Annotated in this window: 165 protein-coding genes, 2 tRNA genes and 3 pseudogenes; 94 read left to right on the forward strand and 76 right to left on the reverse strand. The window is 63.7% G+C overall.

Going from position 1 to position 170,142, the window contains the following annotated elements; translation table 11 throughout:
- Positions 1–62 precede the first annotated feature (62 nt).
- Positions 63–2,390, forward strand: a complete 2,328-nt coding sequence (locus tag IVA75_RS26480) for an ATP-binding protein (protein ID WP_247289707.1) — start codon at positions 63–65, stop codon at positions 2,388–2,390.
- A 9-nt stretch (positions 2,391–2,399) separates the two neighbouring features.
- On the opposite strand, the gene erpA is transcribed toward IVA75_RS26480, so the two are convergent.
- Positions 2,400–2,729 carry an iron-sulfur cluster insertion protein ErpA gene (gene erpA, locus IVA75_RS26485; protein ID WP_007610737.1) on the reverse strand — a complete coding sequence of 110 codons (330 nt, stop codon included), beginning with the start codon at positions 2,727–2,729 and terminating at the stop codon, positions 2,400–2,402.
- A 134-nt stretch (positions 2,730–2,863) separates the two neighbouring features.
- Here erpA and IVA75_RS26490 point away from each other — a divergent pair, with 134 nt between their 5' ends.
- The 12 genes from IVA75_RS26490 (at position 2,864) to surE (ending at position 15,010) form a co-directional block, all read left to right on the forward strand.
- Positions 2,864–4,072 (forward strand): deoxyguanosinetriphosphate triphosphohydrolase, encoded by a 1,209-nt coding sequence (locus IVA75_RS26490; protein WP_247289709.1) that lies wholly within the window; start codon positions 2,864–2,866, stop codon positions 4,070–4,072.
- 9 nt (positions 4,073–4,081) lie between these two features.
- Positions 4,082–5,872 carry an arginine--tRNA ligase gene (gene argS, locus IVA75_RS26495; protein ID WP_247289711.1) on the forward strand — a complete coding sequence of 597 codons (1,791 nt, stop codon included), beginning with the start codon at positions 4,082–4,084 and terminating at the stop codon, positions 5,870–5,872.
- 139 nt (positions 5,873–6,011) lie between these two features.
- Positions 6,012–7,574, forward strand: coding sequence for an SPOR domain-containing protein (locus IVA75_RS26500; protein WP_027567089.1), 1,563 nt, complete (start codon positions 6,012–6,014; stop codon positions 7,572–7,574).
- Between the two features lie 45 nt (positions 7,575–7,619).
- A complete protein-coding gene (gene nagZ, locus IVA75_RS26505; protein WP_247289713.1) occupies positions 7,620–8,648 on the forward strand; it encodes a beta-N-acetylhexosaminidase in 1,029 nt (342 codons plus the stop codon).
- Complete coding sequence (locus IVA75_RS26510; RefSeq protein WP_007590654.1) at positions 8,645–9,484, forward strand: ScpA family protein; 840 nt, start codon at positions 8,645–8,647, stop codon at positions 9,482–9,484. Before nagZ ends, IVA75_RS26510 begins: the two co-directional genes overlap by 4 nt.
- Positions 9,485–9,505: 21 nt before the next feature.
- Complete coding sequence (gene scpB / locus IVA75_RS26515) at positions 9,506–10,258, forward strand: SMC-Scp complex subunit ScpB (protein ID WP_027567087.1); 753 nt, start codon at positions 9,506–9,508, stop codon at positions 10,256–10,258.
- Positions 10,259–10,424: 166 nt separating this feature from the next.
- Complete coding sequence (locus IVA75_RS26520; RefSeq protein WP_007610722.1) at positions 10,425–10,661, forward strand: twin-arginine translocase TatA/TatE family subunit; 237 nt, start codon at positions 10,425–10,427, stop codon at positions 10,659–10,661.
- An 88-nt stretch (positions 10,662–10,749) separates the two neighbouring features.
- On the forward strand, positions 10,750–11,319 hold the full coding sequence (tatB, locus tag IVA75_RS26525; RefSeq protein ID WP_247289715.1) for a Sec-independent protein translocase protein TatB: 570 nt from the start codon (positions 10,750–10,752) through the stop codon (positions 11,317–11,319).
- A complete protein-coding gene (gene tatC / locus IVA75_RS26530) occupies positions 11,316–12,128 on the forward strand; it encodes a twin-arginine translocase subunit TatC (protein WP_247289717.1) in 813 nt (270 codons plus the stop codon). The genes tatB and tatC overlap by 4 nt, the downstream gene beginning before the upstream one ends.
- A gap of 219 nt (positions 12,129–12,347) precedes the next feature.
- Positions 12,348–13,679, forward strand: a complete 1,332-nt coding sequence (gene serS / locus IVA75_RS26535) for a serine--tRNA ligase (RefSeq protein WP_027567084.1) — start codon at positions 12,348–12,350, stop codon at positions 13,677–13,679.
- 94 nt (positions 13,680–13,773) lie between these two features.
- Positions 13,774–14,136 (forward strand): hypothetical protein, encoded by a 363-nt coding sequence (locus tag IVA75_RS26540; protein ID WP_247289719.1) that lies wholly within the window; start codon positions 13,774–13,776, stop codon positions 14,134–14,136.
- A gap of 106 nt (positions 14,137–14,242) precedes the next feature.
- A complete protein-coding gene (gene surE / locus IVA75_RS26545; RefSeq protein ID WP_247289721.1) occupies positions 14,243–15,010 on the forward strand; it encodes a 5'/3'-nucleotidase SurE in 768 nt (255 codons plus the stop codon).
- Between the two features lie 24 nt (positions 15,011–15,034).
- On the opposite strand, the gene IVA75_RS26550 is transcribed toward surE, so the two are convergent.
- Complete coding sequence (locus tag IVA75_RS26550; RefSeq protein ID WP_007590670.1) at positions 15,035–15,406, reverse strand: response regulator; 372 nt, start codon at positions 15,404–15,406, stop codon at positions 15,035–15,037.
- Positions 15,407–15,631: 225 nt separating this feature from the next.
- Between IVA75_RS26550 and IVA75_RS26555 the strand changes: the two genes are divergently transcribed.
- Positions 15,632–16,282, forward strand: a complete 651-nt coding sequence (locus IVA75_RS26555) for a protein-L-isoaspartate(D-aspartate) O-methyltransferase (protein ID WP_247289723.1) — start codon at positions 15,632–15,634, stop codon at positions 16,280–16,282.
- A gap of 109 nt (positions 16,283–16,391) precedes the next feature.
- Positions 16,392–17,783: a LysM peptidoglycan-binding domain-containing M23 family metallopeptidase gene (locus tag IVA75_RS26560; protein ID WP_247289733.1), complete on the forward strand. Its 1,392-nt coding sequence runs from the start codon at positions 16,392–16,394 to the stop codon at positions 17,781–17,783.
- A 162-nt stretch (positions 17,784–17,945) separates the two neighbouring features.
- On the opposite strand, the gene IVA75_RS26565 is transcribed toward IVA75_RS26560, so the two are convergent.
- Complete coding sequence (locus IVA75_RS26565) at positions 17,946–18,962, reverse strand: ATP-binding protein (RefSeq protein WP_247289736.1); 1,017 nt, start codon at positions 18,960–18,962, stop codon at positions 17,946–17,948.
- Between the two features lie 180 nt (positions 18,963–19,142).
- Between IVA75_RS26565 and yajC the strand changes: the two genes are divergently transcribed.
- Genes yajC through IVA75_RS26595 form a run of 6 tightly spaced genes read left to right on the forward strand, consistent with a single transcriptional unit; the run spans position 19,143 to position 24,799 of the window.
- Positions 19,143–19,523 carry a preprotein translocase subunit YajC gene (gene yajC, locus IVA75_RS26570; RefSeq protein ID WP_247289738.1) on the forward strand — a complete coding sequence of 127 codons (381 nt, stop codon included), beginning with the start codon at positions 19,143–19,145 and terminating at the stop codon, positions 19,521–19,523.
- A 47-nt stretch (positions 19,524–19,570) separates the two neighbouring features.
- Positions 19,571–21,175 (forward strand): protein translocase subunit SecD, encoded by a 1,605-nt coding sequence (secD, locus tag IVA75_RS26575; RefSeq protein WP_018458020.1) that lies wholly within the window; start codon positions 19,571–19,573, stop codon positions 21,173–21,175.
- Between the two features lie 10 nt (positions 21,176–21,185).
- On the forward strand, positions 21,186–22,205 hold the full coding sequence (gene secF, locus IVA75_RS26580) for a protein translocase subunit SecF (RefSeq protein WP_027567077.1): 1,020 nt from the start codon (positions 21,186–21,188) through the stop codon (positions 22,203–22,205).
- Positions 22,206–22,265: 60 nt separating this feature from the next.
- A complete protein-coding gene (locus tag IVA75_RS26585) occupies positions 22,266–22,649 on the forward strand; it encodes an Mth938-like domain-containing protein (protein WP_007590678.1) in 384 nt (127 codons plus the stop codon).
- Positions 22,646–23,509 carry a phytoene/squalene synthase family protein gene (locus IVA75_RS26590; protein WP_247289740.1) on the forward strand — a complete coding sequence of 288 codons (864 nt, stop codon included), beginning with the start codon at positions 22,646–22,648 and terminating at the stop codon, positions 23,507–23,509. Before IVA75_RS26585 ends, IVA75_RS26590 begins: the two co-directional genes overlap by 4 nt.
- 45 nt (positions 23,510–23,554) lie before the next feature.
- On the forward strand, positions 23,555–24,799 hold the full coding sequence (locus IVA75_RS26595) for a threonine ammonia-lyase (RefSeq protein WP_247289742.1): 1,245 nt from the start codon (positions 23,555–23,557) through the stop codon (positions 24,797–24,799).
- A gap of 30 nt (positions 24,800–24,829) precedes the next feature.
- Here the strand turns inward: IVA75_RS26595 and IVA75_RS26600 are convergent, their stop codons facing one another.
- From IVA75_RS26600 to IVA75_RS26625, 6 genes are all read right to left on the reverse strand, one after another.
- Positions 24,830–25,996, reverse strand: a complete 1,167-nt coding sequence (locus tag IVA75_RS26600; RefSeq protein ID WP_247289744.1) for an aminotransferase class V-fold PLP-dependent enzyme — start codon at positions 25,994–25,996, stop codon at positions 24,830–24,832.
- A 29-nt stretch (positions 25,997–26,025) separates the two neighbouring features.
- Positions 26,026–26,439, reverse strand: a complete 414-nt coding sequence (locus IVA75_RS26605; RefSeq protein ID WP_247289746.1) for a GFA family protein — start codon at positions 26,437–26,439, stop codon at positions 26,026–26,028.
- A 92-nt stretch (positions 26,440–26,531) separates the two neighbouring features.
- Positions 26,532–27,083: a CAP domain-containing protein gene (locus tag IVA75_RS26610; RefSeq protein WP_035961291.1), complete on the reverse strand. Its 552-nt coding sequence runs from the start codon at positions 27,081–27,083 to the stop codon at positions 26,532–26,534.
- A 105-nt stretch (positions 27,084–27,188) separates the two neighbouring features.
- Positions 27,189–28,283, reverse strand: a complete 1,095-nt coding sequence (locus tag IVA75_RS26615; RefSeq protein WP_219685499.1) for a serine/threonine protein kinase — start codon at positions 28,281–28,283, stop codon at positions 27,189–27,191.
- A gap of 7 nt (positions 28,284–28,290) precedes the next feature.
- Positions 28,291–29,718: a methylenetetrahydrofolate--tRNA-(uracil(54)-C(5))-methyltransferase (FADH(2)-oxidizing) TrmFO gene (gene trmFO / locus IVA75_RS26620; RefSeq protein WP_247289757.1), complete on the reverse strand. Its 1,428-nt coding sequence runs from the start codon at positions 29,716–29,718 to the stop codon at positions 28,291–28,293.
- A gap of 126 nt (positions 29,719–29,844) precedes the next feature.
- Positions 29,845–29,997 (reverse strand): DUF1127 domain-containing protein, encoded by a 153-nt coding sequence (locus IVA75_RS26625; protein ID WP_007590701.1) that lies wholly within the window; start codon positions 29,995–29,997, stop codon positions 29,845–29,847.
- 631 nt (positions 29,998–30,628) lie between these two features.
- Here IVA75_RS26625 and IVA75_RS26630 point away from each other — a divergent pair.
- The gene (locus IVA75_RS26630) at positions 30,629–30,955 is read left to right on the forward strand and encodes a hypothetical protein (RefSeq protein ID WP_247289759.1); all 327 of its coding nucleotides are present in this window, start codon (positions 30,629–30,631) and stop codon (positions 30,953–30,955) included.
- Between the two features lie 66 nt (positions 30,956–31,021).
- Here the strand turns inward: IVA75_RS26630 and IVA75_RS26635 are convergent, their stop codons facing one another.
- Both IVA75_RS26635 and IVA75_RS26640 read right to left on the reverse strand, forming a co-directional pair.
- On the reverse strand, positions 31,022–31,846 hold the full coding sequence (locus tag IVA75_RS26635; protein WP_247289761.1) for a lytic murein transglycosylase: 825 nt from the start codon (positions 31,844–31,846) through the stop codon (positions 31,022–31,024).
- Between the two features lie 130 nt (positions 31,847–31,976).
- A complete protein-coding gene (locus IVA75_RS26640; protein WP_027567067.1) occupies positions 31,977–32,885 on the reverse strand; it encodes a DUF2189 domain-containing protein in 909 nt (302 codons plus the stop codon).
- Positions 32,886–33,219: 334 nt separating this feature from the next.
- Here IVA75_RS26640 and IVA75_RS26645 point away from each other — a divergent pair, with 334 nt between their 5' ends.
- Complete coding sequence (locus IVA75_RS26645) at positions 33,220–33,609, forward strand: DUF3597 domain-containing protein (protein WP_027518105.1); 390 nt, start codon at positions 33,220–33,222, stop codon at positions 33,607–33,609.
- A gap of 54 nt (positions 33,610–33,663) precedes the next feature.
- Here IVA75_RS26645 and IVA75_RS26650 read toward each other — a convergent pair whose 3' ends face one another.
- Positions 33,664–33,939 carry a GNAT family N-acetyltransferase gene (locus IVA75_RS26650; RefSeq protein ID WP_018458006.1) on the reverse strand — a complete coding sequence of 92 codons (276 nt, stop codon included), beginning with the start codon at positions 33,937–33,939 and terminating at the stop codon, positions 33,664–33,666.
- A 103-nt stretch (positions 33,940–34,042) separates the two neighbouring features.
- On the opposite strand from IVA75_RS26650, the gene IVA75_RS26655 reads away from it, so the two are divergent.
- Entirely contained in the window at positions 34,043–34,972 is a 930-nt protein-coding gene (locus IVA75_RS26655) for a tetratricopeptide repeat protein (RefSeq protein WP_247289763.1), read from the forward strand.
- A gap of 63 nt (positions 34,973–35,035) precedes the next feature.
- Here the strand turns inward: IVA75_RS26655 and IVA75_RS26660 are convergent, their stop codons facing one another.
- Positions 35,036–35,392 (reverse strand): hypothetical protein, encoded by a 357-nt coding sequence (locus IVA75_RS26660; RefSeq protein WP_247289766.1) that lies wholly within the window; start codon positions 35,390–35,392, stop codon positions 35,036–35,038.
- A gap of 94 nt (positions 35,393–35,486) precedes the next feature.
- Between IVA75_RS26660 and IVA75_RS26665 the strand changes: the two genes are divergently transcribed.
- From IVA75_RS26665 to IVA75_RS26675, 3 genes are all read left to right on the forward strand, one after another.
- Positions 35,487–35,984: a hypothetical protein gene (locus IVA75_RS26665; RefSeq protein ID WP_247289768.1), complete on the forward strand. Its 498-nt coding sequence runs from the start codon at positions 35,487–35,489 to the stop codon at positions 35,982–35,984.
- Positions 35,985–36,089: 105 nt separating this feature from the next.
- A complete protein-coding gene (locus IVA75_RS26670; RefSeq protein ID WP_247289770.1) occupies positions 36,090–37,697 on the forward strand; it encodes an acyl-CoA synthetase in 1,608 nt (535 codons plus the stop codon).
- Between the two features lie 9 nt (positions 37,698–37,706).
- Positions 37,707–38,567 carry a DUF296 domain-containing protein gene (locus tag IVA75_RS26675; RefSeq protein WP_247289772.1) on the forward strand — a complete coding sequence of 287 codons (861 nt, stop codon included), beginning with the start codon at positions 37,707–37,709 and terminating at the stop codon, positions 38,565–38,567.
- Between the two features lie 16 nt (positions 38,568–38,583).
- On the opposite strand, the gene IVA75_RS26680 is transcribed toward IVA75_RS26675, so the two are convergent.
- Positions 38,584–40,656: a DUF1217 domain-containing protein gene (locus IVA75_RS26680; protein ID WP_247289774.1), complete on the reverse strand. Its 2,073-nt coding sequence runs from the start codon at positions 40,654–40,656 to the stop codon at positions 38,584–38,586.
- Between the two features lie 263 nt (positions 40,657–40,919).
- Here IVA75_RS26680 and IVA75_RS26685 point away from each other — a divergent pair, with 263 nt between their 5' ends.
- From IVA75_RS26685 to IVA75_RS26695, 3 genes are all read left to right on the forward strand, one after another.
- Positions 40,920–41,687 (forward strand): AAA family ATPase, encoded by a 768-nt coding sequence (locus IVA75_RS26685; protein WP_247289776.1) that lies wholly within the window; start codon positions 40,920–40,922, stop codon positions 41,685–41,687.
- Positions 41,688–42,575: 888 nt separating this feature from the next.
- Positions 42,576–43,157, forward strand: a complete 582-nt coding sequence (locus tag IVA75_RS26690; protein WP_247289778.1) for an SRPBCC family protein — start codon at positions 42,576–42,578, stop codon at positions 43,155–43,157.
- Positions 43,158–43,159: 2 nt separating this feature from the next.
- Entirely contained in the window at positions 43,160–44,113 is a 954-nt protein-coding gene (locus IVA75_RS26695) for a cytochrome D1 domain-containing protein (protein ID WP_247289780.1), read from the forward strand.
- Positions 44,114–44,161: 48 nt separating this feature from the next.
- Here IVA75_RS26695 and IVA75_RS26700 read toward each other — a convergent pair whose 3' ends face one another.
- The 5 genes from IVA75_RS26700 to IVA75_RS26720 all read right to left on the reverse strand — a co-directional run bounded on the left by IVA75_RS26700 (position 44,162) and on the right by IVA75_RS26720 (position 50,429).
- Positions 44,162–44,836 carry an HAD-IA family hydrolase gene (locus tag IVA75_RS26700; RefSeq protein WP_247289790.1) on the reverse strand — a complete coding sequence of 225 codons (675 nt, stop codon included), beginning with the start codon at positions 44,834–44,836 and terminating at the stop codon, positions 44,162–44,164.
- A gap of 18 nt (positions 44,837–44,854) precedes the next feature.
- A complete protein-coding gene (locus tag IVA75_RS26705) occupies positions 44,855–45,418 on the reverse strand; it encodes a DinB family protein (protein ID WP_247289792.1) in 564 nt (187 codons plus the stop codon).
- Between the two features lie 47 nt (positions 45,419–45,465).
- Entirely contained in the window at positions 45,466–48,447 is a 2,982-nt protein-coding gene (gene uvrA / locus IVA75_RS26710) for an excinuclease ABC subunit UvrA (RefSeq protein ID WP_247289795.1), read from the reverse strand.
- A 277-nt stretch (positions 48,448–48,724) separates the two neighbouring features.
- Entirely contained in the window at positions 48,725–49,414 is a 690-nt protein-coding gene (locus IVA75_RS26715) for an outer membrane protein (protein WP_027567055.1), read from the reverse strand.
- A 232-nt stretch (positions 49,415–49,646) separates the two neighbouring features.
- Positions 49,647–50,429: an outer membrane beta-barrel protein gene (locus tag IVA75_RS26720; protein ID WP_247289797.1), complete on the reverse strand. Its 783-nt coding sequence runs from the start codon at positions 50,427–50,429 to the stop codon at positions 49,647–49,649.
- Between the two features lie 457 nt (positions 50,430–50,886).
- Between IVA75_RS26720 and IVA75_RS26725 the strand changes: the two genes are divergently transcribed.
- Positions 50,887–51,384 (forward strand): single-stranded DNA-binding protein, encoded by a 498-nt coding sequence (locus IVA75_RS26725; protein WP_247289800.1) that lies wholly within the window; start codon positions 50,887–50,889, stop codon positions 51,382–51,384.
- A 371-nt stretch (positions 51,385–51,755) separates the two neighbouring features.
- Positions 51,756–54,500 carry a DNA gyrase subunit A gene (gene gyrA / locus IVA75_RS26730; protein WP_027567053.1) on the forward strand — a complete coding sequence of 915 codons (2,745 nt, stop codon included), beginning with the start codon at positions 51,756–51,758 and terminating at the stop codon, positions 54,498–54,500.
- Between the two features lie 138 nt (positions 54,501–54,638).
- Here the strand turns inward: gyrA and IVA75_RS26735 are convergent, their stop codons facing one another.
- A complete protein-coding gene (locus tag IVA75_RS26735) occupies positions 54,639–56,492 on the reverse strand; it encodes a KUP/HAK/KT family potassium transporter (RefSeq protein ID WP_247290006.1) in 1,854 nt (617 codons plus the stop codon).
- Positions 56,493–56,707: 215 nt separating this feature from the next.
- On the reverse strand, positions 56,708–56,965 hold the full coding sequence (locus tag IVA75_RS26740) for a hypothetical protein (protein WP_247289802.1): 258 nt from the start codon (positions 56,963–56,965) through the stop codon (positions 56,708–56,710).
- A gap of 246 nt (positions 56,966–57,211) precedes the next feature.
- On the opposite strand from IVA75_RS26740, the gene coaD reads away from it, so the two are divergent.
- The 5 genes from coaD (at position 57,212) to queA (ending at position 60,423) form a co-directional block, all read left to right on the forward strand.
- On the forward strand, positions 57,212–57,706 hold the full coding sequence (gene coaD, locus IVA75_RS26745) for a pantetheine-phosphate adenylyltransferase (RefSeq protein WP_007610644.1): 495 nt from the start codon (positions 57,212–57,214) through the stop codon (positions 57,704–57,706).
- Positions 57,707–57,747: 41 nt separating this feature from the next.
- The gene (locus tag IVA75_RS26750) at positions 57,748–58,311 is read left to right on the forward strand and encodes a peptidylprolyl isomerase (protein ID WP_027567049.1); all 564 of its coding nucleotides are present in this window, start codon (positions 57,748–57,750) and stop codon (positions 58,309–58,311) included.
- Between the two features lie 8 nt (positions 58,312–58,319).
- The gene (locus IVA75_RS26755) at positions 58,320–58,745 is read left to right on the forward strand and encodes a hypothetical protein (RefSeq protein WP_247289804.1); all 426 of its coding nucleotides are present in this window, start codon (positions 58,320–58,322) and stop codon (positions 58,743–58,745) included.
- Complete coding sequence (locus IVA75_RS26760; RefSeq protein WP_007590736.1) at positions 58,742–59,206, forward strand: peptidylprolyl isomerase; 465 nt, start codon at positions 58,742–58,744, stop codon at positions 59,204–59,206. The genes IVA75_RS26755 and IVA75_RS26760 overlap by 4 nt, the downstream gene beginning before the upstream one ends.
- A gap of 143 nt (positions 59,207–59,349) precedes the next feature.
- Complete coding sequence (gene queA / locus IVA75_RS26765; protein ID WP_247289806.1) at positions 59,350–60,423, forward strand: tRNA preQ1(34) S-adenosylmethionine ribosyltransferase-isomerase QueA; 1,074 nt, start codon at positions 59,350–59,352, stop codon at positions 60,421–60,423.
- A 114-nt stretch (positions 60,424–60,537) separates the two neighbouring features.
- Here queA and IVA75_RS26770 read toward each other — a convergent pair whose 3' ends face one another.
- From IVA75_RS26770 to IVA75_RS26785, 4 genes are all read right to left on the reverse strand, one after another.
- A complete protein-coding gene (locus tag IVA75_RS26770; protein WP_247289822.1) occupies positions 60,538–61,575 on the reverse strand; it encodes an aspartate-semialdehyde dehydrogenase in 1,038 nt (345 codons plus the stop codon).
- 219 nt (positions 61,576–61,794) lie between these two features.
- Positions 61,795–62,397: a PepSY domain-containing protein gene (locus IVA75_RS26775; protein WP_247289825.1), complete on the reverse strand. Its 603-nt coding sequence runs from the start codon at positions 62,395–62,397 to the stop codon at positions 61,795–61,797.
- A gap of 248 nt (positions 62,398–62,645) precedes the next feature.
- The gene (locus tag IVA75_RS26780; RefSeq protein ID WP_247289827.1) at positions 62,646–63,392 is read right to left on the reverse strand and encodes a TetR/AcrR family transcriptional regulator; all 747 of its coding nucleotides are present in this window, start codon (positions 63,390–63,392) and stop codon (positions 62,646–62,648) included.
- Between the two features lie 133 nt (positions 63,393–63,525).
- Positions 63,526–64,710 carry a patatin-like phospholipase family protein gene (locus IVA75_RS26785; RefSeq protein WP_247289829.1) on the reverse strand — a complete coding sequence of 395 codons (1,185 nt, stop codon included), beginning with the start codon at positions 64,708–64,710 and terminating at the stop codon, positions 63,526–63,528.
- 228 nt (positions 64,711–64,938) lie between these two features.
- On the opposite strand from IVA75_RS26785, the gene tgt reads away from it, so the two are divergent.
- A complete protein-coding gene (gene tgt / locus IVA75_RS26790; RefSeq protein WP_247289832.1) occupies positions 64,939–66,087 on the forward strand; it encodes a tRNA guanosine(34) transglycosylase Tgt in 1,149 nt (382 codons plus the stop codon).
- A gap of 1 nt (position 66,088) precedes the next feature.
- On the opposite strand, the gene IVA75_RS26795 is transcribed toward tgt, so the two are convergent.
- Complete coding sequence (locus tag IVA75_RS26795; RefSeq protein ID WP_027567041.1) at positions 66,089–66,307, reverse strand: hypothetical protein; 219 nt, start codon at positions 66,305–66,307, stop codon at positions 66,089–66,091.
- A 222-nt stretch (positions 66,308–66,529) separates the two neighbouring features.
- Between IVA75_RS26795 and cysK the strand changes: the two genes are divergently transcribed.
- Together cysK and IVA75_RS26805 are read left to right on the forward strand one after the other, a co-directional pair.
- A complete protein-coding gene (gene cysK / locus IVA75_RS26800) occupies positions 66,530–67,507 on the forward strand; it encodes a cysteine synthase A (protein ID WP_247289841.1) in 978 nt (325 codons plus the stop codon).
- A gap of 3 nt (positions 67,508–67,510) precedes the next feature.
- Positions 67,511–67,753, forward strand: a complete 243-nt coding sequence (locus IVA75_RS26805) for a BrnA antitoxin family protein (RefSeq protein WP_247289843.1) — start codon at positions 67,511–67,513, stop codon at positions 67,751–67,753.
- A 74-nt stretch (positions 67,754–67,827) separates the two neighbouring features.
- On the opposite strand, the gene IVA75_RS26810 is transcribed toward IVA75_RS26805, so the two are convergent.
- Both IVA75_RS26810 and IVA75_RS26815 read right to left on the reverse strand, forming a co-directional pair.
- A complete protein-coding gene (locus IVA75_RS26810) occupies positions 67,828–69,246 on the reverse strand; it encodes a caspase family protein (protein WP_247289845.1) in 1,419 nt (472 codons plus the stop codon).
- Between the two features lie 204 nt (positions 69,247–69,450).
- Positions 69,451–70,326 (reverse strand): DMT family transporter, encoded by an 876-nt coding sequence (locus tag IVA75_RS26815; RefSeq protein WP_247289848.1) that lies wholly within the window; start codon positions 70,324–70,326, stop codon positions 69,451–69,453.
- Between the two features lie 151 nt (positions 70,327–70,477).
- Between IVA75_RS26815 and IVA75_RS26820 the strand changes: the two genes are divergently transcribed.
- Positions 70,478–70,876, forward strand: a complete 399-nt coding sequence (locus tag IVA75_RS26820; RefSeq protein WP_247289857.1) for a Rid family hydrolase — start codon at positions 70,478–70,480, stop codon at positions 70,874–70,876.
- Between the two features lie 52 nt (positions 70,877–70,928).
- Here the strand turns inward: IVA75_RS26820 and IVA75_RS26825 are convergent, their stop codons facing one another.
- The 3 genes from IVA75_RS26825 to IVA75_RS26835 form a co-directional block, all read right to left on the reverse strand.
- Complete coding sequence (locus IVA75_RS26825; protein ID WP_027567036.1) at positions 70,929–71,474, reverse strand: hypothetical protein; 546 nt, start codon at positions 71,472–71,474, stop codon at positions 70,929–70,931.
- Positions 71,419–71,763, reverse strand: a complete 345-nt coding sequence (locus IVA75_RS26830) for a hypothetical protein (RefSeq protein ID WP_007590760.1) — start codon at positions 71,761–71,763, stop codon at positions 71,419–71,421. The genes IVA75_RS26825 and IVA75_RS26830 overlap by 56 nt, the downstream gene beginning before the upstream one ends.
- Positions 71,764–71,962: 199 nt before the next feature.
- Complete coding sequence (locus IVA75_RS26835; protein ID WP_027567035.1) at positions 71,963–72,550, reverse strand: formyltransferase family protein; 588 nt, start codon at positions 72,548–72,550, stop codon at positions 71,963–71,965.
- A gap of 189 nt (positions 72,551–72,739) precedes the next feature.
- On the opposite strand from IVA75_RS26835, the gene IVA75_RS26840 reads away from it, so the two are divergent.
- Both IVA75_RS26840 and IVA75_RS26845 read left to right on the forward strand, forming a co-directional pair.
- A complete protein-coding gene (locus IVA75_RS26840; protein WP_247289859.1) occupies positions 72,740–73,060 on the forward strand; it encodes a hypothetical protein in 321 nt (106 codons plus the stop codon).
- A gap of 304 nt (positions 73,061–73,364) precedes the next feature.
- A complete protein-coding gene (locus tag IVA75_RS26845) occupies positions 73,365–73,601 on the forward strand; it encodes a hypothetical protein (protein ID WP_027567033.1) in 237 nt (78 codons plus the stop codon).
- Positions 73,602–73,604: 3 nt separating this feature from the next.
- On the opposite strand, the gene IVA75_RS26850 is transcribed toward IVA75_RS26845, so the two are convergent.
- From IVA75_RS26850 to IVA75_RS26860, 3 genes are all read right to left on the reverse strand, one after another.
- A complete protein-coding gene (locus IVA75_RS26850) occupies positions 73,605–73,907 on the reverse strand; it encodes a hypothetical protein (protein WP_247289861.1) in 303 nt (100 codons plus the stop codon).
- Between the two features lie 93 nt (positions 73,908–74,000).
- On the reverse strand, positions 74,001–76,049 hold the full coding sequence (locus IVA75_RS26855) for an acetoacetate--CoA ligase (RefSeq protein ID WP_247289864.1): 2,049 nt from the start codon (positions 76,047–76,049) through the stop codon (positions 74,001–74,003).
- A gap of 118 nt (positions 76,050–76,167) precedes the next feature.
- Positions 76,168–76,395, reverse strand: a complete 228-nt coding sequence (locus IVA75_RS26860; protein ID WP_247289866.1) for a hypothetical protein — start codon at positions 76,393–76,395, stop codon at positions 76,168–76,170.
- 444 nt (positions 76,396–76,839) lie between these two features.
- On the opposite strand from IVA75_RS26860, the gene IVA75_RS26865 reads away from it, so the two are divergent.
- Complete coding sequence (locus IVA75_RS26865) at positions 76,840–77,949, forward strand: AI-2E family transporter (protein ID WP_247289868.1); 1,110 nt, start codon at positions 76,840–76,842, stop codon at positions 77,947–77,949.
- A gap of 114 nt (positions 77,950–78,063) precedes the next feature.
- Complete coding sequence (locus IVA75_RS26870) at positions 78,064–78,483, forward strand: NUDIX hydrolase (RefSeq protein ID WP_035961255.1); 420 nt, start codon at positions 78,064–78,066, stop codon at positions 78,481–78,483.
- Position 78,484: 1 nt separating this feature from the next.
- On the opposite strand, the gene IVA75_RS26875 is transcribed toward IVA75_RS26870, so the two are convergent.
- The 4 genes from IVA75_RS26875 to IVA75_RS26890 form a co-directional block, all read right to left on the reverse strand.
- Entirely contained in the window at positions 78,485–78,775 is a 291-nt protein-coding gene (locus tag IVA75_RS26875) for a hypothetical protein (protein ID WP_027567028.1), read from the reverse strand.
- A gap of 106 nt (positions 78,776–78,881) precedes the next feature.
- Positions 78,882–79,121: a hypothetical protein gene (locus tag IVA75_RS26880; protein WP_247289871.1), complete on the reverse strand. Its 240-nt coding sequence runs from the start codon at positions 79,119–79,121 to the stop codon at positions 78,882–78,884.
- A gap of 123 nt (positions 79,122–79,244) precedes the next feature.
- Complete coding sequence (locus tag IVA75_RS26885; protein ID WP_007590794.1) at positions 79,245–79,487, reverse strand: hypothetical protein; 243 nt, start codon at positions 79,485–79,487, stop codon at positions 79,245–79,247.
- Positions 79,488–79,807: 320 nt separating this feature from the next.
- A complete protein-coding gene (locus IVA75_RS26890) occupies positions 79,808–79,978 on the reverse strand; it encodes a hypothetical protein (protein ID WP_007590796.1) in 171 nt (56 codons plus the stop codon).
- A gap of 486 nt (positions 79,979–80,464) precedes the next feature.
- On the opposite strand from IVA75_RS26890, the gene IVA75_RS26895 reads away from it, so the two are divergent.
- Positions 80,465–81,127 (forward strand): hypothetical protein, encoded by a 663-nt coding sequence (locus IVA75_RS26895; protein ID WP_027567026.1) that lies wholly within the window; start codon positions 80,465–80,467, stop codon positions 81,125–81,127.
- 208 nt (positions 81,128–81,335) lie between these two features.
- On the opposite strand, the gene IVA75_RS26900 is transcribed toward IVA75_RS26895, so the two are convergent.
- A complete protein-coding gene (locus IVA75_RS26900; RefSeq protein ID WP_247289873.1) occupies positions 81,336–81,695 on the reverse strand; it encodes a hypothetical protein in 360 nt (119 codons plus the stop codon).
- Between the two features lie 163 nt (positions 81,696–81,858).
- Here IVA75_RS26900 and IVA75_RS26905 point away from each other — a divergent pair, with 163 nt between their 5' ends.
- Positions 81,859–82,065 (forward strand): hypothetical protein, encoded by a 207-nt coding sequence (locus tag IVA75_RS26905; RefSeq protein ID WP_027567024.1) that lies wholly within the window; start codon positions 81,859–81,861, stop codon positions 82,063–82,065.
- 835 nt (positions 82,066–82,900) lie between these two features.
- On the opposite strand, the gene IVA75_RS26910 is transcribed toward IVA75_RS26905, so the two are convergent.
- The 6 genes from IVA75_RS26910 to IVA75_RS26935 all read right to left on the reverse strand — a co-directional run bounded on the left by IVA75_RS26910 (position 82,901) and on the right by IVA75_RS26935 (position 85,015).
- Positions 82,901–83,092 carry a hypothetical protein gene (locus tag IVA75_RS26910; RefSeq protein WP_027567023.1) on the reverse strand — a complete coding sequence of 64 codons (192 nt, stop codon included), beginning with the start codon at positions 83,090–83,092 and terminating at the stop codon, positions 82,901–82,903.
- Positions 83,093–83,139: 47 nt separating this feature from the next.
- Positions 83,140–83,523, reverse strand: coding sequence for a hypothetical protein (locus IVA75_RS26915; protein WP_247289874.1), 384 nt, complete (start codon positions 83,521–83,523; stop codon positions 83,140–83,142).
- Between the two features lie 116 nt (positions 83,524–83,639).
- Positions 83,640–83,996, reverse strand: coding sequence for a hypothetical protein (locus IVA75_RS26920; protein ID WP_247289876.1), 357 nt, complete (start codon positions 83,994–83,996; stop codon positions 83,640–83,642).
- 75 nt (positions 83,997–84,071) lie between these two features.
- Complete coding sequence (locus IVA75_RS26925; protein ID WP_247289878.1) at positions 84,072–84,302, reverse strand: hypothetical protein; 231 nt, start codon at positions 84,300–84,302, stop codon at positions 84,072–84,074.
- Between the two features lie 57 nt (positions 84,303–84,359).
- Complete coding sequence (locus IVA75_RS26930) at positions 84,360–84,662, reverse strand: hypothetical protein (RefSeq protein WP_247289880.1); 303 nt, start codon at positions 84,660–84,662, stop codon at positions 84,360–84,362.
- Entirely contained in the window at positions 84,659–85,015 is a 357-nt protein-coding gene (locus IVA75_RS26935) for a response regulator (protein ID WP_346658442.1), read from the reverse strand. Before IVA75_RS26935 ends, IVA75_RS26930 begins: the two co-directional genes overlap by 4 nt.
- A gap of 249 nt (positions 85,016–85,264) precedes the next feature.
- Here IVA75_RS26935 and IVA75_RS26940 point away from each other — a divergent pair, with 249 nt between their 5' ends.
- Positions 85,265–85,441, forward strand: a complete 177-nt coding sequence (locus tag IVA75_RS26940; RefSeq protein ID WP_247289884.1) for a hypothetical protein — start codon at positions 85,265–85,267, stop codon at positions 85,439–85,441.
- Between the two features lie 139 nt (positions 85,442–85,580).
- On the opposite strand, the gene IVA75_RS26945 is transcribed toward IVA75_RS26940, so the two are convergent.
- Positions 85,581–85,733: a hypothetical protein gene (locus tag IVA75_RS26945; protein WP_247289894.1), complete on the reverse strand. Its 153-nt coding sequence runs from the start codon at positions 85,731–85,733 to the stop codon at positions 85,581–85,583.
- Positions 85,734–86,154: 421 nt separating this feature from the next.
- Here IVA75_RS26945 and IVA75_RS40215 point away from each other — a divergent pair, with 421 nt between their 5' ends.
- Complete coding sequence (locus IVA75_RS40215) at positions 86,155–86,289, forward strand: hypothetical protein (protein ID WP_256465249.1); 135 nt, start codon at positions 86,155–86,157, stop codon at positions 86,287–86,289.
- A 191-nt stretch (positions 86,290–86,480) separates the two neighbouring features.
- On the opposite strand, the gene IVA75_RS26950 is transcribed toward IVA75_RS40215, so the two are convergent.
- From IVA75_RS26950 to IVA75_RS26960, 3 genes are all read right to left on the reverse strand, one after another.
- Positions 86,481–86,556 (reverse strand) — tRNA-Lys (locus IVA75_RS26950).
- 315 nt (positions 86,557–86,871) lie between these two features.
- Positions 86,872–89,547: a glycosyltransferase gene (locus IVA75_RS26955; protein WP_247289896.1), complete on the reverse strand. Its 2,676-nt coding sequence runs from the start codon at positions 89,545–89,547 to the stop codon at positions 86,872–86,874.
- Between the two features lie 214 nt (positions 89,548–89,761).
- Positions 89,762–90,352 (reverse strand): beta-1-3, beta-1-6-glucan biosynthesis protein, encoded by a 591-nt coding sequence (locus IVA75_RS26960; protein WP_247289897.1) that lies wholly within the window; start codon positions 90,350–90,352, stop codon positions 89,762–89,764.
- Positions 90,353–90,682: 330 nt separating this feature from the next.
- Here IVA75_RS26960 and IVA75_RS26965 point away from each other — a divergent pair, with 330 nt between their 5' ends.
- Positions 90,683–92,242: a beta-(1-6) glucans synthase gene (locus IVA75_RS26965; RefSeq protein WP_247289898.1), complete on the forward strand. Its 1,560-nt coding sequence runs from the start codon at positions 90,683–90,685 to the stop codon at positions 92,240–92,242.
- On the opposite strand, the gene IVA75_RS26970 is transcribed toward IVA75_RS26965, so the two are convergent.
- The gene (locus IVA75_RS26970; protein ID WP_027567016.1) at positions 92,202–92,582 is read right to left on the reverse strand and encodes a hypothetical protein; all 381 of its coding nucleotides are present in this window, start codon (positions 92,580–92,582) and stop codon (positions 92,202–92,204) included. The genes IVA75_RS26965 and IVA75_RS26970 overlap by 41 nt on opposite strands.
- A gap of 184 nt (positions 92,583–92,766) precedes the next feature.
- Here IVA75_RS26970 and IVA75_RS26975 point away from each other — a divergent pair, with 184 nt between their 5' ends.
- Complete coding sequence (locus tag IVA75_RS26975; protein ID WP_155809610.1) at positions 92,767–92,913, forward strand: hypothetical protein; 147 nt, start codon at positions 92,767–92,769, stop codon at positions 92,911–92,913.
- A gap of 294 nt (positions 92,914–93,207) precedes the next feature.
- Here the strand turns inward: IVA75_RS26975 and IVA75_RS26980 are convergent, their stop codons facing one another.
- On the reverse strand, positions 93,208–94,557 hold the full coding sequence (locus IVA75_RS26980; RefSeq protein WP_247289900.1) for a hypothetical protein: 1,350 nt from the start codon (positions 94,555–94,557) through the stop codon (positions 93,208–93,210).
- Between the two features lie 173 nt (positions 94,558–94,730).
- On the opposite strand from IVA75_RS26980, the gene glmU reads away from it, so the two are divergent.
- Positions 94,731–96,086 (forward strand): bifunctional UDP-N-acetylglucosamine diphosphorylase/glucosamine-1-phosphate N-acetyltransferase GlmU, encoded by a 1,356-nt coding sequence (glmU, locus tag IVA75_RS26985; protein ID WP_247289902.1) that lies wholly within the window; start codon positions 94,731–94,733, stop codon positions 96,084–96,086.
- Positions 96,087–96,124: 38 nt separating this feature from the next.
- Positions 96,125–96,316, forward strand: a complete 192-nt coding sequence (locus IVA75_RS26990) for a hypothetical protein (protein WP_247289904.1) — start codon at positions 96,125–96,127, stop codon at positions 96,314–96,316.
- A gap of 9 nt (positions 96,317–96,325) precedes the next feature.
- Here IVA75_RS26990 and IVA75_RS26995 read toward each other — a convergent pair whose 3' ends face one another.
- Positions 96,326–96,544: a hypothetical protein gene (locus IVA75_RS26995; protein ID WP_247289906.1), complete on the reverse strand. Its 219-nt coding sequence runs from the start codon at positions 96,542–96,544 to the stop codon at positions 96,326–96,328.
- 219 nt (positions 96,545–96,763) lie between these two features.
- Between IVA75_RS26995 and glmS the strand changes: the two genes are divergently transcribed.
- The 3 genes from glmS to IVA75_RS27010 all read left to right on the forward strand — a co-directional run bounded on the left by glmS (position 96,764) and on the right by IVA75_RS27010 (position 100,412).
- Positions 96,764–98,590: a glutamine--fructose-6-phosphate transaminase (isomerizing) gene (gene glmS / locus IVA75_RS27000; protein WP_027567013.1), complete on the forward strand. Its 1,827-nt coding sequence runs from the start codon at positions 96,764–96,766 to the stop codon at positions 98,588–98,590.
- An 89-nt stretch (positions 98,591–98,679) separates the two neighbouring features.
- Entirely contained in the window at positions 98,680–99,450 is a 771-nt protein-coding gene (locus IVA75_RS27005) for a DUF502 domain-containing protein (RefSeq protein ID WP_247289907.1), read from the forward strand.
- A 104-nt stretch (positions 99,451–99,554) separates the two neighbouring features.
- Positions 99,555–100,412: an NAD(P)-dependent oxidoreductase gene (locus IVA75_RS27010; RefSeq protein ID WP_247289909.1), complete on the forward strand. Its 858-nt coding sequence runs from the start codon at positions 99,555–99,557 to the stop codon at positions 100,410–100,412.
- A 28-nt stretch (positions 100,413–100,440) separates the two neighbouring features.
- Here the strand turns inward: IVA75_RS27010 and IVA75_RS27015 are convergent, their stop codons facing one another.
- On the reverse strand, positions 100,441–100,956 hold the full coding sequence (locus IVA75_RS27015) for an AAA family ATPase (RefSeq protein WP_247289910.1): 516 nt from the start codon (positions 100,954–100,956) through the stop codon (positions 100,441–100,443).
- A gap of 178 nt (positions 100,957–101,134) precedes the next feature.
- Here IVA75_RS27015 and IVA75_RS27020 point away from each other — a divergent pair, with 178 nt between their 5' ends.
- The 3 genes from IVA75_RS27020 (at position 101,135) to panE (ending at position 103,470) form a co-directional block, all read left to right on the forward strand.
- A complete protein-coding gene (locus tag IVA75_RS27020) occupies positions 101,135–101,524 on the forward strand; it encodes a nuclear transport factor 2 family protein (RefSeq protein WP_247289912.1) in 390 nt (129 codons plus the stop codon).
- 106 nt (positions 101,525–101,630) lie between these two features.
- Positions 101,631–102,461 carry a helix-turn-helix transcriptional regulator gene (locus IVA75_RS27025; protein WP_247289914.1) on the forward strand — a complete coding sequence of 277 codons (831 nt, stop codon included), beginning with the start codon at positions 101,631–101,633 and terminating at the stop codon, positions 102,459–102,461.
- A 79-nt stretch (positions 102,462–102,540) separates the two neighbouring features.
- Positions 102,541–103,470 (forward strand): 2-dehydropantoate 2-reductase, encoded by a 930-nt coding sequence (gene panE / locus IVA75_RS27030; RefSeq protein ID WP_247289916.1) that lies wholly within the window; start codon positions 102,541–102,543, stop codon positions 103,468–103,470.
- Here the strand turns inward: panE and recG are convergent.
- The gene (recG, locus tag IVA75_RS27035) at positions 103,467–105,575 is read right to left on the reverse strand and encodes an ATP-dependent DNA helicase RecG (RefSeq protein ID WP_247289917.1); all 2,109 of its coding nucleotides are present in this window, start codon (positions 105,573–105,575) and stop codon (positions 103,467–103,469) included. The genes panE and recG overlap by 4 nt on opposite strands.
- A gap of 184 nt (positions 105,576–105,759) precedes the next feature.
- Between recG and IVA75_RS27040 the strand changes: the two genes are divergently transcribed.
- The 3 genes from IVA75_RS27040 (at position 105,760) to IVA75_RS27050 (ending at position 110,017) form a co-directional block, all read left to right on the forward strand.
- Entirely contained in the window at positions 105,760–106,050 is a 291-nt protein-coding gene (locus IVA75_RS27040; protein WP_247289919.1) for a succinate dehydrogenase assembly factor 2, read from the forward strand.
- Entirely contained in the window at positions 106,047–109,565 is a 3,519-nt protein-coding gene (gene mfd / locus IVA75_RS27045; RefSeq protein WP_247289921.1) for a transcription-repair coupling factor, read from the forward strand. The genes IVA75_RS27040 and mfd overlap by 4 nt, the downstream gene beginning before the upstream one ends.
- Before the next feature lie 242 nt (positions 109,566–109,807).
- The gene (locus IVA75_RS27050) at positions 109,808–110,017 is read left to right on the forward strand and encodes a cold-shock protein (RefSeq protein ID WP_007610535.1); all 210 of its coding nucleotides are present in this window, start codon (positions 109,808–109,810) and stop codon (positions 110,015–110,017) included.
- Between the two features lie 199 nt (positions 110,018–110,216).
- Here the strand turns inward: IVA75_RS27050 and IVA75_RS27055 are convergent, their stop codons facing one another.
- The 3 genes from IVA75_RS27055 to IVA75_RS27065 all read right to left on the reverse strand — a co-directional run bounded on the left by IVA75_RS27055 (position 110,217) and on the right by IVA75_RS27065 (position 114,886).
- Positions 110,217–111,443 (reverse strand): GGDEF domain-containing protein, encoded by a 1,227-nt coding sequence (locus tag IVA75_RS27055; protein WP_247289923.1) that lies wholly within the window; start codon positions 111,441–111,443, stop codon positions 110,217–110,219.
- A gap of 85 nt (positions 111,444–111,528) precedes the next feature.
- Positions 111,529–113,031 (reverse strand): class I adenylate-forming enzyme family protein, encoded by a 1,503-nt coding sequence (locus tag IVA75_RS27060; protein WP_247289925.1) that lies wholly within the window; start codon positions 113,029–113,031, stop codon positions 111,529–111,531.
- A 4-nt stretch (positions 113,032–113,035) separates the two neighbouring features.
- Positions 113,036–114,886 carry an extracellular solute-binding protein gene (locus tag IVA75_RS27065; protein WP_247290009.1) on the reverse strand — a complete coding sequence of 617 codons (1,851 nt, stop codon included), beginning with the start codon at positions 114,884–114,886 and terminating at the stop codon, positions 113,036–113,038.
- A gap of 259 nt (positions 114,887–115,145) precedes the next feature.
- Here IVA75_RS27065 and IVA75_RS27070 point away from each other — a divergent pair, with 259 nt between their 5' ends.
- Positions 115,146–115,958, forward strand: coding sequence for an invasion associated locus B family protein (locus IVA75_RS27070; RefSeq protein WP_027567000.1), 813 nt, complete (start codon positions 115,146–115,148; stop codon positions 115,956–115,958).
- Positions 115,959–116,034: 76 nt separating this feature from the next.
- Here IVA75_RS27070 and hspQ read toward each other — a convergent pair whose 3' ends face one another.
- Positions 116,035–116,367, reverse strand: a complete 333-nt coding sequence (gene hspQ / locus IVA75_RS27075) for a heat shock protein HspQ (protein ID WP_027518019.1) — start codon at positions 116,365–116,367, stop codon at positions 116,035–116,037.
- Positions 116,368–116,473: 106 nt separating this feature from the next.
- Between hspQ and IVA75_RS27080 the strand changes: the two genes are divergently transcribed.
- Positions 116,474–117,427: an AEC family transporter gene (locus IVA75_RS27080; RefSeq protein ID WP_027566999.1), complete on the forward strand. Its 954-nt coding sequence runs from the start codon at positions 116,474–116,476 to the stop codon at positions 117,425–117,427.
- A gap of 7 nt (positions 117,428–117,434) precedes the next feature.
- Here IVA75_RS27080 and IVA75_RS27085 read toward each other — a convergent pair whose 3' ends face one another.
- Positions 117,435–118,619, reverse strand: a complete 1,185-nt coding sequence (locus IVA75_RS27085; RefSeq protein WP_247289927.1) for a UbiH/UbiF family hydroxylase — start codon at positions 118,617–118,619, stop codon at positions 117,435–117,437.
- Positions 118,620–118,706: 87 nt separating this feature from the next.
- Here IVA75_RS27085 and pcsA point away from each other — a divergent pair, with 87 nt between their 5' ends.
- The 3 genes from pcsA (at position 118,707) to IVA75_RS27100 (ending at position 121,259) form a co-directional block, all read left to right on the forward strand.
- Positions 118,707–119,474, forward strand: a complete 768-nt coding sequence (pcsA, locus tag IVA75_RS27090; protein ID WP_027566997.1) for a phosphatidylcholine synthase — start codon at positions 118,707–118,709, stop codon at positions 119,472–119,474.
- On the forward strand, positions 119,471–120,208 hold the full coding sequence (locus IVA75_RS27095) for a TerC family protein (protein ID WP_247289929.1): 738 nt from the start codon (positions 119,471–119,473) through the stop codon (positions 120,206–120,208). The genes pcsA and IVA75_RS27095 overlap by 4 nt, the downstream gene beginning before the upstream one ends.
- A gap of 76 nt (positions 120,209–120,284) precedes the next feature.
- Entirely contained in the window at positions 120,285–121,259 is a 975-nt protein-coding gene (locus IVA75_RS27100) for a quinone oxidoreductase (RefSeq protein ID WP_027566995.1), read from the forward strand.
- 103 nt (positions 121,260–121,362) lie between these two features.
- Here IVA75_RS27100 and IVA75_RS27105 read toward each other — a convergent pair.
- Positions 121,363–122,550 (reverse strand): annotated as a pseudogene (locus tag IVA75_RS27105) (acetylornithine transaminase); the annotation flags it as partial.
- Positions 122,551–122,951: 401 nt separating this feature from the next.
- On the opposite strand from IVA75_RS27105, the gene IVA75_RS27110 reads away from it, so the two are divergent.
- From IVA75_RS27110 to IVA75_RS27120, 3 genes are all read left to right on the forward strand, one after another.
- Entirely contained in the window at positions 122,952–123,899 is a 948-nt protein-coding gene (locus IVA75_RS27110; protein ID WP_247289931.1) for a hypothetical protein, read from the forward strand.
- Between the two features lie 125 nt (positions 123,900–124,024).
- A complete protein-coding gene (locus IVA75_RS27115; RefSeq protein WP_247289932.1) occupies positions 124,025–124,456 on the forward strand; it encodes a MerR family transcriptional regulator in 432 nt (143 codons plus the stop codon).
- Entirely contained in the window at positions 124,389–124,832 is a 444-nt protein-coding gene (locus tag IVA75_RS27120) for a carboxymuconolactone decarboxylase family protein (RefSeq protein ID WP_027566991.1), read from the forward strand. The genes IVA75_RS27115 and IVA75_RS27120 overlap by 68 nt, the downstream gene beginning before the upstream one ends.
- A gap of 77 nt (positions 124,833–124,909) precedes the next feature.
- Here IVA75_RS27120 and rimO read toward each other — a convergent pair whose 3' ends face one another.
- On the reverse strand, positions 124,910–126,235 hold the full coding sequence (rimO, locus tag IVA75_RS27125) for a 30S ribosomal protein S12 methylthiotransferase RimO (protein WP_247289934.1): 1,326 nt from the start codon (positions 126,233–126,235) through the stop codon (positions 124,910–124,912).
- Positions 126,236–126,346: 111 nt separating this feature from the next.
- Here rimO and IVA75_RS27130 point away from each other — a divergent pair, with 111 nt between their 5' ends.
- The 5 genes from IVA75_RS27130 to IVA75_RS27150 all read left to right on the forward strand — a co-directional run bounded on the left by IVA75_RS27130 (position 126,347) and on the right by IVA75_RS27150 (position 132,168).
- Positions 126,347–126,937, forward strand: coding sequence for an ANTAR domain-containing protein (locus tag IVA75_RS27130; protein ID WP_007590901.1), 591 nt, complete (start codon positions 126,347–126,349; stop codon positions 126,935–126,937).
- On the forward strand, positions 126,934–128,097 hold the full coding sequence (locus tag IVA75_RS27135) for a CmpA/NrtA family ABC transporter substrate-binding protein (RefSeq protein WP_247289936.1): 1,164 nt from the start codon (positions 126,934–126,936) through the stop codon (positions 128,095–128,097). Before IVA75_RS27130 ends, IVA75_RS27135 begins: the two co-directional genes overlap by 4 nt.
- A 332-nt stretch (positions 128,098–128,429) precedes the next feature.
- Positions 128,430–130,211, forward strand: coding sequence for a NirA family protein (locus IVA75_RS27140; RefSeq protein ID WP_247289938.1), 1,782 nt, complete (start codon positions 128,430–128,432; stop codon positions 130,209–130,211).
- Positions 130,208–131,815, forward strand: a complete 1,608-nt coding sequence (locus IVA75_RS27145) for a sulfite reductase subunit alpha (RefSeq protein ID WP_247289940.1) — start codon at positions 130,208–130,210, stop codon at positions 131,813–131,815. Before IVA75_RS27140 ends, IVA75_RS27145 begins: the two co-directional genes overlap by 4 nt.
- Positions 131,816–132,015: 200 nt before the next feature.
- Positions 132,016–132,168: a hypothetical protein gene (locus tag IVA75_RS27150; protein WP_007590908.1), complete on the forward strand. Its 153-nt coding sequence runs from the start codon at positions 132,016–132,018 to the stop codon at positions 132,166–132,168.
- A 126-nt stretch (positions 132,169–132,294) separates the two neighbouring features.
- Here IVA75_RS27150 and IVA75_RS27155 read toward each other — a convergent pair whose 3' ends face one another.
- The 3 genes from IVA75_RS27155 to pxpB are packed head-to-tail and all read right to left on the reverse strand — an operon-like array spanning position 132,295 to position 134,863.
- Positions 132,295–133,065 (reverse strand): 5-oxoprolinase subunit PxpA, encoded by a 771-nt coding sequence (locus tag IVA75_RS27155; protein WP_247289942.1) that lies wholly within the window; start codon positions 133,063–133,065, stop codon positions 132,295–132,297.
- Between the two features lie 32 nt (positions 133,066–133,097).
- Positions 133,098–134,135: a biotin-dependent carboxyltransferase family protein gene (locus IVA75_RS27160; RefSeq protein ID WP_247289944.1), complete on the reverse strand. Its 1,038-nt coding sequence runs from the start codon at positions 134,133–134,135 to the stop codon at positions 133,098–133,100.
- Entirely contained in the window at positions 134,132–134,863 is a 732-nt protein-coding gene (pxpB, locus tag IVA75_RS27165; RefSeq protein ID WP_247289946.1) for a 5-oxoprolinase subunit PxpB, read from the reverse strand. The genes IVA75_RS27160 and pxpB overlap by 4 nt, the downstream gene beginning before the upstream one ends.
- A gap of 247 nt (positions 134,864–135,110) precedes the next feature.
- Between pxpB and IVA75_RS27170 the strand changes: the two genes are divergently transcribed.
- Positions 135,111–135,809: a ribonuclease activity regulator RraA gene (locus IVA75_RS27170; protein ID WP_007590912.1), complete on the forward strand. Its 699-nt coding sequence runs from the start codon at positions 135,111–135,113 to the stop codon at positions 135,807–135,809.
- A 25-nt stretch (positions 135,810–135,834) separates the two neighbouring features.
- Entirely contained in the window at positions 135,835–136,239 is a 405-nt protein-coding gene (locus tag IVA75_RS27175; protein WP_247289948.1) for a cupin domain-containing protein, read from the forward strand.
- A 62-nt stretch (positions 136,240–136,301) separates the two neighbouring features.
- Here IVA75_RS27175 and IVA75_RS27180 read toward each other — a convergent pair whose 3' ends face one another.
- The 3 genes from IVA75_RS27180 to IVA75_RS27190 all read right to left on the reverse strand — a co-directional run bounded on the left by IVA75_RS27180 (position 136,302) and on the right by IVA75_RS27190 (position 138,702).
- Positions 136,302–136,652 (reverse strand): hypothetical protein, encoded by a 351-nt coding sequence (locus IVA75_RS27180; protein WP_007590916.1) that lies wholly within the window; start codon positions 136,650–136,652, stop codon positions 136,302–136,304.
- A gap of 180 nt (positions 136,653–136,832) precedes the next feature.
- Entirely contained in the window at positions 136,833–137,747 is a 915-nt protein-coding gene (locus IVA75_RS27185) for a DUF2147 domain-containing protein (RefSeq protein ID WP_247289950.1), read from the reverse strand.
- Between the two features lie 172 nt (positions 137,748–137,919).
- Positions 137,920–138,702, reverse strand: a complete 783-nt coding sequence (locus IVA75_RS27190; RefSeq protein WP_247289952.1) for a transporter substrate-binding domain-containing protein — start codon at positions 138,700–138,702, stop codon at positions 137,920–137,922.
- Between the two features lie 126 nt (positions 138,703–138,828).
- Between IVA75_RS27190 and IVA75_RS27195 the strand changes: the two are divergent.
- Positions 138,829–139,325 (forward strand): annotated as a pseudogene (locus IVA75_RS27195) (DUF1993 domain-containing protein).
- Between the two features lie 33 nt (positions 139,326–139,358).
- Here the strand turns inward: IVA75_RS27195 and IVA75_RS27200 are convergent.
- From IVA75_RS27200 to IVA75_RS27225, 6 genes are all read right to left on the reverse strand, one after another.
- Entirely contained in the window at positions 139,359–139,856 is a 498-nt protein-coding gene (locus IVA75_RS27200) for a hypothetical protein (protein WP_247289954.1), read from the reverse strand.
- 167 nt (positions 139,857–140,023) lie between these two features.
- Positions 140,024–141,013 (reverse strand): hydroxyacid dehydrogenase, encoded by a 990-nt coding sequence (locus tag IVA75_RS27205; RefSeq protein WP_247289956.1) that lies wholly within the window; start codon positions 141,011–141,013, stop codon positions 140,024–140,026.
- A gap of 33 nt (positions 141,014–141,046) precedes the next feature.
- Entirely contained in the window at positions 141,047–142,147 is a 1,101-nt protein-coding gene (gene ugpC / locus IVA75_RS27210) for a sn-glycerol-3-phosphate ABC transporter ATP-binding protein UgpC (protein WP_247289958.1), read from the reverse strand.
- Between the two features lie 6 nt (positions 142,148–142,153).
- A complete protein-coding gene (locus IVA75_RS27215) occupies positions 142,154–143,065 on the reverse strand; it encodes a carbohydrate ABC transporter permease (RefSeq protein ID WP_247289960.1) in 912 nt (303 codons plus the stop codon).
- The gene (locus IVA75_RS27220) at positions 143,065–144,003 is read right to left on the reverse strand and encodes a sugar ABC transporter permease (protein ID WP_247289962.1); all 939 of its coding nucleotides are present in this window, start codon (positions 144,001–144,003) and stop codon (positions 143,065–143,067) included. The genes IVA75_RS27215 and IVA75_RS27220 overlap by 1 nt, the downstream gene beginning before the upstream one ends.
- Before the next feature lie 138 nt (positions 144,004–144,141).
- The gene (locus IVA75_RS27225) at positions 144,142–145,482 is read right to left on the reverse strand and encodes an extracellular solute-binding protein (protein ID WP_247289964.1); all 1,341 of its coding nucleotides are present in this window, start codon (positions 145,480–145,482) and stop codon (positions 144,142–144,144) included.
- A 484-nt stretch (positions 145,483–145,966) separates the two neighbouring features.
- On the opposite strand from IVA75_RS27225, the gene IVA75_RS27230 reads away from it, so the two are divergent.
- Positions 145,967–146,758: a Spy/CpxP family protein refolding chaperone gene (locus tag IVA75_RS27230; RefSeq protein ID WP_247289973.1), complete on the forward strand. Its 792-nt coding sequence runs from the start codon at positions 145,967–145,969 to the stop codon at positions 146,756–146,758.
- Between the two features lie 112 nt (positions 146,759–146,870).
- Positions 146,871–147,248 carry a response regulator gene (locus IVA75_RS27235; RefSeq protein ID WP_027566971.1) on the forward strand — a complete coding sequence of 126 codons (378 nt, stop codon included), beginning with the start codon at positions 146,871–146,873 and terminating at the stop codon, positions 147,246–147,248.
- Positions 147,249–147,311: 63 nt separating this feature from the next.
- Here the strand turns inward: IVA75_RS27235 and IVA75_RS27240 are convergent, their stop codons facing one another.
- From IVA75_RS27240 to glk, 3 genes are all read right to left on the reverse strand, one after another.
- Entirely contained in the window at positions 147,312–147,476 is a 165-nt protein-coding gene (locus tag IVA75_RS27240) for a hypothetical protein (RefSeq protein ID WP_162847220.1), read from the reverse strand.
- 143 nt (positions 147,477–147,619) lie between these two features.
- On the reverse strand, positions 147,620–147,823 hold the full coding sequence (locus tag IVA75_RS27245; protein ID WP_007590943.1) for a hypothetical protein: 204 nt from the start codon (positions 147,821–147,823) through the stop codon (positions 147,620–147,622).
- 142 nt (positions 147,824–147,965) lie between these two features.
- On the reverse strand, positions 147,966–148,937 hold the full coding sequence (glk, locus tag IVA75_RS27250; RefSeq protein ID WP_247289975.1) for a glucokinase: 972 nt from the start codon (positions 148,935–148,937) through the stop codon (positions 147,966–147,968).
- A 258-nt stretch (positions 148,938–149,195) separates the two neighbouring features.
- Between glk and pncA the strand changes: the two genes are divergently transcribed.
- The 14 genes and pseudogenes from pncA (at position 149,196) to IVA75_RS27320 (ending at position 169,776) form a co-directional block, all read left to right on the forward strand.
- On the forward strand, positions 149,196–149,834 hold the full coding sequence (gene pncA, locus IVA75_RS27255) for a bifunctional nicotinamidase/pyrazinamidase (protein WP_247289977.1): 639 nt from the start codon (positions 149,196–149,198) through the stop codon (positions 149,832–149,834).
- A gap of 16 nt (positions 149,835–149,850) precedes the next feature.
- On the forward strand, positions 149,851–150,966 hold the full coding sequence (locus tag IVA75_RS27260; protein WP_247289980.1) for an alpha/beta fold hydrolase: 1,116 nt from the start codon (positions 149,851–149,853) through the stop codon (positions 150,964–150,966).
- 141 nt (positions 150,967–151,107) lie between these two features.
- A complete protein-coding gene (locus tag IVA75_RS27265; RefSeq protein ID WP_247289982.1) occupies positions 151,108–153,141 on the forward strand; it encodes an NAD(+) synthase in 2,034 nt (677 codons plus the stop codon).
- Positions 153,142–153,155: 14 nt separating this feature from the next.
- Positions 153,156–153,542 (forward strand): GrlR family regulatory protein, encoded by a 387-nt coding sequence (locus IVA75_RS27270; RefSeq protein ID WP_027566966.1) that lies wholly within the window; start codon positions 153,156–153,158, stop codon positions 153,540–153,542.
- A 110-nt stretch (positions 153,543–153,652) separates the two neighbouring features.
- Positions 153,653–154,906 (forward strand): DUF1236 domain-containing protein, encoded by a 1,254-nt coding sequence (locus IVA75_RS27275; RefSeq protein WP_247289984.1) that lies wholly within the window; start codon positions 153,653–153,655, stop codon positions 154,904–154,906.
- Between the two features lie 592 nt (positions 154,907–155,498).
- Positions 155,499–157,349, forward strand: coding sequence for a dihydroxy-acid dehydratase (gene ilvD / locus IVA75_RS27280; RefSeq protein ID WP_247284253.1), 1,851 nt, complete (start codon positions 155,499–155,501; stop codon positions 157,347–157,349).
- A 238-nt stretch (positions 157,350–157,587) separates the two neighbouring features.
- Positions 157,588–157,911, forward strand: coding sequence for a hypothetical protein (locus IVA75_RS27285; protein ID WP_199198574.1), 324 nt, complete (start codon positions 157,588–157,590; stop codon positions 157,909–157,911).
- Between the two features lie 283 nt (positions 157,912–158,194).
- Positions 158,195–158,284: transfer RNA gene (locus tag IVA75_RS27290), tRNA-Ser, on the forward strand.
- A gap of 1,402 nt (positions 158,285–159,686) precedes the next feature.
- Positions 159,687–160,736 (forward strand): DUF2971 domain-containing protein, encoded by a 1,050-nt coding sequence (locus IVA75_RS27295; protein ID WP_247284255.1) that lies wholly within the window; start codon positions 159,687–159,689, stop codon positions 160,734–160,736.
- Between the two features lie 36 nt (positions 160,737–160,772).
- Positions 160,773–161,321, forward strand: coding sequence for a hypothetical protein (locus IVA75_RS27300; RefSeq protein WP_247284257.1), 549 nt, complete (start codon positions 160,773–160,775; stop codon positions 161,319–161,321).
- Between the two features lie 36 nt (positions 161,322–161,357).
- A complete protein-coding gene (locus IVA75_RS27305; protein ID WP_247284278.1) occupies positions 161,358–166,655 on the forward strand; it encodes an AAA family ATPase in 5,298 nt (1,765 codons plus the stop codon).
- 102 nt (positions 166,656–166,757) lie between these two features.
- A complete protein-coding gene (locus tag IVA75_RS27310; protein WP_247284274.1) occupies positions 166,758–167,108 on the forward strand; it encodes a hypothetical protein in 351 nt (116 codons plus the stop codon).
- A 1,353-nt stretch (positions 167,109–168,461) separates the two neighbouring features.
- Positions 168,462–169,171: pseudogene (locus IVA75_RS27315) on the forward strand (DUF5996 family protein).
- 425 nt (positions 169,172–169,596) lie between these two features.
- On the forward strand, positions 169,597–169,776 hold the full coding sequence (locus IVA75_RS27320; protein WP_247284276.1) for a hypothetical protein: 180 nt from the start codon (positions 169,597–169,599) through the stop codon (positions 169,774–169,776).
- Positions 169,777–170,142: the final 366 nt, after the last annotated feature.

A 170,142-nucleotide genomic window follows, 5' to 3' on the forward strand; every position in this document is an offset into this window, starting at 1 on the left:
CTCCCACAAAATTAACCCGGCTTAAGTCGGGCCTGGGCCATTGATCGTGAAAAGGTTTTTCGATGGGACGGCCGGACAAATCCATGATGCGAACCGAGCCCCGCGACGGCTTGATCGGCGCGTTCCTGTACTGGCTCGGCGGCTACGAGATCGAGGACGGCCTGACCGCCGGTCTCAGCGAGCGCGAACTGAGCCGCATCCGCGCCAAGCAGATCGACGCGGTGATACGGCTGATCCCGGTGACGATGGCCGTCACCATGCTCAACGTCGCGGTCGTGCTGGTCCTGTTCTGGGGCAGGGGCTGGAACGACTTTCTCGCGATCTGGGGCATGACCCTCGCCACCGCCGCCTCGCTCGCGGTGCGCGCGTGGCGGCGCTCCCACCAGAGCCCGCCACAGGAAGCCTCGCCCCGCGCCGCGCGGCAGATGTTGCGGCAGGCGTTTTTCCTCGCCGCAATCTGGGGCACGCTGCCGGTCGCGCTTTTCAGCCGCATCGAGCCGACCAGCCAGCTCATTCTCGCCTGCCTGATGGTCGGTATGATGTCCGGCGGTGCCTTCACGCTCTCGACCTTCCCGCGCGCGGGCCTTGTCTATCTCGCGACGACGACGATCGCTTGCGTCGCGGCGCTGCTGTTGTGCGGCACCGGGCCGTATCTCGTAACCGCGGTGTTCCTGCTGCTGTTCGCGTTCTTCATGGCGCGCAACATCGTCTCGCAAGGCAATCTGTTCCTCGGCAATCTCAAGGCCCAGCTCGAGCTTGAGCGGCAGACCGAGATCATCTCGCTGCTGCTGAAGGATTTTCAGGAGAATGCCAGCGACTGGCTGTGGCAGACCGACGCCGAGGGGCATCTGGTCGACGTGCCCGAGCGCTTCGCCGCCGTCGCACAGCTGCCGCTGCCGCTGCTGAAGGGCGCGCATTTCGCCGACGTGCTCGACATGCTGTGCCCCGAAGACAAGAGCGCGGCCTACAACGTCGTCGGCCTGATGGAGCACGCCGAACCGCTGCACGAGATGAACCTCAAGGTGGTCGCAGGCGGCGAGGCGCGGCTGTGGTCGCTCACTGCGAAGCCGGCCTACGACCGCGACGGTCAATTCCTCGGCTATCGCGGCTTCGGCCGTGACGTGACCGAGCGCTGGCGCGCGGAAAAGGCTGAGGCCGAGAGCCGCGCCAAATCGGATTTCCTCGCAGTGATGAGCCACGAGATCCGCACGCCGATGAACGGCGTGCTGGGGCTTGCCAGCATGCTGCTGGAGACAAAACTCGATCCGGAGCAGCACGAAGCCGTCACCACGATCCGCGAGTCCGGCGACAACCTCCAGCGCATCCTCAACGACATCCTGGACCTCTCCAAGCTCGAGGCCGGACGCTTCGCGTTCGAGGTGATCGACTTCGCGCCGCAGGCGCTGGTCGAAGCGGTGGCGACCGTCGTGCGCGCGAGCGCCAAGAGCAAGGGGCTCGCGGTCAAGGTCGAGCTCGATCCCAACCTGCCGCCGACGCTGCGCGGCGATGTCGCGCGTATCCGCCAGGTGCTGCTCAATCTCGCTTCCAACGCGGTGAAGTTCACCGACGAGGGCGAAGTCACGATCACGGCCGTCTGTCAGGCCCGCCGCGATCTGCTCGCCACCGTCGAATGGAGCGTGACCGACAGCGGCATCGGCATCGCCCCCGAGAAGCTCGGCCAGCTCTTCTCCGACTTCGCCCAGGCTGACGCCTCGATCAGCCGCCGCTTCGGCGGCACCGGGCTTGGGCTTGCAATCTCCCGACGCATCATCGAGCAGATGGGCGGCACCATCGGCGTCACCTCGACGCCGGACGAAGGCTCGACCTTCCGCTTCACGTTGGTGCTGCCGTGGAGCCAGGTGCAAACGTCCGATCACGACGCAGGCCGCGAGGAAGCCGACGATCTCAAGGCGCGCATCGCGGGCCTCGACCGACCGCTGAAGGTGCTGGTCGCCGAGGACGACGCCGTCAACCGCATGGTCGTGAGCAAGATGCTCGGTGCCTTCGATGTCGAATTGCGCGTCGTGGCCGACGGTGTCGAGGCCGTCGCGGCCGTGTCCGAAGGCGAATACGACATCGTGCTGATGGACGTGCGCATGCCCGAGATGGACGGCCTTGCCGCGACCCGGGCGATCCGTGCGCTAGGCGGACGATTCGAATCCCCGATCATCGCGCTCACCGCCAATGCCTTCCCCGAAGACGTCAAGGACTGCCGCGAGGCGGGGATGTCCGACTTCCTCGCCAAACCGCTGCGCAAGCCTGCGCTGGTCACGGCGCTGCTGCGTGCGCTGGACGGCCAATGGGTGTCGGAGGGCGCGCCGCTTCAGCCCGAGCAGATGCCGGTCGAGGCGGACTGGACGGACGAGGAAAGGCAGATCACCGGCGCTTAGCCGGCGACGTCAGATCGAGAAGCTGGTCCCGCAGCCGCAGGACGCCGTGGCGTTGGGGTTGTTGACGCGGAACGAGGCGCCGATCAGGTCATCGACGAAATCGACCTGCGACCCCGCCAGGAATGGCTGCGAGGCGGAATCGACCAGCACCACCGCATTGTCCTGCTCGATCACGAGGTCGTCGTCGGTGCGGGCACGGTCAATGTCGAACTTGTACTGGAAGCCGGAGCAGCCGCCGCCCTCGACCGAGATCCGCAGCATCGCGCCAGACCCTTCGCCCTTGAGGATCTCCCCAATCCGGCGTGCGGCCTTGTCACTGATGGTCACGTCAGTCGTCATCGTTCGTCTCCGATAGTCCCCGCGGTCATACCAAGTCACCTGAAGGTCGCTTGCCCAATTCAGTTGGTATCCCGCGTCCGGCATAGTTAAGTGCCACCATACGCAGAATCAAATGGATAGGGACTAAATTCGCCGTGTCCGTCGGAATGGCTGCCCCCCACGCGCCCTATGCCTGCGATCCCAATCGCAGCCGCGGCCGGTTGGTCGCGGAACCGCCGAGCCGGACCCGCAGCCCGTTCCGGCGGGATTGCGACCGGGTCATCCATTCCACCGCATTCCGCCGCTTAAAGTACAAGACCCAGGTGTTCGTGTTCCACGAGGGCGACCATTACCGCACCCGGCTGACCCATTCGCTGGAGGTGGCGCAGATCGCCCGGGCGCTGGCGCGGCAGCTCGGGCTGGACGAGGACCTCACGGAAACCCTCGCGCTCGCCCACGACCTCGGCCATCCGCCGTTCGGGCACGCCGGCGAGCGGGCGCTGGACGCCTGCCTCAAGGATTTTGGCGGCTTCGACCACAACGCTCAGACGCTCCGCGTCGTTGCGGCGCTGGAACACCGCTATCCCGAATTCGACGGACTCAACCTGACCTGGGAGTCGCTGGAGGGCATCGTCAAGCACAACGGCCCGCTGACCGATCGCGGCGGTGCGCCGGTCGGGCGTTATCGCGAGCACGGCATTCCCGTCGGCATCGCCGACTACATCAAGACCTACGATCTCGAATTGTGGAGTTTCGCCTCGCTGGAGGCACAGGTCGCCGCGATCGCCGACGACATCGCCTATGATGCCCACGATATCGACGACGGCCTGCGCGCGGGTCTGTTTCACCTCGACGACCTCAAGGTGATGCCGCTGACCGCGGAGATCATCGCCGAAACTTCTGCGCATTACCCCGATCTCGAAGACGTCAGGCGCGGCGCCGAGCTGGTGCGCGAGCTGATCTCACACTTGATCGGTGCCGTGTTCGCCGAGGCGCAGACAAACCTTGCGGCCGTGAAACCGCAATCCGCTCAGGACGTGCGCCAGCAGAGCCGGGCATTGATCGCGTTCCCCGCAGCAGTCGTCGAGGAGGAGGCAGCCATCAAGCGCTTTCTCTATCAGCACATGTACCGCCACAAGCGGGTGATGCGGGTGATGGGCGAGGCGGAACAGATCCTGTTCGACCTGTTCGCAAAATACCTCACATCGCCCGGCGAGCTGCCGCCGGAATGGCTGGTCGGGGCGGAGGTGGACAATGAGGACGACCGGGCCCGCCGGATCGGGAATTTCATTGCCGGAATGACCGATCGTTTCGCCCTGACCGAGCACCAGCGGCTCTTTGACTCGACCCCGGATTTGCGTTAGGCGGCGCCCATGCCCGACACATCCTCAGCACTGCACCTGTTCGCCGACGTGCTCGCGCGCGTGCACGCCGTCTGCCGCGCGCTCGCGGCGGAATCCAACTGGCCTGAGGGCATCGATTTCTCGCGCGTGGTGGTCGAGCCGCCGCGCGATGCCTCCCATGGCGACATGGCGACCAACGCGGCCATGGTGCTTGCGAAAGAGGCAAAGGCGAAGCCGCGCGACCTCGCCGAGCAGATCGCCGAACGGCTGCGCGCGGACCCGCTGATCACGAAGGTCGACGTCGCCGGTCCCGGCTTCATCAACCTGACGCTGAAGCCGGCCGCATGGGCCGAGGCACTGCGGACCGTGCTGCGCGAGGGCGCCGATTACGGCCGCGTCCGCGGCGGCTCCAAGGTCAACGTCGAATATGTCTCCGCCAACCCGACCGGACCGATGCATGTCGGCCATTGCCGCGGCGCCGTGTTCGGCGACGCGCTGGCGAGCCTGCTCGAGTTCGCAGGCCGTGACGTCACGCGCGAATATTACATCAACGATGCCGGCGCCCAGGTCGACGTGCTCGCACGCTCCGCGTTCCTCAGGTATCGCGAGGCGCTCGGCGAGGACATCGGCGCGATCCCGGAAGGTCTTTATCCCGGCGACTATCTGAAGCCCGTCGGGCAGGCGCTGGCCAAAGAGCAGGGCGACAAGCTCCTCGCCATGAGCGAGGGCGCGTGGCTGCCGGCGGTACGCGCCAAGGCGATCGCGATGATGATGGACGAGATCAAGGACGATCTCGCCGCGCTCAACATCCGCCACGACGTGTTCTTCTCGGAGCGCTCGCTGCAGGACGCCGGCAACAACAAGGTCGCCGAGACCATCGATTTCCTGCGCGCCAAGGGCGACATCTACCAAGGCCGTCTGCCTCCGCCAAAGGGGGCCCCGGCCGAGGATTGGGAAGATCGCGAGCAGTTGCTGTTCAAGGCGACCGCCTATGGCGACGACGTCGATCGCCCGCTGATCAAGTCCGACAATTCCTACACCTACTTCGCCGCCGACATCGCCTACCACAAGAACAAGTTCGACCGCGGCTTTGCGGAGATGATCGACGTCTGGGGCGCCGACCATGGCGGTTATATCAAGCGCATGCAGGCGGCGGTGAAGGCGACGACCTCCGGCAAGGGGGCGCTCGACGTCAAGATCGTCCAGCTCGTGAAGTTGCTGCGTAACGGCGAGCCGGTGAAAATGTCCAAGCGGAGCGGGGACTTCGTCACCTTGCGTGAGGTGGTGGATGAAGTTGGTCAGGACGCCGTCCGCTTCATGATGCTCTACCGCAAGAACGACGCGGTGCTCGACTTCGACCTCGCCAAGGTCATGGAACAGTCGCGCGACAACCCGGTGTTCTATGTGCAGTACGGCCACGCCCGCGGCCATTCGATCTTCCGCAATGCTCGGGCCGACGTGTTCCCGGAACTCCCGGAGGAAACGGCAAAGCGCGTCGCCTGGCTCGGTGAGTCGGCGGTGGAACGGCTGTCGGACCCGGCTGAGCTCGACCTTCTTAAGCGGCTCGCAATTTTTCCGCGCATGCTGGAAGCGGCTGCAAGCGCCCACGAGCCGCACCGAATTGCCTTCTATCTCTATGACTTAGCGAGTGAATTTCACGCACTTTGGACGAAGGGGCGCGATTTGCCCTATTTACGCTTCATTATCAATAATGATGCAGATCTAACGAAGGCGCGGCTGGCCATGGTCCAGGGCGTCGTCTCTGTCCTGGCATCGGGCCTCGCCATCCTCGGCGTCCATGCTCCGGACGAGATGCGGTAGTTTGGGGCGAACTACTTAAGGGATTTCGGGGGTAACCGGCAGAAGCCGGATCGCTTAGACTTGGTTGAAAGCCTTGTGGGTCGAAAGCCGTGCCTTGGTCGAGGGGCGCGCGGCTTTCCCGAAGGGACGCATCATCACGATGGCCGAACGATATCAGGACAGACCGTTTCCTTCCGATGACTATCGCGGTGGCGATCAGCATGGGAGCGGCGATCCCTTGGCCGAACTTGCCCGCCTGATCGGGCAGACCGATCCGTTCGCAGCGCAAGGGCGGCCGGGTGCGCACCCGCCAGCAGCGCCTGCGCCTGCTCGGAGCTATCAGGACGACGACTATCGCCAGGACGATGACCAGCAGGACTATGCCGAGCAGGCCCCGCCGCCGCCCGGACCGCCCTCATGGATGCGGCGCGCCAATGTGCAGCCGCAGACGGCGCCAGCTGAGCCTGCCTATCCCGCTTCCGTAAACCCGGTTCATCCACTGCATCGTTATTCAGCCCAGCCGACTGCGCCCGAGCCCGAACCTGATTTTCGTCAGCCGCAGGCCTATCCGGATCAGGCCTATCAAGCTCCTGCTTATCAAGCTCCTGCCTATCAGGATCAGGCCTACCAGCAACACGATCAGGCTTACCAAGAGCAAGCCTATCAGCAGCCCGATCCGGCGCGCTATGACGATGCGCTCTACGGACGGTTGGAGGCGGGCGAGCAGGACTACCAGCGCGATCCCGCCTATCCCGACGATCCTTACGCGTTCCAGAGCGACTATCCCGAGGCCGATCTCGACGAGCCGAAGAAGCAGCGCGGAGGCATGATGACGGTCGCGGCGATCCTGGCTCTTGCCGTGGTCGGGACCGGCGCTGCGTTCGCCTACAAGACCTATGTGGGCTCGCCCCGCAGCGGCGAGCCGCCGATCATCAAGGCCGACAACACGCCGACCAAAATCGTGCCGGCGCCGTCGGACTCCTCGGCCAAGGTGCCGGACCGCATGGTCACCGGAGATGGCGCCGAGAAGATCGTGCCGCGCGAGGAGGCGCCTGTCGACGTCAACGCCAAGGCGGGAGGTCCCCGCGTCGTGTTCCCGCCGCTGAACCAGAACGCGAACCCGCCGCCGGTCGCAAGCGTCTCGCCGTCCAGCATTCCGTTGTCGAGTGCGGGACCGAATCCGAGCAACGGCACGCTGCCGAACAATTCGCCGCGCGCGATCAGGACCGTGGCCGTGAAGGGCGATCAGACCGACGCCACGGCGTCGCAAGCCGCCACCGTCGCGAAGCCGGCAGCTCAACCGAAGCCCGTTGCGGCACCCGCTGCACCGCGCACGCCACCGACCTCGGCCAATGCCAGTGCCAATCAGCCGCTCTCGCTGACGCCGCAATCGGCGCCGGCTGCGGAGCCGCCGCAGCGGATGGCTGCGACCAATCCGACGCAGATTGCGCCCGCGAGCAGCGGCGGCGGCTACGTCGTGCAGGTCTCCTCGCAGCAGACCGAGGATAGCGCTCATGCCTCCTACCGGGTGCTTCAGGGCAAGTACGGCAGCGTGCTCGGCTCCCGCGCACCGGTAGTCAAGCGGGTCGACCTGACCGACAAGGGCAAGGGAATCGTCTACCGCGCCTTCGCTGGACCCTACGGCTCGCTCGAAGAGGCGAACCAGGCCTGCAACAGTTTGAAATCCGCGGGCCTGTCTGCCTGCTTCGTCCAGAGGAATTAACGGCCGTTTCCTTGACCCTCTCGCGGGTCGGGGTTAATCGGCCGTATGAGCACGCGGGCCTTCATTACCGGCGTTTCCGGAACGGAACTAACCGCCGCTGAGCGGGAGTTTATCCGCAGCGAACGCCCATGGGGTTTCATCCTCTTCAAGCGCAACGTCGAGACGCCGGCTCAAGTTGCTGCACTCGTTGCGGAATTGCGGGCGGTTGCGGGCTCTCCTGATGCCCCTGTCCTGATCGACCAGGAGGGCGGCCGGGTGCAGCGCCTAGGGCCGCCGCATTGGCCGGTCTATCCGCCGGGCGCTATTTTCGCAGGCCTCTACGATACTGATTCGACGCTCGGGCTGAAGGCGGCGCGCCTCAGCGCCCGGCTGATCGCGGCCGATCTCGCGGATCTCGGCATTACCGTGGATTGCTTGCCGCTGGCCGACGTGCCGGTGGCTGGCGCCAACGCCGTCATCGGGAACAGGGCTTACGGCACCGAACCGGGCAAGGTCGCCGCGATCGCCCGCGCGGTCACCGAGGGCCTGGAAGAGGGCGGCGTGTTGCCGGTGCTCAAGCACATCCCCGGCCATGGCCGAGCTACGGCCGATACCCATTTCAATCTGCCGACGGTCGACACGTCGCGAGACGAACTGGATCGCACCGACTTCGCGGCGTTCAAGCCTTTGGCGGATTTGCCGATGGCCATGACTGCACATGTTGTGTTTAGCGCGGTCGACCCCGCCCATCCGGCGACGACATCTGCGACAATGATCGCTGAGGTGATTCGTGGCACAATCGGGTTCCAGGGTTTGTTAATGAGTGATGACGTGTCGATGAATGCGCTGTCGGGCAATATCGCCGAGCGGACCCGCGCGATTTTTGCGGCCGGTTGCGACATGGCCCTGCATTGCAACGGCAACATCGAGGAGATGCGTGAGGTCGCCGGCCAGACACCCGAACTGGCGGGCAGGGCGCTGGAGCGGGCGAACGCCGCGCTCGCGGCGCGCAAGGGACCTCAGCCGTTCGATCGCGCGGCCGCACGCGCCGAACTGGACGCATTGATCGCACGGGCAAACACGGCATCGGCATGACCGCAGAAATCCTATCGTTTGAAACCGGGCGGCCCGCAGAGCTCGCCGAGGGTGAGCCGGCGTTGGTGGTGGACGTCGAGGGCTACGAGGGTCCGCTCGACCTGTTGCTCGCACTGGCGCGGCAGCAGAAGGTCGATCTCGCCAAGATTTCGATCCTGGCACTCGCCGACCAGTATCTCCACTTCATCGAAGCCGCGCGAAAGATCCGCCTCGAGCTTGCCGCCGATTATCTCGTGATGGCGGCTTGGCTCGCCTTCCTGAAATCGCGCCTGCTGCTGCCGGAGCCGCCGAGTGCGGAAGGCCCTAGCGCGGAGCAGATGGCGACGGCGCTCGCCAACCGCCTGCGCAGGCTGGAGGCCATTCGTGAAGCCGCCAACCGGCTGATGAACCGGCAGCAATTGCTGCGCGACATCTTCCCGCGCGGCGAGCCCGAGCAGATCGCCGAGATCAAGCATCCGAAATACACCGCAACGCTCTATGACCTGCTCACCGCCTATGCCGCGCAGCGCCAGTCGCGCGTGCTGGCGAGCGTGCATCTGGCCAAGCGCACGGTGTGGTCGCTCGCCGAGGCGCGCGCCACGCTGGAGCGGCTGGTCGGCAGCATCAGCGAGCAGGACGATTGGGGCGTTCTCGACGATTTTCTGCTGCAGCACGTCGCCGATCCGACGCAGCGCGCGACGGTGCTCGCCTCGAGTTTCGCGGCTGCGCTCGAGCTGGTGCGCGAAGGTCAGCTCGAGCTGAATCAGAAAGAGGCGTTTGCGCCCATCTATTTCCGGAAGGGGCGCCCCAAGCCGGTCATGGACGCAGCTCCTGCGCCCGATGCGCCGGTCGCTTAAGTGCAACAAGGAGAATCTGCCATGGCAAGCCTGGCTGAAGTGCGGGTAGAAGAGGCCGAGCCGATGGAGAACGAGTCCCAGGCACGTCCCGAAGAATTGCGGCTGCTGGAAGCGCTGCTGTTCGCTTCGAATGAACCGCTGGACACCGCGACGCTGGCCAAGCGCATGCCCGAGGGTGTGGACGTGAAGGCTGCGCTCGAGCAGTTGCAGGCCGACTATTCCCTGCGCGGCGTGAATCTCGTGCGGGTCGCCAACAAATGGACCTTCCGCACGGCGGGCGATCTCGCCTGGCTGATGACCCGCGAGAGCACCGAGACCCGCCGCCTGTCGCGCGCCGCGATCGAAGTGCTGGCGATCATCGCCTATCACCAGCCGGTGACGCGCGCGGAGATCGAGGAGATCCGTGGCGTCGTCACCTCGAAGGGCACGCTGGACGTGCTGCTGGAAACCGGCTGGATCAAGCCGCGTGGTCGTCGCAAGACGCCGGGCCGTCCCTTGACCTTCGGAACCACCGAGGACTTCCTGTCGCAGTTCACTCTGGAACAGCTCGGCGATCTGCCGGGTCTGGAGGAGCTGAAGGGCACGGGCCTGCTGGATTCGCGCCTGCCGACCGGATTCAGCGTGCCGACGCCGTCGGATGACCCGACTTTGCGGGAGGACGAGGATCCGCTGGAGCCGGGCGAGGACCTTGATCTCGCGCTGGCGCCTGCTGTCGAGCCCGAGACGCCGCCGGAAGGCGGCCATGAGGGTGGCGAGGGCGGCAGCGAGGACTGACGTCTGGGCCTTTTAGTGGCCCCCTGCGACCAGTTAACACTAGCAAAATTACGTAGCGCCAACAGCGAATTGGCGCTGCCTTGGTCCTTGTTTTTGACACCTGCCAAGCCTAGGTTTCGGTGAAGATCGGCCGGTCCCCGGCCATGCGCGTTTGGAGGGTTGCAGGATGGGTTCACTCAGCATTTGGCACTGGGTCCTGGTGATCGCAGTGGTCCTGCTGCTGTTCGGTCGCGGCAAGATTTCGGATCTGATGGGCGACGTGGCGCAGGGCATCAAGGCGTTCAAGAAGGGCATGCAGGACGACGACAAGGTCGCCGACAAGCCCGAGCCGGCCAAGTCCATCGAGCACAACAATGCCGCGCCGACCGCGGCACGGTCCGACGTCGGCAGCAAGGCCGTCTAAGCCAGAGAGCACGCGAGACGCGGGTAGCGGACCCGATCCTGCGCGCGAGGGATTGGGCCGGCTGCGGCTGGCGTGAACGGAAGACCTCATGTTCGATATCGGGTGGAGTGAACTGGTCCTGATCGGGGTCGTGGCCCTGATCGCCATCGGCCCGAAAGAGCTGCCGGGCGTGCTGCGCATGGTCGGGCAGTGGATGGGCAAGGCGCGGAAGATGGCCGCCGAATTCCAGGGCCAATTCCAGGAAGCGATGCGCGAGGCCGAAATGGCCGACCTCAAGAAGAGCTTCGACGAGGTCAAGGAAGCGGCTTCCGGTTTCGCCGGCAACAATCTGATGACCTCGCTTCAGAAAGACGTCAGCGACGCGCTCCGCGTCGATGCGCTGGACAAGCCGGCCGAGACCTCGATCTCCACCGCTGTCGAACCGCCGGCGACTTCAGGCGAAGCGCTGACGACGCCCACCACGCCGGAGGCGCCGACGCCCGAGACCTTCGTGGAAGCCGAGGCACATGCGGCCGTGAACGAGCCGCTCGCCATCACCCGTGAGGTCGAGCAGGCGCAGGTCGCTCAAGGTTCGGTCACGCAAGGCTCGATCACGCAAGATTCGGTCACGCAGGACACTGCGCCGGCCGAGGCGATCAAGGACGCCAAAGCGTCATGAGCGCCGCTGATATCGAGGCCAGCAAAGCTCCCCTGATGGACCATTTGATCGAGCTGCGTTCGCGGCTGATCAAAGCGCTGCTCGGCTTCGGCATTGCCTTCATCTTCTGCTTCTTCTTCGCCAAGCAGATCTACAATGTGCTGGTCTGGCCATTCGTGTGGGTCGCGGGTCCCGAGAACTCGAAATTCATCTACACCGCGCTGCTGGAATATTTCATCACCCAGCTCAAGCTTGCGCTGTTCGGCGCCGGCTTCATCTCGTTCCCGATCGTCGCGACGCAGATCTACAAGTTCGTCGCTCCGGGCCTCTACAAGCACGAGAAGCAGGCCTTTCTGCCGTATCTGGTCGCGACCCCGTTCTTCTTCGTGTTGGGTGCCGCACTGGTCTATTTCGTCGTGCTGCCGATGCTGGTCCGCTTCTCGCTCGGCATGCAGCAGGCCGGCAGCGACGAGACCGCGCAGATCCAGCTCCTGCCCAAGGTCGGCGAATATCTGTCGCTGATGATGTCGCTGATCTTCGCCTTCGGCATCGCCTTCCAGCTTCCGGTGATCCTGACGCTGCTCGGGCGCATCGGTATCGTCACGTCAAAGATGCTGCGCGAGAAGCGCCGCTATTTCATCGTCGTTGCCTTCGTCATCGCGGCCGTTCTGACCCCGCCCGACGTGCTCAGCCAGTGCTCGCTCGCGATCCCCTTGCTCGCGCTCTACGAGGGCTCGATCATCGCGGTGGGAATTGTGGAGAAGAAGGCGGCCGCTTCAAAGGCCACCACCGGCACTGACGTATCGACGCCGGCCGACCCGGCGGAGTAAGGCGCCCCGATCTCCGCTGTCATTCCCCGCCTTGCGCGCAATTGCGCACTGGAGCGGGGAATCCAGTACGCCGCCGCCCATCGGGGGAATCACGGACGTCTCTGGAATACTGGATCACCCGCTTTCGCGGGCGATGACAGCCGTGCTAGGGGAAGCAGCCATTTGCATAAATGCAAATCCAGGATTTGCAGGGTTGCAACAAGCCCCAGGACCTCGGCCATGCACGACATCAAATCGATCCGCGACAACCCGCAAGCCTTCGACGCCGGCCTTGCACGACGCGGCCTGAAGCCACTGTCGGCGTCGCTGCTCGCGATCGACGAGACCCGGCGTGCGGCGATCCTGGCTTCCGAGCAGGCGCAGGCGCGGCGCAATGCGGCCTCCAAGGAAATCGGCGATGCCAAGAAGGCGAAGGACGAGGCGCGCGCGGCGAAGTTGATGGCGGAAGTTACCGAGCTCAAGACCACGATGCCGGAGCTCGAGGCGACCGCGAAGGCTGCCGACGAGGAGCTCGCCAAGGAGCTCGCGGCGATCCCGAATCTGCCGCTCGGCGAGGTGCCCGATGGTGTCGACGAGCACGGCAATGTGCAGCGCCATGTCTTCGGCAACAGGCGCAACTACACGTTCGCGCCAAAACCCCATGACGATCTCGGCGCCGCGCTCGGTGACATGGATTTCGAGATCGCGGCGAAGCTCTCCGGCGCGCGCTTCGTCGTGCTGAAGAAGGGACTGGCGCGGCTCGAGCGCGCGCTCGGTCAGTTCATGCTGAATCTACACGTCGACGAGCACGGCTATACCGAGATCAATCCGCCGCTGCTCGTGCGTAACGAGATTATGTTCGGCACCGGACAGTTGCCGAAATTCGAGGACGACCAGTTCTGGGCGATCAAGGGCGAATTGCTCGCCGAGCCCGACCATGAGCGGCTCCGCACCGAGCGTCTCGGGATCATTCCGACCGCGGAGGTGGCGCTCACCAATCTCGTCCGCGAATCCATCCTTGACGAAAAGCAGCTGCCGATGCGACTGACTGCGCTGACGCCGTGTTTTCGCGCGGAGGCGGGCGCCGCTGGGCGCGACACCCGAGGCATGATCCGGCAGCACCAGTTCACCAAGGTCGAACTGGTCTCGATCACGACGCCGGAGACGAGCAAGGACGAGCACGAGCGCATGCTCGCCTGTGCCGAGGAAGTGCTGCGGCGGCTCGACCTGCATTACCGTGTGATGACGCTGTGCACCGGGGATATGGGTTTCTCGTCGCAAAAAACCTATGACATCGAGGTCTGGATGCCGGGCCAGGGCGACGGCGGCGCATTCCGCGAGATCTCGAGCTGCTCGGTGTGCGGCGATTTCCAGGCCCGCCGGATGGACGCGCGCTCGCGCGGCCCCGATGGCAAGCCGCGGTTCGTGCACACGCTCAACGGCTCCGGCACCGCGCTCGGTCGCGCGCTGATCGCCGTGATGGAGACCTATCAGCAGGAGGACGGCTCTATCGCGGTCCCCAGCGTGCTCCAGCCCTATATGGGCGGGCTGAAGGTGGTCGCACGCGACTAGGCGTGCTGCCCATCTGAAACGGAGAAACGTTTGGTTGCGAAGATCGGGCGGCCGGTTATCCTGCCGGCCACCCGACAACGCGAACCCATCGTTCATGGCCTTGCACCGCGATATCTTCTGGGTCGGCAGACAATGGGCGGTGACGGGTGCCGGCATCCAGGCCGTCGATCAGCGGCTGCGTGGTGTGCTCGACATTGAGACCAAGCGGCTCTGGGACGACGATCTGGTCCAGAGCCGGCGGGCGAAGCCCGGTGTGAATGCCGCGGATTTCGACCAGGCACTGACGCTGGCGCGCGAACGCTTTCCGCAGACGCCGGTAGCGGACCCGTTCGTTGCACAGCTGGAGGCGCTCGGCGTGATCGAGGTGCCGATCGTGACCCCGGTCGTGCCGGCGATGAAATTGCATGCCGAGGGCCGGCTGGCGCGCTTCCTGCCGCAATGGCGCGTTCGTCGCTAACAGGACCAGGCCGGAAACCTGCCGCCGGCCCCGACCGTCCGGTTTGCCTGATCGGCCCCGGCCGGATAAGACGGCTCAGACCCCGCTTCAGGAATCGACCTTTCGCATGCGCATTCTCTGCACCAATGACGACGGCATCCACGCCCCCGGTCTCAAGGTCCTGGAGGAGATCGCGCGCGCATTGTCCGATGACGTCTGGGTGGTCGCGCCTGAGCTCGACCAGTCCGGCGTGTCGCATTCGTTGTCGCTGAACGATCCTCTGCGCCTGCGCGAGGTCGGACCCCGGCACTTTGCGGTGCGCGGCACGCCGACCGACTGCGTCATCATGGGCGCGCGCCACATCCTCGGCGCCAAGCTGCCCGATGTCGTGCTGTCGGGCGTCAACAAGGGCCGCAACGTTGCCGAAGACGTGGTCTATTCCGGCACCATCGCCGGCGCGCTGGAGGGAACCATCCTGGGATTACCATCTTTCGCCCTGTCGCAGGAGTTCAGCGTCGAGACTCGCGACCAGCCGCTGTGGGACACGGCGCGCAAATTCGGTCCCGACATCCTGCGCAAGGTGATCGCCGCCGGCATCCCGAAGGACACCGTCATCAACGTCAACTTCCCGGCCTGCGCGCCGGAAGATGTGCTTGGCATTCGCGTGACGCGGCAGGGCAAGCGCAATCTCGGGTTCCTCAAGATCGACGAGCGCAGGGACGGCCGTGGCAATCCCTATTTCTGGATCGGCTTCGAGCGCACCGCGATGATGGATACGCCGGCCGACGGCACCGATCTCGCGGCGCTGCGCGAGCGCTACGTCTCCGTCACGCCGCTCAGGCTCGACCGGACCAACGAGGCGTTTTCCGAGGCGCTGAGTACGACGCTGAAGTAAGTCCGACCTGGCACGGGACTTGGTCTAGCCGCCGCGAAGTGCGGCTTCGATGGTCTTGCCGAGGGCGTCGAGCTGAAATGGCTTCTGAAGCGCCGGCCGATCACGGTACTGCTCGGGCAGGCCGGAGGAACCGTATCCGGTGGCAAAGATGAACGGGCAGCCCTTCGCCTTGATGACATCAGCGACCGGCGAGATGACCTTGCCGTTGACGTTGACGTCGAGAATGGCGATGTCGAACTCGGTTGCCTGGGCAAGCCGCATGGCTTCGGTGATGTCGCCAGCCTCGGCTGCGATCTTGTAGCCAAGCTCTTCGAGCATGTCGGCGACCATCATCCTGATCATCACCTCGTCTTCCACGAGGAATACAGAGCGGCCGGTAAGCCCCGTCGCAGTCATGGTCGAGTCCTTGCCCATCGCCAAAAACGTTCGCAGATAACATGAATCGACGCAATGCGCGTTTCGACGAACGGATGCCTGAAAATGGCCATCGCGGCTCGCCCGTTGCAAGCCAAATTGTGGTCAACTACGCCATCCTAAGCCTATCATGGGTTCCCTGAGCCGGAACAAGAATCTCGCGCCCCAGGCTGGCGTCCCGGACCGTAAAGACAGCACAAGCAGGCAATGACCCCCCATCAGCACCCGCCGGAAAAGATGATGTTTCAGCTCACGCTGAGGCGTCGGGGCATCAGCGACCAGGCGGTCCTGCGGACCATGGAGGAGGTGCCGCGCGATCAATTCGTCGACGACGCCGATCGCGACGGCGCATATCGCGACAGCGCGCTCCCGATCGCCTGCGGGCAGACCATCAGCCAGCCCTTTGTCGTCGCCTACATGACCGAGCAGCTCCAGCTTCAGAAGAAGCACCGCGTGCTCGAGATCGGCGCCGGCTCGGGCTACCAGGCGGCGGTGCTGTCGCGACTCGCCGGCCAGGTGCTGACGGTCGAGCGTTACCGCAAGCTCGCGGATGCCGCACGTATCAGGCTTGAAAAGCTCAACTATCACAACGTCGAGGTGATGCTGGGCGACGGACTCAATCTGCCCCCCAATATCGGCCCGTTCGACCGCATCATCGTCACGGCCGCGATGGAGCAGCTCCCGGACAACCTGGTCGAGCGGCTGGAGGTGGGCGGCATCCTGATCGCGCCCGTCGGCCCGCATCAGGGGGTGCAGACGCTGATCCGCCTGAGCCGGACCGAAGCCGGGATCGAGCGCAAGGAACTCGTCGAGGTCCGGTTCGTGCCGGCGCTGCCCGGTGTGGCGCGGGAGCTGTAGAATTCCGGATTGGCTGTGCTGCCAACATCTTATTGGGAGGGTTAAGCCGTTATTTACTCGGCGCGTGTTTACTTAAAACACCAGTTCTGTTGCGTACGAGTGAGTAACCATGTCCGTTGCCGCCGAGTTGCTTTACTCGCGCCGTGTGCCGCAGGTCGCGGTGCTGGCGCTGATCTCCTTCAGCTTCGCAGGGTGCAGCGCCGACATGTCGTCGCGCATGTCCCAGTCGAACTTCTCCAATCCCTTTGCGCAGGAATCGACCGGTTCGGTGCAGCAGGCACCGCCGCCGCAGCGTGAGTTGCCGCAATATTCGCGGCCGCAGACGCAGCCCGGTTATTACCAGTCGCAGCCTTTGCCGCCGGCGGTGTCCGCGCCGCAATCCTACCCCGTTTCGGCAGGCGGCGTGTCCGGAGGCGGCCGGGGTGTCGGGTCCTACGCACCCCCGGCGCAGCCGCATCTGGAGACCACGGCCACCGTGCCGCCGCGCTCGGTTGCAGCCGCCCAGCCGGTCGGTGGAACCAAGATCATCGTCGGCACCAGCGATACGCTCGACCTGCTTGCCAAACGCTATCGCGTTACGCCGCAGGCGATCCTCGCTGCCAACGGCTATAAGGGCCCGCGCGCGCTCTCGCCCGGCCAGCAACTGATCATTCCGCACCAGGCTACGGCCGCTGCGCCCGCGCCGCTCATGGCTCCCGTTGCCGCTGCACCCGCGCTGGCGCCTGCTGCGAGGCCGGTTGCGGCCGTTGCCGCGCCGTCAAGCACGCACTTCGTGAACCACGGCGACACGCTCGCCAGCATTGCCCGCAAGAACCATATCTCGGCGGCCGAACTGGCCCGCGCCAACGGCCTCGACCCCACTGCAAAACTCAAGCTCGGCGCCAAGCTGGCCGTGCCCGGCGCCAAGACCGCCGCTGTCGCGGCACCGCTTGCCGCGACCCCGGTCGGAGCCGCTCCCGTCGCGGGGACGCTGCAGCCCGTTGCGGCCGCAACGGCGCCCGCCACCAAGATGGCGGCCGTTGCCGCGCCGGTGCAGAGCGCGCGCCTGGCCCAGGCCACGGCAAATGTCGAAGAGAAGACCGCGGAAGCTCCGGCGAAAGCTGCGGAGACCACCAGCGCGCTGCCGACTTTCCGCTGGCCGGTGCGCGGCAAGGTGGTCACGAGCTACGGCGCCAAGACCAATGGCAAGTCCAACGACGGCATCAATCTCGCGGTGCCCGAGGGTACGCCGGTCAAGGCGGCTGAAGACGGTGTCGTTGCCTATTCCGGCAATGAGCTGAAAGGTTATGGCAATCTCGTCCTGGTTCGGCACTCCAACGGCTACGTCACCGCATATGCCCATGCGAGTGAGCTGATGGTGAAGCGCGGCGATACCATCAAGCGCGGCCAGGTCATTGCCAAATCGGGTCAATCCGGGGAGGTGGCGTCGCCGCAGCTCCACTTCGAGATCCGTAAGGGATCGAGCCCGGTTGACCCGCTTCAATTCCTGAACGGCGCGTGAGCTCGGAGTAGGGCACGCCATCGCCACAAACGCGGTGTCGTCGCCCGGCTCGACCGGGCGACCCAGTACGCCGCAGCGTCTCGATCGATCAAAACCGTCTCCGGAATACTGGATTCCCCGCCTGCGCGGGGAATGACAGGTCAGGGAAGTGGCAGCAGCTTGCTACGTCGCCGTCAGCTTCACGCCAAGCCGTCCCGCAAGCTCCTGCACGAACTGCCAGGCGACGCGGCCTGAGCGCGAGCCGCGCGTCGTCGACCATTCAAGTGCCTCGCGCTCCAGCGCGTCGTCGTCGACCTTGACGCCGAAATGGCTGCAATAGCCCCGCACCATGGCGAGATATTCGTCCTGGCTGCAGCGGTGGAAGCCGAGCCAGAGACCAAAGCGATCCGACAGCGAGACCTTCTCCTCGACGGCTTCGCCGGGATTGATCGCGGTCGAGCGCTCGTTCTCGATCATCTCGCGCGCCAGCAGATGGCGGCGGTTGGAGGTGGCGTAGAGGATGACGTTCTCCGGCCGACCCTCGATGCCACCTTCGAGCACCGCCTTGAGCGATTTGTAGGACGCATCATTGCCGTCGAAGGAGAGGTCGTCGCAGAACACGATGAAGGGGAAGGACGAGGCGCGAAGCTGCTCCATCAGCGCCGGCAGGCTCTCGATGTCCTCGCGATGAATCTCGATCAGCTTCAGTCTGTCGGCCGGTTTGCGCTCCGCGTTGATGCTGGCATGCGCGGCTTTCACCAGCGACGACTTGCCCATGCCGCGTGCGCCCCAGAGCAGTGCGTTGTTGGCGGGCAATCCGTTGGCGAAACGCTGGGTGTTCTCCATCAGGATGTCGCGCATCCGGTCGACGCCCTTGAGCAGGAACAGTTCGACGCGGCTGACCCGCGGCACCGCCGCAAGGCGGCCGTCCGGATGCCAGACGAAAGCATCCGCCTGCTTGAACGACTCGCGTTCGACGGCGGGCTTGCCTTGAGCGGAGAGGTGCGCCGCAATCGTCTCCAGCGCGCGAACGATGCGCTCCTGGGAGACGCTTTGGCTGGCCTTCGAAGTTGTCTTGGAAGTCGCCTTGGAAGCCGCTTTGGGGGCCGCCTTGGGACGTTTTGCCGCGACGCGGGCTGGCTTCGTGGCAGGGGTACGGGGGCCTTTGCCGGCCGGGCTTTTTCTTGGTTTTTGGGGCATGTCCGAAGTTCCTGAGAATGCAGCCTTATCGGGCCTGAGCGCGCGCCGCAAGGTGGCTAAAAGGGCGGTCTGGCAGCGTTGCAATTGGGGCAATGGCCGCTATAGTCCGCGCGAATTTGACCGAACCGGTCGCCATTTGGGCCTGACCGGTTTTCCCCCGTTCTCACGAGGATCGTCCGAATGCTGATTACCCCTGCGTATGCCCAGGCTGCGGGCGCCGGCGACACCAGCGGCATGTTGATGTCGCTGCTGCCGTTCGCCCTGATCTTCGTGATCATGTACTTCCTGATTCTGCGTCCGCAGCAGAAGAAGGTCCGTGACCACGCCGACCTCGTGAAGAACATCCGCCGCGGCGACACCGTCGTGACCTCGGGCGGCCTCGTCGGCAAGGTCACCAAGGTCGTCGACGACGACCAGATCGAGTTCGAGATCGCCGATGGTGTGCGCGTGCGGCAGATGCGCTCGATGGTCTCCGGCGTGCGCGCCAAGGGCGAGCCGGCCAAGGAAAGCACCAAGGAAAGCGCCAAGGATAGCGCCAAGGACGACGCCGCGGCTAAGTGAGCGCTTCCGCGAGTCTCTGAAATCCCCTGATCTGACAGGTCCAGTCGATGTTGTATTTCACGCGGTGGAAGGCGCTCGGGATTATCCTGACGGCGCTGATCGTGTGCCTCTGCGCGGTCCCGAACTTCTTTCCGGAAGCGCAGGTTAAGACCTGGCCCGCCTGGGCGCAGCGTCGGCTCGTGCTCGGCCTCGATCTTCAAGGCGGCTCCTATCTGCTGCTCGAGGTCGACGGCAACTATGTGAAGAAAGAGAGGCTCGACCAGGTCCGCGACGATGTTCGCAGGACGCTGCGCGATGCCAAGATCGGCTTCACCGGCGGCGTCACCGTGCGCAACGACGCGGCCGAGGTGCGGATCACCAAGGAATCCGACCTGCAGCCTGCGCTCGCCAAGCTGCGCGAGCTGTCCCAGCCGCTGGGCGGATTGGTGGGCTCCAGCGGTCAGCGCGACCTGGATGTCACTGACGCCGGCGGCGGCGTGATCCGCCTCACCATCCCGCAGGCTGCGATGCTCGACCGCATGCGCAAGACCATCGAGCAGTCGATCCAGATCGTCGAACGCCGCGTCAACGAGCTCGGCACCGTCGAGCCCGTCATCCAGCGCCAGGGCAACGACCGCATCCTGGTGCAGGTCCCCGGCCTCCAGGACCCGACCCGTCTGAAGGAATTGCTGGGCAAGACCGCGAAGATGGAATTCCGCATGGTCGATACGTCTGTGCCGCCCGATCAGGCGCAGCAGGGACGCTTGCCGCCGGAATCCGAGCTTCTGATGAGCGCGTCGCCGCCGCCCACACCCTATGTGGTCAAGAAGCAGGTGCTGGTCGCCGGTGGCGATCTGACCGATGCCCAGGCGAGCTTCGACCAGCGCACGAGCGAACCCGTCGTCAGCTTCAAGTTCAATACGTCAGGCGCGCGCAAGTTTTCGCAGGCCACGCAGGAGAACGTGGGGCTGCCTTTCGCGATCGTGCTCGACAACAAGGTCATTTCGGCTCCCGTGATCCGCGAACCAATCACTGGCGGACAGGGCCAGATCTCCGGCAGTTTCACCGTGCAATCGGCCAACGATCTCGCGATCCTGCTGCGCGCCGGCGCGCTGCCGGCACCGCTCACGGTGGTGGAGGAGCGCACCGTTGGTCCGGGCCTCGGCCAGGACTCGATCGAGAAGGGCGAGCTCGCCGCCTATGTCGGCTCGATCCTGGTGATCATCTTCATGCTCTTGACCTACCGGCTGTTCGGCGTGTTCGCCAACATCGCGGTGGCCATCAATGTGGCCATGATCTTCGGCCTGTTGTCGCTGCTCAACGCCACGCTGACGCTGCCCGGCATCGCCGGCATCGTGCTCACCGTCGGCATCGCGGTCGATTCCAACGTGCTGATCTACGAGCGCATCCGCGAGGAATTGCGTGGCGGCCGCAACGCGATCTCGGCGATCGACGCCGGCTTCAAGCGGGCGCTTGCGACCATCCTCGATTCCAACATCACCACTTTCATTGCCGCCGCGGTGCTGTTCTACATCGGCACCGGTCCGGTGCGCGGCTTCGCCGTGACTCTCGGAATCGGCATCATCACCACGGTGTTCACCGCCTTCACCCTGACCCGGCTGATCGTGGCCTGGTGGGTGCGGTGGAAGCGGCCGCAGAGCGTGCCGATCTAGGAGCCTGATCGTGAATCACACCGTTCTCATCGGGCTCGGCGTCCTCATTGCCATCCTCACCGTGGTTGCGGCATTCGGCTGGCTGCCGTCGCTGCGCATCGTCCCCGACGATACTCATTTCGACTTCACGCGGTTTCGCCGGATCAGTTTCCCGATTTCGGCGGCGCTGTCGATCGTCGCGATCACGCTGTTCTTCACCCATGGACTGAATTTCGGCATCGACTTCCGCGGCGGCACGCTGCTGGAGGTGCAGGCCAAGTCTGGCACCGCCGATATTGCGGCGATGCGTACGACGTTGGATGGCCTGCGTCTCGGCGAAGTCCAGTTGCAGCAATTCGGCGGCCCCGCGGACGTCCTGATCCGCGTGGCGGAGCAGCCGGGCGGCGACGCCGCACAGCAGGAGGCCGTGCAGAAGGTCCGCACCGCGCTTGGCGATTCCGTCGACTATCGCCGCGTCGAGGTGGTGGGACCGCGCGTATCGGGCGAATTGCTCGCCTACGGCATGCTCGGCCTGATGCTGGCGATCGTCTCGATCCTGGTCTACCTCTGGTTCCGCTTCGAGTGGCAGTTCGCGCTTGGGGCCATGATCGCCAACGTGCACGACATCGTGCTGACGATCGGATTCATGTCGATCAGCCAGGTCGATTTCGATCTGACCAGCATCGCGGCGCTTCTGACCATTTTGGGCTATTCGCTCAACGACACCGTCGTCATCTACGACCGCATTCGTGAAATGCTGCGGCGCTACAAGAAGATGCCGATGCCGCAGCTTCTCAACGAATCAATCAACTCGACGCTGTCGCGCTCGATCATCACCCATTTCACCGTGACGCTGGCGCTGCTGGCGCTGCTGCTGTTCGGCGGCCATGCCATCCACAGCTTCACCGCGGTGATGATGTTCGGCGTGGTGCTGGTCGGCACGTATACCTCGATCTTCATTGCAGCCCCGATCCTGATCTATCTCGGCGTCGGCGAGCATCGCGAAGATGCGGTCGATAAGGCTACGCCGGCGAAGAAAAGCAAGGCATGATCCGAACCGCATGCCCTCGCAGGAGTTTGCGAGGGCAGTAAGCTCATTCGGACGAAGCTCATGGCCGGCGATCCCAACGCACCGCATTTCCCCCGCTCGGCGCCGATCGAAGCCTATGGCAAGGGCGGCTTTGCCTTTGCCGGCATGTCGCATCGGGGATCGCTGCTTTGCCTGCCCGACGCGATCTGGGCCTGGGACATAACGGACCCCGCGAAGATCGACCGCTATTCGCTGGATCGAGTCTTCAAGTCCGCCAACAGCATCGACACGCTCCTGATCGGCACCGGAACCGGGGTCTGGCTGCCGCCAGCGGAACTGCGCCAGGCGCTCAAAGCGGCGCGGGTGGTTCTGGACACGATGCAGACCGGTCCCGCCGTGCGCACCTACAACATCATGATCGGCGAACGGCGGCGCGTCGCGGCCGCGCTGATCGCCGTGCCATGAGTGGCTCCGCGCCGGCGCCGGATTCTGCCGCGTTCTGCGCTGACCTCGTACGCAGCCACGACTTTCCGCGCTATGCCGCGACCCTGTTCGCGCCCGCTGCCGAGCGTCGCGCGCTGCTGGCGCTCTATGCCTTCAATGTCGAGATCGTCCGCGTCCGCGACCAGGTGAGCCAGCCCTTGCCCGGTGAAATCCGCCTGCAATGGTGGACCGACATGCTGTCGGGCCAGGTCCATGGCAGCGCCGAGGGCAATCCGGTAGCGGCGGAGCTGCTCCGCGCAATCCGTGATTTCGACCTGCCGGTCGAGCCGCTGTCGCTGCTCGCCGACGAGCATCAATTCGATCTCTACAACGACCCAATGCCAACAATGGCGGCGCTGGAAGGCTACCTCGCGGCGACCTCATCGGCGCTATTCGATCTCGCCGCCCGGATCATGGGACCACCGTCGGAGGCGGCCGAGCATCTCGCCCGCCATGCCGGGCTGGCGCAGGGCATCGTAGAGGTCATCGCCAATCTGCCGCGCGATGCGGCGCGCCGGCAATTGTTCATGCCGCAGCAGGTGCTGGCGAGCCACGATTGCGACGTGGAAGACGTGTTCGCCGGCAAGGAGACGCCAAACTTGCGCGCCGCGCTGGACCAACTCTCGGGCGAGGCGCGGCAACATTTGACGACGGCCTTGTCGCTGCTGGTGGAGGTGCCGGCATCAGTGCGTCCAGCGTTCCTTCCGCTCGGACAAGCGCGGGCCGACCTCAAGCGCCTGTCGCAGCCCGGGCGCAATCCATTTACGCCGCAACCGTTATCGCGGCTGCGTGCGCTTTGGACTCTTTGGCGGGCTTCACGTTCGCGGGAATTTACCAAATAGCGGTTGGCTTATCGCCGGAGCCGGGCAAATGCTCTATGCTGTCCTATGGCTGAGTTGTCCCAAAGCATCTCCTCAGATCTCAGCGGCCTTCCGGTCGCACCGGCCGACATCCATGCCGCCGCCGAGACGATCCGCGGCGCCGTCGTCGAGACGCCCTGTAGCTACAGCCGCACGCTGAGCAAGATCTGCGGCTGCGACATCTGGCTGAAATTCGAGAACCTCCAGTTCACGTCCTCGTTCAAGGAGCGCGGCGCGCTCAACCGCCTCACGGCGCTGACGCCGGAGGAGCGCGCGCGAGGCGTCGTCGCGATGTCGGCGGGTAATCACGCGCAAGGCGTCGCCTATCACGCCAAGCGGCTCGGCATTCCCGCCACCATCGTCATGCCGGTCGGCACACCCATGGTGAAGGTCGAAAACACCAGGCATCACGGCGCCGAGGTGGTGGTGACGGGCGCCACGCTGGAGGAGGCGGCCGCGTATGCGCGCAGCCACGGCGAAGCCTGCGGCATGATCTTCGTCCATCCCTATGACGATCCGCTTGTCATCGCGGGGCAGGGCACGGTCGGGCTGGAAATACTCAAGGCCGTGCCGGAGCTCGATACGCTGGTCGTCCCGATCGGCGGCGCTGGCCTGATCAGCGGGATCGCCATTGCCGCGAAATCGATCAAGCCGTCGCTGCGGATCCTCGGCGTCGAGGCCTGGCTCTACCCCTCGATGTACAATGCCATCCATAACGGCAATCTGCCGGCGCGTGGCGACACACTCGCCGAAGGCATTGCGGTGAAGTCGCCCGGCAAGCTCACGACCGAAATCGTCCGCCGCCTTGTCGACGACATTGCGCTCGTCAACGAAGCCGAGCTCGAGCGCGCGGTGGCAACCCTGATCTCGATCGAGAAGACCGTTGTCGAAGGCGCCGGCGCCGCCGGTCTCGCCGCACTGATGTCCGACCCATCCCGTTTCGCCGGCCAGAAGGTCGGGCTGGTGCTGAGCGGCGGCAATATCGACACTCGGCTGATCGCATCGGTCCTGACCCGCGAGTTGGCGCGCGAGGGGCGGCTCACCCAGCTGTCGCTCGACATCCCCGACAGGCCTGGCCAACTGGCTGCGGTCGCGGCACTGCTGGCCGAGGCCGGCGCCAACATCATCGAGGTCTCGCACCAGCGCACCTTCTCGGATCTTCCGGCCAAGGCAACGTTGCTGCAATTGGTGATCGAGACCCGCGACAGCGCCCATCTCGACGAGGTCATGGCGAAGCTTGGGGCATCCGGATTGAGTGCGCGCTGTACCTGAGCTGTGCGCGCGCCCGCCGCTATCGCGGCGTCAAACCGCCAGATGGACGATCAACCGATCGATCTCGGCTTCCGTATTGTAGTAATGCGGGGAGGCGCGCACCACCGGCGGCAGCGAGCGAATTTCGGCATCGATGCGCGTGCTCGACGGATCTGAGGCACCGATCGTGATGCCGGCTGCGGCCGCGTTGCTGACGACCGCTTCAGCCTCGTACCCGTCCACCGTGAAGCTGACGATGGCTCCCGGAGCGCGTCCGAGGTCACGAATTCTGATACCGCGAATGGACGCAAGGCTGCCCCGGAGGCGGTCCGCCAGCATGCGGCAACGCTGCTCGATGGGGCCTATCCCGATATCGAGGGCATAATCGACAGCCGCGCCCAGCCCAAGCCGGGCTGCGTAGTTGTTCTCCCAGGTCTCGAAACGGCGCGCATCGTCACGCAGCCGGTAAGCGTCCCGGGACACCCAGGGTGCGGCGAAGTGGTCGATCATTGGCGGTTCGAGCCGCTGCAGCATCGCCCGGCGGACGTAGAGAAAACCGGTGCCGCGCGGGCCGCGGAGGAATTTGCGACCGGTCGCCGACAACATGTCACAGCCGATGGCCTCCACGTCGACCGCCATTTGTCCGACCGCCTGGCAGGCGTCGAGCAGATAAGGAATGCCTCGCGCTCGCGCGATCTTGCCGACGGCCGCAGCCGGATTGACCAGCCCGCCATTGGTCGGAACCCATGTGATCGCAATCAGTTTCACGCGCTCATCGATCATGCGTTCGAGCGCGTCAACGTCGAGCTCGCCGCTCGCATCGCTCGGCACGATGTCGATCGCGACGCCTGTTCGCTTGGCGACCTGGAGAAAGGCGACATAGTTGGCAGCGTACTCCGCCTCGGCGGTCAGGATCCGGTCGCCCTGACGAAATGGAAGCGCGTAGAACGCCATCTGCCAAGCAACCGTCGCGTTCTCCATGAGGGCGATCTCATCGGGTGCGGCATTCAGCAGGCGCGCCACTGAGCCGTAGACGGATTCAAGCCGGGGCGCTTCACGGTCGGCGGCGGCATAGCCTCCGACCTCGCTCTCCAGATCGATATGCTGCTTCATGGCTTCGGCGACAGCGACAGGCATGAGAGCCGCCCCCGCGTTGTGCAGATACGCAAGCCTGGAAGTGGCTGGCGTGGCGGCACGTACTCGCTCGATGTTGATCAAGTCAATCTCCGGCTCGGACTATCGTCGCGTCAGTGCGGCATTTCCTCGAACTGCGGCAGGTTGAGCGGCGTGTTCCACGACATGCGACGCCTGGTGAACATCTCGAGCTTCGGTGCGACGAGGTCGGGCCGGTCGAGGCTGCCCAACTGGACGAAGACCGTCTTGGGGAAGCTATCGAGGTTAGTGGTAAAGACCCGCGAACCGCATTCCGGGCAGAAATTGCGATCCAGGCCTTCGCCGGAATTGGCGATGTAGTGAAACGCCTTCGGCTTGCCGCAGAGAAGCGTGAAATCGTCCTCGGGCACCGCGAAGAAGGTCGCCATCTCGCCGCCGGAAGCGCGCTTGCAGTCGTTGCAATGACAATTGGCGATGAAGGACGGATCGGTGCTGAATTCGAACTTGATTGCGCCACAGGCGCATTGAGCGGTGTATTTTTTGGCCATTGATCGCCTCAGGTTGGTTGAGGATAGCGGCGCGATCATATTGGCCGGTCGGAGAAGCGCGCGCAACAATGCTTCCGGCGTGGCGTCTCGCCTCAGATGCAGAGGCCGAGCAGCTTGATGTGGCAGCCGCCGGATTTGGGCTTGCTCGCAGGAGCGGCTTCGCGTTTCACGGCAACGAGGGGCTCCTTGTCCTTCTTGCCTTTGCCCTTCGGCTCGTAGTCGCCGGCGATCACCATCGCCCAATAGGTGCGTTTGCCGCTGGCGTTTTTCGCACTCGCGATCCCGACGCGGGAAGCGTTGTGCAGCAGCAAATTTTTGCGGTGTCCCGACGAATCGATCCACTGTCCCAAGGTCTTCTCGAAATTGTCGTAGCCGTAGGCGATGTTCTCGGCGGCGCGGCCTGCGCCGGCCGGTGCGACCCGGCGGTTGAACGGGCCGAGGGCGTCGTGACTGAGGTCGTCCTTCGTCGCCATCGCGCGCGCCTGGTCCATTGCGATGCGGTCGAGGGTCGAATCGCGGACGACGCGGACCTCTCCATGTTTGAGGCGGAAGCTGGAGATCAGCTCGGCCGGGGACTCGGCCATTGCGGGCGCGGCGGCGAGCAGCAGAAGGCCGGCGATCAGGCCGCCAACCACACGATGCATCATCGTCCCCCGAGTGCCCATGACCCCGCCCAGCCCCGCCGCCAAGTTCGAATTATCGGATCGCTTCTCCATCGCCAATGTGGACGCTTCAAGGCGTGATCCACGCTAGCCGGCAGGCAGGTCGGCCTCGAAATTGAAGCGGTCGCGCAGGTTCTTGCGCTGCTCCAAGATGTCCTTGAGGAAAGCGCGGTCCTGGTCGTTCTTCATCATCGGCTCGATCAGGTCGAGCTGGTTCATGGCGACCAGTTGCAGAATCTCGGTGCGCGGCTTGCCGTCGGCGTTGCGTGGCAGCGCGTGCACGACCTGGATGTGTTCCGGTGGCTTCGGCCCTTTGGCGGCGCTGAGCTCGTTCCGCAATTGGCCTTCGAGCGCGGCCTGATCGGCTTCGACGAAAGCATAGAGCCCGACGCCGGAGCGGCGGTCGGCAAAGGCCACGATGGCGGTGTCGCGCACGGCGGGGTTCTTGCGGATCAATTCCGCCAGCACCGGCGCGTCGTTGACGAGCCTTCGGCCGCCGCCTTCACGGTCGGTGAAGTTGAACAGGCCGCGCGTGATTGCCCGATAAACCTTCTTGCCGGTAGCCAGCCAGAGGCTGGCGGCGAACGACTTCTTCGCCAGGATTTTCCGCTCGCGCGGCGTCAGCGCCTCGGGCGCGTAGGAGCGCTTGTGCTTGAGCAGATGCCGGAGATCTTCATAGGCCAGGATGCGGTAAAGCCGGCCGCGCCGGTCGAAGCAGGCCGCGAGCTGGAAGTCGGTCACATAGGCGCGACCGTCGCGGCCGACCAGCCAGTTCTGTTCCTTGGCAAGATCGTTGTGGCAGATGCCGGCGCGGCGCAGCCGTCGCAGCGCGGCCTTGGCCGAGCGAAAATAGGCGAGGTCGCCATGCGGTTTCGCCAAATGCAGCGCGACACCATCGACGAAGCTGCGCACTAGCGCGCGGCGTCCGGCCCACAGCAGCTCGGGGCCGACATCGAGCCCCTTGGCGAGTGCCAGCGCATGCGTCTCACGGGCGAACAGATGGCGCGCCAAAAGGAATGACCACCACGGCACCTCGTCGAGGCGGCGCAGCACCGCGTCGACCTCGCCGTCATCGTCGCGGAAGCGGCCGCGTTCGACGGTCGAGAACACGTCGCGCTTGAGCAGCACGCCCTCGGTCCAGCGCGCCGAGAGTGTTGCGGCGTCGTCTTTGGGAAGGTTCATCGAAAACTCACGCCGCGGCGGCAATGCGCAGGTGATCGGCGATCCAGCGATCGAGATCGGCGAGCGCGAGCGCGCTCATCGCCTGCTTTTTGGCCACCGTCTTCTCGTTGCCGCGCAGTCGGCTTCCGTCGGGCTTCTTCGTCGGTGCGCTGGCGAGCGGCGGGAACAGGCCGAAATTGATGTTCATTGGCTGGAACGAGCGCGTGCCGGGCTCGATGGTCTCGATATGGCCGCCGGTGATGTGGCCGAGCAGGGATCCGAGCGCCGTCGTGACCGGCGGACTCGCAAGCGTCTCGCCGCGCACGTCCGCTGCCGCGTAGAGGCCAGCAATCAGGCCGACGCTGGCGGATTCCACATAGCCCTCGCAGCCCGTCATCTGGCCGGCAAAACGCAGCCGCGGCTGCGCGCGCAGGCGCAATTGGCCGTCGAGCAGCTTTGGCGAGTTGAGAAAGGTGTTGCGATGCAGGCCGCCGAGGCGAGCAAATTCGGCGTTCTCCAGCCCCGGAATGGTGCGGAAGATGCGTTGCTGCTCGCCGTATTTCAGCTTCGTCTGGAAGCCGACGATGTTGTAGAGCGTGCCGAGCTTGTTGTCCTGGCGCAGTTGTACGATCGCGTAGGCCTTAGTGGTGGGATCGTGCGGATTGGTGAGGCCGACCGGCTTCATCGGCCCGTGGCGAAGAGTCTCGGGGCCGCGTTCCGCCATGACCTCGATCGGCAGACAGCCGTCGAAATAGGGCGTGTTGGTCTCCCATTCCTTGAATTCGGTCTTCTCGCCGGCGACCAGCGCTGCAACGAAGCCGTCATACTGCTCCTTTGTCATCGGGCAGTTGATGTAGTCGGCGCCGGTGCCGCCGGGGCCGACCTTATCGTAGCGCGACTGGAACCAGGCCACCGACATGTCGATGGATTCGCGGTGCACGATCGGCGCGATCGCGTCGAAGAAGGCGAGGGCGTTCTCGTCGGTCAGCTCGCGGATCGCGTCGGCCAGCGGCGCCGAAGTGAGGGGGCCGGTCGCAACGATGACGTTACTCCATTCGGCGGGCGGCAGGCCTGCGACCTCGCCGCGCGCGATCTCGATCAGGGGATGGTCATTAAGCGCTTTGGTGACGGCCGCGGAGAAGCCGTCACGGTCCACCGCCAGCGCGCCGCCGGCGGGCACCTGGTTGGCGTCGGCTGCGCGCATGATCAGCGAGTCAAGGCGGCGCATCTCGGCATGCAGCAGGCCGACGGCGTTGTTGGCGGCATCATCCGAGCGGAACGAATTCGAGCAGACGAGCTCGGCAAGCCCGTCGGTGCGGTGTGCCTCGGTCGTGCGGGTCGGCCGCATCTCGTGCAGCACCACGGACACGCCGGATTTGGCCACCTGCCAGGCGGCTTCGGAGCCGGCAAGGCCTGCGCCGATCACGTGCACGGTATTTGATTGGGGTCCTGTCATGGGGCGGACAGGTAGCGCTTTTCGGCGGTCAGTGGAATCGCCGAGATCGAGTTTTCTGCCTCCGGATGCGACAACGCCCGCACGAGGCGGGCGCTATCGGTTCGTCCGGTTGAGGGCTGAACGATATCAGCCCTGATACTGACCGGCGGCAACGCGCGGAATGTCCGAGCGATCGAGGCCGATGTCGGCCAATTCGCGATCGCTGAGCTGGGACAGCTCGGCAACATTGCGCTGATAGTCCCGGAAAGCCTGGATCATACGGATGAGCGAGAGCAGCATTGGTAGTCTCCTGTAGTTCGATTCAGCTCTTGCCCGAGCCTCATCGTTGAAATGAATATAGGTGGGAGTGGTGCAGTGCGAAAGTTCCGATGTTGCGATGCAGCTAAGCGCTCAATGCATGGCATTGGTAACGGACGATTAACCCGAAAGCACTCCCGCCCAAAGCGTAGGCGGAACAGGAGGCATGGTGTTAAAATGCCCGTGAATTCGCGGATTTAATCTTAGCCCAGTCGGTTCCATTCAAAGTCAAATAGGCTGCTTTCCGGTCGTCGCAAGGTGATTGACTAGCTCCTATACCCAAGTCTCGCATGCGCGAATCGCATGCTCGGTGAAGTATAAAAGTGAACCTAAGTTCATCTCGACGGCCTGCGCGGACACCTTTCCACTGTGGCCAGCGATTCACCCGACGCCGGCGGATCGACGTGACGAACGGCGGCCAGGCAGGGACGAGTTCATTCCGCTTGGTCAGCCCCAACCCGCGGGCGCGGTGCACACAAGCCGAACGTGTGCCGTTGATTACAAGCGTGTAACGAAAATCAGAAATTTTGCATGTGGCTCTGCGTGGCACGCAACATCACGCAATTCTCGCGGGGAATTCATTGCGTCAAGTTGCCGCGCGCGGAGGAAGGTGATGTCGCAGACTCCGGCAATGTCGCTGGCTCTGGCCCAAGAACAAGAGAAGGAAGGTAACGTCATGACGAAGTTACTCGGGGTTATCGCAATTGCCGCTGTCGCGTTCGCCGTCGCGCCGGCCCAAGCCGCCAAGCACGCCGCAGGCGGCTGCAGTTCGGCCAATCTGGAGAAGACCGAGACCGCGATCGAGAACATGGCCGATGGTGACGGCAAATTCGTAGCGCAGAGGGAGATCGCGGCCGCGCAGGACTCGCTGCTCAACGGCAAAATGGGTGCGTGCGGCGCGCATCTGAACAAGGCGATGCACGCCACCATGGGCAAATAGGGGTAAAAAACGCACAGAGAGGGCCGGTCGTCAGGGATCGGCCCTACGCGTTTTGACGAGGGGCTGCTAAGGGGCGCGCGCGAGCTGCGTGGCGAAATAAGCGATGGTCTTCGAATAGACCTCGCTCTTGTTCCACTGCTGCAGCACCGCGAAGTTCGGACTGCCCGGCTGCCAATCCTTGCCCTTCTGCCAGCCATAACCGGCAAGATAGTTCGCGGTGGAGGCGAGCACGTCGGGGGCGTTGTGCAGGAGATCGCGCTTGCCATTGCCGTCGAAATCGACGGCGTATTTCATCCATGACGACGGCATGAACTGGGTCTGGCCAAGCTCGCCGGCCCAGGCACCCTTCATGTCGGCCGGTGCAAGGTCGCCGCGCTGGACGATGCGGAGCGCATCCAACAGCTCGGCGCGAAATTGTTCGGCGCGGCGGCAGTCATAGGCCAGCGTCGCCAGCGAGCGGATGGTCGCGAACTTGCCGGTATTGACGCCGAAATCGGTCTCGAGACCCCAGATCGCGACCAGCACCTCGCCGGGCACGCCGTAGGTCTGCTCGATGCGCGACAGCACCGAGCCATATTGCTTCATCATGTTGGAGCCGCGCGTCAGGCGCGGCGGCACCATGCGGCCGGAAAACTCCTCGAAGGTCTGGCTGAAGACCTTCTGCGAGCGGTCGCGGTTGAGCACGCTCTGATCGAGCGTCACACCGGCGAGCCCGGCGGAAATGGCCTGTTGCGAGACGCCGTTGGTCGCGGCGTCGGTTTTGAAGTCTGCAAGCCACGCGTCGAAATTGCCCGAACCGCAGGCAACCGCGGCGAGCGCTGGCTGAGCGGATAGGATGGATGCGGTGATGGCTAAGGCTGCGAGGGCGAGACGAGAAATCGTCGGGGTCATTCGAGCAAATAAATTCCGTGAAGTGATCTGAACGGCGGGCGCAATCTCGATGGAAACCGCGGCCAAAGCAAGGCGTATGACAGTGCGCGATCCTGCCCGCTCCGGGGCAGGATCGCACGTCACGAAATCGTCAGGCGTCGTTCCGATTGCGCCAGGGGAAGAGGTTGGCGGGGAAGTCGGCGGCCGGCTTGCGTGGACGATGCGGCGGAGGCGGCACCGGACGCGCGCCCGGATCGGCGGCGATTACCTTGCGGTAGAGATGCCAGGTCGCATGGCCGAGCACGGGGACGACCACTGCAAGGCCGAGGAAGGCCGGAATCGTGCCCAGCGCCAGCAGGACGGCCACGATCAGGCCCCAGGCCGCCATCGGCACCGGGTTCTTCGCGACGACGCGCAGCGACGTCACCATGGCCTCGAACGCGCCGGCATGGCGGTCGAGCATCAGCGGGAACGACACGGCGCTGATGCAGAGCGCGGCAAGGGCGAACAGGAAGCCGGTGCCGCAGCCGACCACGATCAGCCACCAGCCTTGCCGGCTCGTGAGAACGCGCGTCAGAAAATCCGAGATCCCGGACGCGCCCTCATAGCCGAAAGCGGCGACGTAGATCGCCTGCGCGGTCGCAACCCAGGTCACGAACAGGGCCAGCAGCAGCGCGCCGAGACCGAGCATGGCGCCGAAGGAGGGCGAACGCAGCACCTCCATGGCATCCCAGGCGCTGGCCTCCTCATAGCGCTCGCGCCGGCTGGAGAGCTCGTAGAGACCGAGCGCCGCGAACGGGCCGATCAGCGCGAAGCCCGCGGCCAACGGAAACAACAACGGCAGCACTGAATAGCCCATCACCACGCGGGCGAGCACGAGGCCCAGCACAGGATAGATCACGCAGAGGATGATGGCGTGGCTCGGCACCGCCTTGAAATCGTCCCAGCCGCGCTTGAGCGCATCGTGCAGATCGGAGAGTTGGATGGTTCGGATCACCGGCCCAGCCGCTTCTGCGGTCTGGGCCACGGTGGGGACATTGCCCTGGTAGAGTGTGGCCATGGTCGCTAGCTCCCTTGCCATGCGGCCGCATCTGGCGCCAGCAAACGGCGCAAGCGGCCGCTATTCTGAGTTTCGCGATTCCCAACCAGACGCTCGAATTCCGGATGGCACGCGAACCGAATGTCAAGCGTACGCCCATTTGCGAGTCCTGTCCCTCACGCTTGGGTGAGATTCGATGCCGCAGCGCAACCTCGATGATGTCATTCGGTCGTCATTTCGCCGTAGATAAGCTGATGCTGCTTGTTGGTCCGCGGAACTTTGCGGGTGCAACGACGCAACTTGGTCTATAAGTGCCACTCAAGGCCCTCCAGCGGGTCCTTTTCGGGGAGCAGACATGAGCATTTTCGGGAAAATTATGGGCGCGATCTTCGGTAGCCAGCCAGCTTCCGCCGCGCCCGCAGGCAGCGCACCGTCGGGCAGCGCGCCCGCAGGGGCCGCGCCGAGCGGATCGGCGCCCGCGGCGACGGTGGACGTTGCCTCGATCGTCGACGCGGCGGCCGCCGCGCACAAGGGCGAGAAGCTGGAATGGCGCACCTCGATCGTCGACCTGATGAAGGCGCTCGACATCGATTCCAGCCTCGCTGCGCGCAAGGACCTGGCCAAGGAGCTCGGCTACAGCGGCGACACCAACGATTCCGCGACCATGAACGTCTGGCTGCACAAGCAGGTGATGTCCAAGCTCGCGGCGAATGGCGGCAAGCTGCCGCCGGAGATCAAGCACTGACCGTTCGCCCGGTCGCAATCCAAGGGCCCGCGATCGCGCGGGCCCTTTTTGCATTCAGGCGACGAGATCCGCATCTTCCGGATGCCTGTCGAGATAGTCGACGACGAAGCCGCAACCGGCGATCACCTTCCTGCCGTCGCGGCGGATCAATTCCAGCGCGCCCTTGACCAGCTCGGAGCCGATGCCCCGGCCGCGCAGCGCACGCGGCGTCTCGGTGTGGGTGATGATCACCGCCGACGGCGTCAGCCGGTAATTGGCGAAGGCGATTTCGCTGCCGACATCGAGCTCGAAGCGGCTTCGGTCCTTGTTGTCCCGTACCGATGGCGCCATGGAAAATCCTTCCGACCTGCTGCTTGCCTTTGATCTAGGCGTCTGAACCGGCCCTTGCCAAGGTGCGACCAAGAGTGGTTGCCGCAGGGGAGATATCCGGAAAATGCGTGTCCCGCTCAGCCTCATCGCGCTGCTCGCCGCGCTCATCTCGCCGGCTCCGGCGTTGGCAGCCGGCGGTCCGGCCTGGGAGGCCTGCGTCGGATTGGCCAGCACGCCGGACGAGCGGATCAAGGCTTGCTCGACCGTGATCGAAACGAAGAGCGAGAGCGGACCCCGGCTCGCCGGCGCTTATTGCAATCGCGGTCATGGCTTCACCGAGAAGCGCGAGCTCGACGCGGCGCTGTCCGATCTCGACGAGGCGATCAAGCTCGACCCCGGCTATGCCTGCGCCTACAATAATCGGGGCCGTGTCTACAGTTTCAAGCGCGACTACGATCGCGCCATCGCTGATTACGACCAGGCGATCAAGCTCGATCCCTCGCTGGCGCTGGCCTACGGCAATCGCGGCGAGTCGCGTTTCAACAAGGGCGATCTCGACGGTGCGTTCGCCGACTTTGACGCCGCGATCAAGCGCGATCCCAAATACGCCATGGCCTATGCCAATCGCGCACTGGTGTATTACCGCAGGCGCGACATGGCGCACGCCATCGCCGACTACACCGTGCGGATCAAGCTTGCGCCCGATCTGCTCGCCTATATCGACCGCGGCAACGTCTATCGCGACAGCGAGCAGCTCGATCGCGCCGCCGCCGATTATGGCGAGGCGATCCGTGTTGCGCCGACCGACGCGCGCGGCTGGCGCAATCGTGGCATGATCCGGCTCTATCAGGGCGACAGCAAGGGCGGCGTTTTCGATTACGACAAGGCGCTGCAATACGATCCCTCCGACGTGTTCTCGTGGAACAACCGCGGACAGGCCAAGCTGCGGCTCGGCGACAAACAGGGCGCGATCGCCGATTTCAGGAAGGCGTTGGAATTGAAGCCGGGCTTGCCGACGGCGCAGGAGTCGTTACGGAAGCTCGGGGCGTTGTAGCTCTCGGCCGCTTCTCGCGACGACGGGGCTGCACCTCCATCAGGTCCTGAGAGTCCGGATGCTTCAATCGGTCGCCTTGGCGAGCCTGGAATCCTCCGGCTGCGCCTGCGGGTGCAGGCATCCCCGGCAGATGACGAGTGAACGGTTGACCCTGGCGTCCTGTTCCGCCTCGATGCCGTCCTGCGCCTGCCACCATTCCTTCGAATAGGGCTGAAGCCCGGCTTGCGACCTGTTGCGCTCGGATCGGGCGATCCGTGTTGGCTCTGAGGCAGCGCGCGAATGATTGGGATTTTCGCCGGCGCCGTCCCAGGCGTAGCGCGCAGGCTTGAAAGCGGGATCGGAGGCGAGGTGCGCTTGTGGGCCCACGGCGCATCCGCCAAGCGCCAGCGACAACAGGAGGAGGGCGGGCGCTTTGACCATGATGCGGCACTCTGTACGCGAGAACTGATGAAGGTTGCGCCGATCATGTTTAAAATTTCCTGAACGATCGCGGCTGCGCTGACGACCAATGCCAATGCGATATCTGATCCTCCTGCTCGTACTATTCGTAACCGCTGCGCGCGCCGACAACGCAAAGCCGTTCAATCCCGCCGACTATCCGCCCGGCGTGCAGAAGGCTGTGCGCTACGCCTACGAGGAATGCGAGAGCCAGGGCGGCGGCGCGGTGACTTTTGCGGTCGATACGGTACGCAGGATCGACCTGACCGGTGACGGCCGCGATGACTACATCGTCGATTTCCGCGACACCAGATGCGGCGATCGCGAGACGACCTATTGCGGAACCGGCGGCTGCGTCATGAACATCCTGGTCACGTTGCCGGACGGCAGTGTGCAACCCGTCTTCGATGGCCATGTCCGCAGCTACGAGATCAAGCCGAAGCCAACGAAGCGGGGTGCGGGGCGCACCATCCGCTTCGATCTGCATGGCAACTATTGCGGCGGCTTTGGTGCGCAGGCCTGCGTCAAGGAGAAGGCCATCACGGCTACGCCGTTCGCGTTCAAGCAGCCGTAGGGCAGGCGTGCGGCCGACGGCCTTGCGAGGTCGTGGGCGATGGCGATAAATGGGCTGCAATGGGCGGGCGGCTCGCGTGCCGTCCGCCGCCGAAGAGGAAGCCCGATGCAGCCCCTGCGCATGTCCCGCCGCGTCATGAATCTCGCTCACATGCTGACCCAGAATGCGCGGCGGCACGGGGCGCGTCCCGGTTTCGTCTGGGGCGACAGATCCTGGACCTGGCGCGAGATCGACGCGCAGGTCTCGGCGCTGGCGGCAGCCCTCGCGGCGCGCGGCATCGCGAAGGGCGACCGCATCCTCGTCCATTCCAAGAACGGCGACGAGATGTTCTTCTCGATGTTCGCGGCGTTCCGGCTCGGTGCCGTCTGGGTACCCACCAATTTCCGACTGATGCCGGACGAAGTGACTTATCTTGCGCAGGCCTCCGGCGCGAAGGCGTTTCTGTGCCATGTCGATTTCCCCGAGCAAGCCGCGGCGGTGAAGGGTAGCGCTTTGGAATTCACCTGGAGCATCGACGGTCGGGCGCCATTTGCCGAAACGTCGGTTGCGGATGCCGTCGCGTCGCGCGCCGGCGCGGTGCTCGAGAACGTCGCGGTCGAGCACGACGATCCCTGCTGGTTCTTCTTCACGTCGGGGACCACCGGCCGTTCCAAGGCTGCGGTGCTCACCCACGGCCAGATGGGTTTTGTCGTCACCAACCATCTCGCCGATCTCACGCCCGGCGTCACCGAAGCGGATGCCTCGCTGGTGGTGGCGCCGCTGTCGCATGGCGCCGGCGTGCATCAGCTGGTTCAGACCGCGCGCGGCGTGTGCACCGTGCTGCTGCCGACGGAGAAATTCGACATCGACCAGGCGTTCCGCCTGATCGAGGCGCATCGGGTCAGCAATCTCTTTGTGGTGCCGACCATTCTGAAGATGATGGTCGAGCATCCCGCCGCCGACAAATACGACCACTCCTCGCTGCGCCAGGTGATCTATGCGGGTGCGCCGATGTATCGCGAGGACCAGAAGGCTGCGCTGAGGAAGCTCGGCAAAGTCATCGTGCAGTATTTCGGTCTCGGCGAGGTGACCGGCAACATCACGGTGCTGCCGGCGGCGCTGCATGATCCCGAGGACGGGCCGCACGCGAAGATCGGTACCTGTGGCTTCGAGCGTACCGGCATGCAGGTCTCGATCCAGGACGACGAGGGCCGTGAACTCGGCGCCAACCAGAGCGGCGAGATATGCGTGATCGGCCCCGCGGTGCTGGCCGGCTACTACGACAATCCCGAGGCCAACGCGAAGGCGTTCCGCAACGGCTGGTTCCGCACCGGCGATCTCGGCCACATGGACGAGGAGGGGTTCGTCTACATCACGGGACGAGCCTCCGACATGTACATCTCCGGTGGCTCCAACATCTATCCACGGGAGATCGAGGAGAAAATCCTGACCCATCCTTGCGTCGGCGAGGTCGCGGTGCTCGGCGTGCCCGATGCAACCTGGGGCGAGGTCGGCGTTGCCGTCTGCGTCGCCCGCGATGGCGCCAAGCCGGTGAGTGAAGCGGAGATGGCGGCGTTCCTGTCGCCCAAGGTGCCGCGCTACAAGATGCCGAAGCGGTTCTTCTTCTGGGAGGCCTTGCCGAAATCCGGCTACGGCAAGATTCCCAAACGGATGGTTCGCGACGAGCTCGAGGCGCGCGGGCTGCTCGATCTCGACAAGATACGGGCGGGCTGAGCGAAGGTCATGCGCAGCATCAAGCAGCCCGGCGCGCCGGTCGCCGAACGCATCCAATGGGTGGAGGCGAGGGGACGCGCTTTCTCCTTCACGCTTCAAGCGGGTCTGCCGCTGCTGGAGGCGGCGCGCCGCGGTTTTGCCGCGGAGGGATTTGCCGGTGGTGTGCTCAACTTCGGGCACGGCACGCTCGGGCCGTTCGGCTATGTCATGCCGGCGCTGTCGAAAACCAATGAGAACGCCGCGTTCTATAGCGACACCTTCCGGCCGAGCGGCGTGACGCGCACCAGACTCGGTAGCATGACGCTGGGCATGCGCGATGGCGCGCCGTTCTTTCATTGCCATGGGCTGTGGACAGAGGCCGATGGCCGCGCCAGTGGCGGCCACATGCTGCCGGACGAGACGGATGTCGCGGAGCCGTTCGAGGTCAAGGCCTTCGGTATCGATGGTGCGATGTTCGGCGCAGAGCCCGATTCCGAAACCAACTTCAAGCTGTTCGGGCCGGTGGCGGCTGCGAGCACCGGCGCACGCACGACCAGCCGCGCTTTCGCGCTGCGGCTGCGCCCCAACCAGGATTTCGCCGGTTGTCTCGAAGACTTCTGCCGCGCGCACGGCATCGCGCGCGCCAGGATCCATGGCGGTGTTGGTTCGACCATCGGCGCTCGCTTCAGCCATGGCGGCGTGACCGAACCCTTCGCGACCGAGCTTGCGGTGACCGGCGGCACGATTGCGGTGGGCTCCTCCGGCGCGCTCGAAGCCGCACTCGACGTTGCCCTGATCGACTACACCGGCGGCTTGGCGGAGGGCCGTCTGATCCGTGGCGACAATCCGGTGCTGATGACCATGGAGCTGGTGCTCGAGGTGTTGGGCTAGTCGCGGCGAGTGATCATCAGTGGGTGCGTAGCTTGGCAATGGCCAAGTACGTGGAGTCACTGATCCCCGAACCGGATCCCTGAAAGAGGTTGAGCAGCGGGGATTGACCCTGGCCGGTGCTCTGGCTGTTTCTGATGTCATACATGGCGGAGAAACGGTTCAGCAGCTTCGTAACCTTCGCGGGATCGGACAGATCCTTGATCTTCATGAACCTGTCCACGAACTTGGCCTGCTGATCGATCGGCATCGCCGCCATCGAGTCAGGCAAATCGAAGGTGGTCCTGAACACCTCCGAAAGAGCCTTGTCCGCAAGGATGTCGTACGCGGACGTGATGTCCCCCGCCTTTCGTTGGAAATAGAGCGCCAGGCGCACGCCGGGATTCGCATCGCCTTGCTGCTGCTCCAGGCTTTGCTCGACATAGTTCGCTTGTGTTTCCCGAAACTGATCCCGCTTCTGTGGACCCATCATCGGAAGACGCGCGACGTTGCCCTTGCTGTCGAAATTGAACGACGCGACGATTTCGGCAAAGCGAGGATCGCTCTCGGTGTTCGCGAAGCTCTTTGGATCGTTCAGATCGGAGCTGAAGACCTTCCCGAGAAATTCGGTGCTGACCTTCTTGGGATCCAGACCCTTGGCCAGGAGAATGAAATCAACCATCGGCCTGTTTGCGAGGAGATCGGAAACACTGTCGATGCCGGCGATGGCTTGCTGATATTCCGACGCATCCTTCGTGGCCTGTGCCCGAACCGCGGTCTGCTGCTGGGGAGTTGCCGTGCTTGCGCTCTTCGCCGCTCCAATGACGTAGTCCTTGGCGATCTGGAGGACTTCAGCCGAGTCCTGAGCCACCAGGGGGGTCGTCAGATTGCCTTTTGCGTCGAAGTTGAAGGCGCGTGCCAGCTCCAGATACCGATTGTCCTTGAGGGTATAGACGTAGCTCTTGGGGTCGTTGAGGTCGCTTTCGAGCACGGCCTTGACAGTCGCCGGCGGGACGTTTCCGGGGTCGAGGCCGACAGCTCCCAGCGCAAAATCATACACGCCTGGTGTCGATACGAACGTCTGGACTGAATTGATCTTGAGGATGGCAGTTCTGAATTGCCTGATTGCGAAAGCTTCGTTCAACGGGCTTGCCGCCGAATAGACGGCGGACTTGCTGTCGTCGAACTTCTGTTTCGTGATCGTGACATTTGCAGCAGTCTGCGCCGACACACCTGACGGAAGCGAGCCGTCGGGCGAAAACTCGAACGCGCCGGCCAGGTCGACGAACCCGCCAATCGTCCCTATCTGGTCGCTGAGGCTGGAAATGCTGCTCGCATATGACTCCAGGTGATATTTTTCGACCAGGATCTGGACGTTCAACTGGGTCACGTTCGCGCCCGGTTGCGATAATTGGGCGGTGTAGTCTCCGATCCTTGAAGTGGCCGCGGTGACATCCGATCGGGCCTGAGCAAGATCGGCGTTGAGGCCACTCAGCTGAGAAGCGAAAGTGGTGTTGACGTAGCTGTTTGGATCGGACGGATCGCTGCGCAAGACCTGACTTATCGTGTCACGCGACCACTTGCTTTGATCGATGCCGTACGCCGAAAAGACATAATTGCGAAGTCGGTCGTTGTTCAGGAGCTGGTCTGCACTGCTGATGTTGCCGATTTCGGCGCTGTAGTAATTCGAGTCGCCGGTAAGTGCATCGACCTGGCTCTTCCTGGTCGCCGTGTACAGACCGATCATCTCATCGGTCTGGTTCTCCGATTGCGCAACCGGCGTGGCGCTGCCATTGAAGGAAAATGCCGCGGCGAACTCGCGGTAACGCTTGTCGACCAGCTTGTTGACGAAGCTGTTTGCGTCGGAGAGGTCGCTCTCCAGCACCTTTTTCATGAAGGCCTTGGCGTAGGCCATGTCTTCCAGGCCATACGCCTTCGTTGCATAGTGATAAAGGCGATAGTCTTTCATGAAGTCGTCGACGGACTTCACCTTGCCGATGTGGGCTTTGTAGTAGGCGGCCTCTCGCGCCACGTCCTGTTGCTGTTCGACCCGCGTCAAGGACTGCTTGAGATTGCGCGTGATGTAGCTGTAACTGAAATACGTTGATACCATCGCGCACTCCTCGCGGCTCTTACGGTCCCGGACGTCCGTCAATCATTGCGGGGTCGCGAGGTGGGGGGCGGGTCTCATGCCTGCCGACTGCCTCAGAGCTGCGTTCTCTAAGGCGATTTCGGACCGCAATTCCAGATTCCAGTTTGCCCTCGCCACGCGTGTCGGGTTTGTTGCTGTATGTTTCTCAAATGCAGCTTTCGCGAGGGTTGCGTTCCGGATATGTTCTGGCGTCCCGACGGGACGGAATGGATCGGAAACCGGACATGAGCCGAAGAAGCAGCCGAACGATCAACCTGCCGGCGCCTTACCTGAAGCGGGTCTGGCTCGACCCGTCGCAAGTTCGCGATCGCGAGGCTTATCCGTTTTGCCTGCCCATCTTTCCGGATGATTTCGATCTCAACTTCGACGCCGCCATCACGATCATCGTCGGAGAGAATGGCACCGGGAAGTCGACGATCATCGAAGGGATCGCAGCGCTCGCCGGCTACGACGACGCCGGTGGCGGCAAGGGTTACATGCCGGTCGATCACTCCGAAGCGCGGGAGAAGATGGGTGGCCAACTCTCCAGGGCGCTGCGCGCAAGCTGGCTGCCGAAAATCACGAATGGCTGGTTTTTTCGCGCCGAGAGCTTTTTCTCGGTGGCGCGATATCTCGACAAGGCCGCACGTGATGCCGGGCAGGTCGGCCCCGATTTCCTGTCGCATTCCCACGGCGAAGGATTCCTGCGCTTCTTCGAGGAGCGCTGCCAGCGCCAGGGCATTTTCATCTTCGACGAGCCTGAATCGGCGTTGTCGCCGGCGCGCCAGATCGAATTTCTGAAGCTGCTCCGACGCATGGAGGATTCCCGCATCTGCCAGGTCATCATGGCGACCCATTCGCCGATGCTGATGGCCTATCCCAACGCACAACTGCTTCGGCTCGGGAAATACGGCCTGGAGCCGACGACAGTGGAGCAGACCGATCATTACCGGGTGATGCGGGAGTTCTGTGACGACCCGCGCGGGTTCGTAGAGACGACGCTGGCGGAGTGATCGAGCGGCGTGACCGGCACTCACTGTCTCGGTCGTCATTGCGAGGAGCCCTTGCGACGAAGCAATCCAGAGTCTCTCCGCGGAGGTACTCTGGTCGCTTCGCTGTGCTCGCAATGACGGAGCGAGCAGCATTCGTTGTTCTCCACCAACTCGCTTCTGAATCGTAGACACACCTTCGCCTCCTCGCGGCACATCGCGCCCGAGCTTTGCCGTATTCTTTGCCCTCAAAAATGCCGAGGGCGCAGGGAAGGCCGGGTGCCGGCTGGCACCCACGGTCCACTGTGCGAAGGTTGCGCTACAAGAGGCTGCACAGCGGCATACAGGTGAAGCCCAACACACGGCCTTCCCTGCGCAGTGGTTTTACGGCTTATGTCGTGATCTCCCTGGGGAGCGATGCACTATTGCCCCCGTCGCCTTGCGGATGACTGATGGTGCGGACCCGGTCGGGCCGCCACATCACCGCAACACTTGGCGCACAGACCCCGGGCGCCAGGACCACACGATTTTGCCGTACGCAGGCTGCACCGGTCGTTTGCGCGCCGCCTTCGCTCACGGTTTCCCGCCCTGCAAAGCCCTTCGCGCCGACGCCGCCTGCGTCCACCACGTCCCATCCCGCGTTCGTGACGATCGCGATCCGCCCCTCGGCCCGGGTTGGGATGGCTTTCTATATGATAATCCGAAATGCGGATAAAGAGAAATATTTTTACCTGACGTGATTGACCTGCCATTGGGTGTTTTGCCCGCAGGGCGGCGCAAGGAGTTGTGGGCCTGCGAGGCATCCGCCGTAACGCCGCCATGAACCGGTCTCCCCTCGGCCCCAAAATGCGCTAGGATGATCGGAGCGCGCCTGAAGCCGCGCATGATCAACGAGACGCATGAGGAAACGAGATGAGGGTGACGATTGGACGGCGCACGGTCCTGGCTGCGGTGCTGACTTCCGTGGGCGCGGCGGCTTTGACGGCGGCGTTTGGCCCGGCTTCGACACCGGCCTGGGCCCATGGGCCGACCCGGCAGAAGGTGCGCGAATCCATCGAGATCAATGCTGCCCCGGCCAAGGTGTGGGCCGCGGTCGGCAATTTCCAGGACATGAGCTGGCTGCCGCCGGTCACCAAGACCGAGGGCGAGAAGGGCAACGAGATCGGCGCGACGCGGAAGCTGACGCTGACGGGAGGCGCGACCGTCGAGGAGGAGCTCTACAAGTTCGACTCCGCCGCGATGAGCTATTCCTACCGGATCACCAATGTGGACGTGAAGGTGCTGCCGGTGACCAACTACTCCTCGACGTTGACGGTGACGCCGAGCGCCGACGGCAAGGCCTCGACGCTGGAATGGGCCGGCGCGTTCTACCGCGGCTTTCCCAACAACGATCCGCCGCCGGAGCTGAGCGACGAGGCCGCGGTCAAGGCGGTCAAGGGGCTGTACCAGGCCGGCCTCGAAGCGCTGAAGAAGAAGGTCGAGGGCGGAAGCTGACGGTGCGGGCGCTGGTCCTGGCGGCGCTCGCCGCCAGCCTTTGCCTGGACGGCATCGTGCACGCCTCCGCCGAAGAGGCGTTCGTCACCAACCAGCTCAGCGACAATCTGATGGTCGTGGATCTCGCCACGGCACGCAGCGTCGCGACCATCCCGATCGGCGGCAAGCCGGCCGGCGTCGCCGTCAGCGCGGACGGGCGCTTTGCCTATGTGACGAGCCCGGATGCCAAGGCCGTGACGGTGGTGGACGCGTCAACGCGGCAGGTTGCGGCGCGGATCGAGGTCGGCGGCGGGCCGCTCGGCGTTGCCGTCGCGCCTGATGGCAAGACCGTCTATGTCGCGGACTGGTATGCGGCGGCCGTGCGGGTGATCGACGCGGCGAGCCGCAGCGTCACGGCCAGCATCGCGGTCGGCGCCTCGCCGTCGGGGCTCGCGGTGACGCCGGATGGCAAGCTGCTGCTCTCGGCCGACCGCGACGACGACAGCGTCTCGGTGGTCGACACCGCGACGCGCCAGCGCAGGGCGACCATCAAGGTCGGCACCCGCCCTTTCGGCGTCACCGTCGATGCCGAGGGCAAGCGGGCCTACACCGCCAATGTCGGCTCTGACGACGTCTCCGTGATCGACATCGCCGAAGCGCGCGAGATCGGCCGCGTGCCGGTCGGGATGCGTCCCTATGCGGTGGCGCTGGCGCAGGGCCGCGGCTTCGTCACCGATCAGTATGGCGGCACTGTCAGTGTGTTCGATCTGGCGACCTTGAAGCCGATCAAGCGGATCAACGTTGGCGATTATCCCGAAGGCATTGCCGCGACCGCCGACGGCAAGCGCATCATCGTCGCCTGCTGGGAAAGCAACACGCTCGATATCATCGATGCGGTCGAGCTGAAGGTGATCGGCGAGGTCAAGACCGGCGACGGCCCGCGCGCGTTTGGGGCGTTCTTGCGCAGGACGGAGTAGGGGCGTGTAGCCCGCATGAGCGGAACGACATGCGGGACAGGGCTCTCCTCATCCACCGGCGTTCCCGGATGTCGCTTCGCTCATCCGGGCTACTGCACCGGGGCACAGCGTCCAGACAATCTCATCCATCTGCTCAAACATGTGATCCGGCGCCAGCGCCCGCAGCGCCGCCGGCGCCGCATAACCCCAGCCCACGGCGCCGCAGGCAATCCCCACAGCGCGAGCCGCCTCGATGTCGCGCACCTCGTCGCCGATCGCGATGACCTTGCCCGGCTCCACGCCGGCGCGCCGCATGACGCGGCGAAATTTCGACGGCTTGCCGAACAACGACGCCGCGCAATCGAAATGGGCGAACAGCGCCGCGCAATCGCCGAGCTTCTCGCGCGCATTGGCTTCGCTATCCGACGTCACCAGCGCCAGTTGCACACCGTTACCGGCCAGCGTTTTCAACATCGCCTCGACGCCCGCAAACAACGCAATCTCCGCCGCCGCCTCTCCCTTCAGCCGCCGCGCATGCCGCGCGATCGCCGGCAGCTTCCACAAGGGCACCTCGAGCCGGCTGAGAATCTCGCGCGACGAAGCATTCCGCAGCCCCTCGATATCCTCATCCGCGACGCGGCGGAAGCCGAAGCGATCGGCGACGTCGTTGATGGTGCGCAGGAACCACGGAAAGCTGTCGGCCAGCGTGCCGTCGAGATCGAAGATGGCGAGGGAGTAAGGCATGGAGACGAAGCTACACCGCTAGGCTTTCCACACCGTTTCCTCCGTCCATCCGAGTTGGTCGAATTCGGTGGCCCTGAGCGGCGCCTCTCCCTCGGCGAAGAACTCGTCCAGCTGGGGCGGGGGAACGTGCGTTTCAGACAGCATCGCGTGCGCCTGTCCGCGATGATGAATTTGATGCTGGAACAGATGCATGAGCAGCCGGTCACGACGTTCGGTCTGCACGCGGGTGTCGCGATTGATCCGCACGAGACCGTCGAGAAGCTCGGGCGTCAGTCCATCGCAGGCGGCAATCAAGCGCTTGTCGATCGCGGACTGCGCGGGTTTTAGCGCGGCAAGCGAAATGTGGGGCACTTCGTTCTTCCAAGCCGCCGGTCCCAGCCACCCGCCCTCCAGCGCATCGACATAGAAGAGGTCGATGACATGGATGTGGTTCAGCGTACGCTGCAGGCTCGGAAAGAAGCCGGTTCGTGCGGCTTCGAAGTCGGCCTGAGACAGCGTCGCGCAAGCGGTGAGCAGCCGGTGATTTGCCCAGGCATTATTGTGGGCGAACGCACGATAGGTTTGCACAAGTCCTGCAGGCAAGCTCAGTCTCCCTCAGACAATGTGTCGGCATGCTCTCGCTGCGTAACCTACTCCGCCGCCTCGCTCGCCGCGCGCCGCCGCTTCGGCTTCCGTGCCTTCGCCAGCACCGGCGCCAGGAACTTGCCCGTATAGCTTCTTGGCGCTTTCGCGATGTCTTCCGGAGGGCCCCAGGCGACGATCTCGCCGCCGCCGTCGCCGCCTTCGGGGCCGAGGTCGATGACCCAGTCGGCGGTCTTGATGACTTCGAGATTGTGCTCGATGACGACGACCGTGTTGCCCTGCGCGACCAGCTCGTGCAGCACCTCCAGGAGTTTCTTGACGTCGTGGAAATGCAGGCCGGTGGTCGGCTCGTCCAGGATATAGAGCGTGCGGCCGGTGGCGCGCTTCGACAGCTCCTTGGCCAGCTTGACGCGCTGGGCTTCGCCGCCCGAGAGCGTCGTGGCCTGCTGGCCGACATGGATGTAATCCAGACCGACGCGGTGCAGGGTCTGGAAGGTCTCACGCACGCGCGGGACCGCCTTGAAGAACTCGGCCGCTTCCTCGACCGTCATGTCGAGCACGTCGGCGATGCTCTTGCCCTTGAACAGGACCTCCAGCGTCTCGCGGTTGTAGCGCTTGCCCTTGCAGACGTCGCAGGTGACGTAGACGTCAGGCAAAAAGTGCATCTCGATCTTGATGACGCCGTCGCCCTGGCAGGCCTCGCAACGGCCGCCCTTGACGTTGAAGGAGAAGCGGCCGGGCTCGTAGCCGCGCGCCTTCGATTCCGGCAGGCCTGCGAACCATTCGCGGATCGGCGTGAAGGCGCCGGTATAGGTCGCGGGGTTGGAGCGTGGCGTGCGACCGATCGGCGACTGGTCGATGTCGATGATCTTGTCGATGTGCTCGAGGCCCTCGATGCGGTCGTGCGGTGCGGCGCCTTCGCTGGCATTGTTCAGCTTGCGGGCGATCGCCTTGTACAGCGTGTCGATCAGCAACGTCGACTTGCCGCCGCCGGAGACGCCGGTGACGCAGGTGAACAGGCCGAGCGGAATTTCGGCCGTGACGTTCTTGAGATTGTTGCCGCGCGCGTTGACCACCTTGATGGTGCGGCGATGGTTCGGCGGACGCCGTTCCGGCACCTCGACCTCGAGCTCGCCCGTGAGATATTTGCCGGTCAGCGAGTTGGGGTTGCGCATGATTTCGGCGGGCGTGCCTTCGGCGATGATGTTGCCGCCATGCATGCCGGCGCCGGGGCCGATGTCGAGCACGTGGTCGGCGAGCAGGATCGCGTCCTCGTCGTGCTCGACCACGATTACGGTGTTGCCGAGGTCACGAAGTCGCTTCAGCGTGTCGAGCAGGCGCGCGTTGTCGCGCTGATGCAGGCCGATCGAGGGCTCGTCGAGCACGTAGAGCACGCCTGTTAGCCCCGAGCCGATCTGCGAGGCCAGACGGATGCGCTGGCTCTCGCCGCCGGACAGCGTGCCGGAGGAGCGGGACAGCGTGAGGTAGTTGAGGCCGACGTCGAGCAGGAAGGTGAGGCGCTCGCGGATCTCCTTGAGGATGCGGCCGGCGATCTCGTTCTGCTGGGTGTTCAGCGCCTCCGGAACGGTCTCGAACCACGCGCCGGCGCCCTTTACCGACATCTCGGAGATGTCGCCGATATGCTTGCCGCCGATCTTGACGCAGAGCGCCTCGGGCTTGAGCCGAAAGCCGTGGCACGCCTCGCAGGGCACGTCGTGGAAATACTTCGCCAGCTCCTCGCGCGCCCACTCGCTCTCGGTCTCGCGATAGCGGCGGTTGATGTTGGTGATGACGCCTTCGAACGGCTTCTTGGTGTCGTAGGAACGGACGCCGTCCTCGTAGGAGAACTTGATCTCGTCCTCGCCGGAGCCATGGAGGATCGCGTTCTGCGTCTTCTTGGGCAGATCCTTCCACTTGGTGGTCAGCGTGAACTTGTAGTGCTTGCCGAGCGCAGTCAGCGTCTGAATGTAATAGGGCGACGAGGACTTGGCCCAGGGCGCGATCGCGCCCTTGCCGATGGCAAGTTCCTTGTCGGGGATGACGAGGTCTTCGTCGACATGCTGCTCGACGCCGAGTCCGCCGCAGGCGGGGCAGGCGCCATAGGGATTGTTGAACGAGAACAGCCGGGGCTCGATCTCGGGGATCGTGAAGCCGGAGACCGGGCAGGCGAACTTTTCCGAGAACAGCATGCGCTCGGGTCCGCTCTTGTCGTGGATCTTTGCGGTCTTCTTTTTCTCTTCCGCGGGTGCTGCTGCAGCCGGCGCACCGGCGAATTCGATGACGGCGAGGCCCTCGGCGAGCTTCAGTGCGGTCTCGAAGCTTTCGGCGAGGCGCTGGCCGATGTCGGCGCGCACCACGATGCGGTCGACGACGACGTCGATGTCGTGCGGGAATTTCTTGTCGAGCACAGGGGCTTCCGCGAGCTCGTGGAAGGCGCCGTCGATCTTGACGCGCTGAAAGCCCTTCTTAAGCCATTCGGCGAGCTCTTTGCGGTACTCGCCCTTGCGGCCACGCACGACCGGCGCGAGCAGATAGAGGCGCGAGCCCTCGGGCAGCGCCAGCACGCGGTCGACCATCTGCGAGACGGTCTGGCTCTCGATCGGCAGGCCGGTGGCGGGCGAATAGGGCACGCCGACGCGCGCCCACAGCAGGCGCATGTAGTCGTAGATTTCGGTCACCGTGCCGACGGTGGAGCGCGGGTTCTTCGACGTCGTCTTCTGCTCGATCGAGATCGCCGGCGACAGGCCGTCGATCTGGTCGACGTCAGGCTTCTGCATCATTTCCAGGAACTGGCGGGCATAGGCCGACAGCGATTCGACGTAACGGCGCTGGCCCTCGGCATAGATGGTGTCGAACGCGAGCGAGGATTTGCCGGAGCCTGACAGCCCCGTGAACACCACCAGCTTGTCGCGGGGAATCTCGACGTCGACGTTCTTGAGGTTGTGCTCGCGCGCGCCACGGATCGTTATTGCGCGCAGGTTTGATCCCGCGTTCTGTTGTTGGCGCTTCGCCTTGATCACTTCATCCATCCTGGTGGTCCTCAGGGAATCCAAAAGCGCGCGATCGCGCCAACTGAATAGGCGCGCTTCGCCCGGAACCGGGATCGGCGCCGATGGGTATGTGAGCGAACGTAGGAAGAACGGGGACGGATTTCCAGTGGCGTCTGCGAATCGTCAACCGATTGTTGGCACGCTGGCGGCATCTGGCAGGAGCCAGGGCGGTGGAACTGCGCAGTAACGTGCCCGGCAAACAAAAAGGCCGGCGCGAGGCCGGCCTTTCGTAACACGATGGCGTCGATAGCGAAGATCAGTACTTCGCGACGATCGGGCCCCCGAAGTGATAGTTCACGCCGACCTGCACGGTGTGAAACTCGAGCGTGCCGGTGGGCAGGGCGCCCGAGAAGTAGGTCTCGCCGCCGAGGCTGCGAAAGAGGTACTCGCCCTTGACCGACCACTGCGGAGCGAAGAACGCTTCGACGCCCGCACCGACGGTCCAGCCGGAGTGCCACTTGCTGTCGGAAACGGTCACGCCGAGCGCGCTGATGCTGAGCTTGTTGTCGATCCAGGCGTAACCACCGGTGCCGTAGAACAGGACGTTGTTGACGGCGTAGCCGATGCGGCCGCGCACGGTGCCCATCGCATCGGTCTTCGAGCTGAGGGTGGTGCTGACGAGGCCGAAGCCGGGGACGGCAACGGGGCCGGTGACCGACGCGCTGACGTCAGCCCAGGCACCATCGGCCTCGATGCCGAACACGACATTGCCGGTCTGCCAGTTGTAGCCGGCGGTACCGCCGACGAAGCCGCCCTTCATCTTCGGGTCGGTCGAGGAATTTTCCCAGGCGCCGCCACCGACAACACCGAGGTAGAAGCCGGTCCAGTTGTAGACCGAAGCCATGGCCACCGGAGCCTTGGTGTAGGGGCGCGCCGCGAGATCAGCGGCCGAAGCCGGGGCAGCGAGAGCGAACAAACAGGCCGAAGCCAACAAAACCTTTTTCATTTTCAACTAATCCCAGTCCCAGTTTCTGATTGTGCCTTCCACGATAAGGAAGGGCATCGGACTCACTTGCCCAACTGAAGCCGTACTTACACCATTGAAGCCGCAAGTTGTGTCACTGGAAAGCCACAGCGGCCTGAAAATGGTGCATTTACTGACCTTTGGTTCCCCCATGGGAACAGCAACGAAAAAGGCCGGCGCGAGGCCGGCCTTGCTTTGATGGATGTCAGTTCGATCAGTACCTCGCGATCACCGGACCGCCCCAGCGATAGTTCAGGCGGACGAGGCCCATGTCGACGTCCTGCCGAATCCGGTCGCTGCCGAAGACCCCACCTGGGGGCGTTGTGAAGCCGATCGTGCGATCGCCAAGGAAGATGTGGTCGTACTCAAAGCCCAACGACCAGTTCGGGGCGAAGCCGAACTCCAGACCGGCCCCGACCGTACCACCCCAGCGAGTCTCCCGCGCCGAAGCCAGGAGCGCGCCCGCGCCGGGCGTACCTGTAGCAGCGTAGATGTCGTACTTGTCGCCGACGACGGCGGCGCCGCCCTTCACGTAGAACAGCACGTTGTTCCAGGCGTAACCGACCTGACCGGTGATGAGGCCGAAAGCGTCGATGCGGGAACGGTTGCGATCACCCGTCACCAAAGCGGTACCCGGGAAGAGGGTGCTCACATTGTCGCCCCGGAAGTCGGCCCAGTTGCCTTGGCCTTCGAGACCGAACACCCAATTGGCGGACTGCCAGCGATAGCCGATCTGGCCACCGACGGTGCCCCCCGTCGCATTGTGACAGCCTTCGCCGACCAAAACGCCGGTCGCGGGCGTGACGAAGTCCCAGCACGTGTGGCTTGAGCCACCGCCGCCGTTGATGCCGATATAGAAGCCGCTCCAATCGTAGATGGTGGCAATCGCCGGCGCGGGGGCCTTGGTGTAGGGACGCGCGGCCATATCCGCCGCGCTCGCGGGAGCCGACAGGCCCATCGCCACTGCACCGATTGCACCAACAAGAAGCTTATTCATTGCCAGTCTCCCCAGGTTCGTCCGCTTCTTTCTTCCCCGAAGCGGCTGATCAGGCGCGAGGGCCCATATGAACTAAGTCCGAGGAAACCGTAGCTCTACGGGGCGGCAGAGTCCGTCTCCGAAATGCAACAAGAACGGGGCACTGCGAGTACCCATAACACACTGAATCTTAAGTTCTTTCCCTCGTTCTCGGGAACCTACAAAGGTTCCAACCGCTGCGCGCATTCCCGCACTACATTGGCCGATCGACGCCACATCGATGCGGTGGTTTCGCCAAGAACAAATCTGGAACGAACTGGAGGTCGATGCTATATGTGGGGATAACCGGAGGGGTGACGGACTGATCGTCGTCCGCAAGCGTTCGGCGAGCGTATAGGGTCGCCTCAACGGGCACGGCGGAACGCGGGGAGCGGACCGGCCTTCTTGAATTCAGTGGCATTCGGAGCGGAGAGCGGAGATGGCGGGAAGCGTCAACAAGGTCATTCTGGTTGGAAATCTCGGCAAGGATCCTGAAATCCGCCGCACCCAGGACGGGCGGCCGATCGCCAATCTAAGCGTCGCCACCTCGGAGACGTGGCGCGACAAGGCCACCGGCGAGCGCAAGGAAAAGACCGAGTGGCACCGCGTCGTGATCTTCAATGAAGGGCTCTGCAAGGTCGCCGAACAGTATCTGAAGAAGGGCGCCAAGATTTACGTCGAGGGTGCGCTCCAGACCCGCAAATGGACCGACCAGAGCGGCGTCGAGAAGTACTCGACCGAAGTCGTGCTGCAGGGCTTCAACTCGACCCTGACGATGCTGGACGGTCGTAGCGGTGGTGGGGGAGGCGCCAGCTTCGGCGACGAGCCGGGCGGCGATTTCGGCTCCTCCGGTCCGGTCAGCAGCGCACCGCGCCGTCCCGTTGCCGCTGGCGGCGGTGGCCGCAACAGCGACATGGACGACGATATCCCGTTCTGAGCGATCCCGCTCTGAGAACGCGGGGTCTCAATGCGACGCGCCGGCCGGATGGGCGGCGCTTCTCATCTCGTGTCAGAAAATCCCACTAATCGGCAGGACGGGCTCGGGATTTCCGGGCCCGCTTCATGTTTCGGGTGAGCTCGGATTGCGGCTTGGCAAGCGCGCTGACGGGGCAAGCTCGCCGCGCGTTTTTCGACGCGTGATCGGCGATTTTGCAAGGTCGATACGGGGGCTGTCCAAGACACCGATCGCAAGGGCTTAAGTTGTTGGAAAAATAGGCGGAAAAAGCGCTTCCCAGATCGCCGCGAGGGTGGTTATCAGAGGCTCGATGCGCTATATGATTCCCAGATAAAACCTCACCGGATTTCCCCTTGGCTGACGACGACGACAAGCCCGGCGACCAGCCGGCGCAACCCTCGGATATTCGCCCCGTCTCCATCTTCGAGGAGATGAAGAAGTCCTATCTCGACTACGCCATGAGCGTGATCGTGGCGCGGGCGCTGCCTGACGCCCGCGACGGTCTGAAGCCGGTGCATCGCCGCATCCTGTACTCGATGAACGAGCAGGGGCACACGCCGGACAAGAAGTACGTCAAGTCCGCCCGCGTGGTCGGTGACGTCATCGGTAAATATCATCCGCATGGCGACCAGTCGATCTACGACGCCATGGTCCGGATGGCGCAGGACTTCTCCATGCGCGTGCCGCTGATCGACGGCCAAGGCAATTTCGGATCGGTCGACGGCGATCCCCCGGCTGCCTATCGTTATACCGAAGCCCGATTGACGAAGGTGGCGCTGGCTCTGCTGGCCGACATCGATAAGGACACGGTCGACTTCCAGCCGAACTACGACAACAACGAGACCGAACCGTCGGTCTTGCCGGCCAAGTTCCCCAACCTGCTCGTCAATGGCGCCGGCGGCATCGCGGTCGGCATGGCGACCAACATCCCGCCGCACAATCTGGGCGAGGTCATCGACGCCTGCGTCGCGCTGATCGACAACCCTGCGCTCACCATCGACGAGCTCATCAACATCGTGCCGGGACCGGATTTCCCGACCGGCGGCGTCATCCTCGGACGGCAAGGCATCCGCGCCGCCTATCACCTCGGCCGCGGCTCGGTCATGATGCGCGGCAAGGTCGCGATCGAGACCATCCGCAAGGAGCGCGAGGCGATCATCATCACCGAGATTCCCTACCAGGTGAACAAGGCGACGATGGTCGAGCGCATCGCCGAGCTGGTCAAGGAAAAGAAGATCGAGGGCATCGGCGACCTGCGCGATGAATCCGATCGCGATGGCTACCGAGTCGTCATCGAATTGAAGCGCGACGCCGTGCCGGATGTGGTGCTGAATCAGCTCTACAGGTTCACGCCGCTGCAGACGAGCTTCGGCGTCAACATGGTGGCGCTCGACAGCGGCCGTCCGCGGATCATGCATCTGAAGGACCTGCTGGCGATCTTCGTCGACTTCCGCGAGCGGGTCGTCACGCGGCGCACCAAGTTCCTGCTGGCCAAGGCCCGTGATCGCGCCCATATCCTGGTCGGTCTCGCCATCGCGGTCGCCAATATCGACGAGATGATCCGCGTCATCCGGACCTCGCCCGACCCGACGACCGCGCGCGACACCCTGATGTCGCGCGACTGGCCCGCCCGGGACGTCGAGGACATGCTGACGCTGATCGACGATCCGCGCCACCGCATCAGCGAGAACGGCACGATCCGGCTGTCGATGGAGCAGGCGAGGGCCATTCTCGATTTGCGCCTGCAACGCCTCACCGCACTCGGCCGCGACGAAATCCGCGAGGAGCTCGACAAGCTCGCCGGCGAGATCGCCGACTATCTCGACATCCTGCGCTCGCGCGACCGCGTGCTTGAAATCATCAAGTCCGAACTCGCCGAAGTGAAGGCCGAGTTCGCCACCCCGCGCCGCACCGTCATCATCGAGCAGGAAGGCGAGGTCGAGGACGAGGACCTGATCCAGCGCGAGGACATGGTCGTCACCGTCTCTCACGCCGGCTACGTCAAGCGCGTGCCGCTGTCGGCCTATCGGGCCCAGCGCCGCGGCGGCAAGGGCCGGGCCGGCATGCAGACCCGCGACGAGGATTTTGTCAGCCGGCTGTTCGTGGCGTCCACGCATACTCCGATGCTGTTCTTCTCCTCGCGCGGCCAGGTCTATAAGATCAAGGTCTGGCGCCTGCCGATGGCCGCGCCGAATGCGCGCGGCAAGGCGCTGATCAACATCCTGCCGCTAGAGCAGGGCGAGCGCATCACCACCATCATGCCGCTGCCGGAGGACGAGTCCACCTGGGGCAATCTCGACGTGATGTTCGCCACGACAGGCGGCAACGTCCGGCGCAACAAGCTGTCCGACTTCGTCGATGTCCGCCGCTCCGGCATCATCGCGATGAAACTCGACGACAACGAAGCGATCGTCGACGTGCAGATATGCACCGAGCACGACGACGTGCTTTTGACCGGCGCCGGCGGCCAGTGCATCCGCTTCCCCGTCACCGACGTGCGCGTGTTCACCGGCCGCACCTCGATGGGCGTGCGCGGCATTGCGCTTGCCGAGGGCGACAAGGTGATCTCGCTGGCGATCCTGCGCCACGTCGAGACAACGTCCGACGAGCGCTCGGCGTATCTGAAGATGCGTCGTGCGGTCGCCGGCGAAGCTGCGGCCGAGGAGCCGGCGGCGGACGCCGAGGCCGAAGAGACCTCCGGCAGCTTCCAGCTCGCCCAGGAGCGCTACATCGAGATGTCGGCGGCCGAGCAGGTCGTGCTGACCGTCTCCGTCAACGGCTACGGCAAGCGGACCTCGTCCTACGAGTACCGCACCACGGGCCGGGGCGGCAAAGGCATCGTCGCCATGAGCGTCAACAACCGCAACGGCAATCTGGTCGCATCCTTCCCCGTGGAAGACGCTGATCAAATCATGCTGGTCACCGACAAGGGCCAGCTGATCCGCTGCCCGGTCGAAGGCATCCGCGTCGCCGGCCGCTCGACCCAGGGCGTGATCGTGTTCGACACCGCCGAGGACGAACACGTCGTCTCGGTCGAGCACATCACGGAAGAGGCCGAGAGCGGGAATGGTGCGAACGGAGACGCAAACGGGGAGTGATGCGTCACCCCCGTAGCCCGGATGGAGCACAAGCGAAATCCGGGTTTCTTGCGCCGCGCAGAGAGTCCCGGATTGCGCCTCCGCCTTCGCTCTCAGAGCTACGGCGGACAAGTCGCTCCATCCGGGCTACGAATTGCGCTAAATCTCCAGCTCCGTGCCGAACTCCACCACCTGCTTGGTCGGCACGCCGAAGAACGCGGCTGAGCGTTCGGCGTTGCGCTGCAGAAAGGCGAACATGGTTTCGCGCCAGACCCACATGCCCGGCACGTCCTCGCGCGGGATGATGGTCTCGCGGCCGACGTAATAGGTGATGTCGGAGAGGTCGATGCCGGGCAGCTTGCCGTGGCGGCAGGCCAGGGTCAGTCCTTCGTAGATCGTCGGGTTCTGCATGAAGCCGTAATGCAGGATGACGCGGGTAATGCCGGGAATGATCTCGATCACCTCGGTGCGGTCTTCGTCGGCGATGTGAGGAAGCTCCTCGATCAGCACGGTGACCAGGACGATGCGCTCGTGCAGCACGTGGTTGTGCTTGACGAACTGGGTCAGCGCCAGCGGCACGCCGCGCGGCGCCGACGCCAGGAATACGGCGGTGCCGGGGAGTCTGGCGCTGCACTTGTTGACTGCGGTCTCGATCAGATCCTCCTCGGGCTGGCGCAGCTTCGCGCGTGCCGCTTCGACGAGCTTCACGCCGCTGCGCCAGGTCAGCATCAGGAAGGCGACGAAGGCCGCGAGCATCAATGGAAACCAGCCGCCCTCGAACAGCTTGATCGAATTGGCCGAGAAGAAGATCACGTCGATTGCGAAGAAGAAGCCGTTCACGGCCACCACGAGCCATGGCGAATAGCCCCACTGGATCGCGACCAGGGCAGCGAGCAGCGTGGTGATCGCCATCAACAGCGACACCGCGATGCCGTAGGCGCCGGCCAGCGCCTCCGAGCTGCCGAAGCTCAGCACGGCGCCGAGCGTTGCGGCGGCGAGCAGCCAGTTCACCAACGGCACGTAGATCTGGCCGATCGCTGCGCTCGTGGTGTGACGGATCTGCATGCGCGGCAGGAAGCCGAGCTGGATCGACTGCTGCGTCAGCGAGAACACGCCCGAGATGATGGCCTGCGAGGCGATCACGGTCGCGACCGCCGAGAACGCGACCAGCGGATAGTGCAGGGCGTCGGGGCAGAGCTGGAAGAACGGATTTTCGATCATGGTGGGGTCGGTGATCAGCAGCGCGGCCTGGCCGAAATAGTTCAGCACCAGCGCGGGCAGGCAGATCGCGAACCAGGCCAGGCGGATCGGCAGGCGGCCGAAATGCCCCATGTCGGCATACATGGCTTCGCCGCCAGTCACCGCGAGGAAGGCGGCCCCCAGGATCGCGAAGGAGACATGAAAATCCTGGTGGATCAGGAAGTCGAACGCATAGAGCGGGCTCAGCGCCGCCAGCACCGCCGGCGCCTTGACGATGCCGTGGATGCCGAGCGCTGCCAGCACGAAGAACCAGGCCAGCATCACCGGTCCGAAGATGCGGCCGATGAAGCCGGTGCCCTGCTTCTGCATCATGAACAGTCCGATCAGGATGATGACGGTCACGGGCACCACCACCGGCGCGAGCGAGGGAGCGTCGACCTTCAGACCTTCAATGGCTGACAGCACCGAGATCGCCGGCGTGATCGCGCCGTCGCCGTACAGTAGCGCGGCGCCGACGAGGCCGACGACCAGCAGATGCGCGCGCCAGGTGCCGGGCTGGGCGTTGCGCGCGTGCAGCAGCGCCAGGAGTGCGACGATGCCGCCTTCGCCGCGGTTGTCCGCGCGCAGGATCAACAGCGCATATTTCAGCGAGATGATCAGCAACAGCGCCCAGAGGATCAATGACGCAACGCCCAGAACGGCATCATTCGTCAATGTGCCGCCGTGGGCGGCGGCCTTGGCGGCTTCCTTCAGGGCATAGAGGGGGCTAGTGCCGATATCGCCATAGACCACCCCGAGGGCGCCCATGGTCATGGCAAGCGGCAGTGGATCAGGTTGATGGCCGGAGGCGACTGCGGGCGTACTGGACAATGGCGACCCCTCGATGGGATTGCGCCCGACGGGTCATTCCGGCGGACGCGAGCATCGGGCAGTCTGCGACGGGACGTCGCAAATATCCATGGGTCATCTTTGGGGTTTATCGTTGGGACTTATCGCGAGGATTCCTGACGCGAAACTGACAGACCCCGCTACGGAGTGCGGTTGGCGGTCACGAGACGAGCCTCGCGGATGTTGGCTTTGGTGCCGGCCTGGCGAAGGCACGACGCCTCGAAATTCGGCCAAGCCTGCTGCGAGCAGTCCTTGCCGATGGTGCGGATATCGAGCCGGTCGCTCTTGGCGAGCGGCTGCGGCACGCTCGCCTCGACGGTAGGGGCGAAGCCGGGCAGGAGGGTGAGGGCGGCAGCAACACACGCAGAAATGGCGATCGCCGAAAGAGCTTTGATCATGACAGTCCCCTGTGATGCGACCGCTACGCCCAGTGTGCGGCCCGTCGTTCGTTGGCCGGATTAGTAACCATGGCCAGTTTCCGGACGTCTTCGCGAACGTGGGAAATGGTTTCGTTCGCGCCCCGTTTTGTTTCGTGGCCCCCTCAGGACGAAACAATTCGGCGCATTCCGACATGGTTTTGCGGAAAAACCGCCAGGGAACCGGACCGGCTTGCCGGGCCGGGCCGGGCGCGGTAGGACGTGGCCATGCCGCGCATTGCCTTCTATCCAGGTTCCTTCGACCCCATCACCAACGGCCATCTGGACGTGGTCCGGCACAGCGTGTCGCTGTGCGACAGGCTCGTTGTCGCGATCGGGGTCCATCCCGGCAAGAAGCCGCTGTTCTCGACCGAGGAGCGGCTCAAGATGCTCCACGACGTCTGCGGGCCGGTGGCGGCCCAGGCTGGCTGCGTGCTCGAAGCTGCGACGTTTGACGACCTGTCGGTGACCTCGGCGCGCAAGCACGGGGCGACGATCATGATTCGGGGCCTGCGCGACGGCACCGACCTCGACTACGAGATGCAGCTCGCCGGCATGAACGAGGCCATGGCGCCCGAGGTGCATACGGTCTTCCTGCCGGCTTCTCCCATGGTCCGCCCGATCACCGCCACTTTGGTGCGCCAGATCGCAGCCATGGGCGGGGATGTCTCGGCCTTCGTCCCGCCGCTGGTTGCGGCCCAGCTCAAGGCAAAATTCGCCTGATAACGGCGCGTTTCCTTTCTCATCTCTGATCCGGAGTTGTCATGATCCGAATTCTCGCAGTTCTTGCCGCGGTTCTGTTCGCAGTGCCGGCGTTCGCGCAAACTTTGCCGGCCGGCCTCGACAAGGCCAACGCCATCGTCATCGACTCCACCAAGGGCCGCATCGTCATCAAGCTGAGGCCGGACCTTGCGCCCCAGCACGCCGAGCGCATCAAGCAGCTCGCGCGCGAGGGTTATTACAACAACGTGCCGTTCCACCGCGTCATGGACGGCTTCATGGCGCAGACCGGCGACGGTCAGAACTTCAACGGCACCGGCGGGTCGAAATATCCGAACCTGAAGCAGGAATTCTCCAAGGTGCATTTTGCGCGCGGCATCGTCGGCATGGCCCGGCGCGGCGACAGCGTCGACACCGCCAATTCGCAGTTCTTCATCATGTTCGCCGACGGCGGCAGCCTCGACAACCAGTACACCGTGATCGGCGAGGTCGTGCAGGGCATGGACGTCGTCGACAAGCTGAAGAAGGCGCCTCCCGGATCAAGCGGCGGCACCGTCACCGACCCCGACAAGATGGTGAAGGTGCAGGTCGCTTCCGACATCAAGTAGGAGAGGCGATGGCGCGCTGCGGTGGCAAGCTCCTGTTGGTTGCCGCGGTGCTGCTGCTCGGCGTCCCCGGCGCGGTCGCCGACGACGCACAGGTCAACACCATCCAGGACATCTTCCGGCATCTGCGCACCTGCTGGAAGCCGCCGCCCGCCGCCAAGGCCCGCCCGATCGACATCACCGTCGTCGTGAGCTTTAACCGGGCTGGAAACATTCTGGGCCATCCGAGGATTACCTATGAATCCGCGGAGGCCTCCGACGATGACCGGCTGCAATACCGGATCGCGGTGATGGAGGCATTGCAACGCTGCACGCCGATGCCATTTACCGATGCGATGGCTGGCGCCGCTGCGGGGCGTCCATTCGCGATCCAGTTTCGCAACCGCAAATCTTCACCTGACAGGACTTCACCCCCAACCCAAGAGAGACGAGCATGAGCGCCACCGAAAACACACTGATCCTCGAAACTACGCAGGGCCCCGTCACCATCGAGATGCGGCCTGATCTGGCGCCGGGCCACGTCGCGCGCATCAAGGAACTCGTGCGTGAAGGCTTCTACGACGGCATCGTGTTCCATCGCGTGATCGACGGCTTCATGGCGCAGACCGGCTGCCCGCAGGGCACCGGCACCGGGGGCTCCGGCAAGAAGCTGAAGGCCGAGTTCAACAAGGAGCCGCATGTGCGCGGCACCACCTCGATGGCGCGCGCCGCCAGCCCGGATTCCGGCGACAGCCAGTTCTTTATCGTGTTCGACGACGCCCGCTTCCTCGACAACCAGTACACGGTGTGGGGCAAGGTCACCGAGGGCATGGAGAACGTCGACAAGATCAAGCGCGGCGAGCCCGTGCAGAACCCCGACAAGATCGTCAAGGCGCGAATGGCGGCTGACGCGGAGTAGGCGTTCAACCCTCATCCTGAGGCGCGCGGAACGCGCGTCTCGAAGGATGAAGGCCCCGCTGCTGCAGCCCGGCCTTCATGGTTCGAGACGGCGCTCCGCGCCTCCTCACCATGAGGGTCTGACTGTACGGCCGTGAGCACGCGATGCGCACCGACCTCTTCGATTTCGACCTGCCCGCCGAGCACATCGCATTGCGCCCGGCGAGCCCGCGCGACTCCGCGAAGATGCTGGTTGTCGACCACGGCACGCTGCGCGACCATATCATCGCCGATCTGTCGCAATGGTTGAAGCCGGGCGACCAGCTCGTCGTCAACGACACCAAGGTGATCGCGGCGCAATTGAAAGGCCGTCGCATTGGCCGCGAGACCGAGCCGAAGATCGAGGCAACGCTGATCAAGCGCCTCGACGGTTCGCGCTGGCAGGCACTGGTGAAGCCGGCCAAGAAACTCGCAGCCGGCGACCGCATCCGCTTCGGCAATGAGGGAAAGGTCTGCTTGCTTGGCCATCTCGACGCCGAGGTCGAGGCCAAGGGCGTGGAGGGCGAGGTGACGCTGTCATTTTCGTTCCACGGCCCGACACTGGATCAAGCCATCGCCGATCTCGGCAGCCCGCCGCTGCCGCCCTACATCGCCTCGAAACGTACCCCTGACGATCAGGATCTCGCCGACTACCAGACCATGTTCGCGGCGAATGAGGGCGCCGTTGCCGCGCCGACAGCCGGCCTGCATTTCACGCCGGAGCTGGAGCAGGCGCTGCACACGCGCGGTGTCGGCATCAATCGCGTTACGCTGCATGTCGGGGCAGGGACCTTCCTGCCGGTGAAAGTGGACGACACCGAAGGCCACAAGATGCATGCCGAGTGGGGCTCGCTCTCGGCCGAGACGGCGGAACGACTCAACACCGCGCGCAAGAACGGCGGCCGTATCATCGCGGTTGGCACCACGTCGTTGCGCCTGCTCGAAAGCGCAGCCAGCGAGGACGGCACCATTGAGCCGTTCGCCGCGGAGACGTCGATCTTCATCACTCCCGGCTACCGCTTCCGCGCCGTCGACGTTCTGCTGACCAATTTCCATTTGCCGAAGTCGACACTGTTCATGCTGGTGTCGGCGTTCTCCGGGCTGGAGACGATGCAGCAGGCGTATGCACACGCGATCGCGACCGGCTATCGGTTCTATTCGTATGGCGATGCGTGTCTGTTGTTTCGGGCGCACGACTAATTTTGGCGGAGTAGGGTGGGCAGAGCGAAGCGTGCCCACCATCTTTCGTGGATGCGCGAGGGAAATGGTGGGCACGGCGCTTGCGCGCCTTTGCCCACCCTACGGCACCGTCCGTTACGCCATCACCCGCTGTGGCAACAGCTCCGCGATCTGCACCGCGTTGAGCGCCGCGCCCTTGAGCAGCTGGTCCGCCGCCACGAACATCGAGATCGAATGCCCGGAGGGGTCGCTGAGATCCTTGCGGATGCGGCCGACCAGGACGTCGTCCTGGCCCGAGGCGTCGATGGGCATCGGAAAGTAGTTCTTGGCGCGGTCGTCGACGATCCTGACGCCCGGCGCTCGCGCCATGATGGCGCGGACATGATCCTCGCTGATCGGCTTCTCGCATTCGAATGTGATGGCCTCGCAATGAGCCCGCAGCACCGGCACGCGCACGCAGGTGACGCCGATCGCGATCTTGTCGTCCTCGAAGATCTTGCGGGTTTCGTTGATGACCTTGGTCTCTTCGTCGTTGTAACCGGTGTCAGGGTCGATCGCCGTGTTGTGGTTGAAGAGGTTGAACGCGTAGGGATGCGGCATCACCTTCGGCGTATAAACCTGCCCGTTGAGGTTGGCGCGGGTGGACTCGACCAGCTCGTCCATCGCGGCAGCGCCGGCGCCGGAGGCCGCCTGGTAGGTCGAGATGATCACGCGCTTGATGCGGTTGCTCTGGTGGATCGGCCACAGCGGCACCAGCGCCGTGATGGCGGCGCAGTTCGGGTTGGCGATGATACCCTTGTGGTCGCGGATGCGGTTCGGGTTGATCTCGGGGATCACCAGCGGCACGTTCGGGTCCATGCGGAAGGCGGAGGAGTTGTCGACGACGACGGCTCCGGCCTTGACCGCGATCGGCGCGAACTTCTTCGAAATGCTGCCGCCGGCGGAGAACAGGGCGATGTCGACGCCTTCGAAAGCGCGTTCGGTCAGCTCTTCAATGACCACGTTCTGTCCACGGAACGACACCGTCTTGCCGGCCGAGCGGGCGCTGGCCAACGCCTTGAGCTTGCCGACGCGAAAGCCGCGCTTGTCCATGGTGGCGATGAATTCGGCGCCCACCGCACCGGTGACGCCGACAATCGCGACGACGGGATCGTTACTCACTGTGTCCTCCATTGATTTGAGAATTCAGACAACAAAAAAGCCCCGGACCAACGAGGGCGGGGCTTCGGTAGAGTGATTGCGTTCTAGTCGACGACTACACGCGCACGCCTCCCCGGGCCCCGAAGGCCGTGGTGGTTTTAGTCGCGCGTTTGGTGGTCGTGAACATGGCGGGAGCTTATGCGGGAGAGTCTTGCGCCCGTCAATGGCTTTTCGGCGGGATTGGGGCTGCCGCTATTTGGTCCGGGCGCCCGGCGGTTCGAGGATGACCTCCTTGAGGTTGTCGCCACTGATGACGACGATCGCGAAATTCAGCCGGCCGCTTTCGCGCACCAGCCCGCCGCTGATCGCCTTGCCCGAGGCCGCGCGTTCGGCGACGTGCACGGCATCCGCAAGTCGGTGCTTGATGGCACCGAGCGCTGCGAGGTTGCTGCGATCGTCGAGGTCGAGCTCGGCCAGAGGGAGGGCGGCTTCCCCGCCGACGAGCTCGCCGGTTGCGGCATTGATGGTGTGGCGCCAGATCCGGTCATTGTGCAGGGTCTTCACCCGGTAGACCGGCACGCCGGAGGCTCCGTCGAAACTCACATCCGCCGTGGTGGCACCGGCGTGGCGGGCTTCCGCAATCGCCATGGCCTGGTTGATCGAGATCGACGAGCTGCGGAAGCGCTCGATCTCGCGACTGACCGCTTGGCGATCGGCCTCGGCGTCACCATCTGTGTCGCTGTGAAGCGTGGTCGGCGTGCCCGAGCTCACGATCGCCCGCGCCGGCGCAGCGAGCAGGAGTGCGGACAGGGCGATTGCGAGCAATCCCGAGATCCGTCGTTTGGCCGTCGTCATGCTCGAACCCCTCGGCCAGCGAGTGTGCCGGATGATCGTAAAGAATTTGCGGCCGACCTTGGGCATCGGTCGGCCGCTGAGCGTCGTGACGGGCTGTCCGCCGCGGCGATCGAGGCGGTGCGGACCTCTTTGGGGCTGGTGAAAAAGCGATCCGCATCGCCCTATAATTAAACCATACCGTATCGTTTTGTTTTGGTCAACGGGACGGCCGCGGGATCCCTAGGAAAGATCGCAACCTCACGGAATTGTCAGCGCGAGGGGCGCCGCCGCTGCGTGGTCTTGGCTGCACTCTGGCTGTCGTCCGCAGATCCCAGCGCGCCTGCCAGGAACAGCTTGATCGCAGCGCGCATGCGCTTTTCCGCGACCTTCATCTCCGGCGGCGTTCCAAACGTCGCCAGGCGATGGTTGTGACCGACGACGACGTCGAGAAACACTTCCGCCGCGATGGTGGTGTCGTCGACGTCGAGAGCGCCTTGCGCCACCAGATGGTCGAAGAAGCGCGCCGTGGTGGCGACGGCCTTGAGCCAGCCTTCCTCCTTGCCGAGCTTGGCGATGTCGGGGAAGTTGATGGCCTGCGACGTCATCATGCGGCTGAAGGCGACGGCATCGGGACCGCAGGTGAATGTCAGCATCTCGCGCCCGATCTCGACCAGCCGCTGCTCGACCGAGATGTCCGAGGCGCTGCTGAGCTTCGTCTCGGCAGCCGCGGACAGCGGTGCAAGCCATCGCGCGATCTCACGCCGCAGCACGGCGGCGAACAGGCCGCGCTTGTCGCCGTAACGGGCATAGACGGTGGGCTTGCTCACTCGCGCGGCTTCCGCGACCGCATCGAGCGAGGTGGCGTCAAAGCCGCGATCCAGGAACAGCCGGGTGGCGACCTCGATCAGCCGCTGATCGCGCTCGATCGCGGCGCTTTTCGTCGGCCGGCCGCCGCGTGATTTCGGCACCTCGCGCCGCTGAGCTGCCGGTCTGGTCCTGCTCGCAGTCAATCCCATGCCCAATGATTCCTGCGCAGTCGTGACATCAGTGATGCTCTATAACGCGCAGCAACGGGTGCGTCATGGCCAATCTGGCCGAATGGCCCGCATCGTCAACCGTCTCGGCACGGCCCCGTTCCTCAGCGAGCGCTCACGGAAGCGTCGAAGTCCAGGCCTGGCCCGAAGCCGCCTTCTCATATCCGTACTGATACAGCGCCCGCATATAGGCGGTGTCGAACCCTTCCGAGGGGGCCGCCGGATAATCGCGCGCGATGTAGGAGAGATGGAAGCCCAGGCGGTTGCGCCTGGCAAAATCATAGGTCGAGAAGATGATCGAGCGAGTTTGCGACTGGGTGATCGACGACAGGCTGCGTGAGGCGACGTCGATGGTGCTGTTGGAGACGAGCTCGAAATTGCGTTCGATCTTCTTGTTGACGAGGATGTAGATGTCCAGCTTCGCAGGGCCGGGCAGGCGACTGCCCTGGAAAAGCAGGGCTTCCGGCAGCGTCAGCACCGGCGCCGTTACGCCGCCGTCGACATGCATCTCCTGAAACCTGCGGCCCTCGCCTTCGGCGTCGATCATGATCGGCGGAAACACCAGCGGGATGCTGGCGGAGGCCGCCATCACGTCGCGAAACAGCTTGAGCGCCTCGGGCGTGCCGATCGTGGCGATCTTGCCCATGTCCCAGATCGCGGTGCGCTGGGTGTCGAGATCTGTCGTCACCACCAGCAACTTGCGCCCTTTGGCGTTTTCACGCGCGACCTGCGCCATGATCTCGGGCCCGACATAACGGGCGACGAGCTCGCGCAGCCGCGTGTTGCCGAACAGGCCGGATCCGAACAGCACGCGCATGATGCTGGGATCGCTCAACAGGCTCTCCGCCACGCCGCTGGTGTAGACCTCCTTCAGCGTGTCGTCATATCGCGAGCCGAGAAACGCAAAGGGTGCAATCAGGCCGCCGGTGCTCACGCCCGAGACGACCGAGAAGGTGGGACGGGTTCTGGCCGCGGTCCAGCCGTTGAGCACGCCTACGCCGTAGGCACCATCGGCGCCGCCGCCTGACAGCGCCAGGTAGGACTTGGTCGCGGTGCTGGTGTCCTTCTCGAAGCTGAATCTCGTGATGGGTTCGTCGGCGTAGCGCCGCAGGCCGTCGATATCGAGCACGCGCGATGTGCTGGCTTCAGCGGCCGTATAGGGCGTGCGGGGCAGGGAGGTGCAGGCGCCGAGCGCCAGGCTACACGTCAGGACCAGCCATCCGAACAGGCGGGCGCAGGTCTGCCTTGACCAGCCATGCGAACTGCCGGACGTGTCAGTCGAATTTAAAGGGAAGGGCATTGTCGGTGGCTGGCGATCACGCATCTACCACCGCCGGCAACATCGCCGCGGCAGCTCATCCAGCCCCGAGGATAAAACTACACTGTATCGTTTTGTTCAACAAGCGTAGCAGGCGCAAATTTCCGTGTTCCAAATATTGGTGGCCCTGTCCCAATCCGATGCATAAGCCGGCCGATGCAGCGCCTGGGCGGGTTGATCGGCCCGCTCCGACACGCAATAAGCACCGTCATGAATCGTCCTGACACCGGTCTGCCCAATCATTTCGAACTGCTCGCCATGGATGGCGCCGCGCGCACTGGGCGCCTGACCACGCCGCACGGCGTGGTGCGCACGCCCGCCTTCATGCCGGTCGGTACCGCCGGCGCGATGAAGGGGATGCACTGGCGCGAGGTGCGTGAGGCCGGTGCCGACATCGTGCTCGGCAACACCTATCATCTGATGCTGCGTCCCGGCGCCGAGCGGATCGCAGCACTTGGCGGCTTGCAGACATTCACCGGCTGGAACGGGCCGATGCTGACGGATTCCGGCGGCTTCCAGGTGATGTCGCTGGCGGATTTGCGCAAGGTCAGCGAGCACGCCGTGACGTTCCGTTCGCATATCGACGGTGCCAAGGTCGAGCTGTCGCCGGAGCGCTCGATCGAGGTGCAGCGTTTGCTAGGCTCCGATATCGCGATGCAGATGGACGAATGCGTGCGGCTGCCCGCCGAGCGCGCCGACATCGACCGCGCAATGCAATTGTCGCTGCGCTGGGCCGAGCGAAGCAAGCGCGCCTTCGAGAGCGCGCCCGATGGCTACATGCTGTTTGGCATCGTGCAGGGCGGCGACATACCCCAGCTTCGCCATGCCAGCGCGCAAGGCCTCGTCGAGATCGGTTTCCATGGTTATGCGATTGGCGGCCTTGCCGTCGGTGAGCCGCAAGCCGTGATGCTCGCGATGATCGACGAGACAGCGCCGCTGCTGCCGAGAGAGCGGCCGCGCTATCTGATGGGCGTCGGCACGCCCGACGACATCCTCGAGGCTGTCAAGCGCGGCATCGACATGTTCGACTGCGTGATGCCGACGCGCAATGGCCGGCATGGCGTAGCCTTCACACGCTTCGGCCAGGTGAATTTGCGCAACGCGCGCCACGCCGACGATCCCCGGCCGCTCGACGAAGAGAGTACCTGGCCGTCGGCGCGCACCTACGCGCGCGCCTATTTGCATCATCTCGTCAAGGCGGGCGAGACGCTGGGTGCGATGCTGCTGTCCGAGATCAATATCGCTTACTACCAGTTTCTGATGCAGGGCATCAGGGACGCGGTCGCACAGGGCATGTTCGAAGAGTTCTATCGGCGTACGCGCGAGAACTGGGCGAGGGGCGACATCGCCCCGCGCTAGGTCAGTTGCAGAGGAAACGCTGCTTGACGGAGTGCTTGGTCACGAAGCCGTAGCCGCAATTGTCGCAGGTCCAGAGATAGCTGATCACGTGTTCCGACAGATACGCAGAACCTTCGGCGGCGATCATGGAGTCGGCGCAGACGGGACAGGTCGGCAACTCACTGCAACGCGGAGCGCGGTTCGTTGCGACGGTCGACAACACTTCAGCGACTGCTGACATCGTGGTGACCTCCCAGCTTTGAGACCTAAGTCTAACATAAGCAGAATCAGTTGACGAGGTCGCAACACAAATGCGTTGGTTTTCTGATAATTATTGCTCACGCGATTTTGCGATGCAGCGTATTTAACATGTGCCGCAATCTCGCTTGCGTGTCGCCGCAGGCTGTCTCTAACTGCGCAAGAGCTGCAACAGAAGCACATTCATAGCCACAGGGAGTTCATCATGGATGCTTCGTCCACCACGGGTGCAGCGCACCAACCCGGCCGCGGCCGGATCTATGACTCGATCGTCGATGCTTTTGGCGACACGCCGATCGTGCGTTTGCGCCGGCTTCCTGGCATGCACGGCGTGAACGCGACCATTTTGGCAAAGCTTGAATATTTCAATCCCGCCGCAAGCGTGAAGGATCGCATCGGCGCGGCCATGATCATCGCTATGGAGAAGGCCGGCATCGTCAAGCCCGACACCGTGCTGATCGAACCGACCTCCGGCAATACCGGCATCGCGCTGGCCTTCGTCGCCGCGTCGCGCGGCTATAGGCTCAAGCTGGTCATGCCGGAGTCGATGTCGATCGAACGACGCAAGATGCTGGCTTTTCTGGGCGCCGAGCTGGTGCTGACACCGGCCGCACAAGGCATGAAGGGCGCCATCGCTACGGCCGAAGAGCTGTTGAAGACGACGCCGAATTCGGTGATGCCGCAGCAGTTCAAGAATCTCGCCAATCCCGAGGTGCACCGCCGCACCACCGCGGAGGAGATCTGGAACGACACCGGCGGCAAAGTCGACTTCTTCATCGCCGGCGTCGGCACCGGCGGCACCATCACCGGCGTCGGCCAGGTGCTAAAGCCACGCAAGCCCTCGCTGCGCGTGGTCGCGGTCGAGCCGGAGGAGAGCCCGGTGCTGTCGGGTGGCCAGCATACGCCGCACAAGATCCAGGGCATCGGTGCGGGCTTCGTCCCTGACATCCTCGATCGCTCGGTGATCGACGAGATCGTGAAGATCAACTCCACGACGGCGATTGAGACCTCGCGGGCGCTGGCGCGGCACGAGGGCATTCCGGGCGGCATCTCCTCGGGCGCCGCGATCGCCGCGGCCCTTGAGATCGGCAAGCGACCGGAAGCTGCGGGAAAAACCATCCTGGCTATAGTGCCGTCCTTCTCCGAGCGGTATCTTTCGACGGCTCTGTTTGAGGGAATCTAGGACATGGCGGATCAACCACCGAGGCGGCCGCGAACGCTGGGCGACGCCAGGACGGAGGCCGAGGCGGCGTTCAAGAAGGTGACGGCCAGGGTCGCCGCGGCGCCGCCAAAGCAGAACGTGGCGCCGGGGGTCAAGGAGCAGGTCACGCTGCGGATCGACCAGGACGTGCTGGAGCATTTCCAGGCCGGCGGCCCCGGCTGGCAGGATCGCATCAACGAGGCGCTGCGAAAGGCCGCGGGGAAGTAGGCGCCAAAGGTTTGGCTAATCGGAACGAAAAAGCCCGGCGCGAGCCGGGCTTTGTGTTTGCGATTGGCCTCGCCTCAGCGGCGGAACATGCCGCCCATCATGCCGCCGACGACGCCGCCGACGAAGGCTGCGCCGGCGTCGCCGCCGCCGCGATGCTGGGCGGGTGCGCTCTGCGCCTGGGCCGGGGCACGTCGGGCCGGCTTCGCGCTGTCGTCGCTCGCAGTGGTCGGCGCGGAGGCCACGATCTCCGACAGCAGGGCCTTGTGCTGGAGCTTGTTGAGATAGCCGCTCGATGGATAGCCACGTGCCGCCTGCCAGCGCTTGAGCACCGTACGGGTGTCCTCGCTGAACGCCCCGGTGACCTTGGTGTCGAATCCAAGTCCGGTCAGGCGGCGCTGCACGTCGCGGCGCTGCCCCTTGTCGAGGCCGATCTGGTCCTCGGTGAGCTGGCTGGCGTCGTCGGTGAAGGTGGCAGGATCGACACCGGCGTTGAGGTTGCGGGTCGTCGTCGACGGGCCGCTCTTGATCGCGGCGAGCCGCGCCAGCGCCAGCGCCTTGAACTGGCCGTTGGGGTAGGCGGAGAGGTAGGCGTTGAGCTCTTCGGGCTTGTTGCTCTCCTTGACCGAACGCCAATATTCGAGCTCGACACCGTCCGAATTGCCGCCGGTTGCTGCTGGCGTGATGCCAGCAGCCATCGGGGCCGCATTGGCGACCTGGGTCGTCGGAGCCTGGTTGAGATAGACCGCGCCGATCAAATTGGTGTGTCCCCAGGGCAGCTGACCCTTGTGGGTCTCCTCGTTGACCTGGGCGCGGACCGACGTCATCGCCTGCTGGATCTCGATGCCAGGCTTGGTGATGTTGTCGATGAGCGCACGGGTGAACGGACTGTTGTTGCCCTCCTGGCCGTCGAGCGCGGTCTGGCCCGGGCCGGTGGCGAACGCGATCAGCGTGCCTTCGCCGGACTTCATCTCGGCGAGACCGCTCTGCACGTTGACGCTGCGGGTCGCGGAGTTCGACTTGATCTTGGCGGCGAACGGATTGTCGCGGCACGCGTCAAGGAACACCAGCTTGACCTTGGCGTCGCCCATGGTCTGCTCGAGCGTCAGGTCGATGTTGATGGCGGCACCGAGCTTGACGTCCATCTCCGACTTGATGTCGGCATCGACAGGCAGAAGATAGTTGGAGCCGCCGACCGCGATGCCGTGACCGGCATAATAGAACACTGCGACATCGGAGCCCTGCGCCTTGCGGCCGAAGTCCAGCAGCTTCTCCGTCATCTGGTCGCGCGAGAGGTTCGAACCTTCGATCACCTCGAAGCCGACATTGCGCAGCGTTGCCGCCATCGCTTTGGCGTCGATCGGCGGGTTCGGCAATTGTGCGACGTTCTTGTAGGTGCCGTTGCCGACGACGAAAGCAACACGGCGGTCGGCCTTCGCGGCACTGACCGACAGTACCATGCACATCAGCGACGCGAGGAGGGTGAGAGTGCGCATCTGGAATCCCCAACAGAATCGAAATTGCAGGCAGCAACAGATTGGCAACGAACTTACACGAAGTGGCCGATTTGGCGCCACCAAAACGGCAGTTCGTCGCGTTCAACCCGCTGCAGTGTGGCAGAATGTGCACGATGGAATACCCTTCCAACGTGATCTAAATCACACGGCCACTTGGTTTTGTCGCGCGAAGCGGCGCGAGGTTCAGCGTGCGCGGGCGGGAACCGGCGAAGCCGGCTTCAAGTTCAGGAGATTGCCGCAGAGGATCAGCGCCGCGCCGAGCACGGTCCAGGAGTCGAGCCGCTCGGAATAGATCAGCCAGCCGACGGTGGCCGTGAGCGGAACCCGCAGAAAGTCCATCGGCACCACGATGGTCGCATCCGCGTACCGGAGCGCGCTGGCGAGGCAATAGTGCGAGAATGTGCCGCAGACCCCGATAACGAACAGCCAACCCCACAGGAAGGCCGACGGCCAGGTCCAGACATAGAGCGTAGGGAGCAGACCTACGACCATCTGCACGACGATCATCCAGAACAGGATCGACAATGCGCTCTCGGTCCGGGTCAGTGATTTCGCCAATATCATGGAGATGCTGAAGCCGATCGCGGCTCCTAGCGCGATCAGCTGGCCCGGATTGATCTCGCCGGTGGCGGGCCGCACGATCATGACCACGCCGACGATGCCGAGCACGATCGCGGCGATCTTCCAGACGGTCATGCGTTCGGACAGGAATGTTGCGGCCAGCAGTGCCGTCCAGATCGGCATGGTGAATTCGATCGCGACGACCTGGCCGATCCCGATCAGCGTCAGTGCGTAGAACCAGCCGAGCTGTGCGAAATAATGCACCCCATTGCGCGCGAGATGCTGGGGCAGGCGCTTGGTCGCGACCGCCTTGAAGCCACCGGACCGGTAGATGATCGGCAGCAGAAGCGTGAACCCGATCACCGAACGCACTTCCATGATCTGAAATACATTCAGCTCGCGCGTGGTCTCGCGCCCGGCGACCGCCATGACCAGCATCAGCGACAGCCAGCCCGCCATCCACAGGGCAGCCATCGTTTTGGACGGTGTGGTGTTCATCGGCGCAGGTTTGGGAGGCGAGGGTTCTGAGGGAGGGCCGGTATCGGCGACATCGTCGCCGTTTGCAACGGCCAAATCTGCCGGTGCAGCGATGCATGGCGGCGTGCTAAGGCATCACTGAACAACGAGAAAAATCGGGAGATATTCGCTCATGCACATCTTGCAGCCGGCCGAGTGGAAAAAACCGCGCGGCTTTTCCCATGGCGTCGCGGTCGAGGGGCCGGGCCGCTGGGTGGTGTTGGCCGGGCAGACCGGCGGCGACGAGACCGGCAATTACGCGCCTGACATGGCAGCGCAGGTCGGGACCGCGCTGAAGCGGGTCATCAAGCTCCTGGGCGAGGCCGACGCCGGCCCCGAGCATATCGTCCGCCTGACCTGGTACCTGACCAGCCGCAGCGAATATGAGGCAGCCGGGTCCGGCATCGGCGCGGCCTGGAAGGAAACGCTGGGGCGCAATTTCCCGCCCTCGACCTTGCTCTACATCGGCGGCCTCGTGGACGACCGGGCCAAGGTCGAGATCGAGGTCACGGCGTTCGTGCCGGGCACATAAAAAATCGACCCGGCGAGATCGCCGGGTCGATTGTCAATCTACTTGTATCGGCTTAGCGCGACAGCGAGATGTTGGCGCCGCGGAACTGGCTATCGGCACGCATCGTGACGTTCTGCTTGTTGCCGGACGTCTTCAGCGAGATGTTGGCGTTGAAGCCGGCGGTGGAGGCGAGCAGCTCATAGTTTCCACCCGCGCCGCGGCCCGAAAGGGAGCCGCTGATATTGCGGCTGGCCTCGGACCAGCTGCCCGCGATGGCGCTGCCTTCAGCCTTTACGTTGGCGCCGAGGTTGAACTTGTACGCGTCGCTGGCGCAGGTCAGCGACAACTCCATCGTCGGTCCGACCGGAGCGTATTTGGCCCGGCAGCGGATCCGCTCGGTCGAGCCGTCGTCCAACGTGACCGTTCCCGACCCGCTCCAGCTGCCTGCCAGCGGGGCAAACGGGCCCGACTGGGCCTTGCTCTCGGAATTGGCAATTCCGGCCGCAAACATGACGGCAGCCGCAATCAGGAGCCGCTGGCCCAGACCGCTGGTCACGATTCTTCTATTGGCGCGATGCTTCCCACCGCCCGCTGCACGGTATGCCTGCAGATGCTCCATTCCACTTCCCCGATCCGGCGTTGCCGCTGAGTTGACCGTTGGCATATGCACCATTGATCGAAACTTTCACAAGTCCCCCGCTGCCGATGGTGCCGGAAACGTTAGCGCCCGGCGCGGTGATCTTGCCGTCGGCAACCGTCAGCAAGGAGCTTGCGGTCGGCTCGCAGGAACCGCTCTTGGTGACGATGGTGACCTGCCAGTTGCCGTCATAGGGAGTCTGGGCGAAAGCGGGCGCGGCGAGGGTGAAAACTGAAGCGGCACAGAACGCCGCAATGCGAGCAAAACGCATAAAATCCGTCCTTGAATTTGTCTGATATGCTGACCCTTATTCGGGCCAAATGTGACGGAAATTTGGTGCGGTGCCAAATCGAAAATTGTTCCTGCGGGAACAATGGTTTATTTGGATTTCCGGCTGCAATTTTCGAAGCAGAATCAACGCCCCTTCACATTATGGGTAAACGTCGGGACAGCGACTCAGGAAAGGGGCCTTAGGAAAGGCTTGGCGCCGAGGTCGCGAACTGCTCGTCCTGAGTCTTTGACGGCAGCGCCTTGTGGACCTTGGCATAATCGATCACGTCGGCCAGCAATTTGAGCCCGAGCGGGGCGAGCGCGCGCTCCCACAGCTCCCGCGCCGTCTCGCCCTTCTTGACGAAGCACCACTCCTGGGCCGCGATGGCGCCGGCGTCCATGCGGTCGGCGAGGTGGTAGATCGTGCCGCCGGCGATCGGGTCGCCTTCCTTGATGGTCCATTCCACGGCCGCCTTGCCGCGGTGACGCGGCAGCAGCGAGGGATGATAGCCGATCCCGCCCAGCTTCGCGGCCTCGAGCGCGTCCTTGCCGATCCGGGCGTGGCTGTGCGCGGTGACGATCAGATCGGTGTCGGGGGCGATCTCGGAGGCCACCACCAGCTTGGGATTGGCCTGGACCACGACCTCGATGCCCGCCGCCTTGGCCGTCGCGGCGAGACGATCCTCGGCGTCGGCCACCACAACCCGCACGATCGAGACACCGTGCTCCCGGAGCATGTTCAGGGTGGTCACGCCGAAATGGCGGGAGCCGACGAGGGTAATGCGCATGGGTGTCCGATCCGTCTCGCAACTGCGTCATCTCCCGATAACACGTCCGGACGTCCTGTCACCACCCGCACTGCGTTTGCGCCGGTTATCAACAATGCACCGAGCGAGGCTGCGCGATGAATTCCGCGATTGCGGCGTCGGCCGGTCCGGTGCTTCCATACGCGGATGGCATCGGCTCGGAGCGAACGCATGCGAAGCGCGTGGTTTGTCCTTCTCGCGGCCCTGGTCGCAACCCCTCCGGCGCGCGCCGGCGGACAGCCCTATCCGGTGGTTCCGCCTGAGGTTGGTGTGGCGCCCTTCATCGGTCCGACCTGGGACACCTATCGCTGCGCGGAAGGGCCGGTCATCAATTTCTATCACGGCGCCTATTACGGCCAGGAGCCGCCGGCACTCTATCGCGGCTACGCATACCGGCCGCATTACCGCTACAGCGCCTACCGCAGGCTGCCGCGCACTATTTCTGCGTCACAGACTAGCCGTGCCACACCGCCACGGTCGGGCGGCGATTAGAGATAGGCCTGTTCCTGTGTTTCGTTTTTAACACAGAGATCCAGGATTTGCCGGTAGAACGTGGACCAACCGGGGCTGGCGACATTTCAACCCGTATCCGTTTTCGACCCCGGATTTGGCCGCTGGCATGATCGCCAGCGGCTTTTTCATGCGCGGCCATCACGAAATCATCTGACGGTAACATGATCTCAACCAGCTTGGCGTATCGACGAATCCGTCGCGGATTTGTATTGCGTACCGCGACACCGAGATCGTCCCGCCGGCGTGGGTGCGCCGTGCGGGCTTTTTCGCCGGGACCGATTTCATGCCGAGCGCGATTGAGCAGATCGTCGACGTCTATGTCCGGCTGAAGAACCGGCGCGGCCTCGACGAGCTGATGATGCATAGACAGCGGCTTGCGGTCGATCTGAAGAGCAGGTCCGGCTACGACTTCAGCCTGCCGATCGGGCAGATCGACGAGGAGATCGCGATCATCGAAGCCGGCCTCAGCCGGCTCAAGTCAGGCGATATCGCTGCGACGGACGACGGTCAGTCAATTTGACGCTCAGTCGCGCCGGCCGCCGTCGATGACGGTGAACAACGGCCGTGCCTGGGTCGGCTCGACCAGCAATTCCTCCACCAGCGCGGTCGCCGCATCGACATATTTGCGCGTCGGCTTGTCGAGGGCGCGGGTGGCCTCATCGTCGAGCGCGACCTTTGCGGCCTCGACCAGCTTGCGCATTCGCGCCGCGTGGTCATCGCCCGCCGTCAGCGTCGCGCGGGCCAGCGAGCGCAGCACGAACAACTCGCCCTCGAGGCGGAGCAGACGGTCGTTGAGCCTGGTGAGGACGGCGTTGAGGTCGGCCATGGCGCGCGTTCGTTTTCGGAAGATCCATCCTGCTCTAGCGGCGATCGGTGAACGGAGTCCAAACGGCATCGGCACAATTGGGGCGATCTCCCCTCAGGTCTCCCTCCGCGCCAGATAGTCGCGTGCAAAGGCAAGATACCAGTCGAGGCAGGCGGGATTGGCCATCGCCTCCCGGTTGATGACCTTCTCGACGGGCTGGCCGAGCAGCAGCTTCTTGATCGGCAGCTCCTGCTTCTTGCCCGAGAGCGTGCGCGGGATCTCGGCGACCGCAAAAATCTCGTTGGGCAGGAAGCGGCGGGAGAGGCCTGCCTCGATCGCCTTGTTGATCCTCGCCCGCATCGCGCCGTCGAAGGCGACGCCTTCGCGCAGCACCACGAACAGCGGCATGTAGCTGTCACGACCGAGATATTCGAGATCGACGACGAGGGAATCCAGCACCTCCGGCAAGGCCTCGATCGCGGAGTAGAGTTCGCTCGTGCCCATGCGCAGGCCATGCCGGTTGATGGTGGCATCGCTGCGGCCATAGATGATGCAGGAGCCGTCGGGGTCGACCTTGAGCCAGTCGCCATGCCGCCACACCGGCCCGCGGCCGCTGCCGTCGAAATTGTCCGGATAGGTCTCGAAATAGCTCGCGCGATAGCGCGCATCGCCCTTGTCGTTCCAGAAATAGAGCGGCATCGACGGCATCGGCTCGGTGCAGACGAGCTCGCCGACCTCGCCGATGACGGCGCGGCCCTGTTCGTCGAAGGCTTCCACGGCGGCACCCAGCAGACGGCACTGCATTGCGCCCGGCGTCTGCGGCAGTTCGCGATTTCCGCCAATGAAGGCGCCGGCGAAATCGGTGCCGCCGGAGATGTTGGCCCACCAGATATCGGCCTGCGCCTTGCTGCCGTTGATCTTCGCGAGCGCCGCGAAGCGGTCGTTGAACCACGCTTGCGTGTCGGCGCTCAGCGGAGAGCCGGTCGAGCCGAGACATCGAAGCTGTGAGAGATCACCGGCGGCGGTGAGGTTGATCTCGGCCTTGGCGCAGTTGGCGAAGAACGCGGCGCCCGCACCGAAGAAGGTCGCTTTGGATTGCGCGACGAAGCGCCACAACGTGGTCCAGTCCGGCTTGTCCTTGGCGCCGCCGGGGCTGCCGTCGAAGATGCAGCAGGTGGTGCCGCCGAGCAGGCCGCCGATCTGGCTGTTCCACATGATCCAGCCCGTCGAAGAGTACCAGTGATAACGCTCGCCGAACGAGTTCTCGTGGTAGGAGCAGCCGAGATCGTTGTGCAATCCCAGCAGCGCCAGCACCACGATGACGATGCCGCCATGGCCGTGCACGATCGGCTTCGGCAGACCGGTGGTGCCGCTGGAATAGACGATCCAGAGCGGATGATCGAACGGCAGCCACGCGGGCTCGAATGTGTCGATCTCCGCGCCTGTTGCTGCGACAATCTCGGAGAGCAGGGCGTCCGCCGCTGGGCGCGCGGCGGCGTCGCTGTGCAGAATGACGTGCTCGACCGTCGGCAGCGATCGCCGCAGCTCGGCGAGGACGTCTTTGCGATCGTGCCGGCGTCCGGCATAGGTGACTGCGTCGCAGGCGATCAGCACTTTCGGTTCGATCTGCTTGAAGCGGTCGATCACGGCGGGTGCGGCCATGTCGGGCGCGCACACGCTCCAGATCGCGCCGATACTGGCGCTCGCCAGGAATGCGATGATGGTCTCGGGGATGTTGGGCAGATAGGCGGCGATGCGGTCGCCGGGCCTGATGCCTTTTTCTTTCAGATGCAGCGCGAGGGCAGCCGCCTTGCGCCGCAGCTCCGGCCAGCTCGTCTCGCAAAGCCTGCCGTCCTCGCCGGAACTGACGATCGCTGGCAGGCCGGCGGCGTCGGCCGCCTCCACATGGCGGAACACCTGCCGGGCATAGTTGACCTGGGCGCCGGGAAACCAGACCGCGCCGGGCATCTTGCGCTCGGTGATCACGGCCGCAAACGGCGTTGGCGATTGCAGATCGTAATAGTCCCAGATGCTGTGCCAGAACCCGTCGAGATCGCGCACCGACCATTGCCGCATCTCCTCGTAGCTTGCGAAGGTAAGGCCGCGCTGTTCGGCGAGCCAGGTGCGGTAAAGGGCGATCTGGGGAATGAAGGGTGAGGTCATTGCGTGTCGGCTTCAGTTGCGGGGCGCGGATGTTAACCGGTGCCGCAGAGTAGCAGAAGCCGCAGTTCGGGCAGGCAGCGTTGACGGGAGTAGCGGGTCTGGGTCCGCTGGAAGCAGTCTACCAGCCCGCTCCGGCCCAGCGTCTTCCGAACACGGGTGGCTTGGCCTTCACCGCTTCCCAGCCGAAGAAATGATGCTTGCCGGACCAGGTGTGCACCACGCCGCTGCAGATGCTGCACTTGAAGCTGCCGGAATGCACTTCGGCGTGCTCCTCCCTTGTCGCGGTGTAGTTCATGCTGCAACCCGGGCAGGTGAATTCTTCGATCGTCCAGATGCTATTGGCCATTGCACCGAAAGTGGTTTGGGGGACCTCGACGGAAGCCTAGGTGCCCGCCTTTGCAACGGCGTAAACCGGTCGGCTGAAATCCGGTTAACCGTCGTTAATGCTCCGCATGTCCCGGTCGATGCGCATCTGCACGCGCCTGATGGCGAGCAACGGCAGCCTGCCTTGCACGCGCCCGCAGCGGGCCCTGTCGCCGACGGCATAGGCGTAGCGCCAATAGCCCGGTGCGGCGTTTGGCTTCAGCGAAAAATGGACGCCGCGGTGAATGCCTGCGTGTGCGACGGGCTCTCTGGGGCGGCGTGCCATCGTCTCGGAATGCCGAATGGCCCGATGCGTTCCTAATCACCGGCTCGGGCCGGCCCCGTCGCCTTGACGCCGGGTGCGCGGCTGGCAATAACGCTGGGCCGCGCAAGTGGCGGAACCCGCGTCAATGCCGCAAGGAAAGCCGTGCCCGTGAAAAGTCTGCGTCAGCTCCTGACGGGCGAGGAGATCATCCAGCTCGTGATCCGCGTCGGCCTGCTCGGCCTGCTGATCATCTGGACCTTCCTGATCATCCGCCCCTTCGTGCCGATCCTTGCCTGGAGCGGCGTGCTCGCGGTCGCGTTCTACCCGGCCTTCAGCTGGGTCGCGAAGATCCTGGGCGGCCGGCCCAAGACCGCAGCGGCGATCCTGACCCTGATCACGCTCGGCATCGTCATCGGTCCTGCGACCTGGCTCGGCATCAGCGCAGTGGACGGCGTGCGCGAGCTGGCGCACCAGCTCGGCACCGGCGACCTCGCGCTTCAGTCGGCGCCGGAGCAGCTCAAATCGTGGCCGCTCGTTGGCCCCTGGCTATTCGATTTGTGGGAGCAGGCCTACAACAACATCCGCGCGGTGCTGCGCGAGGTGGCGCCGTATCTCCAGCCGCTGGCGGGACCGTTGCTTGGGCTCGCGGGTGACGCCGGTGTCGGCACGCTGCAGTTCCTGGTCTCGGTGTTCGTGGCCGGCTTCCTGTTTCCGCACGGGCCAAGGCTGGTTGCGGCCGGCCGCGGCTTCTTGTTTCGCATCGTGCCCGAACAGAGCGAGCATTTCCTGGGGCTCGCGGGGGCGACCATCCGTGCCGTGGCGCAAGGCGTGATCGGCGTCGCGATCGTGCAGGCATTGCTCGCCGGCATCGGCTTCAAGCTTGCCGCGGTGCCGAGCGCAGGCCTGCTCGCCTTTATCGTGCTGCTGCTCTCGATCGTGCAGATCGGCGCCTTCCTGGTGCTGCTGCCGGTGATCATCTGGATATGGACCGCCAAGGACGTCACCACCGCGCTGCTGCTCACCGTGTTTCTCGTCGTCGTCGGCTTCCTCGACACCATGTTGAAGCCGCTGGTGATGGGGCGCGGCCTGACCACGCCGACCATCGTCATCTTCGTCGGCGTGATCGGCGGCACGTTGGCCCACGGCATCGTCGGCCTGTTCATCGGCCCGATCATCCTCTCGGTGGCCTGGGAGATGATGATGGCCTGGATCAGGACGGAGGATCGGGCAGAGGCGGGGTCGAGGGCGGGGACAGCGACGGGCGAGGGCTGATCCGGCCCCTCGAACGGCGGATCGGCCTGCCTGCCGGAGTCAATCAGACCTGGCGGCCTTAGCCCCGTGTGATCAAGGTCCACGGAACTTGTCTATCCGACTAGACAAGTTACCATGGGCTCGATTCTGTTCTCGATTACGGCGGACATGGCGAAGTCTTCCAAGCTGGTCGCCGCCAAGCGCGGCAAGGTATTGTTGGTCAGGCGCCGGTCGGACGGCCTGTGGATGTTCCCGGGCGGCCGCAAGCGCGCGCGCGAGTCCGACAAGGACTGCCTGCGGCGGGAGATCAAGGAAGAGCTGCCCAAGCTGAAGCTCGGCCGGATCAGCCTCTGGAAGGAAGTGACGGCCAGGAACAAGCGCTCCGGCCGCAAGATGAGCGACGCGATATTCATCGCCAAGGGCGCCAAGGGCAGGCTCGCGATCGGCGACAAGAACGAGATCGACCGCGCCGTCTGGCAGAAGCCGCGCGGCATCCGCCTGACGCCGACCTCGCGCTATATCCGCGACCGCCTGTTTCCGCGGAAGCGCGGGTGAGCTAGTCCCCGTCGTCCTCCGACGAGAGCTGTATCCGTCCGGTGTGGGCCCGCGAAAAATTGGCGCGCGGTTGCGGCGCGGACACCCTGGCCATTTCGGTTTCGCGCTGCTCCTTGCGAACCTTGCGCGCGCGCTTCATGGCCTGCTTGACCTGAGGGTTCGGTGAATCCTCCGCGAAGAACAGCACCACCTCGCAGCTCGGACATTGCCTGGAATAGCCGTCCTGCAACCGTCCCGCGCGGTCGCGGAACACGGTCTTGCAGCGCGTGCACTGAATCTGGACGAAACTCATGCGCGGTCGATCGACAATGACTGATGGAAATGGATCGTCAGGTGATCCCAAATGTCTGAAGAAAGCTTGAACGCGTCCGGGACTTCAAGCCGCTTGAAACAGCCGCCTATTGCTTGGCCGCTATCGTCTCCAGGCAATGGTTGAGATAGACGGTGCGATCCCTGGGCAGCACCTTCTCGAGATCCGCCTTCAGCGCGCATTCGCGCTGCCGCATCTGCTCGGCCCGCCGCTTCTCGGCCGCCTCGCGATATTCGGGAGCGACCTTGTTGGGATCGACGAGGGCCTGCGAGCGGGCGGGAGCCGTCACGGCGAGGGCAATGGCGGTGATGACAATGAGCTGTTTCAAATGAGCCTCCATTAAAAGGCTCATTCTAGCGCTCGGGCGGCGAGGGCTCAAACGGCAAATTCGCCGAGACACCCGGCAGCGAAGTTGATTTCAACTACCTGAAGTTGGGACGAGGGGAGGCCGTCACTTCGGGACGTGGTCGATCTTGTGGCCGAGATGCCCGGTGTCGTGATCGCGACGCAACTGGCTCAGCGATGTCTCGTTCAGCTGGTGCAAGACCTCGCTGAGTTCAGTCGTATCTGGATAACCGGCGGCAAAACCCTTGCCGTAGATCTTGCGCAACGTACCGACCAGCGTGTTGCCGTGCTTCTTGCTGATCGCGCCATCCTTGTCGCGGTGGCGATGATCCAGGCCCGTGTCCTTCATGGCTTTCTCCCTGAGCGGCGTCTGCGCGCCTGGAGAGAGCGTGCTCCCAAACGAGTTGATTGGCAACGGCACGGCGCGCGGCAGTTGAGCCTCAGCAAGGTGTGGAAAAATCGAAGGACGTGTGAAGCAGTTCACAAGCGATGGTCGGGATCGCTGCTACGAAGGCCTCATTGCTTCACCAATTGATATTTTGAAACGCCCCAGCGCTCCACCAGGCGCTGGGGTTTTCACGTCGATCACCGCAAGGGCCAGAGCGCGCGGCGCGCGATCGGTCGGGTGCTTTCCGAATGATGCCGAAGATTGATGCCGAAGGCGGGCGGCTACGCGGCTTGCTCCTCGAACGAGGTGTAGACCTGGCCACCTGGACCAATCACCTGAACGCCCCAGCACCCGTCAGCAATAAGCTCCTTGGCCTTCTTGAGGGCGGCGGTGAGTGACAGCCGCTTGAGGCTGACGATTCCTGCCGTGTCGAAACCGCTGATTTCAAACATGCCGTTCCTCCCTGTATTGTCGAATCCTACACTTTTTGAGCGGGTTGTCTCGCGGCTTTTGGGACAGGGGGCCGGCGCAGGAGCAGGCGGTGGCCAAAATCGCGAAAACAACCCCATGCACAGTAGCTAAGTCCCGCTGGCGCAACGCTTTCTTTTTGGCACACGGCGGTCTTGCCTCCGGCGGAGACGCCGTTGACTCGTCGGGCAAAACAGGGGTAGTTTGCCAACTTCGGAAAATCCGCTTCGGGACGCGGCGGCTTCCCGGGATCGGGAGGAGCTCTCGCGCCGGCCTGCGTGTCATGTCTGTCGTACGCCCCCGTAGTCGGCCGGGGTGGTGGGGTCTGCAGCAGGCCGCGGTCGCTAACGTGGAATTAAGCTGAAAAGCCCACAATTTTAGACAGTTGTAGATGGGTGCTGCGTAAGGGAGCCGTCGCGAGGACGTTCCGGCGACGGCTTCCTGTTGCTCGCTCATTTGGGGTCAATGCCATGACCACGACTTTCGAAACGCAAGGCCTTGTCGAACAGCTCGACCCTGCAGCACTGGCTGCGGCCATCGCGGCCGACGAACCCGCAAGCTTGGACGCTCCAGAACCGATCAAGCGCTCCAGCCGCACGTCGGTCATGGCGCTGTCGGTGTGTGCCCTCGCCATCAACGGCGCGGCGGCGATCTACACATGGCCGTCCGGCCTGCCATCGCTGAACCTGAGCAGCCTGGCGGATCTGCTACCGCGGCAAGAGGCTTCAGCGCCAAAGCCGGATCCGGTTGTCGCCGCCTTGAAGGACATTCAGTCGACCCAGCAGCAACACACGGCTTCGCTGCAGGAGAGCAACCAGGCACTGCAGCAAAACGCGGCTGTGTTGCAGGCCGATTCCATGGTGCTGCTTTCGCTGCGACAGAGCATCACGGACGAACGCGTCGATGTGAAGAAGGTATCCTCCCAGCTGTCCACTCTGATTGCGAAGATCGACTCGCTGCAAAATGCCATGATGTCGGACGTCACGTCCTCCGTTCGAAGAGCGCATGCGCGCTACGGACTGTCCGCAGCGATCCGCAAGCGGCTCGCCCGGCAGTCGAAATCTGTAGGTCCCGTTTCAGTTGGAGGAGCGCCGCTGAGCGTGCCTGCTACAGTTTCGGCCCCGGAGAGCTGAAGATAGGGTCAGGCAAGTCATCTAGGACCAAGTCACCTGGGACCAAGTGATCTGGGACCATGTCCGCGCTCACTTGGCGGGCTCACGCGAGCGGGGCTTTTGCCCGACTTGGAATTGAAAGAATGCAGGTGACAGTGCAGTCCGGCACCGTCACCACGGATCCGAAGAAGCGATTATTAGGGGCCGCGGGCTTACCCCGAGGGGCCGTTCAATAGTAACGGCGCCGTGGACGGCGCTCGTAATAATCATCGCCGTAATAGCCTTGCCGGCCCTGTTGAAACTGCGGCGGAACCGTTCCGTTCGGGTAGCACTGGCCGTCGCGGGTATCGATATCGGCACCGTGTCCGCAAGGAACGGGGTAGTGGCCAGTGCCCCTGCCGCCACCATAGTATTGCCGTGCGGCCTGTTCTTGCGGCGGCAAGTAGCCGTTGGGGTAGCACATGCCGTCGCGGGCGCCGACGTCCCAGCCGTTGCCGCACGGCGGTGGGTGTACAGGGACGCGGTATTGAACCTGATGAACCTCACCGAGCTGTAGAGCCAGCAAGGTTGCGACGACTGCACCGATCATCGGATCTCCTCCCAATCGCAATATGCCTACGACTGAGCGGCTGAATGATCGCTGAACGGGTTCACGCCGGCGATCTTAACCTCACTCTAAGAAATCGTTGTCCGGAGGCGTCCCGTTGGATATAAAGGGAACCTTCCGCCAGCGTCAGTTGCGTCCGTGAGTCATGATTACGTACAAGCAGTACCATATCGAGCAAGTTGAGCACGGCCCCAAGCGCTGGGTTGCTCGCATCACGCGGACAGACGGCCAGAACATTCGCACCATTCTGCCGGCGACTGAGCGTCCCTACCTCGAGACGAAGCCGACAGCGTCCGCCGAGGAAGCCGAGGCGCTCGCCAAGGAAGGCATCGACTTCGGCGGCGTGGTGTAGTCCGCCGTCGCGGTCTTCTGACTTTCGTCGCGAAATTCGCCGGCGCTTCATCGGCAGCGGTGGTGCGGTGCGTGCAGCTTTGTCCGTTACCGGTGATCTGCTCGACATGGTCGTTGATTGCTACGATCAGCGGCCGCTGACATTCACGCGTACTCAGTTATGGGTACAGGCCCAAGCGCGAGATCAAGAGACCGTTCATCGAACTGTTAGAACTACGGTGGATAGCGCAACGGAAGGTGCTTTAGTTCGTCGGCCTCGCTCGCCAGCCGTTTTCCTGATGGGGAATGGTGGCAGTGATATCGACGTCTCTCACAGCGGATTGGCGCCACGCCGCCACCCCGAAGCACAGGGTCAGAGTCATAGCGGTCGCCAACAGCAGCACGGACAAAAACTGGCTCACGCGCCCCCCACAAGCAGAACATACTGAGGCAGCGAGCACGCACAGGCGATTCGGAAAATGCAGGCGCGCTGACCTGCAGGGAGTTTTCCCCAGGTTGTAAAACGGTGGATTAGCACCTTCGACCTTGCACCCGCCGCGGCTCCGGAGCCGCTATTGCGGGCCGGCGTTTCACCCGAAAACTATTGTGGCTCGGTTGGCTTGTCGCGCTCGTGGCTCTCGGCTTCGGCGGCCGCGCACGCATCCATGCCATGGCATTTGCTTAGATAGTATCGAGCGCCTGCGAAGATCGAGCAAACAATTACCACGGAAACCAACAGGAAGATCATCCACCGACGATTCAACATTCCATGACCTTCTGCACCCTCCATCCGACGCGGCTCGTTCGCCTGACCGGCCCCACCAGGCGAGGCGAGGCGAAAGCGGGATCAGCCCAAATCAGACCTTGCGCTTCGGATTCAGTCGAGCCTCACGCTCCAGCCGCTCGGACTTCAGGCGTTTCAGGTTTTCCTGAAACTCGGGCGTGGCTTGACTGTCGGCTATAGTCTGTCTCGATCCTATCGGATTGAGGGTCCTTCGTTCGGCTTCGTCCGCCACTTGTTGCGCGGCGGACCGCTTGGGTTTGATCATTTGCTTTCTGCCTTCAGTCGAGATTAACCAAGCGGGCGCCGGTCAATTCATTTTCGATTTGGCCGGTCGCGTCGAACGTTCTGGAATTCCTCGGGTCCCTTGACGAGCCGCCGCTTGCGGCTGGCCTGGTCATCCGGGCTCGCTTTGTTGTCTTTGAGCTTGTCGATCGCGCTGCCCGCCATTTCCCGAGCCCGCTCGGACGAGGCCTTGGCGGCAGACGTAACCGCGAGGGCAGGGGCGGGTTTGCCCAAGCCAATCTCGACCAGCCGACGGATGGATTGAGAACGAGCGGGAGTGTCTTGCTGTCCCGACGCCCATGCGTCGATCTGAGCGACAGTCGATTCCGGCCAGCGCGTGCCGATCTGGACGCCCTGACCAGTCGCGGGGCGGCCGCGATGTTTTTTGGCACGAATCTTTTTTGCTGGTTTCATTTATTTTGGTACCAAAAAATAAAGCCAAAGGGAAGCGCGAACCTTCGATTACTGTGCCTGTTTAGCGCACTGTCATCGCATCAATCCCACGCAACATCGTGATCGCAGATTTGCTGTCAGGCGGCTCCCCGTAGAGGGAGCGCCAGTTGTACAGCAAAAGGTCGGGAAGCATTTGCCTGGATGAAGGCCCGCAAGGCCGGCGTGATCTCGCTACCCCTGACACGCACCGCAAGCTCATCTGCGATCTCGCTGGTGGCATCGCGAGACCGGCCCTCGATCGCGTTGAAGGCGACAATACGGACGGGATACGCGTACTGCCCGGAGAGTAGGTCGCGGATGATGGTCTCGACATCGGTGTCCTGCTCGTCGGTCTCGCGCCAGGAGCAGCCGGCGCGCGCGCCGAAGTCTTCCAGCACCAGGTAAATCTCACGGTCGAGCCGATCCAGGGGCACAATCGACGGCGCATGACGCATGACGCAACTCCTACTCAAAGAGGCAATCGCCCGGCCGTGGGATCGTTCCGGCCAAACCCCTCCAACAGAGTGAGGCTATCGCCCGTTCTGCGCGCTGATGTAGATGTTGAAGATCGACGTTCCGGCCTCGTCGGTGACCTCCAGGTGCCATTCGTGGCCCGGTTCAAGTCGACCTCGCATGTTCTTCAGAAGGTCGGCGGCAAAAACCGTGGCCTCTCGCCAGGTCGCTTCAGCGTCCGGCAGGTCTTCGCCTTCAGTGTCGGTGCTCGGTTCAACACCCCGGACGTGGAAAAAATAGCGCGGCATGCCTGAAATCCGGACGAAAGGCTCCGTGCAAAACTTGGCTCGGCAGCGAGTGCACTGTTACTTCTCCTCTGGTTCGGGATGAAGTGCAGCTTTCTCCGTCTTCATTTCCTCGATCAAGCCGGCGATGCCGTCTCTCACGATCTTGTCAGTGATAAGAGACAACAACCGGCTATGGTGCGCGATCTTCTCGTCGATTTCATCGCATTTGCCGCACATGAAGATATCCTGCGTCATTGCAGGCGAAGCCTGAGTGGCCACCTGAGATAAAAAACTTTCATTGCCGAGCTTGGTTCCCGCCGCCACGCTTAGGATGGTGGCCGGTACGAGAGCCAGTGAATGGGTGACGGCGGTTTTACTCACGAGTGACGTGAATTGAGGAGCTGCGAAACCGCAGTGATGAGCTGGGCCGGCGCGAACGGCTTCTGCAACAAGATGCTGCTTGGGACCCCTTGCGAGCCCCAATCGTCCGCCACGCCACCGGTCATGTAGACTATGGGCAACGTCGGCTCTCGTTCTCTGACCTGTCTGGCCAAGTCCCAGCCGCTGAGCCTGCCCTTGAGGTTTACATCCGCGACGAGCGCCCGGTACTCCTTCATACCGCTTCTGAAGAGAGTCAGAGCTTCCTCGGCAGACGACAGGATGTCAGTCGCGAAGCCTGCCTCCAGCAGGGCTTCCTCGACCACCGCCTGCAATGGATATTCATCCTCAACCACCAGGATGAGAGGCGGCGGCGCTGTCAGGTTTACTCCGTCTCCGATGGCTGACCTACAATTGCCCGGCTTTGTTTCCCCAAAATGTGTCCAAAAGTGAAACATAAGAGGGTGCGGAGGCCCCAGGAACTGCCGGGCCGCATGACGCGACATACATTGACATCAGGCCAACGAGACGAAGCATGGGCGCACTCTCAATCTTGGTCGTGGAGGACGTCGCGCTGATCCGTCATCCGTATGATGGTCTGCGACATGCTGGAGGAGTTGGGTCGCGAAGTCGTCGCCGAAGCAGGCACCCTGAAGGAAGCAATCGAAGTCGCGCGGGTGGCTGACTTCGATTTGGCCATTCTCGACCTGAGGCTTGGCAATGAAACGACCGAACTGGTGGCGGAGATCACTCGTGGTCGCGGCTTGCCATTTTCTTCCTGATCAGCCACACATCCGATGGATTGTCAGTTGGCTTCCGCGATGTCCCCGATTGGAGAAGCCGGTTCTCCGCTCCGCACTCGGGAAGATGATCGAAAACTGCGCGAGATCTTGAGCGGCTAGCAGGGGTTGGCTGTGACCTTCAGGCTGCCGCCTTGCCCTTCGCCAAGCTTGCAAGGTCCTTCCAGGCCAAGGCGGTCCGCAACCACTTCAACCGCTCGGCGGGACAGGTCGCGGCGATCGCCTTCTGCATCGCGGCGATGGCTTCTGCTTGATGGTCGAGGTCTCCAATCATCGGAGCAATCATTCGCCAGAATTATTAAGACCGGCGAAAATCTACAGCCCGGAAAACTACCGGCTTACGCCCCCGTGGAGCCTGCGTCCAAGCCCTGGCCCTGTGGACGCGCCAGTCCGGCGCCATCCGCTCGCCCCCGTCCTGCGGGGGTTGGCTATCATAGGTTAAAGCGCGACTCAGCAAATGCAGCCGAGGATAAACTGGCAACAGGCTGGGGACGCCGGGCGATGGCACAGTCACGCTATCCGTTGATCCGGAGGTGGACACCGGAGGAGCATCAACAACTGCTGGCGATGGCGGCGGCTGGGCACCGACCCGACGAGATCGCGCAGGCGTTGGGCAGGACAGAACCGGCCGTGCGAGGCCGCGCGAATTTGCACAACATTCCATTGCGACTGGTGACGCAAAAGCGGAAGGGCCCATGATCAAGGGCGTGGCCATAACTGCTCTCGTGCTGGCGGCGGTGAGTCTCGCAGACCAGCAGTTGTCCTACGGGCGGTATACTGACCGGGTCTTGGCAATGCTGCGCGAGATCGAGCATTCATTCCGGCGATAGTCACAGAGCGACGGGGCAGCGATCACCGATGCAGGACTTTTGCCGTCCAGTCGGGCCTCATGTCCGCGGCGCGCCCGCCGCGCGCGGTGCAGAGGGGGCATCGAAGCGCCGCGCGTGCCAACCCGGCAGCCGATCTGCAGACACACAGTCTTATCGGAGCGCGTCGTCTCGGCGTAAGTAATTGCTTAATGTGGTGAGCGCGCTGGGGCTCGAACCCAGGACCCCGTGATTAAAAGTCACGTGCTCTACCGGCTGAGCTACGCGCTCCCATGGCCGCTGATGGCTTCAAAGAGATCGCCATCGTCTTCGGACATTTGGAAAAGCATGTCTTGCCGCCACATCGACGCAAGCGTTGCGGAAAAACCGGCTGTTTCCGGATCATGCTTTCGGCCCGCGCTGTGTAGGGGGATGGGGCGCGGAGGTCAATAGCAGGCGAGGGTGCCGAAGTTGAAGGCAACGGCGGGAATTCGCTCGCCGTTTCCAATGCTTGAGCCGGGATTCTCAACCGGAATGGCGGCCGTCATCCACGCCGAAGAAGCCGCGACATCCGCCCATGGGCCGGATGCCGCGTTCGGGGCCCTGTCAGCTCGCTTCCCGCCGGACCTCGTTCGGCACCGGCAATTGCTGCGGCGTGCCGGCGGGGGTCGGCAGCGCGACCGGGCGCAGGCCGATCAGCTCGGCGGTGCGGATCGCGCTGTCGCGCCAGAACTGGAACGAGTTGATGCGGCTGAGCTCGAGGATCGCAATGGCGACCGCAGCCAGGAACGGCAGGCTCTGCAGCACCAGCACGCCAGCGAAGATGTAGATCTCGGTGATCTGGCGATAGCTGTTGGAGGCCACCAGCACGCCGGCGCCGATCAGGAGCAGGGCGCCGATCACGGCCTCCCAGAACGCCTGGAACTCGATCGACATCCGGGACAGGCCACCCTTGGACGTGCGCGCGAACGCGATGTGCTCGGTGATCAGTCCTTGCGCCACCGCGCGCGACACCGTCCACTGCACGCTCATGGCGGCGATCATCGCGCCCAGCATCTGGCCGGGCTTGATCGCGACGCGCGCGCGGTACATCGACAAGAAGTGCGCGAGCGAGACGACGAAGGCGCCGATGATCGGCAGCGTCAGGATCTTGTCGGGGATGGCGATGTCGGCGAAGGCGACGATCGGCACCCAGACCAGGTTGAGCAGCGCCACGACCACGCCGAGGCTCTCGGCGCCCAACCAGTTCAGCCAGCCCAGGCCGTATTCGCGCTTCTGGTCGGGCGTGAGCCGGCTCCGTCCCGGCAGGAAATTCCGCCAGTGCTTCTTGACGATCTGGAGGCCGCCATAGGCCCAGCGGTGACGCTGCTTCTTGAAGGCCTCATAGGTGTCGGGGAGCAGGCCCTGGCCGTAGCGGTGGTTGGTGTAGTGCGTGGTCCAGCCGAGCTGCTGGATCGAAAGGCCGAGATCAGAGTCCTCGCAGATCGTGTCGGACGACCAGCCGCCGGCCATGTCCATCGCGGCGCGGCGGATCAGGCACATCGTGCCGTGCACGATGATGGCGTTGGTCTCGTTGCGCTGGACCATGCCGATGTCGAAGAAGCCGGCATATTCGCCGTTCATGATGTAGTGCATGATCGACAGATCGCCGTCGCGATGTTCCTGCGGCGCCTGCACCAGGCCGACGCTGGGATCGGCGAACGCCGGCACGAGATCCTTCAGCCAGTCGGGATCGACGACGTAATCGGCATCGAGGATGCCGATGATCTCGGCGTCGACGGCGGTGCGGTCCATCGCGATACGCAGCGCACCGGCCTTGAAGCCCTGCACCTTCTCGGCGTTGATGAACTTGAAGCGTTCACCGAGCGCGCGGCAATGATCCTGGATCGGCTGCCAGAAGGCAGGGTCCGGCGTGTTGTTGATGATGACGACGCATTCGTAGTTCGGATAGTTCAGCCGCGACAGCGCATCGAGCGTCTGCTTGAGCATCTCGACCGGCTCGAAATAAGCGGGGATGTGGATCGAGACCTTCGGGTAATAGTTCTCGGGCACGTTCTCGAGCGGCTTGCCTTTTGTGAGCAGCCGCTGCGGCGGCCGGCCGAACGCGACGGCCGCGATCTCGTCGACGCGCGCCATCGCGATCAGCACGAGGGGAACAAGCAGGATCATGCCGAGCGTGAGCGCGAAGGCGGAGCCGAAGATGAAATAGTGCCCGTTCCAGAACGCGAACACCGTTGCGGCCCAGGCGCCGACGCCATTGGCGGTGGCCGACAGCAGGAACGCCTGCTTCGCCGTGGGCTGCTGCAGCCGGAGGATCGGCAGCGACAGCAGGATTCCGACCAGAAGCGCGACACCCATCAGTTTCCAATAGTCGGGATTCTCCACCGGGCCAGTCCAGGCGAATTTCGGCTCGCGGCTGGCGTTGAGGATGCCCCAGTACGGACCGACGCCGCCTTCGAAGTACTTCCAGGGCTGATCGATGGCTTCGACGATGTTGTATTCCATGCCGATGGCGTCGGCGCGGCTGACGAAGTTGCGCAAGGTCAGTGCCTGCTGGAACGGACCGGGGTCGGCGTTGCGCAGATTGTAACCCGCGCTCGGCCAGCCGAACTCGGCGATCACGATGCGCTTGCCGGGGAACAGGTTGCGCAACAGATTGTAGCGGTCGACGGCCTGATCGACCGCCTGGTCCGAGCGGAAATTTTCCCAATAAGGCAGCACGTGGGCGGCGATGAAGTCGACGTTCGAGCCGAGGTCGGGATTGTCGCGCCAGATGTTCCAGATTTCACCGGTCGTGACGGGCACGCGGACCGAGCCCTTGACCTTCTTGATCATCTCGATGAGGTCTTCGACCTTCTGCTCGCCGCGGTAGATCACCTCGTTGCCGACCACGACTCCGTTGACGTTGCTGTTCTTGCGGGCGAGCTCGATGGCGGCCTTGATCTCGCGCTCGTTACGATCCTTGTCCTTGTCGATCCAGGCGCCGACGGTAACCTTGAGGCCGAACTCGGCCGCGATCGGCGGCACCAGTTCCACGCCGCCGGTGGACGAATAGAGCCGGATCGCGCGCGTCATCGTCGACAGCGTCTTCAGGTCGGCGCGGATTTTCTCCACCGATGGGATGTTGTCGATGTCGGGGTGAGCCGAGCCCTCGAACGGCGCGTAGGAGACGCTGGGCAGCAAGCCCTTGAAGTCGGGCGCGGGTTCCTTGTCGCGCAAGACTCCCCAGAGGCCGGCGTGGAGCGCGGACACAAGCAACAGAACGGCGGCGACAACCCGCATCGCGGCTAAACCAAAAGGGGCTGAGGGGGCAGGGAAGCGGATCCGACCCCGAGATCCGACCAAGTCCGCGGCAAATGGAGCATACCTCTGCCGCGCGGTTTCACAACTGTCATCGCCTCATGACCATATGAGGGCATGCACATTTCGGAATTCGCAGCAGTGCCAATTGCCTCTATCGCCGATCGTTCCTGAACGGAGGCTGAAACAATCGCGGCTATTTCGGGGGCGCCGGTGACGGGCTTGCCGCCGGCGAGGGGCTCGCGGCCGGCTGCGGCTGCGCATTGCCCGCTGCCGGCGCGGCCGGCTGCGAGGCTGCGGCCGCCGCCTGTTGCGGCTGCGACGCCGGGTTGATCCAGCAAGCGTGCACACGGCTATCTAGGGTCTCGGCGACCTTGGGATCGATCTGGCCGCCGAAGCGGGTCAGGCAGCGGAACGCAGCCTGGATGTGGCCGCCGGGGCAGCCGAAGCGGTCGTAGAGGTCGAGATGGCGGAATGCGGTATCGAGGTCATCCCGCCACATCAGCCGCACCACGCGGCGGCCGAGCCAGACGCATTCGGGGTTGCCGGCGGGGCCGCTGATGACCTGGGCTGCTTCGGCGAATTCGTCGGTGCGGCGCTGGTTCTGGGCGGCATCCTTGGCCGCGTCGGCGGGTTGGGCGGCTGCCTTGCTCTGGTCCGGGGCGGGCGTGCCGCTCTGGGCGGAGGCCGCGCCGATACCCATCAGGATGACAAGGGAAGAAACGGCCAAGGTGGCGGCGAACTGCCGCAGGACCGCATTTCGTAACTCGAACACCCGTTGCCGCATGAATTCCCCAATATATCACTGACCGTCCGCGTCAGGACCTTCGCGGACGCGCCTGCGTGATGGCGTCCAAATGGGTCTCCAATGCGGCGGAAAAGTCCTCCCGAGTCCATGGCCTGAATCTGGAATTTTGTCCAGCAAAGTCACGATCCTAGGCCTCGGTCGAACGGCCGCAGGTAAATTCCTCAGGGGAGGGATGGATCCATAACGGAGTCACCCCCTTGGCAGACGGCGTGCTAGCAGGTAATCGACGGCCCTTCGCGGAGGACGGAACCGATTTCTCTTCGTACGCCACTGGCGCTTCTGCTCGTTTCACTGGGTGCGATCGCTGCCGTGTGGTGGTGGCTTGCCACGCCGATCTCGCTCGCGCGCGCCCCGATCGATCCCGCCGACAAGGTCCAGTGCGTCTCCTACGCGCCGTTCCGCGGCGAGCAGTCGCCGCTGAACGCATGGACCCATATCGAGGCCGACCAGATCGAGCAGGACCTGCGCCAGCTCAAGGAGATCACCGACTGCGTCCGCACCTATTCGATGGAGAACGGGCTGGACCAGGTGCCGGCGATCGCGGCCCGGATCGGGGGGCTGAAAGTGCTCCAGGGCATCTGGCTCTCCAGCAATCGCACCAAGAATTTCGAGCAGGCCGCGCTCGCCATTCGTCTTTCCAAGGATTTCCCCGGAATCATCACCAGCATCATCGTCGGCAACGAGGTGCTGCTGCGCGGCGAGATGACGACCGCGGACCTCGTCTCCATCATCCGCTCCGTGAAGGCGCAAGTCAGCGTGCCCGTCACCTATGCCGATGTCTGGGAGTTCTGGCTCAGGAATCGCGAAATCTATGACGCCGTCGACTTTGTCACGATCCACATCCTGCCCTATTGGGAGGACTTCCCGGTCAAGGCGAAGTTTGCCGCGTCCCATGTCGAACAGATCCGCGAGCGCATGGCGGTCGCATTTCCCGGCAAGGAGATCCTGATCGGCGAAACCGGCTGGCCGAGCGAAGGGCGCATGCGCGAGGGGGCGCTGCCGTCGCGCACCAACCAGGCGCGCGTGGTCTCGGAGATCCTGAGTCTCGCGAAAGCGCAGAAATTCCGCGTCAATCTGATCGAGTCCTACGACCAGCCGTGGAAGCGCAAGCTGGAAGGTACCGTCGGCGGCTATTGGGGCCTCTATGATTCGGTGCGCCGGAGCCTGAAATATCCGCCGGGCCAGCCGATCAGCAATTTCCCTTACTGGAAATGGTACATGGGCGCCGGCATGGGCCTCTGCGTGCTGGTGTTCGCGGTGGCCGGCCTGACGTTGCGGCGCAGGCCCTGGACACCGCGCTTCTCGGCATGGCTCGGTGTGGCGATCTCGGCGACCTCGGCCGGCATCCTGCTCGGGATCGGCGCCGACAAGATGTACTACGAGAGCTACGGCATCGGCGGCTGGCTGCTCTGGGGCACGCTGCTCGCGGCCGGCATCCTGTCGCCGATCTTCTGCGCGCAGGCGATGGTGATTGGCCGCAGCCTTCCGACCTTCCTCGATCTGCTCGGTCCGCGCGAGGGCCGGAAATGGTCGAAGCTCACCGCCGTGCTGGGTCTGACGCTGGCGGTGACGGCGGTGATCGCGGCGCAGACCGCGCTCGCCTTCGTGTTCGACCCACGCTACCACGACTTCCCCTACGCCTCGCTGACGATGGCGGTGGTGCCGTTCGCGCTGTTGATGCTGAACCGGCCGCAGATCGGCCAGCGTCCGATCGCGGAGTCGGTGTTCGCCGGTGTGCTGACGCTGTCGGCGGCCTATGTGCTGTTCAACGAAGGCCGCGACAATTGGCAGTCGCTGTGGACCTGCGCGATTTATCTCTTGTTCGCGCTCACGCTGTGGCGGGCGCGGGCCGAGCAAATCCAAGAATGAACAGGCCGATCGCCAGGCCCGACAGCACGATATTGTAGAGCACGATGCCGAGGCCGGCGGCGATGATGCCGACGGTGAGCAGCACGATCGACGGCCGCATCAGGTTCAGCGTCGCCACCACCAGCGCGACGATGCCGAACACCGAATTCTTGAACAGCACGGTCGAGACCGAGCGCGCCTTGCAGACCAGGGTCTGAAGCCCGGCGTCGCAGGCGAGACCGACCTGCGAGTTTTCGATTCCGAGATAGCGCAGATAGAGCGCATAGCCGACGCTGGCGAAGCCGACGACGATCAAGAACTGCACCTGGTAGGGCGTGAGGCGGAAGGGCTTTTTTGTCATGGCGCCAATATGGTCGGGAAGGCGCGGACGGGCAACAGGGAAGGTGAATTTATGTCGATTGCGGCCAGTTGAGGGAGGAGCAAGGCGGCCGCGCCTGGCCCGAAGATATCCAGGAACAGGCTGGGGCTGCGCAGGTTTTGAAACGGTGTGACCGCGCAACGCACGCTGCATACAAGGAGCGAGCATGGAAAAGCCAACTCAGGAGCAACTGGACGAACTCAAGCGGCTGAGCAAGCAAGCTCGGGTCGAGGATTGGTCGGAACTGGTTCAGTCGAAGGATGAGGCTGACAACCGCATTCGTGACCTGAAGGAAAAAGCGCGCATCGAGTAGGTGGTTGCGTGCGCCGATGAGCTCTCAAGGGCGAGTTTGTATCGTCCGGTTCTGGTCCCTCAGCCGACGTTCGTATTTTTCGGCCAAGGCCAGCAATCGCTTCTTGATATGGGGGGTCGGCCTGTTCGGCCAACTCGCGGATGAGCGCGAGGTGCTCGCGCAGAAACATCTCGTCCGCCATCTCCGCTCCGAATCATCTTCGTCGCGGATCCTGCCGTTTTATGTCGGGCACCTCCGTATCGTTTGATACGTTAGCCGCGAGATGGTCTTCCCGCCGCAGAGCGGATGCCGCGTCTACCGCCTGAAGAACGACGACAGCGTCGATCCCGCCGACGCCGTCTCCGGCTTCGGCTGTGCGGCCGGCTGCGCCGCAGGAGCAGGCGCGGGCTCCTCGCGCTTCGACGAGCGTTTCGAGGAATAGCTGCGACGATGCTTGTCGGGCTTGGCGGCGGGCGCGGGCGCCGGGGCGGTCTCGGCTTGCGGCACCGAGTCCTGGTTCTTGTCTGAGTTCTTCTCTTGAACTCGATCCTGAGTCTTCTCTTGCTTTTCCTGGCCGCCGCGCAGTGACAGCCGCTGACCGTCGAACACGGTGGTCTCGCAGTGGCGGTCGTTCTCGGCGAGGCCGGCGCAGAGTTTTGCCGCAGCTGCTGCGTTGATGAGCGGGCCGGCGCCGAGGCGGAGCTGCATGCCGAGGCCGGTGTTGCCTTCCTTGATCATGATGATCGGCCGCAGCGCCGCGATCTCGGGATTGGATTTGGTCACCCCGCGCCACAGTGCACGCAGGCCTTCGAGCGAGTTGGCGCCACCGAGATCAATCGCAAAGCGCGTCTGCTGGACCGCGATCGCGGGAGCCTCGCTTTCGGCAGCCTCCGGCGGCTTGGCTGGTGCAGCGGCGACTTCGACCGGGGCGGGAACTGGATCGGGCTTCTTCTCGGCAGCCTTCTCAGTGGTCTTCTCAGCGGCCTCGGGCTGAACCAGTTTCGGGGCGGCCGGATCGGGCGGCGCCATGATCGATTTGGATGGGACCAACGGAAGCATCGGCAGTGCCGAATTCGTCGCCGGCGACTGCGCGACCAGCGAGGCCGCCGCTGCGCTCTGTGGTGGCGGGCTCGACGGCTCCTTTGCGGCCTCGGTGCGCGGCTTGTCGTTGGCCGGAGCTGGTGTCGAGGCGACCGGCCCGATGCCGGGCGCCGGCGGCCCGATCAAAGCCGGCGCGTCCTGCGGCTTCGCAATGGACGCCTGCGGCGGCGTTGTCGTCTGCTTGGCGATGGCGCCGGTGACGGAATCGAGCCCTTGCTCCAGCACGGTGACGCGCGAATAGAGCCGGTCGCGATCGGTGTTCAGCGTCTCGATCGCGGAGGCGAGCCGGCGGGCCTCGTTCTGGCTCTCCTTGGTCAGGATCTGGAGCCGGTCGGCCTGCCGCGCGAGATCGGCGGACGCAACCTGATCGCGCCGCCAGCCGAGCTGGGCCTGGTTGGCGAACACGGCAAGCACCACGGCGCCGACGGCCGCCACGCCCCATGAGCCGAGCCGCCACATCATGCCGCGATCGAACGAACTCTCCTCGGCCACAAGTCCGGAGAACAGCCCGCCGGTCTCCTTGGCGCCGAAGGCATCCGCCAGTGGGTCGGAATCCTTTGCCATGAACGTTAAGTGCCCAACCCCTGTCCGGCTTCCCCGAATCAATCAGGGAACATTAACAGGAAAAGCGTGTCGCACTTGAACTCCGGGCGTTTGCGGGGGTAGCAAGGCGATAACTCATCAGGGCGGCCGTCGCCCGCTGGCGCCACTTGATTCGGCCGATTGACAGGATTTCGATGACCGCCCGTTCCAGCCTCACGATCGTGCTCGCCGCCGGCGAAGGCACGCGTATGCGCTCACACCTGCCGAAAGTGCTGCATTCGGTCGCGCATCAGAGCCTGCTCGCCCACGTGCTCGCCGCGGCGCCCAAGGGAACCGGCACCTCGCTCGCGGTCGTGATCGGACCCGACCATCAGGCGGTGGCGGACGAGGCAAAGCGCATCCGCCCCGACGCGCTCACCTTCGTGCAACAGGACCGGCTCGGCACCGCGCATGCGGTGCTGGCGGCGCGCGATGCCATTGTGCGGGGCGTGGACGACCTGCTGATTGCGTTCGGCGACACGCCGCTGATCTCGGCCGAGACCTTTGCGCGGCTGCGCGCGCCGCTCGCCAAAGGCGCCGCGATTGCGGCGCTCGGCTTCCGGGCCGCCGATCCCACCGGCTATGGCCGCTTCATCGTGGACGGCGACCGCCTGGTCGCGATCCGCGAGCAGGCCGACGCCAGCGCAGAGGAGCGCAAGATCGACCTCTGCAATGCCGGGGTCATGGCGATCGACGGGCGCCGCGCGCTCGCGATCCTCGACAAGATCGGCAATGCGAATTCCAAGAGCGAATATTATCTGACCGACGCGGTCGGCATTGTCAGCGAACAGGGATGGGATGCCGTGGTGATCGAAACCAGCGAGGACGAAGTGCGCGGCATCAACACCAAGGCGCAGCTCGCCGAGGCCGAAAGCGTGATGCAGGCGCGGCTGCGGAAAGTGGCGATGGAGGCCGGCGTCACGCTGATCGCGCCCGAAACCGTTTATCTCGCCGCCGATACCGTGTTCGGCAAGGACGTGACGATCGAGCCGTTCGTGGTGATCGGCCCCGGCGTTTCGATCGGCGACGGCACGGTGGTCCATTCCTTCTCGCATATCGTCGAGACCAAGCTCGGCAAGAAGGTCTCCATCGGCCCCTATGCGCGGCTTCGGCCCGGCACGTCGCTCGGCGACGGCGCGCGCATCGGCAATTTCGTGGAGACCAAGGCCGCGACGCTGGAGGCCGGCGTCAAGGTCAACCATCTCTCCTACATTGGCGACGCCACGATCGGCGCCAATTCCAACATCGGCGCCGGCACCATCACCTGCAACTACGACGGCTTCAAGAAGCACAAGACGATCATCGGGCAGGGCGCCTTCGTCGGCACCAACTCCTCGCTGGTCGCGCCGGTGACGATCGGCAACGGGGCCTATATCGGCTCGGGCTCGGTGATCACCCGCGACGTGCCTGATGACGCCATGGCGCTGGAGCGCAGCCCGCAGACCATCCGCGAAGGTGGTGCGGCGCGCTATCGCGAGATGAAGACGCGAGGGAAGAAGGCGGAGAAGTGAGCGGCTGAATTGATCGGTGCTGCCAGAGCTGCGCGCTCATGAACGACGATAACGACTACGAAGTACTCAAATTCTTCGTCGAGAACGTCATCAAGCCGCCGGGACGATGGCTGCTGGAACAGTTCGGCGTACGCCGCCCGCATGAGCATGAGACCGCGCCGCTGTTCACCGGAATAGCGTTTTGGGCGTTCGTCGTATTCCTCGTGTGTGCCCTGGTGCTGAGGTGGTGAGGCGCGCCGCTATTCGTCGTCGGCGAATTCCGAGAAGATCGCGCGCGTCAGGCGCCAGCCGCGCGGTTTTGCACGCTTCGCCGGCTCGCCGGCGGCGTGCTTGATGAAAACGGGCTTGCTTTCCTTGCCGCGCTGGGGCGGCGGCCAATGCGCAAGGTGCGTGCCGGTGGTCTCGCTGGCGCGCACCGCCATCGATGACGGACTTTTGCGGTTGGATGAGCCTTTCATGGCCTCTCTCCTTGGGACGCAAGGGTTGGCCAAATTCGTTGACAACAAGTTAATGCGCGAGGTTTAAGGCTCAGCCAGTTCGACGCAGGCGAGGCGCGTTGCCGTCGGTGCTGTCTCAATCGGCAATAATTATTGAGTATCTGGTTCCTTAGGAACTTCGCTAAAAACCGAGCGCGTCGTTTAGGCGATTTTTCGACGATTTGGGGGATATTGATCCGCATGTGCGGGATTGTCGGCATTCTCGGGCGCGAGCCGGTTGCAGAGCAATTGGTGGATTCGCTCAAACGTCTTGAATATCGCGGCTATGATTCCGCGGGCGTCGCCACGCTCGAGGGCAAGCATCTCGAGCGCCGCCGCGCCGAGGGCAAGCTGAAGAATCTGGAGAAGCGGCTGGAAGCCGAGCCGCTCAAGGGCTCGACCGGAATCGGTCACACCCGCTGGGCCACCCACGGCAAGCCGACCGTGAACAATGCGCACCCGCACGCGACCGAGCGTGTCGCCGTGGTTCACAACGGCATCATCGAGAATTTCCGCGAGCTGCGCGAGGAGCTCGAGAAGAAAGGCACGGTGTTCCACACCCAGACCGACACCGAGATCGTGCTGCATCTCGTCGACGATCTGCTCACGCGCGGCAACAAGCCGGTGGAAGCGGTGAAATTGACATTGGCGCGGCTGCGCGGCGCGTTCGCGCTCGGCTTCATCTTCGCCGGCGAGGACGATTTGATGATCGGCGCCCGCAACGGTCCGCCGCTCGCGATCGGCTATGGTGACGGTGAGATGTATCTCGGCTCCGACGCCATTGCGCTGGGGCCGTTCACCGACACGATCAGCTATCTCGAGGACGGCGACTGGGTCGTGCTGACCCATACGAGCGCTTCGGTCTTCGACAAGGACGGCCACGCCGTCCAGCGCGAGAAGACCAAGCACGCCGCCTCGACCTCGCTGGTCGACAAGGCCAACTATCGCCACTTCATGGCCAAGGAGATCCACGAGCAGCCTGAAGTGGTCGGCCATACGCTGGCACGCTATGTCGACATGGCGACCGAGCGGGTCTCGCTGCCGGTCAAGCTGCCGTTCGACTTCAAGAATATCCAGCGCATCAACATCACGGCCTGCGGCACTGCGAGCTACGCCGGGTTCGTCGCAAAATACTGGTTCGAGCGTTTCGCGCGCGTGCCGGTCGAAGTCGATGTCGCCTCCGAATTCCGCTACCGCGAGGCGCCCTTGCGCAAGGGCGATCTCGCCATCTTCATCTCGCAATCGGGCGAGACCGCCGACACCCTGGCCGCGCTGCGTTACGCCAAGGACCAGGGCGTGCATACGATCGCCGTCGTCAACGTGCCGACCTCGACGATCGCGCGCGAAAGCGAGACTGTGCTGCCAACGCTGGCCGGCCCAGAGATCGGCGTCGCCTCGACCAAGGCCTTCACCTGCCAGCTCATGGTGCTGGCAAATCTTGCGATCGCAGCCGGCAAGGCCCGCGGCGAACTGTCCGACGAGGACGAGACCAAGCTCGTCCACGGGCTCGTCGAGATCCCGCGTTTGATGTCGGATGCGCTCACCACCGAGCTCCAGATCGAGAAGCTCGCCCGCGAGATCGCCAAGTCGCGCGACGTGCTCTATCTCGGTCGCGGCACCAGCTTCCCGCTCGCCCTCGAAGGCGCGTTGAAGCTGAAGGAGATCTCCTACATCCACGCCGAGGGCTATGCCGCCGGCGAGCTCAAGCACGGTCCGATCGCGTTGATCGACGAGACCATGCCCGTCGTCGTCATCGCGCCCTACGACCGGGTGTTCGAAAAGACCGTCTCTAACATGCAGGAGGTCGCTGCCCGCGGCGGCAAGATCATCCTGATGACCGACGCCAAAGGCGCGGCGGAGGCGACCGTCGAATCCCTCGTCACCATCGTCATGCCTGATATGGCGGCGGCGTTCACGCCGATGGTCTATGCCGTCCCCGTTCAGCTGCTCGCCTATCATACGGCGGTCATTATGGGGACCGACGTCGACCAGCCGCGCAATCTCGCGAAATCCGTGACGGTGGAATAGGCAGAAGGGTCGAGTGCGGAATGCTTCGTGGTCTTCCAAAACCTGCTAGAAGACCCTAGCTTGAACGAAGCGACCGACCTGGAACCCGAATGAACCCCCGTGACGACGCGCCTGCGCCTCTTGATCCCGTGCCGGAGCCGCATACCGGCCTGATAGGCCGCTTCCGCAATTATTTTCTCACCGGGCTCGTGGTGACGGGACCGGTTGCGATCACCTTTTATCTGGTTTGGTGGTTCGTCACCTGGGTTGATGGCGTGGTGCGGCCGTTCGTGCCGCTGGCCTATCGGCCTGAAACCTACATGCCGTACGTCATCCCCGGCTGGGGGCTGATCGTCGCATTCTTCACGCTGACTCTGGTCGGCTTCCTCGCGGCCAATTTGATCGGCCGGACACTGGTCGATGTTGGCGAGACTTTCCTCGGCCGCATTCCGGCAGTGCGCGCCATCTACCGCGGCCTCAAGCAGGTGTTCGAGACCCTGTTCTCGGGCAAGGGCTCGAGCTTCCGCAAGGTCGGCCTGGTCGAGTTTCCCTCGCCGGGCATGTGGTCGATCGTGCTGATCTCGCAATCGCCGAACGAGGATGTCTCCCGCAGCCTGCCTGGTCAGGAGGAGCACGTCTCGGTGTTCCTGCCTTGCTCGCCGAACCCGACCACCGGCTTCTTCTTCTACGTGCCCAAGGGCAAGATCGTCGAGGTCGACATGAGCACCGAAGACGCCGCGACGCTGATCATGTCGGCCGGCGTGGTGCAGCCGGGCTCGGCGCCCGATTCGAAGAAGGCGGCGGCCCTCGCTGGCATGGCGAATGCCGCGCGTATTGCCAACGCCTCGGCGCTCCAGCCTCAGCCTGCGAAGGTGGAGTAGGGCCATTCCTCTGCGGGATGGCCGGCGCTCACGCTGGCGTCCCGTCCTCTGCTAGTCTCCGGTTGAACCGAGCGCGTTGCTCGAAATTCGATCTGGAGTGCACGATGTCCAAAACCATTGCGATCCTCGCGCCCGGTGCCATGGGCAGTGCCGTGGCCCGCCGTCTCGGCGAGCACGGTGCGCGCGTGCTGACGTCGTTGAGAGGGCGGAGCGAGGCGACGCGCAAACGCGCGGCGGATACCGGCATGATCGGCGCCGAGGACGACGCGATCGCGGACGCCGACATCATCCTCTCGATCGTGCCGCCGGGCGAAGCCGTGGCGCTCGCCGAGTGGCTTGCCGGGCTGATCGTCCGGCGCGAGAAGAAGCCGGTCGTGGTCGATTGCAATGCCGTCAACGTCGATACCGTGATGAGGATCGAGGAGATCATCGGCTCGGCACAGGCGCCGTTCGTCGATGCCGGCATCATCGGGTTCCCGCCCCAGCCCGGCGGCAAGAGCCCGGCCTTCTACATGTCGGGCGAGCACGCCAAGGATGTCGCCGTGCTGAAGGATTTCGGGCTCGACGTGCGGATCGTCGAAGGGCCGGTCGGTGCCGCGTCCGCGCTGAAAATGTCCTATGCCGGTATCGTCAAGGGCCTCGCCGGCATCGGCTCGGCGATGGTGGTCGCGGCAACGAAAGCGGGGGCTGCGGATGCGCTGCGCGACGAACTCGCACTCAGCCAGCCCGCGGTTCTGGCCCGGCTCGAAGTCGCGCTGCCGGACATGATTCCGAAAGCCTATCGCTGGGTTGCGGAGATGCGGGAGATTTCCGGCTTTCTCGGCCCCGATCATCCGGCGAGCCAGGTTTACGAAGGCTTTGCGCGCTGGTTCGAGCATCTCGCCGAGGACGCCAAAGGCGACGCGGCGGATACCGACCTGATGAAGGCATTCGCCGCACGTATCGCGCAGAAGAAATCCTGATCGTCCAGTCTCACGTCACGGCCATCGATCATCTGCCGTGCACCGAATCCAGAAAACCCTGGATGTCCCGATCGCGTCTCAAGCGAACGACCGGGACGTCAGCGCCATACTGCACGCGCTCGGCCTCGATGACAGGCGCGCGCTCGGTGTCGTAGCGCCAGGCCTCGCACATCAATTTCCAATCGAACTGTTCGGGACACCCTTCGGGGAGGTCAGGCCGGGTCTTGTCGCGATCGAAGGCGGATCGCAGGAGAATGCGCCACTGGCAGAGCCAGCGCGGGCGGTCGATGACGACCAGCGTATCGGCGCGCGCGAGCGTGAGATCGAAGGCAAGTCCCGAGAAGCTGCCGTCGACAACCCATGCGTCGCCCGCGATCGCGTCAGTGACACGCGCCCGGAAGCTCGGCTTGTCGGATGGCTTCCAGCCCGGCCGCCAGTAGAGCACGTCGAGATGCACCACGGGCAGCCCGAGCTTTCGCCCGAGATTCCGGGAGAGGCTCGTCTTTCCGCTGCCCTGACAGCCCACGACGATGATCCGGCGCATCGTCGTAGGGTTCCATAAAGTCGGGGCCAGGGAAAGAGGAGGCTTCCCGAACGCGCTTTATTACCTGGCATGTAATTGAGCCCATCCGCAGCCTGGCTACTGTCCCGGTCATCCACCCGACAGGACGCATTCAATCAAGCCTCCTGTCGCGCGTGTGTCGGTGCATCAGGAGAGAGCTATGCAAGTCATGTTTACGAAGAAGGAGCCGCCGCGATGGCTGCTCGACATGTGGCGGGAGATCGACGACAAGACCTTTGGACGAGGTTTTGATTGTTTTGCGGAGGATGCCGTCTGCAACCTCGGCGTCGCCGATTGGAAGGGGCGCGAGGCGATCCGCGCCAACCTCAAAGCCTTCATCGACACCGGCTTCACCGCGCTGCATCACGTCACCGAATACTGGGACGCCGGCGCCCTGAAGGTGTTTCGCGGTATCGTGGACATGACACCCGATGATCCCTCGATGAAGACGGTTCATCCGACGATGACGCACTTCTTCTACATGGACGAGAGGGACGCCACCAAGGTACGGCACTGGGTCGGCGCCGTGGGACCGGTCGCCTTCGGTTGATCGCTTCGAACCTGCTACCATCGGCGGCGGTGTCTCGGATAAGCCGACGCACCGCCGCCGATGCGCGTTGACGATGCCGCACATTGACAGGAAGGATCAGTCGGCCATGAAAGCGACGGCCAGTGCCCCCAAGACGCGCGCCAGTTCCGCGGGCGCGCTGCTGCGTCAATGGCGGGACATTCGTGGCAAGACGCAGCTCGATCTGTCCTTCGACGCCGGCGTCTCGCAGAAGCACATCAGCTTCGTCGAGAGCGGCCGCAGCGTTCCGAGCCGCCAGATGCTGCTCGATCTTGCGCAAGCCCTCGACGTGCCCTTGCGCGAACGCAACGAGCTGCTGCTGGCTGCAGGCTATGCGCCGACTTATTCCGATCCCGCGCTCGAGGCGCCCGCCATGACGAGCATCAACCGTGCCCTGCAACGCATGCTGCGTCAGCACGAGCCGTTTCCCGCCATCGTCATGGACCGGTATTGGAACGTGCTGATGACCAATGAGGCTGCGCCGCTAATGTTCAATTGCTTCATCGACATGTCCGCACGGCCGGCGCCACGAAACCTGCTGCATCTCATGTTCGATCCGGAGGGCATGCGCCCCTTCATCGCGAATTGGCCGCAGACCGCACGCGGGCTGCTGGCGCGGGTGTATCGCGAGGCCGTCGGACACGTGGTTGACATCAGGACGAAGGCACTGCTGGAGCAATTGTCGCAGTACCCCGGGGTGAAGCCGGAATGGCGTGCGCCGTCGGCCTCCGATGCGATGCCGATGATCCCGCTGTCCTTCGTCAAGGACGGCGTGACGCTGGACTACTTCTCTCTGATCACGACGGTCGGAACGCCGCAGACGGTGACGGCGGAGGAACTGCGGCTCGAGTGCATGTTCCCCGCCAACGATGCGACCGAAGCGGAGCACGGCAAATTTTTGCAAGCGCATTCGGGGTGAGGGGGCGTCGCCGCGAGACGGCGCGCGGCCCATCTGTTATTGTTCCTTCGGAAGAAATTCCTCCGCATCGGGAGTTCGAATGAGAGTACTTGTGATCGGCGCGGGAGCGCTTGGAGGCTACTACGGAGCGCGCCTGGTCCGAGCCGGCGGCGACGTGACCTTTCTGGTGCGGGCCGGGCGTGCGGAGCAATTGCGGCGGAATGGATTGCAGGTCGTGAGCCCGCATGGCGACTTCGCCGTGCAGCCGAACGTCATCCTGGCCAACGATGTCAAGCACCCCTTCGACGTCGTGCTCGTCGGGGTGAAATCCTACTCGCTCGACGATGCGATGGCCCAGTTTGCCCCGGCCGTTGGCGCGAACACGATGATTTTGCCGATCCTCAACGGGTTGAAACATGTCGACGCCCTGACTGCGCGATTCGGCGCGAGCTGCGTCCTCGGCGGGCTCGCGAACGTCAGTGCCGGGCTCGACGCGGATGGCCGTGTCGTTCACTTCATGGCCAATCAGACCATCGTGTTCGGCGAGATCGAGGGTTCGTTGAGCGAGCGTGTGCTGGCCTTGGAGACGCTGCTGCACGTGCCCGGTATCGACGTGCGCGCCAGCGAAGCGATCATGCAGGACATGTGGGAGAAATTCGTCCAGCTCTCGACGCTCGCCGGCATCACCTGCCTGATGCGTGCGAGCATCGGAGACATTCTGGCCGTGCCGAACGGCGAGCAGTACATCTTCCGCCTGTTCGCCGAATGCTGCGCCGTCGCGACGGCCTCGGGTTTTGAGCCGCGAGCGCCTTTCATCGAGTTTGACCGGAAGCTGTTCACGACCCCGGACTCCCCGCTCAAGGCCTCGATGCTGCGTGATATCGAGCGCGGCTCGATCACCGAGGCGGAGCATATCCTCGGCGATATGGCCAACCGGGCCCGTGCACTCGGCATCGACACGCCGCTGCTGGATTTGGCCCGCGCGCATGTGGCGGCCTATGAGATTGGGCGGCAACGAGCGGCCAGCTAACCCGCTCCGATCAGCGGAATCGCTTCATCCCGCTCATACAGATACAGCAGGCATCGCAACGCCTCGCCGCGCTCGCCCTTCAGCTTTGGATCGTCCTTCAGGATGCGCAGCGCCTCGTCGCGGGCCTGCGTGATGAGCTGACCGTGCACCTCCGAGCGGGCGATGCGGTAGCCGGGCAAGCCGCTCTGGCGCACGCCGAGCACATCGCCTTCGCCGCGCAGTTTCAGATCTTCCTCGGCGATGCGAAAGCCGTCGGTGGTCTCGCGGATCACCTTCAGCCGCGCCTTCGACATCTCGCCGAGCGGCTCGGAGTAGAGCAGCAGACAGGTCGAAGCCTCCGAGCCGCGCCCGATGCGGCCGCGCAATTGATGAAGCTGGGCGAGGCCAAAGCGTTCGGCGTTCTCGATCACCATGATGGTCGCCGCCGGCACGTCGACACCGACTTCGACCACGGTGGTCGCGACCAGCAAGCCGATCTCGTGGGCGGCGAACTGGCCCATGACGCGGTCCTTCTCGGTGCCCTTCATCTGACCGTGGACGAGGCCGACGCGGTCGCCGAAACGCTTTTGCAGGCTCTCGAAACGCTTGGTCGCATTGGTCAGGTGCTCGGTGCCCTCGGCCTCGGATTCCTCGACCAGCGGGCAGATCCAGTAGACCAACTTGCCGGATTCGAGCGCGCGACCGATGCTGTCGGTGACCTCGCCGAGGCGGCTCATCGATATGGTGCGGGTTTCGATCGGCTGGCGGCCGGCCGGCTTCTCCCTGAGCTCGGAGATGTCCATGTCGCCGAAATAGGTCAGCACCAGCGTGCGCGGGATCGGCGTGGCGCTCAGCACCAGCACGTCGACGGCCGCGCCCTTCGACGTCAGCGCCAGCCGCTCGCGCACGCCAAATCGATGCTGCTCGTCGACGACGGCGAGGGCGAGATCGCCGAAGATCACGTCATCCTGGATCAGCGCATGGGTGCCGACGAGCAGGTCGATCTCGCCGGCTTCGAGGTGTGCCAGCAGGTCCCGCCGCTCCTTGCCCTTTTCGCGGCCGGTGAGGATCGCGACCCGCATGCCCGCGCGCTCGGCGAGCGGCGCGATGGTCTTGATGTGCTGACGGGCCAAGATTTCGGTCGGAGCCATCAGCGCCGCCTGCTTGCCGACCTCGGTGACGGCAGCGGCAGCGAGCAGCGCGACCACGGTCTTGCCGGAGCCGACGTCGCCCTGGAGCAGGCGCAACATGCGCACCGGCTGTTGTAGATCATTGGCGATGGCGGCTGCTGCGTCGCGCTGGGATGACGTCAGCGCATAGGGCAGGGCGTCGATGATCTTGTTGCGGAGGTGCCCGTCGCCGGCGTTGCGCACACCGGCCGGGCGACGCAATTGCGCGCGAATCAGGGCAAGGGCGAGTTGCCCGGCCAGGAGTTCGTCGAAGGCGAGGCGCGACCAGAACGGCTGGTCGGGCAGAATGTCGGTGAGCTCGACCGGCTGATGCACGCGGATGAGCGCCTCGGTGATCGGCGGGAAGCCGCAGCGGCGCAGCACCTCCGGGCTGATCCATTCCGGCAGTGCCGGGAGCTTCTGCAGCGCCTGCGCGACCGCGCGGCGCAGCGAGCCGAGCGCAAGGCCTTCGGTCAAGGGATAGACGGGATCGATGCCGGATAGTTTTGAAATCGCCTCCTCGTCCAGCACCCGGTCGGGATGCACGATCTGCGGAATGCCGTCGTACATCTGCAGCGTGCCGGAGACGAAGCGCTTCTCGCCGATCGGCAGCAGCTTCTCGACATAGCCGGGCTTTGCGCGGAAGAAAGTCAGCACGACGTCGCCGGTATCGTCGCTGGCGTAGACGAGGTAGGGCGCACGCGCATTGCGCGGCGGGGGCGGGCGGTGGCGGTCGACGGTGACCTCCAGCGTGACCATGGTTCCCTGCACGGCGTCGCGAATCTTCGGCCGCGCCCGGCGGTCGATGACCTGGCTCGGCAAATGCAGCAACAGATCGACCAGCCGCGGCGTCTCGCTGCGGCTGAGCAGATATTGTAGCAGCTTGTCCTGCTTCGGACCGACGCCGGGCAGGCTGGTCACGGGGGCAAACAGCGGATTGAGCAGGCTGGGGCGCATCAGGCGAACCTAGGATCGTTTTCGCTGGTCATGCCCGGCTTTATGGCCGGCATCCACGTGTTTTTTCGTGTCCCTGCGGCGGCAGCGGGCCATGACAAATCGAGGGCTGACAGGGCCCGCCCGAGTGGCTATATCACCCCGGCCCGGCACGTCCGGGCTTTTGGCGTTTGACTGGAATTGAGACATGACGGGAACGACACGATCGAGCAACGGGCTGGACGACCGCCGCAAGCGGCTTCTGTTCCGCTGCTGGCACCGCGGCACGCGCGAGATGGACCTGATCCTCGGCCGCTTCGCGGATGCCGAGATCGGCAACCTGTCCGATGACGAGCTGACGCAGCTCGAGACCTTGCTCGAAGAGGCCGATCCCGACCTCTATGCCGCCATCACCGGCGACAAGGTGCTTGCCGCCGACGTCGTCGGCCCGCTGTTTGCGCGCATCAAGGCGTTTCCGATCGCGGACCGCGACGTATGAAGCCGGGGATGAAATCGCCGGCCGAGCTGCTCACGCCCGGCCGCGCACTCACGCTTGCCAATGTCGCCGAGGGTGCCGAGGGCCTCGTCGTTTCCGATCTCGCGCGCGCCATCGCGGCGCGGCCGAAGAAGCCGGCTGTCAGCCTCGCGGTGATCTGCCGCGACGGCCCGCGGATGCAGCAGCTCGAACGTGCGCTGCAATTCTTCGCGCCCGATTTGCCCGTGCTGACATTTCCGGCCTGGGATTGCCAACCCTATGACCGCGTCTCGCCGCATGGCGGCGTCCTCGCGCAGCGGCTGACGACGCTGGCACGGCTGGCGTCCTTGACCGGCAGCGACAAGCCCCTGATCGTGCTGACCACGGTGAACGCCGCGGTGCAGCGCGTGCCGGCACGCGACCTCGTTGCGGCGCAGGCGCTGTCGGTCGCGCCCGGCAACGTCGTGCCGATGGACACCATCGTCGCCTGGCTCGAGCACAACGGCTACAACCGCTCCTCGACCGTGCGCGAGCCCGGCGAATACGCGGTGCGCGGCGGCATTCTGGACCTGTTTCCGGCCGGCCTGGAACAGCCCGTCCGCTTCGACTTCTTCGGCGACAGCCTGGAATCGATCCGCACCTTCGATGCCGAGACCCAGCGTACGCTGCTTGACATGCGCGCGCTCGATCTCGTGCCGATCTCCGAATTCCAGCTCGTCACCGACACCATCCGCCGCTTTCGCATGGGCTATGTCGCCGAGTTCGGCGCGCCCGAGCGCGACGATGCGCTCTACGAAGCCGTCAGCGAGGGCCGCCGTCATCCCGGCATGGAGCACTGGCTGCCGCTGTTCCAGGACCGGATGGACACGCTGTTCGACTATCTGCAAGGAGCAGCCGTCGCGATCGAGCCGCAGGCCGAGGATGCCATCCGCGAGCGCTTCAAGCAGATCCTCGATTATTACCAGGCCCGCCGCGACGCGATGGAGCATCCGGGCGGCGGCGCCATCTACAAGCCGCTGCCGCCTGACCGGCTCTATTTGACCGAGGAGGAGTGGGCCAAGCGCGAGAGCGGGATGCCGCTGGTGCGGCTGACGCAGTTTTCGGTGCCTGCCGATGGCACCAGCGTGGTCGATGCCGGCGCACGCAAAGGCCGCGACTTCGCGCCGGAGCGCAACGATAACAATGTCAATGTCTTCGAAGCCGTCGTCGCACATGTGCATGGGCTACTGACAAGCCGCAAGAAGGTGGTCATCGCGCTCTGGACGGAGGGCTCGCGCGACCGCATGACCTCGATGCTGCGCGATCACAAGCTCACGCCTGTGACCAGCGTCAATAGCTGGCGCACGGTGCAAGCGACCCCGCGCAACGAGACCATGCTCGCCGTGCTCGGCCTCGAAAGCGGTTTCGAGACCGACGAGATCGCGCTCATCAGCGAGCAGGACATCCTTGGCGATCGGCTGGTCCGGCCGCGCAAGGCGAGCCGCGAGCTCGACAATTTCATCTCGGAGGTGACGAGCCTCGCCGCCGGCGACATCGTGGTCCACGTCGATCACGGCATCGGCCGCTTCATCGGCCTGCAGACGCTGGACGTCGCCGGTGCGCCGCATGACTGCCTCGAGCTGCATTATGCCGCCGAGACAAAACTGTTCCTGCCGGTCGAGAACATCGAGCTGCTGTCGCGCTACGGCTCCGACCAGACCTCGGTCGAACTCGATCGTCTCGGCGGTTCGGGCTGGCAGACGCGCAAGGCCAAGCTCAAGAACCGCATCCGTGAGATCGCGGGCGAGCTGATCAAGATCGCCGCCGAGCGGCATCTGCACGAAGCGCCGAAGTTGCCGGTGCAGCCGGGCCTCTACGACGAGTTTTGCGCGCGCTTCCCCTATGACGAGACCGAGGATCAGCTTGGCGCGATCGAGTCCACGCTGAAGGACCTCGAGCTCGGCCGTCCAATGGACCGGCTGATCTGCGGCGACGTGGGCTTCGGCAAGACCGAGGTGGCGCTGCGCGCTGCCTTCGCCGTGGCGCTCGAAGGCAAGCAGGTCGCGGTCGTGGTGCCGACCACGCTGCTCGCCCGCCAGCACCACAAGACGTTCACCGACCGTTTCAAGGGTTTCCCGGTCCAGGTGGCGCAGGCTTCGCGCCTGGTCCCGGCCAAGCAGCTCAATCTGGTCAAGAAGGGCCTCACCGACGGCTCGGTCGATATCGTCGTCGGCACTCACGCGCTGCTCAGCAAGTCGATCAAGTTCCGCGACCTCGGCCTGCTGATCGTCGACGAGGAGCAGCATTTCGGCGTCACCCACAAGGAGCGGCTGAAGCAGCTCCGCGCCGAGGTGCACGTGCTGACACTGTCGGCCACGCCGATCCCGCGCACGCTCCAGCTCGCGCTCACCGGCGTGCGCGAGCTCTCGATCATCGCATCGCCCCCCGTCGACCGTCTCGCGGTCCGCACCTTCGTCGCTCCGCACGATCCCCTGATGATCCGCGAGGCGCTGCTGCGCGAGCGCTATCGCGGCGGCCAGGCGTTCTACGTGGTGCCGCGCATCGACGACCTCGCCGAGGTCAAGGACTTCCTCGACAAGAACGTTCCGGAGATGAAGGTCGCGGTTGCGCACGGGCAGATGCCGCCCGCCGTGATCGAGGACATCATGACCGCGTTCTACGACGGCAAGTTCGACATCCTGCTGTCGACCACGATCGTGGAATCCGGCCTCGACATTCCCAATGCCAACACGCTGATCGTGCATCGCGCCGACATGTTCGGCCTCGCCCAGCTCTATCAGCTCCGCGGCCGCGTCGGCCGTTCCAAGCTGCGGGCCTATGCGCTGTTCACGCTGCCGGCGCAGCAGAAGATCACGGCGCAGGCCGAGCGCCGGCTCACCGTGCTGCAATCGCTGGAGACGCTGGGCGCGGGCTTCCAGCTCGCCTCGCACGACCTCGATATCCGCGGCGCCGGCAACATCCTGGGCGAGCAGCAGTCCGGCCACATCAAGGAGGTCGGCTTCGAGCTCTACCAGTCGATGCTGGAGGAGGCGATCGTCAACCTCAAGGCCGGCGTGTCCGAGCCCGCCGCCGACCGCTGGTCGCCGACGATTACCATCGGCATGCCCGTGCTCATTCCGGAGGACTATGTCGGCGATCTCTCGGTGCGGCTGTCGCTCTACCGCCGGCTGGCCGACCTCGACAGCGAGGAGGAGATCGAGAACTTCGGCGCCGAGATGCGCGATCGTTTCGGTGTGCTGCCGGACGAGGTGCGCTATTTGTTCAAGGTCGCCGCGATCAAGGCGTTCTGCCGTCAGGCCAATGTCGGGAAGATCGATGCCGGTCCGAAGGGCGCCGTCATCGCCTTCCGTGATAATTCATTCGCCCATCCCGACCGCCTGGTGTCGTTCATCCGCAGTCATGGCCAGGCCGCGAAGGTGCGGCCCGACATGAAGGTGGTGTTCCTGCAGGATTGGGAGACGCCGGAGGAGCGTCTGGCCGGCACCACCGAGATCATGCGCCAGCTGGCCCAGCTCGCGCAGAGCAAGAAGGCGGCGTAGAAGTTTCCGGAGGCGGCGCGGCGCGAAACGACGCGCCGCGCCCGGATCCGGGAACAGCGACATATGATCACTTGCGGAATGATCGAACAGTTGCTACCTTCAATCTATCGAGTTTCGGCCGAACGACTTGGCCTCGCCGCTGAAAAGCGCGCCTGACTGACGACCCTCCCTCCAGATCTCGACGACACCCACCGCGCTTCTGAGCGCGGCTAAACGTTTATCTATCTTAAAGGACGATCCCCATGACGACGGGAACTGTGAAGTGGTTTAACAGCCAAAAGGGCTTCGGATTCATTCAGCCGGACGAAGGCAGCCAGGATGTCTTCGTTCATATCAGCGCCGTTGAACGCGCCGGCATGAATACCCTCAACGAAGGGCAGAAGGTTTCTTTTGAAATCGTTGCAGATCGCCGGACCGGCAAGTCTGCTGCTGAAGATCTGCGCGCCGCATAGGCTGCCGCAATCTCATTGACGTTGCTTTGACCACGGATGTACTGGCAGAGCTTCGGATCTTTGGACCCGCGACCGTTCACCGGCCGCGGGTTTTTTGCGCCGGCTGCCGGCCGTCGCGAATGAGAATGCGAACGCCGTTTCGCGTAAAGTTCCACATAAGAGCAGTCGAGCTCTGACGGCAGCGAGCGCCGGCGGATGACTATGACGCCGCCCGTGACGCATCGGCCGACAGCCGCCCAAGCAGCGACCGTGCCGTATCCGACGGCGACAGCGAATCCACCGAGATGACGGGATCGCTGCGCATCTCGTGCTTGCCGTTCGAGGTATGCCGCATCACCGCGGAGAGGCGGCGGGCGATCATGTGGGCGGTGCGGAAGTCGGTCTCCGCGAACACGACGATGACCGAGCCGTCCTTCTGCGCCACGCCGAAATCCATCTGCCGCATCAGGCGGCTCAGAATACGCGCGGCATCGAGCTGGGCGCGGGAATTGCCGGGGTCGAAGGCGAAGCGCGCGACCGAGAGGCCGCCACCGCGGGCCAGTGTCTGCTCGACCGCCTTGGCAAAATCGCGTGCAAAGGCTTCCACCGTGAGCAGGCCGCTGCGCGGGTCGAGCCAGCCGCCGGCATCGATCGAGCGCAGGGTGCGGCTCAGCTGGGCTTCCATCGCGTGCTGGCGGATCAGGGGCAGCGCGTTGGCGGCGACCTTGGCCGGCTCGCCCGGGATCAGCTCGAGATTGGGCAGGTCGTAAGTCTGCGTGAGCTGATGCGCAGTGACGATCACGGGCAGGCTGCGGAAGCGGGTGTCCTCGGCGAGCACCGTGAGGAAGGCATCGGTCACGCGGGGGGTAAAACCTTCGGCGAGCACGACGCCGTCGAGGTCGCGGGTGTTGAGATGCTTGGCCGCCGCCTCGATCGACAGTGCCCCGATGACGCCGACGCGCTCGCCGAGCGCGACGGAAAGCGCGGGGTAAGCAGCGCCGCGACCGATCAGAAGCACCGTGGCATCGCGAACGGGATCAGCCTCCGGCAGCGCGACTTTCACCTCGGGCAGCCGGCGCAGCACCGTGGCATGGAGCGTGCGAATCCGTAGTGCGGCGCGAAGCCGCGCGATCAGGCGTTCGGAATGGCCGGCGCGCGAGGAAGAGAAGGGCAGGGCGTTGTGCGGGAGTGCGCCTGCCGCATCCAGCGCCACGAAGGGAAGGTAGGGCGATTGCTCCGCGATCTTTCTGGCGAGCGGCGCCAGATGCGGCTCGTGCCCGGCATCCATCGCGGCGAGAACCACGGCCGGCTGTACCTCTTCGACCGCGCGCACCGCGCCGGCCCAGGCGGTGTCGATCACGGGGAAGAATCGCGCCTCGTCCAGCGCCGCGATGAAGGCCGGCCGCTCGCCATTGGACACAAACAGGATCGGGCCGGCCTGGGACATCGAGAGACTCTGATCACGCAACAGGTGCCGCGCAATCTAGTCCGGCCGCCTTAATGCAGCGTCAATGGAACGGTCGAAACTACGCTTAGACCGGCCCGGAACGGTCGCGAAAAGCTTCGACCATCAGAGGGTTAAGCCCGAGTTCGCTGAGCGCCTCGCGGGCGCGGGCATTGTCCTGGGCCCGGCCCGCGAGCCGGTGACCGGAGAGCCGGTCGGGCAGCGCGGTCAGCAAGGCGCCCTGGCCGAGCCGGCGCGCCCATTCCTGGAGGTCGTTGGACAGGAAGCGGTAGCCGCCGACGGCCATGATCCCGGAGGGCGGCGCGGTGATGCAGATCGCGCCGCTGGGACGATCGAGCCGCGCGGCATAGCCGGTATCGACATAGTCGCGTGGCGGCTGCGCGATCAGGCTGTCGCCGACCGGCGGCGGCGGGGCATAGGCCGCGATCGGCACCATCGGGCCGCGCAGCCCGAGCGTGCCCTTCGGCGTCAGCAGAATCTCGCCGGCGATCGACGAACCCGACTGCTCGCGCGGCGCGCCGTGCGGTCCCGGCATCACCGGCACCGGCATGCCGTCCTCGCCACGCCGGGCGCCGAACAATCCGGCCTCGCCGAACAGATAGACGTCCGTGAACGGCGCATGCGGCGCGATCCATGCCTCGCTCGCCGCCACCTGCTCGGGGGCACGCCACAGGCCGATGACGTTGCGCAAGGTCGGCATCCGCGCCGCAAGATCGGAATCGCCCAGCCGCTGGGCAAATTGCGCCGGCGCGATCAGCACGTCGCATTCGTGCGCGTTGATCTGCTGCTCCAGCACGTCGTTCTCGAACGGATGATGCAGCGCCAGCGTGCCGCCGCACAGCAGCCACACCGCGAGCGAGGAGGCGAGCCCCGCGAACGACATCGGCGTGAACGCCGCCATCACGGTCGCGCCTTGCCTGATGTCGGCTTCCAGCGACATCGCGAGCCCACCGGCGATGAGGCTGAAATGCGGCCGTGGCACCGGACGAAAGCCTTCCGCGGTGACGTCGAAGGAGATCATCGCCGCCTTGCGGCCATCCTGAATCACGGCGCGCGCGGTGCCGGGCGGACGGGCCAGCACGTCGTCGAGCGAGGCCATACCTTCGGGCAGGTTGGTGCCGAAGCCGCAGACATGGCGGATGGAGAAGGCTTCCGCGGCCGCGTGCATCGCGAGATCGGAATAGCTGACGCCGTCGACCGTGCACATGGTGACGATGGCGCGCGCCGCGGTGCGGTTGAGAGCGGCGGTCAGTTCGGCATGGCGCCAGAGCAGTGGCAGCACGGCGACGACGAGGCCGGCGCGATGGGCGGCGAGAACGGTGAGCACGAACTCGACCGTGTTCGGCAGCTGGATCGCGACGACGGAATTGGCCGGCAGGCCCGATTCGACGAAATAGGCCGACAGCGCCTCGATGGCCGTGTCAGCCTCGGCATAGCTCATCCGCCGCGGCTGGTGCCCGGTCACGCGGAACTTGTTCAGGGGGTCGAGCAGAGCGGTCGCGTGCGGCTGCCGCATCAGCGTGCGCTGAAACAGCGTGTCGAGCGTCGGCGATACGGCTGGCTGGTTCACGGCGTCACTTTGCTTGATGAGCTTGCGGCGGCCCCCTCGACCACCAGGTCTCCGGCAAATAGCCGGACAGCGAGGTGGCCTCTGGCCGTTCTATCCGATTCCAGCGCGCGATCCATTGCTCCGATACGTTAAACAGGGGGATTGTGTAGAAACCGGAGATCAAAGCGCGATCGAGCGCCCGCACTGCGGATACGAAATCCGTATGTTCACGGGCTTCCAGCAGTGCGGCGATCATCGCATCGACCGCGGGATCCCGGGCGCCCATGTAGTTGCGGGTGCCCGGATTGTCGGCGGCAGCGCTCCCCCAGTAGAAATATTGCTCGTTGCCGGGCGACAGCGACTGGTCCCAGCGGTTCTGGATCATGTCGAATTCGTAGGCGAGCCGGCGCTGGTCGAATTGCACAGGATCGACCGATCGCACGCTCGGCTCGATGCCGGCACGCTTGAGGTCGCGCTGGAACGCCAGCGCGACGCGTTCCTGGTCGCGGGTCGTGACCAAAATCTCGAAGGTGAAGGGCGCCTTGGTCGCGCGGTTGCGCAGCACGGTGCCGTCGAGATCGTAGCCGGCTTCCGACAACAGCTTCAGGGCTGCGCGGAGCGTGGCCCGGTCGCGGCCCGAACCGTCGGTCACCGGCAGGCGGTAGCTGCCGTCCAGGATGTCAGGCGGGATCTGCGCGGCGAACGGCTTGAGCAGCTCGCGCTCGCGCGCATCGGCGCGATGGCCATACGCTGACAGATCCGAGCCGGCAAAATAGCCGGCGACGCGCGAGTAGAGGTTGAAGAAGTAGTTGCGGTTGACCAGCTCGAAATCGAACAGCAGCGTCAAGGCCTGGCGCACGCGGATGTCGGCGAAGATGGAACGCCGCGTGTTGAACACCAGAAATTCGGAAGGTTGCGGCACGCCCGGCTTGAAGGTGTCGCGGATCACGTCGCCATTCTTCGCCGCGGGAAAGTCGTAGCCGTCGTGCCAGCGCAGCGGCTCGTGCTCGATGCGGAAATCATAGAGGCCGCGCTTGAAAGCTTCGAACTGGCCGTTGGCCTCGCGAAAATAGTCGAGCCTGATCTCGTCGAAATTGTAGAGCCCGCGATTTATTGGGAGGTCGCGGCCCCAATAGTCGGGATTGCGGGTCAGCGTCACGCTGGCGCCGGGCCTCACGGCGGTGACGCGATAGGGGCCGGAGCCGACCGGGCCCGTCAGCGTCGTCTCCTCGAAAGCCGCGACGTCGACCGCGTGTTTCGGCAGGATCGGCATCAGGCCGAGGATCAGCGGCAGTTCGCGGTCATTGGCTCCCGCAAGGTCGAAGCGGACGGTGAGGGGATCCAGCGCCTCGGCCCTTGCGACCTTGCCGTAATATTGCCGGTGATTGGGGCGGCCGTGGTCGCGCAGCAACTGCCAGGAGAACAGCACGTCCTCGGCGCGGACTGGCTTGCCGTCGGAGAAGCGGGCGCGGGGATCGATGTGGAACGTGACAAAGCTGCGCTCGTCATCGGTCTCGACCCATCTGGCGAGCAGGCCGTAGAGCGTAAACGGCTCGTCATTGCCGCGCGCGAGCAGGCTCTCGACCACGTAGTTCCGGACCGGCTGCACGGCCAGTCCCTTGACGATGAAGGGATTGAGGCTGTCGAAGGTGCCGAGAACGCCCCAGGTCAGCCGGCCGCCTTTGGGGGCTTCAGGGTTGACGTAAGGCATGTGGGTGAAATCGGCAGGCATCGCCGGCTTGCCGTGCATGGCGATGGCGTGGGCTTCCGCGGCCCTTGCGCCGCTTGCCGGGAGCCCCAAGGCGAAAGCCAGGATGCAGAGGCGGACGCAAAGACCCTCAGGGCGGCCCTCGAGAAGGCGCTGGAACATGAACATCTGCACACGTTGATTCGAGGACTGCGGGCCTGAATCCTATCACAGGGATTTTCCCGGGGGCGCACGCCGGCGCGCGGCCAAAGACGCTTGTCGGCATTGATCTTTTCGTCGGCCACGTTAAGAAGGCACGCAATCGCGCACGAGCGCCGAGCCGTCACTTATCCGCCTCATTTGACGGGGAGAGAGCCGCGCCCAACGCGGCCAGGTTCGGTGCGTCGAAGCGGTTCGGGCACTTCCCGTTTAGAAAGGGTTTTCCGCAATGAATTTCCGTTACTTGGCCGCGTCCGTCCGGCCGCGCGGGCGACTTCTCGCCTTGTTGACGGCGACAGCGTTGGCCGTCCCGTTTGCCGCCGAGGCTCAGGCTCCCGCGCCAGCTCCGGGCGCGCCCGCGCCCAAGGCGGCTCCGCCGAAGGCGGCTCCGAAGGCTGCCCCCAAGGCGCCGGCGCCGGCCGCTCAGGCACCCGCCCAGCCGGCTCCCGCCCAAGGCGCTCCGGCTCAGCAGGGCGCGGCTCAGCCCGCGGATCAGCAGATTCAGCTGATCTATGCCCCCTGGACCAAGTTCTGCCTCAAGGGCCAGGACGCCAATGCCAAGCAGGTCTGCTTCACCGGCAAGGACGGCCGTATCGAGTCGGGCCAGCCGGTCATCGCGGCCGTCATCATCGAGCCGGAAGGCGAGCCGAAGAAGATCCTGCGTGTGACGCTGCCGCTCGGCATGCAGCTGGTGCACGGCACCCGCATCATCGTGGACAACAATGCGCCGTTGCAGAGCCCGTACGTGATCTGCTTCCAGAACGGCTGCATGTCCGACTACGAGGCCACGCCCGAGTTCATCAACAGCATGAAGAAGGGCCAGAACCTCGTTGTTCAGGCGATCAATGCCAACGGTGCGCCGCTGACGCTGCCGCTGCCGCTCGCCGGCGAATTCCAGAAGGCCTATGACGGTCCGCCGACCGACCCGAAGGTGTTCGAGGAAACCCAGAGGAAGCTGCAGGAAGAGCTCCAGAAGAAGGCTGAAGAGCTGCAGAAGAAGCAGCAGCAAGCGCCTGGCGCCCCTCCGGCTGGACAGAAGTAATCGGGACCCGATCCCGGACATGAAAAAGGCGCTCGGTTCGAGCGCCTTTTTTGCTGGCCAGCTGATGGCTGCGAACTCAGTTCAGCGACGGATTGCGCGGGCGGTAACCGCCGGTCTTGTCCTTGACGAAGATCTCGGCGACCTGGGAATGCCGGACCGGTTCGCCGGAATCGTCCGGCACCAGGTTCTGTTCGGAGACGTAGGCGACGTATTCCGACTCCGCGTTCTCCGCGAGCAGGTGATAGAACGGCTGGTCCTTGTGGGGCCGCACCTCCTCGGGGATCGACAGCCACCACTCCTCGGTGTTGTTGAATTCCGGATCGATGTCGAAGATCACGCCCCGGAACGAGAAGATCCGGTGGCGCACGACCTGTCCGATCTGGAATTTGGCGGTCCGCGCTTTAATCATTCCCCGTCGATAGACCAGGATTGTGGCCGATGCTAGTGCCCTGATCTGGAATTAACCCGCGGGTGCGGGGCAGATAGCCCCCAAATCTTCAGAAAACACTTTATCAATGGTCGATATCCTCAATCTAGCTCTACCTTATTTCGGCTTGATCTTCGTTGGATTCGCTTGCGGAAAGGTCAAATCCCTGCCGGAATCGGGCCTCGCCTGGATGAACTTCTTCCTGCTCTATGTGTCGCTCCCGGCGTTGCTGTTTGCGATCATGTCGAAGACGCCGTTCTCCGAATTGAACAACCCGCCATTCCTGGTCGCGACCACGCTGTCGACCGTTGCGGCGTTCACACTCGCGCTGGTCGTCGGCAAGGTTCTCGGCGGGCTGACATTGCGCGAGGCGACGCTCGCCGGGCTCTCCGGTGGCTACGGAAACATCGGTTACATGGGACCCGGGCTGGCGCTCGCCGTGCTCGGGCCCAAGGCCTCGGCGCCCACTGCGCTGATCTTCTGCTGTGACAGCATCTTCCTGTTCACCATCGTGCCGCTGCTGATCGAGCTTTCCGACCGCGATCATCCCTCGATCGTGCATGCCTTCGGCGTCGTGCTGAAGCAGATCGTGCTCAACCCGCTGATCATGTCGGCCTGTTTTGGCGCGGCCTTCGCATCGCTGCATATTGAGATGCCTGTCGCGCTCGATCGCACCATCACATTCCTCCAGAACGCAGCCGCCCCGACCGCACTGTTCGTGCTCGGCGTCACCGTCGCACTCCGCCCGTTCGATCGGGTCCCGTGGGAAGTGCCGGGCGTGATCGCGGTCAAGCTCCTGATCCACCCGCTCGCAGCGTTCGGCCTGATGCTGGCGTTCGGCCCGTTCGCGCAGCCCTGGGCGGCGACCGCCGTGCTGATGGCCTCGCTGCCGCCGGCGTTGAACGTGTTCGTCATCGCCCGGCAGAACGACGCCTGGATCGAGTCCGCCTCCGTCGCGGTGCTGCTCGGGACGTTTGCGTCCGTGGTCACCCTGACCAGCGTGATGTGGGCGATTCAGACCGGCCGGCTGGCGTTTCCTTGAGCGGTCGTTACTTCCGCCAGGTCGGCGTCAGCCCCTCGCGCATCGCAAAACGCCGGAGCGGGCCGATGGCGCCGAGCAGGTGCATGCCGACCGCGCGGACCGGCTGGAGCGGCAGGAAATCGTTGAGCAGCGAGCGGTTGGCGATGTCGATCGCAAAGGTTCGGCTCAGGATGTCGGGACGCCGGGCCCGGTCGTAACGCTTGAGCACGTCTGCTGCGCCAGGATCCTGACCGGACACGATGGCCTCGCCCGCAAGCCGCGCAATGTCGGCGGCATCGCGGAGGCCGAGATTGAGGCCTTGGGCGCCGATCGGCGGAACCACATGGGCGGCTTCGCCGACTAGCGCGATGCGATCGCGGCCAAAGGATTTGGGACGTTCGATCGCCAGCGGAAACAGATGGCGGCCCGGCTCGACCGTCATGCGTCCGAGGATCGAATGCGACTGCTTCTCGATCGCGGCGGACAATTCCTTGTCGCTCAATCCGCGAAGCCGTTCGGCCTCCGCAGGCGCCGAGACCCAGACGACGCTGGAGCGATCGCCGGGCAGGGGCACGAACACGCAAGGACCGTGCGGCGTGTGGAACTCGGTCGAGACGCTGCGATGGGGCCGCGCGTGGCCGACGTTGAAAGTCAGCGCCGTCTGGGTCAGTTCGCGCCGCGTCACCGCGATGCCGGAGGCTTCGCGACAAAGCGAATGCCGGCCATCGGCCCCGACCACGAGGCGGGCCGACAGAAATTGCGCAGCCGCCGTGCGGATCGCGACGTCATCGGCTTCGATGACGACAGTTTCGGCCTCGTCGTCGAAACGGACGAGACCGGGCAGTTCGGCCGCGCGCGCTTCCAGCGCCAGCATCAGCGAGCGGTTGTCGATGTTGTAGCCGAAGGCATCGCGGCCGATTTCATGGCAGGAGAACCGGACCTCAGGCGCGCGGAAGAGCCGGCCGGTGTCGTCGACGAGCCGCATGATTTCGAGCGCGGCCGCCTTGTCCTTGCAGCGGGGCCAGACATCGAGGCTCTCCAGCAGATCGACGGAGGCACCGAGCAGCGCCGTGGTGCGATTGTCGGCATAGGGCACGCGACGCGCCACCAGCGCGGTCCGTGCGCCCGCCTGCGCCAGTGCGATGGCCGCGCTAAGTCCCGCCGGTCCGCCGCCGATCACGGCCGCGTCAAAGAGTGTCGATGCATCTGTCATGGAACGACATTGGACACGCCCCGCGGCAAATTCAAGCCCAGTCATATTGCCCTGATTTTATGACGAATTGTGCGACCGGGCGCCGCAATGGCTTATGTGCAAACCGGTGTCATTCTGATAGCAGAAGCCATGGACAGCCAAGAGGATTCCCTGAAGCCCAGGCCCGCGATCCGGGCCGCTGCCTTCTCGGTGCACATCTTCACCGCGTTCGGTGCGGCGATCGCGCTGCTGGCGATGCTTGAGGCCGTGCGCGAGCACTGGGCGGCGATGTTTCAATGGCTGGGCGTCGCCCTCATCATCGACGCGATCGACGGGCCGATCGCGCGCCGGCTCAACGTCAAGGACGTGCAGCCGAACTGGTCGGGCGACGTGCTCGATCTCGTGGTCGATTTCGTCACCTACGTCTTCGTTCCGGCCTATGCGATCGTGGCCAGCGGCTTGCTGCTGCCGGTCGCAGCACCCTTGCTCGGCGTCGCCATCATCGTCACCAGCGCATTATATTTCGCCGATCTGCGCATGAAGGCGGACGACAATCATTTCCGCGGTTTTCCGGCGTTGTGGAATGCGGCGGCGTTTTATCTGTTCCTGCTGCACTGGCCGCCGCTGCTGTCGACGCTGTTGGTCGCAAGCCTGGTGGTGCTGACCTTCGTGCCGTTCCACGTGCTGCATCCGGTGCGCGTCGTGCGGCTGCGCTGGCTGACGATGTCGCTGATCGCCATCTGGGCTCTGCTTTCCTTCTATACCCTGCAGATGGACTTTCGCGTCGGCACGGGCGTGACTGTCGTGCTCTGCGCGATCGCGCTCTGGATCAGCTTCAGCGACGCATTAATACGGCTGACAAGATCCTTCGCATGATGCACCTGTTGACCAGCCCAGAAGCCTGGGCCGCGCTCCTCACTTTGACCGCGCTCGAGATCGTGCTCGGCATCGACAACGTCATCTTCCTGTCGGTGATCGTCTCGCGCATTCCCGAGAAGCAGGCGCACCGCGCCCGCCAGATCGGGCTCGCACTGGCGCTGATCTTCCGCATCATCCTGCTCAGCCTGCTGGTCTGGCTGATCGGCCTGACCGCGCCGGTGTTTTCGTTTTCGGGCTATGGCTTCTCGTGGCGCGACCTCATCCTGATCGGCGGCGGCCTGTTCCTGATCGCGAAGGCGACGCACGAGATCCATGGTGAGGTCGAAGCCGATGACGGCGAAGGCGACGCGAAGTCCCCTCGTAGCGCTTTCTTCTGGGTCATCGTCCAGATCGTGATCATCGACATCGTGTTCTCGCTGGACTCGATCATCACGGCGATCGGCATGGCGCAGGACATCGAGATCATGATCGCGGCCGTCGTGATCGCCTGTCTCATCATGTACATTTCGGCCGGACCGGTGTCGCGATTCGTCGCGGAGCATCCGACCACGAAAATGCTGGCGCTGGCCTTCCTGGTGCTGATCGGCGTCGCGTTGGTTGCGGACGGATTCCAATTCCACATCCCGCGCGGCTACATCTATTTCGCGATTGCGTTCTCGGCGGCGGTCGAGTTCTTCAATGTGCTGGCCAAGCGCAACCGCAGGAACACCCGCAAAAAACCGTCGGTCTAGGCGTTCCAGCCGGCGTCGAGTTGACAAGGCGGGCGCGATGTCTTTCGCTGGCCCCGCGAGAAGAGGAGGTCAGGCGATGACCAAAGCCGTCCGTGTGCACAAGGTCGGAGGCCCCGAAGCCCTGGTCTATGAGAGCGTCGATGTTCCGGCGCCCGGCCCCGGCGAGGTGCGCATCCTCCAGCATGCCGTCGGCCTGAACTTCATCGATGTCTATTACCGCACCGGCCTCTACAAGGCGCCGGGGCTGCCCTTCATCGCCGGCAACGAGGCCTCGGGCGAGGTCCTCGCAGTCGGGCCAGGCGTGACGAATTTCCATCCGGGCGACCGCGTCGCCTACTACCACAATCTCGGCGCCTATACCGGGGAGCGCAACATCCCCTGGGAGCGGCTGGTCAAGCTGCCCGACCACATCACCCACGAGCAGGGCGCCGTGCTGATGCTGAAGGGGCTGACGGTCTGGTATCTCCTGCACAAGACCTTCAAGGTCGAGCCGCATCATCGCGTGCTGATCCATGCCGCGGCCGGCGGCATCGGCCTGCTCGCCTGCCAATGGGCGAGGGCCATGGGCGCCCACGTCATCGGCACCGTTGGCTCGCGCGAAAAGGCTGCGCTTGCCGAGGCCAATGGCTGCGACCATGTCATCCTCTACAATGAGGAAGACTTCGTTGCGCGCGTCAAACAGATCAGCCGCAACGAGGGTTGCGACGTGGTCTATGACGGCGTCGGCAAGGCGACGTTCCCGGGCTCGCTGTCCTGCCTGAAGCCGCGCGGGATGTTCGTCTCCTTCGGCAATGCCTCAGGGCCGGTGCCGCCGTTCTCGATCGCCGAGCTCAATACCCACGGCTCGCTGTTTGCGACCCGGCCCAAGCTCAACGACTATATCGGCACGCGCAAGGAGTTGCTGGAAGGCGCCGACACGCTGTTCGCTGCCGTCATCAACGGCAAGCTGCACGTGCCGATCAACCATGCCTACGCGCTCAAGGACGCCGCCAAGGCGCATATCGATCTCGAAAGCCGCAAGACCACGGGCGCGTCGATCTTGAAGCCGTAACTCAGGTCATTGCGAGCGAAGCGAAGCAATCCAGAATCTTTCCGTTGAGGCAGTCTGGATTGCTTCGTCGCTGCGCTTCTCGCAATGACGAGCTTAGGCCACCCCGCCGTGCCGCGCCGGCCCTGGTCAAGATCCCGTCGAGACAATCGATCATCTCGGCGATCTCGGCCCTCGTGACGTTGAGCGCCGGCATGAAGCGCAGCGTGTCGACCTGTGGTGCGTTGAGGAGCACGCCGGCCTCGAACGCCTGCGCGACGATGCCGGGCGCGATCGGCAGCTTGAGGTCGAGCGCGAGCAGGAGCCCGCGGCCACGCACTTCGCCGAGCCCTTGCCGCGCCGAGACCTTCTGCAATTCGCTTTCGAGCAGCAGCCCGGTTTCGGTCGCCGTCTTCAGGAAGTCCGGCTTGCTGACCTCGTCGAGCACCGCAAGCCCCGCCGCGCACATGATCGGGTTGCCGTTGAACGTGCCGCCCTGGTCGCCGTGCTCGAAGCAGGCCGCGCGTTCGGTCGCGAGCAGGGCTGCGAGCGGCACGCCGCCGCCGATGCCCTTGCCGAGCGTCATGATGTCGGGCGCGATGCCGGTGTGCTCGTAGTGGAAGAGCTTGCCGGTCCGGCCCATGCCGGTCTGGATCTCGTCGAAGATCAAGAGGAGGCCGTGCGCGTCGGTGAGGGCACGCAATTCCTGCAAGAACTGATCGGACGCCGGCCACACGCCTGATTCACCCTGGATCGGCTCGAGCATCACAGCGACGGTGTTGTCGTTGATCAGCTTTTCGACCGACGCGATGTCGTTGAGCTTCGCCTTCTTGAAGCCGGCGACCTTCGGCTCGAACAGCGGTTCAAAGGCCTTCTTGCCCGAGGCCGACATCGTCGCCAGCGTGCGGCCGTGAAAGCCACCTTCGAAGCTGATGATCTCGAACGCGCCACCTCTATGGATGCTGCCATATTTGCGCGCGAGCTTGATCGCGCCCTCATTGGCTTCCGCACCCGAGTTGGCAAAGAACACCTGATCGAACGCGCTTTTTGCGACAAGTGCCTGCGCGAGCTTCAGGCTCGGCTCGTTGTAGAAGGCCGGGCTCGGCGTCAGCAGCCGCTTGGCCTGCGCGGCAAGCGCGTCGGCGATCGCGGGCGGGGAGTGGCCGAGGCAGTTGACGGCCCAGCCCTGCACGAAATCGAGATAGCGCTTGCGGCTGTCGTCCCAGAGGTAGGAGCCGGCGCCGCGGACGAACACGGCCTTGGGCCGAGCGGTGATGTCCATCAACGCGTCGTACGGATGGGTAGCGTTGGTCATGTCGAACTCCTCTGGAGGCGGGCGGAAAGGGCGCGCGAAAAGCAAAAAGGCCGCACCTTGCGGGTGCGGCCTTTTCGAAAACTTACGCTGAATTCAGTGGTTCAGCGGCGTCGTCGGACATGGCGCACCCTCTCATCGTCGCGGAAGCGACGGCGGAGCATTTCGGTGCGCTGATGGGTCCGAGCGTTGATCATGGGGCGCGGCAATACATGCGAATGGCGGGGCTTGTCAAGCGGGCGCTTTCCAAGACACACGCGCAGCGTGCATGGGCAGGTGAAAGATGCGCGCCTGGAAACCATTACGTCTCTAGCGCGTTTGTGATCACAGGACGCGAATTGGTTCGAACCGAACGCATGAAGGTTCAGACCAAGAGGGCGGGACCAACCAGATAGTTTTAAGCCTTGTCCGAGACGTCTTATCCGATCGACCTCGACAGCATTCGCGGCGCGTTTCCGCCGGGTATCGAGGCGCCGCCGCTGTTGCTGGACTTCGCCGGCTGGCTTAAGGGCCGGCCCTGGGGCAGCGTCGGGTGTTTCTCGCTGCAAGGCCAATTCTCCGATCAGGCGCCGATTGTCGACGGCAGTCCCTTGCGCGACAGGTTTTCGCTGTTCATGCGGCTGCCGGATGGCTCGGCTGTTGGCGGCTGGTATGGCGCGGGTCTCGACCGCGACAATCCGCCGATCGTGGGGCTTGGCTCCGAGGGTGATTACGAGCTGCTGGCGCCGAGCCTCGATGGCCTGCTCGCAAAACTGACGTCGCAACAATTCGACAAGGCTTGGAGCGATCTGAAGCCGCACGACGAGGTCGAATGCCAGACGGTCGAGCTCGCGCAGTGGCTCACCGGACGCCTGAGCGGGGAGATGGTGGCGCCCGATGACGATCCGTCGGAGCTGCCCGACTTTCGCGGCTTCATGGAAAAATGGAGCCGGGATCGCGAAGACTATTGGGCCAATCATCGCTTGATGGCCGAACTTGGCTGGCGCCTCGCCGCGCATCTGCCGAAGCGCAAGAAGCCCTGGGACAAGACGAGCTTCGAAATCGCGATCGTCGGCAGGCAATACCAGGCGCGCATCCTGTCGCGCGGACCGCAACCGTTCGAGGAAGCCGCCGCGATCGAATCCCTGCTGCGCGATCTGCGCGAGGAGATGCGGAAGGCGCAGCCCGAGCTCGGGCTATGGTTCGCGATGAAATTCGGCCTCTATGCCGACGGCCGCGTCATGCCCAACTTCGAATACGATGTGCGCCCGAGCATCGACGGCGAGTTGGCGAAGCTGTCCGAGGCGCAAGCTGATCTTGCCCGCGCGCCTCGGCCGGAGCGCTGGGTGCCGAAATGGCTGGCGGGATCCTGAAGCTCGGAGTGCCGCGACGCTGCCACCCAGCCGGCGCGCCGAAATCTTTGCACCTTCGATCCCCCTTGACTTAGAGCGCGCTCGAAGGGGTATCTGTACGTGCGTCAGTACGAGAACGGGCACACATGAAGATCAGCGACCTCGCAAAACGGACCGGCCTGTCGACGCACACGCTGCGTTACTATGAGCGCATCGGGCTGCTGCCATACGCCGACCGGGATCGCTCCGGCCAGCGCGACTTTGACGCATCGATCCTCACATGGATCGCATTCCTTGGGCGGCTCAAGACCACGGGAATGCCGATCCGGGACATGTTGCGTTACGCGGCGCTTCGGGATGAAGGCGACGCTACCGGCACAAGCCGGCGGCAGATTCTGGAAGTCCACCGGGAACAGGTACGCACGCAGATTGCCGAACTCCAGGAATGCCTGCTCGTCCTTGATACCAAGATCGCCGGCTATGCCAGCGACGAACAGAGGACGAAGGAAAATGACGCACGCCCAAACACAAGACGAAAGCCGCTTCGATCGCGGCCAGCGGGCCCTGTCACGCATTGACGGCAGAGCTGGTGAAGCGGTCGTCGCTTCACTCGCCGACATCGCTCCGGATTTCGCACGATACGTGATCGAGTTTCCGTTCGGCGACATTTACTGCCGCCCGGACCTTGGCCTGCGCGATCGAGAGATCGCGACCATCGCCGCGCTGACGGCGCTCGGAAATGCCGCGCCTCAGCTCAAAGTCCATCTCGAGGCAGGTCTGAACGTCGGGCTCTCTCGCGACGAGATCGTGGAGATCATCATGCAGATGGCCGTCTATGCGGGCTTCCCGGCGGCGCTGAACGGGCTGTTCGCAGCCAAGGAAGTGTTCGCCGCACGTGACGAACAGCAGGCGTCGGGAGAAGCGAACGGCGGGCGTGATGTTGCCGTAGCTTAGCGACGGCTCGCAACCTCTCCCGTAAGCGGGAGAGGTCGCAGCGAGATCGTGGCTGCACCGGCCGTGACAGCCGAAGATCAGAATCCCGCGACGCTGCCGTGCAGGTCGTATTGGTCGGCGCGCTCGATCTTCGCGGTGACGATCTCGCCAACGCGCAAGGGGCGGCGGCTCGACAGGTAGACGGCGCCGTCGATCTCCGGCGCATCGGCCTTGGAGCGGCCCTTCGAGACGGTCGGGCCGACCTCGTCGATGATGATCTGCTGGCGGGTGCCGACCTTGCGCTTCAGCCTGCGCGCAGAGATCTTCTGCTGGCGCGCCATCAGCGCATTATAGCGCTCCTGCTTGATCTCTTCCGGCACGGGATTCTCGATCCCGTTCGCGGTCGCGCCGGCGACAGGCTCGTATTTGAAGCAGCCGAGCCGATCGATCTCGGCTTCGTCCAGCCAGTCGAGCAGATAGGCGAAGTCGGCATCGGTCTCGCCGGGGAAGCCGACGATGAAGGTCGAGCGCAAAGCGAGATCGGGACATTGCTCGCGCCAGCGCTTGATGCGCGCCAGCGTCTTGTCCTGCGCGGCCGGACGCTTCATCGCCTTCAGCACCTCGGGGCTCGCGTGCTGGAACGGGATGTCGAGATAGGGCAGCACCTTGCCCTCGTTCATCAGCGCGATGACCTCGTCGACATGCGGGTAGGGGTAGACATATTGCAGCCGCACCCAGGCGCCGAGCTCGCCGAGCTCGCGCGCAAGGTCGATGAACTTGGCGCGGACCTGGCGATCCTTCCACGGGCTTTCGGCGTATTTGAGATCGACGCCGTAGGCCGAGGTGTCCTGCGAGATCACCAGCAGCTCCTTGACGCCGGCAGCGACCAGGCGCTCGGCCTCGCGCAGCACGTCGTTGGCCGGACGTGAGACGAGGTCGCCACGCAGTTTTGGAATGATGCAGAAGGTGCAGCGGTTGTTGCAACCCTCGGAGATTTTCAAATAGGCGTAGTGCCGCGGCGTCAGCTTGATGCCCTGCGGCGGCACCAGATCGAGATGCGGATTGTGGGCGGGCGGCAGCGCGCGATGCACGGCGTCCAGCACGCTCTCATATTGCTGCGGGCCGGTGATCGAGAGCACGCCGGGATAGGCCTGCTCGATCTGCTCGGGTTCCGCACCCATGCAACCGGTGACGATCACCTTGCCGTTCTCGGCCATGGCCTCGCCGATCGCCGAGAGCGATTCCTGCTTGGCGCTGTCGAGGAAGCCGCAGGTGTTGACGATGACGATGTCAGCCCCGTCATGCTTGCGGGCGAGCTCGTAGCCCTCGGCGCGCAGGCGCGTGATGATGCGCTCGGAATCCACCAAAGCCTTGGGGCACCCGAGCGACACGAAGCTGACCTTCGGCGCAGCCGTCTGATCCATATCCAAATCTGCCTGATTGACAGGGTTGAGCTAGTCCCAATTGCCCATAATTACAACCCTTTGCATGGCCTGCGGGCATGCTATGGATGAATCACTGGTGGTGAGTGAGCAATGAGCGCCGAACAGTCGCCCAAAATCGTGATCGTCGACGAAAGCCCGATCCGGGCTGCGATCCTCGAAGAAGGGTTGCGGGAGGCCGGATTCACGCAGATCGTCCATATCCGCGAGATGCAGAGCCTGCTCGCCCGTATTTATGCGGTCGATCCCGACATCATCCTGATCGATCTGGAAAACCCCAGCCGCGACGTGCTGGAAGCGATGTTCCAGGTCAGCCGCGCCGTGAAGCGGCCGATCGCGATGTTCGTTGACCAGAGCGACTCATCCTCGATCCAGGCTTCGGTCGAGGCGGGCGTCTCCGCCTATATCGTCGACGGGCTGAGGAAGGAACGCATCAAGCCGATCCTCGACCTCTGCGTGTCGCGCTTCAATGCCTTCGCAAAACTCCAGGAGGAACTGGAGCGCACCAAGTCGCAGCTCGAGGATCGCAAGGTCATCGAGAAGGCCAAGGGCATCCTGATGAAGGTGAAAGGCCTCACCGAGGACGAGGCCTATGTGCTGCTGCGCTCCACTGCGATGCGCGAGAAGAAGAAAATCGGCGAGATCGCCCAGTCGATCATCACCGCGTCGGAGATGCTGAAATGACCGCTCCCCTCCGCATCGGGTTCATTCCGCTGGTCGATGCCGCAGCGCTGATCGTTGCTGTCGACAAGGGATTTGCCGCGGCCGAAGGGCTCGAGGTCGAACTGGTCCGCGAGGTCTCCTGGTCGAACGTCCGCGACAAGCTCAATATCGGCTTGTTCGACGCCGCGCATCTGCTCGCGCCCGTCGCGATTGCGTCCTCGCTCGGTCTCGGTCACGTCAAGGTGCCGATCGCGGCGCCGTTCAATCTCGGCATCAACGGCAATGCGATCACGGTGTCGCCGGCGCTTCATGCCGCGCTGATGGAGGAGATCGACGGCGACCGCTTCGATCCGCTCGCCACGGCAAAAGCGTTGGCGCGTGTGGTCGCCAAGAGGCGCAAGGCGGGGGCCGACCCGTTGACCTTCGGCATGACCTTCCCGTTCTCGACCCACAATTATCAATTGCGATTCTGGATGGCGGCGGCCGGCGTCGATCCCGAGGAGGACGTGCGGCTGGTGGTGCTGCCGCCGCCCTATATGGTCGACAGTCTGGCCAATGGACATGTCGATGCGTTCTGCGTCGGCGCGCCCTGGAATTCGATCGCGGTCGATCTCGGCATCGGCCACATCCTGCATTTCGTCTCCGACATCCTGGCCCATGCGGCGGAAAAGGTGCTGGCGCTCCGCCAGGTCTGGGCCGACAAGAATCCGGACGTGGTCGCCAGCCTAGTGCGCGCGGCGGTGAAAGCCGCCGAGTTCATCGAGCATCCGGAAAACCGCACAGAAGCGGCGCGAATCCTGGCGCAGCCGGAGCGGATCGGCGTCGATGCCGAAGTCATCCAGCGCACCCTCACGGGACGCCTCAAGATTTCGCCGGACGGCACCTTTCGCGAGAGCGGCAGCTACCTTCTGGTGGGACGCGAGGAAGCAGGGCGCCCCGATCCGGTCCAGGCTGCTTGGCTCTATGCGCAGATGGTGCGCTGGGGGCAGACGACGCTGACGCCCGACGGGGTCAAGACGGCCATGGCCGTGTTCAGGCCCGATCTCTACGACGGCGCCCTCGGCCGCCGGCCGCCCGCCCAGGCCCCCGCGGCATTCGGCGCATTCGCCGGCCCCGCTTTCGACCCCGCCAATATTCGGGGGCATCTTGAAGCCTTCGAGGTGGGCCGCTGGAGGGCGTGATTCGGGTCTGCATCGTTTTTGAGCGCTGGAGATCCGAGTCTAAATTTTAGGCCGACTGCTCGAATTTCATAAGAGTTCTAGAGGCCGGAGTTCCCACGGGCGCCCTTAACCGCCTGATACCCCACACATTTTCATTTCGCCGAAGCTGGCACGCAACTTGAATGTTGCAGTGCGGCCAGCCTGTCACAGATGCCTGCTGAGCCAAGTCCCCAGCAACGAAGCTGATCGGACCGTTGGGGGCACAGCCGGCTATCGAGCCAGCCGAGCTCCTCGCGGGTCGTGCACTTTCCGTCGATACCACCCCGGTGGCCGCAGGAGCTTCGTTACTGACCATGAAAATCGACACCGTCTCAGTCGACTTTACCGACGACCAGAAACGCTACCTCGAAGGCTTCACGACCGGTCTGCAGATCAGTCTCGTCGGTCGCGGTCTCGGCGGCGGCGCCGGCAAGGCGAACGCGGAGCCGACCGGTCCCGATGCCGTGCACATCAAGGCGCAGGACAAGGTCATCGCCGCGGGCAAGAAGCTCGCCGACCAGGAGAAGGTCAAGCGCGACGAGCATCCCTTCGACGCGTATCCGCGTCTTCGTCAGCAGGCGCTCGACAATACGCCGCCGAGCCCGGCGGACAATTTCCGCTGGCGCTATTACGGCATCTTCTACGTCGCGCCGACGCAGGACTCCTACATGTGCCGTCTGCGCATTCCGAACGGCATCATGAAGCACTGGCAGCTGTCCGGCCTTGCCGATCTCGCCGATGAAACGTGCGGGCCTTATAGCCACGTCACGACGCGGGCCAACCTGCAGCTTCGCGAGATCCCGCCGAAGAACGCCGTGAAGCTGATCGAGGGCATTCAGGACCTCGGCCTGTGCTCGCGCGGCTCCGGCGCCGACAACATCCGCAACGTGACGGGAACGCCGACGGCGGGCATCGATCCGCAGGAGCTGATCGACACGCGCCCTTATGCGCGCGAGTGGCACTACCACATCCTGAATGAGCGCTCGCTGTATGGCCTGCCGCGCAAGTTCAACGTCGCCTTCGACGGTGCCGGCAGGATCGCCGTGCTCGAAGAGACCAACGACATCGCTTTCACGGCGTATGAGGTGAAGGACGGCTTCGGCGTCGAGCCCGGGATCTGGTTCCGCCTCGGCCTCGGCGGCATCACCGGTCACAAGGATTTCGCAAGGTACTCCGGCATCATCGTCAAGCCGGAGCAGGCGACCGCTGTTGCCGACGCCATCGTGCGCGTCTTCATCGAGCACGGCGACCGCACCAACCGCAACAAGGCGCGGCTGAAATACGTGCTCGACGCCATGGGCCATGATGGCTTTCTCAAGATCGTCGAAGAGCGGCTGAAGACACCATTTACGCGCGTGCCGGAAGAGGCGTTTGCGCCGCGGCCGGCCGCGGACCGCATGGCGCATATCGGCGTGCACAGGCAGAAGCAGGACTTCCTGAACTGGATCGGCGTGTCGCTGACGCTCGGCAAGATCAGCTGCGATCAGATGAGGGGCCTCGCCAAGGTGGCGCGGGACCTCGGCGACGGCGAGATCCGTCTGACCGTCTGGCAGAACCTGCTGATATCAGGGGTGCGTGACGAGAATGTCGAGCTTGCCATTGCGGCGATCAAGCAGATCGGGCTCGCGGTCGAGGCGTCGCACATCCGCGCCGGCCTGATCGCCTGCACCGGCAATGCCGGTTGCCGCTTTGCCGCCTCCAACACCAAGCGCCACGCTGCCGAGATCGGCGACTGGTGCGAGCCGCGCGTCGAGATGGACAAGCCGGTCAACATCCACGTCACCGGCTGCCACCATTCCTGTGCCCAGCATTACATCAGCGACATCGGCCTGATCGGGGCGCGCGTGCCTGTCAACGAGGAGGACACGGTGGAGGGTTATCATCTCTTCACCGGCGGCGGGTTCGGTCCCGACGCCGACGTCGGGCAGGAGGTCTACCACGACCTCAAGGCAGAGGACGCGCCGAAGACGGTCGAAGGACTGCTCAAGGCCTATATCGCCCATCGCTCGTCTCCCGACGAAACCTTCCTGTCCTTTGCGCGTCGCCACGACGGCGAGACGCTGCGCAAGCTCGCCGATGCCGAGGTGTCCTCATGAACCAGATCAGCCCTCCGCCCAAACTCGACATCATTCCCACGAGCGCTCCGTTCTCCGACGCGCAACGCTCCTGGCTGAACGGCTTCTTTGCCGGGTTGCTTTCGCCTGAGGCGGCCACGCCGCTGTCGGCCGAGCAGGGCGCCGCTGTCATGCAGGCCGGTGATGGTGACGACGGTGAAGCGCCGTGGCACGACCAGACCATGCCGATCGCCGATCGGATGAAGCTCGCCGAAGGCCGTCCCGTACGGCGCAAGATGATGGCGGCGATGGCGCAGCAGGATTGCGGGCAGTGCGGCTACAATTGCCACGACTATTCGGAGGCGATCGCGAGCCGCAGTGAAGCGCGGCTCAACCTCTGCGTCCCCGGCGGCAAGGAAACCGCGCGGATGCTGAAGTCGCTCCACGAAGAACTGGACAAGGCGCCGGGGGCCAAGGCGTCCGACAAGGTCGACGCGGTGGCGGCCCCCGCCGTGACCGTGACGATCGCCGAGCCCGGCCGCTCGCGCGACAACCCCGTTGCGGCGACCTTCCTGTCGCGCCGTCTTCTCAACAAGGGAAAGTCGGAGAAGGAAACCTATCACGTCGAGTTCGACCTTTCCGAGAGTAAGCTCGACTATGTCGTCGGTGACAGTTTTGGCGTGTTCGCGCGCAACGAGCTCGGTCTCGTCGACCAGGTCATCGCCTTGCTTGGCGCGTCCCACACCACCAAGGTCAATGGCAAGACGCTGCGCGAGGTGCTGATCGACGACGTCTCGCTGTCGCCGGCGCCCGACACGCTGTTCGAACTGCTCTCCTTCATCACTGGCGGCGCGCAGCGCGAGAGGGCGCGGGCACTGGCGCAGGGCGAGGATCCCGATGGCGATGCCGCCACGCTCGACGTCATGGCGGCGCTGCAGAAATTCTCGGGCACGCGGCCGCATCCGGAAGCCTTCGTCGAGGCGCTGGAGCCGCTGCAGCCGCGGCTCTATTCGATCTCGTCCTCGCACAATGCGACGCCTGGAAGGCTGTCGCTGACGGTCGATTCTGTGCGCTACGTGATTGGCAAGCGCAAGCGCATCGGCGTCGCCTCGACCTTCCTCGGCGAGCGCATCGCCGAGGGCGAGAAGCTCAAGGTCTATGTGCAGAAGGCGCACAATTTCGCCCTGCCGCAGGATCCGAAGACGCCGATCATCATGATCGGCCCCGGCACCGGCATTGCGCCGTTCCGCGCCTTCCTGTTCGACCGCAAGGCGACCGGTGCGCCCGGCAAGAACTGGCTGTTCTTCGGCCATCAGCGCAGCGATTGCGACTTCTTCTACCAGGAGGAGCTCAACGCGATGAAGACCTCGGGCCTGCTCACGCGCATGTCGCTGGCCTGGTCGCGCGACGGCGAGAAGAAGTTCTACGTGCAGGACCGCATGCGCGAGGTCGGCCGCGAGCTGTGGACGTGGCTCGCCGAGGGGGCGCATCTCTACATCTGCGGCGATGCCAAGCGCATGGCCAAGGACGTCGAACGTGCACTGGTCGATATCGTCGCCCAGTTCGGGGCGCGTTCGACTGACGAAGCCGTCAGTTTTGTCGCCGAACTCAAGAAGACCGGCCGCTTTCAGGCTGACGTCTACTAGCTGTCATCCTGCCGTCATCCGGGCCGGTTCCAACTGGCTCGGATTTGAACGAATAAGATTCTCGGAACTTGGGGGTGGGGAGAATTTGCTCCTGCAATGCAGCGTTTTTAGAGAACCCGCATCGCTATTTCCGCGGGTCTCTTGCCCGCCACCCCCGTTGATCCCTCATAATCCCGCAAATGGGGCGTTGGAGATCGACCATGCGCGAACTATCGGCGGAAGCCAGGCTGCACTTCTACGCGCGCTCGCTCTCGCGGCGGACCGGTGCGAGCGTGCATCATGCTGCGATGTACAGCGCCTTCGCGGTCATCGCCGCCATCGTGTTCGGCACGCTCTCGGTGCACCCGTTTTAACGAGTCTTCGCAGCTCTCGTAGGGTGGGCAAAGGCGCGCTTGCGCCGTGCCCACCATCTCTCAGCAAGCAGTATGGATTTTGGTGGGCACGCTTCGCTTTGCCCACCCTACGGTACCGAGCAAGCCTCACGCCCCGCGCTTGAACGGCGCGACCTCGATCCCTGCATCTTTCAACGCCTGCCGCAGGCCGCGCGCGATGTCGACGGCGCCGGGCGTATCGCCGTGGATGCAGACCGTGTCGGTGCGCATCTTGATGACCTTGCCCGTGACCGAGACCACCGCGCCGTCCTGCACCATGCGCACCACGCGGTCGGCGATCGCCTTGGCGTCATGCAGCACCGCACCGGGCTTCTTGCGCGAGACGAGATTGCCGTCGTCTTCATAGGCGCGGTCGGCGAACACCTCGTGCACCATCGGTAGATTGGCGGCTTCGCCGGCCTTCACCAGCTTCGAATTGGCGAGCACGACGAAAATCAGGCTGGGATCGACCGCCTTGATGCCGGCCGCGATCGCCTTCGCCGTCATGTCGTCCTCGCAGGCGACGTTGGAGAGCGCGCCATGCGCCTTCACATGCGTGACCTTGTGGCCGGCCGCCGTCGCGATCGCCTGCAACGCGCCGATCTGGTAGGCGACGAGATTCTCGATCTCGGAGGCCTTCAGGCCCGCGATCGGATGGCGGCCGAAGCCGTGCAGGTCGCCATAGCCGGGATGCGCGCCGACGGAGACGCCGCGCGCTTTCGCCAGCTCGACCGTCCGGCGCATGATATCGGGGTCGCCGGCGTGGAAGCCGCAGGCGACGTTGACCGAGCTCGCCAGCTCGATCATGGCGGCGTCATTGCCCATCTCCCACGCGCCAAAACCTTCGCCGAGATCGCAATTGAGATCGATCGTCTTCATGGGGTGCTCTCCGTCTCTGGTCGTCTTGTCGTTTACGGCTCGTCCGCAATCTGCCAGGTCCCGGCGTCGACGGCACTGACAGCATAGCCCGCGACATTGGCATCGCTGAGCGCTTCGATGTTGAGCGCGACGGTGTCGGCGGAGCGCAGGCGATCGGGCAGGTTACGGATCAGCTGCGCAAATTTCCTTGCCTCATCCTGCGCCTCGGCCATGCTGACCGCCTTGAAGCGGAACGCCGTTCCTGCCGAGGTCTGCGCGAGACGGCCGACATCGGCCGTGATCACGGTCGCGATCTTCGGATAGCCGCCGGAGGTGCCGCGATCCATCATCAGCGCGATCGGCGCGCCGTTGCCGGGCACCTGGATGCTGCCGTTGACCGTTCCGTCGGAGACGATGTTGTGGCCATGCAGATGCTTGATCGCGGGGCCTTCCAGCCGGTAGCCCATGCGGTCGGAGGTCGCCGAGATCTTCCACTCGCTGTCGAGGAACAGGGCCTTGTTGGCGTCGTCGAACTCGTCGTCCTGCGGTCCCAGCAAGACGCGGATCGGACCGTTCGATGGCTTCGGCAATTCGATGCGCAGTTCCGGTGCACTGCTTGCGGCATCGACGGTGAACTCGTCGCCGGCCTGCAGCGGGCGCGGGTAGGGGCTGCCGAGCCCGGCACGGGCGTTGACCGCGAGACTGCCGAACACCGGCTCGCCCTTGATCCCGCCTTCGATCGCCAGATAAGTGAACGCGCCGCCGCGGGCAAAGCCCAGCGTCAGCGTCTCGCCGTCCTTCAACGTCACCGATGTGTCCATGGCGACCGGACTTCCCGCGACGTCCGCATTGCGCGGCGCGCCTGAAACCGCGACGCGCACGGCACCGTCGCGCGCGGTGAACGAGGCGCCGAACGGGCCGACCTCGACAACGGCTGCGAATGGTTCGTTGCCGATAAGCGTGTTCGCCGCCGCGAGCGACAGGCGGTCCATCGCTCCGCTGACCGTCAGGCCATAGCGTTGCGCGCCATGGCGTCCGCCGTCCTGGACCGAGCTTGCCGGCCCGATGCTGGCGATCACGAGCCGGCTCATGCGACCACCTGCTCGGCGATGATCTCGCCGGCCTCGGCGGCGCGGTCCTGTTCCTCGAACGTCTTGTGGTCGATGGCGAAAAACGTCACGCGATCGCCGGGTTCGGTGAGGAAGGTCGGATTGCGGTGGAGCTGATAGGTCCGCACAGGCGTGCGGCCGAGCAGGTGCCAGCCGCTCGGCGCTGCCAGGCACTGGATCCCGGCCTGGATGCCGCCGATCGAGATCGTGCCGGCAGGCGTCAGCAGCCGCGGATTCTGCCGCCGCGACATCTGCAGGGATTTGTCGAGGCCGCTGAGATAGGACCAGCCCGGTGTAAAGCCGATCATGGCAACCTTGTAGTCGCCGGCGACGTGGCGCGCGACGATGTCGTCGGGTGTGGTGTTCAGCGCCTTCGCGACGTCCTCGAGGTCGATGCCGTGCTCGCCGCCATAGGCGACGGGAATACGCCAGCGGCGCGCCTTAGTGGCTGGCGGCAGCGGCTGGCTGGCGAGCGCGAGCAGCTTTTCGCCAAGTACGTCGAAGTCGATCTTGCCGGGATCGTAATGCACCAGCAGCGAGCGATAGGTCGGCACGGACTCGGTGATGGCATCGATCGAGCTTGCTGCGAGCGCCTTGTCGAGCGCCAGCACGCGCTGGTTGGCGTCGTCGTCGATGGTACGGCTGAACTCGACCGTGACGGCGCTGTCGCCACTGGGCAGAAGGCGGGGCGGGGGAAGCGTCGCGGACATGGGCTGTCGAAATCGGGCTTCTGGAGCTACGCGGGCTCGGCCTTGAGCTCCGCTCGTCCCTGCTTCGCGTAAATGCGCCCGCAAGTCCAATAAATTAATGCAGGGGGAGGCGATAAAGCCTTGTTATCGCGACGCATAACTGCGCTGCGGCCCTGCATGATTGGTATCCTCTTGGGCCTTGACGCAAGGCCCGCACCCCGCAAGATGCGCGCGTTCTTTCCCGCCCATCCGGAGCTCGTCTGTTTCCATGTCGCTGTCCCCCGAAGCCCGCAAGACCCTCGCCGGCATCACCACTGCCACCATCACCACGGTCCTGCTGAAGAAGGGCCTGCGCAACATCTGGATGCGCGGCGCGCGTCCGCTGCGCCCGGGTCTGCCGCGCCTGGTGGGGCCGGCCTTCACGCTGCGCTTCGTGCCCGCGCGGGAGGATCTGGCGACGCCGGAATCCTGGTCGTCGCCGATCTCGACCCGCACCGCGATCGAGGCGATGCCGGAGGGCTGCATCGCCGTGGTCGATGCCATGGGCATCACCGACGCCGGCATCTTCGGCGACATCCTGTGCGCGCGCATGATGAAGCGCGGCGTCACCGCACTCGTCACCGACGGTGTCGTGCGTGACGTCGAGGGCGTGCTCGGCACCAACTTGCCGGTCTGGTGCGACGGCTATGCCGCGCCGCCGTCGGTTGCCGGCCTGACCTTCGTCGGCTGGGGCGAGCCGATCGGCTGCGGCGGCGTTGCGGTGTTCCCGAACGACATCGTTGTCGCCGACCAGGACGGCTGCGTGCTGATCCCGCAGGCGATGCTGGAACACGTGCTCAATGAGGGCGTCGAGCAGGAGCGGATGGAAGCCTGGATCGTCAACGAGGTGAACAACGGCGCGGTGCTCCCGGGCCTCTATCCCATGAACGCCGAGACCAAGGCGCGCTACGCCGCAAGCAAGAAGTAATCGGGAAGGAAACGAGGTAAATCCAATGGAGATCACTGTAGCAGGCACGCGGCCGACACGCCGTGCGCCCGGGGAACACTTCACCGGCACCGTGTGGCAGGACCCCGTGATCATGGCGCCCGCGCCGGCGCGGCTGAACTGCTCGCGCGTCTCGTTCGAGCCGGGCGCGCGCACCAACTGGCATCACCATCCGCTCGGGCAGACGCTCTATGTGATTTCGGGGGTTGGCCGGGTCCAGACCAAGGGCGGCCCTGTCATCGAAATCCGTCCCGGCGACACCGTCTGGATTCCACCGGGCGAGCTGCACTGGCACGGCGGGTCGCCGACCAATGGCATGACCCACATCGCCATGCAGGAAGCGCTCGACGGTGTGTTCTCGACCTGGTTGGATCCGGTGACCGACGCGGAATACGGCGCGGCGGTCGGCTAGTTTGCGTGACCCGGCTTTGCGCAGCGACGCTTTGCGTCGCTGTTCGTCCGGGACACGGCACCCTACATCCGCTCCGCCGTCCAGGTGCCCGTGCACATGCTGCCGCGCCAGGTACCTGAGCCCGAGGTGCCGCTGAGCCGGCCGAAGCCGACGGCGCGCTTGATGCCGGTGCTCAAGGTGACATTGATGCTGCCGGCATCCGCAACGCGGCCTGACGCCGTCACCATGGCGCTGCTCGAGGCGATCTGACCGTTGTTGATGCCGATTGCGACGGTCGAGCCGTTACCGCAGGTCTCGCTCGACGACGAGATGCGGACATTCCATGCGCCGTCGAAAGTGCTGGCGCTGGCCTGCGCGGCCGGCAATGCGATGACAATGATTGTGGCGAAGAGAGCCTTGCGAAATCCGTTCATGACACGCCCCTGGGGTTGATCATGCGGGCATCGTGTCACGGCCTCGGAACCGGCGATGTGAGGGCTGTCACGCGCGCGACGGGCTCTGTGATGTCGCGCACGTCGCAATCGATTTGGCGGCAAAAGCAAAGGGACCCGCGCTGCGGGTCCCCTTGTGTCGGTCAGAGTGTCGCCCCGAAGTCAGTTCACACGCGTCCAGGTCTGGCCGCCGCAGAACATGCCGCCGAAGGCGCAGCCCTGCACGCGCAGGCGATCGGTGCCCTTCAGCGCGATGGTTGAATCGTAGGTCGAGCCGGAGTTCGGATCGAGGATGCGACCGGACCATTTCTGGTCCTTGTTCTGATCCTTGCCGGGCTTCATGTTGATCAGAACCTGCTCGCCATTCTGGTTCGATTTCGAATCGACCGAGTAGCCGCAGAGATTGCTGCCGCATTGCTCGATCCGGACCTTGCCTTCCTTCTCCTCGGTGAGCCAGACGCCGAGCGGTGAATTGAGGTCGCGCGTGGGTGCGGCTGCGGGAGCCGGCGGCGCGACGGCAGCCGATTGAACGGGGGCGGGCGCAGGCGCCGGGACGGGAGGCGGAGATGGCGCCGGAGGCGCGGCTGCGACGGTCGGGGCGGGCGGCGGCGGCGGTGCGGGCGGTACTGCGGCCACCGTCGGGGCAGCACTCGGGGCCGGCTGGGGCGGCGGCACAAGCGCGTCTTGGGCCGGAGCGTTGTTCGCCGTGGTGGCCGGAGGCGCCGGTGGGGCAGGAGGCGCGACGGCCACGGGGGCTTGGACGGGGGCTTGGGCAGGGGCCTGCTCCGCCGCCGGAGCCGCCGTGACCGGTGCCGGGGCCGGGGCCGGATTGGCCGGCGGCTGCGGGTCAGCTTTGGCTTGTTGCGGTGCCTGCGGGTCCGCTTTTGGAGCCGCCTTGGCATCGTTCTTGGTTTTCTTCGCCTTGCCCTGGCCGGTGTTGTCGTAGACGCCGGGGATTTGCACCGTGCCGCGGTCGGGATCGATGCGGATGGTACGCCCGCCATAGTCGAAGGTGTACTGCGCCTGCGCAGCGGTGCTCGCCAAAAGGAATGCGGCCGTGGCCAACAGCTTCCTCATTTCGCATCTCCTGAAACAGGTGGTCCCCGCACCGACGCTTACGCCCCGGTTTGATCGCAAAAAGTGATCTAGATCACTGTCACCGTATGAGTCGTGCTTTCTGCGTTTCGGGTTCAATAACACCGGAGCCGGTCCAAAGTTTGGCCGGGGCAAGCGACAGGAGAACGCGGTCCTAGTCGAACCAGGCGGCGTAGATCTTCTTGTAGCTGCCGTCCTGCATGGAAATGTGCAGCCATTGGTCGACGAACGCCTTCAGCGCCATGTCGCGCTGGAGCCAATAGGCCTTCTCTGAGAAGTCGAACGGCTTGTCGGGATGCACCGCGCAGAGCACGCCTTGATGCTGCTTCTGCTGGTAGCGCGTCTCGGAGGCATCCGTCATCATCAGGTCTGCATTGCCCTTGGCGATCTCGTCGAAGATCACGGTATTGTCCGGGAAGACGGTGATGTCGGCGTCCTTGATGTTGGCACGTGCGAAGCGCTCGTTGGTGCCGCCGGGATTGACGATCACGCGGGTGCCCTTCTTGTCGATGTCGGTGATGCTCTGGTATTTGCCGACGTCGGCACAGCGCGCGATCGGCGTCTTGCCCTCGCGCATGATCGGCGTCGAGAAGAAGCCCTTCTTCTGCCGGTCCAGCGTGACCGAGACGCCGCCCATGGCGATGTCAAACTGATCGGCCTCGAAATCCTTCATCAGCTTCGGCCAGGCCGTCGGCACGAATTCGACCTTGACGCCCAGCGCCTTGCCGAGCGCCTCCGCCATGTCGACATCGAAGCCGTTGAACTGCTGCGTCGTCTTGTCGAGATAGGTGAAGGGCTTGTAGTCGCCGGTCATTCCGACGCGCAAAGTGCCGCGCTTGACGATCTCGTCGAGGCGGGACGGCGCCGCCTGCTGTGCCTGCGCCGAAAGGTTTGCCAGCAGCACCACGGCCAAAGTCGCCAGAATTCGAATGGTCATTCGAACGATCATCTCTTTTCCACCCATGCCCAAGCTGTCATTGTGCAGCTCTCGAGGGTTGGATTTAGACCAGATGCCCGTGGCTGGCGAGGCGGAAGTGAAGGGAATTTTGAAGTGACGATCTCGATGCATGACGCCTCGGTCGGCGTCTTCGTGCCTTACTTGGGCAACCTGTCCGCACTGCTCGACAAGGGCGTTGCCTATGCCGAAGCCCGGAAGTTCAATCCGGCCGTCCTGCTCGGCATGCGCATCGCGCCCGACATGTACGATCTGGCGCAACAGATCGGCGAGGCTTGCCGCCATGCCACGGTCGCCGCGGCCTTGCTGGCCGAGCGCGAGCCGGTGACGCTGCCGGTGCTGGAGCACGACATGGCCGGACTGCAGGCCCGCATCGCGACGTCCATCGAGTTCATCGAAAGCCTGCCGCGCGCGGAGATCAATGCTGCGGCGAAACGGAACGTCTTCTTCAGGCTGAAGAACGGGACCGAGTTGCCCTTCACCGGCGGACGCTGCTGCTGACCTTCAGCATGCCGCAGTTCTTCTTTCACGTCACGACCGCCTACGACCTGTTGCGGCACGCAGGCGTCGAGCTCGTGAAGAAGGATTATCTCGGACGACGATAAGCCGAACCGGCGTCCACTTCGCGCGAAAACGCGCTAGGCTTCGCCCTTGCGCTCGTAATCGGCGAGCGAGCTGCGGCCGGCGATCTCGCTGCGCAGCTCTTCGAAGCGCCGATGGGCCTCGTCCTCATGCGCGTCGACGAAATCCACCGCGGCTTCGCCGGTCATCGGGCCGCTGACCACGGGCACCGACTGCTCGCCGATGGTCTCGTGGACGTAGAACTGGCCGTCATCGCCGCGATGGACCGTCCATTTCAGACGGATCGCCACCATCGGCCCGGGGCCGACCTTGCTGTAGCCGTCGGCATCGGTGTGCTCCGGCACCAGCGGCTGCTCCTCGACCACCGGATGCTCATCGACCACAGGGTGCTCGTCGGCGACCCCGTGCTCACCGGCAACCACCATTTCGGTCACGATGACGGTCTCGGTCTCGCGCACGGTCTCGGTCTCGCGCACGACGAGAACGGGTTCAGGATGCTCCAGGATGCTGGCGATGGTCGCCAACGCGTGGTCGGTCGGGTCGATCTCTGACAAGGGTCCATCCTCCAGCTCGACGCGGCCGGCAAGTCTGTCCCACTGCCGCCGCGGCCGGACCTATTACGCGGGTTTGATTAAGGCTGAGTGAGGGCTCGATCTGCACCAAAATGGGACTCATTCTGGCGTTCCGAAGGCGGGGGGCGGCGGCCCGCCCTTGATATAGCTCAGCCCAGGACATCCTGATTGATGATGTTCTGCCGGATCGGATCGCCGTCCAGCACACTCAGGATGTTGCGCGCGGTCTGCTCGCTCATCCGGCTCACCGCCTCGACCGTGACGCCGGCGACATGGGGGGCCATGATGACGTTGGGCAGCGCGAACAGCGCGTTGCTGACCGGCGGCGGCTCGACCTCGAAGACGTCGATGCCGGCACCGGCGAGCTTGCCCGAGACCAGTGCGTCGTACAGCGCCGTCTCCTTCACGATGCCGCCGCGTGCGGTGTTGATGAGGTAGGATTTCGGCTTCATCCGGCCGATCCGCGCCGCGTCGAACAGGCCGACGGTCTCCGGCGTCTTCGGGCAGTGGATGGTGACGAAATCGGCGTGCGGCAGCGCGGCATCGAGGTCGGCGACCGGCTCGCAGCCTGCCGCCTTGATCTCTGCGGCTGCCTTGTAGGGATCATAAACCTGCACATTCATGTCCATCGCCAGGCAGCGCTTGGCGGTGCGGGTGCCGATGCGGCCGAAGCCGATGATGAGGACGGTCTTGCCGTAGAGATCAAACGGCAGCATGCCGAGGCGGTCGGCCCATTTGCCATCCTTGACGCAGGAATGCATCTCCTGCGCGCGTTTGGCCAGTGTCAGCATCATGAACAGCGCCTGCTCGGCAACCGAGGGCGAGTTCGCGCTGCCCGCGACCATCAGCGGCACCTTGCGGCGGGAAAGGGCGGGGACGTCGACGGCGTCGTAGCCGACGCCGATCCGGGTCACCACCTTCATGTCCTTTGAGGCTTCGAGCTCGGTCTCGCCGAAAGCGGTGGCGCCGAGCGCTACGCCATGGACTGGCGCGTGGCTCTTCAGCAAGGCCTCGAAGTCCTTGGCGGAGATCAGGTTCGGAAACTCGATGAGCTCGATGTCATCTCGCTGGGTGAGGAGGGCGCGTGCCCCTTGCGACAAAGTTTGCGTGACAAAGATTTTCTTCTTGTTGGTCGCCATCGTCCCTACCTGCACGAGTTTCTTGCCCGGCCGTCACAATACGGCGCCGGTCGCCTCGTTTAGCAGGTGCATATTGTTGAGGTCCATCGCCAAACGCATGGGGCCCCCGTCCTTGGCGCCCGCATTGGGATCGACACGGCCGCAGATCGGCGTGCCTTCCAGGCCGAAATAGACCAGCGTCTCCATTCCCATCGGCTCGGTGACATCAAGCACGGTGTCGAAGGTCTCGACACCCGGCTCCAGATGCGCATGCGATTCCGTGAGATGTTCGGGACGGATGCCGAGCAACAGGTTTTCAGTTCGGGGCAGCGCGCTGTAACGGGCGGCGCGGGCCGGCGGCAACGGGAACGAGATGCGGTCCGTCAGGCGGACGTTGAGCTTGCCGCCGACGTCCTGGAGCCTGCACGGAATGAAGTTCATCGCCGGCGAGCCGATGAAGCCGGCGACGAAGCGCGTCGCAGGCTTGTGGTAGAGTTCGTTCGGGGTGCCGATCTGCTCGATCCGCCCCTTATTCATTACCACCACGCGATCGGCCAGCGTCATCGCCTCGACCTGGTCGTGAGTGACGTAGACCGTCGTGGTGCGCACTTTCTGGTGCACCTTCTTGATCTCGATCCGCATCTGCACGCGCAGCTTGGCGTCGAGATTGGACAGCGGTTCGTCGAACAGGAAGACTTTTGGGTTGCGCACGATGGCCCGGCCCATTGCAACGCGCTGGCGCTGGCCGCCGGAGAGCTGCTTCGGCTTGCGGTCGATCAGGTCGGTGATGTCGAGGAGGCGGGCGGCCTCGGTCACCCGCGCCTTGATCTCGGCCTTCGGGTAATGCTTGAGCCGCAACCCGAACGACATGTTCTCCGCGACCGTCATGTGCGGGTAGAGCGCGTAGTTCTGAAACACCATCGCGATGTCGCGGTCCTTCGGCGGCACGTCGTTGACGACGTCGCCGCCGATCATGATGTCGCCGTCGGTGATGTCTTCGAGTCCGGCGATCATCCGCAACGTCGTCGACTTGCCGCAGCCGGAGGGGCCGACGAGCACGATGAACTCATGGTCGGAGATGTCGAGATCGATGCCGCGCACCGCCTCGATGTCGTCGTAACGCTTGACCACCTTCCGCAACGCAACCTCAGCCATAAGACATCAACCCTTTGTCGCGCCGGCGGTCAGGCCGGCAATGTAATAGTCCATCAGGAAGGCGTAGATGACCAGCGGCGGGGCAGCGCCAAGCAGCGCGCCGGTCATGATCTGACCCCAGTTGAAGACGTCACCCTTGATCAGCGTGGTGGTGATGCCGACCGGCAGCACGAGCTGGTCGATGGATGTCGTGAACACCAGCGGATAGAGGAACTGCGCCCAGGATACGGTGAAGGCGAAGATGGTCGCTGCGATCAGGCCGGGCAGGGCGACGGGGATGAAAATCCGAGTCAGGGTCTGGAGCCAGGAGGCGCCGTCGATGAGAGCCGCCTCGTCCAGCTCCTTCGGGATCGATGCGAAATAACCGATCATGATCCAGGTGCAGAACGGCACCGTCAGGGTCGGATAGATGAACAGCAGCACGTACCATCGGTTGAGGAGCGTGATGCCGGTGATGTCCTGGACAGCAGCGAGCATTTTGAACAGCGGAATGAACAAGAGGCTGTCCGGGACCAGGTAGGTCAGAAAAACCCCGGTCGCCAGCGTCGTCGAGCCCCAGAACTTCATCCTTGCCAGCGCAAAGGCCGCAGGAATGCTGATCAGCATGGTGACGCACACAACGACGATGGAGACGACCGCCGAATTCCAGAAGAAGCGCAAAAACTGGTTCGACGTCAACAGCTCGACGTAGTTCGCCAGGGTGGGATGGAACACCCACCAGGGATTGGTGGCCGCCGAAATCTCCGCGCTGCTCTTGAGGGAGGTGATCAGCATGTAGATCGGCGGAACGAGCGAAAAAATCGCGAACAGCACCAGGAAGAAGTAGGACCAGCGCAGGGCCCATGTCCGATCCCGGCTCATGCTCCGGTACTTGACTTTGCGCGTGGGACCGCCCTTGTCGATTGCAAGCGTGCTCATCAGGCTTCGTTCCCACGTTTGTTGACATCGCGCAGGATGAAGACCGCCGCGACTGCGAGGATCGGCACCATGAACAGCGAGACGCATGCGCCGAGCGGAATATCGCTGCTCTGGATTCCGACCTGGAAGGCCCAGGTGGCGAACAGATGCGTCGAATCCAACGGGCCGCCCGAGGTCAGGATGCGCACGATGTCGAAATTGGCGAAAGTGACGATCAACGAGAACAGCGTCGTGATGGCGATGATGTTGCGCATCATCGGCAGGGTGATGTGCCAGATCTTCTGCCACCAATTGGCGCCGTCAATGGCGGCCGCTTCGTAGAGCTGGTCGGGCACCGATTTAAGCGCGGCCAGATACATGATCATGAAGAACGGTGCGCCGTACCAGACGTTGACGAGAATGACGGAGAAACGGGCCCAGAAGGTGTCGCCAAGCCAGGGGATCGGGCCGACACCGAAGAACGACAGCGTGTAATTGAAGGCGCTGTAGGAGGGATCGAACAGCCACAGCCAAGCCAGGGTGCTCATCGCCGGCGGGATCACCCAAGGGACCAGCAGCATGCCGCGCCACTTGCGCTGGCCCTTGGCCGGGAGGTTGTGGACGAAATGAGCGACAATGAAGCCCATCAGCGCTTTGAAAAACACCGCGGTGAGGGCGAAGATGCAGGATTGCCTCACCACCATCCAGAACGTGTCGCGTTTGAACAGGAAGGTGAAATTGCTCAAGCCGACGAACTTCTGCATCGACTTGTTCAGCGTGGCGAGATGCATTGAGTAGAAGGCAGGATAGAGCACGAACAGCGCGATCAGGAGAATCAGCGGCAGCGTCAGGAAGAACGCCATCGTCGACTTCCGCCTGAGTGCATTTTTAAGGCTCGCCCGTTTGCGCGGCCTGGCGGCACGGACGGAGCGAGCTTGCTCAACGACGACATCGGCCATGGTCAGACTTTCTTACGGTACATTCAACAGGGAAGCCGCCCGCATCGGTCGGCCTCTCTCGCAAGGCGATGGAAAAAGGGGGCGAATCCCCGGCGGCTCACGCGCGAACGCGTGAACCGCCATGCCACATACCCGGCATCAGCTGCGCATGAAGCCTTCGCACTCGCCCTCGGCCCAGGCGAGCGCCTGCTCGATGGTCTCGCCACGGGCATAGCGCAGCGCCAGTTTGGTCAACGTCGCCTGGTTGTAGATCTGCTGGGCGATCTTCGGCGGCGCCGGCGAGGCCGCGATCGACATCGTCTGGCGGCCGTGTGGGTCGGGATAGCTATAAAGCGTGCCCTTCGGCGGCCCTTCCTCGGCCCACGTCTTGAGCTTCGTCATGTTTGCGAAAGCCGGGAGATCGTAGCCGCCGCTCGCCGCTACGAACTTTTCGATCGACGACGGCTGCGACAGATGGGTCAGCAGGCTCTTGGCGGCTTCCTTGTTCTTGCCGAAAGCCCAGACGCCCCAGAAGTAGGGCAGGAACGGTGCAAAACGGCCCTTCGGACCGGCGGGCATGCCGTGCGTCCAGCATTGCTCAGCGACTTGTGGTGCGTCGCGTTTCGCAACGGCCCAGGAGCTCGGCGGATTCAAGATCAGTGCTCCGCGGCCCGAGATCAGCCATTTGTTATTAGACGCGTCATCCCAGGAGGCCGCGTCCGCCGGAAGCACCGCGATCAATCTCTTGTAGAATTCGAGAGCCTGACGCACGGCGTCAGTCTTTACGGTGATGTCGCCCTTGGCATTGACGAGCTCGGCGCCGAACGACTGGAAGATCGCGCCGGCGGTATCGACGCTGTCGGTGGTCTCGCCGAGGCCGATCCCGAACGGGACGCCAGCCTTGCTGCAGGCTTCGGCGGCCTTGAGAAAGACTTCCATCGTCCAGTTCTCGTCCTTGGGCACGCTACCGGCCGGATACATCTCCTGGACGTCGATGCCGGCATGCTTCTTCATCAGGTCGATGCGCGAGCAGGGGCCCTTGATCTGACTGCCGACGGTGGCAGGGACGGCAAGCCATTTGCCGCCGGCCTGGCCGAGATATTTGGTCGTGCCGTTCACCTCGCCATTCTGCTTGATGATCGGCTCCATGATGTCGGTGACCGGCTCGAGCTGCTCCGCATAGGCATGCGGCCACCAGGTCGGCATCTGGAGAATGTCGTGACCGGATTTTGCCTGCGCCTCGGCGGCGACGGTTAGTTCGAGCTTCTTGTTGTTGCTGGTGATGTAGTCGATGGAGACCTCGACCTTCTCCTTCGCTGCCCATTCATTGACGAGCGCGGTGGAGGCAGAGTTGGCACCAGGGACCCAATGGTCCCAGAAGCCGATCGAGAGCTTGCCGGCGGCGTAAGCGCCTCGGACATAGGGCGCTGTGATCAGCGCCGCGGAGGACATTGCAGTGGCAGCCACAAATTGACGTCGCGTCAGTGTCTTGCGTGACATCTCGTTTCCTCGCTTGGGTGTTTTATTGTTCTGGCGTTTCCTCTGAACTCTTCCGAGTTCTACTTTTGATTTTCTTTTTTTAAGTTTCTCGTTCGACGTTTCTTATTGATGCCATCGGCTTCGAAGGCAAATTGGTAGCGCGATCAGATCATGATTGATTGCGTCTGTCGAGAAAACCGAGCGGCTTGCGCCTAGAACTAACGTTGTGTCCGCCAAGGTGGCGCTGCCCTCGACGTCACGCGCGAGCCCTAAACCACAGTCGGTCGTTTTGCGATGCACACTGGGCGCGGGCGCGCTGGACCGATACGTGCGCAATTACGCCGCAGTTTCCAAGGAGCCTGCATAAGCACCTCGCGGCAAACACTTTTCGGGCGTGTATAGCAATTATCGGTGGCTAGACCTCGAAGCGGTGAAAACGATAGAGTTGCAACTGGCAAGTGGTTCTCACCCGCAGCAGCCTAATCAGATCGAGATGGAGACCAGAATGATCAACCCGGCGCCGCTCGCGCGGCTTAACCTGCGACGATGGTTCGCGCTGGGATCCGTTTTCGTGTTGCTGCTCGGCGCAGCCGCGGTGGCGAACGCTCAAGGCCTGGTCAAAGGGGTTCAGGAAGGAGCGGCGGCCGGGAACAAGGCGGCAGGTCCGGTCGGCGGCGTGCTCGGCGGCGCGATCGGCGGTGTGGTCGGCGTCTTCACCGGCGTGCTCGGTGTTGGCAATAATGGCAATCAGGCGCCTCCCGCCAAGGATTCAAGCAAGGATTCGAGCAAGGACGCTGCCAAAGACGCCAAGCAGGGCGCCGGCAAGGACAAGGATGCCAAGAGCGCCAAGGCTGGCAAGGGCGCCAAGGCGAGCAAGGAGGCGAAGAACGCGCCGCAGGACAAGGATGTCACCGTCCTCACCCAGACCGGCGCACCGCAATTGACCGCCGACCAGATCGTCACCAACAGCGACTCCTATATCGAGCGGATCAAGACCGAACTGAACCTCACGCCCGACCAGGAGAAGCACTGGTACGGCTTCTCGAGCGCCATGCACTACCTCGGGCATAACGGTGCCGAGCGGCTCAACCTGCGGGTCGCGCGCGCCAAGCGGGATCCGCCCGACGACATCGTCGAGCAGATGCGCAACGAGGCCCAGTTCCTCATCGACCGCGCTGCCGACCAGCGCAATGTCGCCGACGCCGCTGAGCCCCTCTATTCGAGCCTCGATGACAAGCAGAAGCAGGTGTTCGTACAGGAGATGGTGCGGCTCAGCCACGAACGAGGACTGGATTGATCAAGTTGAATCGGATCGGGCGCGTCTGAATTAACGGACCCCGCCACGAATTCGTGAATCCTCTTCGCGATTCGGTTATGATCAGCTTCGGAAGCTGATGGGCGGGGTTGATATGGCGGACGGACTCTCCGTTTTCCTGGTCGAAGACGAGACGTTGATCCGGATGATGATGACGGACATGGTGGAGGAACTCGGCCACCACGTCATCGCGGAAGCGGATAATGTTCGGGACGCCAGCGCTTTCGCCATGACCGCGCAGTACGATCTTGCGATCCTCGACATCAATCTCAAGGGCCTCTACGTCGATCCGGTCGCCGACCTGATCGAGCGACGCGGCAAGCCGTTTCTGTTTGCGACGGGCTACGGTCCGGAACTGCTGCCGTCCTTGCTCCGGCGCCGGCCGATCCTGCGCAAGCCCATCTCGATCGATCAGCTCAAGGCAATGATCGATTCGATGTTTCCGGAAGCGGCAGCAAAGACGCCGCACTGAGACCAAAAACAAAAATGGCCGCCCGTCAGGGGCGGCCATTTCGCGACGGAATTCGTCGCGGTCTCACATCAGGCCGGCGCCGAGATCGATGCCGCGCGCCATCAGGCCGAACGAGGCGACCAGGCCCGTGCAGCAAAACAGCAAGATGGTCTTGAATGAAGAAAACGAAGAATCGGCCAAACGCGTTTCGCTGGTGGCCGGCATCGCGGCGATCGAAATCATGCTCATGTTCATTCCCCCCTTTGTTGCCCCTGAATTGCATCAGGTAAGGGAACTCCTAGAGCAAAAAGTTTGACGCGAGCTTTCGAGGGATCGTTAACGAAATCGCAATTGATGCCGCGTTTTCGGGCACCGTAGCGCAACCACTCGTTTCACTGGCGCCCGTTCTTCAGCACGGTAGCGATAGTGTGGGCCGTCATGGCGGCGCGGTCCGAAGCGCGCTGGGCGGCGAGGCGGTCACGCGCCTTTTCCTCGATCAAGAGCTCGATCAGGGCCAGCCGCTTGCCATCGTCGTCCGCCTCGAGCAGCAGGCGGTGATAGCGGTGATAGTCGAAACCCAGATCCTGCTTACGCATGTCACGCCCCCGCAACTACGCCACACACAAGCCAGGATTGTTTCTCATCCGGGACGAACGCGCAAGCACGATCCCGCGTCGAGCGGGCGTGCCGTGCAATCAGCTGTGCATGACTGGAATCCGCGGACGGAGGCGCGCGCCGTTAAGGCTGGTTGTGCTCCGCGAACATCTTCAGGCCGAGGAAACTCGCATCAGGTTTCGTGACCAGCCTGGTCGGGATGTCGCGGAGATAGTCCTGGAAGCGTCCCTTGGCTTCGAAGCGCGCCCGGAATGCGGAAGCCGCAAGGAACTCCGGAAAGCGCGGCACGATTCCGCCGGCGATATAGACGCCGCCGCGGGCGCCGAAGGTCACCGCGAGATTGCCGGCGACCGAGCCGAGGATGGCGCAAAACATGTCCAGTGTCACGCGGCAGAGTTCGCAACTGCCCTCCAAGGCCGCCTTCGTGATGGCAGCGGCATCGCGATGCGGCACCTCGGCGCCTTCCACTTCGGCCAGCGCCTCGTACAGGCTTTGCAGGCCGGAACCGGACAATGCGCCACGCTCGATGGAGACATGGCCGCGGCGCCGGCGCATGCACGCGATTACGCGTTCCTCGCGCTCGTCCTCTGCCGGCAGGGTCGCGTGGCCCGCCTCGGTGACGACGGCCAACCGTGAGCCGTGGCGCTCGACCAGACAGGAAACACCAAAGCCGGTTCCGGGACCGACCACCAGCAACGGTTCTCCGGGAAGACCCTCCTGTCCGCCGAGCGGGATCAGGTCGGCGGGCTGCAGGGCGGGCAGGGACCATGCCACCACCTCGAAATCGTTGAGAACATGGACGCTGTCGAAGCCGAGAGCCGGCTGAAGCTCGTTGCCGTCGATGACCCACGGGCTGTTGGTCATGACGCAGCGGTTGTTGGTCACCGGGCCCGCGACGGCCAGCACAGCCCTTCGGGGCGTTTTGCCGTCGGAGCGACGCGCGAGAACATCGGCAATGGCTTCCCGGACCGTCGGGAAGTCTGCCACTTTGACGTAGTCGATCGGTCCGGTCTCATCGCCCTGACTGAGCGCGAAGCGCGCATTGGTGCCGCCGATATCGGCGAGAAGAATCCGTCCTGTCTTGCCGATGGTCATGTGGGTATGGCTGCCACAGCCCCTTTCGGGCTGCGGGAACCGCTTCCTTCCGCTCTATCCGGTCGCAAAATGCGAACGGCTTTTAGAATCCGTCCCCTGGTGGATCTAGTCAACACGGATGAGCCCAAACCGTTGCATCCCGGCACCGACGGGGTGCATTCGCCCAGATCGCCGCACCGCTTCGGTGGTTGCGAAGCAGCGCGGGAAGATCGACACTGGAGACGTTCGTTCTGCGCCGGTCGCGCGGGATGGCCTGGAATGGACCTTGCGATGAAGATTTCCGACCGCGACGTGCTGCTGGTCATCGATGTGCAGAACGATTTTTGCACGGGCGGGGCGCTCGCCGTGCCCGGCGGCGAGACGGTCGTCCCCGCCATCAATCGGATCGCCCAAAAATTCGCCAATGTGGTGCTGACCCAGGACTGGCATCCCCGCGATCATGTCTCCTTTGCGCCGAACCATGCGGGCAAACAGCCGTTCCAGACTATCGCGCTTGACTATGGCGTCCAGGTGCTCTGGCCGAGCCATTGCGTCCAGGGCACGGCGGGCGCGGAATTTCATCGCGATCTCGACGTCACCCGCGCGAGCCTGGTGGTGCGGAAGGGGTTTCGGCGCGGCATCGATTCCTATTCGGCGCTGTTCGAGAACGACAGGAAAACGCCGACCGGCCTGCTCGGATATTTGCGCGAGCGCGAATTGAAGACGATCTTCGTCGTTGGCCTCGCGCTCGACTTCTGCGTCCGCTTCTCGGCGGAGGATGCCCGCAAGGCGGGGTTCGAGGTCGCCGTCATCGAGGACGCCTGCCGCGGCATCGATCTCGACGGCTCGGTGGCCGCGACCCATCAGAGTTTTCGGGAGCGCGGCATTTCGCTCGTCAGCTTCGAGGCCTTCCTGTGAGGACCGTGAGATAGCCATGGCAGAGAAGACCGGCAAACAGCAGCGCGCACCGGGCGCGGTCCCGGATGACCCGCTGCTGTGGCCGTTCGCTGCGGCTCGGCTTGCGATGGACGCCTGCTTCGGATGGCTCGAGCGCGGTGTGCCGGAGCAGGCCGACAGCAGCCTGCCGTGGACCACGCCCAGCTCCGTCGCGCTGGAGCTTGCGACCATGCGCCTGCGCAGTTGCGGGCGGACGGGGTCCGGCCAGCCGGCACTGGTCTGCGCGCCCTATGCGCTGCACCGGGCCCTGATCGCCGATTTCGCCCCCGGCCACAGCGTGGTGCAGTCCCTGCAGAATGGCGGCATCGACCGGGTCTATCTCACCGACTGGCGCTCAGCCACGCCTGACATGCGCTATCTCTCGATCGACAGCTATCTTGGCGATCTCAACGTCGCCATCGACGAAATCGGCGCGCCGGTCGATCTCGTCGGACTGTGCCAGGGTGGCTGGCTGTCGCTGCTCTATGCGGCGCGCTTTCCCGCCAAGGTGCGGCGGCTGGTGCTGGCAGGCGCGCCCGTCGACCTCTCGATCGAGTCCAGGCTGTCGCAGCTCGCCCGCAACGCACCGGAGATGGTCTATGACCAGCTCGTCGCCCGCGGCGGCGGCAATGTCAGCGGCGAGGAGATGCTGCGGGTCTGGTCGAAGGCGCCGAGCCGCGACGACATCGTGACGGCGCTGCAGAGCGACCTCTCCGGCGAGGAAGGTGCGGCGCTGCTGGCACGCTTCGAGCGCTGGAATGCCGAGCCTCTCAATCTGCCCGGCACCTATTATCTCGAGATCGTCAATTGGATTTTCCGGGAGAACCGGATCGCGCGCGGCCAATTCACGGCACTCGGCCGCGTGGTTGATCTGAAGGACGTCAAGGCGCCGGTCTTCCTGCTGGCCGGGCTTGACGACGACGTCGTGCCGGCTGCGCAGGCGCTCGCCACCGCCGGCTTGCTCGGTACCCCACCGGCCTTCATTGCGGCGGTCTCCGAGCCCAGCAACCATCTCGGGCTGTTCATGGGTGCGCGGACCCATGCCCATGCCTGGCCCCGGATCGCCGAGTGGCTGCGCGACGATCTGCCCGGCATGCTGGTGCGCACAGCCTGACGCTGCCTCAAGGGCCGGGCAGCGAAGCTGCAAATCCGTTATGCATTCCCTTGAATGGCCTGCACGGGACCATGTCGATGGGTTAAATGGAGTCCAGAGCTGGCGGAGGCCGGTCGCGACGAGACAAAGGGACTGTGCTCGATGAGTTTCCACTCGATCTATGCCCACGGATTTGCGCGCGTGGCGGCCTGCGTCACCACCTCTCATGTGGCCGATCCCACGGCAAACGCGAGGGCGGTTCTGGCGGCGGCGAAGGACTGCCACGCGCAGTCGGTAGCGGTTGCCGTGTTTCCCGAGCTGTGCCTGTCCGGCTATGCGATCGAAGATCTCGTCAAGCAGGATCCGCTGCTCGATGCGGTCGAGCGCGGGCTCGTGGCCATCGTCGAGGCATCCTCGCCCCTGATGTCCGTCCTGATCGTCGGCGCGCCGCTGCGCTTTGGCAATCGCATCTACAATTGCGCGGTCGTCATCCATCGCGGCAAAATCCTCGGCGTCGTGCCCAAGAGCTACCTGCCGACCTATCGCGAATTCTACGAGGGACGGCATTTCGCCTCCGGCGCCGGCATCGTCGGAGAGATGGTGGCCTTTTGCGGGCTGCATGCCCCGTTCGGCGTCGACCTCCTGTTCGCGGCCGAGGACGTTCCGGGACTGACCATCGGCGTCGAGATCTGCGAGGACATGTGGATCCCGGTGACGCCGGCTTCCGAGCTCGCGCTTGCGGGCGCGAGCGTGCTGATCAATCTCTCGGGCAGCCCGATCACGATCGGCCGCGCCCGCTCGCGTGCGCTCTTGTGCCAATCGACTTCGGCGCGCTGCCTCGCGGCCTATGTCTATTCCGCGGCCGGGGCAGGGGAATCGACCACCGATTTGGCCTGGGACGGCCAGACCTCGATCTACGAGAACGGCGTGCTGCTGGCCGAGGGTGAGCGGTTCCGGCAGGGCGGCCAGATCACGCTGGCTGACGTCGATCTGGACCTGCTCAGGCAGGAACGCGCGCTGATGGGAACCTTCGACGACAACCGCCGGCAGCGCGAGGCCTTCTTCCGGAAAGTCAGCTTCGCCTTGAAGGCGCCGGCCGCCGACATCGGCTTCCTGCGCAAGGTCGAGCGATTTCCGTTCGTGCCGAGCGACGAGAGCCTGCTCGAGCAGGACTGCTATGAGGCCTACAACATTCAGGTCGCGGGCCTTGTCCAGCGCATGCGTGCGACCGGCACCAAGCGCGTCGTCATCGGCGTCTCGGGCGGGCTCGATTCCACCCACGCCTTGATCGTCGCCGCCAAGGCGGTCGATTTGCTTGGCCTGCCGCGCGAGAACATTCTCGCCTACACCATGCCCGGCTTTGCCACCGGCAGCGAGAGCAAGACCAATGCGCTGGCGCTGATGAAAGCGTTGCAGACGAGTTGGCAGGAGCTCGACATTCGCACCACGGCGACGCAGATGCTGAAGGACATCGGCCATCCCTTCGGCAAGGGCGAGAAGGTCTACGACGTCACGTTCGAGAACGTGCAGGCGGGCCTGCGAACGGACTATCTGTTCCGGCTCGCCAACCACAACGGCGGCATCGTCATCGGCACCGGCGATCTCTCCGAGCTCGCGCTGGGCTGGTGCACCTACGGCGTCGGCGACCAGATGGCGCACTATAACGTCAACGCCGGGGTGCCGAAGACGCTGATCCAGCATCTGATCCGCTGGGTGATTGCTTCCAAGCAGTTCACCGACGACGTCAACCAAACGCTTGGATCGATCCTGTCGGCCGAAATCTCGCCGGAGCTGGTTCCGGCCGAGCCGGGCGAGAAGCCGCAGAGCACCGAAGCCTCCGTGGGTCCCTACGAGCTTCAGGATTTCAACCTGTTCTACACGCTGCGGTTCGGCATGCGGCCGTCCAAGATCGCCTTCATGGCGCTGCAGGCGTGGAAGGACGTCGCCCAGGGTGAATGGCCGCCGGCATTTCCGACCGACAAGCGCAGGGCCTACGATCTCAAGGAGATCCGCCGCTGGCTCGAGGTGTTCCTGCGCCGCTTCTTCGCTTTCAGCCAGTTCAAACGCTCGGCGATGCCGAACGGCCCCAAGGTTTCTGCCGGCGGCTCATTGTCGCCGCGCGGCGACTGGCGCGCGCCGTCGGATTCGAGCGCGGCGGCGTGGCTTGAAGATCTCGAACGGAATGTGCCGGTTTGAACGGGAGATGAGCGATGTCGGCCGGCGATGGGCCCGAGCAGGGCGGCAACCCACAGAAGGTCCTCAACGGCCTCTACATCTTTGAGATTGAGATGCGTGACGGCAAGCGCGGCCAGGCCAAAGGCGTCGTCGTGCTCTGCGACGGCCGCATCATGGGCGGCGACAGCTATTTCTACTACACCGGCAGCTACACCTTCCGGAACGGAAAATGGCGCGGCGATATGACCGTCAATCAGCACACCGAGGCCGTCGGCAAGCCGCTCGCGTTCGGCGGCAGGGAAGTGACCTGCGGCTTTTCGGGCGACTATTCCGCCGACGGCGCCGAGGTTGAAGGCATGGCGCTGGTTGGCAAGACCAGCGTGACATTCACGGCGCGGCTCACGATGAAGGACCCGATGTGAGACCGGCCTGAGATGTGAGACCCGCGTGATCGGCCCTCGTTCCTGACCAGGAACCTTCGCACCCACAGAACGTTCGCGTCTGTTGTTGCGAATTTCCGAGGAGAGGGACCATGCGCAAGCACTTGATGTTATCGACTGCAGCGATCGGACTGATGCTTGCTTCCGGCTTCGCCCACGCCCAGGCGCCCGGTGAGCGGAGGGACGAACCGAGACGCAACGAGGAGCCGGCGAAAGGCGCTGCGCCGCAGCGCGGCGGCGCCCAGGAGCGTGTTCAAGAGCGCGCGCAGGGCGCCCAGGACCGATTGCAGGGCGCTGGCCGCGAGGTGAAGGGCGGCGCTGCCAGGCAGGACGCGAGTGACGACAAGCGCCAGCCGGCGAGTTCTGCCGAGCGCAACCAGCCGAAGTCGAAGGATCAGGCCCAGGACTCCCGCGAGCCTTCGCGCGATCGCAATCGCGATGCCGAGAGCACGAAACCGGGACGCGACAGCAAGAGCAGCGCCGAGACGAAGCAGGACAAATCGGCGCCGCAGAAATCAACGGCCGAGTCCGAGAAGTCCAAATCCGGCACGTCTAGCCAGCAGAACGAGCGCACGGGTGCCGCGGCCAACCAGAACGAGCGCAACCAGACCCAGCCGCCGCGCAACGCGGCTGACCAGCAGCAGCCGGCGCAACAGAACAATCGACCGGCCACCGCGACCGACACGAACCGAACGGCCCCGACCAACAATGCGCAGACCGCGCCCGCCACCTCGGGCACGCAGACCAATCAAGCCAACCAGACGACGCAGACCAACACGCAGGCCAATCAGCAGACGCAGGTGACGTCCGAGAAGCAGGTGCGGATCTCCGAAACGGTGAGCCGTGCACGCCTGGCGGAGCCGGAGCGTAATCTGAACATTTCGATCCGGGTCGGCGAGACCATTCCCTCGCGCGTGCGCCTTCACAGGCTTCCCCCCGAGATCGTCTCGATCGAGCCCGAATATCGAGACTACGAATATTTCGCGACCGGTGACGACGTCGTCATTGTGGAGCCGCGGACGCATCGCATCGTCAGCCAGGTTCCTCGCGATCCGTCGCGAGCCCGCGCCCAGATGAGCGGCGGCACCTCATCGGGAACGGCGGCCGCGGGGGGCAGCAATGTGAACTGCCAGATCATGCGGCGTGACGCCTCGGGCAATGTGGCCCAGGCAGAACCCTCCACCGTAGGCTCGACCGCACGAAACGATTTCCTGAGCGTGACCGTCCAGATGCCCGGCGGCGGCTCGTCCGCGCCGATCGCCCTCGGCGCTGCCGCGGGCAACATCGTGGTCGCGACGCAAGGGCAGGGCGACTGCACGGTGACGATCGAGCCGCAGACGCGCTAAGCGCCCGGGTCGGCATAACGACGCCAAAACGACTTCGCGCCGCACGGCTGATCAAGCCGGCGGCGCGAAATCACGTTCAATCTAGAAAGTCCCGAGGTCCGGAGTGCCTAGGAGTCCGGACCTCGTAACCTTGCCCCAGCCTTTGATCCCCCCGCCCCATGTGGTCCCCCAACCCCGTGGTGCGCGATCAGAGGGTGATGCCCTTGGAAGGCCGCCGATCGATGTCCCGCGATGTACGCGACATCGGAATAGGATTCCATTCCGGACGACTACGGATTTTATCGCGCTTGCATTTGCGCGGTTCATGCGCCTTCACGCGCGATTGCCCGAAACCAATGCAAGCGCGCGCCGACTTGTAGCCTTGATGGAGCGCAGCGTAATCGGGGGCCGGTCCCGCCCGCCGGCGCGCACTTGTCCCGGATTGCGCTGCGCTCCATCCGCGCTACGAAGAGCCCGCGCCGGGAGCAGGGGAGCCCTGTCCGGCTCAAGTTCCCGTTGCGCGCGTTCCCCCCGTGCGCTATCCGGCCGGAAAGGCCTGAGGCGGCTTCGAAAATCGCCCGCCCGGCCAGCCAAACCGAGGACGGAAACCGCCATGCCAGCCTATCGCTCCCGCACCACCACCCACGGCCGCAACATGGCGGGCGCCCGCGGCCTCTGGCGCGCGACCGGCATGAAGGATGGCGATTTCGGCAAGCCGATCATCGCGGTGGTCAATTCCTTCACCCAGTTCGTGCCCGGCCACGTCCATCTCAAGGACCTCGGCCAGCTGGTCGCCCGCGAGATCGAGCAGGCCGGCGGCGTGGCGAAAGAGTTCAACACCATCGCGGTCGACGACGGCATCGCCATGGGCCATGACGGCATGCTCTACAGCCTGCCGTCGCGCGAGCTCATCGCCGACAGCGTCGAGTACATGGTCAATGCCCATTGCGCCGACGGGATGGTCTGCATCTCGAATTGCGACAAGATCACCCCCGGCATGCTGATGGCCGCGCTGCGGCTCAACATCCCCGCCGTGTTCGTCTCGGGCGGACCGATGGAGGCCGGCAAGGTCACGCTGCAGGGCAAGACCAAGGCGGTCGACCTGATCGATGCCATGGTCGCAGCCGCCGACTCCAAGGTCAGCGACGAGGACGTCAAGGTGATCGAGCGCTCGGCGTGCCCGACCTGCGGCTCGTGCTCGGGCATGTTCACCGCCAATTCGATGAACTGCCTCACGGAAGCCCTTGGCCTTGCCCTCCCCGGCAACGGCACGGTGGTCGCGACCCACGCCGATCGCAAGCGCCTGTTCGTCGAGGCCGGCCACACCATCGTCGATATCGTGCGCCGCCACTACGAGCAGGACGACACGAGCGTGCTGCCGCGCAATGTCGCGAACTTCAAGGCGTTCGAGAACGCGATGACACTCGACATCGCGATGGGCGGCTCGACCAACACGGTGCTGCATCTGCTCGCCGCCGCCCATGAAGGCGAGGTCGCGTTCACCATGCAGGACATCGATCGGCTGTCGCGCCGCGTGCCGGTGCTCTGTAAGGTCGCACCGTCGGTCGCCGACGTGCATGTCGAGGACGTGCATCGTGCCGGCGGCATCATGGGCATCCTGGGCGAGCTCGACCGCGCCGGCTTAATCGACACGTCGGTCTCGACCGTGCACGCGCCGACCATGAGCGACGCGCTGGAGCGCTGGGACATCAAGCGCTCGAAGAGTGAGTCCGTCCGCACCTTCTTCCGGGCCTCGCCCGGCGGCATCCCGACCCAAATCGCCTTCAGCCAGGAGCGTCGCTACGACGAGCTCGATACCAACCGCGAGAAGGGCGTGGTCCGTAACCTCGAACACGCCTTCAGCAAGGACGGCGGTCTCGCCGTGCTCTACGGCAATCTCGCGCAGGACGGCTGCATCGTGAAGACCGCCGGCGTCGACGCCTCGATCCTGAAATTCGCAGGCCAGGCCCGCGTGTTCGAAAGCCAGGACGCGGCCGTGGAAGGCATTCTGGGCGGCAAGGTCGTTGCCGGCGAGGTCGTGGTCATCATCTATGAAGGCCCGCGCGGCGGCCCCGGCATGCAGGAGATGCTGTATCCGACCAGCTATCTGAAATCGATGGGCCTCGGCAAAGCCTGCGCGCTCGTCACCGACGGACGCTTCTCAGGCGGCTCGTCGGGCCTGTCGATCGGCCATCTGTCACCGGAAGCGGCCGAGGGCGGCAACATCGGCCTGGTGCAGACCGGCGATCGCATCGCCATCGACATCCCGAACCGCAGCATCACCCTCGAGGTCTCCGACGACGAGCTGGCCAAGCGTCGCGCCGCCGAAGAGGCGAAGGGCGATGTCGCCTGGCAGGCGATCGGCCGCAAGCGCAACGTCTCGACCGCGCTGCAGGCTTACGCTGCGCTCACCACCAGCGCCGCGCGCGGCGCGGTGCGCGAGGTCAAGCGTCGCGTGAAGTAATAGCGTCACGTGCCGGCGTGATCGCAAGCATCACGCACCGCGCATGGTCAACAAGTTCTGAACGGCCGGCGCAAGCCGGCCGTTTGCATTAAGGATGCCCCGACGAACTTCGGCAAAGCAAGGTTTTGCGGCGTATACTGGTAGCGACCTTCGCAAATCCATTTCGGGCAATTGGGGCACCACAACAATGTCTCGCACTTTCGCTGTCGTTTTCTCGACCGTCGTCGCTGCGATTTCCATGACGACTGCTGCTTCCGCCGGTTGCTACAATTGCTACACGCCGCCGCCGTGCACGACCTGCTACCAGCAGCAATACGTGCAGCCGCAATACCGGACTGTCGACGAGACCGTGATGGTTTCGCCCGGCTCGGTGGTGGCGCACCGCGCGCCGGCGCAGTACCGCACCGTGATGGTGCCGCAGACCGTGATGGTGGCGCCGCCGAGCGTCCAGTACGAGCGCATCCCGCCCCAATACGCCACGCGCCAGCGCGTCGAGATGGTCCAGCCGGGCTATTCCTATTACGCTCCGGTGCAGATGAACTGTGCGTCCTGCGGGTACTGAGCTAAAGCAACAATGAACGGACTTCGCGCGGCGCTCCCTCGGGGGCGCCGCTTTTCTTTGCAGCTGGCGAACGAGGCCCGGAAAAGGAAGCGACTCCAAACCGGGCCTCGCAACCGGCGACGCCCTGGGAGATGTCGCCGGTGTCCGGGATTGCCGAGAGGGCATAGGGTAAGGGAACAGGCTGACGCTCGCCTGACAGATCCGATGCCGGGGAAAGGGGCGGGCGCCAACTTCGCGTTGCTATGCGCCGTCGACTGCGTTAAGCGACGGCCATTCCGGACTTGGAAGGGTGGCCGAGTGGTTTAAGGCACCGGTCTTGAAAACCGGCGTGCCCGCAAGGGTACCGTGGGTTCGAATCCCACCCCTTCCGCCAAGTTATCAATTAAATAGCTGAAATGACTGCAGTAAAGAGGCTGTCACTTGCGCAACCCACAACGTCACCCACAAACGAGCGCGTCCATTCTCTCCACGGACCTCGATTATCTAACGGTTCTGAAGCCCGCCGATTGGGGGAGCGAGCCGGCAGCGCAGCAGGCCCTCGTGCAAAACCCGGGATCTCAGCAATATCGCCTGGAAAGCGTGTTGGAGATCGCGCGACGTTGTCCTGCTCCGAATGAGCCGTGAAGCCTCGATGGCATGTTCGCAACCCCCCAACGCAGCAGTGCAGACCAGTTTCGACAACGTTTCCAGGGAGTCGTTTCGAGGTGGCGGTGGCCTACTACGTTCCCGTGCACCTAGCCGATAGAATTGATCACGTCCACGATTCTAGGCAAACTTTTAGACTCCTACGTCGATGCAGCGGTAATCTGACCCGGCCAACGCCCTATTAGATGCCGGCTTGCGCGTCGAACTAGTGCGGCCATACGTGGCCTTATGGCCGATCGATAGCTCCCTGATGTGCAGCTAGCAAGCCAACCGGGTCGAGCGCCAAGAGACAAATCGAACTCGTTTAAATTGTTCGGACCCGCGCTCCTTGTGAACTACTTCACACTTTCTGCCATGGAGAGCTGTTAGCGCTACTGGAGGGGAATAAGTTGCGGGGTGGGATGTGGCGTTAACAGAGGAAGAAATCCGACAAGAGGCTTGGACGCAGTTTATCAACGCTCGGGGCACTTCCACGATTTTCCAAAGACGAGCTGCGTCTCTGAAAAAGTGGATGCAGGCGCGGGATTTTTCTGCCGTCGCTATCCCCGTAATCATTGCCTTCGTACCTTTCCCTCAACTCCCAGCAACGCAAGGAAGTTGCAGACATTATTGAGAACGAACGCAATCGAAAGATTGAGGAAGGTCGGATCATCAAAGATGCCGGAATCAGTATGGGGCCGACCGGTTCTGGGTGCCCTGCTGCGGCAGGTAAACCGTAGAGCGTCCCGCCAGCGTGAACGGCGCGCATCGTTTGCCATCGTCTGCCGTTAGAGGCTGGTCAACGAGGACGCTGGGGGGCGCGGTTCGTTTGGTGCCGGCCCTCCATTTGATCTATCTCGCCGCGACTCTGCCAAGATTTCCACTGGCGTTGATGCCGAGATCTTTAGTCCCATTGCCGTTCGACCTTACGGCTCTTGATATCGCGTGAAAGTTGCGCGAGCTTCGTGGACTGAGGGGTTGGGCGAGGCTACGCGTTCTTAGCGATTTCCGTGCCACCGCTGGGGTATATTGTGAGCCAGCCGGTCGCAACGCCTTCCCGGGCCTGTCCACGTTCGCTCAACTCCGGTCGCTCCTCAAGTGCCGGCTCGACCAGAACCGCTGGGCGGCAATCTAACCCCCGAGGAGATCCCTTGAACAACAAGTTCGGCTGGAAGAACAAGAAGGCAAGATCGGAAAAGTCGGCACTTCTTGCTAATATGGGCAAAGATAAGCCCGTCAGTAGATCGCTATTTCACTATACTACAGCCGCAGGATTGATAGGGATTATCAAGACTCGCACCCTTTGGGCGACGCACGCCAGTTTCCTGAACGACACGGCGGAATGCCGTCTTCTGACCAGCTTGCTAGCACCGTCCATCGCGCGAGATTTTCAAGTAATCGTGCCTCTCTTGAAAAGCCTGGGAGCCTTCAAGCCTGAGGTCATGTCGCTGTTCGATGGTGACAAACTGACTACCGAGTCTGAAAAAGTTGCCAACATAGCAATTCGCGTCATCGAGAATGTATCCCCATTTTACATCACTTCGTTCTGCATTCACGGGGAAGACGCTGCTGAGAGTTCGCACGGACTACTAAGTCAGTGGCGGGGCTATGGACGAGGTGGTTTCGCGATCGAATTTGACGAGTTGGAAATGGACAAACTCGTGGCCGCAGAGGCGGCTCGATACTGGTATCAAGGTCACATAACCCGCGAGGTCGCTTACGAAAATCACGAACATGCAGCACAATTGACGCGCTTCGACGGGTTAGCGGCAACGGCCTTGAAGGTTGTGTTCAAGGACAAAGCGCCAAAGCTGGCCGCGCTTCCAGAGGTCGCAAAACTTCTCGGGGAGCGAGAAATGCATGACTACATTCCGGCGTTTATGGACGCCCTGCCAACTTTAAAAAGTTCGAGGTTCAAGGAAGAAAACGAGTATCGGATAATTCTGATGGCCACGCAGCCGGGTCAGACAGAAACTGATGACCGGCCTTACCCGCCAGTCTCATTTCGCGAGGGCGCAAATGCCATGATAATCCCGTACATTGAGTTGTTTAAAGGATCGAGCAATACGTTGCCCATCAAGAAGATTATCGTTGGTCCCAACAGAGACCAAGCAAACCAGTACGATGGCGCGCGGCTCCTTTTGCGCCAACACGGGATCGACGTTCCCGTGGTGAAGTCGGACACAAGCCTGCGATATTGAGCACCGCATTTCGATTCCACACTCTGGAGAAAGCTCATGCCTGCTGATCTGTTCGCTGTTGCGGTCGACTGGTACGGACCATCATACAGTCTCGCTCAGGCCCGTGAATTAGGCGACGAGAATGCCGTGAAGGAGTGTCTCTACTTAGCTTATGAACGTTCGGGCAAAGGAGCATCGTACGTCGGTATTTCGAAAAGTATTTTGACTCGACTGACCACTAGCCACCATGCTTTGGGAAGTTGGAACAACGATACGTTCGAGCTGTGGTTGGGGATCGTTAAATCTCAGTCTGAACCTGGACGAAGGCCATCCAACAGCCCGACTATGCACAGCGCAGCCCTGCATTTTGCTGAAAGCTTAACAGCGTATTTTGTGGGTCCGACGTTGAACCAGAGAAAAGTGCAATTTCCTCCGGAAAGGAGCGGAATCCTCTTCAATCGTTGGTTCAAGTTGGAAGCCGACTGGCCACGGCACCGGAAGCGTCCACACCGCAACTGGCCTGACTTAGTAGAGTGTGATCGCGACCGGGAAGTCGGCCGTAACATCTACTTCGGCGGTCGTATAGAGATAGTGCCATTATCGTAGAAGCACCCCAAGCAGTGAGATTCCGGTTTGACCAACATGCTTGATTCTAAGCCGGTCTCCACCGAATTGACAGGCGGCGCAGGCTTCACATACGAAGACGCGGTCGTTGCCTATTATCTTGCTCATTTGCTTAGGCGCGAGCGTGCGGCGGGGCAGCCAGGCATCGTCACTAGCGTAGCCGTCCAACGGCAAGGTCATGGCCATCCGATGGATGACGTTATCGTGGGTCTCGATGATGCAGGGCTAAAAAGGTCGCTTGACCTTCAGGTCAAACGTTCCGTCACAATCAGCGGGGCTGACGAGCAATTCAAGGGAATCGTCGGGGCTGCCATAAAGACCCAGAGCGCTGACGCCTTTGTCACAGGTAGGGACGCCAGTGGTTTCGTCGTCGAGCATGTCACGGATGTGACATTCCGAAGTTTTTCGAGGCTGATCAGCAGGGCCAAGGCGAGCCCCGATGCCAAAGACTTCGAAGAATACTTCGCGCCCGAGGGCACAGCCGGAGCTGATGACAAGAAATTGCGAGAAGGCTTACTGCCCCTTACTGGCGCATCAAATCTGGATCAAGAAGTCAGCTTCTATCGAAGTTTTGCGGCGCTCCATCTGGCGGGCTTGGAAGAGGGTGGGGCGCTTCGCGCCGAAATCGTCAATCGGCTGCAAGAGCTTGTTGTGATTAATTTAGACGGTCAGGAAATCATGATTTTTGACCGCCTCTGCCGCATCGCACGCGAAGGCGCGGCAAACGCTGCCAAATGGACGCGTTCATCCTTGCTCGCTCAATTGCGAGGCTCGGTGCGACTTAAAGTGGCGCCGAACTTCAGCGATGATATCTATAGGTTAAACGCCTCATCGCTGGACGCCCTCAACGATGTCTCCGAAACCGTCGATGATTTTCATGTCGCGCGCGAAGACTTGCAGACGAAAGTCTCGGTGGCGCTCCAAAACTATCGCGTTGTTTCAATTGGCGGCCTGCCGGGATGTGGCAAGTCGGCGGTGCTAAAGCACTTTGCGGCCAACGCGGCCAAATCAGGACCGATCCTCTTTTTGAAAAGCGACAGACTCCAAGGAAATAGTTGGACGACTTTCTCGACAGCGCTCGGTGTGCGTCATGGCAATGCGTCGGATCTTCTGGGTGAAATCGCGGCTTCGGGTACGCCCATTCTTTTTATAGATGGCATTGACCGTATCCGGCCAGATCAACAACACATCGTTACCGATCTCATCCACTCCATTGAGAACGATCCTCATCTTCAGCACTGGAAGGTTCTCGCCAGCTCGCGCGACCAAGGTCTTGAAGCCTACCGCGCTTGGTTCCCCCAATCATTCTATTCCGCCAAGGGAATGGGAAGCGTTTCAGTAAAAGCATTTTCTGACGAAGAGGCCGAGCTTCTTTCGAATTCAAAACCCAACCTTCGCCGCCTCCTGATCAACCCCAGTAGTTCAGTGGAGCAGATCGCGCGGCGACCGTTTTTTGCGGCGGTTCTCGCCAAAGCTCTTGCGCGAGATGCCGAACCACAAACCGAGGTCGACTTGATCAACGCGTGGTGGCTGCGCGCCGGGCATGACGCCCTAGCAGAATTGGTGCCCCTGCGTCAGCGCGCGCTCATCAACCTTGCCGAACAAGGCGTGCGTAATCTCGGCAAGGGAATTCCAGTTCGCGACCTCAGGCCGGAGACCTTGGAGCATTTGGACGCTCTTCGGGCGGATCACATCCTGCGTATTGAGCGAGGTGGCGCGATAGTGTCCTTTACCCACGACATATTCTTTGAATGGGTCTTCTTCCTCCTGCTCATGGAGCTTGGCGACGAATGGCTTTCGATGATTTCTGCTGCGGGCGAACCGCCTTTGCTCGGTCGCGTAGTTGGTCTACTCGCTCAAGACGCGCTCACCGAAGCGGGACGATGGTCAGCCGGGTACGCGAAGCTTGAGGGATCTGCTCTTCGTGCCCAATGGCGTCGCGAATGGTTGACGGCTCCGCCTTTTACCAGTGCTTTCGAGAGTGCGGTCGACGAATTCACAAAGCGCATCGAGGCAGATGACTTTGCTTTATGCGAAAAGCTTCTGGTCTGGTTTCAGGCCCAACATACCGTGCCAAGTCCAATCGTGTTGCAGCGGGCTATGACGATCGAGGGCATGGACCCGGTACGCATGGCTGATCTTCTTGGATGGCCCTCCAACGGAGAGGCGTGGGGACGCCTTATTGATTGGATTGTCGCACGGCAGATGCTGTTGCCCGCTCGCCTTGTTCCGCAAGCGCTCGAAGTCTTTGGTGTGTGGCAGAACGCACTTAGTGATTTCAAGAACCCGCGTTCGAAGGACATCTTGGCTGCGTCCAGTGCTTGGCTGATCGATCTTGAAATCGAACTTTACGCTCAGAGCTATTCGCCCGAACATGGAAAATGGAACGCACTCAGCCATGAAGCGCAAACGAGTCTCGCGACGGGTCTGCGAAGCCTCATTCTCCGCTCGGCACGGGGTTATCTGGAATACGCAGTTGCCCTTTTCGAACGCGCCGCGGGTCAAAAGCGCATGTTGCGGTCGGCATTTGATGATCTCGTGGCGTTCACACCGATCATGGCCGAAATGGCCCCCGAATCCGTTGAAAAATTCGCCGAAGCGCGGCTTCTGCAGGAACTACCACAAGAGACTTATGACCGTCTCTGCCGTGAGGAAGCCGAGCAACTCGAATGGCGCGAGAAGATCAGCGCCATCCCCGAAGATAAACGAACGCGTCATCAGAATATGGTGTTGTCTTCGGTGCATTTTCCGACGAGCTATTCCAACTTTCACTTCCAGGACGTCGGGCTAGAAGCCCATATTCACTACTTCCACCCACCGTCAGCTCTGCATGAACCTTTTGCAAGCCTGCTCGCCAAAAATTCGGTGATTGGGCTTCGTCTCATTACCAAACTTACCAACCATGCGACAAAAGGATGGCGTCAGGTCCAGAACTTCAGACGACAGGAATGCGGCACTCCGATCCCGGTCGCGGTAGAGTTTCCGTGGGGTCACCAGGAGTTCTGGGGAGATTGGCACGTCTTCTGCTGGGGGCTCGGTATGTTGGGCTCTGAGGTGATCAAGTGCATCTATCTCGCGCTCGCTCATTGGGCTTTCAGAGAAGTGGAAAAGGGGCGGTCTGCGAGCGATGTGATCCAGCAAATCCTCGAAGGCAGCGAATGCTACGCTTCGCTTGGGCTTTGCTTGCGTCTTGCTATTGAGACCTTTGAGGTGTCGGAAGTCACGCTGCCTATCGTCACATGCCAACGCCTCTGGGACCATGACTTCGCACGCCTTATCCATGAACCGCAGAAAGACATGGATCTTTTAGGGCTGGGGTCTCTCACGCAACTCAAAGGTGAGAAGGCCAAAGCGAAATCGTTCCTCGACAGCCGGGAATATCGCAAACACGATGTGCGCGAACTCGCGATGCGTTTTGCGACTAGCAATGACACCAGGTTGCGGGGTCGGTTCAAGAAGGCTCTTGAAGACTTTCCAAAAAGCCTTCCTTACCTCGTCGAGGAAGAACGGGAAAATCCCGAACGAACCAGGGAGTTGAAAGAAAAGGCTGAGCTCTGGTCTGGCCTTGGTAACATCGAAAATTATCGACGATACGAAATTGAGAATGATAAAATCGCCATCGGATATGAGCCGCCAAAGGCGCCGCCCCGAACGACGCAAGAAAAAGCTGCCAAGGCTTCGGAGTCATTGAATCAGCAGCGCATACTCAATTGGGCAATTAGATCCGTGAACGAGGGCAAGCCGGCAGAGGGATGGACATTGGAGAATGCTATGGCCTTCGCCATGGAGCACGACCGTGACGACCTGTTCGATGAGCGTGCCGACGTAGGGCCCCACGCTATCCAAAGCGGTATCTCCGCTATCGCCGCGGGCGTCATTCGATTTGGCGGCAGCAATTCACCAGATCTGACGTGGGCCTGGAGCGTAATGGTGCGTGTTTTGGAAATGCGGGAGCCCAGCGGTTACCGTGGTTCAAAAATTCCGTGGCATCCTTCCTTTCATCTCATCTTGGCACTTTTACATGACCGCAAAAGTGGCGCGCCTCGCTCGGATTCATCCGCCAGACTGATCAAGCTCGCGAGCCATCCGAACGAGGATGTGCATATTATGGCTTTCCAGGCGCTATTCCTGGACCCGGATCCACATGTGAGGTGGGTTGCTGCGCACTTCGCTTTCGACCTCTCGCATTACATCGAGCACACTCAGAATGAGCAGACTTTCGTGCGCGACGACACAGCGGATCGGGAGGCGCGAGAAAGAGCTCTGAAGAAGGCGCTGCATGCCCTCGGTATTGACGCAGAGGACGGCTTCAAACCTCTGCCGCCTGCTTGGGTGAAGGTTTCGAAGCGTAATCGTCGTGCAGAGGATCATTGGACCAATCCTAAGTGCTCCTTCGACGGTCAATCTGCCGCCAAGCTGTTCATCCATTTTCCGCTTGAGGACTGGTGCCGGTCAGATGTCTATCGATCGAAAATCCAGACGCTCCTTGCCGATCTCACCCACTGGACTGCCGAGCGGCTAATGCCGTCATGGGACGATGGAAAGTACCGCCGAGATAAAGAGACCAATCACTTCGAATGGGACCGGACGTTGGGCACGCTGCTCGCGCGCGCGCTTCCTTTTTTCGAACTGCAATGGGTGCGCGAGAAGTTGCTTAAGCCGCTCTCCGGATATGACGACGAGGCGTTGCGCGTGCTTGCGCAACTGGCCGAGGGCATCGTCACCCGTCACATATTTGACGCGGAAAGCATTCCCGCGAATGCACTTCCAATTCTCGAGGACTGCGTGCAGCGCGTCGTAGGCGACAGAACGTTTGCACCGAAGGGGTATCGCGCAGGCGAAGTCCATGGCTACGACATGCCCGATCTCATCAAAGCGCTCTTGTTTGTGAACGTCGAGACCGAATGTCCGGGTGCTGCGCGGTTCGTTAATGGAGATTGGAGTGGCATAGAAACCGTTATGCCCATCGTGACCAAGCTCGTTAAAGCAACTGGCTGGTCGACCTACGTGATGCAGAAATTTCTAACTTTGTGCGAGCGGGCAGGGGCATGTTATCCAATAGACCGATTTATCGAACAGGCTACGGCAGCGTTAGACTCTATCGACCACTCAAAAGGAAGTTGGATAGGAACCTCTTTGCCTGCGCGCCTCGCAGCCATCATTCAGCGATTAGCGGAAGCAAATTACCCGCTTGAAGTTAATCGTGCACTGGGATTGTTGAAGCTTCTCGACGCATTGATCGATCTCGGAGACCGGCGGAGCGCGGCGCTCGAGCAGGACGAGGCATTTCGCCGTGTTCAGGGTGTAGTTGCCTGATTCGAACGAGATTCCCTCGGGGTGGTCTCCGTCCGGCATCGTCAGGCAGTTGCGCTTAATCGGTAGGCGTGTTTGCTAAGTACACTCTGATATGAGGGCACTATGCCGGCGACCATCCCCGAAGACTCGACCATTGAAACCGTCTGGGCCAAGCTTGTTTATCAAAAGGATTACGTGAGCGGCGCTCTCCAGAAGATGCGGCAGTGCACCAAGCTCCACAGCAACTCGTCGATTAAGATCGGTGTTACAGGTACAGGCCAACGGCCCTACTACCGTGTCACGTACAAGTCCTACGATGGTTCGGAGCAGATATTTGGCTCATTCTATGACACCCACGAGCCACTAGAGAGCGGCTTTGTGAAATCGGAGAACTGGAGCAGCAGATCGATGACATTCGACGAATTGCTGAACTTTTACGCCGATAAAATAGACTTTAAAGGTAAACGCGCCTAGCGGAGGCTCGGGCGGAGGAGGATGCAAACACCACCGCCGCTAACCATTCGCGGCTTCGACCTGTCCATCAGAATTCGCTGCCACCTCGAATTCGATGGCTTGCCACCAAATCTCGGCAGCATAGACATCGGCGTCACGGGGAGCGGCCGATCGGCGCGACCAAGGCAAAGCGGCGCCCGGATTTGGTCGGCGGCCGCAAATGACACCGCCGATCACGCTCAAGGTGAGAGACCTCCGCTTTGCGCTGGAAGCCGCCGTTTAATTGGTCGCGACGAACGGGTGCCCCCGGCAGCCCAATAAACCGCCGATAGCACCCGTCCGGCAACGACCAACTTTTAGTGGGAGCACGCAGAGAGCACGAGACAAGCCCATAATGGCGAGGGGCTGGGCTGCCAGCTCATCTTCGCGAAACACCCATCAAAACGTTACGCTGGCTCGGAAACAGGGGCCGGCGGCGGGGGACGACCACCGACGCCGCCGGCGCAGCGCCACCCGAGGGCCGCACACATGTTTTCATGCCATGGAGCGCTGGCTCGGAGGCTGCTGAGCTGGCCATCAACATGGCGGACCGAAGCCGCCCCGCAATGCCGGCGCCGGCGACTGCCATCCGAGAACGTCGGGGGCGCCTCAGCGCCACCACCACCAAAAGCCTCAGAGTTTTCATACCTGATCTTTTTCAGTGGCGGCCGCAGCACGTATGCGCACGGCCTCGAACGTCCCATCGCCATCCGGAGCAACCTCGAACTCGACGGCCTGGCCGATGAAAGGCAAGTCGATTCCTGCACGTGCCACCAAATTTCAGCGGCAAAAATATCGTGTTCGCGGGAGCGGCCGATCGGTGTAAGCAGTGCAAAAAGGCGCGATGAACTTACGAAGGCGACCGTGCCGACCATTGTCATCGCGTGCCCCACGGTGCGGCGGCTGGGAGCATCGGTCGACCGCGGGCGGTCCAGGCCGCGACGGCGTTACGGTGTGCTTCAGCGGCCGCAAGCGCGAGACGGAGTCGCTTGATCGCGTTTTTACGAACAACAGCTTCGGTACGTGACCCCGGTGCTTCTCTTGCAAATTCGACCAGCAGATGAGCCCGGATTGAGGTCGCAGACAGTTCGTTCACAGCAGTTTCGCCTCCAAGTTAAGCCGGCGCGCGCGGGCGTCGGTCTTTAGCGTTGTCATGAACTCGACCGCACTCGACATCGCCAATCCCGGCGTCGACGCGATCTCGTCAACCATGCCGACGTTTGCAGCGGCGTCGGCTCGCAGGACACGGCCGCCCCCAATGAGATCTCGACACGGTTTCGGCTACCGGACGGGGCCGGCACTGAGATCACCCTTGATCTCCGGAAACATGTCGTCATCGGAGAAGCAGCAGACGGGCGGAGGGCTGAGCTTCCGTTAGGACCAATGTCCGTGGCTGACTTCTATGTACATTTCCTCGAACTCGTTCGGGGAATTGGGGGCACGCCGGAGCTTCACGACCGACCCAGCGAGGTTTCAGCGCCCATCCCATTTCGCGATGATCGGCAAACCAGGCCCTACGATGCTGCAGCCGTGACAAGGTTCTTCGAGGCGCTGGTGCTCGCCAGCAATGTGTTCACCCGATTTCGAACCGGCTTCATCGGAAAGGCTAGTCCTGTTCATCTCTTTTGGGGCAGCTTTGATCTAGCGGTCACGCGCTTCTCCGGACGCCGCGCGCCGCTACATCCGGGTGGCATTCCGGCTTTGCCGGACGAGGTGACCCGAGAGGCATACAGTCATGAAGTCTCTTCGGCAGGTTTTGGCCGGGCGGCGGCAGCACGGATTTTGCGGCGTTTTATTCCTATGCCTATCCCGCTCCTGCAGATTTTGCGGAGGCTAAGGTGATGCCCGATGGGGCGTACTTCGACCCGAAGCTCGGGGAATTTCTTCTGCCTTACGATGTCGTCAGACAATCGGCTGACCCAGAAGTAGCGCTGAGGGCCTTCCTGGAGAGCACGTATCTCGCTGCAGCCGACCTTGGTCATTGGGATCGTATGGCCCTCGATTGTCCCACCGGCTTACCCCGCCGACCGCGACCATTGAGCTAAGCGGCCCAACGGCGCGCCGGACGATGTGCTTGAACAGCTTGGTCGCTATCTCGGCTTTCCGCGCCATCGGCAAGTGTCCGCAAGCTCGTCACGGTCTGTTTAAGGGGATATAGCGGACTAGATTTGCTCGCGTTGAGTTCTTCGCATTTTGGCCCATCTGCGAAGTGGCGGCATGTCTCATCCAGGTCTCCTGAGCGGAGAGAAGCGGACTACATTTGCTCAGGGTGAGTTCTTCGCATTTTGACCCCAAGAGGACATTGAGGTTCGCGCAGGTCGCGGTTCGTCACCCCGGCTGCCGAGTTGTTCGGATGCGATGCCCGATATTTCCCGACCCGCGGACCTGATTCAGCCGTGCAAAAATCGTTGCGTTGGATGGAACAGTGAGTAAATTATTGTGCATCACAGTAGCGCCCATGAGTGCTGGCATGGCGGAGTATCGCCTCTATCGCTTTGATAAAGAAGGGCACATTCAGGGCCCCCCCGTGATCGTCGAGTGCGAAGACGATGACGCTGCCGTTGTCCAAGCCAAGCAATATGTGGACGGCGTCGCAATACAGGTGTGGGACCGCGCCCGTCGAGTAGCCATACTGCCCTCCGTAGATTGAGGCCACCTCAGCTTGCGGGCCGCTTTTTCTGAGATTAGGGGGTGACTTTGCCGCCCTCCGCGGAACCAAATGGCGCGCCATGGGTTATGGTGGGTTCGGCGGGCCGCAGGGGCGTCCGCCCATGCTTGTTTTCAAATAGGCGAGGCCCGCATTGGGCCGTCGATCCTCTCGCCCCCGAGAGCCGAGCGCCTCATGTCAAACGTTGAAGAATTCCCGCTGTCCGCGCGCCAAAGGCCCACGGAGTTCGAGGCGCTGGTCGCGGCCGGCCACGCCGCGCTCGATGCCATTCCCGGCGCTGTCTATCTTTGTGACGCGGACGGATTGCTCGTCGCCTACAACACCGAGGCCGTGGAATCTTGGGGGCGA

The sequence above is a fragment of the Bradyrhizobium sp. 134 genome (genome assembly GCF_023074155.1).
Taxonomy (GTDB): domain Bacteria; phylum Pseudomonadota; class Alphaproteobacteria; order Rhizobiales; family Xanthobacteraceae; genus Bradyrhizobium.

What these genes read in the sequence shown, in the direction of transcription:
- IVA75_RS26480 (WP_247289707.1), top strand. Translation starts at nt 63, where the DNA reads ATGGGACGGCCGGACAAATCCATGATGCGAACCGAGCCCCGCGACGGC.
- erpA (WP_007610737.1), bottom strand. Translation starts at nt 2,729, where the DNA reads ATGACGACTGACGTGACCATCAGTGACAAGGCCGCACGCCGGATTGGG.
- argS (WP_247289711.1), top strand. Translation starts at nt 4,082, where the DNA reads ATGCCCGACACATCCTCAGCACTGCACCTGTTCGCCGACGTGCTCGCG.
- IVA75_RS26500 (WP_027567089.1), top strand. Translation starts at nt 6,012, where the DNA reads ATGGCCGAACGATATCAGGACAGACCGTTTCCTTCCGATGACTATCGC.
- nagZ (WP_247289713.1), top strand. Translation starts at nt 7,620, where the DNA reads ATGAGCACGCGGGCCTTCATTACCGGCGTTTCCGGAACGGAACTAACC.
- IVA75_RS26510 (WP_007590654.1), top strand. Translation starts at nt 8,645, where the DNA reads ATGACCGCAGAAATCCTATCGTTTGAAACCGGGCGGCCCGCAGAGCTC.
- scpB (WP_027567087.1), top strand. Translation starts at nt 9,506, where the DNA reads ATGGCAAGCCTGGCTGAAGTGCGGGTAGAAGAGGCCGAGCCGATGGAG.
- IVA75_RS26520 (WP_007610722.1), top strand. Translation starts at nt 10,425, where the DNA reads ATGGGTTCACTCAGCATTTGGCACTGGGTCCTGGTGATCGCAGTGGTC.
- tatB (WP_247289715.1), top strand. Translation starts at nt 10,750, where the DNA reads ATGTTCGATATCGGGTGGAGTGAACTGGTCCTGATCGGGGTCGTGGCC.
- tatC (WP_247289717.1), top strand. Translation starts at nt 11,316, where the DNA reads ATGAGCGCCGCTGATATCGAGGCCAGCAAAGCTCCCCTGATGGACCAT.
- serS (WP_027567084.1), top strand. Translation starts at nt 12,348, where the DNA reads ATGCACGACATCAAATCGATCCGCGACAACCCGCAAGCCTTCGACGCC.
- IVA75_RS26540 (WP_247289719.1), top strand. Translation starts at nt 13,774, where the DNA reads ATGGCCTTGCACCGCGATATCTTCTGGGTCGGCAGACAATGGGCGGTG.
- surE (WP_247289721.1), top strand. Translation starts at nt 14,243, where the DNA reads ATGCGCATTCTCTGCACCAATGACGACGGCATCCACGCCCCCGGTCTC.
- IVA75_RS26550 (WP_007590670.1), bottom strand. Translation starts at nt 15,406, where the DNA reads ATGACTGCGACGGGGCTTACCGGCCGCTCTGTATTCCTCGTGGAAGAC.
- IVA75_RS26555 (WP_247289723.1), top strand. Translation starts at nt 15,632, where the DNA reads ATGACCCCCCATCAGCACCCGCCGGAAAAGATGATGTTTCAGCTCACG.
- IVA75_RS26560 (WP_247289733.1), top strand. Translation starts at nt 16,392, where the DNA reads ATGTCCGTTGCCGCCGAGTTGCTTTACTCGCGCCGTGTGCCGCAGGTC.
- IVA75_RS26565 (WP_247289736.1), bottom strand. Translation starts at nt 18,962, where the DNA reads ATGCCCCAAAAACCAAGAAAAAGCCCGGCCGGCAAAGGCCCCCGTACC.
- yajC (WP_247289738.1), top strand. Translation starts at nt 19,143, where the DNA reads ATGCTGATTACCCCTGCGTATGCCCAGGCTGCGGGCGCCGGCGACACC.
- secD (WP_018458020.1), top strand. Translation starts at nt 19,571, where the DNA reads ATGTTGTATTTCACGCGGTGGAAGGCGCTCGGGATTATCCTGACGGCG.
- IVA75_RS26585 (WP_007590678.1), top strand. Translation starts at nt 22,266, where the DNA reads ATGGCCGGCGATCCCAACGCACCGCATTTCCCCCGCTCGGCGCCGATC.
- IVA75_RS26590 (WP_247289740.1), top strand. Translation starts at nt 22,646, where the DNA reads ATGAGTGGCTCCGCGCCGGCGCCGGATTCTGCCGCGTTCTGCGCTGAC.
- IVA75_RS26595 (WP_247289742.1), top strand. Translation starts at nt 23,555, where the DNA reads ATGGCTGAGTTGTCCCAAAGCATCTCCTCAGATCTCAGCGGCCTTCCG.
- IVA75_RS26605 (WP_247289746.1), bottom strand. Translation starts at nt 26,439, where the DNA reads ATGGCCAAAAAATACACCGCTCAATGCGCCTGTGGCGCAATCAAGTTC.
- IVA75_RS26610 (WP_035961291.1), bottom strand. Translation starts at nt 27,083, where the DNA reads ATGCATCGTGTGGTTGGCGGCCTGATCGCCGGCCTTCTGCTGCTCGCC.
- IVA75_RS26615 (WP_219685499.1), bottom strand. Translation starts at nt 28,283, where the DNA reads ATGAACCTTCCCAAAGACGACGCCGCAACACTCTCGGCGCGCTGGACC.
- trmFO (WP_247289757.1), bottom strand. Translation starts at nt 29,718, where the DNA reads ATGACAGGACCCCAATCAAATACCGTGCACGTGATCGGCGCAGGCCTT.
- IVA75_RS26625 (WP_007590701.1), bottom strand. Translation starts at nt 29,997, where the DNA reads ATGCTGCTCTCGCTCATCCGTATGATCCAGGCTTTCCGGGACTATCAG.
- IVA75_RS26630 (WP_247289759.1), top strand. Translation starts at nt 30,629, where the DNA reads ATGTCGCAGACTCCGGCAATGTCGCTGGCTCTGGCCCAAGAACAAGAG.
- IVA75_RS26635 (WP_247289761.1), bottom strand. Translation starts at nt 31,846, where the DNA reads ATGACCCCGACGATTTCTCGTCTCGCCCTCGCAGCCTTAGCCATCACC.
- IVA75_RS26640 (WP_027567067.1), bottom strand. Translation starts at nt 32,885, where the DNA reads ATGGCCACACTCTACCAGGGCAATGTCCCCACCGTGGCCCAGACCGCA.
- IVA75_RS26645 (WP_027518105.1), top strand. Translation starts at nt 33,220, where the DNA reads ATGAGCATTTTCGGGAAAATTATGGGCGCGATCTTCGGTAGCCAGCCA.
- IVA75_RS26650 (WP_018458006.1), bottom strand. Translation starts at nt 33,939, where the DNA reads ATGGCGCCATCGGTACGGGACAACAAGGACCGAAGCCGCTTCGAGCTC.
- IVA75_RS26655 (WP_247289763.1), top strand. Translation starts at nt 34,043, where the DNA reads ATGCGTGTCCCGCTCAGCCTCATCGCGCTGCTCGCCGCGCTCATCTCG.
- IVA75_RS26660 (WP_247289766.1), bottom strand. Translation starts at nt 35,392, where the DNA reads ATGGTCAAAGCGCCCGCCCTCCTCCTGTTGTCGCTGGCGCTTGGCGGA.
- IVA75_RS26665 (WP_247289768.1), top strand. Translation starts at nt 35,487, where the DNA reads ATGCGATATCTGATCCTCCTGCTCGTACTATTCGTAACCGCTGCGCGC.
- IVA75_RS26670 (WP_247289770.1), top strand. Translation starts at nt 36,090, where the DNA reads ATGCAGCCCCTGCGCATGTCCCGCCGCGTCATGAATCTCGCTCACATG.
- IVA75_RS26675 (WP_247289772.1), top strand. Translation starts at nt 37,707, where the DNA reads ATGCGCAGCATCAAGCAGCCCGGCGCGCCGGTCGCCGAACGCATCCAA.
- IVA75_RS26680 (WP_247289774.1), bottom strand. Translation starts at nt 40,656, where the DNA reads ATGGTATCAACGTATTTCAGTTACAGCTACATCACGCGCAATCTCAAG.
- IVA75_RS26685 (WP_247289776.1), top strand. Translation starts at nt 40,920, where the DNA reads ATGAGCCGAAGAAGCAGCCGAACGATCAACCTGCCGGCGCCTTACCTG.
- IVA75_RS26690 (WP_247289778.1), top strand. Translation starts at nt 42,576, where the DNA reads ATGAGGGTGACGATTGGACGGCGCACGGTCCTGGCTGCGGTGCTGACT.
- IVA75_RS26700 (WP_247289790.1), bottom strand. Translation starts at nt 44,836, where the DNA reads ATGCCTTACTCCCTCGCCATCTTCGATCTCGACGGCACGCTGGCCGAC.
- uvrA (WP_247289795.1), bottom strand. Translation starts at nt 48,447, where the DNA reads ATGGATGAAGTGATCAAGGCGAAGCGCCAACAACAGAACGCGGGATCA.
- IVA75_RS26715 (WP_027567055.1), bottom strand. Translation starts at nt 49,414, where the DNA reads ATGAAAAAGGTTTTGTTGGCTTCGGCCTGTTTGTTCGCTCTCGCTGCC.
- IVA75_RS26720 (WP_247289797.1), bottom strand. Translation starts at nt 50,429, where the DNA reads ATGAATAAGCTTCTTGTTGGTGCAATCGGTGCAGTGGCGATGGGCCTG.
- IVA75_RS26725 (WP_247289800.1), top strand. Translation starts at nt 50,887, where the DNA reads ATGGCGGGAAGCGTCAACAAGGTCATTCTGGTTGGAAATCTCGGCAAG.
- IVA75_RS26735 (WP_247290006.1), bottom strand. Translation starts at nt 56,492, where the DNA reads ATGACCATGGGCGCCCTCGGGGTGGTCTATGGCGATATCGGCACTAGC.
- IVA75_RS26740 (WP_247289802.1), bottom strand. Translation starts at nt 56,965, where the DNA reads ATGATCAAAGCTCTTTCGGCGATCGCCATTTCTGCGTGTGTTGCTGCC.
- coaD (WP_007610644.1), top strand. Translation starts at nt 57,212, where the DNA reads ATGCCGCGCATTGCCTTCTATCCAGGTTCCTTCGACCCCATCACCAAC.
- IVA75_RS26750 (WP_027567049.1), top strand. Translation starts at nt 57,748, where the DNA reads ATGATCCGAATTCTCGCAGTTCTTGCCGCGGTTCTGTTCGCAGTGCCG.
- IVA75_RS26755 (WP_247289804.1), top strand. Translation starts at nt 58,320, where the DNA reads ATGGCGCGCTGCGGTGGCAAGCTCCTGTTGGTTGCCGCGGTGCTGCTG.
- IVA75_RS26760 (WP_007590736.1), top strand. Translation starts at nt 58,742, where the DNA reads ATGAGCGCCACCGAAAACACACTGATCCTCGAAACTACGCAGGGCCCC.
- queA (WP_247289806.1), top strand. Translation starts at nt 59,350, where the DNA reads ATGCGCACCGACCTCTTCGATTTCGACCTGCCCGCCGAGCACATCGCA.
- IVA75_RS26770 (WP_247289822.1), bottom strand. Translation starts at nt 61,575, where the DNA reads ATGGAGGACACAGTGAGTAACGATCCCGTCGTCGCGATTGTCGGCGTC.
- IVA75_RS26775 (WP_247289825.1), bottom strand. Translation starts at nt 62,397, where the DNA reads ATGACGACGGCCAAACGACGGATCTCGGGATTGCTCGCAATCGCCCTG.
- IVA75_RS26780 (WP_247289827.1), bottom strand. Translation starts at nt 63,392, where the DNA reads ATGGGATTGACTGCGAGCAGGACCAGACCGGCAGCTCAGCGGCGCGAG.
- IVA75_RS26785 (WP_247289829.1), bottom strand. Translation starts at nt 64,710, where the DNA reads ATGCCCTTCCCTTTAAATTCGACTGACACGTCCGGCAGTTCGCATGGC.
- tgt (WP_247289832.1), top strand. Translation starts at nt 64,939, where the DNA reads ATGAATCGTCCTGACACCGGTCTGCCCAATCATTTCGAACTGCTCGCC.
- IVA75_RS26795 (WP_027567041.1), bottom strand. Translation starts at nt 66,307, where the DNA reads ATGTCAGCAGTCGCTGAAGTGTTGTCGACCGTCGCAACGAACCGCGCT.
- cysK (WP_247289841.1), top strand. Translation starts at nt 66,530, where the DNA reads ATGGATGCTTCGTCCACCACGGGTGCAGCGCACCAACCCGGCCGCGGC.
- IVA75_RS26805 (WP_247289843.1), top strand. Translation starts at nt 67,511, where the DNA reads ATGGCGGATCAACCACCGAGGCGGCCGCGAACGCTGGGCGACGCCAGG.
- IVA75_RS26810 (WP_247289845.1), bottom strand. Translation starts at nt 69,246, where the DNA reads ATGCGCACTCTCACCCTCCTCGCGTCGCTGATGTGCATGGTACTGTCG.
- IVA75_RS26815 (WP_247289848.1), bottom strand. Translation starts at nt 70,326, where the DNA reads ATGAACACCACACCGTCCAAAACGATGGCTGCCCTGTGGATGGCGGGC.
- IVA75_RS26820 (WP_247289857.1), top strand. Translation starts at nt 70,478, where the DNA reads ATGCACATCTTGCAGCCGGCCGAGTGGAAAAAACCGCGCGGCTTTTCC.
- IVA75_RS26825 (WP_027567036.1), bottom strand. Translation starts at nt 71,474, where the DNA reads ATGGAGCATCTGCAGGCATACCGTGCAGCGGGCGGTGGGAAGCATCGC.
- IVA75_RS26830 (WP_007590760.1), bottom strand. Translation starts at nt 71,763, where the DNA reads ATGCGTTTTGCTCGCATTGCGGCGTTCTGTGCCGCTTCAGTTTTCACC.
- IVA75_RS26835 (WP_027567035.1), bottom strand. Translation starts at nt 72,550, where the DNA reads ATGCGCATTACCCTCGTCGGCTCCCGCCATTTCGGCGTGACCACCCTG.
- IVA75_RS26840 (WP_247289859.1), top strand. Translation starts at nt 72,740, where the DNA reads ATGCGAAGCGCGTGGTTTGTCCTTCTCGCGGCCCTGGTCGCAACCCCT.
- IVA75_RS26845 (WP_027567033.1), top strand. Translation starts at nt 73,365, where the DNA reads ATGCCGAGCGCGATTGAGCAGATCGTCGACGTCTATGTCCGGCTGAAG.
- IVA75_RS26850 (WP_247289861.1), bottom strand. Translation starts at nt 73,907, where the DNA reads ATGGCCGACCTCAACGCCGTCCTCACCAGGCTCAACGACCGTCTGCTC.
- IVA75_RS26855 (WP_247289864.1), bottom strand. Translation starts at nt 76,049, where the DNA reads ATGACCTCACCCTTCATTCCCCAGATCGCCCTTTACCGCACCTGGCTC.
- IVA75_RS26860 (WP_247289866.1), bottom strand. Translation starts at nt 76,395, where the DNA reads ATGGCCAATAGCATCTGGACGATCGAAGAATTCACCTGCCCGGGTTGC.
- IVA75_RS26870 (WP_035961255.1), top strand. Translation starts at nt 78,064, where the DNA reads ATGGGCTCGATTCTGTTCTCGATTACGGCGGACATGGCGAAGTCTTCC.
- IVA75_RS26875 (WP_027567028.1), bottom strand. Translation starts at nt 78,775, where the DNA reads ATGAGTTTCGTCCAGATTCAGTGCACGCGCTGCAAGACCGTGTTCCGC.
- IVA75_RS26885 (WP_007590794.1), bottom strand. Translation starts at nt 79,487, where the DNA reads ATGAAGGACACGGGCCTGGATCATCGCCACCGCGACAAGGATGGCGCG.
- IVA75_RS26890 (WP_007590796.1), bottom strand. Translation starts at nt 79,978, where the DNA reads ATGTTTGAAATCAGCGGTTTCGACACGGCAGGAATCGTCAGCCTCAAG.
- IVA75_RS26895 (WP_027567026.1), top strand. Translation starts at nt 80,465, where the DNA reads ATGACCACGACTTTCGAAACGCAAGGCCTTGTCGAACAGCTCGACCCT.
- IVA75_RS26900 (WP_247289873.1), bottom strand. Translation starts at nt 81,695, where the DNA reads ATGATCGGTGCAGTCGTCGCAACCTTGCTGGCTCTACAGCTCGGTGAG.
- IVA75_RS26905 (WP_027567024.1), top strand. Translation starts at nt 81,859, where the DNA reads ATGATTACGTACAAGCAGTACCATATCGAGCAAGTTGAGCACGGCCCC.
- IVA75_RS26910 (WP_027567023.1), bottom strand. Translation starts at nt 83,092, where the DNA reads ATGATCAAACCCAAGCGGTCCGCCGCGCAACAAGTGGCGGACGAAGCC.
- IVA75_RS26915 (WP_247289874.1), bottom strand. Translation starts at nt 83,523, where the DNA reads ATGAAACCAGCAAAAAAGATTCGTGCCAAAAAACATCGCGGCCGCCCC.
- IVA75_RS26920 (WP_247289876.1), bottom strand. Translation starts at nt 83,996, where the DNA reads ATGCGTCATGCGCCGTCGATTGTGCCCCTGGATCGGCTCGACCGTGAG.
- IVA75_RS26925 (WP_247289878.1), bottom strand. Translation starts at nt 84,302, where the DNA reads ATGCCGCGCTATTTTTTCCACGTCCGGGGTGTTGAACCGAGCACCGAC.
- IVA75_RS26940 (WP_247289884.1), top strand. Translation starts at nt 85,265, where the DNA reads ATGCTGGAGGAGTTGGGTCGCGAAGTCGTCGCCGAAGCAGGCACCCTG.
- IVA75_RS26945 (WP_247289894.1), bottom strand. Translation starts at nt 85,733, where the DNA reads ATGATTGGAGACCTCGACCATCAAGCAGAAGCCATCGCCGCGATGCAG.
- IVA75_RS40215 (WP_256465249.1), top strand. Translation starts at nt 86,155, where the DNA reads ATGATCAAGGGCGTGGCCATAACTGCTCTCGTGCTGGCGGCGGTGAGT.
- IVA75_RS26955 (WP_247289896.1), bottom strand. Translation starts at nt 89,547, where the DNA reads ATGCGGGTTGTCGCCGCCGTTCTGTTGCTTGTGTCCGCGCTCCACGCC.
- IVA75_RS26960 (WP_247289897.1), bottom strand. Translation starts at nt 90,352, where the DNA reads ATGCGGCAACGGGTGTTCGAGTTACGAAATGCGGTCCTGCGGCAGTTC.
- IVA75_RS26970 (WP_027567016.1), bottom strand. Translation starts at nt 92,582, where the DNA reads ATGACAAAAAAGCCCTTCCGCCTCACGCCCTACCAGGTGCAGTTCTTG.
- IVA75_RS26975 (WP_155809610.1), top strand. Translation starts at nt 92,767, where the DNA reads ATGGAAAAGCCAACTCAGGAGCAACTGGACGAACTCAAGCGGCTGAGC.
- IVA75_RS26980 (WP_247289900.1), bottom strand. Translation starts at nt 94,557, where the DNA reads ATGGCAAAGGATTCCGACCCACTGGCGGATGCCTTCGGCGCCAAGGAG.
- glmU (WP_247289902.1), top strand. Translation starts at nt 94,731, where the DNA reads ATGACCGCCCGTTCCAGCCTCACGATCGTGCTCGCCGCCGGCGAAGGC.
- IVA75_RS26990 (WP_247289904.1), top strand. Translation starts at nt 96,125, where the DNA reads ATGAACGACGATAACGACTACGAAGTACTCAAATTCTTCGTCGAGAAC.
- IVA75_RS26995 (WP_247289906.1), bottom strand. Translation starts at nt 96,544, where the DNA reads ATGAAAGGCTCATCCAACCGCAAAAGTCCGTCATCGATGGCGGTGCGC.
- glmS (WP_027567013.1), top strand. Translation starts at nt 96,764, where the DNA reads ATGTGCGGGATTGTCGGCATTCTCGGGCGCGAGCCGGTTGCAGAGCAA.
- IVA75_RS27005 (WP_247289907.1), top strand. Translation starts at nt 98,680, where the DNA reads ATGAACCCCCGTGACGACGCGCCTGCGCCTCTTGATCCCGTGCCGGAG.
- IVA75_RS27010 (WP_247289909.1), top strand. Translation starts at nt 99,555, where the DNA reads ATGTCCAAAACCATTGCGATCCTCGCGCCCGGTGCCATGGGCAGTGCC.
- IVA75_RS27015 (WP_247289910.1), bottom strand. Translation starts at nt 100,956, where the DNA reads ATGCGCCGGATCATCGTCGTGGGCTGTCAGGGCAGCGGAAAGACGAGC.
- IVA75_RS27020 (WP_247289912.1), top strand. Translation starts at nt 101,135, where the DNA reads ATGCAAGTCATGTTTACGAAGAAGGAGCCGCCGCGATGGCTGCTCGAC.
- IVA75_RS27025 (WP_247289914.1), top strand. Translation starts at nt 101,631, where the DNA reads ATGAAAGCGACGGCCAGTGCCCCCAAGACGCGCGCCAGTTCCGCGGGC.
- panE (WP_247289916.1), top strand. Translation starts at nt 102,541, where the DNA reads ATGAGAGTACTTGTGATCGGCGCGGGAGCGCTTGGAGGCTACTACGGA.
- recG (WP_247289917.1), bottom strand. Translation starts at nt 105,575, where the DNA reads ATGCGCCCCAGCCTGCTCAATCCGCTGTTTGCCCCCGTGACCAGCCTG.
- IVA75_RS27040 (WP_247289919.1), top strand. Translation starts at nt 105,760, where the DNA reads ATGACGGGAACGACACGATCGAGCAACGGGCTGGACGACCGCCGCAAG.
- mfd (WP_247289921.1), top strand. Translation starts at nt 106,047, where the DNA reads ATGAAGCCGGGGATGAAATCGCCGGCCGAGCTGCTCACGCCCGGCCGC.
- IVA75_RS27050 (WP_007610535.1), top strand. Translation starts at nt 109,808, where the DNA reads ATGACGACGGGAACTGTGAAGTGGTTTAACAGCCAAAAGGGCTTCGGA.
- IVA75_RS27055 (WP_247289923.1), bottom strand. Translation starts at nt 111,443, where the DNA reads ATGTCCCAGGCCGGCCCGATCCTGTTTGTGTCCAATGGCGAGCGGCCG.
- IVA75_RS27065 (WP_247290009.1), bottom strand. Translation starts at nt 114,886, where the DNA reads ATGTTCATGTTCCAGCGCCTTCTCGAGGGCCGCCCTGAGGGTCTTTGC.
- IVA75_RS27070 (WP_027567000.1), top strand. Translation starts at nt 115,146, where the DNA reads ATGAATTTCCGTTACTTGGCCGCGTCCGTCCGGCCGCGCGGGCGACTT.
- hspQ (WP_027518019.1), bottom strand. Translation starts at nt 116,367, where the DNA reads ATGATTAAAGCGCGGACCGCCAAATTCCAGATCGGACAGGTCGTGCGC.
- IVA75_RS27080 (WP_027566999.1), top strand. Translation starts at nt 116,474, where the DNA reads ATGGTCGATATCCTCAATCTAGCTCTACCTTATTTCGGCTTGATCTTC.
- IVA75_RS27085 (WP_247289927.1), bottom strand. Translation starts at nt 118,619, where the DNA reads ATGACAGATGCATCGACACTCTTTGACGCGGCCGTGATCGGCGGCGGA.
- pcsA (WP_027566997.1), top strand. Translation starts at nt 118,707, where the DNA reads ATGGCTTATGTGCAAACCGGTGTCATTCTGATAGCAGAAGCCATGGAC.
- IVA75_RS27095 (WP_247289929.1), top strand. Translation starts at nt 119,471, where the DNA reads ATGATGCACCTGTTGACCAGCCCAGAAGCCTGGGCCGCGCTCCTCACT.
- IVA75_RS27100 (WP_027566995.1), top strand. Translation starts at nt 120,285, where the DNA reads ATGACCAAAGCCGTCCGTGTGCACAAGGTCGGAGGCCCCGAAGCCCTG.
- IVA75_RS27115 (WP_247289932.1), top strand. Translation starts at nt 124,025, where the DNA reads ATGAAGATCAGCGACCTCGCAAAACGGACCGGCCTGTCGACGCACACG.
- IVA75_RS27120 (WP_027566991.1), top strand. Translation starts at nt 124,389, where the DNA reads ATGACGCACGCCCAAACACAAGACGAAAGCCGCTTCGATCGCGGCCAG.
- rimO (WP_247289934.1), bottom strand. Translation starts at nt 126,235, where the DNA reads ATGGATCAGACGGCTGCGCCGAAGGTCAGCTTCGTGTCGCTCGGGTGC.
- IVA75_RS27130 (WP_007590901.1), top strand. Translation starts at nt 126,347, where the DNA reads ATGAGCGCCGAACAGTCGCCCAAAATCGTGATCGTCGACGAAAGCCCG.
- IVA75_RS27135 (WP_247289936.1), top strand. Translation starts at nt 126,934, where the DNA reads ATGACCGCTCCCCTCCGCATCGGGTTCATTCCGCTGGTCGATGCCGCA.
- IVA75_RS27140 (WP_247289938.1), top strand. Translation starts at nt 128,430, where the DNA reads ATGAAAATCGACACCGTCTCAGTCGACTTTACCGACGACCAGAAACGC.
- IVA75_RS27145 (WP_247289940.1), top strand. Translation starts at nt 130,208, where the DNA reads ATGAACCAGATCAGCCCTCCGCCCAAACTCGACATCATTCCCACGAGC.
- IVA75_RS27150 (WP_007590908.1), top strand. Translation starts at nt 132,016, where the DNA reads ATGCGCGAACTATCGGCGGAAGCCAGGCTGCACTTCTACGCGCGCTCG.
- IVA75_RS27155 (WP_247289942.1), bottom strand. Translation starts at nt 133,065, where the DNA reads ATGAAGACGATCGATCTCAATTGCGATCTCGGCGAAGGTTTTGGCGCG.
- IVA75_RS27160 (WP_247289944.1), bottom strand. Translation starts at nt 134,135, where the DNA reads ATGAGCCGGCTCGTGATCGCCAGCATCGGGCCGGCAAGCTCGGTCCAG.
- pxpB (WP_247289946.1), bottom strand. Translation starts at nt 134,863, where the DNA reads ATGTCCGCGACGCTTCCCCCGCCCCGCCTTCTGCCCAGTGGCGACAGC.
- IVA75_RS27170 (WP_007590912.1), top strand. Translation starts at nt 135,111, where the DNA reads ATGTCGCTGTCCCCCGAAGCCCGCAAGACCCTCGCCGGCATCACCACT.
- IVA75_RS27175 (WP_247289948.1), top strand. Translation starts at nt 135,835, where the DNA reads ATGGAGATCACTGTAGCAGGCACGCGGCCGACACGCCGTGCGCCCGGG.
- IVA75_RS27180 (WP_007590916.1), bottom strand. Translation starts at nt 136,652, where the DNA reads ATGAACGGATTTCGCAAGGCTCTCTTCGCCACAATCATTGTCATCGCA.
- IVA75_RS27185 (WP_247289950.1), bottom strand. Translation starts at nt 137,747, where the DNA reads ATGAGGAAGCTGTTGGCCACGGCCGCATTCCTTTTGGCGAGCACCGCT.
- IVA75_RS27190 (WP_247289952.1), bottom strand. Translation starts at nt 138,702, where the DNA reads ATGACCATTCGAATTCTGGCGACTTTGGCCGTGGTGCTGCTGGCAAAC.
- IVA75_RS27205 (WP_247289956.1), bottom strand. Translation starts at nt 141,013, where the DNA reads ATGGCGACCAACAAGAAGAAAATCTTTGTCACGCAAACTTTGTCGCAA.
- ugpC (WP_247289958.1), bottom strand. Translation starts at nt 142,147, where the DNA reads ATGGCTGAGGTTGCGTTGCGGAAGGTGGTCAAGCGTTACGACGACATC.
- IVA75_RS27215 (WP_247289960.1), bottom strand. Translation starts at nt 143,065, where the DNA reads ATGAGCACGCTTGCAATCGACAAGGGCGGTCCCACGCGCAAAGTCAAG.
- IVA75_RS27220 (WP_247289962.1), bottom strand. Translation starts at nt 144,003, where the DNA reads ATGGCCGATGTCGTCGTTGAGCAAGCTCGCTCCGTCCGTGCCGCCAGG.
- IVA75_RS27225 (WP_247289964.1), bottom strand. Translation starts at nt 145,482, where the DNA reads ATGTCACGCAAGACACTGACGCGACGTCAATTTGTGGCTGCCACTGCA.
- IVA75_RS27230 (WP_247289973.1), top strand. Translation starts at nt 145,967, where the DNA reads ATGATCAACCCGGCGCCGCTCGCGCGGCTTAACCTGCGACGATGGTTC.
- IVA75_RS27235 (WP_027566971.1), top strand. Translation starts at nt 146,871, where the DNA reads ATGGCGGACGGACTCTCCGTTTTCCTGGTCGAAGACGAGACGTTGATC.
- IVA75_RS27240 (WP_162847220.1), bottom strand. Translation starts at nt 147,476, where the DNA reads ATGAGCATGATTTCGATCGCCGCGATGCCGGCCACCAGCGAAACGCGT.
- IVA75_RS27245 (WP_007590943.1), bottom strand. Translation starts at nt 147,823, where the DNA reads ATGCGTAAGCAGGATCTGGGTTTCGACTATCACCGCTATCACCGCCTG.
- glk (WP_247289975.1), bottom strand. Translation starts at nt 148,937, where the DNA reads ATGACCATCGGCAAGACAGGACGGATTCTTCTCGCCGATATCGGCGGC.
- pncA (WP_247289977.1), top strand. Translation starts at nt 149,196, where the DNA reads ATGGACCTTGCGATGAAGATTTCCGACCGCGACGTGCTGCTGGTCATC.
- IVA75_RS27260 (WP_247289980.1), top strand. Translation starts at nt 149,851, where the DNA reads ATGGCAGAGAAGACCGGCAAACAGCAGCGCGCACCGGGCGCGGTCCCG.
- IVA75_RS27265 (WP_247289982.1), top strand. Translation starts at nt 151,108, where the DNA reads ATGAGTTTCCACTCGATCTATGCCCACGGATTTGCGCGCGTGGCGGCC.
- IVA75_RS27270 (WP_027566966.1), top strand. Translation starts at nt 153,156, where the DNA reads ATGTCGGCCGGCGATGGGCCCGAGCAGGGCGGCAACCCACAGAAGGTC.
- IVA75_RS27275 (WP_247289984.1), top strand. Translation starts at nt 153,653, where the DNA reads ATGCGCAAGCACTTGATGTTATCGACTGCAGCGATCGGACTGATGCTT.
- ilvD (WP_247284253.1), top strand. Translation starts at nt 155,499, where the DNA reads ATGCCAGCCTATCGCTCCCGCACCACCACCCACGGCCGCAACATGGCG.
- IVA75_RS27285 (WP_199198574.1), top strand. Translation starts at nt 157,588, where the DNA reads ATGACGACTGCTGCTTCCGCCGGTTGCTACAATTGCTACACGCCGCCG.
- IVA75_RS27300 (WP_247284257.1), top strand. Translation starts at nt 160,773, where the DNA reads ATGCCTGCTGATCTGTTCGCTGTTGCGGTCGACTGGTACGGACCATCA.
- IVA75_RS27305 (WP_247284278.1), top strand. Translation starts at nt 161,358, where the DNA reads ATGCTTGATTCTAAGCCGGTCTCCACCGAATTGACAGGCGGCGCAGGC.
- IVA75_RS27310 (WP_247284274.1), top strand. Translation starts at nt 166,758, where the DNA reads ATGCCGGCGACCATCCCCGAAGACTCGACCATTGAAACCGTCTGGGCC.
- IVA75_RS27320 (WP_247284276.1), top strand. Translation starts at nt 169,597, where the DNA reads ATGGCGGAGTATCGCCTCTATCGCTTTGATAAAGAAGGGCACATTCAG.